This is a genomic window from Citrobacter sp. CK195 (genome assembly GCF_030333365.1).
Taxonomy (GTDB): domain Bacteria; phylum Pseudomonadota; class Gammaproteobacteria; order Enterobacterales; family Enterobacteriaceae; genus Citrobacter_B; species Citrobacter_B koseri.
The window spans coordinates 1-230,686 of sequence record NZ_JAOWGB010000025.1 but is presented as its reverse complement, the minus strand read 5'-3'; the positions used below and the strand labels follow the sequence as shown (position 1 = coordinate 230,686).

Sequence of the window (230,686 nt, the reverse complement as noted above, 5' to 3'; positions counted from 1 at the left end):
ACGATAGATTCCAGCAACTCTGCCGCATCGGCAGGATACGGCGGCAGTTGCGGCACGATCATCTCAACATGAGGGTGGCGCTCCGCCAGCCAGCTTTTAAGCTGACATGCCTTTGCCGAACGCGGAGAGCTATTAAACCCATGCAGATAAAGAAGCGTAGACATCAGTATCCTTCCGAAGCGGTATCGGGTCGGAATTGAGTCCCCGGCAGACGATGCACTTGCGTTTCCAGAGAACCCCCGGCGTACAGTTCCAGCGTCCGCCAGCCTGGCCCTATCGTGTCCAGCGTGAAGTTCGCGCAGTGTGGCTTGAACTGGACGCAGGTGGACGGCGTCGCCAGCAGGCGGCGGCCATTCCAGTCAAGATCCAGCTCCTGATGAATATGACCGCACAACAGGTATTTGACGCGAGGATAGTTCGCCAGCACGCTGTCCAGTTCGGCCGCGTTACGCAGGCTGTGCTGATCCAGCCAGCTGCATCCCGAAGGCAATGGATGGTGATGCAGAAGCAGCAAGGTGTGGCGCTCCGGCGCATCGGCAAGTTTACGCTCCAGCCATTCAAGCTGAAAGTCGCTCAATTCACCATGCGGTACGCCAAAAACCTGGCTATCCAGCAGCAAGATTTGCCATTGATCGCCGATAAACACGCGTTTGGCCGGGGAGATCCCCGCTTCCTGCAACGCGCTGTACATCGCGGGCTGAAAGTCATGGTTACCCGGCAACCAAACGCAAGGCGCACGAAAGCTTGCGATACCTTCAGCAAAGTGCTGATAGGCCGCAGCCGTTTGATCCTGCGCTAAATCACCTGTCGCCACGATCAGATCGTATTCGTGCTGCCCGGCATGAATCGCATCCAGCACCGCCTGGTAACTTTCCCAGGTATTCACGCCCAGCAGCGTTTCATGTTTTTCGGCAAACAGGTGAGTATCGGTAATTTGTAAGATCCTGACTCTGGCCTCACCAGCCAGAGGAAGGGTTAACAGGCTTTCCAAATGGTGTCCTTAGGTTTCACGACGCTAATAAACCGGAATCGCCATCGCTCCATGTGCTAAACAGTAACGCAGCCAGTCGGCCAGAAACTGATTAATTTGATGCTTTTCGTCGCGTTGATGCAACTTTTTATTTGGATAATCATACCGCGCTTTGAAGCGAAAGATCTGCTGACTTGAACACACTTCGGCCACCATCGCGTCATGGTACAGGCGCACCGTAAGTGACGGCAGGCTCCAGTACGTAATGGCTGGCGCCGTCTGCTCGATCGCAACAAGCGTAGTGTATCGGGTCGATTCAACGATCGTTAACCGATATTGCGCGTTGGCCACCTGATAGCTTACTGTTTCGCCGGGTGCGTCATTGCGCGGCAACAGGCGGCGCAATTGCGAAAAATTAGTTTCGCACAGGCGCATCATTTCAGGGAAGTCAGGTGTGTAACGCTTCATTTTTTCCACTCGTGTTTTAACTCTTGATAGTGCAGTTGCAGCCATTGCAAAGCGATGACAGAAGCCGCGTTGTCGATTTTCCCCTCTTCTACCCACTGGTAAGCCTGCTCCCGACTTACCACATGAACACGAATATCTTCGTTTTCATCGGCCAGACCATGAATCCCGTTTGCGGTCGTGGCATCCACTTCGCCCACTAAAATAGAAAGACGCTCGCTGGTGCCGCCGGGGCTTGCCAGGTAACTCATGACCGGTTTCGTCCGTTTGACCTCAAGTCCGGCCTCTTCCATTGCTTCGCGACGAGCGACCTCCTCAACGGTTTCGCCCTCTTCGATCATCCCGGCGACCATTTCCAGCAACCACGGCGTCTCGCTGGTGTCATACGCCGCGATACGAATCTGTTCGACCAGTACAATTTCGTCGCGCTCAGGGTCAAAGGGTAGCAACACTGCGGCGTGGCCGCGCTCAAAAATTTCGCGTTTCACTTCACCGCTCATTTCACCGTTGAACAGGCGGTGGCGGAAACGATAGAGATCCAGTGAAAAAAAACCGCGATATAGCGTTTCTCGTGCAATAATTTCTACATCGTTTTTGGAGAAAGTCATTGGCGAGTTGTCTGGTTTATACATTGTGCTGTCCTGGTACCAATAGTGATTAAAATGTGAATTTCAAGGGCGTTTGACTGCCGTTTCAGCGACCTTGTGATAAATTGGTGCAAATTAACGCCGGATGGCACGTAACGCCAACTTTTTGCAGTGGCGGATTCTGCTAGAATCAGCAATTATTTTTACAATTTGATCAGCGCTAAATACTGCTTCACAACAAGGAATGCAAATGAAGAAATTGCTCCCCATCCTTATCGGCCTGAGCCTGACGGGGTTCAGCACACTGAGCCAGGCAGAGAACCTGATGCAAGTTTATCAGCAAGCACGCCTGAGCAACCCGGAATTGCGTAAATCCGCCGCCGATCGCGATGCTGCATTCGAAAAAATTAACGAAGCGCGTAGTCCTTTACTGCCGCAACTGGGTTTAGGTGCCGATTACACCTACAGCAACGGCTATCGTGATGCGAATGGCATCAACTCCAACGCCACCAGCGCCTCTCTGCAATTAACCCAGACCCTTTTTGATATGTCAAAATGGCGCGCGCTGACGTTGCAGGAAAAATCCGCAGGTATCCAGGACGTCACGTTCCAGACCGATCAGCAAACGCTGATCCTCAATACGGCGAGCGCCTACTTTAAAGTCCTGAACGCCATTGACGTTCTCTCTTATACGCAGGCGCAGAAAGAAGCCGTTTATCGTCAGTTAGATCAAACCACCCAGCGTTTTAACGTCGGCCTGGTCGCTATCACTGACGTGCAAAACGCCCGTGCACAATACGATACCGTGCTGGCGAACGAAGTCACCGCCCGCAACAATCTGGATAACGCCGTAGAAGAACTGCGCCAGGTCACTGGTAACTACTACCCGGAACTGGCTTCGCTGAATGTCACAAACTTTAAAACCGACAAGCCGCAGGCCGTTAACGCGCTGCTGAAAGAGGCCGAAAACCGTAACCTGACGCTGTTGCAGGCGCGTCTGAGCCAGGATCTGGCGCGCGAGCAAATCCGCCAGGCGCAGGACGGTCATCTGCCAACGCTGGATTTAACCGCTTCTACCGGCGTGTCTGACACCTCTTATAGCGGCTCTAAAACCCATAACAGCACGCAGTATGACGACAGCAATATGGGCCAGAACAAAATCGGCCTGAGCTTCTCGCTGCCGCTGTATCAGGGTGGGATGGTCAACTCTCAGGTGAAACAGGCGCAGTACAACTTTGTTGGCGCGAGCGAACAGCTGGAAAGCGCGCACCGCAGCGTCGTGCAGACCGTGCGCTCTTCCTTCAACAACATTAATGCTTCTATCAGCAGCATTAACGCTTACAAACAGGCCGTTGTTTCCGCGCAAAGCTCTTTGGATGCAAACGAAGCCGGTTATTCCGTGGGTACGCGTACCATTGTTGACGTGCTGGATGCCACCACCGCGCTGTATGAAGCGAAGCAACAACTGGCGAATGCGCGTTATAACTATCTGATTAACCAGCTGAACATCAAGAATGCTCTCGGTACGTTGAACGAGCAGGATCTGGTGGCGCTGAACAATGCGCTGGGTAAACCGATCTCGACATCCCCGGACAACGTCGCGCCGGAAACCCCGCAGCAGGATGCAGCGGCGGATGGCTATAATGCCAGTACGGTTCAGCCTGCTTCAGCACGTTCCACCAGCAGCAACGGTAACAACCCGTTCCGTAACTGATGAATTGCCCGATGGCGCTTCGCTTATTGAGCCTACCTGATTGCAGGCAGGGTAAGCGTCGCGCCACCGGGCGCTAAACCTTGTCTGAACGTAAGGCAACGTAAAGATCCCGCCATTCTGCCGCATTCTCGCCTCTTCTCGCTTCAATTTCGACCAGCCATCCACTATCCTGAGCATTATTTATTGTGTTTACCACTGGGTCCTGGAAGACAAAAATGAAACGGACAAAATCTATACATCACGCCTCGTTCCGCAAAAGCTGGAGCGCACGTCATCTTACTCCGGTTGCTCTGGCGGTTACCGCTGTCTTTATGCTGGCCGGCTGTGAAAAAAGCGACGAAACGGTTTCGCTGTATCAAAACGCCGACGACTGCTCGGCGGCGAACCCGGGCAAAAACGCTGAATGTACGACCGCATTCAACAATGCCCTGAAAGAAGCGGAACGTACCGCGCCGAAATACGCGACGCGTGAAGACTGCGTGGCTGAATTCGGCGAAGGCCAGTGCCAGCAGGCGCCGGCTCAGGCAGGCATGGCGCCGGAAAATCAGGCGCAGGCGCAATCCAGCGGCAGCTTCTGGATGCCGCTGATGGCGGGCTATATGATGGGCCGAATGATGGGCGGTGGCGCGGGCTTTGCTCAGCAACCACTGTTCAGTTCAAAAAACCCGGCCAGCCCGGCCTACGGTAAATACACCGACGCCAGCGGCAAGAACTACGGCGCCGCACAGCCTGGCCGTACCATGACTGTACCGAAAACCGCGATGGCGCCGAAGCCCGCCACAACCACAACCGTTACCCGTGGTGGTTTTGGCGAATCAGTGGCAAAACAAAGCACAATGCAGCGTAGCGCCACCGGCACCTCGAATCGTTCGATGGGCGGCTAAGACGCATGGAAAGAATCAGTATTACTGAGCGCCCGGACTGGCGCGAGAAAGCCACCGAATACGGTTTTAATTTTCACACGATGTACGGGGAACCGTACTGGTGTGAAGACGCGTACTACAAGCTGACGCTCGACCAGGTTGAGAAGCTGGAAGACGTCACCGCTGAACTGCACCAGATGTGCCTTAAGGTCGTGGAGAAAGTGATCGCCAGCGACGAGCTGATGACGAAATTTCGCATTCCTAAGCATACCTGGGGCTTTGTACGTCAGTCCTGGCAAACGCAGCAGCCGTCACTCTATTCCCGCCTCGATCTGGCGTGGGATGGCACGGGTGAGCCTAAACTTTTAGAAAATAATGCCGATACGCCGACCTCACTGTATGAGGCCGCGTTTTTCCAGTGGATCTGGCTGGAAGACCAGCTCAATGCGGGCAACCTGCCGGAAGGCAGCGATCAGTTTAACAGTCTGCAAGAAAAGCTGATCGAACGCTTCGCCGAGCTGCGTGAGCAGTATGGCTTCCAACTGCTGCACCTCACCTGCTGTCGCGACACCGTGGAAGATCGCGGGACAATCCAGTATCTACAGGACTGCGCCGCCGAAGCTGAAATCGCCACCGAGTTCCTCTACATTGAAGATATCGGCCTGGGTGAAAAAGGTCAGTTTTCGGACTTGCAGGATCAGGTGATTGCCAACCTGTTTAAGCTCTATCCGTGGGAATTTATGCTGCGTGAAATGTTCTCCACCAAGCTGGAAGATGCTGGCGTTCGCTGGCTGGAACCGGCCTGGAAGAGCATTATCTCCAATAAAGCGCTGCTCCCAATGTTATGGGAAATGTTCCCGGATCACCCTAACCTGCTGCCGGCTTATTTTGCGGAAGATGATTATCCGCAAATGGAAAAATTCGTCGTCAAACCGATCTTCTCGCGTGAAGGCGCTAACGTCTCCATCATTGAGAACGGGAAAACGATCGAAGCGGTGGAAGGCCCTTACGGTGAAGAAGGCATGATTGTGCAGCAGTTCTGCCCGCTGCCGAAGTTTGGCGACAGCTATATGCTGATTGGCAGCTGGTTGATCAACGATCAACCAGCCGGGATCGGTATTCGCGAAGACAGGGCGTTGATCACCCAGGATCTGTCCCGCTTCTACCCGCATATCTTTGTCGAATAGTCTCTTGTGCCGGGTGGCGGCTCCGCTTTACCCGGCCTACAATTCGTGCCGTAGGCCCGACAAGCGTAGCGCCATCGGGCATTAATCATCCCACCTGTACCGACAGCATACTCAGGCTGCCCATCTCGATGCCGTCAACCGGGATCGTCACCGGCTCTTTGCCATCCCATGCGCCTGACACATACAGCAGCGGCAGATAGTGATCCGGCGTTGGGTTCGACAGCGATCCTCCTTCATGATCGAGGTAATTAACCAGCGGATGCTGTTCTACCGGCCCCTGCCATGTCAGATTCGCTTTCACATACTCATTGAATGACGTTGCCCACGGGTAGGGCGTATTCTCGCCATGCCAGCGCGCCGTGCGCAGGTTATGCACCACGTTGCCACTGGCGACCAGCATAATGCCTTCGTCCCGCAACGCCGCCAGTTTGCGCCCTGTTTCAAAATGCCAGGCCGCCGGTTTGGTGCTGTCGATGCTCAACTGCACCATCGGGATATCCGCATTCGGGTACATCTTGATCAACACGCCCCAGGAGCCGTGATCAAAGCCCCACGCCTCTTTATCCAGCGCGACCGGCGTCGGCGACAGCAACTCAACCAGATGTTGCGCCAGTTCCGGCGAACCGGGCGCAGGATAATACGTGTCATACAATGCCTGAGGAAAGCCGCCAAAATCATGGATCGTCTTTGGCGCTTCCATCGCCGTCACGCCCGTCCCTCGCGTGAACCAGTGCGCCGAAACAACGACAATCGCTTTTGGACGCGGCAATGTATCCCCCAGATGCCGCCAGGCGCGGGTATACACATTATCTTCCAGAACGTTCATCGGGCTACCGTGACCTAAAAACAATGCTGGCATACGTGTTGAAGACATGATGATATCCTTACTGAGGGAGTCATTTTGATATCATCACAATACGCTTTTTCGATGGATGAAGAACTCAGATAACCATGATGAAGATCATCAGTTATTTTGAAGGTCAGGTTCGGACAGTTGAATCATAAGGAGTTGTCGATGTCAGTACCTTTAATTCTGACCTTACTGGCGGGCGCCGCCACCTTTATTGGCGCGTTTCTTGGCGTGCTGGGGCAAAAACCGTCCAACCGCGTGCTGGCGTTTTCACTGGGATTCGCCGCAGGCATTATGCTGTTGATCTCGCTGATGGAGATGCTGCCAGCCGCGCTGGCGGCGGATGGCATGTCTCCGGTGCTGGGTTACGGTATGTTTATTATCGGCTTGCTGGGTTATTTCGGTCTCGACAGGTTGCTTCCCCACGCCCACCCACAAGATTTAGTGCAAAAAACCGCGCGTCCTCTCCCCGGCTCGATAAAACGCACCGCCATCCTGCTGACGCTGGGCATCAGCCTGCACAACTTCCCGGAAGGTATCGCCACCTTCGTCACCGCCAGCAGCAACCTCGAATTGGGTTTTGGCATTGCCCTGGCTGTCGCCTTGCACAATATTCCTGAAGGATTAGCGGTCGCCGGGCCAGTCTACGCCGCAACCGGTTCAAAACGGACAGCAATTTTCTGGGCCGGTATCTCCGGGATGGCGGAAATTCTTGGCGGTGTAATGGCGTGGCTTATTCTGGGCAGCCTGATCTCACCGGTCGTTATGGCGTCCATCATGGCCGCCGTCGCGGGAATTATGGTGGCATTATCCGTTGATGAGCTGATGCCGCTGGCAAAAGAGATCGACCCTAATAATAATCCCAGCTACGGCGTACTGTGTGGAATGTCGGTGATGGGGTTGAGTCTTGTCGTGCTTCAGGCGATGGGAATCGGATAACAGAGGCAGCAGGAAGCGCTTATTCCTGCTCTTTGGTCATAACGCGTTCTTCATCATCGCGACGAAGTAATTTATTGTGGATTTCCAGCAGCGCATCTCTGTCCTGCCGAAACGCCTTACAATAGCGTTTCATATGGCAAAAATACCCTACGATCACCAGAAAAATTAAGACGAGCCAATACCAGGCGATAAACATCCTCTTACCCTTAAAATCTAATATTACCAAACAATTAGCGTTAAAACCTTTTCTACCTATATTGAGGTAGCCCTATATACTGGCACAGTATGAAATCGAGAATATGATTTTGATCATAGAGAAAAAGGTTGGGCTTTTATTAACAGATGGGATGTTTAAAAAAGCAAAATATAAGGGATAAACGGCGGGATTAATGACCTCTGTAAACACAAAAAACCGAAGCCTGCGAACCGGCTTCGGTTTTTATTATCATCTCATCGCCTGATGGCGCTTCGCTTATCAGGCCTACAGAATTAGCTGGCTTTACGCTCGTGCGCCTGGCGGTAAGCCACCAGATCTTCGATCGTCACTACTGCCATGTTGTGTTTACCGGCAAACGCGATGCATTCCGGCGCGCGCGCCATTGTGCCATCGTCATTCGTCAGCTCGCACAGTACGCCAGCAGGTTTGAACCCGGCCAGCGTCACCAGATCGATGGTGGCTTCAGTATGGCCGCCGCGGGTCAGAACGCCACCCGGCTGCGCGCGCAGCGGGAAAACGTGGCCTGGACGGTGCAGATCGGCAGATTTCGCGCCATCGGCAATGGCTGCGCGAACGGTCGTTACGCGGTCTGCGGCAGAAACGCCGGTAGTCACGCCTTTTGCGGCTTCAATGGTCACGGTAAAACCGGTGCCGTAGGCGCTGGTATTGTTCTCCACCATCATCGGCAGATCGAGCTGCTTGCGACGATCTTCAGTGATGCACAGACAAACAATGCCGCTGCCGTGGCGAATGGTCAGCGCCATCTGCTCAACGGTCATGGTCTCGGCCGGGAAAATCATATCGCCTTCGTTTTCGCGATCTTCATCGTCAAGCACCATCACACCGCGTCCTTCACGCAGCGCGGATAGCGCATGTTCCACACGTTCAAAAGGCGTACCAAAAGAGGAAAGTAGCGTCTGATTCATGGTAAAAAAACCTCATTAAAATTATGGTTACCAGAATCAGGGCAGTCTTAGGAGTACCGACAAGCGGCAAAAAAATAACGTGAGCGGGCCCATGCCCGACTGGATCGTTACTCTCTCCCATCCGGACTTTAACCGTCGGCCCCGGAATTACACCGGATCTGCTGACCTTCAGATTTGCACCTGAAGCGCTCGCGGGCTTTCAACCTGTCCTTCATCTTTCACGCCGCTGCTGCATTGCTGCAACGCGAAATCTTTTGGCCATACGTTGATTTACCGCCGGTGGGGAATTTCGCCCCGCCCTGAGAATAAGCGAGTTAACTATAACGCTATTGATTACCTTCATCAACGCCTTTACTCCGCTAAGCGACACACAATTCTGGTTTATGACGCCTGCATATCGCACTACAATGTGTTCTGACACTTACCAGTTCAGGGAAACCACAATGATTGACCCGAAAAAAATTGAGCAACTCGCTCGTCAGGTTCACGAGTCGATGCCGAAAGGGGTTCGGGAGTTCGGGGAAGATATCGAGAAGAAAATCCGTCAGACGCTGCAATCGCAGCTGACGCGTCTCGATCTGGTGAGCCGTGAAGAGTTTGACGTGCAGACTCAGGTCTTACTGCGCACCCGCGAAAAGCTGGCGCTGCTGGAGCAACGCCTCAGCGAGCTGGAAGCGCGTGAGAAACCTGTAGATGTTAAACCTGCGCCCGCCATCCCACCTGTCGATCCGCAAGAGTAAAAACCACAACGGGCCGTAAGGCCCGTTGATATTTTCAGTGTTCGAGTTCTAGCTTCTTAGCCTGTGTCGCCTGTTGGCAGTAAAGCGCATAACGTTTGCAAAACCAGCTGCGGTGCGCCTCATCCATATTTCCGGTAACGGCCTGGATATCAACAGGATGGCCCTCAGCCTGCATCCTGGCGAAACTGCGCGCCAGAAAATCAAAATTGTTTAACGAATATACGTTCTTGTCGTTCATCAGCATACCCTCCAGTTATCAAATATCTGTTAAGGCCATATGCTTTTTCTAATTTCAGTATTCTCTTATATGTGTTGAACGGTTGTGCAAAAAGTGCGCATATCAGTTGCCTGACATCACACTTTGGGAACAAGCCAGATGCCCGATGGCGCTGTGCGTATCGGGCCGTCTGTTCAGCGGTTATTTATCGCTGTCTTTCTGGATTTTCTTGATGATATTGGTGGTCGAACAACCGTCTTCGAAGTTAAGCACCAGCACTTCGCCGCCGTTGGCCCAGACTTCTTCGCTACCGGCAATCTCTTCTGGCTTATAGTCACCGCCTTTCACCAGCAGATCCGGCAGCACGCCAGCAATCAGCCGCTGCGGGGTGTCCTCGTCGAAAGAAACCACCCAGTCAACGGACTCCAGCGCACCCAGCACGATCATTCGCTGTTCCAGCGGATTCACAGGGCGAGTTTCGCCTTTCAGACGTTTGGTGGAGGCGTCGCTGTTCACCGCGACGATCAGGCGATCGCCCAGCTTGCGGGCGTTCGCCAGGTAAGACACATGTCCGGCATGCAGAATGTCAAAAACACCGTTGGTCATGACCACTTTCTCGCCGCGTTTACGCGCGCTGGCCACGGCCTGTTTCAGTTCGGCTTCCGTCATCACGCCGAAGCCGGTATCCGCACGACCGCGCACCGCATTTTCCAGTTCGATTGGCGAAACGGTTGATGTTCCCAGTTTACCGACGACAACGCCTGCTGCCGCGTTCGCGAAATAGCAGGCCTCTTCCAGGGAGTTCCCCGCCGCTAATGTGGCCGCCAGTACGCCGATCACCGTATCCCCGGCACCGGTAACGTCATACACTTCCTGCGCCTGGGTCGGCATATGCAGCGGCGCTTTACCCGGTTGCAGCAGCGTCATTCCCTGCTCGGAACGGGTCACCAGCAGCGCAGAAAATTCGAAATCGGCAATCAGCTTCATGCCGCGTTCGACAATCTCTTCTTCACTTTTACATTTACCCGCCACCGCTTCGAACTCAGACAGGTTCGGCGTCAACAGCGTGGCGCCGCGATAACGTTCGAAATCGGTGCCTTTCGGGTCGATCAGCACCGGGACGCCCGCTTTACGCGCAAGCTGAATCATCTGCTGAACGCTGGCCAACGCGCCTTTGGCGTAATCAGACAACACCAGCGCGCCAATTGAGCCCAGCGCCTGGTTAATACGCTCGTGCAATGGCAGCGGATCGACGCCTTCAAAGCCTTCTTCAAAATCCAGGCGAATCAGCTGCTGGTTACGGGAAAGTACACGCAGTTTGGTAATCGTCGGATGCGTAGGCACAGAAACGAAGTCGCATTTTACGTTCACATCCGCCAGCGTTTTGCTCAGCGCGCGCGCCGCATCGTCAATACCGGTCAGACCCACCAGACGCGAATTTGCGCCCAGAGAAGCGATGTTCATCGCCACGTTCGCCGCGCCGCCCGGACGTTCTTCAATGGTGTCCACTTTGACAACGGGCACCGGCGCTTCGGGGGAAATACGGCTGGTCGGCCCGTACCAGTAGCGATCCAGCATCACATCACCAACAACCATGACTCCTGCACGTTCAAACTCTGGCAGCGTTACTTTCATTCCTGTCTCCTGAGAGATTCTCTGAGGGTCTTAAAATTTGCGCGCGATAATAGCACACTTCACCCGGCAACCAGCCACTTCTGCCAGCTTGCCCGTACCAGCGCGCGTTCCTTGCTGAAGCACTCTTGCGCCACATGCCCAGGAAGCTCCTGTAGCGCAAGGTGATGAAGCTCATCGCGCAGCGTGGTATAGGCCTGCGTCAGCGCCTGCGCTTCCTGTTCATCCATAATGTCGTTTTGCACCAGCAGTTCCAGAATGCGCACGTTATCGGACCAGCGCGTCAGCTTCGGCTTTTCATGTGCATAGCGCAGCACCAGATATTGGGTAATAAATTCAATATCGGTGATCCCGCCTTCGTCGGCTTTGATATCAAAACGATCGCGATGCTTGTTGCCCAGATGCGCGCGCATTTTCTCGCGCATTTCGCGCACCTCGGTCTGCAACGTTTTGCCTTCGCGAGCGAGGGTCATGATATCGCGACGCACGGCGTCAAACTGCGAGGTCAGTTGCGGGTCGCCATAAACCACACGGGCGCGTACCAGCGCCTGATGCTCCCATGTCCAGGCTTCGTTTTTCTGATAATCGGCAAAGGCTTCCGCCGACGTGACCAGCATTCCCGCCGCGCCGGACGGGCGCAGCCGCGCGTCCACTTCATACAAGATACCGGAAGAGGTGCGGGTGCTGAACAGGTGCATAATGCGCTGCGCCAGGCGTAAGTAGAACTGGCGGCCGTCGATTTCACGCTCGCCGTCGGTCATCACGTCCATTGGGCAATCGTGCAAAAAGATCAGATCAAGATCGGAGCTGTAGCCCAGCTCCCAGCCGCCCAGCTTGCCATAACCCACCACCGCAAACCCGCGTCCGGTGCGCTCAGCAAGGTGCGTCGGCTGCCCATAGCGCGCCACCATTTGCCCCCACGCCTGCTGGACAACAGCGTCGATAATGGCCTCCGCCAGCCAGGTCAGATGATCGCTGACCTTCATCACCGGCAGCGTACCGGCAATATCCGCCGCCGCAATGCGCAACAGCTGCGTTTGTTTAAACTGGCGCAGCGCTTCCAGTTGCTGCTCTTCGTCATCTTCCGGCACACGCAGCAAATACTGGCGTAACTCATCGCGATAAGCGTCGGTCGCCGTTGGCTGATACAGCGTATTCGGGTCCAGTAGTTCATCGAGCAACAGCGGATAACGCGCCAGCTGGCTCGCCACCATCGGCGAAGCGGCGCACAGCGAAATCAGGTGCTTCAGCGCGCCGGGAAATTCGCTCAGTAATTCAAGGTAGGTGGTACGCGTAACGATCCCTACCAGCAGCGGCGTAATACGCGACAGCGGCACAGAGGCATCTTCGCGCGAGCACACGTCGCTAAGCAGATGCGGCATCAGATGGTCGAGCACCTGCCGCCCGCGCGGGCCAATGGTGCGCTTATCCAGCTCTTTACGAAAGTCGGCGATTAACGCCAGCACGCGTCCGCGATCGTCGTCGGACAGATGCGCCAGCACCGGCGTGGTATCATCTTCCTGTAGCGCATCCTGCCACAGCTCGCGCCAGTGTTCCGACAGCGTATCTTCCTGGGTATCAGTTTCGTCATCGCCAATCAGTTCGTTAAATACCCGACGCACGTTAGCCATGTGCGCCGCCAGAATGTCGGTGAGCTGCGACCAGTCATCCGTGCGCATTCCCCAGGCCAGGCGCGCCCGGTTCAGTTCATCGCCCGGCAGCGTCTGGGTCTGCTCATCATTGATGCTTTGCAGCAGGTTTTCCAGACGGCGCAGGAAGAGATAGGCCGCGCGTAACTGTCCGGCGTCATTTTCTGGCAACAGGTGCAGCGCATCAATCGCGCTCAGCGTCGGCAGCAATGAGCGAGATTGCAGCGAGGGTTCCCGTCCGCCGCGAATCAACTGGAACACCTGCACGATAAACTCAATTTCACGAATACCGCCGGCGCCAAGCTTAATATTGTCTTTCAGACCGCGACGGCGCACTTCACGGGCAATCATCCCTTTCATATTACGCAGGGACTGGATCACGCTGAAATCGATATAGCGGCGGAACACGAAAGGTCGCAACATGGCGCGCAGTTCATCGACATACGCACTGTCGGCAGCGCCCATAATGCGCGCTTTGACCATCGCATAACGCTCCCAGTCGCGCCCTTGTTCCTGGTAATAATCTTCCAGCGCGGCAAAACTCAGCACCAGCGGGCCACTGTCGCCAAACGGGCGCAGACGCATATCCACCCGGTACACAAAGCCGTCCATCGTCGGCTGGTCCAGCACTTTGATCAAACGCTGCCCCATGCGGGTAAAGAACTGCGCGTTATCCAGCTCGCGCCGACCGCCCCGGGTGGAACCGTGCTCCGGCCAGGCGAAGATCAGATCGATATCCGAGGAGAAATTCAGCTCGCCGCCGCCCAGTTTTCCCATCCCCAGAATCAGCAACGGTTGAGGTACGCCATCATGGTTGCAGGGCGTACCCCACTCACGACAGCAGGCGTCATACAACCAGTCGCGCGCGGCGACGATCAACGTTTCCGCCAGATGGCTTAGCTGTTGCAGAATGTTTTCTTCTTCCACCAGCGACAGCGCCTGCGCCCAGGCGATACGTACCATGATGCGGCGACGGAATACGCGAAGCTCGCGCATCAGCGCCGTTTCATCAGTCACCTGCACCAACGCGTCCTGTAGCCACGCGGCATAATGCCGCCACTCATCGGCCTGCGGCGGCGCGCTTTCCAGCTCAGTCAGCCACTCGGGATGCGCAATCACGCTGTCCTGCACAAAGTCACTAAATGTAAGTACTGACTTCGCCTGAACGCTAAGCGTGGCTTCAGCCAGGATTTCTGGTAACCGCTCAACCACGGTCTGCCAGTGCTGCTGTAACGGTGAAGAAAGCGGCTTCATTTAAGGTGTGTCCTCAGATGGCTAACTAATCCCGATGAGTGTTGCCGGATGGCGGCGTAACGCCTTATCCGGCCTACAAAACCTGTGCGCCGTAGGCCTGATAAGATGCGCAGCATCGCCATCAGGCGTTACTGGTTATCGTTTTCCGCTATGCAGCCAGAACGGCTCCTGGAAGATCGCCTCATTGCGGAAGTGTTCAACTTCAATGCGCTGCCCTGTCACAATCGCGTGGCGCAGGCCCTGCCAGTTCTCCAGCCAGGCCTGTACCGCATTCGCGTCGTAATAACCTGCCAGCAGCAAAATGCTGTCAATATCGCGGGTCAGGCGCGGGAGCTGATCGCGATACCGATCGCCCAACGGCTGCCCGAAAGTCGCTTTCAGCTCCGCCGCGTGGCGCGACAGGTGAATATCGGCAAAGCGTTTGAAAGAATCGGCCATTTTCGCCTGCGCTTTGGCGTCGAGGAACGGTTGCCAGGCTTTGGTGACCAGCCATTCGGTCAGCGCCAGTTTAGCCATCGCCGTTTGCGTGCTATAGATAGCCGTAATGGCTGAAACCTCAGAGACAAGGGTCGCTTCCGACTGCGTCAGCAAATCGCGTAAGTGAGCGCTTGCTTTACGCGGTACAATACCGCCAAACAGCATCAGCGCATGGCGAACCAGCCCCATCGCCGCCAGTACATCCGCTTTGGCGGCGTCATTTCCACGCACCCACAGCTCTTCATGGTACTGCCATTGCGACAATGCCAGCTCCAGCGCCGCTTCCAGCCCCTGCTCAATGCTGGCTTTGGCTGGCGCTTTCAGCACCGCAGTAGGTCTGATCCCACGCGGAGCATTCCCCTGCGCCAGATGATATCCCCGTGCGGCCTTGCTCAGGCTGCCCTGACGCAGACCCGCTTGCGACACCAGTTGGTTTGCCAGTTTCAACACCGCACGGGTCTCGCCGCTTAACAGTTCCAGCTCCAGCTCGCAAATTGGCTCGGCACATTCTCCGGCCTTCACTTCGCCAAGATCGAGCGCGATTTCAATACGGCTGCCGTCAACGTCCACCAGCCATTTCTCACGGTAAAAATCGGTGCTGAACAGCGGCTGCACGCGTGAAGCGAGATCCGCGGGCAGCTCGCCGTTCGGCCAGACCTCCTGCGGGAGCAGTGCGAGATCCAACGTCGGCTCGCTCAGCACAACATTGTATTCCGGCCGTTGATGCAGACCCCCCGTAACCCGACCGGCGATTTTCATGGTCATTTCATAACGACCATTCTCGCCACGGATGCGCAGACCCATATCATGGCCACGCAACCACTTGTCCGGCGTTTCGTAGTAAATGTTCTGTAACTGGCTGGGCGCATGGTGCTCGCCGCCGAGTGTTTGCAGATGGTCACGCAACGCGTCTACAGCGTCGTGATTAACGATAAACTTTAATTCGATTTCCTGAGCCATTGCCTTGTACTTATGGGTTATGTCACATATGGGAAGAATGACGGCGAACTTAACGCGTTCTTTTTTGTCAGTAGATAGTATTTTGCGCCAAATTGCCATGCAACGAGCAATTTGACGGGCGTAAAAGTTTAAAACAGTGGCAAAGATGACACAGATGATTCCGATTGATGTCGAATGCTTTGCGTAGAGACACTGATGCCACTACTATCGTTCCACTTTTTATGACAAAAACGACAGCCTGATGCCAAAATTACGCCTGATTGGATTAACTTTACTTGCACTTAGCGCCACTGCCGTCTCCCACGCAGAAGAGAAGCGCTATGTCTCTGACGAACTGAATACCTGGGTCCGCAGCGGTCCGGGAGATAATTATCGCCTCGTGGGTACGGTGAATGCCGGCGAGGAAGTGACATTATTACAGACTGACGCCAACACGAATTACGCTCAGGTGAAAGACAGTACAGGTCGTACTGCCTGGATCCCGATGAAAGAGCTGAACAGCTCGCCCAGTCTGCGTATCCGCGTACCGGATCTGGAGAATCAAGTTAAGACGCTGACCGACAAGCTGAACAATATTGATACCACCTGGAATCAGCGCACGGCCGACATGCAGCAAAAAGTGTCGCAGAGCGACAGCGTGATTAACGGGTTGAAAGAAGAAAACCAGAAGCTGAAAAACGAGCTGATCGTGGCGCAGAAGAAAGTCAGCGCCGCCAATCTGCAACTTGATGACAAGCAGCGCACCATCATTATGCAGTGGTTCATGTATGGCGGCGGCGTGCTGGGGCTCGGCCTGCTGCTCGGCCTGGTTCTCCCGCACATGATCCCAAGCCGTAAACGCAAAGACCGCTGGATGAACTAAATCGCCTTCTCTGCCGCACTGACATATGATTAAGGGATGATTTTTTCAGGAAGGGAAAGTGGCGTGAAGATTTATCTGGTCGGTGGTGCTGTTCGGGATGCGTTGTTAGGGCTACCGGTCAAAGATAAAGATTGGGTGGTGGTTGGCGCCACGCCGCAGGAGATGCTTGACGCGGGCTACCAGCAGGTAGGCCGCGATTTTCCCGTGTTTCTTCATCCGCAAACGCGTGAAGAGTATGCGCTGGCGCGCACCGAGCGTAAATCCGGTTCAGGCTATACCGGCTTTACCTGCTATGCCGCGCCGGACGTGACGCTGGAAGAAGACCTGCAACGTCGCGACCTCACCATTAATGCCCTCGCGCAGGATGACGACGGCCATATCGTCGACCCCTATCAGGGGCGTCGCGATCTGGACAATCGCCTGCTGCGCCATGTTTCCCCCGCCTTTAGCGAAGATCCGCTGCGCGTGTTGCGCGTGGCGCGTTTTGCCGCCCGCTACGCGCACCTCAGTTTCCGCATCGCTGATGAAACCCTGGCGTTGATGCGCGACATGACCGCCGCAGGCGAACTGGAACACCTCACGCCGGAGCGCGTATGGAAGGAGACCGAGAACGCCTTAACCACGCGCAATCCGCAGGTTTTCTTTCAGGCGCTGCGCGACTGCGGCGCGCTACGCGTTCTGTTCCCGGAAGTGGACGCGCTGTTTGGCGTTCCGGCTCCGGCAAAGTGGCACCCGGAAATCGATACCGGCATCCACACATTGATGACGTTATCAATGGCCGCCATGCTCAGCCCGAACGTTGATGTGCGTTTCGCCACGCTCTGTCACGACCTTGGCAAAGGGTTGACGCCCAAAGCGCTCTGGCCGCGCCATCATGGTCACGGCCCGGCAGGCGTAAAGCTGGTCGAGCAGTTATGCCAGCGTCTGCGTGTGCCGAATGAGATTCGGGATTTAGCCAAACTGGTGGCGGAATTCCACGATCTCATCCATACCTTCCCGATTTTGCAGCCGAAAACGATCGTGAAGCTGTTCGATTCGATTGACGCCTGGCGTAAGCCGCAGCGCGTAGAGCAAATCGCCCTGACCAGCGAGGCCGACGTGCGCGGTCGTACCGGTTTTGAGGCGTCTGACTATCCGCAAGGTCGCTGGCTGCGCGAAGCGTGGCTGGTCGCGCAGGCGGTGCCGACAAAAGAGGTGGTGGAGGCAGGCTTTAAAGGCGCGGAGATCCGCGAAGAACTCACCAGACGGCGAATTGCAGCGGTGGCTAACTGGAAGGAACGGCGTTGCCCGAAACCCGAGGCGTAAGCTCACCGTTTTGTTGCCGGATGGCGCTCCGCTTATCCGGCCTACAAAATCGAACCGCAAGCCAGATAAGGCATTTGTGCCGCCATCCGGCATCAAAATCGAACCGTAGGCCGGATAAGGCATTTGCGCCGCCATCCGGCAACAAAATCGAACCGCAAGCCAGATAAGGCATTTACGTCGCCATCCGGCATCAAAATCGAACCGTAGGCCGGATAAGGCATTTGCGCCGCCATCCGGCATCAAAATCGAACCGTAGGCCGGATAAGGCATTTGCGCCACCATCCGGCATTAAAATCGAGCCGTAGGCCGGATAAGGCATTTGCGCCGCCATCCGGCAACAAAATCGAACCGTAGGTCGGATAAGGCATTTACACCCCCATCCAGCATCAAAATCGAACCGTAGGCCGGATAAGGCATTTACGCCGCCATCCGGCAACAAAATCGAACCGTAGGCCGGATAAGGCGTAAACGCCGCCATCCGGCATCAAGCGTTATCAGAAGAAAACAACGTAGACCGCAGCAGCCACGATAAAGCGGTAAATCGCAAACGGAATGAACGAGATACGCTTAATCAATTGCAGGAAGGTTTTGATGGCGATCAGCGCCACAATGAACGCAGTCACAAATCCCACGGCGAACATGGGGATATCTTCCACCGTCAGGAACGACCAGCTCTTGTAGAGATCCAACGCCGTCGCGCCCATCATCATCGGAACGGCCAGCAGGAATGAGAATTCCGATGCGGCATAGCGACTCACCCCCATCAACATCCCACCGGAAATGGTCGCGCCGGAACGGGAAAAGCCCGGCCACAGCGCCAGACACTGGAAGCAGCCAATCATAAACGCCTGACGATACGTCATATCGTCCAGGCCCGGCGCGCGCGGCTCTTTCGGCTTCAGGCATTCCGCGGCAATCAGCAGCAGACCGCCCACGACCAGCGCATACATCACGTTGACGGGATTAAACAAAGACTTAATGGTGTCATGGAACACCAGGCCCAGCACCACGGCCGGGATCATCCCCAGCACAATATGCCCTAACGTCAGGCGTCCTTTTCCGGTGCCTTCATGCGGTTGTTTGCCAAAGTGAATGCCGATCAGGCCGAACAAACGCCGCCAGAACATCACCACCACCGCCAGGATCGATCCCAGCTGAATTACCACCTCAAACGTCTCTGCCGTATCGCCTTCAAAACCCAACAGGTGACCGACAATGATCATATGGCCCGTGCTGGAGACGGGCAAAAACTCCGTCAATCCTTCGACCACACCCAAAATTGCCGCCACCAGCAGCGAGTGTATATCGCTCATCAATAAACCCCTAAATCAAAAAAAACGAACAGCAGTTATGACTCCAGCTTTAAGACCCATATATCGCCGTTTGGTTTAAAAACTATGAAGTTAATTATTTTCTTTCAGATTATTGCCACGCTCAATGATAACGCCAACATTCGCCGCACGCGCTACGGCGCCGGGCTTACTGAGCTTGATGCGTACCCACGGAGAGTTAAAGCGGCTGAGCAGCAGATCCGCCACCTCTTCCGCTACGCGTTCGACTAACGCAAAACGGCCGCCCTCCACATGGCTGACTACCGTATCGGCAATGTCGGCATAGCTCAGACAATCCGCAACGTCGTCGCTTCTGGCTGACTTACGGTTGTCCCACGCCATTTCGATATCGAACACCAGTTTCTGTTCGATAGTTTGCTCCCAGTCGTAAACACCGATAGTGGTGATTACCGAAAGTTGCTCTATAAATACAATATCCATCACGACCTGCCTGCTTTTTGGCTAACCCGGATACCACTTCCGGCGAAATATGCGTATTATCCACAGAAGTAGCGTTTAACACGACATTTTCAAAACGGAACAGCTTATGAGTGCAATCGCGCCTGGAATGATCCTCTTCGCGTACCTCTGCGGCTCAATTTCCAGTGCCATTCTGGTCTGCCGCATTGCAGGTTTACCCGACCCGCGTCAGAGTGGCTCCGGTAACCCTGGCGCGACCAATGTGTTACGCATAGGGGGCAAGGGAGCAGCCGTAGCGGTACTGATTTTCGACGTCCTCAAAGGCATGCTGCCGGTCTGGGGCGCTTATGCATTAGGCGTAACCCCTTTCTGGCTGGGCCTGATTGCCATCGCCGCCTGTCTGGGGCACATCTGGCCGGTCTTTTTTGGCTTCAAAGGCGGAAAAGGCGTCGCGACCGCATTCGGCGCGATCGCGCCCATCGGCTGGGACTTAACTGGCGTGATGGCGGGCACCTGGCTGCTGACCGTCTTACTGAGCGGTTACTCGTCATTGGGCGCGATCGTCAGCGCGCTGATTGCGCCATTCTACGTGTGGTGGTTTAAACCCCAGTTCACCTTCCCGGTCTCTATGCTGTCTTGCCTGATTTTGCTGCGCCACCATGACAACATCCAGCGCCTGTGGCGTCGTCAGGAGACGAAGATCTGGACGAAACTCAAGAAGAAGCGCGAGAAAGATCCGCAGTAGCTTTTTACACCACGCCGTAGGCCAGGTAAGGCGAAGCCGCCATCAGGCACATACGCATCGCCGGATGGCGACGCAAAGCGTCTTATCCGGCCTACAGATTGGTTCACCACGCCACCTGATATCCCTCGTCTGGCTTGCCGAGTCGCTTCTGGCACCATGCCGCCAGAAACTCCACACATACCCGTAACTTTACGCTGCGGTACAGCGGTTCCTGATAGACCGCCCAGATATTGGCGCTCTGCGCATACTCCGGCAATACCCTCACCAGTTTACCGCTCGCCAGAAACGGCTGCACATCCCACTCTGAACGCAGCATGATCCCTTTGCCCTCCAGCGCCCACTGCAAAACAATTTCACCGCTATTGGAAGAGAGGTGTCCGGTTACTTTCACTGATTTTTTCTCTTGCCCGTTCCCCAGTTCCCATATGCCGTGGGTCATATCACGTTCTTTTGTCACCAGACAATCATGACCGCTTAATTCTTGTAAGGTTTTTGGCTCAGGATATTTCTGGAGATATGCGGGAGACGCGCATAATATTCTTTTATTCTTTGTTAACAAATGCGCAATATAATAATCAGGAATTTCATCGTTAATCCGAATATCCAGATCAATATTATCCTGTACCAAATCAATTTGCCGATCGAAGAGTTCAAAGTGAACCTGTAATTCAGGATAATTGCGCATCAGGTCGGTAATGGCAGGTGCAATATAACTGCGGCCAAAACCAAAACTACAGCCAATGCGAATCATTCCCTCCGGGCGCGTTTTAATTTGCGTCACCTCATCCACCAGCCGCTGATAGTGCGTGAGGAGCTTCAGCGCATGTTCATAGCAGCGTTGCCCGCTTTCCGTCAGCGCAACACCTCTTGCCGAGCGGTTCAGCAGCGTGGTGGCAAGGGTTGTCTCAAGAATCTGAATCCGTTTCGTCACGAACGCGGGCGTTTGCCCCAGCGCCGCCGCTGCCGCGCTAAAGCTTCCCGTATGGACAATTTCAACCAAAACCTGTAGGTCTTTGGCTAAGGGATAGTTGTTCAGCATCTGTCGGTTATCCGTGATTTTAATACGCGCAGTGTAAATCTCTTAACGTCGTTAAACCCTGCCTTTGCTCAATTTTCATCACCTTTCTGTGGTGTGATTCACGAACTGTTAATTGCATATACACAGTGACAAAAAATATAAAACCACACATTTAGTGGTAGTTTACTCCAGAGAATTTATTTCCAGATTAATAAAAGAACTGGAGTTGATATGATGAGCAATCAAAATAACCAAAATGCGGTTACTACGTTGACGGATATTGTCGCTAATTTTACCGCCATGATCTCCACCCGAATGCCCGACGACGTCGTCGATAAATTAAAACAGCTGCGTGATGCCGAAACCTCATCGATGGGAAACATTATCTACCACACGATGTTCGATAACATGCAGAAAGCAATCGACCTGAACCGCCCGGCCTGCCAGGACACGGGCGAAATTATGTTCTTCGTGAAGGTCGGTTCCCGCTTCCCGCTGCTGGGCGAGCTGCAAAGTATTCTTAAGCAGGCCGTGGAAGACGCCACCGTAAAAGCGCCGCTACGCCATAACGCGGTCGAAATTTTCGACGAAGTGAATACCGGCAAAAACACCGGCAGCGGCGTGCCGTGGGTCACCTGGGAGATTATTCCCGATGGCGACGATGCGGAAATTGAAGTTTATATGGCGGGCGGCGGTTGCACGCTGCCGGGGCGTTCCAAAGTGCTGATGCCTTCCGAAGGCTACGAAGGCGTCGTGAAATTCGTCTTTGAAAACATCTCCACGCTGGCGGTCAATGCCTGTCCGCCGGTACTGGTCGGCGTGGGCATCGCAACCTCCGTCGAAACCGCCGCCGTGCTTTCCCGCAAAGCGATTCTGCGCCCGATAGGCACCCGTCATCCGAATCCAAAGGCAGCAGAGCTTGAGCTGCGGCTGGAAGAAGGACTAAACCGCCTGGGAATCGGCCCACAAGGGCTGACCGGCAACAGCTCGGTGATGGGCGTACACATCGAATCCGCCGCCCGTCATCCGTCAACCATTGGCGTGGCTGTCTCCACCGGCTGCTGGGCGCACCGTCGCGGTACGCTGCTGGTTCATTCTGACCTCTCCTTCGAAAACCTGTCCCACACCCGGAGCGCGTTATGAAAAAGATCCTCACTACCCCGATCAAAGCCGAAGACCTGGAAGATATCCGCATTGGCGATGTGATCTACCTGACCGGAACGCTGGTGACCTGTCGCGACGTTTGTCACCGCCGTCTGATCGAACTCAAGCGCCCCATTCCTTACGATCTCAATGGCAAAGCGATTTTCCACGCCGGGCCGATTGTGCGTAAAAACGGTGATAAATGGGAGATGGTCTCCGTCGGCCCGACCACCAGCATGCGTATGGAAGCCTTTGAAAAAGAGTTCATTGAGCAGACCGGCGTGAAGCTGGTGGTCGGAAAAGGCGGGATGGGGCCGCTGACCGAAGAAGGCTGCCAGAAATTCAAAGCGCTGCACGTCATCTTCCCGGCTGGCTGCGCGGTGCTGGCGGCGACCCAGGTCGAAGAGATAGAAGAGGTGCACTGGACGGAACTCGGCATGCCGGAATCGCTGTGGGTTTGCCGGGTGAAAGAGTTCGGGCCGCTGATTGTCTCTATCGATACCCACGGCAACAACCTGATCGCCGACAACAAAAAACAGTTCGCCGAGCGTCGCGGTCCCATCGTTGACGAGATCTGCGAGTACGTGCACTACATCAAATAACCCTTCAGGAGAGGCGCTACGCCTCTCCCTTTTCTCAGGGATACGACAATGGCACCTTTATCTGGTTGGTGGCGATACCTGGCTCCACTGGTGGTCATCGCCATTATTGCTGTTTTGCCCGTCCTCACCGGTCTTGAGAGCCACACCTGGCTCTATTTTGCGGTCTTTACCGGCGTCATTGTGGGACTCATTCTGGAACCTGTACCGGGCGCGGTCGTGGCGATGATCGGGATTTCGATCATTGCCGTTCTGTCGCCATGGCTGCTGTTCAGCCCCGATCAGCTCGCGCAGGAAGGTTTTAAATTTACCGCCAAAGCCCTCTCGTGGGCGGTGTCTGGTTTTTCTAACTCGGTTATCTGGCTGATTTTCGCCGCCTTTATGTTTGGCACCGGCTATGAAAAAACCGGTCTCGGTCGGCGAATTGCGCTGATGCTGGTGAAGAAGATGGGCCATCGCACGCTGTTTCTTGGCTATGCGGTGATGTTTTCCGAGCTGATCCTCGCCCCGGTCACGCCGTCTAACTCCGCGCGCGGCGCCGGGATCATCTACCCGATTATCCGCAACCTGCCGCCGCTCTATAACTCGCAGCCTAACGACGCCAGCTCCCGCTCCATTGGCTCGTATATTATGTGGATGGGCATCACCGCCGACTGCGTTACCAGCGCCATTTTCCTGACGGCGATGGCGCCTAACCTGTTGCTGATTGGCCTGATGAAAAGCGCATCCCATACGGCGCTAAGCTGGGGCGACTGGTTCTTAGGAATGCTGCCGCTAAGCATTCTGCTGGTCTTGCTGGTTCCGTGGCTGGCCTACGTGCTGTATCCGCCGGTGCTGAAATCGGGCGACCAGGTGCCGCGCTGGGCGGAAGCTGAGCTAAAGGAGATGGGCCCGCTCTGCTCGCGCGAGAAAAAGATGCTGGTGCTGATGGTCGGCGCGCTGGTGCTGTGGATCTTCGGCGGCGATTACATTGATGCCGCAATGGTCGGTTATAGCGTGGTGGCATTGATGCTGGTATTACGCATCATCTCCTGGGATGACATCGTCAGCAATAAAGCGGCATGGAACGTTTTCTTCTGGCTGGCTTCGCTGATTACGCTCGCCACCGGACTGAACAATACCGGCTTTATCACCTGGTTTGGCAAACTGCTGGCAAACGGGCTAAGCGGCTATTCGCCGATGATGGTGATGGTCGCGCTCATCGTGGTGTTTTATCTGTTACGCTACTTTTTTGCCAGCGCCACCGCTTATACCTCCGCGCTGGCGCCGATGATGATTGCCGCCGCGCTGGCGATGCCGGACATCCCCTTACCAGTGTTTTGCCTGATGGTCGGCGCCGCCATTGGTCTGGGCAGCATTCTCACCCCCTATGCGACCGGCCCAAGCCCCATCTATTACGGTAGCGGTTATCTGCCGACGGTGGATTACTGGCGGCTGGGTGCTATTTTTGGCCTGATCTTCCTGGTTCTGCTGGTAATAACCGGCCTTGTCTGGATGCCTCTCGTTTTGCTGTAAACCTCGTTGGGGCGGCATGACGTCGCCTCTTTTTTCCATAAGCTTCTCGTATGACCGTTTTCCCGATGCGCTGAGGCATACTTTTTTGTATGCACTCCCCTCACGCTGATAAGGGAAACGCTCTGGACACCGTTGCGCACAAGACTCTCACACGGGGCTGGCAGGCCGAACTGGATCTGCGGTTTACCCGCGCCGCGCATAAAACAGTGCTCACTTCGGCGCGACACGTCGGCCCGCTGACGGTACAGCGTCCGTTTTACCCGGAAGACGACGTTTGCCACCTCTATTTGCTTCATCCGCCGGGCGGCATTGTCGGGGGCGATGAACTCACGATTTCCGCCACGCTTGCAACAGACAGCCATGCGTTAATCACCCAGCCTGGCGCAGGGAAGTTTTACCGCAGTCGCGGCCCTCAGGCGCAGCTGCGGCAGGATTTTTATCTCGCCCCGCAGGCCACGCTGGAGTGGCTGCCGCAGGATACGATCCTTTTTCCCGGCGCGAACGCTAACATCCAGTCGGTCTTTCATCTGGCGCAAGAGAGCCGGCTGCTGGCCTGGGATCTGCTCTGTCTGGGGCGACCGGTGATGCAGGAGACCTTCAGCCACGGCACGCTGCGCAACCGCCTGGAAGTATGGCGGGACGGTACGCCGCTATTAATAGAAAGGCTGCACCTTGAGGGAGGAAACCTGCACACCGTCGCCAGACATCCCTGGAGCGGTACGCTGCTCTGTTATCCCGCCACGGAAAAGATGCTGGACGGCGTACGCGAGCAAATTGCCCCCCTCGGCGACTACGCTGGCGCGACGCTGATTGATTCACTGCTGGCCCTGCGCTTCCTCGGGCACGACAACCTGCTTATCCAGCGCGTTATGCGCGCCGTCTGGCAATCCTTACGACCACAACTGACCCAAAAACCGCCACTCCTGCCCCGTATCTGGCAGACATAAGAGAATCACTATGGAACTGACTCCCAGAGAAAAAGACAAGCTGTTGCTCTTTACCGCCGCGCTGGTGGCGGAGCGTCGTCTGGCGCGCGGACTGAAGCTGAACTACCCGGAATCGGTGGCGCTGATCAGCGCTTTCATTATGGAAGGCGCCCGCGACGGCAAAAGCGTGGCGTCACTGATGGAAGACGGTCGCCATGTGTTGACCCGCGATCAGGTGATGGAGGGCGTGCCGGAAATGATCCCGGATATTCAGGTTGAAGCCACCTTTCCAGACGGCTCGAAACTGGTCACCGTTCATAACCCGATCGTATAAAGGAGGAACCATGATTCCAGGCGAATACAGGATCTCCACGGGAAACATCGCGATCAATACAGGCAGAGAAACCTGCACGATCGTGGTTGAGAATCATGGCGATCGCCCGGTTCAGGTCGGATCGCACTATCACTTTTACGAGGTCAACCCCGCATTACGCTTTGACAGGCAAGCCGCACGCGGTTTTCGCCTGAACATCCCCGCAGGCACGGCAGTGCGTTTTGAGCCGGGGCAAAAACGCGAGGTCGAACTGGTGCGCGTCGCCGGGGCACAGCGTATTTTTGGTTTTCGCGGCGAGGTAATGGGCTCTCTGGAGGCAGACAATGACTGAGATTTCCCGGCAGGCTTACGCCGACATGTTTGGCCCGACGACCGGCGACCGGGTGCGTCTGGCGGATACCGGACTGTGGATCGAAGTCGAAAACGATCTCACGACCTACGGCGAAGAGGTGAAATTCGGCGGCGGCAAAGTGATCCGCGACGGTATGGGCCAGGGGCAGATGCGTGCTCGCGCGTGTGTGGATCTGGTGATCACCAACGCGCTGATCGTCGATCACTGGGGGATCGTCAAGGCGGACATCGGCATCAAAGACGGCAGGATCTTCGCCATCGGCAAAGCCGGTAACCCGGATATTCAGCCCAACGTGACGATCCCGATTGGCGTCGGCACGGAGGCGATCGCCGGTGAAGGAAAGATCGTTACCGCAGGCGGCGTGGACACGCATATTCACTGGATCTGCCCGCAGCAGGCGGAAGAGGCGCTGGTCTCTGGCGTGACGACCATGATTGGCGGCGGCACCGGCCCGGCAGCGGGCACCAATGCCACCACCTGCACGCCTGGCCCGTGGTACATCGCCCGCATGTTGCAGGCGGCGGACAGCCTGCCGGTGAATATCGGTTTTCTCGGCAAAGGGAATGGCTCGAACCCGGACGCGCTGCGTGAGCAGATTGCCGCCGGCGCGATCGGCCTGAAGATCCACGAGGACTGGGGCGCGACGCCCGCAGCGATCGACTGTGCGCTGACCGTGGCTGAAGAGATGGATATTCAGGTCGCGCTGCACAGCGACACGTTAAACGAGTCCGGTTTCGTCGAGGACACGCTGGCGGCAATTGGCGATCGCACGATCCATACCTTTCATACCGAAGGGGCGGGCGGCGGTCACGCCCCGGATATTATCACCGCCTGCGCGCATCCCCATATTCTCCCCTCCTCCACCAACCCGACGCTGCCTTATACCGTCAACACCATTGACGAGCATCTCGATATGCTGATGGTCTGCCACCATCTCGACCCGGATATCGCCGAAGATGTGGCGTTTGCCGAGTCGCGGATTCGTCGGGAAACCATCGCCGCCGAAGATGTGCTGCACGATCTCGGCGCCTTTTCCCTGACCTCATCGGATTCCCAGGCGATGGGACGAGTGGGCGAAGTCATTCTGCGAACCTGGCAGGTGGCGCACCGGATGAAAGTACAACGCGGCCCGTTAGCGGAGGAGACGGGCGATAACGACAACCAGCGCGTAAAACGCTACATCGCCAAGTACACGATAAACCCGGCGCTAACCCACGGCATCGCCCATGAGGTCGGTTCTGTTGAGGCCGGAAAGCTGGCGGATCTGGTGCTCTGGTCTCCGGCCTTTTTTGGCGTAAAACCCGCAACACTCATCAAAGGCGGGATGATTGTCTGCGCGCCGATGGGTGATATCAACGCCTCGATTCCCACACCGCAACCGGTGCATTACCGGCCGATGTTTGGCGCGCTTGGCGCGGCGCGTCATCACTGTCGCCTGACCTTTCTTTCTCAGGCTGCGGTTGAAAACGGCATTGCGCAGCAGCTCAACTTACGCAGCGCCACCGCCGTCGTGAAAGGCTGCCGGACGGTAAAAAAAGCCGACATGATCCACAACAGTCTGCAACCCAACATCACCGTTGACGCCCAGACTTACGAGGTGCGCATTGACGGTGAGCCGATCACCAGCGAACCGGCAGACGTGTTGCCGATGGCCCAGCGTTATTTTTTATTCTGAGGAGACGACATGCTGTATCTGACGCAACGTATTGAAACGCCCGCCGCCGTCACGGCAACGCTGACGCTCCCTATTGATGTCCGCGTCAAAAGCCGGGCGAAGGTAGTGCTGGGCGACGGACGCGAAGCCGGTTTACTGCTGCCGCGCGGTTTGCTGTTACGCGGCGGCGATCGCCTGAGTACGGAAGATGGCGCAGAGGTGGTGGAGATCATCGCCGCAAACGAAGCCGTTTCGGTCGTGCGCTGCGCCGATCCGTTCCTGCTCGCCAAAGCCTGCTACCACCTGGGCAACCGCCACGTTCCGCTGCAAATTCTGCCTGACGAGCTGCGCTATCACCACGATCACGTACTCGACGACATGCTGCGCCAGTTCAGCTTAGAGGTGACTTTCGCGCATCTGCCCTTTGAACCGGAGGCGGGGGCATATGCCAGCGAATCTCACGGCCATCACCACGGCCACGCCCACTGATGACTGACGCCAGACAACGGCTGCGCCTGATGCAGCTCGCCAGCAGCAGTTTACCGGTGGGATCGTTTACCTGGTCTCAGGGGCTGGAGTGGGCGGTGGAGATCGGCTGGGTGAAAAACGCGGAAGACTTTGCGCACTGGCAAACGCAACAGCTGGAGCAGAACTTTTTTACCGTCGACCTGCCGATTTTCGCCCGGTTGTACCACGCCTGTGAACGGAATGACGTTACCGCCGCTCGCCGCTGGAGCGCATATCTGCTGGCCTGTCGGGAAACCCGGGAACTGCGCGAAGAAGAGCGCAGCCGGGGGGCGGCGTTTACACGCCTGGTGGTGGACTGGGTGCCGGACTGCCCGCAGACGTGGCGTCCGCTTTTTGCCGACAGCCAGCTCTGCGGTATGGCGTGGCTGGGCGTGCGCTGGCGCATCCCGCTGACGGATCTGGCGTTAAGCCTCGGCTACAGCTGGTTAGAAAGCGCGGTGATGGCGGGGGTGAAGCTGGTGCCCTTCGGACAACAGGCGGCGCAGCAGCTCATTCTTTCGCTTTGCGACCATTACGCGCAGGGTATGGCGCAGGCGCTGGCTCGCCCGGATGCGGATCTGGGCTCATCCACGCCGCTGGCCGCCATCGCTTCTGCCCGTCACGAAACACAATATTGCCGATTATTTCGCTCCTGAGGAGACACGATGAACGACTATAAACATCCCCTGCGCGTCGGCGTGGGTGGTCCGGTGGGTTCCGGTAAAACCGCCCTGCTGGAAGCGTTATGCAAAGCGATGCGCGATACGTATCAACTGGCGGTGGTGACTAACGATATTTATACCAAAGAGGATCAGCGCATTCTTACCGAAGCGGGCGCGCTGGCGCCGGAAAGGATTGTCGGCGTGGAAACTGGCGGTTGTCCGCATACCGCCATTCGCGAAGACGCCTCAATGAACCTGGCGGCGGTGGAAGCATTAAGCGAGACATTCGGCAACCTGGATCTGATCTTTGTCGAGAGCGGCGGCGATAACCTGAGCGCCACCTTCAGCCCGGAACTGGCCGATCTGACAATCTATGTGATCGATGTGGCCGAAGGTGAGAAGATCCCGCGTAAAGGCGGGCCGGGGATCACCAAATCCGATTTTCTGGTGATCAACAAAACGGATCTGGCGCCGTATGTGGGCGCGTCGCTGGAGGTGATGGCGCGCGATACAATGCGTATGCGCGGAGATCGGCCGTGGGCGTTTACCAACCTGAAAACCAGTGACGGCCTGGCGACGATTATTGCGTTTCTGGAAGATAAAGGGATGTTGCGGGTGTAGCGTTTTTTATCGCCGGGCGGCGGCTTCGCCTGACCCGGTCTACGGTATTGTAAGCCCGGTAAGCGAAGCCGCCACCGGGCAAAAAATCACGCCGCAGGCAGCTCCGCCAGCGGCCAGCGAGGACGCACGCTCACGCCTAAATCCGCCGTTGCGCCGGCTTTGAAGCGCACCATACCGGCGTAGGCGATCATCGCGCCGTTATCGGTGCAAAACTCTGGCCGTGCGTAGAACACTTCGCCACGCCGTTTTTGCATCATTTCCGCCAGCTTCGCACGCAGCGTGCGGTTGGCGCTCACCCCGCCCGCCATCACCAGACGCTTAAAGCCGGTCTTATCCAGCGCTCGCTTACACTTGATCATCAGCGTATCCACCACCGCATCTTCAAACGCACGGGCAATATCGGCGCGGGTCTGTTCATCATCACCGTTGCTGCGGATCGTGTTTGCGGCGAACGTTTTCAGCCCGGAGAAGCTGAAATCCAGCCCAGGACGGTCGGTCATCGGACGCGGAAAGACAAAACGCCCTGCGGTGCCCTGCGCCGCCATTTTCGACAGCATCGGGCCGCCAGGGTAATCCAGCCCCAGCAGTTTGGCGGTTTTATCAAACGCTTCACCGGCCGCATCGTCAATGGATTCGCCTAACAGCGCATACTGACCAATCCCGGTCACGCTGATAAGTTGGGTATGACCGCCGGAGACCAGCAGCGCCACGAACGGAAATTCCGGCGGATTGTCTTCCAGCATCGGCGCCAGCAGGTGCCCTTCCATATGGTGTACCGGAATCGCTGGAACATTCCAGGCAAACGCCAGCGAACGGCCAACGGTCGCGCCGACCAGCAGCGCCCCCACCAGACCCGGCCCTGCGGTATAGGCCACGGCATCAATCTCTTTCGCCGTCAGACCCGACTCTTTCAACGCCGCCTGGATCAGCGGTACGGTCTTGCGTACGTGGTCGCGCGAGGCCAGTTCAGGCACTACGCCGCCGTAGTCAGCGTGTAATTTCACCTGACTATACAATTGGTTGGCTAACAGACCTTTTTCGTCGTCGTAAATAGCGATGCCGGTTTCATCGCAGGATGTCTCAATACCCAGTACACGCATGACTTGTTTTACCTCACTCTGATACCGCGCAGTGTAGGGCCAATGCGGGTTGATGTAAAACTTTGTTCGCCCCTGACGACAGCCTCGTGTATACTCCTCACCCTTATAAAAGTCCCTTTCAAAAAAGGCGTCGGTGCTTTACAAAGCAGCAGCAATTGCAGTAAAATTCCGCACCATTTTGAAATAAGCTGGCGCTGATGCCAGCGGCAAACCGATTTAATCAAAGGTGAGAGGCACATGCCGGTAATTAAAGTACGTGAAAACGAGCCGTTCGACGTAGCTCTGCGTCGCTTCAAGCGTTCCTGTGAGAAAGCAGGTGTTCTGGCGGAAGTTCGTCGTCGTGAGTTCTATGAAAAACCGACTACCGAACGTAAGCGCGCTAAAGCTTCAGCAGTGAAACGTCACGCGAAGAAACTGGCTCGCGAAAACGCACGCCGCACTCGTCTGTACTAATGCGTTGAGGGCGTAAGCTCTCGATTCAGACCGAGTTGTAGTTGTAAGGCCGTGCTTCCGAAAGGAATGCGCGGCTTATTTTCGTTTATGCATTGGCATATATACAAAATCATTCAGGATGCGGCAAAGCGGCGCCTGAAAGATGAAGTGTATAAAAGGGGCATATGGCTGGACGAATCCCACGCGTATTTATCAATGACCTGCTGGCACGCACCGACATCATCGATCTGATCGATGCGCGGGTGAAGCTGAAAAAGCAGGGCAAGAATTTTCACGCGTGCTGTCCGTTCCATAACGAAAAAACCCCCTCTTTCACCGTGAACGGTGAAAAACAGTTTTACCACTGCTTTGGCTGCGGCGCACACGGCAACGCGATCGATTTCCTCATGAACTACGACAAGCTCGATTTCGTGGAAACCGTCGAAGAACTGGCTGCAATGCACAACCTGGAAATTCCCTACGAAGCAGGGACAGGTCTTAGCCAGATAGAGCGCCATCAACGGCAAAACCTCTATCAGTTAATGGACGGGCTGAATGCGTTTTATCAACAGTCGCTCGCCCACCCCACAGCAGAGCCTGCGCGCCAATATTTGCAAAAACGCGGCCTTAGCGCTGAAATCGTTCAACGCTTCGCGATTGGTTTCGCTCCGCCAGGCTGGGATAACGCATTAAAACGTTTCGGTAATAATAGCGACAACAGAGCGCTGTTACTGGATGCCGGAATGCTGGTCAACAATGACCAGGGCAGAACCTACGATCGTTTCCGTAATCGGGTGATGTTCCCGATTCGCGATAAACGAGGACGGGTGATTGGTTTTGGTGGCCGCGTACTCGGTAACGATACGCCGAAATACCTGAACTCCCCGGAAACCGATATTTTCCATAAAGGTCGACAGCTGTATGGCCTTTATGAAGCTCAGCAACATAACGCTGAACCACAGCGACTGCTTGTTGTTGAAGGCTATATGGACGTTGTCGCGCTGGCGCAGTACGACATTAACTACGCCGTGGCATCGTTGGGGACATCGACAACAGCTGACCATATCCACATGTTATTCCGGGCGACTAACAATGTGATTTGCTGTTATGACGGCGATCGGGCCGGACGCGATGCGGCATGGCGAGCGCTTGAAACGGCAATGCCCTATATCACCGACGGACGGCAGTTGCGCTTTATGTTCCTGCCTGATGGCGAAGACCCGGATACGCTGGTGCGTAAAGAGGGCAAAGAAGCATTCGAAGCACGGATGGAGCAGGCTCTGCCGCTTTCTCTGTTTCTCTTCAATAGCCTCTTGCCGCAGGTTGATTTGAGTACGCCGGATGGAAGTACGCAGCTTGCCGCGCTGGCGCTGCCGCTGATTAACCAGGTTCCCGGAGATACGCACAGGATCCAGCTACGACAGATGCTGGGGCTGAAATTAGGCATCTTTGACGATAGCCAGCTTGACCGCTTAATGCCAAAACAGGCAGAAAGTGGCACGGTACGCCCAGCTCCGCAGCTAAAACGCACGACCATGCGTATACTTATAGGGTTACTGGTACAAAACCCGGATTTGGCGCCGTTAGTACCACCGCTAGGCGGTCTGGATCAAAAAAAGCTGCCCGGGCTTGGCTTATTTGAAGAACTGGTCAACACTTGTTTGTCTCAACCAGGTCTGACCACCGGCCAACTTTTAGAACATTATCGCGGCACAAATAGTGCTGCGACCCTTGAAAAATTGTCGATGTGGGACGATATAGCTGATAAGGACATTGCTGAAAAAACCTTCACCGACTCACTCAACCATATGTTTGATTCGATGCTTAAGCTGCGCCAGGAAGAGTTGATTGCTCGCGATCGCACACACGGTTTAAGCAACGAAGAACGCCGGGAACTCTGGACGCTGAACCAGGAACTGGCCAAAAAATGAATTGATAGACAAAATCGTTCAAGTTGTATTAAGGCAGCAAGAGAACGCAGCTAACGCAGAGACAACTTGAAGGATGACGTATTTAACGGCTTAAGTGCCGAATAGCGATCGGGAAGCCCCCGACAGCCGCACTGAGAGGCAGCGGCAAAAATATAAGTACGCCCTCGCTTTAAAGGTTGGCAGATACACCGCCGACACCAATCAAACGAAATAAGTGTGGATACCGTCTTATGGAGCAAAACCCGCAGTCACAGCTGAAGCTTCTTGTCACCCGTGGTAAGGAGCAAGGCTATCTGACCTATGCCGAGGTCAATGACCATCTGCCGGAAGATATCGTCGATTCAGATCAAATCGAAGACATCATCCAAATGATCAACGACATGGGTATTCAGGTGATGGAAGAAGCACCGGATGCCGATGACCTGCTGCTTGCTGAAAACACCAACAACACCGACGAAGACGCGGAAGAAGCTGCTGCTCAAGTTTTATCCAGTGTTGAATCTGAAATCGGTCGTACCACTGACCCGGTACGCATGTACATGCGTGAGATGGGTACGGTTGAACTGTTAACCCGTGAAGGCGAAATCGACATCGCTAAACGTATTGAAGACGGGATCAACCAGGTTCAATGCTCCGTTGCCGAATACCCGGAAGCGATTACTTATCTGCTTGAACAGTACGATCGCGTTGAAGCCGAAGAAGCTCGCCTGTCAGATCTGATCACCGGCTTTGTTGACCCGAACGCTGAAGAAGATATGGCGCCTACCGCCACGCACGTCGGTTCTGAACTCTCTCAGGAAGAGATGGACGACGACGATGATGAAGACGAAGAAGAAGACGACGACAGCAGCGATGACGACAACAGCATCGACCCGGAACTGGCGCGCGAAAAATTCGCAGAGCTGCGTACGCAGTACGAAGTCACCCGTGACACCATCAAAGCGAAAGGTCGCAGCCACGCCGATGCGCAGACCGAAATTCTGAAGCTGTCTGAAGTGTTTAAGCAGTTCCGCCTGGTGCCGAAGCAGTTCGACTACCTGGTGAACAGCATGCGCGTCATGATGGATCGCGTTCGCACGCAAGAACGCCTGATCATGAAGCTCTGTGTTGAGCAGTGCAAAATGCCGAAGAAAAACTTCATCACCCTGTTCACCGGCAACGAAACCAGCGAAACCTGGTTCAATGCCGCCATTGCGATGAACAAGCCGTGGTCCGAAAAGCTGCACGATGTCACTGAAGACGTTCAGCGCAGCCTGCAAAAACTGCAACAGATTGAAGAAGAAACCGGCCTGACCATCGAGCAGGTAAAAGACATCAACCGTCGCATGTCCATCGGCGAAGCGAAAGCCCGCCGTGCGAAGAAAGAGATGGTTGAAGCGAACTTGCGTCTGGTTATCTCTATCGCCAAAAAATACACCAACCGTGGTCTGCAATTCCTGGATCTGATTCAGGAAGGCAACATCGGTCTGATGAAAGCGGTAGACAAGTTCGAATACCGTCGTGGTTACAAATTCTCCACCTATGCCACCTGGTGGATTCGTCAGGCGATCACCCGCTCTATCGCGGATCAGGCGCGCACCATCCGTATTCCGGTGCATATGATTGAGACCATCAACAAACTCAACCGTATCTCCCGCCAGATGCTGCAAGAAATGGGGCGCGAGCCGACGCCAGAAGAGCTGGCCGAGCGCATGCTGATGCCGGAAGACAAGATCCGTAAAGTGCTGAAGATCGCCAAAGAGCCTATCTCCATGGAAACGCCGATCGGCGACGATGAAGATTCGCATCTGGGAGATTTCATCGAGGATACCACCCTCGAGCTGCCGCTGGACTCTGCCACCACCGAGAGCCTGCGTGCCGCAACGCACGACGTGCTGGCTGGCCTGACGGCGCGTGAAGCAAAAGTGCTGCGTATGCGTTTCGGTATCGATATGAACACCGACCATACGCTGGAAGAAGTGGGTAAACAGTTTGACGTTACCCGCGAACGTATCCGTCAGATCGAAGCGAAGGCGCTGCGTAAACTGCGTCACCCGAGCCGTTCTGAAGTGCTGCGTAGCTTCCTGGACGATTAATCTCGCCGCATAAGCATCAACGCCACCGCAAGGTGGCGTTTTTTTTACCGCTTACAGTCCATCAACCACCAGCGATTCATCAAGTTCCCGATACGCCTCCACCAGCTTTTCCGTCCTGATGCGATTTAAGCCGCTGGGATTCGGCAACACCCAGATCTGCGTATCGCCAATGGTCATCGTCTGTTTTCCCCACTGCGCGCCGCGCTGGCTAAATCCCTGCTCAAACGCCTGCTTGCCCAGAATCGCCAATGCCGCAGGTTGATAGTGCTCAATCTTCTCAATGAGCTTATGACCGCCGCTACGCATCTCCTGAAGCTTAACTTCGTTCGCCTGCACGGTAGGCCTGTCGACAAATTTGGTAACGCCACAGCGGAAATCCAGCAGATGCTGCGCCTCTTCCGGTTTCAGTTGACGCCCGGTAAATCCGGCAAGGTGGATTACCTTCCAGAAACGGTTGGCAGGATGCGCGAACGGGAACCCTGTCCCCGCAGAAGAGAGGCCGGGATTGATGCCGCAAAATACCACTCTCAGCTCCCGCGCCAGTATGTCCTTAACCATGTTAACTCCTGAACGATACATCAGGCTGAAAGTATAACGGATTGAAAATACGTTGTTTATAAAAACAGCATCCGTACGGTTATGGCTGGATTGCAACACGGAGTTACTTTATAATCCACCGCCACGGCCCCTTAGCTCAGTGGTTAGAGCAGGCGACTCATAATCGCTTGGTCGCTGGTTCAAGTCCAGCAGGGGCCACCAGATATCAAGGACTTGCGAGAAATCGCAGGTCCTTTTGTTTTTCTGGGAGGCCGGAATAAATGCTCCCGTATTGAAGGCGAGAGCATCGGGGCAGATAGATCTTTTTGCGCGCGCTCAGCTTATACCAGTGCCCGAAGCTGCTCTCGCATATATAAAGAAAAATATTCAGGGTTTTTAATAAGCACCCGTTCTCCTGACGCAATTTTTTCAGCCCACCCGACCAATTTTTCCGTAAACCCGGCATTCCACCCTTCCCGATCGCCTCGGGCTGCCACATCTTCTGCTCTCGCCGGAACCCCCAACTCGTTCAAATATTTAAAAATCCCCTTGGCTGTACTTTCATCCATTGGGTGTGGGACTGAAGCGGATGTATTCATACCGTTAATGAAATCTAAGGCTTTATCAATGACTGCTGGCATACTTTTATCCTTAAAATTAACCATCTGAAAAACACCTCTCTAATATGCCCCTGGATTGAACTTAATATCAAAGAAATCATTAAATTTATCCTTTTCTTTCAACCAGGTTTCGAGGTGAGTCACAACACCATCCGTCTTCCTCTCCACAGATCAACCAGATAGCCCGCAAGGCAGGAGACAACAAGCGCAGCAAGTGTGGGGGATTAGACGCCTGGTGAGGGGCGGTCAGTGCCGGGTTCACCGAGAGAAAAAACAAAATTAATTACGTTCCAGTTTGATACGCCTCTAAAAATATGAGTTTCAGTATGAAACACAAATAATGGTCTGTAGAGAAAAGTGTGATCATGTCGAATGACATTAATCAAAAAATACGTTTGGAAGATAATTGCGTTATCAATTGAGTAATTTTTATCCTGCTGACTTAATACCTGAGAGCGACAAAATAAAGAACACGAAATAAAACATTTACCGCCGCGCGATAATTCATCGCGGCCTCAGCCCTGTACGTCGTAGCAGGATATGTTATTGGCAGAAACTGCGTTGCGCTGTTTCTCTGAATGCTCATCCGAACCCTGGAAGGTCTTATTATGAGCTATCGTATGTTTGATTATCTGGTGCCAAATGTGAACTTTTTCGGCCCCAATGCCATTTCGGTTGTGGGCGAACGCTGCAAACTGTTGGGCGGGCTGTAACCCGGAAAAATTTGCGGATATCGTCGGGAGCTCCCGGCGAAAGCCGGTCTAGTCGTGATGCTTGCGCTTGAACTGGCTGGCGTCGATGTCGTACTGCTTCATCTTACGCCACAGCGTAGTGCGGCCAATGTTCAGCAAATGAGACATTTCCTGCACCCGTCCGCTGGTGACGCGGGCGGCATGGATAATCGCCTCTTTCTCGATAGCCGTAAACGTCAGGCTGGCGGGTAACAGCGATGATGTCGTATCCACGCCGGGGCGTTCAGAAAACAGATATTCCGGCAGATTACTCAGGCGGATGTGGCCGTTATCGCTGCTGATAGCGATGTTTTCGATGACGCTGTTCAGCTCGAAGTCATTGCCCGGCCAGGAATAGGCCACCAGCTGCGCCAGCGCATCATCATCCACCTTCAGGCTGGTTGAAAAGCGTTTTTTCAGGCCGTTCAGCCGGTTATAGACCAGCGAAGGGATGCTGTTACGCCGCGCGCGCAGCGGAGGAATAATAATTTCAAACGAATGCAGGGCATAGTAAAGCTGACGGCTAAAGCGGTTCTGCTCAACCAGATTCGCCAGATCAACCGTGGTCGTCGCGATCACTTTCACATCCACCGGGATCAGACGTCGCGCGTCAAGGCGGGTTAACACGCCCTGCTTGATCACTTGCAGCAGCGCGGACTGCAACTCCGGCGCCAGATATTCAATTTTTTCCAGAAACAGCGTGCCACCGCTCGCCAGTTCAAGGCGGCTCAGACGACCATTTTCATCATCGGTTGGCGCACTGCCCATAAAATCCTGCCCCAGCACACTATTGGCATAGAGCTGGCAGTTTACGGCGATATAAGGCCCGCTCGCGCGCTCGCTTTCGTTGTGGATAGCCTGGCTGAGAAGCTCTTTGCCCACCCCTTCTTCACCACACAGCAGAACCGGGAAGCTCCCCCTCGCCGCCTGGCGGCCAAAGTGGATCAACCGACGCGTTTCTGGATCGTCCGTCGACATCTGTTCAAAGGTATGGCTCACTTTCCCCAGTTGACTGGTCATCAACTGGCGCATTTGCTCCACCGGGTGCAGCAGCAGAATAAAGCTGTTGCCCTGCTCCTCAACTATCGGTTTCAGGGTAATGACGGCATCAACAAACTGATGCTGACTTTCAAAAGTCACTTCGACATGGCTCAACCCGCGGGCGTGTTTAATGGCGCGACGCAGCAAGGCAGGCAAATTGACCAGATCATGGATGTTTTTCCCCTGGCTGGCCTGCGTATCCAGATGCAGCATCGTGGCCGCCCGCGCGTTGAGAAACTGCAACACGCCCTGCTCGTTCCACGCCATAACGCCATCGTCCATGCTTTCCAGCAGCCCGTACATCTGATTCAGATGACGATTAGACTCGGCCAACAGGCTATCGGTTAACAGTGAATTTCCCACTTCACGGGCGATCGCCAGCGTCAGCGATAAATCAGAGACTGACTGGTGCTCCACCAGACAGCAGAGCGAAATGGAGCCAAACAGGCGGCCGTGATTATCAAATACCGGGGTTGAGCAGAACGACCACGGGTGCAGCGCCTGTTTAAAATGCTGCTCTCCGGCCGTTTTGGTTGGCTGCCCCGGCATGGTCGCCAGCGACAGCGCACAGCTGCCGATGATGCTTTCCGCACAGTAGCTGCCGTCGAGAAAGCCCAGTTCCGCCAGTTTCTCCAGCGTCCCGGGGTCGCCGCAGCGGTTTAAGATACAGGCGGATTCATCCAGGATAAACAGCGCGCAAGGACGTCCATCCATGAACTCCCAGGCATCTTCCAGCGCGGCCTGGCCTATCGTCAGCAACGCCGTTTTGCGTCGGCAAATCGATTCAAAGGTCAGCCCTTGCGCCTGGTGCGGCGTCTGCCAGGTTTCTCGCTGCATAAACTTGCTGCAACGATGCCATGACTGAGCGATGACGGAAGATACTTCCTTCCCGATGTCCTGCGTCTGAGCCGTCATATCCTTTTCCGCTGTTTTACCATAGACAACCCCTCCGGCCGGAACGGTCAGAGGGGAGGAGAAACTGCCTGTTCATCTCGGGAAGAGAACGTAACTCAAGGCGGATTAACGCGCCAGCCACTGCTGGCCTAACAGATCCGCCGTCAGAATCGCGGCATAAACGCTGTCCGGCGTCACCTCAAACGGCATATTGTGGATGGTTTCGCCTTCCGCGCAGGTCGCTTTCGCCACCGCCTGAATTTTCCCTTCAATGCCGTCTTTCACGCCCATCTGCGCGAGGGTAATCGGCAGCCCCACTTTCTCGCAGAACCCCAGAACGGTTTCGATCTCTTCCATCGGGCTGTTCTGTAATACCAGTTGCGCCAGCGTGCCAAACGCGACCTTTTCGCCGTGATACAAATGGTGGCACTCTTCCAGAATAGTGAAACCGTTGTGAATCGCATGCGCCCCGGCCAGACCGCTGCTCTCAAAGCCAATGCCGCTGAGATAGGTGTTGGCTTCAACGATACGTTCCAGCGCATCGGTCACAACGCCAGCCTGAGCCGCCAGACGCGCTTTTTCACCTTCTGCGAGCAATGTATCATAACACAGGCGCGCCAGGCTCAAGGCCGCCGCCGTAGACTGCCCGCCCGCCATGCTGGTCGCTCTGGCGTCATAGCAGGCTTTCGCTTCAAACCAGGTGGAAAGCGCATCCCCCATCCCGGACACCAGTAAACGCACCGGCGCTTTGGCGATGATTGCCGTGTCCATCACCACCATATCCGGGTTTTTCGGGTAGATCAGATACTCTTCAAACTCGCCCGCTTCGGTATAGATAACCGACAATGCGCTGGTCGGGGCATCGGTGGACGCAATAGTCGGAATAATAACGACCGGCAGTTTCTGGTAGTAACCAATGGCTTTTGCCGTATCAAGCGTTTTCCCGCCGCCGATCCCCACCACGCCACGGCAGCCTTTTTGTTTCAAAATGGCCATCAGACGGTTGATTTCAACATGGCTGCATTCGCCATTGAAACGTTCTGCGTGGCAACGGATTTCGTGGCTATTCAGGCCATTCAGCACCTTCTCGCCCGCCAGGTTCATGACGAAGTCATCTGCAATCACGAAAAAGCTGTCCGCCAGGTCTTTGGCATATTGACCGAATAAGACAGAAGCATCAGGTCCCTGGAGATATTTGGCTGGAGATTGAATAACTTTTAGCATTCCTGTCATCCTCAAATAAGTGCATGTATTTACATGGTGAGCCCTGGCGTTATCCTGTTTGGCCCTGTGTTAATGGCGAAAACGGAGCGATACCGGAGCGATGCAATCACTGTAGGACGAGGCATCGCCAAAAAAATCTTTCCTCTTTTTGTTCTGAAATGGAACACAGAAAAATTCATCACGTTTCATAGTGGAACAATAAACCCTAAAAAACGGCAGGATTGCGATCCCGATCCGTTCAGCCTTCTCATAATGCCTCTGAAAAAAGGGGAATCATGCGTGGTTTTCGCCGCCGATTGCCGACAAGACAGGAAAATATTTTTCTGTCCGGCCAACTTTTCTGCGTGAATGAGCGGGAAAAAGGCGCGCTCCGGCTCGCATTTTGGCTTTTTTTCATCAGAAAACGTTTCATTACGGAACATAAAAGAATAATTTCGTTTCGTAATGAAACTCATTTTCCTCAAATTTTTTTCTTCATGAACTCAGCCAGAATCTCCTCATCGCCGACCTGCCCCGCAGCGTCCCGATGATGAGCGCCTCCGCAACCATAATGTGCAGCCGGGGGTCTGTTTTTCCCACTCTCCAGGAACCGTTATGACTCAATTCTTTTTTAACCAGCGACCCCATCTCGTCAACGACGTCATTGAAGGAACGATTATCTCCAGCCCGTGGAACAATCTGGTGCGCCTGGAGAGCGATCCGGCGATTCGTGTCGTGGTTCGCCGCGATCTGAACCGTAACAACGTCGCGGTGATTTCCGGCGGCGGCTCCGGGCACGAACCTGCCCACGTTGGTTTCATCGGGAAAGGCATGTTAACCGCTGCCGTCTGCGGCGATCTGTTTGCCTCCCCCAGCGTCGATGCAGTGCTGACCGCTATCCAGGCAGTCACTGGCGACGCCGGCTGCCTGTTAATCGTAAAAAACTATACCGGCGATCGTCTGAACTTCGGCCTTGCGGCAGAGAAAGCGCGCCGTCTGGGCTACAACGTTGAAATGCTGATTGTCGGGGATGACATTTCGCTGCCAGACAATAAGCACCCGCGTGGTATCGCGGGCACCATTCTGGTTCATAAAGTCGCCGGCTATTTTGCCGAACGCGGCTACAACCTGGCGACCGTCTTGCGTGAAGCGCAGTACGCCGCCAACAATACCGTGAGTCTTGGCGTTGCGATTTCCAGTTGCCATCTGCCGCAGGAGACGGAGAACGCACCACGCCATCATCCTAATCAGTCTGAGCTGGGCATGGGGATCCACGGTGAACCCGGCGCATCAGTCATTGATACCCAAAACAGCGCGCAGATTGTGAGCCTGATGGCCGACAAACTCCTCTCCGCTCTGCCTGAGACCGGTCGGCTGGCGGTGATGGTCAATAACCTTGGCGGCGTCTCCGTCGCGGAAATGGCCATCATCACGCGTGAACTGGCGCGCAGCCCGCTACATAAACGCATCGACTGGCTTATCGGCCCGGCTTCGCTGGTGACTGCGCTGGACATGAAAGGTTTTTCACTGACGGCAATGGTGCTGGAAGAAAGTATCGAAAAAGCGTTGCTCTCCGGGGTGGAAACCAGCAGTTGGCAAACGCCGGTGCCGCCGCGTGAGATAACCATTATGCCATCCTCATTGCAAAGCGCGCGGGTAGAGTTTCAGCCTTCAGAGAACGCGTTAGTTGCCAGGATTGTTGAGCAGGTCACCCGCACGCTGTCCGATCTGGAAATGGATCTTAACGCGCTGGATGCCAAAGTCGGCGACGGCGATACCGGCTCAACTTTTGCGGCAGGCGCGCGTGAAATCGCGGGCCTGCTACACCGCCAGCAGTTGCCGCTCGACCATCTCGCCACGCTGTTCGCACTCATTGGCGAACGCCTGACCGTCGTCATGGGCGGCTCCAGCGGTGTGCTGATGTCCATTTTCTTTACCGCTGCGGGGCAGAAACTGGAGCAAGGCGCCAGTGTGGCGGAAGCGCTGAATACCGGTCTGGCGCAGATGAAGTATTACGGTGGCGCGGATGAAGGCGATCGTACCATGATCGATGCTTTACAGCCGGCCCTGACATCGCTGCTTGCGCAGCCACAGGATCTGCATGCGGCCTTTTCCGCCGCGCAAAATGGCGCAGAACGTACCTGTCAGTCCAGCAAAGCCAACGCCGGACGCGCATCCTACCTCAGCAGCGAAAGCCTGCTTGGCAATATGGACCCAGGCGCACATGCCGTGGCAATGGTGTTTAAAGCTCTGGCGGAAAGTCACAACGCCTGATAGTTAGCAGAAAACCGGGCCCGCAGTGGCCCGGTTAAACTTCCAGCTATAAGGAATGATTAAGCCGGCTTACGATGCCAGTATGCTGCGGCGCGCACCCGTTGCGGATCAAACTGTTCCGTCTCAAAGCGACGGCTGAGATGCTTAACCACTTTCCCTTCACCCGTGATCCAGATGAAATAATCCGCCTCCGGCACCGTTAATTGCGCCAGTCGCTCATCAATCGCCTGCTCATCGTGTCCGACCACCCATTCAATGGCAAAGCCATCAAGATGCGCCAGATAATCCTGATACGCGGCATCCTGTACGCTGACCAGCGCCGTAACATTCGGGCGAACGGACATGCGATCGAGCGCTTCCAGGCGGCGGCGCAGCGCTGGCATCCCTGACTCATCGCAGACATAAACCTGATATGCATAGTCTTCCGGCACCACCAGCGATCCACGCGGCCCACCGATGGTGAGCGTGTCGCCTTCGCGAGCGTTTACTGCCCATGTGCTCGCCACGCCGCCGTCGTGAATAAAGAAATCCAGCGCCAGCTCGTGCCGCTCTTCATCATATAAGGGCGTGTAATCGCGGGAAGCAGGACGTACGCCCTCTCCCCAGACAATCCCTTCGTCCGTCACCGTCGGAGGAACGAACAGGCTGCCCGGTTCAGGGAAAAACACTTTGGTGTGATCGTCAAAGCCGCGCGAGCTAAAGCCTTCCAGCGCTTCACCGCCAAGAACAATGCGCTGAAAACCGGCGCTAATACGCTCGACGCGCAGAACGGTAAGTTCACGAAAACGCAGTTCGTTACGAACGCGCTGTGGGTAGCGTGAGGATGTATTTATCATTTTTTCGCCTTCATGCAGATAATACGATATATCTAAATTAAATTTTAAATGATAATGATTGTTAGTTATGAAGATTGCAAGCACTTTTTTGATACAGTAACCTTCGATATATCTCACGATATAAAACAATTTTAATCACTTTAAAATCAATAAATTAAATAAAATAAAAATCGATCAACTTGCAAGATCACAAGTTTTAGATATAAATTAGATATATCTAAATAAAACAGGAGTACATCATGCGACATCATCATGAAGGTTGCGAGAGAGAGCATCACCACGGCCATGAACATGGCTGCGAGCACCGTCATGGCCGGGGCGGCGGCGGACGTCGCCAGCGCTTTTTTGGCCACGGCGAACTACGCCTGGTGATTCTGGAAATTTTAACCCGCGAGGCCAGCCACGGTTACGAATTGATTAAAGCCATCGAGAACCTGACGCTGGGCAACTACACCCCAAGCCCAGGCGTGATTTACCCAACGCTGGATTTTCTTCAGGATCAGGAATTTATCACTATCAAAGAAGAGGACGGCGGGCGTAAGCAGATCACCATTACAGAACAGGGGCAGCGGTGGCTGGAAGAGCACCGTGAACACCTGGAGCACATCCACGAACGCGTGAAAGCGCGCTGCGTCGGCTTTGAACTGCGTAAGAACCCGCAGATGAAACGGGCGCTGGACAACTTCAAAGCCGTGTTGGATCTGCGGGTGAATCAGGGCGGGATCAGCGACGCGCAGCTTAAGCAGATCATCGGCGTTATCGATCGCGCGGCGCTGGAAATCAGCCAACTGGATTAAGCAGGCGGTACGTCCTCCGCACGGATGCGGAATACTTTCACGATCTCTTTTAAGTGCCGGGCCTGCTCATTCAGCGACGCCGCTGCCGCAACGGACTCCTCAACCAGACACGAGTTCTGTTGCGTGGTGGCGTCAATCAGCCCAATCGCGCTGTTGATTTGCGAAATCCCATCGGTTTGTTCGCGACTGGCCTGGCCGATTTCACGCAGAATCACATCCATCTCTTCAACGTTATCCACCATACCATTAATCAACGCACTGGCTTTTTCCACCAGTTGCATCCCCTCCTGCGTCTGGCTGGTAGAGTCTTCGATCAGGTGGCGGATCTCACTGGCCGACGACGCGCTTTTTTGCGCCAGTTGACGAACTTCCCCCGCCACGACCGCGAAGCCACGCCCGTGTTCCCCGGCGCGAGCGGCTTCCACGGCGGCGTTAAGCGCCAGAATGTTGGTCTGGAAGGCAATAGAATCAATCAGGTTGATAATGTCGGACATGCGGTTAGAGGTCTCATTTATCACGCGCATTTTTTGCGTGACCTGACGCATCATCTCACCGTTATTTTTCACCACGCTGGCCGCATCGGCAGAAAGATGGGTCGCTTCGCTGGTGTGGTCCGCCGTATTTTTGACGGTGGCGGTAATCTGCTCCATAGAGGCCGCCGTTTGCTCAACAGAACTGGCCTGTTCTTCAGTACGCGCCGCCAGATCCTGGTTGCCCGCGACAATTTGCGCCGCCGCGCTGGAGATATTTTCAGAGCCGTTCTGAACTTCCTGCACGATCACCAGCAGACGGTTTTTCATCTCCATCAGCGCCTGCAACAGCACGCCGGTTTCATCTTTTTGCGCGATATGAATCGTGCGGGTCAAATCCCCCTCCGCAATCGCCCCGGCAAACTGCACGGCGTCATTAAGCGGTCGGGTAATGGAACGTACGATGTACCATCCCATTATCACTCCGGCGGCAATGCTGATAAGCGCCAGGAGAATCAGCTGTGCCCGGTTGGTGCGAAAATCCTGGTCAACCGACGCGCCCGCATTGCGCATCAACGTATCTTCAATAGCGATCAGCTCCTGTACTTTGGCTTTATACGCCTGCTGTATGTTGACGGTGGTCGTCATCATTTCCTGTATCGCCGCCGGACGATTATGGTTCTGAATTTCCTGCAAAATACGGAACCGGGAGGCCAGATACTGCTGACGCACATCGCGAATTCCGGCGATGATGGCCTTTGAGGCCTCGTCATGACGGCTGGCGGACAGTTCATCGAGCAATACCGTAATGCGCTGGCTAATCGCATCCAGCTGCTTTTGCGACTCCTGGCTCCAGCGCCCTTCTTCATCCAGCAGCATCAGCTGCTGCGTGCTAACGAAATCCTGAAAATTATCGATCAGCAGGTTGGCTTTCACCGTTGTGGGATAATCGTGAGTAATGATGTTCTGCATACTGGTATTCGTTCGATCCAGGCTGAACAACGAAAGGCCAGAACTCACGATCATCAGTACAATAAACAAACCAAACGCAATAAATAATTTCGAGCGGATCTTCATGTTATGCAAAAGCATATTTCCCCCTGGAGATTGTTTTTCCTCTATACAGGGTTCGTTATCGGTTACGGTTGCGCTAACTTTATGATATTGATCGTTTTTTATTTCAAGTTATTACAGTAAATAGTTTTCAACGATGAATATCGGCAGACCGATCGTTATACAATTCATTTTTCAGGTTCGGAAAAATGAAGAATCACACAAAATAACGCAGCGGGTTTAAATAAGGAAATAGCTCGAAATGGTAAATATTTAATATGTGCTTAACATTGTTAGCCCAATATTATGACAAAACGCTTATCGGCTTCGATAAGCGTTTGTCGGCAGAAATAAAGGGAATTTGATTTAATGCAGAACCGTTACCGCATCTTCCAGACGGCTGGCGCGATGTTTAACCATCGCTGAAACCTGAGCGCTCTCCTCCACCAGCTCGGCATTTTTCTGCGTGATATGGTTTAACTCATCCACGGCGCGGGTCAGGCTGGAGAGTCCGTCCGCCTGTTCCAGCGTCGAGTGGCTGATTTGCGCAATAAACTGAGTGACGTTTTGCACCTGAGCCACAATATCATCCATCGTGCGTCCTGCCGCATGCACCTGTTCGGAACCGGACTGTACCCGGCTTGCGCTGGCGTCAATGAGCTTACGAATATCATTCGCCGCGCTGGCGCTTCGGCTGGCAAGATGGCGAACTTCCCCGGCGACAACGGCAAATCCTTTACCCTGCTCGCCCGCTCGCGCCGCTTCAACCGCCGCGTTCAGCGCCAGGATATTCGTCTGGAAAGCAATATCGTTAATCAGCGTAGTGATTGTGCCAATCTGCTGCGTGCTGTCAGCGATGTCATCCATCGTTTTAATGACGGTTTCCATCGCCTCTCCGCCCTGCGTCGCCGCACTGCTGGCCGCGCTGGATAATTTATCGGCGGCGGACGCGGTGGTGGAATTTTTCTTCACGGACTCCGCCATCTGGTTCATGGTCGTCACCGTCTGCTGCACATTCTCCACCGTCTGGCGGGTGTGTTTATTCAGATCGTCATTGCCTTTCGCTAGCGTCTCGCTGCCGTTTCTGACGCTGGAGACCTGGCTTGAGACGTCATTAATCAGCCAGCGGCACATAAGCCCAAGCTGGCCTACCGCGCGCAACATCAGCCCCAGTTCGTCACTACGGTTAAGATGCGATACGCTATTACGCTCGCCCGTTGCGACTTTCAACGCCTGCCGGGCGACATTTTCGATCGGACGCACAATCTGCCATTCAAACACCGCCGTTCCCGCCAGCATCAGCAGGGCGTTCACGAATAGCGCTGGCCACGCAACGCCCATTTGCGCCATCGCCGCCATCAGCACCACGCCCGTTAGCGCCATAACGCTGCGTACACGCCAGCGAATGGGGATTGCCGGCAGTTTCCCCAGCCAGCCTTTACGCACCACCAGTCCTTTGTGGATACGTTTGTTGCTGCGGCCTTCATTCAGCGCCTTATACAAAGGCTCAACGGCAGCAATCTCTTCGTCTGTCGCGCGGGTACGAATCGACATATAGCCGGTCACGCGCCCTTCCCGCACCATCGGCACCGCATTCGCCCGCACCCAGTAGTGATCGCCATTCTTCCGTCGGTTTTTCACGATGCCGCTCCACGGCTCACCCTGCCTGAGGGTGTACCACATATCCGCAAACGCGGCTTTCGGCATGTCCGGGTGGCGTACCAGATTATGCGGTTGCATAAGCAGTTCATTCAGCGTAAAGCCGCTTACCTGAACGAAAGTATCATTTGCATGGGTGATATAGCTTTGCAGGTCAGTTGTGGACATCAGGGTTGTATCATCATCCAGCGGATAATTATGCTGGCTGACGTAGGGATGAGAAGACATGGTTGCGTCCTGTGCAGGTTACTTGAATGTTAACTTTTCTGTCAGATGTTATTTCGGCGATAATTGGTTTATCTTTAGTTGTTAAATTTGATTTAGATCGCAATTTGCGTTTAAACCGTAATATTTGTATGTTTTCTAATTCATTGATTTAAAATACTTTCGTTAAGTAACTATTCAGTTCCGCTATAACTTCCGCCCCATATACGCACACCGCCCGCACCGTTCTGGTGCGACTGCCCGCTCGTCAGCCCCGCTTCTCCCGCACACGCATTGCGCAAAACATCACCAATTGTTAATGAATGAGATTAAATATTGCACACTTGATATTTTCCCTGGTGTTTATCCCGATTTTCATGATCCACGCCGATATGGCGCAATCCCTGCAATACTTAACTCAGTATCATGTGATACGCGAGTTCCGGGAGCATATTTTGAACAGGTTACCTTCCAGCGCATCGGCCCTGGCCTGTAGCGCACACGCACTGAATCTCATTGAAAAGCGAACGCTTGATCATGAGGAAATGAAAGCACTGAACCGAGAGGTGATTGATTACTTCAAAGAGCATGTTAATCCGGGGTTTTTAGAGTATCGAAAATCTGTGACCGCTGGCGGGGATTACGGAGCCGTAGAGTGGCAAGCGGGAAGTCTGAATACGCTTGTCGACACCCAGGGACAGGAATTTATTGATTGTCTGGGTGGTTTTGGCATTTTCAACGTGGGGCACCGTAATCCAGTTGTCGTATCCGCCGTACAGAATCAACTCGCAAAACAACCTCTGCACAGCCAGGAGTTACTGGACCCGCTCCGGGCCATGCTGGCTAAAACGCTCGCAGCGCTCACGCCTGGAAAACTGAAGTACAGTTTTTTCAGCAACAGCGGCACCGAATCGGTGGAAGCGGCGCTGAAACTGGCGAAGGCGTATCAGTCGCCGCGCGGTAAGTTTACCTTTATCGCTACCAGCGGCGCGTTTCACGGTAAATCGCTGGGGTCGCTTTCCGCCACGGCGAAATCCACGTTCCGCAAGCCGTTTATGCCGCTGCTGCCAGGCTTCCGCCATGTACCGTTTGGCAACATTGAGGCCATGCGTACTGCACTTAGCGAGTGTAAAAAAACCGGCGACGATGTGGCAGCCGTCATTCTGGAACCAATTCAGGGCGAGGGCGGCGTGATCCTGCCGCCGCAGGGCTATCTGACCGCCGTGCGTAAACTCTGCGACGAGTTTGGCGCCCTGATGATTCTGGATGAAGTCCAGACCGGCATGGGGCGCACCGGTAAGATGTTTGCCTGTGAACATGAAAACGTGCAGCCTGACATTTTATGTCTGGCAAAAGCGTTAGGCGGCGGCGTGATGCCGGTTGGGGCAACCATCGCCACCGAAGAGGTGTTCTCCGTTCTGTTCGATAATCCGTTCCTGCACACCACAACCTTTGGCGGCAACCCGCTGGCCTGTGCGGCAGCATTAGCGACCATTAACGTGTTGCTGGAGCAGAATCTACCGGCACAGGCGGAGCAGAAAGGCGATATGTTGCTGGACGGCTTCCTCCAGCTTGCCAGGGAATACCCTGACCTGGTGCAGGACGCTCGCGGAAAAGGGATGTTGATGGCGATTGAGTTTGTTGACAACGAAATCGGCTACAACTTCGCCAGCGAGATGTTCCGCCAGCGGGTACTGGTTGCCGGGACGCTCAACAACTCGAAAACGATTCGCATCGAACCACCGCTGACATTAACAATTGAGCAGTGTGAACAGGTGTTAAAAGCGACCCGCAAGGCTCTGGCGGCGTTACGGGTGAGCGTGGAGGAAACATAACACACCGCCGGATGGCGCTACGCTTATCCGGCCTACAGGAATCCGATCCGTAGGCCGGATAAGACGCGCCAGCGTCGCCATCCGGCAATGTTCACACAGCCCGCACACCCGCCTGTAGGCCGGATAAGACGCGCCAGCATCGCCATCCGGCAAGTTCACACAACCCGCACGCCCGCAGGCATTACGCGTTCCGGCGTCAGCAATACGCTTTCACTGCCGTCATCGGTTTCAGCACACAGCAACATGCACTCTGACGTTTCACCACGCATTTTGGCTTTTTGCAGATTGCACAGTACCACCACCGTTTTCCCCATCAGCGCATCCTCTCGGTAATAAGGTACGAGGCTGGTTACCGTTTGCAGCGTACGCTCGCCCACATCCACCTGCACAATGTAAAGCTTATCGGCATTATCATGACGCTTTACCTGCACAATCTTTCCAACACGCAGCTCCAGTCGGGCAAAATCCGCAAAGGCCACCGTCTCCATCTTTTTCCCCCTCTAGTAAAAATTTACTAAATCATAGCAATAATTTTTCCAGGCACTGTTCTTAAAAAAGGGGAAATGCTGCGTTTATCACACTCTTTAAGCTGAAATTTACCCCTGGCACGTCAAATAAACGCGCTTTATTTACTGAAAACAGATGCATAGATAAGCACTTCCTTTACAATGAAAAGGCTACTCAGGGGAAAGTCGAAAAAGGTAATCATGGCAACACTTAAAGATATCGCAATTGAAGCTGGCGTATCCCTGGCGACAGTGTCGCGGGTCTTAAACGACGACCCCACGCTGAATGTCAAAGAAGAGACCAAACACCGCATTCTGGAAATCGCGGAAAAGCTGGAGTACAAAACCAGCAGCGCCCGTAAGAGCCAGAATAGTACGGTCAGCCTGCAACACATCCTTGCCATCTACAGTTATCAGCAAGAGCTGGAAATTAACGATCCCTACTATCTGGCAATCCGCCACGGGATTGAGACACAGTGTGAAAAACTGGGGATTGAACTGACCAACTGCTACGAACACAGCGGGTTGCCGGATCTTAAAAACATCACCGGCATTCTCATTGTCGGCAAGCCCTCAGCCGCCTTACGCGACGCCGCCGCCGCGCTGACTGACAATATCTGCTTTATCGACTTTCACGAATCAGGCAGTGAATACGATGCCGTCGATATCGATTTGTCCCGCATCAGCAAAGAGATCATCGACTTTTTCATTGCTCAGGGCGCAACCCGTATTGGTTTTATTGGCGGGGAGGATGAGCCCGGCAAAGCCGATATCCGCGAAGCCGCGTTTGTCGAATATGGCCGCCTGAAGCAGGTTGTGCGTGAAGACGATATCTGGCGTGGTGGTTTTTCCAGTTCATCAGGTTACGAACTGGCGAAACAAATGCTGGCTAAAGCGGATTATCCGCGCGCGCTGTTTGTCGCCTCCGACTCGATAGCCATTGGCGTGTTACGCGCAATCCACGAGCATGGCCTTGAGATCCCACGCGACATCTCCCTGATAAGCGTGAATGACATTCCAACGGCGCGATTCACCTTCCCACCGCTTTCCACAGTGCGCATTCATTCCGAAATGATGGGCAGCCAGGGCGTAAATCTGGTGTACGAAAAAGCCCGTGACGGGCGCGCACTGCCGCTGCTGGTCTTCGTTCCCAGTAAACTTAAACTGCGCGGCACCAGCCGCTAACCCCCCTTTTCCGCCGCCCGGTTTTCCTGATAGCCGGGCGCATTTCGCTTTTCGCCGTTTTTCTTCTCACTGCTTATTTTCGTGATCCAGTTAAAGTAAATCATTCTACCCACTACATTTTAGTAAATATTTTACTAAAATCATTTCCCATAACGCACACTTACCATCGCCTTGAAGGGTTCCGACTTCGCTCCACAGGGAGGCATTATGAATCGCTGGGAAAACATTCAGCTGACCCACGAAAACAGACTGGCGCCACGCGCCTACTTTTTTTCTTATGACTCAATAGCCCAGGCTCGTACATTCGCCCGCGAAACCAGCAGCTATTTTTTGCCGCTAAGCGGTCAGTGGAACTTTCAGTTCTTCGACCACCCGCTTCAGGTGCCGGAAGCCTTTACCTCAGAGTATATGCGAGACTGGGGAACAATTACCGTTCCAGGGATGTGGCAAATGGAAGGCCACGGCAAGCTGCAATATACCGACGAAGGTTTCCCGTTTCCGATCGATGTGCCGTACGTCCCCAGCGATAACCCCACCGGCGCTTATCAACGCATTTTCACGCTGAGCGAAGGCTGGCAAGGAAAGCAAACGCTGATTAAATTCGACGGCGTCGAAACGTATTTCGAAGTTTATGTGAACGGCCATTATGTGGGATTCAGCAAAGGCAGCCGCCTGACGGCAGAGTTCGACATCAGCGCGGTCGCGAAGACGGGCGACAACCTGTTATGCGTCCGCGTGATGCAGTGGGCAGATTCCACCTATGTTGAAGACCAGGATATGTGGTGGTCGGCGGGCATCTTCCGCGACGTTTATCTGGTTGGCAAACACACCGTCCACATTCAGGACTTCACCGTCCGCACCGATTTTGACGACGATTATCGCAATGCCACCCTCTCCTGCCAGCTGATTCTGGAAAATCTGACCGCCGACCCGGCAATCGCTTCTCTGGAGTATGCGCTGTTTGACGGTGAGGATGTTGTACATGCAGGCGCCATCAACGCACTGACCATTGACCAGCGCATCAGCACCGACTTTGCCGTTCGTGTTCACGCTCCGCACCAGTGGTCCTCTGAGTCGCCGTATCTCTACCACCTGGTGATGACCCTGAAAGACGCCAACGGCAATACTCTTGAAGTGGTGCCGCAACGCGTGGGCTTTCGCGATATTCAGGTTCGCGACGGGCTGTTTTACATCAACAACCGCTACGTGATGCTGCACGGCGTCAACCGCCACGATAACGATCATCTTAAAGGTCGGGCTGTCGGCATGGATCGCGTTGAAAAAGATCTGCGGTTAATGAAACAACACAACATCAACTCGGTACGAACCGCGCACTACCCTAACGATCCACGTTTCTACGAGCTCTGCGATATCTACGGCCTGTTTGTGATGGCGGAAACCGACGTCGAGTCACACGGATTCGCTAACATCGGCGATATCAGCCGCATCACCGACGACCCGGCGTGGGAAACGGTCTACGTCGAGCGCATCGTGCGCCATATCCATGCGCAGAAAAACCACCCTTCTATCATCATCTGGTCGCTGGGCAACGAATCCGGGTACGGCTGTAATATTCGCGCGATGTACCACGCCGCCAAAGCGCTGGATGACACGCGCCTGATTCACTACGAAGAAGACCGCGACGCAGAAGTGGTGGATATCATCTCCACCATGTATACCCGCGTGCCGCTAATGAACGAGTTTGGTGAGTACCCGCATCCGAAGCCGCGCATCATCTGCGAATACGCCCACGCGATGGGCAATGGCCCCGGTGGGCTAACCGAATATCAAAATGTCTTTTACCAGCACGACTGCATTCAGGGGCACTATGTCTGGGAATGGTGCGATCACGGTATTCAGGCGAAAGACGACGATGGCAACGTGTGGTACAAATTTGGCGGCGATTACGGCGACTACCCGAATAACTACAACTTCTGCCTTGATGGTCTGATTTACCCTGACCAGACGCCGGGCCCGGGTCTGAAGGAGTACAAGCAGGTCATTGCACCTGTAAAAATCCACGCACAGGATCTGGAACGTGGCGAACTGAAAGTAGAAAACAAGCTGTGGTTCACCTCCCTTGACGACTATACCCTGCATATTGACGTTCGTGCCGAAGGGGAGACGCTCTCCACGCAACAGATCAAACTGCGCGACGTCGCGCCGAATAGCGAGGTGTTACTGCACTGCACATTGCCAGCGCTGGATGGGCGAGAAACGTTTCTTAACGTCACCGTGACCAAAGACTCCCCCACACTCTACAGCGACGCAGGGCATCATATCGCCGCCTGTCAGTTCCCGCTGAAGGCCAGAACGGCGCCTCCTGTACCGTTTAGCCAGCCAAACGCGCGCGCGTTGACGCTGGAAGACGATCGTCTGAGCTGCACCGTGCGCGGCTACAACTTCCATCTGACGTTCTCAAAACTGAACGGGAAGCCAACCGCCTGGAACGTTAATGGTGAAGCGCTGCTGACCCGCGCGCCAAAAATCAATTTCTTTAAGCCGACAATTGATAACCACAAGCAGGAGTTCGAGGGACTCTGGCAACCAAACCATCTGCACATCATGCAGGAGCATCTGCGGGCGTTTACCGTCGAGCAAACGGAAGATGCGGTGCTGATTACCAGTCACACCCTTATTGCTCCGCCGGTATTTGATTTCGGCATGCGCTGTACGTATCGCTGGCGCATTGCGATGGATGGTCAGGTAAACGTCGCGCTTTCCGGCGAACCCTACGGCGAATATCCGCACATTATTCCGTGTATTGGCTTCACGATGGGAATCAATGGCGCCTTCGATCAGGTTGCCTGGTATGGTCGCGGCCCGGGAGAAAACTATGCCGACAGTCAGCAGGCCAACATCATCGACATCTGGCGCTCCACCGTGGATGACATGTTTGAGAATTATCCGTTCCCGCAGAACAACGGTAATCGCCAGCATGTACGCTGGGCGACGCTAACCAACCGCCACGGCAACGGCCTGCTGGTGGTGCCGCAACGCCCCATCAACTTCAGCGCCTGGCATTACACGCCAGAAAACCTCTTTGCCGCGCAGCACTGCAATGAGTTGCAGCGCTGCGACGACATCACCCTGAATCTGGATCATCAGTTGCTTGGGCTGGGTTCCAACTCCTGGGGAAGCGAAGTGCTCGATTCCTGGCGCGTCTGGTTCCGGTCATTCCGTTATGGCTTTACGTTGCTACCGGTGTCCGGCGGCGAAGCGACCGCCCAGGCTATCGCCAGTCATGCCTTCGGCACGGATTTCTTTTCCACAAATTTGCATAGCGAGAATGAAAAATGAGGCTCCTCGATAACTTAGAACAGTTCCGGCAGGTCTACGCCTCTGGTCGGAAATGGCAGCGCTGCGTTGAAGCGATTGAAAATATAGACAACATTCAGCCCGGCGTCGCTCACTCCATCGGGGATTCTCTGACGTATCGCGTGGAAACCAACTCTGCCGCTGATGCGCTGTTTACCGGGCATCGCCGGTACGTTGAAGTGCATTACTACCTGCAAGGGCGACAAAAAATTGAATATGCCGCCAAAGATACGTTGCAGGTCGTTGAATATTATCGCGATGAAACCGATCGCGAATATCTGAAAGGTTGCGGAAACACCGTGGAGGTTCACGAAGGACAGATGGTGATTTGCGACAACCATGAAGCCTACCGTTTTATCTGTAATCACGCTGTAAAAAAAGTCGTACTCAAAGTGACCATTGAAGATGGTTATTTTCATAACAAATAAAAATAACGGGCGGCACCTGTGATGTGCCGCTGACTACCCTACAAAAATCAGGAATCGGAGATGTGTTATGTCTGATACCAAACGTAATACAATCGGCAAATTCGGCTTACTCTCGCTTACCTTTGCCGCCGTTTACAGTTTTAATAACGTTATCAATAATAATATTGAGCTGGGACTGGCATCGGCACCGATGTTTTTCCTGGCAACAATTTTCTACTTTATCCCCTTCTGTTTAATTATTGCAGAATTCGTTTCATTAAATAAAAACTCTGAAGCTGGCGTTTATGCTTGGGTAAAAAGCTCCCTCGGCGGACGCTGGGCATTTATTACCGCCTACACCTATTGGTTCGTTAACTTGTTCTTTTTCACCTCGCTGCTCCCGCGCGTAATTGCCTATGCCTCTTATGCGTTCCTGGGCTACGAATATATTCTGACGCCGGTCGCAACAACCGTATTGAGTATGGTGCTGTTCGCCTTCTCAACCTGGGTTTCCACCAACGGGGCGAAAATGCTGGGGCCAATCACCTCCGTCACCTCCACGCTGATGCTCCTGTTGACGCTTTCCTATATTTTACTGGCCGGTACGGCGCTGGTGGGCGGCGTTCAGCCTGCCGATCCGATCACCGTGGAGGCGATGATCCCGAACGTTAACTGGGCGTTCCTCGGTATTACGACCTGGATCTTTATGGCCGCAGGCGGCGCGGAATCCGTTGCGGTGTATGTTAACGACGTAAAAGGCGGATCAAAATCATTTGTAAAAGTGATCATCCTGGCCGGGATTTTCATCGGCGTGCTTCATTCTATCTCGTCGGTACTGATCAACGTATTCGTGAGCAGTAAAGAGCTGAAATTTACCGGCGGTTCAGTACAGGTCTTCCACGGTCTGGCAGCCTGGTTTGGTCTGCCCGAACTGTTGATAAACCGCTTTGTCGGTCTGGTTTCTTTTACTGCGATGTTCGGCTCTCTGCTGATGTGGACTGCAACGCCGGTTAAAATTTTCTTCTCCGAAATTCCCGCAGGGATTTTTGGCAAAAAAACCGTCGAACTGAATGAAAACGGCGTCCCCGCTCGCGCCGCCTGGATTCAGTTCCTGATTGTCATTCCGTTGATGATTATCCCGATGCTCGGCTCGAATACCGTTCAGGAATTAATGAACACCATCATTAATATGACCGCAGCGGCCTCCATGCTGCCTCCACTGTTTATTATGCTGGCCTACCTGAATCTGCGGGCAAAACTGGAGCACTTACCGCGAGACTTCCGTATGGGATCGCAAAGAACCGGTATTATCGTCGTGTCGATGTTAATTGTTATATTTACCATCGGATTTATTGCCTCCACTTTCCCAACCGGCGGCAATATTATGACCATTGTTTTCTATAACGTGGGCGGTATTGTTATTTTCCTCGGATTCGCCTGGTGGAAATACAGCCGATACATTAAAGGACTCACAAAAGAAGAACAGGATATTGAAGCCGCACCCGCATCAAACATTAATTAACAGATTTATTTTATAACTATAAGAACCATTTTCACATTGGCTATAACAATAAAAAATATTTATTTTGGCTTAGGACAGAAGCATGAAAATGATGAAAAATATTCGCAGGGCAATGATTGCCCTGCCCTTCCTCTGTGTTTTTCCCCTGGCTGCGGAAGACGTTCATCCGGCAGAACATGACGACACAAAAACGCCAGCCGTCACCTCTCCCTCCTTTCGTTTTTACGGCGAGATGGGGCTGGGGGGATATATGGATTTAGAGGGACAGGATAAACATAAATACAGTGACGGCACTTATATTGAAGGCGGCCTGGAGATGAAATACGGCTCATGGTTTGGCCTGATTTACGGCGAAGGTTGGACGGTGCAGGCCGACCATCAGGGTAACGCCTGGGTTCCCGATCATAGCTGGGGCGGGTTCGAAGGCGGTATCAACCGTTTTTATGGCGGTTATCGTACTGATGACGGCACGGAACTGATGCTGAGCCTGCGTCAGGATTCCTCGCTGGATGACCTGCAATGGTGGGGCGATTTTACGCCGGATCTGGGCTACGTCATCCCCAATACCCGTGACATCATGACCGCGATTAAGGTGCAGAATCTGAGCGGCGCCTTCCGTTATAGCGTCACCGCCACGCCAGCCGGGCATCACGATGAGGGGAAAGCCTGGCTCCATTTCGGCAAATACGATCGCTATGACGATAAATACACCTATCCGGCGATGATCAACGGTTATATCCAGTACGATCTTGTCGAAGGCGTCACCTGGATGAACGGCCTGGAAGTTACCGACGGCACCGGGCAACTGTTTCTGACCGGCGTTCTCTCTCCCAACCTGGCCGCCCGCGCCTGGCACCACACTGGTCGCGCCGACGGTCTGGACGTGCCGGGCAGCGAAACCGGCTTTATGGTCAGCGCCATGTACGAAGCGCTAAAAGGCGTTTATCTCTCTACCGCCTACAGCTATGCCAGGCACCGGCCAGACCATGCCGCAGACGAAACCACCTCTTTTATGCAGTTTGGCGTCTGGTACGAATACGGCGGCGGACGTTTCGCCACCGCCTTCGACAGCCGGTTCTATATGCAAAACGCATCTGGCGATCCCAGCGACCAGATTTTCCTGATGCAATATTTCTACTGGTAATAAGGACATGAACACCATGAAAATCACGACGACCCTGACGCCGCTGACCTGCGCTTTACTGATAAGCCTCTCCGCACATGCCGCCACTGCGGACGATTATAAAAATGTCATTAACCGCACCGGCGCGCCGGGCTATATGCATGATTACGATTACGATGATCACCAGCGTTTTAATCCGTTTTTCGATCTCGGCGCGTGGCACGGATACCTGCTGCCAGACAGCAAGGCCACGATGGGCGGCTTTCCCGGCGTCGCACTGCTGACGGAAGAGTACATCAACTTTATGGCCACCCATTTTGACCGTCTGTCGGTGTATCAAAACGGCCAACAGGTTGACTTTGCGCTTGAGGCTTACAGCATTCCCGGCGCGCTGATCCAAAAATTATCCTCAAAGGACGTGCAGGTTGAGATGACGCTGCGCTTCGCCAGTTCGCGCACGGCCCTGCTGGAAACGAAAATCACCAGCAAGACGCCGCTGGATCTGGTGTGGGACGGCGAGTTACTGGAAAAACTGGAAGCGAAAGAGGGAAAAGCGATCTCCGATAAAACCATTGATGGAGAATACCCGGGCTATCAGCGAAAAATCATCGCCACCCGTGATGGTCTGAAAGTCACCTTCGGCAAAGTGCGTTCCACCTGGGATCTGCTCACTTCCGGCGAATCTGAATATCAGATACATAAATCCCTGCCAACAGACACGAAGGTCGACGGCCACCGCTTTACCAGCAAGGCGCACATCAACGGTTCCACCACGTTTTATACTACCTGGTCGCATCTGCTCACCGCGCAGGAAGTGGATAACGAGCAGGCGCAGATCCGCGACATTCTGGCTCGCCCGGCTGACTATCTCAACGCATCACAAAAACGCTGGGAGGGCTATCTGCAAAAAGGCTTAACCAACCCGGACGCCACGCCAGAACAGACGCGGGTTGCGGTTAAAGCCGTTGAAACGCTGAACGGCAACTGGCGCTCACCAGGCGGCGCGATCAAACACCATACCGTGACGCCATCGGTCACTGGCCGCTGGTTTTCCGGTAATCAGACCTGGCCGTGGGACACCTGGAAGCAGGCCTTTGCGATGGCGCATTTCAACCCGGAAATCGCCAAAGAGAATATTCGCGCCGTCTTCTCCTGGCAGATTCAACCCGACGATCCGCTTCGCCCACAGGATGCGGGTTTCGTTCCCGATCTGATCGCCTGGAACCTCAGCCCGGAACGCGGCGGCGATGGCGGCAACTGGAACGAGCGCAACACCAAGCCAAGCCTCGCGGCGTGGTCAGTGATGGAGGTCTACAACGTCACCAAAGACAAAGCCTGGCTTGAAGAGATGTACCCGAAACTGGTGGCATACCATGACTGGTGGCTGCGTAACCGCGATCACAACGGCAATGGCGTCCCGGAATATGGCGCAACCCGCGACAAAGCCCACAATACCGACACCGGCGAAATGCTGTTTACGGTAAAACAGGGCGACAAGGAAGAGACGTTATCCGGGCTGAGAAACTATGCCCGCATCATCAGCGAAGGCCAGTACGACAGCCTGGAAATTCCGGCGCAGGTCGCCGCCTCCTGGGAGTCCGGGCGTGATGACGCCGCAGTGTTCGGATTTATTGATAAAGCGCAACTGGATAAATATGTCGCAAACGGCGGCAAACGCAGCGACTGGACGGTGAAATTTGCGGAAAACCGTCGCCAGGACGGCACGCTGCTGGGCTATTCGCTGCGACAGGAGTCGGTCGATCAGGCGAGCTACATGTACAGCGACAACCACTATCTGGCAGAAATGGCGGTCCTCCTCAATAAGCCGAACGAGGCGCAGCACTATCGCCAGTTGGCGCAAAAGCTCGCGGATTACATCAACACCTGCATGTTCGATCCGACAACACACTTCTTCTATGATCTGCGGATTGAAGAAAAGCCGCTGGCAAACGGCTGTGCGGGGAAACCGATCGTTGAGCGTGGCAAGGGGCCGGAAGGCTGGTCGCCGTTGTTTAACGGCGCTGCGACGCAGGCTCACGCCGATGCGGTTGTGAAGGTGATGCTTGACCCGAAAGAGTTCAACACTTTCGTACCGCTCGGCACCGCCGCGCTGACCAATCCGGCGTTCGGCGCGGATATTTACTGGCGCGGACGCGTGTGGGTGGATCAGTTCTGGTTCGGATTAAAAGGCATGGCGCGTTACGGCTATCGTGATGATGCGCTGAAGCTGGCGGATACTTTCTTCAGGCATGCAAAAGGGCTGACCGCCGACGGGCCGATTCAGGAAAACTACAACCCGTTGACCGGCGCACAGCAGGGCGCGCCGAACTTCTCCTGGAGCGCCGCGCACCTGTATATGCTGTATAACGACTTCTTCAGGAAACTGTAATCCGAAATGCGATGCCGGATGGCGCTACGCTTATCCGGCCTACAGGAATCCGATCCGTAGGCCGGATAAGACGCGCCAGCGTCGCCATCCGGCAATGTTCACACAACCCGCACACCTGTAGGCCGGATAAGATGCGCCAGCGTCGCCATCCGGCAAATTCGTTCTCTGGCCCCGCTCCTTTTTTGAATCCCATCACAATCATCGCATTCCCCTTTTCCCTTTTACGCCGCGACGGCTAAATTATTAACTCATCCGACCACATAACAATAATTTTACATACTGGACACACTTATGAGCTATCCGTCGCTTTTCGCCCCGCTCGATCTGGGCTTTACCCGGCTTAAAAACCGTGTGCTAATGGGTTCGATGCATACCGGGCTGGAGGAATACCCCGATGGCGCCGAACGGCTGGCGGCTTTCTACGCCGAACGTGCGCGGCATGGCGTCGCGCTGATCGTCACCGGGGGGATTGCCCCCGCACTGTCCGGGGTGGGAATGGAAGGCGGCGCTACATTAAATGATGCCAGTCAGCTGCCGCACCACCGCGTGATCACGGACGCCGTTCATGAGGAAGGCGGGAAAATTGCGTTGCAGATCCTGCATACCGGACGCTATAGCTATCAGCCGCATCTGGTCGCCCCTTCGGCGATCCAGGCGCCCATCAACCGTTTTACGCCGCACGAACTCACGCACGATGAAATCCTGCAACTGATTGACGATTTCGCCCACTGCGCCCAGCTGGCGCGGGAAGCGGGTTACGACGGCGTCGAGGTGATGGGTTCGGAAGGCTATCTGATCAATGAATTTCTTACCGTGCGCACGAACCAGCGCGACGATGAATGGGGCGGCGATTACGCCAGGCGTATGCGCTTCGCGGTGGAAGTGGTACGGGCGGTACGCCAGCGCGTGGGCAGCGATTTTATCATTATCTACCGCCTGTCGATGCTCGACCTGGTGGAAAACGGCGGGACGTTCGACGAAACCGTACAGCTGGCGCAGGCCATTGAAGCGGCTGGCGCGACGCTCATCAACACCGGTATTGGCTGGCACGAAGCGCGTATCCCGACGATCGCCACGCCGGTTCCGCGCGGCGCCTTTAGCTGGGTAACGCGCAAACTGAAAGGCCACGTCACCGTTCCGCTGGTCACGACCAACCGGATCAACGATCCGCAAGTAGCAGACGATATTCTGGCGCGCGGCGATGCGGATATGGTGTCGATGGCGCGCCCGTTCCTGGCGGATGCCGAGCTGCTGTCGAAAGCGCAATCAGGGCGGGCGGATGAGATCAACACCTGTATCGGCTGCAACCAGGCCTGTCTGGATCAGATCTTCGTGGGTAAAGTCACCTCTTGCCTGGTGAATCCACGCGCCTGTCACGAAACCAAAATGCCGATAGTTCCGGCTGAACATAAGAAAAGCCTGGCCGTCGTCGGCGCAGGCCCGGCGGGTCTCGCATTTGCCATTAACGCGGCAGCGCGCGGGCACGACGTTACGCTGTTTGATGCCCTGGCCGAGATCGGCGGGCAGTTCAACATCGCTAAACAGATCCCCGGCAAAGAAGAATTTTATGAAACGCTGCGCTATTACCGTCGGATGATCGAAGTGACCGGCGTGACGCTGAAGCTCAACCGGTTTGTCACCGCAGACGATCTGCAACCGTTTGATGAAGCGATCCTCGCTTGCGGGATCGAGCCGCGTAAACCGTCGATCGAGGGCATCGATCACCCGAAAGTGCTGACCTATCTTGAGGTGCTGCGCGATAAAACTCCCGTCGGGAAACGTGTCGCGATTATCGGCTGCGGCGGGATTGGTTTTGATACCGCGATGTACCTCAGCCAGCCAGGCGATCCCAGCAGCCTGAGCATTGCCGAGTTCTGCGTGGAATGGGGGATCGACACCAGCCTGCAACAGCCCGGCGGGTTACGCCCGGAAGGGCCGCATCTGTCTCGCAGCCCACGTCAGATTGTGATGCTACAGCGTAAAGCCAGTAAACCCGGTCAGGGGCTGGGAAAAACCACCGGCTGGGTCCATCGCGCAACGCTGTTGTCCCGCGGCGTAAAAATGATCCCGGCGGTCAGTTATCAGAAGATCGACGATGACGGATTGCACGTATTGATCAACGGCGAACCGCAGCTTCTGAACGTCGATCATGTCGTGATCTGCGCGGGGCAGGAGCCACGGCGCGAACTGGCGGAGCCGCTGCGCGCGTCAGGGAAAACGGTACACCTGATTGGCGGATGCGACGTGGCGATGGAGCTGGATGCGCGGCGGGCAATTGCGCAGGGAACAAAATTAGCGCTGGCGATTTAAGGGCATTGCCTGATGGCGCTACGCTTATCAGGCCTACGGGGTAGCACGTTGTAGGCCGGATAAGGCGTTAGCCGTCATCCGGCACACGCTATTAGCGGCGGCGACCGGTTTTGACCGCTTTCAACACCACGAATTTGTTATTGGTGGCGATGGTGGTGCAGTTACCGAAAATCTTCTTCAGCTTGTGGAAATAATCCAGGTGACGGTTCGCCACAATGTACAGCTCGCCGTTGATCTTCAGGCAACGGCGCGCATGGTGGAACATCTCCCAGGCAACGTTATCCGTCAGCGCATGTTTCTGATGGAACGGCGGGTTGCACAGCACGGCGTTAAAGCGGAAAGGTTCCACGCCGGACAAGGCGTTGTTAATCATAAACTCGCAGCGATCCAACGCTTCCGGCATATTGGTTTCCACATTCAAACGGCTGGACGCGACCGCCATCGGCGATTCATCGACAAACACGACGCTCGCCTGAGGGTTCTTCGCCAGTAGCGTCAGGCCAATCACGCCATTACCGCAGCCGAGATCGACGATCTCCCCTTCCAGATTTTCCGGTAAATGCTGCATAAAGAAGCGCGCGCCGATATCCAGGCCGGTACGCGAGAAAACGTTCGCATGATTGTGGATAGTCCAGTCGGTGCCGTCCAGTTTCCAGCTCAGCGTCTGCGGCGCATCCGCCAGTTCAGGCTTACTAAAGGTACAGTTGATCAGGCGCGCCTTTTTCCAGGCCAGCGTCGTGGTCGTGGGGCCGAGCACTTTTTCGAACAGTTCCAGCGTGGAGGTATGAATGTCACGCGCCTTTGCTCCCGCAATAATACGGGTCTGCGGAGTCACGACCTGGCGCAACGCGCGCAACTGTTGCTCCAGCAGCGCCAGCGTTTTCGGCACCTTAATCAACACGACGCCCGGCGCCGGCGGGTACGCGGCAGTGCTGTCGAGAAACTTCACGCTGGATTCGGCGATATCGTTGTGGCGTAAATTTTCGCGCGTCGCCAGCTCGCTTAAATACGAGTCGCCGATGCTGTATGGTGTATGCTCAGCCAGCGCGCAGCTTAATGCGCCAAAGGCATCATTCAGGATCAGCAGCGGGCCGCTGATTTCCGTGTCGTCTAACTGTTGCAGCAGATATTCATCCGCCGCTTCCCACGCCTGAAGCGGGTTAACGTCATCCGTTTCCGGGAAACGTTTCAGTGTCAGTGAACGGAAACCGTTGTCTACGTGGCTCATCGGCCCTCCTGAATGGTAAAATTTCGCTGTTATCCCTGAAAGGGTGCGTGAGTATACTCTTTTTTTAGATTTAATTTGGGGCTTTGATGGGTCAACTTACTTATCTCCACGGCTACCCGGAGAATTTACTGTCTCAGGTACGCACGCTCATTGCTGAACAGCGTCTGGGCGCAGTGCTGGAAAAACGCTACCCGGGAACGCATGATTTTGCGACCGATAAAGCGCTCTGGCAGTATACCCAGGATCTGAAAAGCCAGTTTCTGCGTAACGCCCCGCCGATCAACAAAGTGATGTATGACAACAAGATCCATGTGCTGAAAAATGCGCTGGGGCTGCATACCGCCGTTTCACGCGTACAGGGTGGCAAGCTGAAGGCGAAAGCCGAGATCCGCGTCGCTACCGTGTTTCGCAATGCGCCGGAACCTTTTCTGCGAATGATCGTGGTTCACGAACTGGCGCATCTGAAAGAGAAAGAGCACAACAAAGCGTTTTATCAACTGTGCTGTCATATGGAGCCGCAGTACCACCAGCTTGAGTTTGATACCCGCCTGTGGTTAACGCATCTTTCGTTAAAGCAATCTGAGCAGTAGCGCACTGGCTTTGTCATAAAGGCATGCTAAATTGACGAAAGAATCCCTTTATGGAGCCTGAAGGCGTTTATGATACGTTTCGCTGTTATTGGCACAAACTGGATCACCCGCCAGTTTGTCGATGCCGCCCATGAAACCGGCAAATATAAGTTAACCGCAGTCTATTCCCGTCGCCTCGAACAGGCGCAAACCTTCGCCAATGATTATCCCGTCGAGCATTTATTCACTTCGCTTGAAGCAATGGCGCAAAGCGACGCCATTGATGCGGTGTATATCGCCAGCCCGAACTCGCTGCATTTCCCCCAGACTCAGCTCTTTTTAAGCCACAAAAAGCATGTGATCTGCGAGAAGCCGCTGGCCTCGAATCTGGCCGAAGTCGACGCCGCCATCGCGTGCGCGCGTGAAAATCAGGTCGTCCTGTTCGAAGCCTTTAAAACCGCCAGCCTGCCTAATTTCCAGTTGCTACAGCAGTCGCTGCCGAAAGCAGGAAGAATGCGCAAAGCCCTTATCAACTACTGCCAGTATTCTTCGCGCTACCAGCGCTATCTGGACGGCGAAAACCCCAATACCTTTAATCCGGCCTTCTCGAATGGCTCCATTATGGATATCGGTTTTTACTGTCTGGCGTCAGCGGTTGCGCTCTGGGGAGAACCGCAAAACGTTCAGGCGTCCGCCAGTCTGCTGGAAAGCGGTGTCGATGCGCATGGCGTGGCGGTACTGGATTACGGCGACTTCAGCGTCACCCTACAGCATTCCAAAGTGAGTGATTCCGTACTGCCCAGCGAAATCCAGGGCGAAGCCGGTTCTCTGGTCATCGAGAAAATTTCGGAATGTCAGAAAGTGTGCTTCATTCCGCGCGGCGGAAAAACGCAGGATTTATCCGTTCCTCAGCATATCAATACGATGCTGTATGAGGCGGAACGCTTTGCACACCTGGTCGAGACCAACGAGGTGAACCATCCCGAGCTGACCGTCAGCCGTATCACGGCCAAACTGCTCACGGAGATTCGTCGGCAGACGGGCGTCGTCTTCCCCGCTGATGACGCCACAGCGTAAAACAATGTAAAACAGATGTAACAGGCCATTGACTGATCGTATGGCCTGTCATATTTTGTTACGTGCAAAGGGGAGTAACTTCATTGTCGGTCGATCGTCATTACGATGTGTGAAAAACCACATCCGGTCGCCGGGCAATAAGAAAGTGATGTGCCTTCATGTCTTTGATTGATGACGAAGCCGATTCGCCATCACCCGTGGAGTGAGTACATATCACTTTCTTGTTGTAAGTGAGACCTTGCCGGAAGGCGAGGTCTATGCATATAAAAAGCAGCGGCTGACGTCTTTCGACGTTGGCCGTTTTTTTTATGTGTAAGGAAATTCTATGAATACTGTCGGCACACCGTTGTTATGGGGCGGATTCGCTGTCGTTGTGGTGATTATGCTGGCTATCGACCTTCTGTTGCAGGGGCGTCGTGGCGTACATACGATGTCCATGAAGCAGGCGGCGGCCTGGTCTCTGGTCTGGGTGACACTTTCATTGCTGTTCAACGCCGCCTTCTGGTGGTATCTGGCGGAGACCCAGGGTCGGGCGGTGGCCGATCCGCAGGCGCTGGCGTTTCTCACCGGTTATCTGATCGAAAAATCGCTGGCCGTTGATAACGTCTTTGTCTGGCTGATGCTGTTCAGCTACTTCTCTGTTCCGCCTGCCCTGCAACGCCGGGTTCTGGTGTATGGCGTACTTGGCGCCATTGTTCTGCGTACGATTATGATTTTCGCCGGTAGCTGGCTGATCGCCCAGTTCGACTGGATACTGTACCTGTTCGGCGCTTTCCTGCTGTTTACGGGCGTGAAGATGGCGCTGGTGAAAGAGGACGAATCCGGCATCGGCGACAAACCGCTGGTTCGCTGGCTGCGTAGCCACCTTCGCATGACCGACACCATCGAAAACGAGCATTTCTTTGTGCGTAAGAATGGCTTGCTGTTCGTGACACCGCTGATGCTGGTCCTGATTCTGGTGGAACTGAGCGATGTGATTTTCGCCGTCGATAGCATTCCGGCCATCTTTGCCGTGACGACCGACCCGTTCATCGTCCTGACCTCCAACCTGTTTGCGATCCTGGGTCTGCGCGCCATGTACTTCCTGCTGGCAGGGGTAGCGGAGCGTTTCTCGATGCTCAAATATGGTCTGGCCGTCATTCTGGTCTTTATCGGTATTAAGATGCTGATCGTCGATTTCTACCATATTCCGATCGCCATCTCGCTGGGCGTGGTGTTCAGTATTCTGGTGATCACGCTGATTGTTAACGCGTGGGTAAATCGCCAGAACGATAAAAAGCAGCAGCTACAGTAAGATCCTGCCCGGTAGCGCTATGTCTGCCGGGCTTACAAAAACCACGGTCGTGGGTTGAGTACACGCAGCACTACCCGATAACATGTAAATGTTTAGTTAAAAAATATGACGTAGTACGTAAATTCCAGCATTTTACGCTTTCCCAATCCCCATCTTTCCTTATACTCACTCAGGCAAACACTTTGTTACATCCTGTAAAGATACGCCAACAGAGCGTGCAAAGGATGAACAACATCACACTGAAAGGATCATGAAATGACTACGCAACGTTCATCGGGGCTACTCCAGCGTTTGGTTCAAGGGAGCCTGGTTAAACAAATTTTAATTGGGCTTATACTGGGAATTTTACTGGCTTTAGTTTCAAAACCTGCCGCAGAGGCAACGGGTCTGCTGGGCACCCTGTTCGTTGGTGCGCTGAAAGCTGTCGCGCCGGTTCTGGTACTGACGCTGGTGATGGCGTCTATCGCCAACCATCAACACGGTCAGAAAACCAATATTCGCCCGATTTTGTGGATGTATCTGCTCGGCACATTTTCAGCCGCGCTGACGGCGGTTGTGGTGAGCTTCCTCTTTCCGTCCACGCTGCAACTGACGACTGGCGCCACGGATATCACGCCGCCGAGCGGCATTGTCCAGGTTATACACGGGCTGCTGATGAGCATCGTTGCGAACCCGATCCATGCGCTGATCAACGCCAACTACATCGGTATTCTGGTGTGGGCTATCGGCCTGGGTTTTGCGCTGCGCCACAGTAATCAAACCACCAAAAATCTGGTGAACGATCTGTCCGACGCCGTCACCTTTATTGTGAAACTGGTGATTCGTTTCGCGCCGATCGGTATCTTTGGCCTGGTCGCCTCAACGCTCGCCACTACGGGCTTCTCAGCGCTGTGGGGCTATGCGCAACTGTTACTGGTGCTGATTGGCTGTATGGCGATTGTGGCGCTGGTCATCAACCCGCTGCTGGTCTTTTTACAGATCCGCCGCAACCCGTATCCGCTGGTTCTCACCTGCCTGCGTGAAAGCGGCGTGACCGCCTTCTTTACCCGTAGCTCCGCTGCAAATATTCCGGTGAATATGTCGCTGTGCGAAAAACTGAATCTGGACAGAGATACCTATTCTGTTTCCATCCCGCTGGGAGCAACCGTCAATATGGCCGGTGCGGCAATCACAATTACCGTGCTGACGCTGGCGGCAGTGTATACGCTGGGTATTCCGGTTGATCTGCCGACGGCGCTGCTGCTGAGCGTGGTGGCATCGCTGTGCGCATGCGGCGCTTCTGGCGTGGCGGGCGGTTCACTGCTGCTGATCCCGCTGGCGTGCAACATGTTCGGTATTCCGAACGAAATCGCCATGCAGGTGGTTGCGGTTGGCTTCATTATCGGCGTGTTGCAGGACTCCTGCGAGACCGCAATCAACTCCTCTACCGACGTTATGTTTACCGCCGCGGTATGTCAGGCGGAAGACGCGCGTTTAGCGAAAAGCGCGCTGCGTAGCTAAATAACCACAAGCCTGATGGCGCTGCGCTTATCAGGCCTACAACGACTCCCACTCGTAGGCCGGATAAGACGTTCACGTCGCCATCCGGCATTTTTCGTTGCCTGATGGCACTGCGCTTATCAGGCCTACAACGCCCCACTCGTAGGCCGGATAAGACGTTTACGTCGCCATCCGGCATTTTTTTACAGCGTTACACCGCTTTTGAAAATCGCCAGCTCGCGGAAATCATTGCGTTCATTGCAGGTTTGCTTGCCGTTGGCAAACGCCACAATCGTATCCACAAATTCATTCAACAACTGCGGCATCGCCTTACCGTGAATCAACTGCCCGGCGTCAAAATCGATCCAGTGCTGCTTCTTCGCCGCCAGTTCGCTGTTGGTGGCGATCTTCACCGTCGGGACAAACCCGCCATATGGCGTACCGCGGCCGGTACTGAACAGCACCATGTGGCAACCCGCGCCCGCCAGCGCGCTGGTGGCGACCGCATCGTTGCCTGGCGCGCTTAACAGGTTCAGACCGCGCGTTTTCAGGCGCTCACCGTAGCGCAGCACATCCACAACCTGGCTGGAACCCGCCTTCTGCGTGCACCCCAGAGACTTGTCTTCCAGCGTCGTAATCCCGCCCGCCTTGTTACCCGGCGACGGATTTTCATAAATCGGCTGGTCATGAGCGATAAAGTATTGCTTGAAGTCATTGACCATTGTCACCAGTTTTTCAAACGTCTCTTCATCGCGGCAATGGCTCATCAACAGCTGTTCTGCACCGAACATTTCCGGCACTTCCGTCAGCACCGTCGTCCCGCCGTTGGCGATAACATAGTCGGAGAAGCGCCCCAGCATCGGGTTCGCGGTAATACCGGACAGCCCATCTGAACCGCCGCATTCCAGACCAAACTTAAGTTCGCTCAGTTTGCCCGGTACGCGTTTGTCATGGCGCATCACGTTATACAACTGATGCAGATGCTCAACGCCCGCCTCCACTTCATCGTCCTGCTGTTGGCAGGTCATGAAATGAACGCGTTCAGGGTCGAACTCGCCCAGCGTCTCGCGAAAGGCATCCACCTGATTGTTTTCGCAACCCAGTCCAATCACCAGCACCGCCCCCGCATTCGGGTGACGCACCATGTTTTGCAGCATGGTGCGAGTATTGATGTGATCGTCGCCAAGCTGAGAACAGCCGTAGGTGTGGCTGAAGAGGAAAACGCCGTCAGTTCCTTCGGCATCAAAAGTCTCTTTCAGGAAACGGTTCTGGATCTGCCGCGCAATGCCGTTGACACAGCCGACGGTCGGCAGAATCCACAGCTCATTGCGCACACCGACGTCTCCGTTGGCACGGCGGTAAATCTGTACATCGCGATCCGCCGGTTGTACTTCAAGGGCCTGAAAATCGGGTTGATAGCTGTACTCATCCAAATCGCTGAGGTTAGTCCGGGTATTGTGGGCATGAATATGCTCACCCGCCGCGACGTCCACCAACGTATGGCCGATAGGCAGGCCATATTTGATGACGTTCTCCCCCTGCGCAATATCGCGTAAGGCAAACTTATGACCGCGTACGACATCCTGGCGTAGCGTCACGGTATGGTTATCGACGCTGACCTCAGCGCCCTGCGTTAAATCGGCCAACGCTACCGCAACGTTATCCAGCGTATGGATCCTGATGTATTGCATATCAACCCCAGACCTTAGTTCAGTTCAATGGCGAAATAGTCGCGCGCATTGTTGAAGCAGATGTTTCGTACCATTTCACCCAGCAACTGGATATCCGCCGGCGCTTCGCCCGCGTTAACCCAGCGGCCTATCATCTGGCACAGGATGCGACGGAAATATTCGTGACGGGTATAAGACAGGAAGCTGCGGCTGTCGGTCAGCATACCGACGAAGCGGCTCAGCAGGCCAAGCTGCGCCAGTTGCGTCATTTGACGCTCCATCCCGTCTTTCTGATCGTTGAACCACCAGCCGGAACCAAACTGCATCTTGCCCGGCATCCCTTCGCCCTGGAAGTTGCCGATCATGGTGCCCAGCACTTCGTTATCACGCGGGTTCAGACAGTACAGGATAGTTTTCGGCAGCAGATTTTCTTCATTCTGCTTGCTCAGCAATTTTGACAGCTCTTCCGCCAGCGGACGATCGTTGATGGAATCGAAGCCAACATCCGGCCCCAGCAGTTTGAACTGGCGCTGATTGTTATTACGCAGCGCGCCGATGTGGTACTGCTGCACCCAACCGCGACGCGCATATTCCGCGCCCAGCCACACCAGTACGGCCGTTTTGAACTGCGCGACCTCATGCTCGCTCAGGGTCTCGCCCGCCAGACGGCGCGCCAGAATGCTGTCCAGTTCAGCGTCGCTGGCTTCAGCAAACATAACGACGTCAAGCGCGTGGTCAGAAACCTTACAGCCGTGGGCGGCAAAATGATCCAGACGCTGAGTCAGCGCGGCTTGCAGATCGGTGAAGCGGCGAATATCGGTATCCGATGCTTCGCCCAGCTTCGTCATGTAATCGCCAAAGGTTGCCTGCTCAATGTTGAACGCTTTATCAGGGCGCCAGCTCGGCAGCACTTTAACGGTGAACGTGCTGTCTTTCGCGACCGTGGCGTGGTGCTCCAGCGAATCGACAGGATCGTCGGTGGTGCCGACCATTTTTACATTCATCTGCTGCATGATTCCCCGTGCGGAGAATGCATCCTGCGCCAGCAATTCATTGCAACGATCCCAGATCTCATCTGCCGTCGCAGGCGACAGCAGCTTACCTGTAATACCAAATGGGCGACGCAGTTCAAGGTGCGTCCAGTGATATAACGGGTTGCCGATCGTGTGCGGCACCGTGGCGGCCCAGGCGTCGAACTTCTCACGATCGGACGCATCGCCCGTACACAGACGCTCAGCAACGCCATTGGTGCGCATCGCCCGCCATTTATAGTGGTCGCCTTTCAGCCAGATATCATACAGGTTGTTAAAACGGTAGTTTTCCGCGATCTGCTGCGGCGGCAGGTGGCAATGATAGTCGAAGATGGGCTGATCTTTTGCGTAATCATGGTACAGACGGCGGGCAAACTCGGTATCCAGCAGAAAATCTTCAGTCATAAACGGGGTCATTATCGTCTTCCTCTCAACGAGTGCGTCAGATTGCTTATGTTTTGATGCTGTCAAAGTTATCACACCAATTTCCAGACCCTGAAGATATTTTCGTGAGTTGGATCAATAAAAACCAACAAATAAATTACCCCTAAAAGAGTAAACAGCGCTCCAGGCCGCGCCATTACTGGTATTTCTAAATCGAAATAATGACCACACTAAGAATCCTGCATTTGTGATGTCACTCACCTTTTGAAGTTGTATGACAAGTTATCTTTCTGGCCGTCGCGATACATAAGCCGACGGAATGCAAAGTTATCGATGGTTAAGACATCGAATTGACCGGTACGGAAACCGAATTAGCACGATGACTCATGGCAACGTTCGGGGCGTACCGGCTTTTTTTCGGTTATCCCGTCGTCAATAACTTCCCCGCTCAGCGCAGGAAGATAACCGCGATTGTTGCGGAAATAACAAAACGATGAGGTTTTACATGCGTAAAATTAAAGGGTTACGTTGGTATATGATTGCACTGGTGACATTAGGCACCGTGCTGGGCTATCTGACGCGTAACACTGTGGCGGCGGCTGCGCCAACGCTGATGGAAGAGTTACACATCTCCACACAACAGTATTCCTATATCATCGCAGCCTATTCTGCTGCTTACACCGTCATGCAACCCGTAGCCGGTTACGTACTGGATGTTCTCGGTACGAAGGTGGGTTACGCCATGTTCGCCGTTCTGTGGGCCGTATTCTGCGGCGCAACCGCACTGGCTGGAAGCTGGGGCGGCCTGGCGCTGGCGCGCGGCGCGGTCGGTGCTGCTGAAGCCGCGATGATCCCGGCGGGCCTGAAAGCCAGCTCTGAATGGTTCCCGGCAAAAGAACGCTCCATTGCGGTCGGCTACTTTAACGTCGGCTCTTCCATCGGCGCGATGATTGCGCCTCCGCTGGTCGTCTGGGCTATCGTGATGCATAGCTGGCAGATGGCGTTTATTATTTCCGGCGTGCTGAGCTTCATCTGGGCAATGGCCTGGCTGGTGTTCTATAAACACCCGCGCGACCAGAAAAAGCTGACGGATGCAGAACGCGACTACATCATTGGCGGTCAGGAAGCGCAGCACAAAGACAATACTGCGAAGAAAATGTCTCTCGCGCAGATCCTGCGTAACCGCCAGTTCTGGGGTATCGCCCTGCCACGTTTCCTGGCTGAACCGGCATGGGGAACCTTCAACGCCTGGATCCCGCTGTTCATGTTTAAAGTGTACGGCTTTAACCTGAAAGAGATCGCCATGTTCGCCTGGATGCCCATGCTGTTTGCCGACTTAGGCTGCATCATCGGCGGTTATCTGCCGCCGCTGTTCCAGCGCTGGTTCGGCGTAAACCTGATCGTCTCCCGTAAAATGGTCGTTACCCTGGGCGCGCTGCTGATGATTGGCCCAGGCATGATCGGCCTGTTCACCAGCCCGTATATCGCCATCATGCTGCTTTGCATCGGCGGTTTCGCTCACCAGGCGCTGTCCGGCGCGCTGATTACGCTCTCTTCTGACGTCTTCGGCCGTAATGAAGTGGCAACCGCGAATGGCCTGACCGGGATGTCCGCCTGGCTGGCGAGCACATTGTTTGCTCTGGTGGTCGGCGCGCTGGCTGACACCATCGGCTTCAGCCCGCTGTTCGCGGTACTGGCGGTGTTCGACCTGCTCGGCGCGCTGGTTATCTGGACGGTGCTGCAAAACAAACCGGCCAGCGAGGCGGGGCCAGGGTCGCAGGTCAATCACCCCGCAACGCAAAGTTGACCTGACCTGCGCCATCATCCAACAAGGTTTACTCATTCAAAGCCGCCTGTTAAACAGGCGGCTTTTTCAACGGTACAAGTGGAGCCAGCCTCGCAAAAGTGGTATAACAAATATAGTCTGCCGTCTTATGCCTGGAGCGCATATGGAAATCACCGAACCACGACGTTTGTATCAACAACTTGCTGCTGACCTGAAAGAGCGCATCGAACAGGGCGTCTACCTTGTGGGCGATAAACTCCCTGCCGAACGCTTTATTGCCGATGAGAAAAACGTCAGCCGTACGGTGGTTCGTGAAGCGATTATCATGCTGGAGGTCGAAGGCTACGTAGAAGTCCGCAAAGGTTCCGGCATCCACGTTATTTCAAATCAACCGAAATATTATGTCGCCCCGGATGAAAACCTTGAGTTCGCTAATTATGGCCCGTTCGAACTTCTCCAGGCGCGCCAGTTGATAGAAAGCAATATTGCCGAGTTTGCCGCCACGCAGGTGACGAAACAGGACATCATGAAGTTGATGGAAATCCAGGAGAAAGCGCGTAACGAAAAATGTTTCCGCGACTCCGAATGGGATCTCCAGTTCCATGTGCAGGTCGCGCTGGCGACGCAAAATACCGCGCTGGCCGCCATTGTCGAAAAAATGTGGACTCAGCGCGTACATAATCCGTACTGGAAAAAACTGCACGATCATATTGATTCACGCACCGTCGATAACTGGTGCGACGATCATGACCATATTCTCAAGGCGCTGATTCGCAAAGATCCTCATGCCGCGAAACTGGCAATGTGGCAGCATCTGGAGAACACCAAACAGATGCTGTTTAACGAAACCAGCGACGATTTCGAATTTAACGCCGACCGCTATCTTTTTGCTGAAAATCCCGTTGTTCATCTGGACACCGCCGCTAACGGGGCAAAATAGACAATCTTACGCTGGCAGGCGCATCAGGGCGCCTGTCTGCGACGCCGCTCAGTAAGCGTAAGATATAAAGTGTCAGCCTGTGTAAATCCTCTCGCCACCCACCTTTGTGATAAGCAAAATCATATTTTAACGACGTGCGATTTCTATAACGGACTACGTCGACCTTTGTTACAATTAGATGCATTTTGAATTTTTGTGTGTTAGTGCTTGCTTACTTCACAACTTAACAAGGAATGGTTCAGGCCGCGATTTTGCGCCCGTCCGCAACCCAAGTAAAAAATGAATAATGTTGCGGTATTGCAAACTCAAAAAACCGGCGTGACGTTAACCGATTCTCCAGGAATACTGAATGGAACTATTGACTCAATTACTGAATGCCCTGTGGGCTCAGGATTTTGAAACACTCGCCAACCCTTCCATGATTGGCATGCTTTATTTCGTACTATTTATGATTTTGTTCCTGGAAAATGGGTTGCTTCCTGCCGCCTTTTTACCTGGTGACAGTTTGCTGGTGCTGGTCGGCGTACTTATCGCCAAAGGCGCAATGGGGTTTCCGCAAACGCTCCTGCTGTTAACCGTGGCCGCCAGCCTGGGCTGCTGGGTCAGTTATATTCAGGGGCGATGGCTGGGCAACACGCGTATTGTACAAAACTGGCTGTCGCATCTGCCCGCGCATTATCATCAGCGCGCTCACCATTTGTTCCATAAACATGGTCTGTCCGCGCTGTTAATTGGCCGTTTTATCGCTTTCGTTCGTACCTTGTTACCCACTATCGCGGGTCTGTCCGGCCTTAATAACGCGCGCTTTCAATTCTTTAACTGGATGAGCGGGTTGTTGTGGGTCCTGATCCTGACCTCGCTGGGTTACTTGCTGGGCAAAACGCCTGTATTCCTGAAGTATGAAGACCAACTGATGTCATGTCTGATGCTGCTGCCGGTGGTGCTGCTGGTCTTTGGGCTGGCGGGTTCGCTGGTGGTGCTCTGGAAAAAGAAATACGGAAATCGGGGATAGAGTATGGTGAAACCACGCATAACGCTTCGACAACTGGCCTGGACAACCTCTTTTCTCGTGCTGATGAGCGTGCTTTTTCTCGTCTGGTCGACCATTCGCCAGCAGGAATCCACGCTGGCCATTCGCGCCATCCATCAGGGCGTCAGTATGCCGGACGGCTTTTCCATCTGGCATCATCTGGACGCTAACGGCATTCGCTTCAAAAGCATCACGCCACAAAATGACGCGCTGCTTATTACGTTTGACTCCAGCGCGCAAAGCGCGGCGGCTAAGGCCGTGCTGGACAGAACGTTGCCGCATGGCTATATCATCGCCCAACAGAACGGCGACAGCCAGGCCGTACAGTGGTTGACCCGCTTACGGGATAACCCACATCGCTTCGGTTAATTTCCAGGAATCCGAATCATATCACCCACTTTGGTGATTTCGCCGTTTACTGACTATGATTAATAAGGCGGACTTATTGTCCGCCGTGTTATGACCTGGATCATCGTCCCCCGGTAACGGGTTCGAATCACAATGGAAGGTTCAAGAATGAAATACCGCATCGCTTTCGCTATTACCCTTTTCACGCTCAGTGCAGGCAGCTATGCCAATACCCTCTGTCAGGAAAAAGAGCAGGATATACAGAAGGAAATTAGCTACGCCGAAAAGCACAACAACCAGAACCGCATTAATGGTTTGAATAAAGCGCTCAGCGAACTCAGAGCAAACTGCACCGACAGTAAACTGCGTGCTGACCATCAGAAAAAGATCGCAAAACAAAAAGATGAGATTGCTGAACGTCAGCGTGATCTGGTCGAAGCAAAACAAAAAGGCGATGCGGATAAAATTGCGAAACGTGAACGCAAGCTGGCTGAAGCTCAGGATGACCTGAAAAAGCTTGAGGCACGCGACTACTAAGTCAAATCAAACGTTAACGACTCACTCACCTGGAGAAAACTATGTCGAAAGATAACACTACGGAACATCTGCGCGCTGAGTTGAAATCCCTGGCTGATACGCTCGAAGAGGTGCTTAGCTCCTCTGGCGATAAGTCGAAAGAAGAGTTGAGTAAGATTCGTAGCAAAGCCGAGCGTGCGCTGAAAGAAAGCCGCAACCGTCTGGGCGAAACCGGCGATGCGATTGCCAAACAAACCCGCGAAGCCGCAGCACGCGCTGACGACTATGTACGCGAGAACCCGTGGACGGGCGTCGGCATTGGCGCAGCCGTTGGTGTGGTGCTGGGCGTACTGCTGACGCGTCGTTAATTATGGCGGATTCTCATCACGCGCAGGGGCCAGGCAAAAGCGTTCTGGGCATCGGGCAGCGGATTGTCACTATCCTTGTTGAGATGGTAGAAACCCGACTGCGACTGGCGGTTGTGGAACTGGAAGAGGAAAAAGCGAATCTCTTTCAGCTTCTGCTGATGCTGGGGCTGACCATGCTTTTCGCGGCGTTCGGTCTGATGAGCCTGATGGTGCTTATCATCTGGGCGGTTGACCCTCAGTATCGCCTCAATGCAATGATCGCCACCACCGTTGTGTTGCTGGTTCTGGCGCTGATCGGCGGACTCTGGACGTTACACAAAGCCCGCCAGTCAACGCTGTTACGCCATACGCGTCATGAACTGGCTAACGACCGGCAAATTCTGGAGGATGATAAGCCGTGAGCAGTAAAGTCGAACGTCAAAAGCGTAAGGCGTTGCTGCTCAGCCAAATCCAGCAGCAAAGGCTGGACCTTTCAGCCAGTCGTCGCGACTGGCTGGAAGCGACGGACAGCTGGGATCGCGGCTGGAACACGCTGATCAGCCTGCGTTCCTGGGCGCTGGTCGGCAGCAGCGTTATGGCTATCTGGACAATTCGCCACCCGAATCTGCTGGTGCGCTGGGCAAAACGCGGTTTTGGCATCTGGAGCGCCTGGCGGCTGGTCAAAAGCACGATCCGAAAACAGCAGCTGCGCGGCTGATTCCTGCCCCCTTCCTCCTCGCCATCCGGCATAACGCCCGATGGCGCTACGCTTATCGGGCCTACGTATTGTTGTTGATCCAATAAGGTGTTTACACCACCATCCGGCAATCTGTGCCCTGTCACTCAAAATTTTTGAAAATTATTGACAGTTTTCCTTGCTAACAATTGTTACATGTCACGTTTATGATTCTCTCCATCAACCGCAACGACGCGACATTCCGCGTGATTGCACAAAAAATGAAATCAGCAGCCTGAGTGGTTCCCTGGAGAGTAAAATGAAAAAATTAGAAGATGTTGGTGTACTGGTAGCGCGCATTCTGATGCCCATTCTGTTTATCACCGCAGGTTGGGGAAAAATCACCGGTTATGCGGGTACCCAACAATACATGGAAGCGATGGGGGTTCCGGGGTTCCTGTTACCGCTGACTATCCTGCTTGAGTTTGGCGGCGGTCTGGCGATTCTGTTCGGTTTCCTGACCCGTACAACGGCGCTGTTTACCGCAGGCTTTACCCTGCTGACCGCGTTCATCTTCCACAGCAACTTTGCGGAAGGCGTGAACTCACTGATGTTCATGAAAAACCTGACCATCGCAGGCGGTTTCCTGCTGCTGGCCATCACGGGGCCGGGCGCATTCAGCATTGACCGCATCCTGAATAAAAAGTGGTAAGCACGCTATACTGAATCAAAAAACGAGGGGATATTCTCCTCGTTTTTGCTATCAGGAGGAGAGAGAAAATGGGACAACTGATTGACGGCGTATGGCATGACACCTGGTATGACACCAAGTCTACGGGGGGGAAATTTCAACGTTCTGTATCGGCTTTCCGTAACTGGCTCACCGCTGATGGCGCGCCGGGTCCGACTGGCGAAGGGGGCTTTGCCGCCGAAAAAGATCGCTATCACCTGTATGTTTCACTTGCCTGCCCGTGGGCGCATCGCACGCTGATCCTGCGTAAGCTCAAGGGGCTGGAACCGTTTATCTCCGTTTCTGTTGTGAATCCGCTGATGCTGGAGAATGGCTGGACGTTTGATGATAATTTCCCGGCGGCAACCGGTGATACGCTGTATCAACACGAGTTTCTGTATCAACTCTATCTGCATGCCGATCCGCACTACAGCGGTCGCGTCACCGTACCGGTATTGTGGGATAAAAAGAATCACACCATCGTCAGTAATGAATCGGCGGAAATCATTCGTATGTTCAATACCGCATTCGATGCGCTGGGCGCCAAAGCCGGGGATTACTACCCGACGGCCCTGCGCGGAAAAATTGACGAGCTCAATAGCTGGATTTATGACAACGTCAACAACGGCGTGTACAAAGCCGGGTTCGCCACCAGCCAGCAGGCCTATGATGAAGCCGTAGAGAAAGTGTTCGAGTCACTGGCGCGTCTGGAGCAAATCCTGGGGCAGCACCGTTACCTGACCGGCGACCAGTTAACCGAGGCGGACATTCGCCTGTGGACCACGCTGGTGCGTTTTGACCAGGTTTACGTTACGCACTTCAAGTGCGATAAATACCGCATCAGCGATTACCTGAATCTTTATGGTTTCCTGCGCGATATCTGGCAGATACCCGGCATTGCGGAAACCGTCAACTTCGACCATATCCGTAACCACTACTTCCGTAGCCACAAAACCATCAACCCGACGGGGATTATCTCCATCGGCCCGTTGCAGGATCTCAATGAGTCTCACGGGCGCGACGTCCGCTTTGCAAAAGCGGGATAATCCCTTTACGCCGCCACCAGAAAACAGCCTGATGGCGGCGCTGACTCACCTTACCCGCCCGGTGCATTAAACACATTAATCATTCGAATATTTACCACCATTCCATTCACGGCTATTCTTATTTAAAAACAAGTGATTGACCGTATGTTGAGGCGAAAATGGACTGGTATTTAAAAGTATTGAAGAACTATATCGGCTTTGGCGGCCGCGCGCGTCGTAAAGAGTACTGGATGTTTATTCTGGTCAACGTCATTTTTACGTTCGTGCTGGGCGTGCTGGACAAGATGTTCGGCTGGCAACGCGCCGGGGGCGAAGGCGTGCTGACAACCATTTATGGCATTCTGATTTTCTTACCGTGGTGGGCAGTACAGTTCCGTCGGTTGCATGATACCGATCGTTCCGCATGGTGGCTGTTACTGCTCCTCATCCCTGTTATTGGCTGGCTGGTCATCATCCTCTTTAACTGCCAGAACGGTACGCCAGGCGAAAACCGCTTCGGGCAGGACCCTAAAATTCTGCCCTGAAGTGAAGCCGGTAGATGCCTGATGGCGCTGCGCTTATCAGGCCTACGCGAGCGCCTGCACCACCATCCGGCTAAACCGGGCTTGCGCTCTTATCTGCTGGCAAACAGTTTCGGGATTTCCCTCAGGCACCAGGCTTTCGCCTCGCCCATGCTGTCGCGTCGCCAGGCCATAATAATATCAATTTCGCTGGTCGATTCCGGGCTGACGACCCGCAGTCTTCCTTGCGCGATATCCTGTTCGACCAGCGGATACGGCATGGTCGCGACGCCCAGCCCGGCCAGCAAGGCCTGACGTTTGTCTTCAATGGTACTCACCGTCAGGCGCGGCTGTTTGTCCAGCAGCTGCACGGTCAATACCGGTCGCTCGCGGGCGGTATCCGCCACCGCCACACCACGATATTTCACGCGGGTCACTTCAGACAGCGGCTCCGGCTCCTGATGAATCGGATGGTCCGGCGCCGCCACGTAGACGTTCATCAGCGTATACAACTTGCGGGAGTTAATTTCTGACGACGAGCGGAAATGCATATCCGGTGCAATCACAATATCGGCCCGCCCCTGCTCCAGACGCTCCCAGGCGCCCGCCAGCACTTCCGTGATCACCGAAAGCTGGGTGTTGGCTTTCGCGGCCAGTCGGTCAATCAGCGGGAAGAAGGCTGAGGTCGGCACCAGCGCTTCTGTCACCAGCGTCAGGTGCGTTTCCCAACCGCGCGCCAGCGCTTCGGCATCGGTGGTCAGCTTGTCAGCCGCTTCCAGCAATACGCGCCCACGTTCCAGCAGCATACGCCCCACGTTGGTGAATTTTGTCCGATGGCCGGAACGGTCAAACAGCACCACATCCAGCTCTTCTTCCAGTTTTTGCATGGTGTAGCTGAGCGCGGATGGTACGCGACCTAACTCATCTGCCGCCGCCGCGAAGCTCCCGCGTCGATCTATTGCGTCCATGACGCGTAACGCTTCCAGTGTTAACGCCCTTTCTTTGGCCATATCGTTCTCATTCAGGAAATTTGAACATACCGGGCAGAATATCTGGCTAACAATGCAGCGTCCAGCCCCTTAACATAAAAGGAAGTAAAGAGAGGTCAAGAATTATGATTACTACCCGAACAGCCAAACAGTGCGGACAGGCAGACTACGGATGGTTGCAGGCCCGTTATACCTTCTCCTTTGGACACTACTTCGACCCAAAACTGCTGGGCTATGCCTCCCTGCGCGTACTCAACCAGGAAGTGCTGGCGCCGGGCGCCTCCTTCCAGCCGCGCACCTACCCGAAGGTGGATATTTTAAACCTGATTCTGGAAGGCGAAGCGGAATATCGCGACAGCGAAGGCAATCATGTCCAGGCGAAAGCGGGCGAAGCCCTGCTGCTCGCCACGCAGCCGGGCATTAGCTATAGCGAACATAATCTCAGTAAAGATAAGTCGCTTACCAGGATGCAGCTATGGCTGGACGCCTGTCCTGAGCGGGAAAACCCGTTGGTACAGAAAACCACGCTAACCGCGAGCAAACAGCAACTCCTCGCCTCCCCGGATGGAGAGCAGGACAGCCTGCAATTACGCCAGCAGGTCTGGGTGCACCATATTGAGCTGAAAAAAGGCGAGTCGCTGAGCTTTCAACTGCATGGCCCACACGCCTATTTGCAGTCGATTCACGGTACGTTTCATGCGGTAACGCATAACGAGGAGCGCGAAGCGCTTACCTGCGGCGACGGCGCATTTATTCGTGATGAAGCTAACATAACGTTAGTTGCCGACACGCCATTGCGCGCTTTACTGATAGATTTGCCTGTGTAGTCAGAAAAAATAAGGGAGTTATGACTGTGAGCAAAAAATCGGCTAAAAAGCATCAATCCGTAACCCAACCCGCAGCACAGGATGCGGCAAACGCGCCCGGGAAATTTGGCTACGAGGAGATGCTAACCGAACTGGAAGCTATCGTCGCGGATGCAGAGATCCGGTTAGCGGAAGAAGATGAAGCCGCCTGAAAAGGCGGCTTCTGATTTCCGATAAACGCAATGCCGGATGGTGGCGTAAACGCCTTATCCGGCCTACAAACACAAGTTACCGTAGGCCTGATAAGCGCAGCGCCATCAGGCAAACTGAAAAGGCGGCTTCTGATTATCGACAAACGCAATGCCGGATGGCGGCGTAAACGCCTTATCCGGCCTACGAACACAAGTTACCGTAGGCCTGATAAGCGCAGCGCCATCAGGCAAACTGAAAAGGCGGCTTCTGATTATCGATAAACGTAATGCTAGATGGCGGCGTAAACGCCTTATCCGGCCTACGAACACAAGTTACCGTAGGCCTGATAAGCGCAGCGCCATCAGGCAAACCCGCGCCACCGGGTTAATGCGCCTTACTGGCCATAATTTCGATAACCTGACGGTCGGTTTGCTGCATTGCATGACAGGCCAACGCGCACAAATTCGAAATAGATTGCTCGACGTTATGCGCCACAATCCCTTCGTTGCCAGTTACCGCCGTATCATCCAGCGCCATTAACACCGCTTTCCAGGCCGCAGACGCGCTGGTCGATACCTTCATCGCACAGCTATTCGATGCGCCGTCGCATATCATCCCGCTCACGTCGCCGATCATACTGCTGATCGCCATCGCAATCGTGTTATAGCGGCCATCCATCAGCCACGCCATTCCTGCCGCCGCCCCCATTGCCGCCGTGGTCGCCGCACAGAGCGCTGACAGGCGTGGAAGCTGATGGTGAATGTAGATCGCGCTCAGGTGCGAGAGCATCAGGGCGCGCGCCAGACGTTCGTCATCCGCCCCCACATGCTCCGCCACCACCATTACGGGAACCGTCGCGGTGATCCCCTGATTGCCGGAGCCGGAGTTACTCATGGCTGGTAGCGTCGCGCCGCCCATCCGCGCATCCGAAGCTGCGCTGGTGCGAATCAGGATCGCCGTTGACAGATCGTCCGCCAGCAGACCGCGTGCGCACTGCTTTTGCAACGTCGCCCCGATATGCAGCCCCCAGGTGCCGCGCAATCCCTCCTGCGACAGCGCGCCGTTCAGTCTGGCGGCCTCCAGAATAAAGCGGATTGACGCAAACGGCACCGCATTCACAAACGCCAGAATCTCTTCCAGCGAGGTCTTTGATAAGACCGACAGCGGCGATTCTTGCACCTCCCCCTGCACGCTTTCGGTCTGCGTAAAGATCACTCCAGTGTGAGTTTCAATGCGCACGATATTGGTGTGCCCGCCGACGATCGTTACGCAGGCCCACGCATCGCCGCTGTACACTTTAGCGCGTGAGAAGAGGATGTCGTCGCATGGCTCCTGCAACATCACCGACACCTTCCCGGCAGCCAGCATCGCTTTCGCATCCGCAATCGCCCTCGAAGAGGCGTTTTTCAACACTTCCAGCCCCGCGCTGGCATCGCCGCCAAGCGCCCCCAGCGCTGCCGCAATGGGAAGCCCAACCATCCCGGTGCCCGGCACGGTGACGCCCAGGCCATTCTTCATCAGGTTCGGCGAGACCCACGCGTCAACGCGTTCAACTTCGCCGTCAAGTTCAGCCGCGGCAACCGCCGCCGCCAGCGCCAGAGAGACAGGTTCCGTACATCCCAGTGCCGGTTTTACCTCTTCCTGTACTGCGAGGATAAAACGCTGCCATAACGGATTTTCTGTAGACTCAAACATAACAACAACCTTACTTTCAGGAAGATCAAGCAAATGCCAGGAACGGAGAAACGCACAGCAGCAAACCCGTGACGATAATCAGATACAGAGACGCGCCCTTGTATTTGTGCAGTGCAGGAACTTTGTAGACCAGCCAGGCCGGGATCAAACATCCCACCATGCCGAAGATCGGGCTACAGATAGAGGTGAAACTCAGCACCGGCGCATTCAGCACAATGGCGCTCCAGGCCAGTAAGATGGCGAAAACCATAATGCCGCGCTGCACGAAGCGTTCGTTAATCTTCTCGACAGGCATTCTGCGGCGCAGCAGGTTCATCACAATTCCCTGAGTCGCTTCGCGAAAGCCTAAGTAAACGCCGAAGAACGCGGTCATAACGGCAAAGATATTCAGGATCACGCTGACCACTTTCACCCAGCCCGCACCCGCGCCGCTAATAAACTGCGCGGCGATCGCCAGTGCAGAGATGTTCTGCTCGTAGGCTTTGACCGCTTCGTCATGCCCCATCGCCAGGGTGAAAGAGACTGCGTAGAAAAAGACGGTAACAAACAGAATGCCGAACGCGATGTTCATGGCGCGCAGCGCTTTATGCCGTGCGACCTCAATGGATTTTTCGCGTGAACGATAAGAGATCACCATCGGACTCAAGGTCTGGATAAACAGGATGGAGGTCAGCGTAAACGGCAAGGTGATGATGGCGTTTTTAATCAACAGCGCCATCGGCGGCAGCGCGCCAATGTTGTACAAATGCCACATCCCGATCATTGAGACGCCGAGCGCCGCGACCACCAGCAGTTTAGTCAGCACCATGCCGGTCGAAATCTTGAACAGAAGCTGCTCACCGCGTGACGAGATCGCCACCAGAATGCAAATCAGCACCAGTCCATAGAACGGGCTGTCGGAGAGCAAACCTTCCGTGACGCCAAAGGTGTGCAGGTAAGAGGCGCTGTCGTTAGTGATGGCGGTGGAGTAGACAAACATCCAGATCACCAGCATCACAAAGTAGAGTGCGCCTAACAGGATGCCCCAGTTTTTCCCCAGATAGCCGCTGATGACGCTCGGGTAGTCTTTACATTCCGGGGACTCCGCCAGCGTGTTGATGAACAGGCGCTGGAACAGATACATCGCGGGATAGCCGATAATAGAGGAGAGTAAAAAGACCCACAGCCCCATTAAACCGACCTGCACCGGGAGAAAAACAATCCCCGCGCCAATCGCCATACCAATACTCATGATGACCCAGCCCGTGTCGGTGCTGTCGAATTTAATGGCTTCGCGCCATTCGCTTTCGGTCATCCCTGCCCGGCGCGCCGGAGCTGATGCGTCGAGTATTACGCTGTTATTCGTTGCCGTTTCCATTACGTTCTCGCTTAATATGTAGGTAGAGTTTTTTATTATTTTTCCGTGCCGCATCAAGGCGATACGCGGTACATCGTGCGCAGGCGAGTTATTGGAGTAGTGAGGGAATCATACGCGCAGGATCAGAGAAAAACTTCACAAACAAACCCCTGTAATTTCTAAAAGTTAAGAAATATTTTCTCTTTTACAGCTAAATAAAGAATTTAATTTCTATTTTTGAAGCGGATCACAACAAAAAAGGTGCACTAAAGTGCACCTTTTTTATCATGCCATGTTGATTAATTCATTGCCGGATGGCGGCGCTTGCGCCTTCTCCGGCCTGCAAACGTACGTAAACCGTAGGCCTGATAAGCGCAGCGCCATCAGGCACGGCTATTCACCTCAGGTACAAACGACCTTAATCGCCAACCCACCGCGCGAAGTCTCGCGGTACTTATCGTTCATATCCTTGCCGGTTTCATACATCGTCTCGATCACTTTATCGAGCGACACCCGTGGCTCAGACGTCCGCCGCAGCGCCATTCGCGCCGCATTCACCGCTTTTACCGCATTAATCGCGTTACGTTCAATGCAAGGAATTTGCACCTGCCCGGCCACCGGATCGCAGGTCAATCCCAGGTTGTGCTCCATCGCGATTTCCGCCGCAATGCAAACCTGCGATGGACTACCGCCCAGCAGTTCCGTCAGCCCTGCCGCCGCCATCGAGCAGGCGACGCCAACTTCACCCTGACAGCCCACTTCCGCACCGGAGATAGACGCATTCATCTTATACAGCGCGCCAATCGCGCCCGCAGCCAGCAGATAGCGGGCAATCGAGTTGGCATTCACCGGACGGCGGAACTTATCGTAATAAGCCAGTACAGCTGGAATAATGCCGCATGCGCCGTTAGTTGGCGCCGTTACGACCCGTCCTCCTGCCGCATTCTCTTCGCTGACGGCCAGCGCAAACATGTTGATCCAGTCGATAACGTTCATCGGGTCACTGGAGAGGCTGTCGCTGGAGACCAGCAGACGCCTTAACGCAACAGCGCGACGCGGCACATTCAGCGGCCCCGGCAGCACGCCCTCGGTGTTCATGCCGCGTTCAATCCCGGCGTGCATCACATCCCAGATGCGCGCGAATCCGGCGTCAATCTCCTCTTTGCTGCGCAGCGCCAGCTCGTTTTGCATCATCAGGCCAGAGACCGAAAGCCCGTTTCGCTCACACAGTTTCAGCAGTTCGCTGGCCGAGTGAAAATCATAAGGCACAGGCGTTTCGACATCATGCGCCTGCCCGAAACGCTCCTCTTCGACGATAAACCCGCCGCCGATGGAGTAATAAGTTTTGCTCAACAGCGTCTCTTGCCCGTTCCATGCCGTAATACGCATCCCGTTTTCATGGCGCGGTAGCGTTTCGGCGTGAAAGAGAATGCTGTCTGCTACCGGGAAATCAACAACGTGCGCTCCCTCGGCCACCGGCAGGCGTCCGCTGCGCGTTACGTCTTCAATAAAGGTGGGAATCGCGTCGATATTCACGTTTTGCGGGCTGTTACCTGCCAGCCCCATCATGATGGCGGTATCCGTCGCATGACCTTTCCCGGTCAGCGATAACGATCCATACAGATCAACCGTAATACGCGTCGTGCGAAGTAAATCACCCTTGCTGGTCAGTTGATCGATAAAACATTTTCCTGCATTCATCGGCCCTACGGTATGGGAGCTGGAAGGTCCAATGCCAATCTTAAAAATATCGAATGCGCTAATCATATCCAGAACCTCGGATTGCCGTTCAGTGGAGACCAGACATCAAATAGTTTCACACTCGTTTTTGGGATCGGGGCGATCCTGACGATCGCCCCGCAGGGGGTTACAGCGTATCGCCACGCACCGCGATAGCTTCAATCTCCAGCTTCACATCCTTCGGCAAACGGGCGACCTGCACACAGCTGCGCGTAGGGTAAGTCGCCTGATGCTCATCAAAGAACTGCTGATACACCTCGTTGATGGTGGTGAAATCGTTCAGATCGGTAATGAACACAGTGGTCTTCACGATATCGCCCACTTTCAGGCCCGCAGCTTCCACAATCGCTTTGACGTTTTCCAGGCTCTGACGCGCCTGATCGACGACATTTTCCGCGACCTCGCCCGTTTGCGGGCATACCGGGATCTGACCTGAGGTCAGCACCATACTGCCCAAATCCACACCCTGTACGTAGGGGCCGATGGCTCCCGGTGCATGTTGGGTGGCAATAATCTTTCTCATAGCGCCTCCGGCGTTATATCGCCTGGGTAAAGGTACGTGAAATCACATCCTGCTGTTGCTCGCGGGTGAGCGCATTAAAGCGCACGGCGTAGCCGGACACGCGGATCGTCAGGTTCGGATAGCTTTCCGGGTGCTCGATGGCGTCCAGCAGCATTTCACGGTTCATCACGTTGACGTTCAGGTGCTGACCGCCTTCCACATGCGCTTCATGATGGAAGTATCCGTCCAGCAGGCCGACCAGATTGGTTTTCCGCACGCCGTCATCTTTGCCCAACGCCGCAGGCACAATGGAGAAGGTGTAGGAAATCCCGTCTTTGGCATAGGTGAACGGCAGTTTCGCGACGGAAGTCAGCGAAGCGACAGCGCCTTTACGGTCACGGCCGTGCATCGGGTTCGCACCCGGAGCGAACGGCGTACCGCCACGACGTCCATCCGGCGTGTTCCCGGTTTTCTGGCCGTACACCACGTTCGAGGTGATGGTCAGAATGGACTGCGTCGGCACCGCGTTGCGGTAGGTTGGCAACACTTTAATTTTCTTCATAAAGCGTTCAACCAGATCGCAGGCAATGCTGTCCACGCGCTCGTCGTTGTTGCCGTACTGCGGATATTCGCCTTCGATGACAAAATCGACTGCCAGCCCGTTGTGGTCGCGCACCGGTTTCACCTTCGCGTACTTGATGGCGGACAGCGAATCCGCCGCCACGGACAGCCCCGCGATGCCGCATGCCATCGTGCGATAAACGTCACGATCGTGCAGCGCCATCAGCGACGCTTCGTAGCTGTACTTGTCGTGCATGTAGTGGATGATATTCAGCGCGCTGATGTACTGCACCGCCAGCCAGTCCATGAAATGGTCAAGGCTCTCCATCACCGTGTCGTAATCCAGCACGTCATCCATTAATGGCGCCGTTTTCGGCCCGACCTGGATTTTCAGCTTCTCATCCACACCGCCGTTGATTGCATACAGCAGCGTTTTAGCGAGGTTGGCGCGGGCGCCGAAGAACTGCATCTGCTTACCGATGACCATTGGGCTGACGCAGCAGGCAATGGCGTAATCATCGCTGTCAAAGTCAGCGCGCATCAGATCGTCATTTTCATACTGCAAAGATGAAGTGACGATCGACACCTGCGCCGCATATTTTTTAAAGGCGACCGGCAGCGCTTCTGACCACAGCACGGTCAGGTTCGGCTCTGGCGCAGGCCCCATCGTGTGCAGGGTATGCAGATAGCGGAAGGAGTTTTTGGTCACCAGCGTGCGGCCATCCAGCCCCATACCGCCGATCACTTCGGTTGCCCAAATCGGATCGCCGGAGAACAGCGTGTCAAATTCCGGCGTGCGCAGGAAGCGCACCATGCGGATCTTCATGATGAAGTGGTCGATCAGTTCCTGCGCCTGTTCTTCCGTTAAGATCCCGGCTTTGAAGTCTCGCTCAATGTAGATGTCGAGGAACGACGCGGTACGGCCCAGCGACATTGCGCCGCCGTTCTGCGATTTCACCGCTGCCAGATAGGCGAAGTAAAGCCACTGGACGGCTTCCTGCGCGTTACGCGCCGGACGGGAGATATCGCAGCCGTATTTGGCGGCCATTTCCTGCATTTGCAGCAGCGCACGACGGTGTTCGGCCAGCTCTTCACGCAGGCGAATCGTCGCTTCAAGGTTCTGCCCCCACTCCAGATTTGACTGGAGGTCGGCAAACTGCAACTCACGCTCGCGCACCAGATAACGGATACCGTACAGCGCAACGCGGCGATAGTCGCCGATAATGCGCCCACGGCCGTAGCCATCCGGTAAGCCGGTCAGCACCCCGGATTTACGGCAGCGCAGCATATCCGGCGAATACGCGTCGAATACACCCTGGTTATGGGTTTTACGCAGCTCGGTAAACTGATATTCAAAATCAGCATCCATTTCACGACCATACGCCTGGAATGAGCTTTTGATCATGTTGATGCCGCCAAACGGATGCAGCGCGCGCTTGAGTGGCTTATCGGTTTGCAAACCGACGATTTTTTCCAGCTCCTGCTCAATATAACCCGCGTCATGGGCAGTAATGGTGGTCGCAATATTGGTATCGAAATCGACTGGCGCATGCGTCGAGTTTTCAATACGAATACCCGCCATAACTTTTTCCCACAATGCGGTAGTCGCAGGCGTGGCTTCCGCGAGGAAGGATTCATCTCCCTCATAGGGCGTATAGTTGTGCTGAATAAAATCACGGACATTAATTTCTTCTTTCCAGTCCGTACCTTTAAAGCCAAGCCAGGCTTCGGCATACAGCATATCGCTGGTATCGATATTTACCTTCATGAAAAATAGTCTCTCTACAGAACAACAATAAATTATGCAAATTCCACAGGTGCGTTAACTTTGCCTAAATGAATAGCGTCGAGGGCAATCATTTTTTCTTCATTCGTTGGAATGACGGCACAAATAACGTTGGTGTCTTTGCTGGAGATAATTCTTTCACCGTGAGAATTAGGCAGGCTATTCATCTCGTGATCTAATTTCACGCCCAGAACAGCCAAATGTTCAATGACCAGACGGCGAATTAACACGGAGTTTTCGCCAATCCCCCCGGTAAAAATAATACCGTCCAGGCGGTGTAACGATGCGGCATGCCCGGCAATGTGGCGGGCAATACGGTGCACAAAGGTTTTAATCGCCAGTTGCGCACGTTCATGCCCTTCATGCCAGGCTTTTTCCAGCACACGTAAGTCAGATGACAGACCGGAAATCCCCAGCAAACCAGACTCTTTATTCACCACGCGTTCCATATCGCCCAGCGTCTGGTTGGTTTCGCTGGCAATCCACGCCATCGCGCCGAAGTCCACATCGCCGCTGCGGGTGCCCATCATCAGCCCTTCCAGCGGGGTCATCCCCATAGAGGTATCGACGCTTTGACCGTTACGAACGGCACAGATAGAAGCGCCATTGCCCAGATGCGCGACAACCAGACCCGAGTCCTCTTCCTGTAGCGCAAGAAGGTCATGCGCACGTTGCGAGACATAGCGGTGCGAGGTGCCATGAAAGCCATAGCGCCGGACGCCCAACTCCTCAAAATATTTCCACGGCAAGCCGTACAAATACGCTTCAGGCGCCATCGTTTGATGGAAGCTGGTATCAAATACCGCCACCTGCTGTACGCCCGGGAAAAGATGCTGCGCCGATTCAATTCCGCTTAAATTGGCGTAATTATGTAACGGCGCTAAAGGAGAAACCCGGCGGATATTCTCGATAACTTCATCCGTAATAATGGCTGATGCCGTAAAGATATTTCCGCCGTGGGCAATACGGTGGCCAATTAAGGCCACGCTGTCGATTAAATTACGTTTTTCCAGTTCAAACGCAATCGCCTTTAATGCGCCTTCGTAGCTGTGGTGAGCCAGCTTAGCTGGCTCTCCTCCATTTACGGATAAAAACGCATCTTCAGAATTAATACCGTCCGCAATTCCTGCCATTAACACATCGCAATGGGTTGCATCCAGTACTGAAAACTTAATGGAAGACGATCCACAGTTAATCACCAGAACTACCGGAAATTCATTCATTTCACTACTCCGCTCATCCTGAGCTAAAGGATTAGAACAGTTTGTACACGATATTCAGGATGGTCAGCAGACCAATCACGGTCACAAACACGTTATCCAGACGACCACGGTATTTCGCCAGTGACGGCGCTTTACGGATGGCGTACATCGGCAACAGGCAGAGCAGCGAGGCAATGATCGGCGCACCCATTGCTTCAATCAGGTCCAGGATGTTCGGGTTGGCGTATGCCACAACCCAAGTGGAACCCATGATGAAGATCATGCTGATGGTGTTGAGTTTGCCCAGTGAAACTTTTGTTTTATCGCCTTTGTAACCAAACTTCAGCACCAGACCGTTCAGGCCTTCCAGCGTGCCCAGATAGTGACCGAAGAATGATTTGAAGATAGCGACCAGTGCGATGATGGAAGCCCCGTACTCCAGAACCGTAGCAAACGTTGATTTAGTGCCAGACAGCGACGCAAAGTGGTTCGCCAGATATGAGAGCACCGGAATGTTCTGCGCTTTCGCATCCGCCATGTTGGCCGGAGAGAGCGTGAACAGGCAGCTGAAGGCGAAGAACATCACCACGGCCACCATCAGCATGCTGGCGCGGGAGATGATCTGTGAACATTTACGCTCGGTAAATTCACGACCAAAGTCTTTCTCATACTCTTCACGTTTGGAAACCACGAAAGAAGAGACGATAGGCGAGAAGTTAAAGGAGAACACCATGATGGAGATACCCAGCCACACGGTAACCAGAATGCCGTCATGCCCGGTTAACGCGATATTACTGAGATCCACCTGATCGATAACCGCAGAGTTCCAGTAAGGGATCAGCGACAGAGAGATCAGCACCAGGCTGGCAATGAACGGCCATACCAGGTAGCTCATCACTTTAACCATCAGGTCTTTACCAAACCAGATAACGAAAGCCATCAGCAGCAGCAGGAACAGCGCCACAAAGCCACGGTTAAGCGCCGGCATCTGCAACTGGTTTTCCCAGAAGGTCATAAAGGTGTTGGTAATGGTTACGCCATAAATCCACAGCAGCGGACAGATAGCGAAGAAGTACAGGAACGTGATGACCACGCCGCCTGTTTTACCAAAGTGCTCTTCTACCGTTTCTGTGATGTTGCCGGAAGGGTTAGAACCGGAAAGACACAGGCGCGCCAGCGCACGGTGGCAGTAAAACGCGATGGGGTAGGCCAACACCAGCATCAAAAGAATCGGGATTAGCCCGCCAAACCCTGCGCGAATAGGGAAGAACAACACCCCGGCGCCGATGGCAGTACCAAATAGTCCCAGTGTCCATGTGGTGTCCGATTTACGCCAGGACGACTGTTTTGTCTGGCTGGATACAATGCTATCAGTAGTACTCATATCCTATCCTCAACGAAAAGATTAATAGCCGGGTTTAAGCGTCAACTAAGCCCGTAATTTGCGATACACGAGAAAGATCGATATTGCCGCCAGAAATAATGCTGACCGTTTTTCTGTTCTGGATATAGCTATCTAATTTCCCGCTTAATAATGCGGCACATGCCAGTGCGCCAGCGCCTTCAGTGACGACTTTATTGCGCTGAATTAATGCAATCATGCTGTTACGAATTTCATCTTCGCTGACCAGGACAATGTCATCCACTAATTCACGAACAATCTCATACGTTAAATTACCCGGGCGAGAAACATCACAACCATCCGCCAGGGTGCCGGTCGTTCGGTGAGTGGTTATTTCTCCTGCATGATAAGATGCCGCCATGCCGTGTACGTTTTCGGACTGTACGCCAATAACTTTAATTGTCGGGTTAATGGATTTAATAGCAATCGCAACACCGGCAATCAGACCGCCGCCGCCAATTGGTACAATGACGTTATCGACATCATACAGATCTTCCATAATTTCCAGGCCAATCGTTCCCTGCCCGGCAATCACTTTCGGATCGTCATAAGGTGGAATAAAAATGCGGCCTTCAGTCTCAACAATTTCGCTCACTTTGGCGATGGTATCGTTGAAGTTGTCACCGTGCAGCACCACTTCAGCGGAGTAGTCGCAGGTGGCCGCCACTTTGGACTTCGGCGCGCCTTTCGGCATCACGACTTTGCCGTCGATACCGAGCATCGCGCAGGAGAGAGACACCCCTTGCGCATGGTTACCGGCAGAGCAAGCCACCACGCCTTTACGTTTTTCTTCTTCCGTTAATGAACTGAGTTTGTTAAACGCACCGCGGATTTTAAAAGAGCCCGTGCGTTGCATATTTTCGAACTTAAGGAATATTTCGCCTTTGCAGCGCTCGCTGAAATAGTTAGAGCGCGGCATACCTGTTTTATAAATTTTCCCCGCAAGTCTTTTTTTCGCTTCGAGGATATCTTCAATCGCAACCGGGAGATCGTATGTAATATGCATTATAACCTCTTAACCTGGGTATTAAGGTAAAATAAATAGTCAGTACCAACGTCTGATATTCAGACAGATGGCATCAGTTTTTGATTAAATTAAATTTAATCCGTTACTTAATTTCTATTAATTGCTTTCGTCTGCAACCATTATAAGATGAATATTCTTTGGCTAATTCCACCAAAACCGATGCTGCTTTTTTAATCCGATAGTTTTTAGACCAGATCGCGGCATAACGCGCGACCGGTAAATCTTCCTCTACTGGAATCGTAATAAACTGGTTTGAACCGAATGGAGATGTCATATCGCAGGGAATGACGGTCAGAAAATCAGCATTGAGAACAAGATTATAAATAGTGACAACGGAATCTGTTTTAACGATGTTTTCACTGCTGATGCCATTTCTTTGTAACGTGGTGAGGAGTTCGCTGTAGTAGCCCATATTCGTTTGTGGCAACACCCACTGTTCGTTCTGCAACGATTCCAGTGTGGTGATGCCGGTGCATGTTCGGGACTTACTGGCCACCAGGACAAACTCTGACTCAAAAAGCGGTTCCACGTGTAGATCCTGTAGTTTCATCTCATCACTGAGCGTGCCGATAGCGAAATCCAGGCGTCCGTCGCGAATCGCGGGCAGGAACGAGGAGAGCTGCGCTTCATACATCGACACCTGCGCTTTTGGGAACACCTCTTTAAATTTATGAATCATGTCAGACATAAAGGTAAAGCCAATCAACGAAGGAAAACCAAACGAAACGTCGACCACCGTGTTGCAGGTCATGCTGTTCATCTCGTTCACCATGTTTTTCATTTCACGGGTGATGGATTCAGACCAGGTAAGCAGCACCTGACCTGCGCTGGTTAACGTGACACCGGTATTTTTGCGAACGATTAACTCAACGCCAAAATAGGCCTCAACATCATTGATAATTTTACTTACAGCAGGCTGAGTTAACCCTAACTCTTTTGCGGCAGAACCGATAGAACCACTTCTAATGACTTCCTGAAAGACCACCAAGTGCTGTGTTTTAGGGAGAAGAATAGTATTCATATCGACCTGCACTAATTACTTTGTTGACGGCATGAAGTGTACCAAATAAAGGTTACATGGTTATGTGCGACTACTCACAAATTAACTTACCTTACATTTTGTAAGCTTATTTTTTAAAAAATAAACCATTTATTATCAACAAGTTGAAAGAACACGACTGCACTTTATCATGATTTTTGTCAAAAAATCATGAGGGGATAACAATATTTTATGGCGATAACATATGCGTTTCATTCGCTATTTTACAAATTCGGGAAAGACGATAATTCAATCAATTATCGCATAATTAACACGCAGATTTACGTTTAAATTTAACGGACAATTAATCAAAAATAAGTACAATTACGCCCTTATTGGGATTAAAGATTGTGGCATATCACATTTTTTCTTCTTATTTGTTTGTAAAAAAACATTACACACACGAATATTTAATTCATTTAATACACGCCATTATCATTACCAACAATATATTAACACTGTGATTGTCAATTTTTGTAGCGCGTAATTTTGTGATAGCGATCAACAGCCAATCTTTTATCCGGTTAAAAAATCACCACACAGCGTTTTGTGTTAGTGGTCACAGAACAAGAAATATCTTTTGGCGGGGAGATTATGTTACGCGGCGCGATCGGGCACCTTCTGCGGAGAATCCGCCGGATGGCGACGCTCACGCGTCTTATCCGGCCTACCAAAGCGCTCTGCCACAGGCCTGATAAGCGCAGCGCCATCAGGCAGTACCGGGAACCCAAACGCTATGAAAGCAAAAACCCGCCGAAGCGGGTTTTTACATGAAGAGGTGAAACTGACCGATAAGCCGGGTTCTGTCGTGGACAGTCATTCATCTAGGCCAGCAATCGCTCACTGGCTCAAGCAGCCTACCCGGGTTCAGTACGGGCCGTACCTTATGAACCCCTATTTGGCCTTGCTCCGGGTGGAGTTTACCGTGCCGCGAACTGTTACCAGCCGCGCGGTGCGCTCTTACCGCACCCTTTCACCCTTACCTGATCCCGCTTGCGCGGGCCATCGGCGGTTTGCTCTCTGTTGCACTGGTCGTGGGCTTGCGCCCCCCAGGCGTTACCTGGCACCCTGCCCTATGGAGCCCGGACTTTCCTCCCCTCCGCCCGTCTCCCCCGAAAGGGACGACGACGAAGCGGCGACTGTCTGGTCAGCTTCGGCGCGCAGTATAGAGGGTTTGCACGCCATTGTCACCCTGCACTGCGCATTCCTATCGCCAGCGTTGCGGCGATGTTTCGCGAGGCGCGGTAGATATTATCAAACGCGCCGCGAAAGGCTTCATCCAGCGTGCCAATGCGGGTAAGCACGCTGAACACGGCATCAATACCATGCTGATGCACCACTCCCACATCATGCGTCAGACTCCCCGCGATCCCAATTACTGGCTTATGATACTTTTTCGCCACACTGGCGACGCCTATCGGTACTTTGCCGTGAATACTCTGGCTGTCGATGCGCCCTTCGCCGGTGACGACTAACGCGCAGTCGTGGATATGTTCTTCCAGATTGAGCGCCGTGGTGACTATCTCAATGCCGCTGCGCAACTCTGCGCCGAGGAAAGCCATTAAGGCCGCCCCCATCCCGCCAGCCGCGCCCGCGCCGGGGACATTTTCCACATCCACGCGCAGCGACTTTTTAATCATGTCGGCATAATGAGCAAGATTGCCATCCAGTTCATGAATGAGCTTTTCGGTCGCGCCTTTCTGCGGCCCAAAGATTTGCGACGCGCCATTTTCGCCCGTCAGTGGATTGGTCACATCACAGGCCACCCGGATAGCACACGTTTTTAAACGCGGATCGAGACCGGTGATATCAATCGAATTCAGGCTGTTCAGGCTGCCGCCGCCGTTCCCAATTTCAGTACCGTTCGCATCCGTTAATCGGGCGCCCAGCGCCTGCACCATGCCCGCGCCGCCGTCATTGGTCGCGCTGCCGCCAATGCCGATGATAATGCTTCTGGCGCCGTGCTCCAGCGCATGCAGGATCAGCTCTCCGGTACCGCGCGACGTGGTAATCAACGGATTACGCTTTTCTGGCGGAACCAGCGCCAGCCCGCTGGCCGCCGCCATTTCAATAAACGCGGTGCTGCCGTCCCCGGACATGCCCCAGTTGGCCATGACGGTCTCCCCCAGCGGCCCCGTCACAAAAGCGGTATACTGCGTTCCATGCGTGGCGGCAATCATGGCTTCGACCGTTCCCTCTCCGCCGTCAGCGACCGGGATAGAAACATACTGCGCATCGGGAAAAATTTCCCGGAATCCTTTTTCTATCGCCTGCGCAACTTCAGCGGCAGAAAGGCTTTCTTTATAAGAGTCTGGGGCGATTACGATTTTCATAGTTGTAGCCTGTTACTGCACAACGCCGGATGGCGTTTCACTTATCCGGCCAGGGTCATAGGCCCGGACCGCCGCGCGCGACCGGGCATGACGTCATTAGCGAGCGATTTCCACTTTCGCCAGTTTTTCGTAGTAGCAGGCCAGGGCGCTATGGTCGGCCGTGCCCAGACCATCGGCACGTAGCGCCTGCATCATTTCCATCACGGCGGCGGTCAGCGGCAGCTGCGCGCCTACGCCATGAGAGGTGTCCAGCGCATTCGCCAGATCTTTAATATGCAGATCGATGCGAAAGCCCGGTTTGAAATTCCGTTCCATCACCATCGGCGCTTTCGCATCCAGCACGGTGCTACCCGCCAGACCGCCGCGAATCGCCTGATACACCAGATCCGGGTTCACCCCCGCTTTGGTCGCCAGCGTTAGCGCTTCAGACATGGCTGCGATGTTCAGCGCGACAATCACCTGGTTAGCCAGTTTGGTCACGTTGCCCGCGCCAATATCACCGGTATGCACCACGGAACCGGCCATTGCTTTTAGCAGATCGTAATATTTATCGAAAATCGCTTTATCGCCGCCAACCATCACCGACAGCGTGCCGTCGATCGCTTTCGGCTCGCCGCCGCTTACCGGCGCATCCAGCATATCGATACCTTTTGCTTTCAGCGCGTCGCTGATTTCACGGCTTGCCAGCGGAGCGATAGAGCTCATATCGATCAAAACGGTGCCTGGCTTCGCGCCTTCAATAATGCCGCCTTCGCCCAGCGCCACTTCTTTCACATGCGGCGAGTTCGGCAGCATGGTGATAATCACATCGCACTGTTCGGCAACGGCTTTTGCCGTGGTTGCGGTTTCTGCGCCTGCGGCAATAACTTCGGCAATCGCGTCAGGGTTACGGTCAGAAACCACCAGCGAGTAACCGGCTTTGAGGAGGTTTTTGCTCATTGGTTTACCCATGATGCCCAGGCCAATGAAACCTACTTTCATCGTCATAATCTTCTCTCTCTTGTTTCAGTGGTGGTTATTTCTTAAAGGCGTCAGCCAGCTTTTGCGTGGCGGAGCGGAACACGCCCAAATCGCTCCCCACAGCAACGAACGTCGCGCCCCATTCCAGATAGCGGCGCGCGTCGGCTTCGACCGGCGCCAGAATGCCGCACGGTTTACCGTGGGCTTTGGCGCGGGCAAAGATATGCTGAATGGTTTTCTGTACTTCCGGGTGAGAGGCGTTGCCAAGATGACCTAACGCCGCAGCCAGATCGCTTGGGCCGACAAAAATACCGTCAACGCCTTCAGTGGCCGCGATAGCATCAACGTTATCCACCCCCTGCTGGCTTTCGATCTGCACCAGAATGGTGATGTTCTTATTTGACTGGGCAAAGTAATCCGGCACGGTGCCAAACATATTGGCGCGATGGGAAACGGAGACCCCGCGGATGCCTTCCGGCGGATAACGCGTCGAGGCCACGGCGCGAACGGCTTCTTCTTCCGTCTCGACAAACGGGATCAGGAAGTTATAGAAACCGATATCCAGCAGACGCTTAATAATGACCGGCTCGTTCGTCGGCACCCGTACCACCGGCGCGCTGGCGCTGCCTTTCAACGCCATCAGTTGTGGAATAAAAGTTGAGATATCGTTCGGCGCATGTTCGCCATCCAGCACCAGCCAGTCAAAACCTGCCAGCCCTAACACTTCCGTACTGATGGGGTTTGCCAGCGCGGACCAACAGCCGATTTGAATGCGTTGCGCTGCCAGCGCAGCTTTAAATTTGTTCGGGAAGATATCGTTACTCATCATTTATACCCTGGATGAATCATTATTTATTTCCGCAATTCCGGGAGATATTTCGATTTGCTCATCTAAGGAATTACGCTGATATTTTATCGATAGCGGATAATGAAAGTCGTGAATCAGTATAATCATACTTACGCCGCTAAACATTGTTGTATTGCTCAATTTTAATATTCACAATGAATAATATTTTGAGCATTTGCACAACGTCATGGGCGGTGATGCACAAATTTGTACATTACTCGCCCAGCGCCCGTACCATCGGGAATAATGGCCGATCGCGATCACATTTTTAAACAAAAACTCCTGGCATTCTTTATTTAGCAGCAACGTATTTTTAATTCTGACAATAAAAAGCAGTTGTTCTCTTTAACACATTTATTATCACCACCTGGCTGGAGAATACTGGACAATGGCCGATATCGAAATTAGACAAGAATCGCCAACCGCGTTTTATATTAAAGTGCATGACACCGATAACGTGGCAATTATTGTTAATGACAATGGTCTGCAAGCCGGAACGCGTTTCCCGGACGGTCTGGCGTTGGTTGAACATATTCCTCAGGGGCATAAAGTGGCGCTGGAGGCGATTCCTGCTCACGGCGAAATCGTGCGTTATGGCGAGGTGATCGGCTATGCCGTTCGCGACATCGCACGCGGCAGCTGGATAGATGAGTCGCTGGTTGAGCTACCGAAAGCGCCGCCGTTACACACCCTGCCGCTGGCGACGAAAGTGCCGGAACCGCTGCCGCCGCTGGAAGGCTACACGTTTGAAGGCTACCGCAACGCGGATGGCAGCGTCGGCACCAAAAATCTGCTCGGCATCACCACCAGCGTACACTGCGTGGCGGGCGTCGTGGATTATGTCGTGAAGATCATTGAGCGTGACCTGCTGCCCGGATACCCGAATGTAGACGGCGTTGTCGGTCTGAACCACTTGTACGGCTGCGGCGTGGCGATCAACGCGCCTGCGGCCGTGGTGCCTATCCGCACCATTCATAACATCTCGTTGAACCCGAACTTCGGCGGCGAAGTTATGGTCATCGGCCTTGGCTGTGAAAAACTTCAGCCGGAACGTCTGCTGGAAGGCACGGAAGATGTGAAAGGGATTCCGGTGGACAGCGCCAGTATTGTGCGTTTGCAGGATGAGCAGCACGTCGGCTTTAAGTCAATGGTCGAGGATATTTTGCAGGTGGCCGAACGCCACCTGGCGAAGCTCAACCAGCGCCAGCGTGAAACCTGCCCGGCTTCCGAACTGGTGGTCGGAATGCAGTGCGGCGGCAGCGATGCGTTTTCCGGCGTGACGGCCAACCCGGCGGTGGGTTACGCCTCGGATCTGTTAGTGCGTTGCGGCGCGACGGTGATGTTCTCGGAAGTCACCGAAGTCCGTGATGCGATCCACCTTCTCACGCCACGCGCAATTAACGAAGAGGTCGGCAAACGCCTGCTGGAAGAGATGGCCTGGTACGATAATTATCTTGATATGGGGAAAACCGACCGCAGCGCCAACCCGTCGCCGGGCAACAAAAAAGGCGGTCTCGCGAACGTGGTGGAAAAAGCGTTGGGCTCTATCGCAAAATCCGGGCAGAGCGCGATTGTGGAAGTGCTGTCCCCCGGTCAGCGGCCAACAAAACGCGGTTTAATTTACGCCGCCACGCCCGCCAGTGATTTTGTCTGCGGCACACAGCAGGTCGCTTCCGGGATCACCGTGCAGGTGTTCACAACCGGTCGCGGAACGCCATATGGCCTGATGGCGGTTCCGGTAATCAAAATGGCGACCCGCACAGAGCTGGCGAATCGCTGGTTTGATCTGATGGACATCAACGCGGGCACCATTGCCACAGGGGAAGAGAGCATTGAGGACGTGGGCTGGAAGCTGTTCCACTTTATTCTGGACGTCGCGAGCGGTCGTAAGAAAACCTTCTCAGACCAATGGGGGCTGCATAACCAGTTGGCCGTGTTTAACCCCGCGCCAGTGACCTGATGACGAAAAAAGGCCGGATGGGGATCGCATCGCCATCCGGCAACGCTTTTTAAAGACTCTCCATTTTGAAGACCTACATTTTATATCTTCTGCTGCCTCCCTCTTTCTACGTCTGAATTGATAAGCCCCCCAACCCTTGCTTCATTCTTACAGCGCTTTTCATCGCACGACTTTCGCAACCCTCCAGATACTTTCGAAACTTTCATTTATTAGATCGAAATCACAAAATAACATTACGAAACCCTATATCTTCTTTCGAAGAAAATAAACGAAAGAATTCGGAGGAAGGATGTTTATCATTTCAACCAAAACGATGCTAAAGAAAGCTCAGCGTGAAGGTTACGCGGTGCCCGCATTCAACATCCACAACCTCGAAACATTACAGGTCGTGGTGGAAACCGCCGCTGAAATGCGTGCGCCATTGATCGTTGCCGGAACACCAGGAACCTTCAGCTACGCTGGCGTCAGTAATATCGTGGCAATTGCCAGCGAGTTGGCAAAAACCTGGAACCATCCTCTGGCCATTCATCTCGATCATCATGAGAAAACAATGGATATCGAAGAGAAAGTCAGGGCAGGCGTTCGCTCAGTGATGATCGACGGCTCGCACCTGCCGTTTGCAGACAACATCGCCTTAGTGAAAAACGTAACGGATTACTGCCATCGCTATGACGTCAGTGTTGAGGCAGAACTGGGGCGTCTGGGCGGACAGGAAGATGATCTCATCGTGGATGGCAAAGATGCTTTGTATACCCATCCAGAACAGGCTCAAGAATTCGTGGCTAAAACAGGTATCGACTCTTTGGCCGTAGCGATTGGCACCGCACATGGTCTGTATACCGCAGAACCGAAACTGGATTTCGAACGCCTGGCAGAGATCCGACAGCATGTTGATATCCCTTTAGTTTTACATGGCGCATCAGGGCTACCTGGCAGTGATATTCGCAAGGCTATCTCACTGGGTATTTGTAAAGTCAACGTCGCAACCGAGCTAAAAATCGCTTTTTCCGACGCCCTGAAAAATTATTTGCGTACACATTCCGATGCCAGCGATCCACGGCATTACATGGTTCCGGCCAAAGCCGCAATGAAAGATGTCGTACGTAAAGTCATCACCGACTGCGGTTGCGAAGGAAGGCTATAAGGCTGCTATATCACAGCCTCTTAACTCATTCATTTACATGAATTGTAAGGATTTTGGTCAAGGGTATCTTTTTATAGCTGGATCACGAAAGTCGCTTTTACCCTTTGCCTTCAATCCAAAAATATTATGAAGATAAACAAAAGATATCGGAGATAGATGTGAAAGAGATAATCTCTCGTCATAAGGCAGGTGAAGCGTCAGGCATTTGTTCCGTCTGTTCAGCACATCCGTTAGTTATTGAAGCAGCGCTACGCTTTGATCTCGCGACAAACAATAAAGTTTTGATTGAAGCAACATCCAACCAGGTTAATCAGTTCGGCGGTTATACCGGCATGAAACCCGCCGACTTCCGCGATTTTGTTTATAACATTGCACAGGAAACAGGATTCCCGCGTGAAAGATTGATTCTGGGTGGCGATCACCTGGGGCCTAACTGCTGGCAGAATGAATCCGCAGCCGCCGCAATGGAGAAATCTGTTGAGTTAATTAAGGCTTATGTCGCCGCAGGTTTTAGCAAAATCCACCTGGATGCATCAATGTCATGTGCCGACGATCCAACCCCACTTGATCCTATGGTCGTGGCCCAACGCGCAGCTGTACTTTGCCAGGCCGCTGAAACAACGGCCACTGAAGAACAAAAGCGCCATTTAACCTATGTCATTGGCACTGAAGTTCCTGTTCCCGGCGGTGAAGCCAGTAGCATCGGCCGCGTTCACGTCACGCGTGAAGAAGATGCCGCCCGTACGCTGGAAACGCACCAGGTCGCCTTTCGCGCATTAGGGCTCGAGGAAGCATTAGCTCGCATTATCGCCATTGTGGTACAGCCTGGCGTGGAATTCGATCACTCCCAAATTATTCATTATCAACCGCAGGCCGCTGAAGCGCTTTCCGCATGGATTAAAGACACGCCGATGGTGTATGAGGCCCACTCTACCGACTATCAAACACGTCATGCCTACCGCGCACTGGTACGCGATCACTACGCCATTCTGAAAGTCGGCCCGGCACTGACCTTTGCTTTACGTGAAGCGATTTTTGCACTCGCGCAAATGGAGAACGAACTGATTTCTCCAGAACAACGCAGCCGGGTACTGGAAGTGATCGATGAAGTGATGCTTAACGAGCCAGGTTACTGGAAGAAGTATTATCGTCCGACCTGGAGCCAGGCGATGATCGATATTCACTTCAGCTTATCCGATCGTATTCGCTACTACTGGCCGCATCCACGCATTCGTCAAAGTGTGGAGAAATTAATTGCCAATCTGAACGGGGTTTCATTACCGCCAGGACTCATCAGTCAGTTTATGCCCGTACAGTTTGAACGTCTGTCCGAAGGGGTATTAACCGCCACACCTCATAACTTGATTATCGACAAAATCCAGGACGTTCTGCGTGCCTACCGCTTTGGTTGTGTGCCTGAAACCGCCTGATATTCGGAGAATATATGAGCCAACTTTTTGTCCGAACCGGAATTGACTTTAACTCGTGCCAGCAAGTGCTGGCACACATTGGAGAGGAGATGCTGGCAAAAGGTGTTGTACATGAAAGCTATCCGCAGGCACTGGTAGAACGCGAGGCGAATTTCCCGACAGGGATCGCGCTGGAACGCCATGCCGTCGCCATTCCGCACTGCGAAGCCATTCATGCTAAATCACCCGCAATCTATCTGATTCGGCCGGATAATCCGGTGAAGTTTCAACAGGCCGACGATGACGAAGAGATCGCCGTTTCTTTAATCATCGCACTTATCGTTGAAAACCCTGCGGCACAGCTGAAGCTTCTGCGCCGTCTTTTTAGTGAGCTACAAAATCCGAGCATTCTTGACGCCTTGCTGAGCGCACCTGATTCCGAGCTGGCTACGCTCTTCCGGGAAACCATCCTTGAGTCTGAGCCGTGCGCCCAGGCCTAATAACAAACTGATAATAAAAGGAATACCCTATGAAACGTAAAGTAATCGTGGCCTGTGGCGGTGCGGTAGCGACCTCAACCATGGCCGCAGAAGAAATTAAAGAATTATGTGAAGCTCACAATATCGATCTTGATCTCGTGCAATGCCGGGTCACGGAGATCGAAACCTATATGGATGGCGCGGATCTTATTTGTACCACCGCCCGCGTTGACCGTACCTTTGGCGATATCCCGGTCGTTCACGGCATGCCATTTGTTTCTGGCGTGGGTATTGAAGCATTGCAGCAAAAAATCCTGAGCATCCTTAAGGGGTAACGTCATGTTTAGCGAAATAATGCGTTATATCCTGGACTTAGGACCCACGGTAATGCTGCCTCTGGTGATTATCGTCTTCTCTAAATTACTGGGGATGAAGCTCGGGGATTGTTTTAAATCCGGTCTGCACATCGGCATTGGTTTTGTTGGTATTGGGCTGGTGATTGGTCTGATGCTCGACTCTATCGGACCTGCGGCGAAAGCCATGGCAGAACAGTTCCAGATAAACCTGCATGTTATTGATATCGGCTGGCCGGGTTCGTCTCCGATGACATGGGCGTCGCAAATTGCACTGATCGCCATCCCTGTCGCTATTGGCGTTAATGTCATCATGCTGATCACGCGAATAACACGCGTTGTGAATGTCGATATCTGGAATATTTGGCACATGACATTTACTGGCGCCATGCTGCATCTTGCGACAGGTTCTTACTGGTTGGGTATCCTGGGCGTCGTTGTTCATGCCGCCTTTGTCTACAAACTGGGTGACTGGTTTGCCAAAGATACCCGCGATTTCTTTGGTCTGGAGGGGATCGCCATCCCACATGGTTCGTCTGCTTATCTTGGCCCGATAGCGGTACTGGTTGATACGATCATTGAAAAAATTCCGGGTCTGAATCGCATTCACTTCAGCGCAGATGATGTACAAAAACGCTTTGGTCCTTTCGGAGAACCCGTTACTGTCGGTTTCGTCATGGGGCTCGTTATCGGTATGTTGGCAGGCTATGACGTGAAAAGCGTGCTGCAACTGGCTGTAAAAACAGCAGCAGTCATGCTCCTGATGCCACGGGTGATTAAACCGATCATGGATGGTTTAACGCCTATTGCCAGGCATGCCCGCAAACGTCTGCAAGCTAAATTTGGCGGGCAGGAATTCCTGATTGGCCTGGACCCTGCACTATTACTAGGCCACACCTCAGTGGTTTCCGCCAGCCTGATTTTTATTCCGCTGACTATTCTGATCGCGGTACTGGTGCCCGGTAATCAGGTACTCCCATTCGGTGATCTCGCCACTATCGGTTTCTTTGTCGCAATGGCGGTAGCAGTACATCAGGGTAACCTGTTCCGCACGTTGATATCCGGTGTCATTATCATGGGTATCACGCTATGGATCGCCACACAAACTATCGGCCTGCATACCCAACTCGCCGCTAATGCCGGGGCTCTGAAGACTGGCGGCATGGTAGCTTCCATGGACCAGGGGGGTTCTCCAGTCACCTGGTTACTCATTGAACTTTTCACCTGGCAAAATGTTATTGGTCTCGTGGTTATCGGTGCCATCTACTTTACCGGCGTTCTGTTGACCTGGCGCAGAGCCCGCAACTTTATGGCCGCTGAAAAAGCAGCAGCTACCCAGCAAAGTCAAACAGCCTCTTAATTCCAGGGGAGCATTCGCTCCCCTTAACATCTTTGGAGAAACTTATGAAATCAGTGGTGATTCACGCTGAGGGAGACGTGCGCGTTGAAGAACGTCCCATACCACAAATACAGGCCGATGATGATGTATTAATCAAGGTTATTAGCTCGGGTCTTTGTGGTTCAGATATCCCCCGTATTTTCGCCCACGGAGCGCATTATTATCCAATCACGTTAGGCCATGAATTTAGCGGTTACGTTGAATCTTATGGTTCAGGTGTTACCGATATGCAGCCTGGCGATGCTGTCGCCTGTGTTCCGCTTCTTCCTTGCTTTCACTGCCCGCAATGCGAACGGGGATATTTTTCATTATGCAAGCAATACCAGTTTGTCGGTTCACGTAGTGAAGGGGGCAATGCTGAATACGTTGTCGTTAAACGCGCCAACCTCTTCCGGCTTCCTTCCGATATGCCAATTGAAGATGGCGCATTTATCGAACCTATCACCGTAGGGTTACACGCCTTTCACCTGGCGCAAGGCTGTAAAGGTAAAAACGTTATTATCGTTGGGGCGGGTACCATCGGCCTGCTGGCGATGCAGTGCGCCCGTGAGCTGGGAGCCAAAAGCGTTACAGCAATCGATATTAATCCCCAGAAACTTGAACTGGCTAAAGAGCTGGGCGCAACGTACACCTTTAACAGTCGTGAAATGACCGCGTCAGAGATCCACGCCGCACTATCTGATATTCAGTTTGATCAATTGATTCTGGAGACAGCAGGTACGCCGCAAACGGTCTCCCTGACCATCGAAATAGCAGGGCCACGCGCCCAGTTAGCTCTGGTAGGAACATTGCACCATGACCTGACGCTGACATCAGGCGTGTTTGGGCAAATTCTGCGTAAAGAGTTAACAATACTTGGTAGTTGGATGAACTATTCCAGTCCCTGGCCTGGTGAAGAGTGGGAAACCGCAGCGCGTTTACTCACGGAAAAACGTCTACAACTTGAACCGTTAATTGCCCATCGCGGTGATGCTGACAGTTTTGCCGACGCAGTGAAAGCGCTTAACGGCGCGCCAATGCAGGGAAAAATCTTACTTAAGCTCTCCTGACATCATGAGCCAGCAACCTGCGCTGGCTCACAATTACTTTCGAAATTTAGCGTTCACCTTTCGCAATCCTTCGATTAAACTAGTCACAGTTAATTGTCAGGCAAATCAATATGAACTCATTTGAGAGAAGGAACAAAATTGTCGATCTGATTAATACGCAGGGTAGCGTACTGGTTATGGATCTTTCGAATACCTTTGGTATCTCTGAAGTCACTATCCGCGCCGACCTGCGTTTGCTGGAAGAAAAAGGGCTTGTCACACGTTTTCATGGCGGCGCGGCAAAACCTGGAAGTCATCTGGCTGAAGGCGACAATCAGGAAGTCATACTCGAAGATCGCTATCAACTCGCCAGCGACCCTAAAAAACGAATTGCCCAGGCCGCAGCCTCGATGGTTGAAGAAGGGATGACCATTATTCTGGATAGCGGAAGTACGACATTGCTGATTGCTGAAGCATTAACCCGAAAAAGCAATATCACCGTTATCACAAATAGCTTACCTGCCGCATTTACCTTATCCGACAATAAAGACCTGACCCTGGTCGTTTGTGGTGGTACCGTGCGACACAAAACGCATTCCATGCATGGCACAATTGCGGAACGCTCGCTACATGGGATCAGTGCGGATCTCATGTTTGTTGGAGCTGATGGGATTGATGCAACTAACGGCATTACAACTTTCAATGAAGGCTATTCGATTAGTAGCGTGATGGCTGCTGCGGCACATAAGGTCATTGCCGTACTGGATGCGACAAAATTTAACCGCCGTGGTTTTAATCAGGTACTTCCAATGGAGAAGATTAACTGTGTAATAACCGACGACAGCATCAGCAAACAGGATAAATCAGCGCTGACCAAAACAGGCGTTGAGCTGCTGGTCGTTTAAATTACCCGCCACATCCCCCCTTTTGTCGCGCCAACGCGTTGCAGTTTGCCTTTTAGCTGCAACGCTTTCAGATAGCGTTCTACGGTTCGGGCTGAGAGCTCACACTCATCAGCGATACTTTTGGCGGATCTGCCCGGATGATTCGACAAGATTTGTAGAATACGTTTTTCTATATCCAGTAAATCAGGCGACATTTCTTCCGACATTTCTTCCGACAGGGCTGGTGATTTTCCCAATCCCTCCTGCAAAGCAGAGATGATGTTTTCCAGGATAAATTCTATAAATGGCGTACAGCTACTTTGCCGATCACACTGCCCTAACACCTGGTAATATCGGTCCTGTTGGTAGTGGATCAGTGTCTCTACAGGTAGCCACGCCAATTCCGATCGCCACTCACGTAGGATTAATGTCTGCCACAACCGCCCCATGCGTCCATTTCCGTCGGCAAAAGGATGAATAAATCCAAACTCATAATGGAAAACAGCACCAGCAATCAGTGGGTGGAGCTCTGTCGTTTTTAACCAGCCAAGTAAATCATTCATCAAACGAAAAACTTGTGAGGCCGGAGGAGCCATGTGAATAAGCTGTTTTTCCCTGTAAACACCAACATTTCCGGTACGTAACTGGCCCGGATTATCGACCAGACCGAGCATAAGGACCCGATGTGCTTGTAAAAGGTCAGATAATTTTTCACTTTTCCATTCCGACATCTTTTCATAGGCCAGAATCGCATTTCTAACTTCCTGTATATCTTTAGCAGGAGCCAGAATACGTTTCCCCTCCATCAGAGCGGTGACTTGTTCCGTAGTCAACGAATTATGCTCAATCGCTAAAGAGGCCTGAATAGTGCGAATACGATTCTCTTTGCGCAAAAGAGGAGATGTCCTACCAGCCATCGCGGCCCAATGCCCCATCAACTCACCAACCTCAATGACTTGATTGAGGATCAATGGAGTGATGACGAAAGGTGGTTGGTAGGTGCTCACTGTTACTCCCCCTGCTGCTCCAGCGCATACTTATACAGCGCGTTCTTTTTCACGCCGTGGATTTCGGCGGCAAGGGCGGCGGCCTTTTTCAGCGGCAGTTCCGCCTGTAACAACGCCAGCGTTCGCAGCGCGTCGGCAGGAAGCGCATCGTCCTGGGCTTTGTGCCCTTCGACAATCAGTACCATTTCCCCCTTGCGGCGGTTTTCGTCCTCTTTCACCCATGCCAGCAGTTCGCCGACCGGCGCGCCGTAAATGGTCTCCCAGGTTTTGGTCAGCTCACGCGCCAGCACCACGTAGCGAGATTCTCCCCACACGGCGACCATATCTTCCAGGCTGTCCAGCAAACGGTGTGTGGATTCATAAAAAATCAGCGTCCGTGGTTCTGCTTCAATCGCTTTCAGCGCATCACGGCGGCCTTTCGATTTCGCGGGCAGAAAACCTTCATAGCAAAAACGATCGGACGGCAACCCGGCGGCGCTCAGCGCGGCAATCGCGGCGCACGGCCCCGGCAACGGAACCACACGGATGCCGGCTTCACGACAGGTGCGCACCAGATGGTAACCCGGGTCATTGATCAATGGCGTTCCGGCATCAGAAACCAGCGCAATGTTCTGCCCCTCTTTTAGCTTCGCCACCAGCGTCTCGGCTTTTTGCTGCTCATTGTGGTCATGTAAAGCGAACAAACGGGCGTTAATCGCGAAGTGTTGTAACAATAGTCCAGTATGACGAGTGTCTTCAGCGGCAATTAAATCAACGGCTTGCAAAACTTCTAGCGCTCGTTGGGTAATATCAGCCAAATTCCCGATAGGAGTAGGTACAATATAGAGTTGGCCCTGAGAATTATCCGCCGATTCGTTTTGTTTCATTGTGTCGTCCGTATTGCCGATTTAATATTGAGCATTGCGTAAAAAATATCACTGGATACAGTATGGTACCCTCAACATTTTCTCGTTTGAAAGCCGCGCGCGCGCTGCCTGTCATTCTGGCAGCATTGATTTTCGCGGGCTGTGGCACCCAGGCGCCGGATCAAAGTGCTGCCCATATGCAGGGCACGGCACAAGCTGATTCCGGCTTTTATCTGCAACAAATGCAGCAAAGTTCAGATGATAGCAAGACCAACTGGCAATTACTCGCCATTCGTGCACTGCTGAAAGAAGGCAAAAGCCAGCATGCCATCGAATTATTCAACCAGTTGCCGCAAAACCTGAACGATGCGCAGCGTCGCGAACAGTCGCTGCTGGCGGTTGAGATCAAACTGGCGCAGAAAGATATCGCCGGCGCGCAGGCGCTGCTGGAAAAACTCACTCCGGCTGATTTGGATCAGAACCAACAGGCGCGTTACTGGCAGGCGAAAATTGATGCCAGCCAGGGCCGCCCTTCTCTTTCACTGCTGCGCGCGTTAATCGCCCAGGAGCCGCTGCTGTCTGCAAAAGACAAGCAGAAGAACATGGACGCCACCTGGCAAGCGCTCTCCTCTATGACCCAGGAACAGGCTCAGGCGCTGGTCATTAACGCCAATGAAAACGTCCTGCAAGGCTGGCTGGATTTACAGCGTGTCTGGTTCGATAACCGTAACGACCCGGACATGATGAAAGCCGGGATTGCCGACTGGCAAAAACGCTACCCGCAAAACCCAGGGGCAAAACTGCTGCCTACACAACTGGTCAATGTGCAAAGCTTTAAACCGGCTTCTACCAGCAAAATCGCCCTGCTGCTGCCGCTGAACGGCCAGGCCGCCATTTTTGGCCGCACCATTCAGCAAGGTTTTGAAGCGGCGAAAAATCTGGGGACGCAACCGGTGGACGCGCAGCCTGCCGCTGCGCCTGTCGCGGAACCGACAGCGTCGGCAGAACCTGCCCAGCCGCAAGCCGCTGACGGCGTCGCCAGCCCTTCTCAGGCGGCGGTGAACGATTTGACTGGCGACGAACAAACGCAGCCCGTCGAGCAACCGGTAAGCGCCCCGGCGCAGACCGCTACGGCGAGCGCGCCGGCCAACCCTTCTGCTGAACTGAAAATCTACGACACCACCTCTCAACCGCTGGATCAGATCCTCACGCAGGTTCAGCAGGACGGCGCCAGCATTGTTGTCGGGCCGCTGCTGAAAAATAACGTTGAAGAGCTGATCAAAAGCAATACGCCGCTGAATGTCCTGGCGCTTAATCAGCCTGAGAAGGTGCAGAACCACGCCAATATTTGCTACTTTGCCCTCTCACCTGAAGATGAAGCCCGCGACGCGGCGCATCATATTCACGACCAGGGCAAACAAAATCCGCTGTTGCTGATTCCACGCAGCGGGCTGGGCGATCGCGTGGCGAACGCTTTCGCTCAGGAGTGGCAGAAGCTGGGCGGCGGCACGGTGTTGCAGCAGAAATTCGGTTCTACCGCTGAACTGAGAATGGGCGTCAACGGCGGCTCCGGCATTGCCCTGACGGGCAGCCCTGTCGCCGCCAGCCAGCCCTCACAGCCGGGCGTCACCATTGGCGGCCTGACGATTCCAGCACCGCCGACAGACGCGCAGATCACTGGCGGCGGCGGTCGCGTTGACGCGGTCTATATTCTGGCGACGCCGGAAGAGATCGGGTTTATTAAACCGATGATCGCCATGCGTAACGGCAGCCAAAGCGGCGCAACGCTGTACGCCAGCTCGCGCAGCGCGCAGGGCACTTCCGGCCCCGACTTCCGTCTGGAAATGGAAGGCTTGCAGTACAGCGAGATCCCAATGCTGGCCGGTAGCAACATGCCGTTAATGCAGCAGGCGCTCGGCGCCGTACGCAACGACTACTCCCTTGCCCGTATGTACGCGATGGGCGTAGACGCGTGGTCGCTGGCGAACCACTTCTCGCAGATGCGCCAGGTGCCGGGTTTTGAAATTAACGGTAATACCGGGGCGTTAACCGCCACACAGGATTGCGTGATTAACAGGAAGTTATCATGGCTCAAATACCAGCAAGGGCAAATCGTCCCCGCCAGTTAACGAGTAAACAGACCGGCGACGTGTGGGAAGCCGCCGCACGCCGCTGGCTGGAGAGCAAGGGACTGCGTTTTGTTGCCGCCAACGTGCGTGAGCGCGGCGGCGAAATCGATCTGATAATGCGTGACGGAAAAACCACGGTCTTTGTTGAGGTTCGTTATCGCCGCTCGGCACAGTTTGGCGGCGCGGCCGCCAGTGTGACCTGGAGCAAACAACACAAATTATTACAGACCGCCCGCTTGTGGCTTGCTCGCCACAATGGGAGTTTTGATACTGTGGATTGCCGGTTCGATGTGTTAGCCTTCACCGGAAATGATGTTGAGTGGTTTAAGGATGCCTTTAACGACCGCTCATAATTGAAGATTTAAGGATTAGCGTGCTCGATAGAATTAAAGTCTGCTTTACAGAAAGCATTCAAACGCAAATTGCTGCGGCAGAAGCTCTCCCGGATGCAATTTCCCGTGCCGCCATGACGCTGGTTCACTCCCTGCTCAACGGCAACAAAATTCTCTGTTGTGGTAATGGTACTTCCGCCGCCAACGCACAGCATTTTGCTGCCAGCATGATCAACCGTTTTGAAACAGAACGTCCCAGTTTACCCGCTATTGCACTTAATACCGATAATGTGGTCTTAACAGCGATTGCCAACGATCGCCTGCATGATGAAATCTATGCAAAACAGGTCCGTGCGCTGGGCCATGCCGGTGATGTTTTATTGGCGATTTCTACGCGTGGCAACAGTCGCGATATCGTTAAGGCCGTTGAGGCCGCCGTCACTCGGGATATGACCATTGTGGCGTTGACAGGCTATGACGGGGGCGAGCTGGCCGGGTTATTAGGGCCGCAGGATGTTGAAATCCGTATTCCCTCGCACCACAGCGCGCGCATTCAGGAAATGCATATGCTGACGGTAAACTGCTTGTGCGATTTGATCGACAACACGCTTTTCCCTCACCAGGATGATTAAGGAGTACATATGAAGGCATTTTCGCCACTCGCAGTCCTTATTTCTGCGTTGCTGTTGCAAGGTTGCGTCGCTGCCGCGGTGGTTGGAACCGCCGCTGTGGGTACGAAAGCCGCAACCGATCCACGTAGCGTTGGCACCCAGGTGGATGACGGAACCCTGGAGCTGCGCGTAAACAGCGCGCTGTCGAAAGACGAACAAATCAAGAAAGAAGCGCGCATCAACGTAACGGCGTATCAGGGCAAGGTATTACTGGTGGGTCAGTCGCCGAATAGCGAACTCTCCTCGCGGGCAAAACAGATTGCGATGGGTGTCGATGGGGCGACGGAAGTGTATAACGAAATCCGTCAGGGCCAGCCGATTGGTCTTGGGACGGCTTCGAACGATACCTGGATCACCACCAAAGTGCGTTCGCAGCTGTTGACCAGCGATCAGGTGAAATCGTCCAACGTAAAAGTGACGACCGAAAATGGCGAGGTTTTCCTGTTGGGTCTGGTCACCGAGCGTGAATCAAAAGCCGCTGCGGACATCGCCAGCCGGGTCAGCGGTGTGAAACGCGTCACCACCGCCTTTACGTTTATCAAATAACCCGCCGTTTTAGCCGGATGGCGGCTGCGCCTTATCCGGCCTACGGGAAGTACCATTTGTAGGCCGGGCAAGCGCAGCGCCCCCGGGCATTGCGCCGGATGGCGGCTTTGCCTTATCCGGCCTACGGAAAGTGCCGTTTGTAGGCCCGGTAAGCACCAGCGCCCCCGGCATTGCCACTTCACACCAGCGCAATACCTCCCACTATCACCCCAGAAATCGCCACCAGTACGCCTGTAAGCCACAACGCTTTTGCCGGGAAGGCTTTACGCAGCATAATCAGCGACGGCAGGCTCACCGCCGGCAAGGTCATCAGCAGCGCCAGAGCAGGCGCGGTTCCCATTCCTGCCAGCATCATCGTTTGTACAATCGGAATCTCTGCGGCGGTAGGGATCACAAACAGGCATCCCGCGACAGCCATCGCAATAACCCACATCAGCGTATCATCAACTGCGCCATCGGCATGCGGGAACAGCCAGACGCGCGCCGCGCCCAATACCAGTACCGCCAGGATATAAACCGGGATCGTACTCCAGAACAGCGACCACAATGCTTTTCCCCAACGAGCAAAAAATCCGCCCTGCGGTTCAGATACGGCGATCTCCTGAGGAATGTCTACCTGCGGCGACTCTTTCACCCATTTCTGCACCAGCGTCGCCACCACCAGCACCATCGCCAGCCCGGCAACCAGACGAATAGCCGCAAAATGCCAGCCGAGCACAAAGCCCATAAACACCAGCGTTGCCGGATTCAGTAACGGATTACCCATCCAGAACGCCAGCGCGCCGCCCATAGAAACCTGCTGGCGACGCATTCCCGCCGCCACCGGCGCGGCGCAGCAGGTACACATCATGCCTGGCAGCGAGAACAGGGCGCCAAACAGCGTGCCGCGAAAACGCGACTGCCCCAGCGTACGTAGCAGCCAGTCGCGCGGGATCAACACCTGAATCAGCGAACCGAGGATCACCCCCAGCACCGCCGCCTTCCAGACCGCGATAAAATAGATCATCGCGTAGTCCCAGGCCGCTCGCCACGGGTTCGCATCCGCCTGCGCCAGAATAGATTTACCGATACTGTGCGTTTCCGCAGCCGTGAAGGCTTTGCCGTAATAAGGCTGCCATTTCACATACCAGAGGCCAACGATAACGACGAGAAAGAAGAGTGCGGGTTTCCACCATTGAAATGGCGTCACCGCCTGAGATGAAGACTGACCAGCCATAGCATTCCCCAGGAAGTTATTGAGATAATTAAGCCCGTGAATACTACGCCTTTGGGAAATGTTTGGAAACGTCGTTTTTTATCGGATGGGGGCAAAATGCCCGGTGGCGCTCGCGCTTATCGGGCCTGGAGAACACCACGAAATCCCATGCCGGATAAGGCGTTAGCCACCATCCGGCAGTGAACAGATGCTATAACGCCCTTTCCCGCAACTGGGATGAGGTCAGGATGGTAACGCCTTCTTGCTCCGGCGCCAGAGCCTCCTCCAGCATCGCACGCGCTACATCTCTGGCGTCGATGGATTTCCAGTTTCCCGGCAGCAGCCGGAACAGCGGCGCAAACAGCGTTTCATTCATCCGGTGTTTAGCTCTGTCGCCAAGCAACATGGAGGGACGCGCAATCGTCAGGCGCGGCCATTGCTGGGCGATTAACGCCTCTTCCATTTCACCTTTGACCCGGTTATAGAAAAACGGCGATCGCGCATTTGCGCCCATTGCGCTCACGACCAGCATATGTCGGGCGCCCAGCCGCCGCCCCGTCAGCGCGGTATCCACCACCAGCGTATAATCCGCATGAATAAACGCCTCTTTGCTTCCGGCCTCACGGCGAGTCGTTCCCAGACAGCAAAAAACAATGTCCACCGGATCGGTCACCTGCGCCAGCGCATCGGTCAGTTGAGGATCGTGAGGATTATAAACGCCGACCATATCCGCCAGAGGGCGGCGTGTGGGCGCGGCTATCGAATGAATCCGGGGTTCATTAAGCAACATCCGCAGGAGGTGTCCTCCCACCAGCCCCGTCGCCCCTGTAATTAACACCTGAGTCATCGCGCGCTCCATAACCTCAACCATTCATCTAACTATAGGCTACGGATCGGGCTGCGTAGCCAGTGCATTTTTTTGCCAAATCCCAACGTGTTGTCAGTGAATTTAATTTCATCCAGGCGGATTTCCCATACTGGCGCAGGCAGCATTCTGGCGACAGGAAAGCGGCGGAGATAGGCCTGACGCGCCGCATCGCTTTCCTCGCCCTCAAGCTTGCGGATCTCCCCTTTAAACTGTATTCCGCGAATCCGCGCCACCGTTTTCGGCTGACCGTTGACCGTTCCGGCAACGGGCGCGCGCGGGCCGGACATCTGCGCATGGCGCGTTTTCTCTTCCGTGAGTACATAAAACGCGACCTTTTGCGCATCAAACAGATAAAACGCGTTTGCGCACCAGAGTTCGCCCTCATGCTGAACGCACCAGGTGACCACATGCTGCTTTGCCAGCCAGCGGCTTATCGCGGTGAGTGTTTCCATCGTTATTCTCTCTTATACTGGGCATCTGAAAATTAACACGCTAATGGTCATGATGACACCCTGGTATCTGTATCTGATCCGCACCGCAGACAATGCCCTCTACACCGGGATTACGACCGATGTGGCGCGCCGCTATAAGCAGCATCAAAGTGGTAAAGGCGCAAAAGCGTTGCGCGGAAAAGGGGAACTCACCCTGGCGTTTTCGGCGCGGGTCGGCGAGCGCTCGCTTGCCCTGCGCATGGAGTATCGCATCAAGAGACTCACAAAGCGCCAGAAGGAGCGCCTCGTGACAGAAGGTGAAGGGTTTGAGGCGCTACTGGCCAGCCTGCAAACCCCAACGCTTAAAAGCGATTGAAATGGTCGTGGTATTCCACCAGGCCCGTCACGCCGTCCAGCGCGTCTTCCGCCAGGCGGTGTACCTGGAAAGCGCTTTCGGTGCCCGGCCAACGGCAATGAAGATCGTAATGCGCCGCCAGTTCAAAACCGAAACGGCTGTACAATGCCGGCTCGCCCAGCGTGACGACCGCCGCATAGCCAAACTCGTTGAGTGAATCCAGTCCTTCGTAGACCAGTTGGCGCGCAAGCCCTTGTCCACGGTAGTTTTCATCTACCGCCAACGGCGCCATTCCTACCCATTGCAGGTCTTCACCCTGTACATCGACCGGACTAAACGCCACATAGCCAACCACCTGACCTTCGTCGTCAGTGGCGACCAGACCCAGCGTCAGGAAGCCATCTTCGCGCAGGTCATGCACCAGCTTCGCTTCCGCATCGCTTTCGAACGTGCGGCGCAGCAAAGCGTCGATACCGGGCGCGTCAATGGGAATTTCAACTCGAATCAGCATGGTTCACCTACCGAGGTCTGTTTGGTTTCTGGCGAGGTTTTCATACCCGCCTCAACAAAATCCGCCAGTTGCAGCAGCATAATGCGTAACGCTTTCGGCATCTGCTCCAGTTCGATGGCGTCCATCAGGTTTTTCACATACAGCCCTAACTCTGTATCGCCTTCAATGACCAGACGACGCTGGAAGAAGAGCGTATCAGGGTCCTGCTTACGCGCCGCAATCATCAACAAGTCGCTGGCATCGGCGCTAAAGCTCACGTCGGCCTCAGCGTTCTGACTGACAATCAGTTTGCCGTTCTCAACAGAGGTGTACCATCTGAGGTCAATATCACGCACTGTAATACTTAACCAACGGCCTTCGAGGAACTCAAGCTCCCCATCTGCCAGCGCCTGACGAAATTGCCAGCTCAGAACCTGTTCCAGAACCTGGCGCTTCAGCGCAAAGGGCGTCAGTTTAACCGGAACACTCATCAGAGACGGGCCAAAATGTACTAAGCGTGAACGCAGTTTATCCAACACGAGCTTTACTCCCTGTTTCAATAATCCCGTTATTTTGCCATATCAGATAAACGACATAGCGGCGTAAATCAACAATTCGATACGAAATTGTTACCCAGTTATAGGTGTAACCAATACGCCTTTAACTGCCTTAAATCAAAAATTGTCGCAGCAAGGTTAACTAAAATCTCTCTTCGTTAACAATTTTGCGGCCTGGACGGCGCAACATTCAGGAATAATTATGGAGCTGCTCTGCCCTGCCGGAAATCTCCCGGCGCTTAAGGCGGCCATTGAGAACGGTGCTGATGCCGTTTATATCGGGCTAAAAGATGATACTAACGCCCGTCACTTCGCCGGTCTTAATTTTACTGAGAAAAAATTGCAGGAAGCGGTGAATTACGTCCATCAACATCGCCGTAAACTGCACATCGCGATTAACACGTTTGCACACCCGGATGGATATGTTCGCTGGCAGCGTGCCGTGGATATGGCGGCGCAACTGGGCGCGGATGCGCTGATCCTGGCCGACCTTGCTATGCTTGAGTATGCAGCAGAACGCTATCCGCATATTGAGCGCCATGTCTCTGTTCAGGCATCGGCAACGAATGAAGAAGCAATTAACTTCTACCATCGCAACTTTGACGTTGCGCGCGTCGTCCTGCCGCGCGTGCTTTCCATTCATCAGGTGAAACAGCTCGCCCGCGTCACGCCCGTGCCGCTGGAGGTCTTCGCCTTCGGCAGCCTGTGCATTATGGCGGAAGGCCGTTGCTACCTCTCCTCTTATCTGACGGGTGAATCCCCCAATACCGTCGGCGCCTGCTCTCCGGCCCGCTTCGTGCGCTGGCAACAGACCCCTCAGGGGCTGGAATCGCGCCTGAACGAGGTGCTCATCGACCGCTATCAGGACGGTGAGAACGCCGGTTATCCAACGCTGTGTAAAGGTCGCTATCTGGTTGATGGCGAGCGCTACCACGCGCTGGAAGAACCTACCAGCCTCAACACGCTGGAACTGCTGCCTGACCTGCTGGCGGCGAATATCGCCTCGGTGAAAATTGAAGGGCGTCAGCGCAGCCCGGCGTATGTCAGCCAGGTGGCGAAAGTGTGGCGTCAGGCGATCGACCGCTGCATGGCCGACCCGCAAAACTTCGTCCCGCAAAGCGCCTGGATGGAGACGCTTGGCTCCATGTCCGAAGGCACTCAGACCACGCTTGGCGCGTATCACCGTAAATGGCAGTGAGAGAAGCAATGAAATATTCCTTAGGGCCGGTGCTTTACTATTGGCCGAAAGAGACGCTGGAAGCATTTTATCAGCAGGCCGCCACCAGCAGCGCCGACGTGATTTACCTTGGCGAAGCGGTGTGCAGCAAACGCCGCGCCACCAAAGTGGGCGACTGGCTTGATATGGCGAAATCCCTTGCCGGAAGCGGCAAGCAGGTCGTGCTCTCCACGCTGGCGCTGGTACAGGCATCCTCTGAATTAGGCGAACTGAAACGCTATGTGGAAAACGGCGACTTCCTGCTGGAGGCCAGCGACCTCGGCGTCGTGAATATGTGCGCCGAGCGCAAGCTGCCGTTTGTCGCCGGTCACGCGCTTAACTGCTATAACGCGGTAACGCTGCGTCTGCTGCTTAAACAGGGCATGGTGCGCTGGTGCATGCCGGTCGAGCTTTCCCGCGACTGGCTGGTGAATCTGCTGAACCAGTGCGATGAGCTCGGCATCCGCAATCAGTTTGAAGTGGAAGTGCTGAGCTACGGTCATCTGCCGCTGGCGTACTCCGCCCGCTGTTTTACCGCGCGTTCGGAAGATCGCCCGAAAGACGAGTGTGAAACCTGCTGCATCAAGTACCCGAACGGGCGTAACGTGTTGTCGCAGGAGAATCAGCAGGTGTTCGTGCTTAACGGTATTCAGACCATGAGCGGCTACGTTTATAACCTCGGCAACGAACTGACCTCCATGCAGGGGCTGGTCGACATTGTGCGCCTTTCCCCGCTGGGTACGGAGATATTCGCCATGCTCGACGCCTTCCGCGCCAATGAAAACGGCAACGCACCGTTGCCGCTGGCCGCGCACAGCGACTGCAACGGTTACTGGAAACGCCTGGCCGGTCTGGAACTACAGGTGTAACTGAACCTTGCCGGATGGCGGCATAAATGCCTTATCAGGCCTACAATGCGTGTGTAGGCCTGATAAGCGAAGCGCCATCAGGCAGTTGATGTTTGCTCCCCGCCTTATACCGCTCACTTTGTTAACAACGGTAATCAAATTTTAATGCAGTATTAAATGATTCACCGACGACAAAGTGAGCCGTTATGACTGACAAAACCATTCCATTCTCGCTGCTGGATCTGGCACCGATCCCCGAAGGCTCCTCTGCGAAAGAGGCCTTCTCACACTCACTGGATCTCGCCCGTCTGGCAGAGCGGCGCGGCTATCACCGCTACTGGCTGGCGGAACATCACAACATGACCGGTATCGCCAGCGCGGCGACATCGGTGCTGATTGGCTATCTGGCCGCCAATACCACCACATTGCATCTGGGTTCTGGCGGGGTGATGCTCCCCAACCACTCGCCGCTGGTTATCGCCGAGCAGTTCGGTACGCTGAATACGCTCTATCCTGGACGGATTGATCTGGGCCTGGGGCGCGCGCCGGGAAGCGATCAGCGCACCATGATGGCGCTACGTCGCCATATGAGCGGCGATATTGATAATTTCCCGCGCGACGTCGCTGAACTGGTGGACTGGTTCGACGCGCGCGATCCCAATCCACATGTACGCCCGGTTCCGGGCTATGGCGAGAAGATCCCGGTGTGGCTGCTGGGTTCCAGCCTGTACGGCGCACAGCTGGCGGCGCAGCGTGGTCTGCCGTTCGCCTTCGCCTCCCACTTCGCGCCCGATATGCTGTTCCAGGCGCTGCATCTTTATCGCACCCAGTTCAAGCCGTCCGCGCGGCTGGAAAAACCGTATGCGATGGTGTGCATCAATATCATCGCCGCTGACAGCAATCGCGATGCGGAATTTCTGTTTACCTCTATGCAGCAGGCGTTTGTGAAACTGCGTCGCGGCGAGACCGGACAGCTACCCGCGCCAATTCAAAATATGGATCAGTTCTGGTCGCCGTCCGAGCAATATGGCGTGCAGCAGGCGCTGAGTATGTCGCTGGTGGGCGATAAAGCCAAAGTACGTCACGGGCTGGAATCTATTCTGCGCGAAACGCAGGCGGATGAGATTATGGTCAACGGGCAGATTTTCGATCATCAGGCGCGGCTGCATTCGTTTGACCTGGCGATGCAGGTGAAAGAAGAGTTGGTGGGATAGTGCGTTGTTTTGCCCGGTGGCGCTTCGCTTACCGGGCCTACGAGATTGTTCAGGCCGGATAAGGCGTAGCCGCCATCCGGCACAACAAACTTACTGGTACACTGGTAGCAAGTTCACGCTCGACAGAATATGCACCAGCGCGTTGCCGATACCGAATACCAGAATCAGCGCAATCATCGGCTTGCCGCCCCAGACGCGGAATTTCGGGCTGCCGAAGCGTTGGCGTGAAGCTCGCGCCAGCAGAGCCGGAACAATGGCTGCCCAGATGGTTGCCGCCAGCCCCGCATAGCCGATAGCATACAGGAACCCGTTCGGCCACAGCAGACCGCCAATCACCGGCGGCAGGAAAGTCAGCAGCGCAGTTTTGAAGCGCCCCAGCGCCGAATCATCAAAACCAAACAGATCCGCCAGATAGTCAAACAGACCGAGCGTCACGCCGAGGAACGAACTCGCCACCGCAAAGTTAGAGAACACCACCAGCAGCAGATCCAGACTGCGGCTGTTCAGTACGCCGCTCAGCGCCTGTACCAGCACATCAATATTACCGCCCTGCTGCGCAATACCGATAAACGCCGGGCGCGGAATATTACCCATCGTACCCAACAGCCAGATGGTATACAGCACCAGCGCCATCAGCGTACCGTACACCAGGCATTTCACGATGGTACGCGGATCTTTACCGTAATACTTCATCAGGCTTGGCACGTTGCCGTGATAACCAAACGACGCCAGGCAAAACGGCAATGTCATCAGCAGGTACGGCGTGTAAGACGCGTTGCTTTCGGCCACGTTAAACAGCGTCGCCGGCGTGACGTGCCCCAGCAGACTGCCGAAGGTCAGAAAGAAGGTGATGACTTTCGCGCCCAGCACAATCGCCGTCATCCGGCTAACCGCTTTGGTACTCAACCAGACGACAAAGGCCACCAGCAACGCAAACGCAAAACCTGCCGCCCGCGCCGGAACGTTCAGCGACATTTCAGCAAAGGTATGATGCAGAATCGACCCGCTCGCCGAGATATAGGCGTAGGTCAGGATATAGAGCACAAAGGCAATAGAGATCCCATTCACCACGTTCCAGCCTTTACCCAGCAGGTCTTTGGTGATGGTGTCAAAGCTGGAGCCAATCCGGTAGTTGAGGTTGGCTTCGAGGATCATCAGCCCGGAATGCAGCATACAGAACCAGGTAAACACCAACGCCGCCATCGACCAGAAGAACCACGCACCGGACATGACCACCGGCAGGGAGAACATTCCCGCGCCAATAATGGTGCCGCCGATGATCACCACGCCGCCAAGCAGCGAAGGTGACGTTTGGGTGGTGGTTAGTGTTGCCATTCAGCCCTCTCTCCAGTGAATAATATTGCGACTGCATTTTATTGTGTCGCACTGTACCAGTACGCGAGTACAAAAGAAATAAAAAAAGCCCCGATCACAATCATCGGGGCTGTATATTTTACTTTACGGTGCGAGACCGCGATTTAGCGTGAATTACGCATCACCGCCGAAACGACGACGACCGGTGGAGTCGTCACGACGCGGCGCACGGCCTTCACGACGCTCACCGCTGAAACGACGACCATCACCATGGCCACCTTCACGACGTTCGCCGCCAAAACCACGACCGCCTTCACGACGCTCGCCACCGAAGCTACGACCACCGCCACGACGCTCGTTACCGGAATGCGGTTGCGCATCGCCCAGCAGCTGCATGTTCATCGGCTTGTTCAGGATGCGGGTGCGCGTAAAGTGCTGCAACACCTCACCCGGCATACCTTTCGGCAGCTCAATGGTGGAGTGGGAAGCAAACAGCTTGATGTTACCAATGTAACGGCTGCTGATGTCGCCTTCGTTAGCAATCGCGCCAACGATATGACGCACTTCAACACCATCGTCACGGCCCACTTCAATGCGATACAGCTGCATATCGCCAACGTCACGACGTTCACGACGCGGGCGATCTTCACGGTCACCACGATCAGTACGCGGGCCACGATCGTTACGATCGCGCGGACCACGGTCATCACGGTCACGGAATTCACGTTTAGGACGCATCGGCGCATCCGGCGGTACGATCAGCGTGCGTTCGCCCTGCGCCATTTTCAGCAGTGCGGCAGCCAGCGTTTCGAGATCCAGCTCTTCACCTTCTTCGGTCGGCTGGATTTTCGCCAGCAGTGCGCGGTACTGATCCAGATCGCTGCTTTCCAGCTGCTGCTGAACTTTCGCTGCAAATTTTTCCAGACGGCGTTTGCCCAGCAGTTCTGCGTTCGGCAGTTCCACTTCCGGGATGGTCAGCTTCATGGTGCGTTCAATGTTGCGCAGCAGACGACGCTCGCGGTTCTCAACGAACAGCAGCGCGCGGCCAGCACGACCCGCACGACCGGTACGGCCGATACGGTGAACGTAAGACTCGGAGTCCATCGGGATATCGTAGTTTACAACCAGGCTGATGCGCTCAACGTCCAGGCCACGGGCCGCAACGTCAGTTGCAATCAGGATATCCAGACGACCGTCTTTCAGACGCTCCAGAGTCTGCTCACGCAGCGCCTGGTTCATGTCGCCATTCAGCGCGGCGCTGTTGTAACCGCTACGCTCCAGCGCTTCAGCCACTTCCAGGGTCGCATTTTTAGTACGAACGAAGATAATCGCCGCATCAAAATCTTCAGCTTCCAGGAAACGCACCAGCGCTTCGTTTTTACGCATGCCCCAGACAGTCCAGTAGCTCTGGCTGATGTCAGGACGCGTGGTCACGCTGGACTGAATGCGCACTTCCTGCGGCTCTTTCATAAAGCGGCGGGTAATGCGACGAATCGCTTCCGGCATGGTGGCAGAGAACAGTGCGGTCTGATGACCTTCAGGAATCTGCGCCATGATGGTTTCAACGTCTTCGATGAAGCCCATACGCAGCATTTCGTCGGCTTCGTCCAGCACCAGACCGCTCAGTTTAGAGAGATCCAGCGTGCCGCGTTTTAAGTGATCAAGCAGACGTCCCGGCGTACCGACAACGATCTGCGGCCCTTGACGCAGGGCGCGTAACTGCACGTCATAACGCTGGCCGCCGTACAGGGCAACCACGTTCACGCCGCGCATATGTTTAGAGAAATCCGTCATGGCTTCAGCAACCTGAACCGCCAGTTCGCGGGTCGGTGCCAGCACCAGAATCTGAGGTGCCTTCAGCTCAGGATCAAGATTGTTAAGCAGCGGTAAGGAGAACGCTGCGGTTTTGCCGCTACCGGTCTGGGCCATACCCAGAACATCGCGACCGCCCAGCAGATGCGGGATGCACTCTGCCTGGATTGGAGATGGTTTTTCGTAACCCAGATCGTTAAGGGCGTCAAGGATAGGAGCCTTCAGGCCCAGATCTGCAAAAGTGGTTTCGAATTCAGCCATGTAGTACGTGTGCCTCAAAATTAATGGCGGCCAGTCTACATAACTCATCATGAAATTGATCTGCAATTTTCATTGAAAAGTGTGAACCGGCTCAAAGTAGGTGTATTAACGAACAACAACGCCCTCACCCGTGAAGGTGATGGCAATCAAAAAGATTACGGGCTGATGTGTACGTCAGCTATTGCTGGTCCGATTCTGCCAGGTCATCTTGGTCCTGGCCCAGGAGCGATAATTCCAACAATGCGTATCGGTGCTCAACAAAGTTATGAACGTTGTTAGCCACCGCCAGTTTGAACAATGCCGTAGCGTTGTCCAAATCCCCCAGACTTAGGTAATACTTACCTAAATAGAAGTTGGTTTCACTGAGATGCTCAGCGAGCGAGGTGTTATCCGTTGCGTCCGCCTTCAGGCGTTCCATCAGCGTTGCTTCGCTAATGTTGCCCAGGTAGAACTCGACAATGTTCCATCCCCATTGTTCTTTATCCGATTTCTCGAAGCGTTGCTTTAACGCTTCTTTCGCCTGCTTCTCATCGAGCTTCTGCTCAGCGAGATAAAGCCACAGGCTGCGGAAAGGATCATTGGGATCGTCTTGATAAAACGCCAGCAGATCATCTTGCGCTAACTTGTCGCGACCGCCGTAATACAATGCGATACCGCGATTTAAGTACGCGTAGTTGTAAGTTGGATCAAGCTCAAGTACAGAATCAAACGCTTCATAGGCAGCATCAAAATTGCCTGCCTGCGTTAAATAAATGCCTAAGTAATTGAATACTTCAGGCATATCCGGTCGGATTGCCAGCGCTTGTGAAAAATCATTTCGCGCTAATGCCCTCAGACCCAGACTATCATACAACACTCCGCGCTCATATAAAAGCTGTGCGCGTTCGTCATCGGTTAAAGCCCGACTGGCAAGAATTTGTTCCATGCGTGCCAGAATCACTTCCTGCTGCAAAGTCGGTTGCAATGGCACCGCGAGGACTTCACTCTTACGCCAGGCAGAGTTGCTGCATCCTGCCAGCGTGAGTGCTGTCGCAACGAAACACCAGCGCAAAAAAGGCTTCATTTCCCACTCCCGAAGACAACGATTGAATGAACGTCCTGTTCCCCGGTTGCTGACAAGGCGTCCTGCCGGGTCAAAGGCCCTCCGCCAAAGCGGAGGGCAAATGGCAACCTTACTCGCCCTGTTCTGCTGCCGGAGCTTCCGGCGCAGCAGCTGGTTGAGACTGCTCAGTTGCTTCTTTAATGCTCAGACGTACGCGGCCCTGGCGATCAACTTCCAGAACTTTAACCGGTACTTCCTGACCCATTTGCAGGTAATCGGTCACTTTCTCTACGCGCTTGTCAGCGATCTGAGAGATGTGTACCAGACCTTCTTTACCGCCGCCAATGGCAACAAACGCGCCAAAGTCAACGATGCGGGTCACTTTACCATTGTAGATACGGCCCACTTCGATTTCCGCAGTGATCTCTTCGATACGACGGATAGCATGTTTCGCTTTTTCGCCGTCGGTCGCCGCGATCTTCACCGTACCGTCATCTTCGATTTCGATGGTGGTGCCGGTTTCTTCGGTCAGAGCACGGATAACAGAACCGCCCTTACCGATAACGTCTTTGATCTTGTCCGGGTTGATCTTGATGGTGTGGATACGCGGAGCGAACTGAGAAATGTCGCCACGCGGCGCGTTGATCGCCTGTTCCATCACGCCCAGGATGTGCAGACGCGCACCTTTTGCCTGGTTCAGCGCAACCTGCATGATCTCTTTGGTGATACCTTCAATTTTGATATCCATCTGCAACGCAGAGATACCGTCGCGGGAACCCGCCACTTTGAAGTCCATATCGCCCAGGTGGTCTTCGTCGCCCAGGATGTCAGACAGAACAACAAAGTTGTCGCCTTCTTTCACCAGACCCATCGCGATACCCGCAACGGCCGCTTTAATCGGCACGCCTGCGTCCATCAGCGCCAGGGAAGCGCCACACACGGAAGCCATAGAGGAAGACCCGTTGGATTCAGTAATTTCAGACACCACGCGAACGGTGTACGGGAATTTGTCCATTTCCGGCATAACTGCCAGAACGCCGCGCTTCGCCAGACGACCGTGACCAATTTCACGACGCTTCGGAGAACCGACCATGCCGGTTTCGCCAACGGAGTACGGAGGGAAGTTATAGTGGAACAGGAAGCTGTCAGTGCGTTCGCCCATCAGTTCATCAAGAACCTGCGCGTCACGAGCGGTACCCAGCGTCGCCGTGACCAGCGCCTGCGTTTCGCCACGAGTGAACAGCGCGGAACCGTGAGTACGCGGCAGCACGCCAGTACGCACGTCCAGGCCACGGATCATGTCTTTTTCACGGCCATCAATACGCGGCTCGCCGGCCAGTACGCGGCTACGAACAACGTTTTTCTCGATAGCGTGCAGGATTTCGCCCAGTTCGTTTTCGTCCAGGGTTTCGTCTTCTGCAACCAGCGCAGCGATGGTTTCAGATTTGATCACGTCAACCTGAGCATAACGCTCCTGTTTGTCGGTGATACGGTAAGCGTCGCTCAGGCGAGCTTCGGCCAGTGCAGCAACGCGCGCGTTCAGCGCTTCGTTTACCGCTTCCGGCTGCCAGTCCCAACGCGGTTTGCCCGCTTCTTTCACCAGATCGTTGATGTTCTGAATCACAATCTGCTGCTGCTCGTGGCCGAATACCACGGCGCCCAGCATGGTGTCTTCGCTCAGCAGTTCTGCTTCGGATTCAACCATCAGAACAGCCGCTTCAGTACCGGCAACCACCAGGTCCAGCTTACTTTCTTTCAGTTCGTCCTGAGTCGGGTTCAGTACATACTGGTCATTGATATAACCAACACGCGCGGCGCCAATCGGGCCGTTGAACGGAATGCCGGACAGAGACAGCGCGGCGGAAGCACCGATCATCGCGACGATATCCGGGTTAACCTGCGGGTTAACGGAAACGACGGTTGCGATAACCTGAACCTCGTTAACGAAGCCTTCCGGGAACAGCGGACGAACCGGGCGGTCAATCAGACGCGCGATCAGGGTTTCGCCTTCGCTCGGACGGCCTTCACGACGGAAGAAGCTGCCCGGGATACGGCCAGCAGCGTAAGTACGCTCCTGATAGTTAACGGTCAGCGGGAAGAAATCCTGGCCCGGCTTCGCTTTTTTCTGACCAACAACGGTAACGAATACCGCAGTGTCATCCATGCTTACCATAACGGCGGCAGTTGCCTGACGCGCCATCATGCCAGTTTCCAGCGTAACGGTATGTTGACCGTACTGGAATTTACGAACGATCGGATTAAGCAAAATAATACCCTTTCTTAATTTTTGACGGCACACTCAGGCGCCATCGTTAATACCCGATCTTCTGCGCATCCTCGCGACTAATGACAACCCTAACCCATGCTCTTTGGGTGAAGCCTCTCATTAGCCGCGCGAACCTCTGCAACGGAAGATCATCCATAGCAACAATACATTAGTTTCCAGTGAATTGCTGCCGTCTGGTTGAAAAAAGGGGCCATGAAGGCCCCCTCTTTCTGAAACTCGCAAGAATTAGCGACGCAGACCCAGACGCTCGATCAGCGCGGTGTAACGTGCAACATCTTTACGTTTCAGGTAGTCGAGCAGTTTACGACGCTGAGAAACCATGCGCAGCAGACCACGACGGCTGTGGTGATCTTTTTTGTGCTCTGCAAAGTGGCCCTGCAGGTGGTTAATCTGTGCAGTCAGCAGAGCAACCTGAACTTCGGTAGAACCGCTGTCGTTAGTACCACGACCAAACTCAGAAACGATTTTAGCTTTAGCTTCAACGCTTAGAGACATGATGAACTCCAAAAATAATAAAGAATGAAAGGGTGCCAATCTCTAATTCAGCGACCCCATGTAAACGCCGCGCGAACTTGTTAAAAAATTTACGTGACGTTAAGCGGCGGTATTCTACTCGTAGCGTCCTGTTATCGCAAGACGGAGCAGCATTACGCCGGGTACTCAACCACTAACCGACGAGGCGCCACGCGGCCTTCATCGTCGATTTCGCCCATGCCAATAAATTTTTCGTCATCACCTTCCGTCACGCGAACCAGCCCTTCAAGCGGCACGCCTGTCGTCCGTACCGGGTTACCGTTTTTAAAGTAAACCGATGACGTTAAAGGAAGATTGACAACTGGATAGTCCGAAGCCGGACTGTCCATCGGCATCAGCAGCGGATCTAACAGTTGCGCAGCCGGAATATCCTGCCGTTCCGCCTGTTCAACAAGCTCACGTAGCTGTTCCAGCGTGACCATACGGTCAACCGGATATTTACTGACCGCCAGACGTCGCAGGAAGATCACATGCGCGCCACACCCAAGTTTCTCACCCAAATCATCGATAATGGTGCGAATGTAGGTGCCCTTCGAGCAGTGAACCTCCAGCTCCAGTTCATCCCCTTCGTGGCGAATAAACAGCAGTTCGTAAACGGTAATCGGGCGGGCTTCACGGGGAACTTCAATCCCCTGACGCGCATATTCGTAGAGCTTCTTGCCCTGATACTTCAGCGCCGAATACATCGATGGAATCTGCTCGATATCGCCACGGAACGTCTCCAGCGCGGCAGCTAACTGCTCTGCGCTGAAGGTTACCGGACGTTCCTGCACGATTTGACCATCGGCATCGGAGGTGTCGGTACGCTGCCCCAGGCGGGCAATCACGCGGTAACGTTTGTCAGAATCCAGCAGATACTGCGAAAACTTTGTCGCTTCCCCAAGGCAGATGGGCAACATGCCCGTCGCCAGCGGGTCCAGCGCGCCGGTATGTCCGGCACGGTTGGCGTTATAGATGCGTTTTACTTTCTGCAAGACGTCATTGCTGGACATGCCCTGCGGCTTATCCAGCAGCAGGACGCCGTGAATGTCGCGACCACGACGACGAGGACGACTCATTAGTCCTCCTTGCTGTCGTCCGGGTTCACACGACGTTCTTCGTCATGTTTCACCACGTTGGTCACCAGGTTAGACATACGCATCCCTTCAACCAGCGAGTTGTCGTAGAAGAAGGTCAGTTCCGGCACGATACGCAGACGCATCGCTTTCCCCAGCAGGGTACGGATAAAGCCAGACGCTTCCTGCAACGCTTTGATGCCCGCTTTTACCGCGTCTTCATCTTTGTCGTTCAGAAAGGTGACATACACTTTGGCATAGGCCAGATCGCGGGACATCTCCACACCGGAAACGGTGGTCATCATGCCAAGACGCGGATCTTTAATTTCGCGTTGCAGGATGATAGCGATCTCTTTTTGCATTTCCTGGGCTACGCGCTGCGGGCGACCAAATTCTTTCGCCATAATAAATTCTCCAGAATAAAGACAAAAAAGGGGCCAAAAGCCCCTTTTTAAATTTCATGCCGGGTGGCGTGGGCTATAAACTGTAGGCCTGATAAGCATGGCGCCATCAGGCATTACATTGCCGGATGGCGGCGTAAACGCCTTATCCGGCCTACAACCCGGCCGACCTTACGCTATCGTACGTTGGATCTCGATGATCTCGAACACTTCGATCATATCGCCAACGCGAACGTCGTTGTAGTTCTTAACGCCGATACCACATTCCATGCCGTTACGGACTTCGTTAACGTCATCTTTGAAGCGGCGCAGGGATTCCAGCTCGCCTTCGTAGATAACCACGTTGTCGCGCAGTACGCGGATCGGGTTGTGGCGTTTAATTGTACCTTCAGTAACCATACAGCCTGCGACAGCGCCAAATTTCGGTGATTTGAACACGTCACGGACTTCAGCCAGACCAATGATCTGCTGTTTCAGTTCTGGAGACAGCATGCCGCTCATTGCCGCTTTCACTTCGTCGATCAGGTTATAGATGACGGAGTAGTAGCGCAGATCCAGGCTTTCCGCTTCAATCACTTTACGCGCAGAGGCATCGGCACGCACGTTGAAGCCAACCAGGATCGCGTTGGATGCAGCAGCCAGGGTTGCGTCGGTTTCGGTGATACCACCTACGCCGGAACCGATGATCTTCACTTTCACTTCGTCGGTAGACAGTTTCAGTAAAGAGTCGGAGATCGCTTCCACAGAGCCCTGAACGTCCGCTTTCAGTACGATGTTCACTTCATGAACTTCGCCTTCGGTCATGTTAGCGAACATGTTCTCAAGTTTAGATTTCTGCTGACGCGCCAGTTTAACTTCGCGGAATTTACCCTGACGATACAGCGCAACTTCACGGGCTTTCTTCTCGTCACGAACCACGGTCACTTCATCACCGGCAGCCGGAACACCGGACAGACCCAGGATCTCAACCGGAATGGACGGACCCGCTTCCAGCACTTCCTGACCCAGTTCGTTACGCATTGCACGAACGCGGCCATATTCGAAGCCGCACAGGACGATGTCGCCTTTGTTCAGCGTACCTTCACGAACCAGGACGGTTGCAACCGGACCACGACCTTTATCCAGGAAGGATTCGATTACCGCGCCGCTCGCCATGCCTTTACGAACTGCTTTCAGTTCGAGGACTTCAGCCTGCAACAGGATTGCATCCAGCAGTTCGTCGATGCCAGTACCCGCTTTTGCAGATACGTGGACGAACTGGCTTTCGCCGCCCCACTCTTCCGGCAGGATGCCGTACTGGGACAGTTCGTTTTTAACACGATCCGGATCGGCTTCTGGCTTATCGATCTTGTTCACCGCAACCACAACCGGCACACCCGCCGCTTTCGCGTGCTGGATAGCTTCGATGGTCTGCGGCATCACGCCGTCGTCTGCCGCCACAACCAGAACAACGATATCCGTTGCCTGCGCACCACGAGCACGCATAGAGGTAAACGCGGCGTGACCCGGGGTATCCAGGAAGGTGATCATACCGTTGTCGGTTTCAACGTGGTAAGCACCGATGTGCTGGGTAATGCCGCCCGCTTCGCCAGAGGCAACTTTCGTAGAACGAATGTAGTCCAGCAGAGAGGTTTTACCGTGGTCAACGTGACCCATGATGGTCACAACCGGTGCGCGCGGTTCAGCCGCAGCACCCGTGTCACGGTCGCTCATTACCGCTTCTTCCAGCTCGTTTTCACGACGCAGGATAACTTTGTGGCCCATCTCTTCAGCAACCAGCTGTGCGGTTTCCTGGTCGATGACCTGGTTGATGGTTGCCATCGCGCCCAGTTTCATCATCGCTTTGATGACCTGAGAGCCTTTTACCGCCATCTTGTTCGCCAGCTCGCCAACGGTGATGGTTTCACCAATCACAACGTCACGGTTAACAGCCTGAACCGGTTTCTGGAAGCTCTGTTGCAGAGCAGAACCTTTACGGTTTTTACCGCCTTTACCGCCGCGAACGGCCGCACGGGCTTCTTCACGATCGGCTTTCGATTCAGAGTGTTTGTTGCCTTTTTTCGCCGGACGCGCCGCTTTCGCATTGCGACTACGACCACGGCCGCCTTCAACTTCACGGTCGTTTTCGTCTTCGGCCTGGCGGGCGTGTTGAGACGTGGTAACGTGATAATCGCTGGTGTCTTCAGTCGGCTCCGCGTTATCAGTCCATTTGTTCTCTTCCGCCATGCGGCGAGCTTCTTCTGCTACGCGACGCGCTTCTTCTTCAAGTTTGCGACGCGCTTCTTCTTCCGCTTTACGCTTCAGCTCTGCTGCTTCATTTTCACGGCGGGCTTTTTCGGCCTGGGCGGTTTTGGTCATATCGTCAGTCTGTTGATTGCTCACTTTGTCTTTTTCCGCAGCTTCACGTTTCGCTTTTTCAGCGGCGTCACGTTTAGCTTGTTCTGCGGCCTCACGGTCAGCTTTTTGTTGCGCCTCGCGTTTGGCTGTTTCTTCTGCCTCACGACGGGCTTGCTCTTCCGCTTCACGCTGCGCCTGCTCTTCCGCAGCGAGACGTTCTGTCTCTTGCGGATCGCGTTTCACAAAGGTGCGTTTCTTGCGGACTTCGATTTGTACCGATTTACTTTTTCCACCGGTACCTGGAATATTCAACGTGCTGCGCGTTTTACGTTGCAGCGTCAACTTATCCGGCCCTGAACCATTTTCACGATTCAGGTGCGCCAGTAAAGTCTGTTTTTCTTGTGCGGACACAGAGTCATCAGCAGACTTCGGGATACCGGCATCAGCGAATTGCTGTACCAGGCGATCCACGGAGGTCTGTATCTCTGCGGCCAGCGCTTTTACGGTTACATCTGTCATGCTGTTCCTTCCTGCTACAGTTTATTACGCTTCGTCGCCGAACCAGCAAATATTACGGGCAGCCATAATCAGCTCACCGGCTTTTTCGTCGGTCAACCCTTCGATATCAGCCAGATCATCAATGCCCTGCTCAGCGAGATCTTCCAGCGTACAAACACCACGGGCAGCCAGTTTGAATGCCAGGTCGCGACCCAATCCTTCCAGATTCAGCAGATCGTCAGACGGTTTGTTATCACCAAGGCTTTCTTCCTGGGCCAGTGCCAGAGTGGTCAGTGCGTTTTTGGCACGCTCGCGCAGCGCTTCAACGGTCGGTTCATCCAGCCCGTCGATTTCCAGCAGTTCTTTCATTGGCACGTAGGCCAGTTCTTCCAGCGTCGCGAAACCTTCTTCAACCAGTACGGTTGCGAACTCTTCATCAATATCGAGATATTTGGTGAAGGTATCGATAGCTGCATGTGCTTCAGCCTGATGCTTAGCCTGCAAGTCATCAACCGTCATCACGTTAAGTTCCCAGCCGCTCAGTTGCGCAGCCAGACGGACGTTCTGACCATTACGTCCGATCGCCTGAGCCAGATTACCGGCTTCAACAGCGATATCCATGGTGTGTTTATCTTCATCCACCACGATAGAAGCGACGTCTGCTGGCGCCATCGCGTTAATCACGAACTGCGCCGGGTTATCATCCCACAGGACGATATCGATACGCTCGCCGCCCAGTTCAGTAGAAACGGCCTGAACGCGCGCACCACGCATACCCACACAGGCGCCGACCGGATCGATACGCTTGTCGTTGGTTTTCACCGCGATTTTCGCACGGGAACCCGGATCGCGAGCCGCCGCTTTAATTTCGATGACTTCTTCGCCGATTTCCGGTACTTCGATACGGAACAGCTCGATCAGCATTTCCGGTTTGGAACGCGTCACAAACAGTTGCGCACCACGCGCTTCCGGGCGAACGGAGTACAGAACGCCACGAATACGGTCACCAGGACGGAAGTTTTCGCGCGGCAGCATATCTTCACGCAGGATCACGGCTTCAGCATTGCTGCCCAGATCCAAAGAGATGTTGTCGCGGTTTACTTTCTTCACCACGCCGGTGATGATTTCGCCTTCGTGCTCGCGGAACTGATCGACCACCATCGCACGCTCGGCTTCACGTACTTTCTGTACGATAACCTGTTTTGCCGTCTGGGTGGTGATACGGTCAAAGGTGACAGATTCAATCTGATCTTCAACGTAGTCGCCCAGGTTCAGGCTTTCGTCTTCAAAACGCGCCGCTTCCAGCGTAATTTCTTTTGTCGGCAGCGTGACTTCTTCTACGATTAACCAACGACGGAAGGTATCGAAATCACCGCTTTTACGATCGATTTGTACGCGAACATCGATCTCTTGTTCGTATTTTTTCTTCGTTGCTGTAGCCAGTGCACTTTCCAGCGCTTCAAAAATCTTCTCGCGTGGCAGCGCTTTCTCATTGGAAACGGCTTCAACAACGGCCAAAATTTCTTTGTTCATCGCGGGCTTTTCACCTCAATCCAGACTATTAAAAGTGGGGAACCAGGTTCGCCTTCTGGATATTACTCAGCGCGAACACTTCATCTTTACCTTCGACTGTGACAGTGATCATTTCACCGTCAACCGCTTTGATAACGCCCTGCCATTTACGACGGTTTTGTACCGCCATACGAAGTACCAGCGTCACTTCTTCACCCAAGAAACGCGCGTAGTGCTCAGCCGTGAACATAGGACGGTCGAGACCTGGCGAGGAGACTTCCAGGTTGTATGCCACAGTGATGGGATCTTCGACATCCAGCACCGCGCTCACCTGGTGACTCACATCAGCACAATCATCAACATTGATGCCATCTTCACTATCAATATAGATGCGCAGTGTGGATGTGCGACCGCGAATAAATTCGATGCCGACCAGTTCGTAACCTAAGGCTTCAACTGGCGCTGTAATCATCTCTGTTAATTTTTGCTCTAATGTGGACAAGCCCACCCCCAAGACATAAAAAAAGGGCCTAAAGCCCAGTTATTCTGTAGTCAGATAACAAAAAACCCCGATAAATCGGGGCTTTAGATAACTGAACCCTATAACCGCAACTGCGGTCTGGAGAACCTTCCGAAAGAATTTTTTTCAAATCCAGCTACGAAGGCCTAAGTCTTCACAGTATATTTGAAAAAGAACTCTAAGGGAAAGTGGTTGCGGGGGCCGGATTTGAACCGACGACCTTCGGGTTATGAGCCCGACGAGCTACCAGGCTGCTCCACCCCGCGCCTGAAACGTGGCAAATTTTACTCGCTTTGGGTAAAAGATGCAAATACTGCTGGGATTTGGTACCGAGGACGGGACGTAAAATCTGCGCGTATTATATTGATTCAATATGCGATATGTCAACCGCGTTAATAATATGCACATGAATGAATACTAACCCGGCCTCCGTTAAGAAGCCGCGCCAGTCAGGAAAGAAGCCACCCCATACCGTTTTTTAACGAAATTATCACTAAACTCTTCCTGTCATCCGTAAAAGATGATTAAATGAAAACTCACTTATTTTGCATAAAAATGCACTGAGAGCAGAAAGCCGATCTCTTCATCAGTCTATCAAGCAGGGTTTTATTTATGACGACGATTCTCAAGCATCTTCCGGTAGGTCAACGTATTGGTATCGCTTTTTCCGGCGGCCTGGACACCAGTGCTGCACTGCTGTGGATGCGACAAAAAGGCGCTGTCCCTTATGCATATACTGCGAATCTGGGTCAGCCGGATGAGGATGACTATGACGCCATTCCTCGTCGCGCAATGGAATACGGTGCAGAGAACGCTCGCCTGATTGATTGCCGTAAACAGCTGGTTGCCGAAGGGATCGCCGCGATTCAGTGCGGCGCTTTCCATAACACCACCGGCGGACTGACCTATTTCAACACCACGCCGCTGGGCCGCGCCGTTACCGGCACGATGCTGGTCGCCGCGATGAAGGAAGATGGTGTTAACATCTGGGGCGACGGCAGTACCTATAAAGGAAACGACATCGAGCGTTTCTACCGTTACGGCCTGTTGACCAACGCGGAGCTACAGATTTACAAACCGTGGCTGGATACCGACTTTATTGATGAGCTGGGCGGTCGTCATGAGATGTCCGAGTTTATGATTGCCTGCGGTTTCGACTACAAGATGTCCGTCGAAAAAGCCTATTCCACTGACTCCAACATGCTCGGCGCGACCCATGAAGCCAAAGATCTGGAATTCCTGAATTCCAGCGTCAAGATCGTCAATCCAATCATGGGCGTCAAGTTCTGGGATGAAAACGTGAAAATCCCGGCGGAAGAAGTTACCGTGCGCTTTGAACAGGGGCATCCTGTCGCGCTAAACGGTAAGACCTTCAGCGATGATGTTGAGCTGATGCTGGAAGCCAACCGTATCGGCGGCCGTCACGGTCTGGGTATGAGCGATCAGATTGAGAACCGTATCATCGAAGCGAAGAGCCGGGGTATCTATGAAGCGCCGGGGATGGCGTTGCTGCATATTGCCTACGAGCGTCTGCTGACCGGCATCCACAACGAAGACACGATCGAGCAATATCATGCGCATGGCCGTCAGTTAGGCCGCCTGCTGTATCAGGGCCGCTGGTTTGACTCCCAGGCGCTGATGCTGCGTGACGGTCTGCAACGTTGGGTGGCCAGCCAGATTACTGGTGAAGTCACGCTGGAGCTGCGTCGTGGTAACGATTATTCGATCCTGAATACCGTCTCTGACAATCTGACCTACAAACCAGAGCGTCTGACGATGGAAAAAGGTGACTCCGTGTTCTCGCCGGATGACCGTATCGGTCAGTTGACGATGCGCAACCTGGATATCACCGATACGCGTGAAAAACTGTTTGGTTATGCGCAGTCAGGCCTGCTTTCAGCCTCTTCCGCGACAGGTTTGCCGCAGGTTGAGAATCTGGAAAACAAAAGCAAGTAAGTTAACGGACAACGATTAAAGGCCGCGTAAGCGGCCTTTTTTGTGGGCGGCGTAGGCCTGATAAACGAAGTGCCATCAGGCACATTACGTAACATGTCGGATGGCGGCGTAAACGTCTTATCCAACCGACAAAAACAAAGTCTATAACCCCCGCGAGATACAGACGAAAAAAAAGACGCTTTTCAGCGTCTTTCTTTCGGAATATTGGTACCGAGGACGGGACTTGAACCCGTAAGCCCTATTGGGCACTACCACCTCAAGGTAGCGTGTCTACCAATTCCACCACCTCGGCACGGAAATCTTAGTGTGGGATATCGCTGCTCGGCTGTGCCGGTGCAACTGGCTGAGTCTGCTCGGTTTTTGCCGGAGCGCTCAGATTTTCCCACTCACTTCCTTTATTGGTCTTGTTGCTGTTGATATTGCCCAGCGCCAGACTGATGATGAAGAACAACGTTGCCAGCACAGCCGTCATGCGAGTCATGAAGTTACCAGAACCACTTGAACCAAACAGCGTAGCGGAAGCGCCTGCTCCAAAGGAGGCTCCCATATCAGCGCCTTTACCTTGCTGTAGCATGATCAAGCCTACCAGGCCAATTGCCACAATAAGGAAAACTACCAAAAGAGCTTCGTACATAATCAACCTGTTCCTTGCGGAGTTGCCGCGTACCAATGCTTCAACCAATAAAGCGGGATAATTTACTGTTTCCCACTGAAGCGGGTGTGAATACTAACCAAAGCGAATGACCTTCGCAAGGGCAATTTTAGTGCATTGTATCAACTGCGGAAAAAAACAGCAAAAAGGTCTTTTTCCTGCAACAAAAAGGCGGCAAACGCCGCCTTTTTAGTCACTTATCACCAGGATTAAACCGCTTTTACGGCGTCCGCAATACGATGAGCAAACTCAGTAACCTGCGCTTCATCCTCGCCTTCTACCATTACGCGAATTAACGGTTCAGTACCGGACTTACGCAGCAGCACGCGACCACGATTTCCCAGCGCCGCTTCGACTTCCGCCGTCACCGCCTTAACGTTGTCATTCTCTAGCGGATCGCCGCTACCGGCTGCATAACGTACGTTAACCAGAATCTGCGGGAACATTTTCATGCCGCTGCACAAATCGTGCAGACTCATGTGGTTACGCACCATCGCCGCCAGAACCTGTAGCCCCGCGACAATACCGTCACCGGTGGTGGTTTTATCCAGCAGAATAACGTGGCCGGAGTTTTCCGCCCCAATACGCCAGCCTTTTTCTTGCAGTTTTTCCAGCACGTAGCGGTCGCCAACTTTAGCACGCGCAAACGGAATGCCCAGCTGTTTCAACGCCAGCTCCAGGCCCATGTTGCTCATCAGCGTACCGACTGCGCCACCGCGCAGTTGACCCTGACGCAAACCTTCGCGGGCGATGATATACATGATCTGATCGCCATCGACTTTATTCCCTTCATGGTCAACCATGATCACGCGATCGCCGTCGCCGTCCAGCGCGATCCCTAAATCGGCTTTCTCCGCGATCACGCGCGCCTGTAGCGCACGCACGTCCGTAGCGCCGACTTCTTCATTAATATTGACGCCGTTCGGCTCACAGCCAATCGCAATGACATTCGCACCCAGTTCACGCAGGACGTTCGGTGCAATGTGATAGGTCGCGCCGTTGGCGCAATCCACAACAATCTTCAGCTCATTCAGGCTCAGTTCGTTCGGGAACGTACCTTTGCAGAACTCAATGTAGCGCCCCGCAGCATCCACAATACGGCTGGCTTTACCCAGCTCTGAGGAATCCACGCAGGTGATCTCTTTTTCCATCTCTGCTTCAATGGCCTCTTCAACTTCATCAGGCAGTTTGGTGCCGTCAATGGAGAAGAATTTAATCCCGTTGTCATAAAACGGGTTATGCGAAGCGGAGATAACGATCCCGGCCTCTGCACGGAAGGTTCGGGTCAGGTAAGCCACCGCAGGCGTCGGCATCGGGCCGGTAAAAGAGGCAGACAATCCCGCCGCCGCCAGACCGGCTTCCAGCGCAGACTCCAGCATATAGCCAGAAATACGCGTGTCTTTACCGATAATGATTTTACGTGAACCATGACGCGCCAGCACTTTCCCTGCGGCCCAGCCCAGCTTCAGCACAAAGTCAGGAGTAATGGGCGCATCGCCTACACGACCACGGATCCCATCGGTGCCAAAATATTTACGATTACTCATAGCGTTTATTTTCCTTTGCAGACAGGGTGGCTTCTACCACACGCATCGCTTCTACGGTTTCTTTAACGTCATGGACACGAATGATATGCGCCCCCTGCATTGCGGCGATAACCGCACACGCCAGGCTCCCACTCAAACGATCGGAGGGCCCGACGTTGAGCAACTGACCAATCATCGATTTACGTGACATTCCCACCAGCAGCGGCAGGTTAAAATGATGGAACTCCGCCAGACGTGCCAGTAACGTATAGTTATGGGAGAGATTTTTACCGAAACCGAATCCCGGGTCGAGCAACAATTTCTCTTTTGCGATGCCTGCCCTTTCACAGCGTGCTATTTGGTCAATAAAGTAGCGATTGACCTCCGCAAAAACGTCTTCGTACTTTGGCGCTTCCTGCATTGTTTTAGGCTGCCCTTGCATATGCATCAGGCAGACCGGTAAACCAGTCTCAGCCGCCGCCTCAAGCGCGCCCGGTTCAGAGAGAGAGCGAATGTCGTTGATGATGTGAGCGCCCACTCTTGCCGATTCCCGAATCACCTCCGGTTTTGAGGTATCCACTGAAATCCATACCTCAAAACGCTGGGCGATGGACTCAACCACCGGGATCACACGTTCCAGTTCTTCTTCAACGCTGACATCCGCCGCACCCGGTCGCGTTGATTCACCGCCGACATCAATAATCGTCGCTCCGGCGTTAATCATCAGATTAGCGTGCTTCACCGCCTCCACCAGCGTATTGTGCGTCCCGCCATCGGAGAAAGAATCCGGCGTGACGTTCAGGATGCCCATTACGTGTGGGTGAGAGAGATCCAGCGTGGAGCCCTGGGCGAAGAGTTTCATAGCTAATCCTTCTGATATTATTTCAAATATAAAAAACCCCGGAGCAAGCCCCAGGGTTTCGGTGAAGCAGAGTCATCAATAACAGATAACTTATTTGTCGCCTAACTGCTCTGACATGGTGTTGCCTGGGTTCGGCGTACGCGGTTCATCAACCGGGCGCGGCGCACGAGGCGTACCATTGTTGTCAGAGTTGTTGGTGCCGTTCGGATCTTCCCAGCCAGCTGGCGGGCGAACTTCGCGGCGCGCCATCAGGTCATCAATCTGCGGCGCATCGATGGTCTCATACTTCATGAGCGCATCTTTCATTGCATGCAGGATGTCCATATTGTCATTCAGGATCTGACGAGCGCGATTGTAGTTACGTTCAATCAGCGCTTTCACTTCCTGGTCGATGATACGCGCGGTTTCATCAGACATGTGTTTGGCTTTCGCAACGCTACGTCCCAGGAACACTTCACCCTCTTCCTCTGCATACAGCAGCGGACCGAGCTTATCGGAGAAGCCCCACTGGGTGACCATGTTACGCGCCAGGTTAGTCGCGACTTTAATGTCGTTCGACGCACCGGTAGAAACATGCTCTACGCCATAGATGATCTCTTCCGCCAGACGACCGCCGTACAACGTGGAGATCTGGCTTTCCAGTTTCTGACGGCTGGCGCTAATCGCGTCGCCTTCAGGCAGGAAGAAGGTCACACCCAGCGCACGACCGCGCGGAATAATCGTCACTTTATGCACCGGATCGTGCTCAGGAACAAGGCGACCAATAATCGCATGGCCTGCTTCGTGGTAAGCGGTAGATTCTTTCTGCGCTTCCGTCATCACCATGGAGCGGCGTTCCGCACCCATCATGATTTTGTCTTTCGCTTTCTCGAACTCAACCATGGAGACCACACGCTTGTTGCCACGGGCAGCAAACAGCGCCGCTTCGTTCACAAGGTTCGCCAGATCGGCGCCAGAGAAGCCCGGCGTGCCGCGTGCGATGATTGCCGCATCGATATCCGGCGCCAGCGGTACGCGACGCATATGCACTTTCAGGATCTGCTCACGACCACGCACGTCTGGCAGACCTACCACGACCTGACGGTCGAAACGGCCAGGACGCAGCAGCGCAGGGTCAAGTACGTCTGGACGGTTAGTCGCCGCGATAACGATGATACCTTCGTTACCTTCGAAGCCGTCCATTTCAACCAGCATCTGGTTCAATGTCTGTTCACGTTCATCATGACCGCCGCCCAGACCCGCGCCACGCTGGCGGCCTACGGCGTCGATTTCATCGATGAAGATAATGCACGGCGCCGCTTTCTTAGCCTGCTCGAACATGTCACGCACACGAGATGCGCCAACACCGACGAACATTTCGACAAAGTCAGAACCGGAAATCGTAAAGAACGGGACTTTCGCTTCGCCTGCGATAGCTTTCGCCAGCAGGGTTTTACCCGTACCCGGAGGGCCGACCATCAGGACGCCTTTCGGGATTTTACCGCCCAGCTTCTGGAAGCGGCTTGGTTCACGCAGATACTCGACCAGCTCAGCCACTTCTTCTTTCGCTTCGTCACAACCTGCGACATCGGCAAAAGTGGTTTTGATCTGATCTTCCGTCAGCATGCGCGCTTTACTCTTACCGAACGACATGGCGCCTTTGCCACCGCCGCCCTGCATCTGACGCATGAAGAAGATCCAGACGCCGATCAGCAACAGCATCGGGAACCAGGAAATAAAGATTGAAGCCAGCAGGCTCGGCTCTTCAGGTGGTTCGCCAACAACCTTGACGTTTTTGGTCAGCAGGTTATCAAGCAGCTTCGGATCGTTAACCGGAATGTAGGTCGTGTAACGGTTACTATCTTTCTTGGTAACGTTGATCTCACGTCCGTTGATACGCGCTTCACGAACCTGGTCCTGGTTGACCTCTTGCAGGAAGGTAGAGTAATCCACCTTACGGCCATTAGACTCGCTGGGCCCAAAGCTCTGGAATACTGACATCAGCACAACGGCAATGACCAGCCAGAGTATTAGGTTTTTCGCCATGTCACTCAAGGGATTAACCTCTTATTACAACTGTGTTAAAAACAGCGTCAGGATACTCTATATCCAGCTTCTTTCAAACTTTCGTCTGAAATCCCCCGGTTATGGTTTTCGCCCGGTCGCTACAATATACACTTCGCGTGAACGCGCACGCGAAGAGTCCGGCTTACGAACTTTAACCTTCGTAAACAGGGAGCGAATTTCCCTTAGGTACTCATCGAAACCTTCGCCCTGGAACACCTTCACTACAAAACTTCCACCTGGCGCCAGCACATCACGACACATTTCTAACGCCAGTTCCACCAGATACATGGCGCGGGGGATATCCACCGCCGGTGTTCCGCTCATGTTTGGTGCCATATCTGACATGACAACTTGTACTTTACTGTCACCCACGCGTTCCAGCAGCGCTTTCATAACAAGTTCATCACGAAAATCGCCCTGAAGAAAGTCCACACCAACGATAGGATCCATAGGTAAAAGATCGCAAGCGATGATACGGCCTTTGCCGCCAATCTGCGTGACCACATACTGTGACCAGCCTCCCGGCGCAGCACCGAGGTCGACAACCGTCATCCCCGGCTTAAAAAGTTTGTCACTTTGCTGTATTTCATCAAGTTTAAACCAGGCACGGGAACGTAACCCCTTTTTCTGCGCCTGTTGAACATATTTATCGCTAAAGTGTTCCTGAAGCCAGCGACTCGAGCTGGCAGAACGCTTTTTACCTGTCATTTAACTTTCCCATCGGGGCAATTCATCGTTACCCGTAGCGTAAATTTTTACGCGCTCATTTGGTGATATATGGGAGATGGCGGTAGAATGACCCGTTTTCAATCCCAACGTAAGCAAAAATATACGATGAATCTGAGTACTAAACAAAAACAGCACCTGAAAGGTCTGGCACATCCGCTCAAGCCGGTAGTTATGCTTGGCAACAATGGTTTGACCGAAGGGGTACTGGCCGAGATTGAACAAGCGTTAGAGCACCATGAACTTATCAAGGTGAAGATCGCCTCGGAAGATCGCGAAACCAAAACCTTGATCGTGGAAGCTATCGTACGCGAAACCGGCGCCTGTAACGTACAGGTCATCGGTAAAACGCTGGTACTTTATCGCCCAACTAAAGAACGTAAAATCTCGCTGCCACGCTAAGAATATCCTAAAGTCGAACACAAAATCTGTGTAAAACGAGGGGTTTTCCGCAAGCAGGAGAGCAAAATGCCACGCTCTCTTCGTTGATAAAAGGCCGCATAGCGGCCTTTTTCCTTTCTTTACAATACATCAACATCTTGAGTATTGGGTAATTCTTACAGGTATTCCACCTTAATCACTTCGTATTCCACTTCGCCGCCAGGCGTTTTGATGGTCACGACGTCATCCTGCTCTTTGCCAACCAGGCCGCGCGCGATAGGTGAATTCACGGAAATCAGGTTCTGTTTAAAATCCGCTTCGTCATCGCCGACAATACGCCAGGTCTGCTCTTCATCGTTATCGAGATTCAGAACAGTTACCGTTGCGCCGAAAACAACACGTCCGTTGTTCGGCATCTTCGTCACGTCGATCACCTGCGCATTCGACAGCTTCGCCTCGATATCCTTGATACGTCCTTCGCAGAAACCCTGCTGTTCACGCGCAGCGTGATACTCGGCGTTCTCTTTCAGGTCGCCATGCTCACGCGCTTCCGCGATAGCGGCGATGATTTCAGGACGGCGCACAGATTTCAGAAAATCCAGCTCTTCGCGCAGTTTTTCGGCACCACGTAAAGTCATCGGAATAGCTTGCATTTGTTATACCTCTTGAACATTCCTGTAGGGGGTGATTGACCCCACCTCGGCTGCTAAGCCTGCTCCGGTATGCGTTCTACCAAAGCCAGAAGCAAAAAAATACCGACCCGGGTACAAAGCCCCAGGTCAGCTACAATTCTCAATTTGATACGTATTTTACCCTGGAGTTCCCTATGGGTCATCGTTTACTTTCCAGGGCATTGCGCCGTAGTATGACGGCTTGTTTCCAGGTTGTTAGCGCGAGATTATGCGATTTTCCAGATTTATCATCGGATTGACCACCAGTATAGCGTTCAGCGTCCAGGCCGCGAATGTTGATGAATACATCAATCAGCTCCCTGATGGGGCCAACCTTGCTTTCATGGCTCAGAAGGTCGGCGCGTCCACGCCCGCGATTGATTACCATAGCCAGCAGATGGCGCTGCCCGCCAGTACGCAAAAAGTGATCACGGCCCTCGCGGCATTGATTCAGCTCGGCCCCGATTTTCGTTTTACCACCACGCTGGAGACAAAAGGCAACGTGGACAATGGCGTCTTAAAAGGGGACTTAGTGGCGCGATTTGGTGCCGATCCGACGCTAAAACGCCAGGATATTCGCAATATGGTCGCAACGCTGAAAAAATCCGGCGTGACGCAAATTGCGGGAAATGTGCTCATCGACACCTCCATTTTCGCCAGCCATGATAAAGCGCCAGGCTGGCCCTGGAATGACATGACGCAATGTTTTAGCGCACCACCCGCAGCCGCCATTGTCGATCGCAACTGCTTTTCCATCTCCCTCTACAGCGCGCAAAAACCGAATGACTTAGCGTATATTCGCGTGGCGTCCTATTACCCGGTGACTATGTTCAGTCAGGTTCGCACCCTCCCACGCGGCTCTGCGGAAGCGCAATACTGTGAGCTGGATGTCGTTCCTGGGGATTTAAACCGCTTCACGCTGACAGGCTGTCTGCCGCAGCGCGCCGAACCGTTACCGCTGGCCTTCGCCATTCAGGACGGCGCCAGCTATGCCGGAGCAATCCTGAAAGACGAGTTAAAACAAGCAGGTATTACCTACAGCGGTACGCTGTTACGCCAGACGCAGGCCAACGAACCCGGAACGGTGGTTGCCAGCAAGCAGTCTGCGCCGCTGCATGATTTGCTTAAGATTATGCTGAAAAAATCGGACAACATGATTGCCGATACCGTCTTTCGCATGATCGGCCACGCACGCTTCAACGTTCCCGGCACATGGCGGGCGGGATCTGATGCCGTACGCCAGATCCTGCGTCAACAGGCTGGCGTTGATATTGGCAATACCATCATTGCTGACGGTTCGGGCCTCTCTCGCCACAACCTGATTGCCCCGGCCACCATGATGCAGGTGCTGCAATACATCGCCCAACACGACAACGAGCTGAACTTTATCTCCATGCTGCCGCTGGCGGGATATGACGGCTCTCTGCAATACCGTGCGGGTCTGCATCAGGCTGGGGTCGATGGTAAAGTTTCGGCGAAAACAGGCTCGCTGCAAGGGGTCTATAATCTGGCGGGATTTATTACAACGGCAAGTGGGCAACGGATGGCGTTTGTTCAGTATCTTTCCGGGTATGCCGTTACGCCAGCTGACCAGCGCAATCGTCGTATTCCGTTAGTACGTTTTGAAAGCCGGTTGTACAAAGATCTTTATCAGAACAACTAGGTGAGGATAGTGCCGGATGGCGCTTACGCTTATCCGGCCTACACACTAGATGGGTCATTTAATTGCCGGATGGCGGCGCTTTGCGCCTTATCCGGCCTACTATCCGTAAGCCCGGTAAGCGTAAGCACCACCGGGCATTTGAACCATATTAACGCTTGTAGATGAACTCGACGCCTTCTTCGTCGTCTTCGTCCCAGTCGTCATCCCAGTCATCTTCCGCTTCATCTTCGACTTCAGCGAGCTGCTGACGGTGATAATCGTCCCACATGAACTCCACTTTCTCCGGCTGCTTCGCTTCATCAGCCTGAACGATGGGGTTCTCAATGATAAAGGTCATCACATCCCAGCAAAGATCTTTCACGCCAGTCTGGCTGGCAGCGGAAATCATGTAGTACTTATCTTCCCAGCCCAGCGCCTGCGCGATAGCTTTCGCTTTTTCTTCCGCTTCGGCCTGGTCCAGCAAATCAATTTTGTTGAACACTAACCAGCGCGGCTTAGCAGCCAGATCCTGACTGTATTTTTCCAGTTCGCCGATAATGATACGGGCGTTTTCCACCGGATCGGAACCGTCGATCGGATCGATATCAATAAGGTGCAGCAGTACGCGGCAACGTTCCAGGTGCTTCAGGAAGCGAATCCCCAGACCCGCGCCTTCCGCCGCACCTTCAATCAGCCCCGGAATATCGGCAACCACAAAGCTCTTTTCGTTGTCCATACGCACAACGCCAAGGCTCGGCACCAGAGTGGTAAACGGATAGTCCGCCACTTTCGGTTTTGCCGCAGATACCGCGCGGATAAAGGTTGATTTACCGGCGTTTGGCATACCCAGCATACCCACGTCCGCCAGCAGCATCAGCTCCAGCATCAAATCGCGCTTATCGCCCGGCGTACCCATCGTTTTCTGACGCGGAGTACGGTTAACAGAGGACTTAAAGCGGGTATTGCCCAGGCCGTGCCAGCCGCCTTTGGCAACCATCAGACGCTGACCGTGTTTGGTCATATCGCCCATGGTTTCGCCGGTGCCCTGATCGATAACACGCGTACCGACAGGCACTTTGATCGTGACATCTTTCCCACGTTTACCGGTGCAGTCACGGCTTGCGCCATTCTGACCACGTTCAGCGCGGAACGATTTTTCAAAGCGGTAATCGATCAGCGTGTTCAGGTTTTCGTCGGCTTCCAGCCAGACGTCGCCACCATCGCCGCCATCACCGCCATCCGGGCCGCCTTTCGGGATGTATTTTTCGCGGCGGAAGCTCACGCAACCATTGCCGCCATCGCCAGCAACGACCAGAATCGATGCTTCATCAACAAACTTCATTTTACTCTCCGTAAATCATTCGCCTGAGCGGGGTTGCGAAACCACCGTTTCATGCTTGCGTAAACCGCCCCAAATACGATGACCAATGGCGGAATACATCGCGCCCGCAACCACGACAAACGCACCGAGATAACCTAAAAGGTTTAACATCGGTCTGGCGAAGAAATCGGGCCAGGCCATAGATAATAGATCTGAAAATAACAGCGTAAACAGCGGAGTGAGCGTGATTAACGCACTTACCTGCGCTGCCTGCCAACGCGCCATCGCTTCCGCCAGGGCGCCATATCCTACCAGCGTATTCAGCCCACAGAAAATCAAACACGCGAGCTGCCAGTCGCTTAACTGCGAGATAACCCCCGGCTTCGCCAGCGGCAATAACGCAATCGTACATAAAGTGTACAGTAAAAACAGGATCTGCTGTGAGGCCAGACGACGCAATAACACCTTTTGTGCGACGCCATAACTCACCCAGACCGTCGCCGCACCGACCCCAAAGATCACACCCCAGGTGTAATCGGTCAGTTTGGTAAAAATCTCGACCAGACTGGTATTAAAGAACATCACCAGCCCACAAAGCAGCATGAGCGCGCCAATCACCTGCGTGCCGCGCATCTTTTCTTTCAAAATAAAGACGCTGGCGACCATCATGCCAACCGGTGACAGCTGACCGATAACCTGCGATGCCGTCGGACTCAAATATTGCAGGGAAGAGCTGAACAGGATGAAATTCCCGAAAAGTCCACCTGTTGCAATCGCCAGCAACACCAGCCAGCGCGGTTTGCGAAAAATACGCAATGGCGGGAGCTTTCTTTTAACTGCCAGGATCGCGCCGAGGCCGATACTCGCCATTAAAAAGCGATAGAAGACAATGGTTGGAGGTTCCATCACCTCCAGCACCTGCTTCATTGCAATTGGCAAAGCGCCCCAACACATTGCAGTGGTGAGTGCTAAAAGGATGCCAATGCCAGCCTGCTGCTTCATGCCCGTTTTCCCTACAAGAAAATTTTCCGGGTTTTCAATGTAAAAAGCCCCGCAACACGTTGCGGGGCTTTAATCCGTTACCGGACCACGAAGAACTTACTCAGCAACGATGCTGATGTATTTACGGTTGTTCGGGCCTTTAACTTCGAATTTCACTTTACCGTCTGCTTTAGCAAACAGAGTGTGGTCACGACCGCAACCTACGTTAGTGCCAGCGTGGAATTTGGTGCCACGTTGACGAACGATGATGCTACCCGCCAGAACGGTTTCGCCACCGAAACGCTTAACGCCCAGGCGTTTAGCTTCTGAATCGCGACCGTTACGAGTTGAGCCGCCAGCCTTTTTATGTGCCATTTAAATCTCTCCTCAGGTCTTAGGCGCTGATGCCAGTAATTTTCACATCAGTGAACCACTGACGGTGGCCTTGCTGCTTACGATAGTGTTTACGACGACGAAACTTAACGATTTTAACTTTCTCGCCACGACCGTGAGCAACAACTTCAGCTTTGATTACGCCGCCATCAACGAAAGGAACGCCGATTTTGACTTCTTCACCGTTTGCGATCATCAGAACTTCAGCGAACTCAATAGTTTCGCCAGTTGCGATGTCCAGCTTTTCCAGGCGAACGGTCTGACCTTCGCTTACTCGGTGTTGTTTACCACCACTTTGGAAAACCGCGTACATAAAAAACTCCGCTTCCGCGCACGCCTTTTCAATGATTCAGAGTGCGCTATAAATATTCACAATAGGGCGCGAATATTACGCAAAACGCGAGCCTTTGACAAGTGCTACCGTCAATACATGAAGAAAAAAAACACAACGTGTACGGTAACGTTTATCTGCGCCGTTTTTTCAGTACAATCAGCATATATTCCTAACCCTAAACCCTTAGTTATCTCATCCCATGATGAGTTAATCGGGGCGATAAGCCCGGCTTTTGCGATGAATTTAGAAAAAATCAATGAGTTAACCGCGCAAGATATGGCGGGTGTCAATGCGACAATCCTTGAACAGCTCAATTCCGACGTCCAACTGATCAATCAGTTAGGGTATTACATCGTTAGCGGCGGCGGAAAACGTATCCGCCCGATGATTGCCGTACTCGCTGCACGCGCCGTTGGTTATCAGGAAAATGCGCACGTCACGATCGCTGCCTTAATCGAGTTTATCCACACCGCCACCCTGCTGCACGACGATGTTGTGGATGAATCCGATATGCGTCGTGGGAAGGCAACGGCGAATGCAGCATTTGGCAACGCCGCCAGCGTCCTGGTCGGTGATTTTATCTACACCCGCGCGTTCCAGATGATGACCAGCCTTGGCTCGCTGAAAGTGCTGGAGGTAATGTCAGAAGCGGTGAACGTCATCGCCGAAGGCGAAGTGCTGCAACTGATGAACGTCAACGACCCGGACATCACCGAAGAAAATTACATGCGCGTGATTTACAGCAAAACGGCGCGCCTGTTTGAAGCTGCGGCGCAGTGTTCCGGTCTTCTTGCTGGCTGCACTCCTGAGCAGGAAAAAGGGTTGCAGGATTATGGTCGTTATCTCGGTACGGCCTTTCAGCTGATTGACGATTTACTCGATTACAGCGCTGATGGCGAGCAGTTAGGTAAAAATGTCGGCGATGACCTCAACGAAGGAAAACCAACGCTGCCGCTGCTGCACGCTATGCGTAACGGTACGCCAGAGCAGGCGCAAATGATCCGTACCGCCATTGAACAAGGCAATGGGCGCCACCTTCTGGAACCCGTTCTGGAAGCCATGACCGCCTGCGGTTCACTGGAATGGACGCGTCAGCGTGCAGAAGACGAGGCCGATAAAGCCATCGCCGCCCTACAGATTCTGCCTGATACGCCGTGGCGCGAAGCCCTGATCGGTCTGGCGCACATCGCCGTACAACGCGATCGTTAACCCTCCCTTCTCATCCCGTGCTCTGCGCGGGATGAATCTTTAAGTTCCAGTAAATTCCAGTTGTTCGTTTCTTTCCCAACCCTTTACCCATCGCACGTATGCCGTCACATTTTATGAATATGCATACTCTTTACAGGAACATATTAGAGCAATACTATCACCTGGCGTATAGTATTTCTCACAGGCTGATTATCCAGGCCGCAAGCGACTGACTGACCGAAGGAGTGAGGGAATAATGGAAAATAAACTCATTGACTGGCATCCCGCAGACATCATTGCCGGATTACGTAAAAAAGGGACATCTATGGCGGCGGAATCGCGCAAGAATGGATTAAGTTCCTCGACGCTGGCAAACGCCCTGACCCGACCGTGGCCGAAAGGAGAGCTCATCATTGCGAAGGCGCTGGGTACAGAACCCTGGGTGATCTGGCCGTCGCGCTATCATGACCCAGAAACCCATGAGTTCATTGACAGAACGCGTCTGATGCGGGCTCGAAAAGGGAAATAGAGAAGTAAGGAACGGATAACGCTCCGAACGGTAGCCCCCGAACAGGGGCTACCAGTGCATGCGGAAAAAATTACTCGCCTTTCACACGCTCAATATTCGCGCCCAGCGCGCGCAGTTTGTCTTCAATGCGCTCATAGCCACGATCGATGTGATAAATACGATCGACCAGCGTCGTGCCTTCTGCAATGCATCCCGCCAGCACCAGGCTCGCAGACGCACGCAAGTCGGTCGCCATCACCTGCGCCCCGGAGAGTTTTTCAACGCCGTGGCAAATCACGGTGTTGCTCTCGATTTCCGCGTGCGCGCCCATACGGATCAGTTCAGGCACATGCATAAAGCGGTTTTCGAAAATGGTTTCCGTGATGAAACCCGTCCCTTCCGCGACAAGGTTCAGCAGCGTGAACTGCGCCTGCATATCGGTCGGGAAAGCCGGGTGCGGCGCGGTGCGCACATTCACAGCTTTCGGACGTTGGCCATGCATGTCCAGGCTGATCCAGTCTTCACCGGTTTCAATATCCGCTCCGGCGTCACGCAGTTTAGCCAGTACGGCATCCAGCGTATCCGGCTGCGCGTTACGGCAGACGATTTTACCGCCGGAAATCGCCGCCGCGACCAGGAAGGTGCCGGTTTCAATGCGATCGGGCAGAACACGGTATACGCCGCCGCCCAGACGCTCAACGCCCTCAATGGTAATACGATCGGTGCCCTGACCGCTGATCTTCGCTCCCAACGTCACCAGGAAGTTCGCGGTATCGACGATCTCCGGCTCACGCGCGGCGTTTTCAATCACGGTGGTCCCTTCGGCCAGCGTTGCCGCAGACATGATGGTCACCGTCGCACCGACGCTGACTTTGTCCATCACGATATGCGCGCCTTTCAGACGACCATTAACAGACGCCTTCACATAGCCTTCTTCCAGCTTGATCTCAGCGCCCAGTTGTTCCAGGCCGGTGATGTGCAGATCGACCGGACGCGCGCCGATGGCGCAGCCGCCTGGCAGAGAAACCTGCCCCTGACCAAAACGCGCCACCAGCGGCCCCAGCGCCCAAATCGACGCGCGCATGGTTTTTACCAGTTCATAAGGCGCGCAGAAAATGTTGACCTGGCTGGCGTCGATCCAGACAGAACCGTTACGTTCCACTTTCGTTCCAAGCTGGCTGAGCAGTTTCATCGTCGTATCGATGTCTTTCAGCTTTGGAACGTTCTGGATCTCTACCGGCTCTTCTGCCAGCAGCGCCGCGAAAAGGATCGGCAATGCGGCATTTTTAGCGCCTGAAATTGTGACTTCGCCCTGGAGCGTTGTCGGCCCCTGTACACGAAATTTATCCATTATTCTGTTCTCTGTTAAGAATTCATATCTGCTACCGGCGTGTCGCCCGTCGCTCAAAAACCGTTAAGTTTGCGATCGCGTTCCCATTCCGCTGGGGTATACGCTTTGATCGATACGGCATGGATACGGTTATCCGCAATAAACTCCATCAACGGGCCGTAAACAGACTGCTGCTTCTTGACCCGGCTCATGCCGTCAAACATCTCACCCACGGCGATAACCTGAAAGTGACTGCCATCGCCAGAGACGTGGACTTCCTGGAGGGAGAGTGCGCTCATCAGCACGCTCTGAATTTCATGATTTTCCATGGGCTCTTCATTCGTCAAATAGGGAAAACAGCCCAACATCTTAGAGCAAAGTGGCGCTGTCATAAATAAGCAAAAAGCCCAGCTGATAAATCAGGCAAGGCTTTGGTGGCAAATCCCCCTTAGGGGTTTTGCCGGATGGCGGCACAAGGCCTTATCCGGCCTACAAAAATTAACGTGGAAGCACGTCAGCAGGCAAATTATAGAGCTTCGCCAGCGTGTAAACCTTCTCGTTTACCCCTTGCAGCGAAACGCTGTTGCCCTGTCGCTTCGCCTGATCGACAAGATGCACCAGTAACGCCAGACCACCGCTATCCACCCGGGAGACCTGGCTCAGATCGATGCAGGTTACGCCTTTCATCGCATCAACGCGCGCATCCCACAGCGGGTTCAGCACGTCCTGGTCCAGCTCCCCCGCTAATGCCAGCGTGTCACCTTCGCGCGTCCAGCTAAGTGACTGCGTCATTATTTTTTCTCTTCCAGCGAAATTTTCTGACGAGAAATTGACTGCAACTGCGCGGTCAGGCCGTCGATGCCTTTGGTACGCAGCAGATCGCTCCACTCATTCTGTTTTGTGGTGATCATACTGACGCCTTCCGCGATCATGTCATAAGCCTGCCAGTTACCGGTCTGGGTGTTTTTACGCCACTGGAAATCCAGTCGAACCGGAGGACGGCCATTCGGATCGATGATCGTCACGCGGATCGGCACGATGGTCGCATTGCCCAGCGGTTGTTCCGGCGCAATCTGGTAAGTCTGGCCGTGGTACATCGCCAGCGCCTGACCATAAGCTTGTTTCAGGTATTCACGGAACGCCGCGAAATAGGCGTCGCGCTGCGCCGGCGTCGCCTCCCGGTAGTAACGACCCAGTACCAGCGCGCCCGCGTATTTCACCTGCACATACGGCAGCAGTTCCTGGTCAACGACGTCGCGCAGGTAATCCGGGTTGGCACGGATTTTCGGCTGTTCGTTTTTCAGACGATCGAAGGTTTTCTGCGCCGCCTCATTCATCAATTTATACGGGTTAGTCTGGTCCGCCGCGGTTGCCGCGCTCAACGGTGCAATGACCAGCAGCGCTACCATCATTAATCGCTTAAACATACATCGATTCTCCTGTGATTAATTTGTTGCGCCCGCAGGCGGTGTCGCTTCATTATTGCCTTCAGTTGGCGCTGGCGCATCGCCAGAATTCTTATTGTCGTCCCCTTTACTGTTGTAAAGGAACTGACCAATCATGTCTTCAAGCACCATCGCGGACTTGGTGTCCTGAATAGTGTCGCCATCTTTGAGGATAGACGTTCCCAGTTCAGGATCTTCAAACCCAACGTTTAACGCCAGATATTGCTCCCCCAGCAGGCCAGAGGTGCGGATACTCAGCGAACTGGTATCAGGAATGTGGTTATAGCGCTCTTCAATATCCAGCGTGACGCGCGGCAGGTAGGTTTTCGGATCCAGCGAGATATCCGCAACCCGGCCGACAACCACCCCGCCAATGCGCACCGGAGAGCGCGCTTTCAGGCCGCCAATATTGTCGAAGGTCGCATAAATCGTGTAGGTCGGTTCCGTGCGCATTGAGGTGACATTGGCCGCTTTCAGGCAAACAAACAGCGCCGCCAGCAACGCAACCAGCAAGAAGATCCCTACCCAAATTTCACTTTTTTTCGTTTGCATGAACTCAATTCCCAAACATCAGTGCGGTCAACACAAAATCCAGACCCAGAACGGCCAAAGACGAGTGCACAACGGTGCGCGTGGTTGCGCGGCTAATCCCGGCAGAGGTCGGAATCGCGTCATACCCATTGAACAGCGCAATCCACGTTACCGTGATGGCGAACACCACGCTCTTAATCAAACAGTTCACGAGATCCAGACGCCAGTCGACGGCATCCTGCATCGCCGACCAGAAGAAACCGGCATCGATCCCCTTCCAGCTAACGCCAACCAGCGATCCTCCCCAGATGCCAACGGCCACGAAGATAATCGTCAGCAGCGGCAGCGAAATCACCCCCGCCCACAGGCGCGGAGAGATCACCCGGCGCAGCGGATCGACGGCCATCATTTCCATACTGGAGAGCTGCTCAGTCGCTCGCATAAGACCAATTTCCGCAGTCAGCGCAGACCCTGCGCGCCCGGCAAACAGCAACGCCGCGACAACCGGCCCCAGTTCACGCAGCAATGAAAGCGCCACCAGCATACCCAGGCTGGTTTCCGCGCTGTAGGTCGTCAGAACCAGATAGCCCTGCAACCCGAGCACCATGCCGATAAAAACGCCAGAGACAATAATAATGAGCATCGACAGGACGCCCACATTATAGAGCTGACGCACCAGCAACGGCGCATGCTTGCGAAATTCCGGCTTACCAATCACCGCATTGAATAACATTAACCCGGCACGCCCGAACGTTCTGAGGGTTTTGATCCCCCGGTGTCCAAGCGATGCCAGCGCATTTAACAGCATGAGTGGCTTAACTCCCTGTTTCGAGTAAATCGGAGTGATAATCGCCCGCCGGATAGCGGAACGGAACCGGCCCGTCGGCAATACCGTCCAGGAACTGGCGGACGCGCGGGTCGGCATTTTCTTGCAGTTCCTTCGCGCTACCGTGCGCCACGATTTTTTTGTCCGCCATAATCCAGGCGTGATCGGCGATGCTCAGCACCTCCGGCACATCGTGGGACACGACAACGCAGGTTACGCCCAGCGTGCTGTTCAGTTCTGAAATCAGCTTCACCAGTACGCCCATCGTAATCGGGTCCTGACCTACAAACGGCTCATCGAACATAATGAGGTCGGGTTCCAGCGCAATAGCACGGGCTAATGCCGCACGCCGCGCCATCCCCCCGGACAGTTCAGAAGGCATGAGCTTTGCCGCGCCGCGCAGGCCAACGGCTTCCAGTTTCATCATCACCGTGCTTTTCAACAGCGGCGCGGGTAAATTCGTGTGCTCCCGCAGCGGGTAGGCTACGTTATCAAACACGTTCATGTCGGTGAACAGCGCCCCCGACTGAAACAGCATGCTCATCCGTTTTCGTACCGTGTACAACCGCGAGCGAGACATAGCAGGTACGTTTTCGCCATCAAACAGTATTTCCCCGCTATCCGGCGGGATCTGTCCGCCAATCAGTCGTAACAGCGTGGTTTTACCGATCCCCGATGGCCCCATGATCGCCGTGATCTTCCCGCGTGGCACGGTCAGGGAAATATTATCGAAAATGCAGCGGTCGCCACGCGAAAAGCTGACGTCGCGCATATCGACTAAATTCGCCACAGACTGACCCATTGATTCATCCTTTGTATCGCCTTGTTGATCTAAGCATGGCGCTGAATTTAGCCATGAACCCAACATATTTACAGAATATTACCTGCCCTGGTTAGCTAAAGCTGGCATTTGTTTTACTTTTTAGCCGCATAAAGTCAAAATTAAGACTTCGTTACGGCTTCCAGAAGATCCCTCCAGTGGACCGGCGAGTATACCTGAAGAAAGGACTTTAGATGCTTTTAGCTACGGCGCTGTTAATTATTGGTTTACTTCTGGTGGTCTACAGCGCCGATCGTCTGGTGTTTGCCGCATCGATTTTGTGCCGGGCAGTGGGGATTCCTCCGCTCATTATCGGGATGACGGTCGTCAGTATCGGAACATCATTACCGGAGATAATTGTCTCAGTTGCCGCGTCGCTTCACGGGCAACTGGATTTAGCCGTAGGCACCGCGCTCGGCTCCAACATCATCAATATCTTGCTGATTCTGGGCCTGGCGGCGCTGTTTCACCCTTTTACCGTGCATTCTGATGTTTTGCGCCGCGAATTGCCGCTAATGTTATTTGTCAGTGTGCTGGCGGGCTCCGTCCTGCACGATGGCGAGCTGAGCCGTAGCGACGGAATCTTTCTTCTGCTGCTGGCCGTGCTATGGCTGCTGTTCATTGTTAAGATCGCGCGCCTGGCGGAGCGGCAGGGAAATGACAGCCTCACCCGGGAGCAGGTGGCGGAGCTGCCGCGCGAAGGCGGCTTACCCGTCGCGTTTTTGTGGCTGGGTATCGCGCTGATTATTATGCCGATGGCGACGCGGATGGTGGTTGATAACGCCACCGTACTGGCGAACTACTTCGCCATGAGCGAACTGACTATCGGCCTGACGGTGATTGCGATTGGCACCAGCCTGCCGGAGCTGGCGACGGCGATCGCGGGCATCCGCAAAGGTGAAAATGATATCGCCATTGGCAACATTATCGGCGCCAATATTTCCAATATCGCCATCGTACTGGGGCTGCCTGCATTGATTACGCCAGGCGACGTCAACCCACTGGCGTTTGGGCGTGACTATAGCGTGATGCTGTTAGTGAGCATTGTTTTGGCATTGCTGTGCTGGCGGCGTCCGCGCCAGATTGGTCGGGGCGCAGGCGTGCTGCTGACCGGCGGTTTTATCGTATGGCTGGCGATGCTGTACTGGCTATCGCCGCTTCTTATTGGATAACGGGAAAACGGACTATGTCGCACTTAGCGTTACAACCGGGTTTTGACTTTCAGAAAGCAGGCAAAGACGTCCTGGAGATTGAACGTGAAGGCCTGGCGGAGCTTGATCAATACATCGACCAGAACTTCACGCTCGCCTGTGAAAAAATCTTCTCATGCACAGGCAAAGTCGTTGTCATGGGGATGGGAAAATCAGGTCATATCGGGCGGAAAATGGCCGCCACCTTTGCCAGCACCGGCACTTCCGCCTTTTTTGTTCACCCGGGCGAGGCCGCGCATGGCGATCTCGGCATGGTCACCTCGCAGGATGTGGTGATCGCGATTTCCAACTCTGGCGAATCCAATGAGATTGCCGCATTAATCCCGGTTCTTAAACGCTTGCAGGTGCCGCTGATTTGTATCACCGGGCGGCCAGAAAGCAGCATGGCGCGTGCGGCGGATGTGCATCTGTGTGTTAAAGTGCCGAAAGAAGCCTGCCCGTTGGGTCTGGCGCCGACCAGCAGCACTACGGCTACGCTGGTCATGGGCGATGCGCTCGCGGTCGCGTTATTAAAAGCCCGCGGCTTTACCGCCGAAGATTTTGCGTTGTCGCATCCGGGCGGCGCACTTGGCCGTAAACTTCTGCTGCGCGTTAACGATATCATGCACACCGGCGATGAAATCCCGCATGTGAATAAAAACGCCAGCCTGCGTGATGCCCTGCTGGAAATTACGCGTAAAAATCTCGGCATGACCGTCATTTGTGATGACACAATGAAGATTGACGGCATCTTTACCGATGGCGACTTGCGTCGTGTTTTCGATATGGGTGTGGATGTTCGCCAGTTAGGGATTGCCGACGTCATGACGCCTGGGGGAATTCGCGTTCGCCCCGGTATTCTCGCCGTTAACGCCCTGAACTTAATGCAGTCCCGTCATATCACCTCCGTTTTGGTTGCTGATGGCGACCAGTTACTGGGTGTGTTACATATGCATGATTTACTGCGTGCAGGCGTAGTGTAGAAACTCAAGGATAAAAGAAATGAGTAAAGCAGGTGCGTCGCTTGCGACCTGTTATGGCCCCGTCAGTACACAGGTTATCGCCCAGGCGGAAAACATCCGTCTGCTCATCCTCGATGTGGATGGCGTACTGTCTGATGGTCTGATTTATATGGGCAACAACGGTGAAGAGCTGAAGGCCTTTAACGTCCGTGATGGCTACGGCATTCGCTGTGCGCTCACTTCCGGGATTGAGGTCGCTATTATTACCGGACGAAAGGCTAAACTTGTAGAAGATCGCTGTGCCACCCTGGGGATCACGCATCTCTATCAGGGGCAGTCGGACAAACTTATCGCGTTTGGCGACCTGCTCGATAAGCTGGGCGTTGCGCCTGAAAATGTGGCTTACGTCGGTGACGATCTTATCGACTGGCCGGTGATGGAAAAAGTGGGTCTGAGCGTTGCGGTCGCTGATGCGCATCCGCTCCTGATCCCTCGCGCCGACTATGTGACGCATATCGCCGGTGGACGCGGCGCGGTGCGGGAAGTGTGCGATCTACTCTTGCTGGCGCAGGGTAAGCTTGATGAGGCCAAAGGGCAATCGATATGAGTAAAACCAGACGTTGGGTTATCATTCTACTGTCGTTGGCCGTACTGGTGTTGATCGGAATTAATCTGGCGGATAAAGACGATCCTGCTCAGGTTGTGGTGAACACCAGCGATCCGACTTATAAGAGCGAGCATACCGATACGGTCGTCTATAGCCCGGAAGGCGCGTTGAACTATCGTCTTATTGCGCAGCACGTTGAATATTATTCAGAACAGGCGCTTTCGTGGTTTACCCAACCGGTATTAACCACCTTTGATAAAGATAAAGTCCCGACATGGTCGATTAAAGCGGATAAGGCGAAATTGACCGAAGACCGGATGCTCTATCTGTATGGTCACGTTGAAGTCAATGCGCTGGCGCCTGACGCTCAACTACGCAGAATCACGACGGATAACGCGACGATCAACCTGGTGACGCAGGATGTCACCTCTGAAGATCTGGTCACGTTATACGGAACAACATTTAACTCCAGCGGACTGAAAATGCGCGGCAACTTACGCAGCAAGAACGCCGAGCTGATTGAAAAGGTTAGAACCTCCTATGAAATTCAAAACAAACAAACTCAGCCTTAATCTTGTGCTTGCCAGCACACTTCTGGCCGCCAGTCTTCCGGCGTTCGCGGTCACCGGCGATACCGAACAACCGATTCATATTGAATCGGACCAGCAGTCACTGGATATGCAGGGTAACGTGGTGACGTTTACCGGAAATGTCGTCGTGACTCAGGGCACCATCAAAATCAATGCCGACAAAGTGGTCGTCACCCGTCCGGGCGGCGAGCAAGGCAAAGAGGTGATCGACGGCTTCGGCAACCCGGCGACGTTTTATCAGATGCAGGACAACGGCAAGCCGGTAAAAGGCCACGCCCAAAAAATGCATTATGAGCTGGCGAAAGATTTCGTCGTCCTGACCGGTAACGCCTACCTGGAGCAGCTCGACAGCAACATCACCGGCGATAAGATCACTTACCTGGTGAAAGAGCAGAAAATGCAGGCGTTCAGCGAAAAAGGCAAACGTGTAACGACGGTTCTGGTGCCGTCGCAGTTGCAGGACAAAAACAAAGACCAGACCCCGGCACAGAAGAAGGGTAACTAATTCGTTATGGCAACATTAACTGCAAAGAATCTTGCGAAAGCCTATAAAGGCCGTCGCGTGGTGGAAGATGTCAGCCTGACCGTGAATTCCGGGGAGATCGTCGGTCTGCTCGGGCCGAACGGCGCAGGCAAAACCACTACCTTCTACATGGTGGTGGGCATTGTGCCGCGCGACGCTGGCAACATTATTATTGACGATGAAGACATCAGCCTGCTGCCGCTGCATGCCCGCGCGCGTCGCGGTATTGGCTATTTACCGCAGGAAGCCTCCATTTTCCGCCGTCTGAGCGTGTTTGATAACCTGATGGCGGTGCTGCAAATTCGCGACGATCTCACGACCGAACAGCGTGAAGACCGCGCCAATGAACTGATGGAAGAGTTCCACATCGAGCATCTGCGCGACAGCCTCGGACAAGCGTTGTCCGGCGGTGAACGCCGCCGTGTGGAGATTGCCCGCGCGCTGGCCGCAAATCCGAAATTTATCCTGCTGGATGAACCGTTTGCAGGCGTTGACCCGATTTCCGTCATCGACATCAAACGCATTATCGAGCACCTGCGCGACAGCGGCCTCGGCGTCCTGATTACCGACCACAACGTTCGTGAGACGCTGGCGGTGTGTGAACGCGCGTATATTGTCAGCCAGGGGCATCTGATCGCACACGGCACACCGACAGAAATCCTGCAAGACGAGCACGTTAAGCGCGTATACCTTGGGGAAGACTTCAGACTCTGATAGGGTAGAAGACTGCGACGTCACAGCGGGAGAAAACGACTCTGAACATGAAGCAAGGTTTGCAACTCAGGCTCAGCCAACAACTGGCGATGACGCCCCAGCTACAACAGGCCATCCGTCTGTTGCAGTTGTCTACGCTGGAACTTCAGCAGGAACTTCAGCAAGCGCTGGAGAGTAATCCGCTGCTTGAGCAAACCGATCTTCACGATGAAATCGACACGCGCGAAACCCAGGACAACGAAGCCCTGGATACCGCAGACGCGCTCGAACAGAAAGAGATGCCCGAAGAGCTGCCGCTTGACGCCAGCTGGGATGAGATTTACACCGCAGGTACGCCGTCCGGCACCAGCGGCGACTACATCGACGACGAGCTGCCGGTGTACCAGGGCGAAACCACGCAGTCCCTCCAGGACTACCTGATGTGGCAAGTCGGGCTGACTCCGTTCTCGGATACCGATCGCGCGATTGCCACCTCAATTGTCGATGCCGTTGATGATACCGGCTATCTCACCATTTCGCTGGATGACATTCTCGAAAGCATCGGCGATGAAGAGATCGGCCTCGATGAAATAGAAGCGGTACTCAAACGCGTTCAGCGCTTCGATCCCATCGGCGTGGCGGCGAAAGATCTCCGTGACTGCCTGCTGATCCAGCTCTCACAGTTCGATAAATCCACGCCCTGGCTGGAAGACGCCCGGTTGATCATCAGCGATCACCTCGATCTGCTGGCCAATCATGACTTCCGCACCCTGATGCGCGTTACGCGGCTGAAAGAAGAGGTGCTGAAAGAGGCGGTCAATCTTATCCAGTCGCTCGATCCCAGACCGGGTCAGTCTATCCAGACCGGCGAACCTGAATATGTGATCCCGGATGTGCTGGTGCGTAAGCATAACGGTTACTGGATGGTGGAGCTGAACGGCGACAGCATTCCCCGTCTACAGATCAATCAACATTATGCCGCCCTGTGCAACGGCGCGCGTAATGATGCCGACAGCCAGTTCATTCGCAGCAACCTTCAGGATGCGAAGTGGCTGATCAAAAGTCTGGAAAGCCGCAACGACACCCTGTTACGCGTGAGCCGCTGTATTGTTGAGCAGCAGCAGGCCTTCTTCGAGCAAGGTGAAGAGTTTATGAAACCGATGGTGCTGGCGGACATCGCCCAGGCCGTCGAGATGCACGAATCGACGATTTCCCGTGTGACCACGCAGAAGTATCTGCACAGTCCACGCGGCATTTTTGAACTGAAGTATTTCTTTTCCAGCCATGTGAATACCGAAGGCGGAGGCGAAGCCTCTTCCACGGCGATACGTGCGCTGGTGAAGAAATTAATTGCTGCGGAGAACCCCGCGAAGCCGCTGAGCGACAGCAAGTTAACCTCTATGTTGTCGGATCAGGGTATCATGGTGGCGCGCCGCACCGTTGCGAAGTACCGAGAGTCTTTATCCATTCCGCCGTCCAATCAGCGCAAACAGCTGGTTTGAACCAACCGATAAGGAAGACACTATGCAGCTCAACATCACTGGAAATAACGTCGAAATTACTGAAGCCCTGCGCGACTTTGTCTCAACCAAATTCGCCAAACTTGAGCAGTATTTTGACAGGATTAATCAGGTCTACGTTGTTTTGAAAGTGGAGAAGGTAACACACATCTCGGATGCGACACTGCATGTAAACGGTGGCGAAATTCACGCCAGTGCGGAAGGTCAGGATATGTATGCCGCCATTGACGGTTTGATCGATAAACTGGCAAGGCAGCTAACGAAACACAAAGATAAACTGAAACAACACTAATTGTCCGGGCAGTTAGCGAGTGCAGGACGGCCTGTTGTGACGCACAACAGGCCATTTGTACAGTTAGCGCTCCGAATCTGCTTCATCAGGAATCATTCTGATGGAACAGGTTCTTAGGTGAAATTATGACAAATAACGATACGACTCTACAACTGAGCAGCGTACTTAACCAGGAATGTACGCGCAGCGGCGTTCACTGCCAGAGCAAAAAACGTGCGCTGGAGATTATCAGTGAACTGGCGGCAAAACAGCTCAGCCTGCCTCCGCAGGTGGTATTTGAAGCAATCCTGACGCGTGAGAAAATGGGCAGTACCGGCATTGGCAATGGTATCGCCATCCCACACGGCAAGCTGGAAGAAGATACGCTGCGCGCCGTCGGCGTGTTCGTCCAACTCGAAACGCCTATCGCTTTCGATGCCATTGATAATCAACCGGTCGATCTGCTTTTCGCCCTGCTGGTGCCCGCAGATCAGACCAAAACGCATCTGCATACACTGTCGCTGGTCGCTAAACGTCTGGCGGATAAAACCATCTGCCGCCGTCTGCGCGCCGCGCAGAGTGACGAAGAGCTGTATCAAATCATCACTGACACCGAAGGTGGAAAGGATGAGGCATAACCACCCAATGGCATCTGTTGTGAGGAGAAACGGTACATGGTACTGATGATCGTCAGCGGTCGTTCAGGGTCAGGGAAATCTGTCGCCCTGCGTGCGCTGGAAGATATGGGTTTTTACTGCGTGGACAACCTCCCCGTGGTGCTGTTGCCCGATCTGGCTCGTACGCTGGCCGATCGCCAGATTTCTGCGGCCGTCAGCATTGACGTGCGTAACATGCCTGAGTCCCCTGAAATTTTCGAGCAGGCGATGAACAACCTGCCCGATGCGTTTTCACCACAGCTTCTGTTCCTTGATGCCGATCGCAACACGCTGATTCGCCGTTACAGCGATACGCGCCGTCTGCATCCGCTTTCCAGCAAAAATCTCTCCCTGGAGAGCGCCATCGACCAGGAAAGCGATCTGCTGGAACCGCTGCGCTCCCGCGCCGATCTGATTGTCGATACCTCTGAAATGTCCGTGCATGAACTGGCGGAAATGCTGCGTACCCGTCTGCTGGGTAAGCGCGAACGCGAGCTGACAATGGTGTTCGAGTCCTTCGGCTTCAAGCACGGTATTCCAATCGATGCCGATTATGTTTTTGACGTGCGCTTCCTGCCTAACCCGCACTGGGACCCGAAACTGCGTCCAATGACCGGCCTCGATAAACCGGTTGCGGCATTCCTCGACAGGCACACAGAAGTACACAATTTTATCTACCAGACTCGCAGCTATCTTGAGTTATGGTTACCCATGCTGGAGACAAACAACCGTAGCTATCTCACCGTAGCCATCGGCTGTACCGGCGGGAAACACCGTTCGGTGTATATTGCAGAACAGCTGGCAGACTACTTCCGCTCACGCGGTAAGAACGTGCAGTCACGCCATAGAACGCTGGAAAAACGCAAAACATGACCGTGAAGCAGACTGTAGAAGTCACGAACAAGCTGGGTATGCATGCCCGGCCTGCCATGAAACTGTTTGAATTAATGCAGGGTTTTGAGGCCGAAGTGCTGTTACGCAATGATGAAGGCACCGAAGCCGAAGCCAATAGCGTCATTGCCCTGCTGATGCTGGACTCTGCTAAAGGTCGCCAGATAGAAATTGAAGCTACCGGCCCGCAGGAGGTCGAAGCGCTGGCGGCGGTGATCGCGCTGTTCAATTCAGGATTCGACGAAGATTAGGCCATTTCGCTTTCGTCTCCTCCTTTCCCCCAGAAAACGCCACCCGGCGTTTTTTTATTCCCTCGCCTTTCTGCCTGCGTCGATATTGTACATTCCGTGCGCTTTTCCGTCCTGATTAAACCTTAAGAAAACCTTAAGAAGTGTTGTTTACGTTCTATTTAAGTTGAGCGTTCATACTGGTTCTATTAGCAACATTACCAGGAGATCTCATGATACTTTTATCTGAACAAAATCCCCTGGGCACCGGACGCCATCGTAAATGTTATGCGCATCCGGGCGATGCCCAACGCTGCATTAAGATCATTTACAATGCCGACCGCAGCGGCAAGAAAGAGATCCGCCGCGAGCTGAAATACTACGCGCATCTGTCACGTTACCTGCAAGACTGGAGCGGCATTCCGCGCTATCACGGTACGGTAGAGACCGATTGTGGTACGGGCTACGTCTACGATGTGATAACCGATTTCGATGGCAAACCGTCCGTCACGCTGACTGAATTTGTGGCGCAGTGCCGCAATGACGAAGATGCCGCCGTCCTGCGCCAGTTGCTGAAAACGCTCAAGCGTTATATCTACGATAACCGCATCGTCACCATGACCCTGAAGCCGCAAAATATTCTGTGTCACCGCATTAGCGAATCCGAAGCGATCCCGGTGATCTGCGACAACATCGGCGAGAGTACGCTGATCCCGCTGGCAAGCTGGTCAGCCTGGTTTTGCCATCGCAAACAGGAAAGACAGTGGGAACGGTTGATCGCCCAACCGGGTCTGGTGGCGGCGCTGAAGATGAACCGCCAGGAAGAAGACAAAAGCGCGCTGCCGCTCCCCTCTCTTGAGGCCGCGCGTCAGCACAATCTTAATACAGATGGTTACGCGTCATAAACGATTCGCCGCCCAACTGGCGCATTTGACGCAAAATCCACGCCTGACGGCTACGCACGTAGCCTGAAGGCGCGTTCGCTTTAAAGCGTAAAGGGTTCGGCAGCACCGCCGCCAATAGCGCGGCTTCTGACATACTTAACCGGCTGGCAGGTTTATTAAAATAGCGCTGCGACGCCGCTTCCACGCCAAACACGCCATCGCCAAACTCCGCAATATTCAGGTAGACGGTCAGAATGCGTTTTTTACTCCAGACGGTTTCCAGCCCGACGGTGAGCCCGGCCTCCAGCCCTTTGCGCAGCCAACTGCGGCCATCCCATAAAAAGAGATTCTTCGCCGTTTGCTGAGAAAGCGTGGACGCCCCACGAATTCGGTTTTCATTGCGCTCATTGTGCGCCAGCGCCTTCTCAATGGCCGAAACATCAAATCCCCAGTGTTCCGGGAATTTCTGGTCTTCCGCCGCAATCACCGCCAGCCCCATCCACGGCGAGATCGCATCCATGCCAGCCCAGTCGGAATGCGCAACATAGCCGAAATCGCCTTGCAGCCACGCGCTAATCTGCCGTTCCACCATCACTGCGGAAAAAGGCACCGGAACGACGCTGAACAGCGCGATGCCGCCGCCCCAAAAAACCGCCAGCACCACAAGGATGCGCAGGAGCAAACGGCGCAGGGACGCCAGCGGAGTGAAACGCCCTTTACTCATTCAGCCAGAACCAGTACGCGAGACACCAGTTTTTCAATGCCGGTCGCCGCCTGTGCAATATCCTGCGCCAGCATGTAAGCAGGCGTGGTGACAATTTTGTTATCTTCATCCACCACAATATCGTCAACCGGACATGGCACATGCTCGGCCCCCATATCTTCCAGCACTTCCGCCGTATCGATATCGGTGCCAATCGTCAGACGAAGCGGGAAACCAAAAATCCTGGGCAGCATTGCCGGGGCAATGCACATAAACCCTAACGGCTTACCCGACTGGTGCATGGCGATTGCCAGCGCGGCCAGGTCGCTATCTACCCGGCACTCGCTGCCCTGGCTGGCAAAATTACTCAGGTTTTTCGCCGCGCCAAATCCACCCGGAACAATCAGTGCGTCCAAATCGCTGGAGACCGCCTGGGCGAGTGGACGAATTTCCCCTCGCGTAATGCGCGCGGCTTCGATCAGGACATTTCGCGTCTCCGCCATCGCTTCGCCCGTCAGGTGATTAATCACATCAGCCTGCTGTTTATCCGGCGCAAAGCAGATGGCCTGCGCGCCGCTGCGGGCAATCGCCAGAAGGGTCAGAACGGCTTCATGAATCTCGGCGCCGTCGTATACGCCACATCCACTGAGCACTACGCCAATTTTTTTCATCGTGATGATCCTTTTCGCAACTTACTGAAGCGTATTAATAATTCTGATTAAAATGCTGCGCTTCACACATTTAACTGATTCATGTAACAAAACATTTAAGATTTGCTATCTTAACTGCGTGCGGCCTGAAAAGCAGAGCTGCGCCTGTGTAAAAAACAATCATAACTTACGGCGCAGCCACGATTTCCCTGGTGTTGGCGCAGTATTCGCGCACCCCGGTCAATCCGGGGTCATTTTTTTTCCGCGTTTGCCACCCAGGCTTTCAGCACCGCGACGTCGTGCTGCCACTCCTGCTTCATCTCTTCAACCCATTCCCCCACATTATCTTCCCAGGCAGGAAGATCCGGCGACTGAATTTGCTGACCCAGTTGCTGTAGATGACGCAACCCGACGGAGCCCGCCGCGCCTTTAATTTTGTGCCCTTCTTCAACAACGCCTTTGGTATCTCGCGCCGTCAGGTTGGACTCCAGAATGCTTAAGTAACCCGGCATCATTTTTTCGAACACCGCCAGTCCATCCGTAATTAATTTCGGGCCGACCAGTTCGATATACTGCTCTAACATCGGGATATCTAACAACGCTTGCGATTTACTGCTCTCTTCAGATGTCACAGTGCTCTCCTCTTCGTTACGGGTATCCCAGTATTTTTTAATCATGGCGGTTAACGCCGGAACCGACAGCGGCTTGCTCAACACATCGTCCATTCCCGCGTCCAGATACTCTTTCTTGTCTTTCAGGACGTTAGCAGTGAGTGCGACCAGCGGCGGCAATTCTTCCCGCGCATAGCGGCGGGTAAGTTCTCTGGAGATATCCAGGCCCGTCATATCCGGCAGTTGAATATCCAGCAGCAGCAGATCGTATTCACCCGGGGTGAACATTTCCAGCGCGGCTTTCCCGGTCATCGCCACGTCAACGCTGTTGCCCAGTTTTTCCAGCACTGAACGCGCCACAATGACGTTCAGCTCAATGTCCTCGACCAGCAGCACATGCAGCGCAGGCAGCGGCATGTCATTCTCTTCCAGCGTGTCCTCGACCTCTTCCGCCACGGCGGGCGCATGTACGGTTAACGTAAAGACGGAACCTTTACCCGGCTGGCTGGAAACGGTGATGTCGCCGCCCATATTTTTTGCCAGACGGCGCGATACCGCCAGGCCAATCCCGGTCCCCGTCGCGGGTTTACCGCCATGACTGTCTTTCACCTGATAATACATGGCGAATATTTTATCCTGCTCATCCTGCGGAATACCGATGCCGGAATCTTCCACGTCAAAATGCAGCACATCGCCTTCGTCATAGCGTACGCGCACCGTCACCTGCCCTTGCTGGGTAAACTTCACGGCGTTGCTGATCAGGTTCCACAGAATTTGGCGCAAACGCGTGCCGTCGGTGATCACCTTATGCGGCAGCGGCAACGTCGGATCGAGCACAAAGCGTAGCCCTTTTTGCTGCGCCTGCAGACCGGAGAGATTCTCCAGATCCGCCATGAAACTGGTGAAATCTACCGGCTGGTTATCCAGTTGGACTTTACGCCGCTCCATCTTATCCATATCAATGATATCGTTGAAAATATTCCCCAACGTGACCGCAGAGACATGGATGGTTTTCAGGTATTTTTCCTGCTCGCTGGTAAGGTCGGTATCCAGCAGAATGCGGCTTAAGCCGACAATGCCGTTCAGCGGCGTACGCAGCTCGTGGCTGATCGTAGAGATAAACGTGGTCTTGTCGCGGCTGGCGCGTTCAAGCGCGTCCTGATAACGCTTACGTTCCGTAATATCGCGCCCAAAGCCCATCAGGCCATGACGTTTACCAACGCGGTCGTAATAGGGCACCTTGCGAATTTCAAAGCACGCTTTGCGCCCGTCCGGGTAATCGAGCCACTGTTCATAGGTCAGCGAGACGTTATGGCGGAAGACTTTTTCGTCGGTCTCAATCACTTTTTCCGCCGCTTCGGGAGAATAGACGTCAGCCGGTTTTAAATGGACGAGCTGTTTTTCACTCTTGCCGGTCAGCAGTTCCATCGCGCGGTTACAGCCGGAAAACTCTTTATCCTCATTGCGATAAAAAACCAAATCCGGCGACGCATCGAGGAAAGAGCGTAAGAAAGAGGATTGCTGTTCAAGCTGAATCTGCGTCTCTTCACGCTCCTTGATTTCCACTTTTAGCTGTTCGAAGGTCGACTGGCGCTCAGCCTCCGCTTTTTCGCGATCGGCAATTTCCTGATTAAGCTGAGCAATATTGTCTTTCAGTTGTACCGTGAGTTTGAGATCGCGCTCGCGCATCTCTTCCAGCTTTTGTACCAGCCGTGACAGGCGCTGCCTGGACTCCTCCAGTTGCTCCACCACCACCGACAAGAAATAGACAGCCCAGGGCGTGATTAACAGGCCAAAAAAGATGGAGCGGATGACATCAATACTTTCGACCTGACCATGCAACACCATGGTGACCGCCATCTGCACCACTATCGCCAGCACCACCAGCGCTAATGCCAACAGCATCGAAAAGCGCACCAGACCCAGCTTCATCATCAGGTCGACATAGTATTGCGCCAGCATACGAATTTGCTTCATAGGGGATTCCTTCACGACAACTTCGCACAATAATACTCAATTCTGAGCAGTACGTTGAAAATTGTGCAATAAATGCGGAGGTTATCGGTGAAATGACCGGGTAGGCGGTAGGCCGGATAAGGCATACACGCCTACGGATGGTTAGCTCCCCGGCTGAATCCACGGAGTGCCAAGCGCGGAGCCTTGCGCACCATGTTCGTTAAGATAGCGGTCCAGTTCCACCATGCCCGTCCAGCGATTCTCACACCATAGCGGGGCGAGCAACGTCGGACGACGGGCGCTGGCGGAAATGCGATGATAAATAACCTCCGGCGGCGTATGGCGGATCATCTCCCCCGCCGTCAGCGTATACGCCTCCAGCGCAATGCCGTTCAGGCGTCCCGCCTCCCAGGCTTTCGCCATAATGCTGCCTTTTACAATATGCAGCGGGTGCAGCTTAATGCCATCCACGCCCGTTTCCACCACGCGCTCCAGCGTTTGCAGGCATTCCGTCTGCCCTTCGCCGGGTAAACCCACAATCAGATGCGAGCACACTTTCAGCCCACGCTCACGCGCCAGTTGGGTGGTTCGCTGATAACAGGCAAAATCATGGCCTCGATTAATACGGCGCAGCGTTTTGTCATGCGCGGTTTGCAATCCCAGTTCCAGCCACACTTCATAGCCCTGGTCTTTATATTCGCAGAGCAGATCGAGCACCGCATCCGGCACACAGTCGGGGCGCGTCCCGACACACAGCCCGACAATGCTGGCCTGGCTTACCGCCTGCTGATACATAGAACGCAGCACCTGCACTTCGGCAAAGGTACTGGTGTACGCCTGGAAATAGGCCAGATAACGTTTGGCGCGATTGACCAGATGCGCCTGATGCGCCAGTTGTTCGGCAATAGAGCGATACTGCTGCGCCTCATCGGCGAAAGAGGCGACATTACAGAAAGTACACCCGCCACGTCCGATGGTGCCATCGCGGTTTGGACAGCTAAATCCGCCGTGCAACGTCAGTTTATGAACTTTTTGCCCATAACGACGAGAAAGATCCCCACCAAACATATTGACTAATTTCTGTAACTGCATAATCTGATAGACCGCGCCTTGAAAAGAGGCCAAAGCCTGCCATTTTTAGCCTTTGTCGGCGATGACCTGGATCAATCGCTCCGGCAGGCTTTTATTTATTGCATAATCAAGCAAAATTACCGCGATTTCATTCACTCCATAGCTAATTACTTTTCCTTATAACTGCACACTTTTTTTATCTTCTGATGACACTGGCTAAAAAACAGTATCATGAAATGCCTGCGCCGCTTAAACCAGCATAAAATGCTAAGCATTACGGATAATCAAGGTGAGATAAGGGTTAACAGGCCGTTATGATAGTGAGACAGATCACACTCTCCCCCGCGCTTATGCCGCATCAAATCAATGTAAAAAAGTCATTATTTTCAATACATTCATAAAGTTAATCGACCTATAGCACATTTTTGCATAAATAAGATTGCCATTTGACCTGTGTGTGGATTCCCGATAAGTTGGAAATCCGCTGGAAGCTTTCTGGATGAGCAGCCTGCTCATCATATTTATGCAGTAATTGAGATTCCCTCTTAAACGTATTTACCGATGCGAAAAGGATAAAAGAGGGCGAATGCGAGGTAAGCGTATGATACGCAACCCCCGTCGCCACGCTCTTTCTGTGCCCGTGCGCAATCGGTATCGGATGGGAGTCCCGCAGAGCCTGGGGAGGTTCACTGATATGTTGTACGATAAATCCCTTGAGAGGGATAACTGTGGTTTCGGCCTGATCGCCCACATAGAAGGCGAACCTAGCCACAAGGTAGTGCGTACCGCCATACACGCACTGGCCCGTATGCAGCACCGTGGCGCGATCCTCGCTGACGGTAAAACCGGCGACGGTTGCGGTTTGCTGCTGCAAAAACCCGATCGCTTTTTTCGCATCGTTGCAGAAGAGCGCGGCTGGCGTTTAGCCAAAAACTACGCTGTCGGTATGCTCTTCCTGAATAAGGACTCTGAGCTGGCGGCGGCATCACGTCGTATCGTCGAAGAAGAATTACAACGGGAAACCCTATCGATTGTGGGCTGGCGCGATGTGCCGACCAACGAAGGTGTCCTCGGTGAAATCGCCCTCTCCTCCCTGCCACGTATTGAGCAAATTTTTGTTAACGCGCCTGCGGGCTGGCGTCCCCGGGATATGGAACGCCGCCTGTTTATCGCCCGCCGCCGCATTGAGAAACGCCTTCAGGACGATAAAGACTTCTACGTTTGTAGCCTGTCGAACCTGGTGAACATCTATAAAGGTCTGTGTATGCCGGCGGATCTGCCGCGCTTCTACCTGGACCTGGCGGATTTGCGTCTGGAATCGGCCATTTGCCTGTTCCACCAGCGCTTCTCCACCAATACCGTGCCGCGCTGGCCGCTGGCGCAGCCGTTCCGCTACCTGGCGCACAACGGCGAAATCAACACCATTACCGGCAACCGTCAGTGGGCGCGCGCCCGTACTTATAAATTCCAGACGCCGCTGATCCCGGATTTACAATCCGCCGCGCCGTTCGTCAACGAGACCGGTTCCGACTCCAGCTCGCTGGATAATATGCTGGAACTGCTGCTGGCAGGCGGGATGGACATCGTGCGCGCCATGCGCCTGCTGGTGCCGCCCGCATGGCAGAACAACCCGGATATGGACCCGGACCTGCGCGCCTTCTTTGACTTTAACTCCATGCACATGGAGCCGTGGGATGGCCCGGCGGGCATCGTGATGTCCGACGGTCGCTTCGCTGCCTGTAATCTCGACCGTAACGGTCTGCGTCCGGCGCGCTACGTCATCACCAAAGATAAACTGATCACCTGCGCCTCTGAGGTGGGAATCTGGGACTACCAGCCTGACGAAGTCGTGGAAAAGGGCCGCGTCGGCCCCGGTGAACTGATGGTGATCGACACCCGTGGCGGGCGCATCCTGCACTCTGCGGAAACCGATGACGATCTGAAAAGCCGCCATCCGTATAAAGAGTGGATGGAGAAGAACGTCCGCCGCCTGGTGCCGTTTGAAGATCTGGCCGACGATCAGGTCGGAAACCGCGAGCTGGACGACGACATGCTCGCCAGCTATCAGAAACAGTTTAACTACAGCGCCGAAGAGCTGGATTCCGTCATCCGCGTACTGGGCGAAAACGGCCAGGAAGCGGTCGGTTCAATGGGTGATGACACCCCCTTCGCCGTGCTTTCCAGCCAGCCGCGCATTATTTACGACTACTTCCGCCAGCAGTTTGCGCAGGTGACCAACCCGCCAATCGACCCGCTGCGTGAAGCGCACGTCATGTCGCTGGCCACCAGCATTGGCCGCGAGATGAACGTCTTTTGCGAAGCGGAAGGACAGGCGCACCGTCTGAGCTTTAAATCGCCAATTCTGCTGTACTCCGATTTCAAACAGCTCACTACCATGAAAGAGGAGCACTATCGCGCCGATACGCTGGATATCACCTTCGATGTGACGGAAACCTCGCTCGAAGAAACGGTGAAAGCGCTGTGCGATAAGGCTGAACAGATGGTGCGTAACGGCACCGTCTTGCTGGTGCTCTCTGACCGTAACATCGCCAAAAACCGTTTGCCGGTTCCGGCGCCGATGGCTGTCGGGGCGGTACAGACTCGTCTGGTGGATAAGAGCCTGCGCTGCGATGCCAACATCATCGTAGAAACCGCAAGCGCGCGCGACCCGCACCACTTTGCCGTACTGCTGGGCTTTGGCGCCACGGCGATCTATCCGTATCTCGCCTATGAAACGCTGGGCCGTCTGATCGACACCCAGGCCATCGCCAAAGACTACCGTACCGTGATGCTGAACTACCGTAACGGCATCAATAAAGGTCTGTACAAGATCATGTCCAAAATGGGCATTTCGACCATCGCCTCATACCGCTGCTCCAAACTGTTTGAAGCGGTCGGTCTGCATGACGACGTGGTGAGCCACTGCTTCCAGGGTGTAGTCAGCCGCATTGGCGGCGCCGGTTTTGCCGACTTCCAGCAGGATCTGCTGAACCTCTCGAAACGTGCCTGGCTGGCGCGTAAACCGCTGGATCAGGGCGGCCTGCTGAAATACGTGCACGGCGGCGAATACCACGCCTATAACCCGGATGTGGTGCGCACCCTGCAACAGGCGGTGCAGAGCGGCGAGTACCGCGATTACCAGGCATATGCCGCGCTTGTTAACGAACGTCCGGCGGCAACGCTGCGCGATCTGCTGGCGCTCAATCCTGGCGATAACGCCATCAGCATCAACGATGTTGAACCGGCGAATGAGCTGTTTAAACGCTTCGATACCGCGGCGATGTCCATCGGCGCGCTGAGCCCGGAAGCGCACGAAGCGCTGGCGGAAGCGATGAACAGCATCGGCGGTAACTCCAACTCCGGCGAAGGCGGCGAAGACCCGGCGCGCTACGGCACCAACAAAGTGTCGCGCATCAAACAGGTCGCTTCCGGCCGCTTCGGCGTAACGCCAGCGTATCTGGTTAATGCTGACGTCATTCAGATTAAAGTCGCTCAGGGCGCGAAGCCGGGCGAAGGCGGCCAGTTGCCGGGTGACAAAGTGACCCCGTACATCGCCAAACTGCGCTATTCCGTACCGGGCGTGACGCTGATTTCTCCGCCGCCGCACCACGATATCTACTCTATCGAGGATCTGGCGCAGCTGATTTTCGACCTGAAACAGGTCAACCCGAAAGCGATGATCTCCGTGAAGCTGGTTTCTGAACCGGGCGTCGGCACCATCGCTACCGGCGTGGCGAAAGCCTATGCGGATCTGATCACTATCGCCGGATATGACGGCGGCACCGGCGCCAGCCCGCTCTCCTCCGTGAAATATGCGGGCTGTCCGTGGGAGCTGGGCCTGGTGGAAACCCAGCAGGCGCTGGTGGCTAACGGTCTGCGTCACAAGATCCGTTTGCAGGTGGACGGCGGCCTGAAAACCGGCCTCGACATCATCAAAGCGGCGATTCTCGGCGCGGAAAGCTTTGGCTTCGGCACCGGCCCGATGGTGGCGCTGGGCTGTAAATACCTGCGTATTTGCCACCTGAACAACTGCGCGACGGGCGTGGCGACTCAGGATGACAAATTGCGTAAGAACCACTACCACGGCCTGCCGTTCAAAGTGACCAACTACTTTGAGTTTATCGCCCGCGAAACCCGCGAGCTGATGGCGCAGCTTGGCGTGAAGCGTCTGGTGGATCTGATTGGCCGTACCGACCTGCTGAAAGAGCTGGAAGGGTTTACCGCTAAGCAGCAGAAGCTGGAACTGTCCCGACTGCTGGAAACCGCTGAGCCTCATCCGGGTAAAGCGCTGTACTGCACCGAACATAACCCGCCGTTCGATAACGGCGTGCTGAACGCGCAACTGCTGCAACAGGCGAAACCGTTCGTCGATGAGCGCCAGAGCAAAACCTTCTGGTTCGACATTCGCAACACCGACCGCTCCGTGGGCGCGTCGCTCTCTGGCTATATCGCTCAGACGCATGGCGATCAGGGGCTGGCCTCTGACCCGATCAAGGCGCACTTCAGCGGCACCGCAGGTCAGAGCTTCGGCGTCTGGAACGCGGGCGGCGTGGAGCTGTATTTGACGGGCGATGCCAACGACTACGTCGGTAAAGGCATGGCAGGCGGTCTGCTGGCGGTGCGTCCTCCGGTGGGTTCAGCGTTTCGCAGTCATGAGGCCAGCATCATCGGCAATACCTGTCTGTACGGCGCGACCGGCGGTCGTCTGTATGCGGCGGGCCGCGCGGGCGAACGTTTCGCAGTACGTAACTCCGGGGCCATCACCGTGGTAGAAGGCATTGGCGACAACGGCTGTGAATACATGACGGGCGGTATTGTCTGTGTACTGGGCAAAACGGGCGTTAACTTCGGTGCTGGCATGACGGGCGGCTTCGCCTACGTGCTGGATGAAGACGGCGAGTTCCGCAAACGCGTGAACCCGGAGCTGGTGGAAGTGCTGAACGTCGATGACCTGGCCATCCACGAAGAACATCTGCGCGGTCTGATTACCGAGCATGTGCAGCATACCGGTTCCCAGCGCGGTGAAGAGATCCTGGCTAACTGGTCAGTATTCTCAACCAAATTCGCGCTGGTTAAGCCGAAGTCCAGTGATGTGAAAGCACTGTTGGGTCACCGTAGTCGTAGCGCAGCTGAGCTGCGTGTGCAGGCGCAGTAAGGGGTAGAGCAATGAGTCAGAACGTATACCAATTTATCGACCTGCAACGTGTTGATCCACCGAAGAAGGCGCTGAAGATCCGCAAAATCGAGTTTGTTGAAATTTACGAACCGTTTTCCGAAGGCCAGGCCAAAGCGCAGGCGGATCGCTGCCTCTCCTGCGGCAACCCGTACTGCGAGTGGAAGTGTCCGGTACATAACTACATCCCGAACTGGCTGAAGCTGGCGAACGAAGGACGTATTTTCGAAGCGGCGGAGTTGTCTCACCAGACCAACACGCTGCCGGAAGTGTGCGGCCGCGTCTGCCCGCAGGATCGTTTGTGCGAGGGCTCCTGTACGCTCAACGACGAGTTCGGCGCAGTGACTATCGGCAACATCGAGCGTTATATCAACGATAAAGCGTTCGAAATGGGCTGGCGCCCGGACATGACTGGCGTGCGTCAGACCGACAAACGCGTGGCGATTATCGGCGCGGGCCCGGCAGGGCTGGCCTGTGCCGACGTACTCACCCGTAACGGCGTGAAGGCGGTGGTCTTTGACCGTCACCCGGAAATCGGCGGTTTGCTGACGTTCGGTATCCCGGCTTTCAAGCTGGAAAAAGAGGTGATGACCCGCCGTCGTGAGATCTTCACCGGCATGGGCATTGAGTTCAAACTGAATACCGAAGTGGGTCGCGACGTGCAGCTGGACGACTTGCTGGCAGAGTACGATGCGGTGTTCCTCGGCGTTGGCACCTATCAATCAATGCGCGGCGGGCTGGAAAACGAAGATGCCGACGGCGTGTTCGATGCCCTGCCGTTCCTGATTGCCAACACCAAACAGATCATGGGCTTTGGCGAAACCACTGACGAACCGTTCGTCAGTATGGAAGGCAAACGCGTCGTGGTACTGGGCGGCGGCGACACCGCGATGGACTGCGTGCGTACCTCGGTTCGCCAGGGCGCAACGCACGTCACCTGCGCCTATCGTCGTGACGAAGAGAACATGCCAGGCTCCAGACGCGAAGTGAAAAACGCGCGCGAAGAAGGGGTCGAATTCCAGTTCAACGTGCAGCCGCTGGGCGTAGAAGTGAATGCCAACGGTAAAGTAAGCGGCGTGAAGATGGTGCGTACCGAAATGGGCGCGCCGGACGCGAAAGGCCGTCGTCGTGCGGAAATCGTCGCCGGTTCCGAGCATGTGATCCCGGCAGATGCTGTGGTAATGGCGTTTGGTTTCCGCCCGCACAGCATGGCGTGGCTGGCGAAACACAGCGTGGAGCTGGACTCTCAGGGGCGGATTATCGCGCCGGAAGGCAATGAAAACGCCTTCCAGACCAGCAACCCGAAAATCTTCGCCGGTGGCGACATCGTGCGCGGCTCGGATCTGGTGGTCACGGCAATTGCCGAAGGTCGTAAAGCGGCAGACGGTATCCTGAACTACCTGGAAGTGTAATACTTCTGGCTCCCCTGCCACAGCCTGACGCTGATGGATGGGGAGCCAATATTTCTCTGCTAAATATATGCGAATTCGTTCTTCGAAAGCCGCTCGCAAATACGGCTGTAACTCAATGTAATACGCCTCTCCTGGATTGACCGGGATATGCCTGAAGCGTATTGGTAGCGATATATTTTTCATTTCGCAACTATCGCGCCAGGGATGACATGACTGTACCAACACCACTTCAACACGCTGACGATTATCAGCAAATCCATGACGGTATTATTCGATTAGTGGACAATGCCCATACCGAGGCCGTCCGCAGTATTAATGCTTTGATGACGGCAACCTACTGGGAAATCGGCAGGAGAATTGTCGAGTTTGAACAAGGCGGCGAAGCACGAGCGGCTTATGGTATTCAACTCATTGAGCGGTTATCCGCAGATTTAAGCCAGCGCTATAAGCGTGGATTTTCCACCAGGAATCTGTGGCAAATGAGAACATTTTATCTATGTTTTCAGTATATTGAAATTCCGCAGACAGTGTCTGCGGAATCTTCACATTTGATACAACTCGCTAAAGTTTTTCCGCTTCCCTGGTCAGCTTACGTGCGTTTACTATCGGTAAAAAATCCCGATGCCCGCACTTTTTACGAGAAAGAGACGCTACGTAACGGCTGGTCTGTGCGGCAACTCGATCGGCAAATCTCCACCCAGTTCTACGAACGGACGCTACTGTCCCATGACAAATCCGCCATGTTGCAGCAGCCTGCGCCCGCCGAGCCAACAGTCTTGCCGGAGCGAGCCATACGCGACCCGTTCATTCTGGAATTTCTTAACCTGAAGGACGAGTATTCCGAGTCGGATCTCGAAGAGGCGCTGCTCAGTCACCTGATGGACTTTATGCTGGAACTTGGTGACGATTTTGCTTTTGTCGGCCGCCAGCGCCGATTACGCATAGACGATAGCTGGTTCCGCGTCGATCTGTTGTTCTTCCATCGCCGCTTGCGTTGCCTGTTGCTCGTTGACCTGAAGGTCGGCAAATTCAGTTATGCGGATGCCGGGCAGATGAATATGTACCTGAACTATGCCAAAGAGCACTGGACAATCCCGGGAGAAAACCCGCCAGTCGGGTTGGTTTTGTGCGCAGGAAAAGGCGCGGGGGAAGCGCATTACGCGCTAAACAGCCTGCCGAATACCATCATGGCGAGCGAGTATAAAGTGCAGTTGCCTGACGAAAAACTACTGGCAGATGAGCTCATTCGTTCACAAATAGCACTGACTGCACAGCAAGTTGAATCAACTGAATAACCAATTTACTTTGCACATCAGGAAAAGCACTGCGTCACGAGCTGAATTTTCAACAACTCGACTGACGGGATTATGCACTATCGGAAGATATAAAACGTTACACCGGATGGCTATAAACCATCCGGTATTTTCATACCTCTAATAAGCTGGCGCGCACCTTCACCACAGCTTTCTTAATCTCCCCTGGCTCGCCAGCCATACACCCGGGCTTATGGGGTTCCCCCGGCATAAACACGGAGAACATCCCCGGTGTCAGCGTAATGGACTGCTGTTCATGGATGTGACGGCAAAGCTGGTAATCCTCTTCACCATGCAGCTCCTCGCATTCGCGCGCTGACCCGACTACGCCGAACAGAATGCGCTCCTCACCCGTCAATAACAGCTGAATGTCGATGTACTGCACATGCAGCTCCGCTTTTTTCTCCTGCGGCGACTGCGTGGCAAACTGCATCACATTCATAAACACATCGTCGCCCTGCAATTCGTAGCGCCCGGGCGTTTTCTCCTGCGGCCTTGCCGCCAGCGCCAGGGTTAACGCATCCAGCAATACCGGATGCAGCCCGGCAGACGGTAACGACTGAATTTCTCCCATCAACATCATTTATCTCCCTGAGCTAACAACGCGGCGCCCAGTAGCCCCGCGTCATGTCGGTAATGCGCTGCGCTCAACGCCACCTGATAAACCGCCGGCTCCTGCGCCAGAAAGTGGCGTACCTGCGCCAGATATCCCTCAGCTAACCCTACGCTGCCGCCAATAACCACCTGCTGGCAATCCGTTGTCGCTTTAACATCGGCAATTAACCGCGCGACAACCTGCGCGGAGTGCTGAACCAGACGCACGGCCTGTTCGTTCCCGGCCGCCGCATGTGCGAAGACAGTTCTGGCGTCGCACCCGGCCAGGGAACCCTGCGCCGCTGCCGCGATGCCGCGTCCTGAGGCGATAGCCTCCACACAGCCGCGTCGTCCGCAACCGCAAACCGGCCCCTGCGGATCGGCCAGCGTATGCCCCAGATGCCCGGCCAGACCGCTCATCCCGGTGAGCAATCTGCCGTCGCTCACCACGCCGCCGCCAACGCCGGTCGACACGGTAATAAACACCATATCGCGGACATCAGACGTAAGGGCATGGTATTCCGCCCATGCCGCCGCCTGCGCGTCATTCACCGCCAGCGTCGGCAGACCGGTAAGATCTTCTAACGTCGGCACCAACGGAAAATGCAGCAGACCACCCAGGTTATGCGGATTTATCGCCAGTAGCGCGCCTTCTCTGATAATGCCGGTAGAGGCTATCGCCACCCGCTGCGCGGTCGTTTGCAGCGGTTCAACCAGCACTTTTAGCGCCTCTCGCAGCGCATCCGGCGTTTTGCTGGCGGGGGTCGGCAATTCACGTCGTTCGCGGATGCGTAAATCATCATCCACCCGCGCGGCAGCCAGCTTGGTGCCGCCAATATCGATCGCCAGCGTGCTCATGACGTCGCCTTTTTCAATGCCGTGTTGTACCACTGACAAATATGTTCCAGCCGCGTAATGGCAGATCCCACCGTCACCGCCCACGCGCCGTGACGCATGGCTTCAGCGGCCTGTGCCGGCGTGTTGTAACGCCCCTCGGCAATCACCCGGCATCCGGCATCATGCAGGACTTTGACCAGCGCGAGGTCAGGTTCGTCCGGCGTGTCCGGCGTGGTGTATCCCGACAGCGTCGTGCCGATAATTTCCGCGCCACGTCGCTGACAGGCTAATCCATCCTCCAGTGACGAGCAGTCGGTCATCGCCAGCAACTGGTGCTGATGAATACGCGCCAGCAGCGCATCGACGGTCGCCGGACGTACACGGTCAGTACCGTCAACCGCAATAATATCCGCCCCGGCCTGTGCCAGCGCATCCACATCCTCAAGGAATGGCGTGATGCGTACCGGGGAGTCGTCAAGGTCACGCTTGAGAATACCGATAATCGGTACGGAGACCAGCGCACGGGTCGCCTGCAAATTGTCCACGCCTTCAATGCGTAGCGCGACGGCACCAGCCTGCTCCGCCGCCAGCGCCATCGCAGCCACGATGTCCGGTTTATCGAGCGGGCTGCCAGGAACCGGCTGGCAGGAGACAATCAACCCGCCATTGGCGGCAATGTTTTTATCCAGTTGTTCAAGTAACGACATATCCACTTCCTTACGCAGGTCGCCCGGCAAACTGGCCGGGCAAACCTCATCAGCTTTTGGTTTTTACAAAGGCGCTTTTGTCGCCGCCAAACGGCACGGCCCCGCTGAACGGTTTTCCGTCGATAGCATCATGCATACGCAATGCTTCAGGACGCAGCCATCGCTGTACGCGGGACGGCATATCCAGCCCAATCAACAGGATCACCACAAAGGTCAGGCTGAAGGAGAGCGATCCCAGCGCGGTGCCCAGATCCAGACGCTGTGCGATCAGCGCCCCGAGGATAGGGGCCAGCGCGCCGCCCAGTGCGCCGACGTTATAGGTAAAGCCCAGACCTGCCGCTCGTTGGTCGGTATCAAAATAACCGCCAATGAGTTTCGGTAAGATCCCGGAGATCCCCTGCCCCAGCATCTGCTGGAAAAACAGTAGCAGACCCAGTACCCAGACGTTTGCGCCGCCAATCGCAAATACCGGAATGATCAGCACCTGGGAAGCCAGCAAACTGCAAACGTAGGCTTTACGCGTACCCAGCCAGTCGCCGAGGAAACCGCCCACGCAGCAGCCGACTGCCGCCCCAAAGCCGCTAAAGAAAAGCACCTGCGCAACGGTGTGAGGATCGTAAGCCAGTTCAGTTTTCAGATACGTTGGCAGCAGCGCCTGAATCGGCCATGAATAGAGGAAAGCAAAGAGCACCACGATCATCAGCATCACGCCCGTTGGCCAGCGCTTGCCGCTGCTTTGCACCATAAAACTGATGAAGATAACGGCGCACAGTAACCCTAACACCGCCACAATCGCCGCGTTTTGCAGGTCGCCCGCAAAGCAGAACCACAGCGCGGTTGCGGCGGCGATCGTCATCAGCACATTGACGACGCGATGTTCGCCCCGGTAGAGAATATCCACCATCGTGCGCACCGGCGCTTTGCCTTCGTGTTTCTCTTTCCAGTCTTCCGCTTCAGGGATGTTTTTACGCAGCCAGAGCGCGAAAATGATCGGCAGAATGCCAATGAAGAACAGCGCGCGCCAGCCCCAGACCGGAACCACCAGGCTGTAAACCTGCGCCGCCACGACCGCCCCGACGGAGAAACCGGAAATCAGGAATCCACTGGCTTTATTACGTAAGTGCTTCGGCCAGCTTTCAATGACATAGGTGGCGCTGGAGCCATATTCGCCCGCCATTCCCATACCGATCACCAGACGGGCGATAAACATGGTGGTATAGCCGGGCGCAAAACCGCAGGCCAGCGTCCCCATAGAGAAAAGAATGATACTGGTGACCATCGCCAGACGTCGGCCATAGCGGTCACCCATTGCGCCTAACATCAGCCCGCCAAACCAGCGGGAAATAAACGCCGCCGAGATCAGGCTGGCCGCCTGAACCGTCGTTAACCCAAACTCGCCCTGCACTTCCGTCAGAACAAGAGCAATCAACACAAAATCAAAACCATCAAGCAAATATCCCAGCCAGGCGGCGGAAAATGCCCGCCACTGCGCCCGGTTGAGATGGCGATACCACGGGATATTCTGGGTAGAAGTACTCATTTTTCATTCTCCCGACGATTTTTATTGTCGCTTTGCCGGATGGCGGCTTCGCCTCGCCTTACCCGGCCTACGTTTCATATTTTGTAGGCCGGATAAGCGTTAGCGCTATCCGGCAACCGGTCAACCGCGTTCCTGCATTAACTGCTGCGCCAGCGCTTTCAGTTCAGGCAGATACTTCTCATCAACCGGCGAAAACGGCTTACGGCACAGCGGTACGGAGACCACGTCCATGTAGTGCAGCACCGTTTTCAGCCCACGGAACACGCCGGTTTTAATGAGCAGATCGATGACCTTATTGCACTCGGTTTGCAGATGCTGCGCTTTCGCTACATCGCCTTCCTGCAAGGCCTTAACAATCCCCTGATAACGCCAGCCCATAATGTTGTAAGTGCTGCCGATTCCCCCGTCTGCGCCTGCCAGCAGACCGGAAGCGAAGATTTCGTCATAACCGTTGTAGAGCACCAGATCAGGATGCGCACGGCGGATCTGCTCCATCTGATAGAGATCGCCGGAGGTTTGTTTCAGCGCGCCAACGCCGGGCAGCGTGACCAGCGTGTTGATTTGATCCAGCGTCAGCTTCACGCCGCTCAGCGCAGGAATGTTGTACACCACCATTGGTAATCCTTCAGCGGAATCGATAATGGCGCGGTAGTGATCGCAATGCTCTTCAAAGCTAAACGGATAATAAAACGGCGTCACGGCGGAAACGGCATCAAAACCGTAACGATGCGCCGCGCTGGCCAGTTGCTGGCTCTCTTCGGTACTGACCGTACCGACATGGGCAATCAGCGTCACCTTGCCCTTCGCCTCTTCCGCCACAATTTCCAGGACCTGCTCTCTTTCTGCGCGGCTCTGAACGAACGCTTCCCCGGTCGAGCCACCGACGTACAGCCCATCAATGCCCTGCGCAATGTTGAAACGCACCAGACGGCGCAGGCTCTCAATATCCAGTTTCTGCTGGTTATCAAAAGGAGTTAACAACGCTGGCATTACGCCTCGTAAATCTTTTGCCATAACGACCTCTGTCGATGATTAGTGTTATCTGACTACATACCTTTATACCTGTTATACCAGATCAAATAAGCAGCACCCCAGTACAGAACGCACAGAGTGCGATCTACTTCACTAAACGATCGTCAGGATCGCGATCGCTAACGCAATTTTTTCTTTTGATCGAAGGCGTGCCAGGTGGCGGATACGCTATTGAGGTGGGTTTGCAGCGCGCGGTCAGCTTCATCTGGATCGCGCCGACGAATAGCATCGACAATAGCGATATGCTCTTGATAGCTCACGCTATTATGCTCATGTAACTCCTGCCCGGAGACCGCAGGACGCGCAGCGATCAGCCAGTCCAGCAGCGCGACATGAATCGCCATGAAGATCGGATTGCCGGGGATTTCCGCCAGCACGCGGTGAAACTCGACGTCGGAACGAATGAAGAGCGCGTTATCGTCCAGCGACTGGCTATTGATCTCCAGGGCTTTCGCCAGCAGATCAATTTGCTCATCCGTCGCGTGTTCCGCCGCATAGCGCACAAGGCTTGATTCAAAGAACAGGCGCAGTTGCTCAAAGTGGGCGATACCGCCGGGATGCGAGAGGAAATCTTTCGCCATGCCGGAAAGTTCGCTGATGATGGTATCAGCAGAAGGCCGCGACACGCGGGCGCGTTCACCGTTATTGATTTGCACCAGACCTTTACGCTTGAGCGCGGCAAGCGCTTCACGCACCGACGGGCGGCCCACGTTGAAGAAGGTCATCAACTCCCGCTCAGACGGCAGCTGCTCCCCTTCGCCGAATTCACCGCGACGAATCATCTGCTCCAGCTCTTCTTCTACCATTTCCGACAGTTTTTTACGCGCCAGCGGACGGCTGCGCAAACTACGGCCGATGGTTGGCGGAGAATTTTCTGCTTGCGAATCAAATGCGTTCATAGCGTCCATTATGTAAATCGTCGAGGAAAACAGCAACTAAGGCCATCCTATCACAGGATCGAAAGTGGGGTGAAATCGTGGCAGGCGTGAAAAAAAACAGGCCCTCAGGGCCTGTCTGTCTTGGTTACTTCACTACGCGTAATGCGGGTCGACCACCACGCGGCGGCGGCGGATCGTCATCAGGATTGTTGTCATCATCATGATCGGGCTTATCACCATCAATCACGGACATGACCGTTTCGCTCTCCGCGCCCGGCGTTACATCGTCATCATTTAAGCTGGCGACGTCTTCATCGTAAGCGGCTTCAGGTTCAAACATTGTGCCTGCGCCGTTTTCACGCGCATAGATCGCCAGTACCGCAGCCAGCGGCACGGAGACCTGACGCGGGACGCCGCCAAAGCGCGCGTTGAAACGCACTTCGTCGTTGGCCAACTCCAGATTGCCAACCGCACGGGGAGCAATGTTCAGAACAATTTGCCCGTCGCGCGCATATTCCATAGGGACATGCACGCCAGGCAGCGTCACATCCACCACCAGGTGCGGCGTGAGCTGGTTATCCAGCAACCATTCATAGAATGCACGCAGCAAATATGGACGGCGTGGGGATAGCTGTGACAAATCCATACTGATTAACCCCGACCGAGGCGCATTTCACGTTCAGCTTCAGTTAAAGAAGCGAGGAACGAGTCACGTTCAAAGACGCGGGTCATATAGCCTTTCAGCTCTTTAGCGCCCGCACCGCTGAACTCAATACCCAGTTGCGGCAAACGCCACAGCAGCGGCGCCAGATAGCAATCAACCAGGCTGAACTCATCGCTCAGGAAATACGGTTTTTGACCAAACACAGGCGCGATCGCCTGCAACTCTTCACGCAGTTGTTTACGCGCAACGTCAGCTTCAGAAGCGGACCCGTTCACGATGACGTTCATCAGCGTGTACCAGTCTTTTTCGATACGGTGCATGTACAGGCGGCTTTCGCCACGCGCAACCGGGTAAACCGGCATCAGCGGCGGATGAGGGAAACGCTCATCCAGGTATTCCATAATGATGCGAGATTCCCACAGGGTCAGCTCACGATCCACCAGGGTCGGTACGCTCTGACTCGGGTTGAGGTCAATCAGATCCTGAGGTGGGTTATCCTTCTCCACATGCTCGATCTCGAAACTAACACCTTTCTCCGCCAGCACAATGCGGACCTGATGGCTATAGATGTCAGTAGGACCAGAAAACAGCGTCATTACCGAACGTTTGTTGGCAGCGACAGCCATGAAAACCTCCAGGTATATTCAGAATTTTTACTGCTACCAGCCACCGCGTGGCCAGCCAGAAGTTATGTCACCCGCCTGCGGAAAAGTCATCATTGTTCAAAAAGCAAACAAAAAATGAACAATACCCGTTATTTGGGCAGAAAATTGGATGATAGTTTACCAGATTTTGTGACCTTTGTGGTGAGTCGATTCTGGAAATGGGGAAAAAGAGGTGGCAATCAGAGGATTACTTTGGACACACGCGCATTTTTTCCATAAAAAAACCCGCCGAAGCGGGTTTTTTCGCCAATGGTAATCTGCCGGAGCAGAAACCCATTAACGTTTGGAGAACTGCGGACGACGACGTGCTTTACGCAGACCGACTTTCTTACGTTCAACCTGACGAGCGTCACGAGTAACGAAGCCAGCTTTACGCAGTTCAGAACGCAGAGACTCGTCGTACTCCATCAGAGCGCGGGTGATACCGTGACGGATCGCACCAGCCTGACCAGAGATACCACCACCTTTAACAGTGATGTACAGATCCAGTTTCTCAACCATGTCGACCAGTTCCAGCGGCTGACGAACTACCATGCGGGCAGTTTCACGACCGAAGTACTGTTCCAGAGAACGTTGGTTGATAACGATTTTGCCGTTGCCCGGTTTGATGAACACGCGAGCTGCGGAACTTTTGCGGCGACCAGTGCCGTAGTATTGATTTTCAGCCATTGCCTATAATCCCGATTAGATGTCAAGAACTTGCGGTTGCTGTGCCGCGTGGTTGTGCTCGTTGCCAGCGTAAACTTTCAGTTTACGGAACATAGCACGACCCAGCGGGCCTTTTGGCAGCATGCCTTTAACCGCGATTTCAATCACACGCTCAGGACGGCGAGCAATCATCTCTTCAAAGGTCGCTTGTTTGATACCACCGATGTGACCGGTGTGGTGATAGTACACTTTGTCAGTACGCTTGTTGCCGGTTACAGCAACTTTGTCAGCGTTCAGAACGATGATGTAATCACCGGTATCGACGTGCGGAGTGTATTCCGCTTTGTGCTTACCGCGCAGGCGAAGAGCCAGTTCAGTAGCCAGACGGCCCAGAGTTTTACCGGTCGCGTCAACAACGTACCAGTCGCGTTTTACGGTTTCTGGTTTAGCTGTAAAAGTTTTCATTAAAAGCTTACCCAATAGATAGTTACACGTTGGTGAACACCCAAACGTTTTCAATTGTTGAGGTTCACACGACAAAGTCCGGCAAACCTACCCCTTCGAATAGCCAATGCCAGCACACAAAAAGTTTTGGGAAAAAAACTTTCTTGTAACGTGGGGTCGCAGGATTATAGAGAAGTCAGGGGCAAAGATCGACCCCTTTTTGTGATTTGCAATGGGTTTTGTGCAGGGCATTTCTGCCGGTCTGATAAGCGAAGCGCCACCAGGCAACCTGCGCCGGATGGCGGCGAAACGCCTTATCCGGCCTACGGCATATGCGAGCGTTTCAGATACTCCTCGCTCTGCATCTCCTGCAAACGCGACAAACAGCGCTGGAACTCAAACTTCAGGCGTTCGCCCTGATAGATCTCATATAAAGGCGCGTCGGCGCTCACCACCAGCTTCACATGGCGCTCGTAGAATTCATCCACCAGCGCGATAAAACGGCGCGCTTCGCTTTCCATCAGCGGCGTCATGACCGGTACATCAAACAGCAGAACCGTGTGGAACAGGCGCGACAGCGCAATATAGTCATGCTGGCTGCGAGCGTCCACGCATAAGGTGATGAAGGAGACCGCCAGCGTCTGGTTTTCCACCCCCATCGTCGGTAGCGGACGATGATTCACCTCCAGCGTTGGCGCATTCTCACGTTTCGCACCGGCCAGCGCCAGCCAGAGTTTATCCATCTGTTGCTGCGTTTCGTTATTACGCGGCGAAAGCCACAGATGCGCCTGCGTCAGCGTGCGCAGACGATAATCCACCCCGGCATCCACATTCATGATGTCGCAATGCGCTTTGATAGCGTCGATAGCCGGAAGGAAGCGGGTACGTTGCAGGCCATTGCGGTACAGCTCATCCGGCGGGATGTTCGAGGTCGCCACCAGGGTAATGCCGCGGACAAACAGCGCTTTCATTAAGCCGCCAAGCAGCATCGCGTCGGTGATGTCGGAAACAAAAAACTCATCAAAGCAGAGCACATCCGTTTCGGCTTTGAAACGATCGGCAATAATCTCCAGCGGGTCGGTCTGCCCCTGTAGCGCCGTTAGCTCCTCATGCACACGCAGCATAAAGCGGTGGAAATGCAGACGCTGTTTCCGCTCGCCCGGCAGACTATGATAGAAGAGATCCATCAGCCAGGTTTTCCCTCGCCCGACCCCGCCCCACATATACAGGCCACGCACCGGCGCATTCGCTGACGGTTCACGTTTGCCAAGCAGTTTACCGAAACGGGCCATCAGTCCGCCGGTTTGCGGCGCCGGAGGCGTTTTAGCGATCAGCGCCTGGTAAATCGACTCCAGTCGGTTGACCGCATCTTTTTGCACGTCGTCGGGTTGATGGCTGCCATCGTTGAGGGCCTGAAGGTAACGCGATGTGGGGGAAATGCTTTGCATGATGTTATTGTTATTCCTTGAAAATCGATGTGCCGACGTTCACGGCTGACGAAAAAAAGGCCGTTCTACATTACGTGATATAAACACGGGATTCCACTTCTACGGGATTAGCGGTTATAGTGGCATAATCAGGCGCAGGCATGGAGCCTAAAGCCAACACCCTACGGAAACAAAAGACAACGGGAGATGTTCATGACCTGGGAATATGCGCTAATTGGGTTAGTCGTCGGTATCATCATTGGTGCCGTAGCCATGCGTTTTGGTAATCGTAAATTACGCCAACAGCAGGCATTGCAGTACGAACTGGAAAAGAATAAAGCTGAGCTGGAAGAGTATCGTGAAGAGCTGGTCAGCCACTTTGCCCGCAGCGCCGAGCTGCTGGATACCATGGCGCATGATTATCGTCAGCTGTATCAGCACATGGCGAAAAGCTCCAGCAGCCTGCTGCCGGAACTGTCTGCGGAATCGAACCCGTTCCGTAACCGTCTGGCGGAGTCTGAAGCCAGTAACGATCAGGCGCCGGTTCAGATGCCGCGTGACTATTCCGAAGGCGCTTCCGGCCTGCTGCGTAGTGGCGCAAAACGCGACTAATCGCACATCGTTAAGAAATTTTTCGGGCGCAGCGATTGCGCCCGTCTCTTCTCTCCTGTCCCAGCTATTATTTAGTCATTAACCTCATTGTTACCAGGCCGAAAATTCAATAACATCAAACTGTTTTGAATCGTCTTTCCGTTCACTCAAGGTACGAGAGCAGGCTCCATGAAAAAACAAACCCCGTTGTTAAGTGCATTAGCGTTAAGTGTCGGATTAACGCTCTCGGCACCGTTTCAGGCCGTCGCATCGATACCCGCGCAGATTCCCGGTCAGGCGGCGCTCCCTAGTCTCGCGCCAATGCTGGAAAAAGTGCTGCCGGCCGTGATTAGCGTGAAGGTTGAGGGAACCGCGACCCAAAGTCAGAAGGTTCCAGAAGAGTTTAAAAAGTTTTTTGGCGACGAGTTGCCTGATCAACCCTCTCAGCCGTTCGAAGGGCTGGGATCGGGCGTCATCATTGACGCCGCCAAAGGCTACGTTCTGACCAATAACCATGTCATTAATCAGGCACAGAAGATCAGCGTTCAGTTAAATGACGGACGCGAGTTTGACGCTAAACTGATCGGCAGCGACGACCAGAGCGACATCGCGCTGCTGCAAATCCAGAACGCCAGCAACCTGACGCAAATCGCCATCGCCGACTCCGACAAACTGCGCGTCGGCGACTTTGCCGTCGCGGTAGGCAACCCGTTTGGTCTGGGGCAAACCGCCACCTCCGGCATTGTCTCCGCGCTTGGCCGGAGCGGGCTGAATCTGGAAGGACTGGAAAACTTTATTCAAACCGACGCCTCGATTAACCGTGGCAACTCCGGCGGCGCGCTGCTGAATCTCAACGGCGAGCTGATCGGCATCAACACCGCTATTCTGGCACCTGGCGGCGGTAGCATCGGCATTGGGTTTGCGATTCCGAGTAATATGGCGCGCACGCTGGCGCAACAGCTGATTCAGTTTGGTGAAATTAAACGCGGCCTGCTGGGAATTAAAGGCATGGAATTGACCGCCGATATCGCCAAAGCCTTCAAGCTGGATGTACAGCGCGGGGCGTTCATCAGCGAAGTGCTCCCGGGTTCAGGTTCCGCGAAAGCGGGTGTGAAATCCGGCGACGTGATCACCAGTCTCAACGGCAAGCCGCTGAGCAGCTTTGCCGAACTGCGCTCACGCATCGCAACGACGGAACCCGGCACGAAAGTGAAGCTCGGTCTGTTACGCGACGGCAAACCGCTGGAAATCGAAGTCACCCTCGACACCAGCACGTCATCCTCCGCCAGCGCGGAGATGATCGCCCCGGCATTGCAGGGCGCAACGCTGAGCGATGGTCAGTTAAAAGACGGCAATAAAGGCATCAAAATTGATAACGTTGAAAAAAGCAGTCCCGCCGCCCAGGCCGGTTTGCACAAAGATGACGTGATCATTAGCGTTAACCGCGATCGCGTGCACTCGATTGCGGAAATGCGCAAAGTGCTGGAAGCGAAACCGTCGATTATTGCGCTACAGGTCGTACGCGGTAACGAGAACATTTACCTGCTCCTGCGTTAAGTCATCGTTAACCGGACATCAGCCCCACGTGCGATGTCCGGTTAACTCGTGGTATGCTGCTGCCGTTCCCTTTTTTAATGACGCCTCCATCATGTTTGTGAAGATCTTACGTTCGGTCGCAATTGGTCTTATTGTGGGTGCCATTCTGTTGGCGGCCATGCCCTCGCTGCGCAAAATAAATACCCTGACCACACCGCAATTCGACAGCGCGGATGAGACGCCAGCCAGCTATAATTCGGCGGTTCGCCGCGCCGCGCCTGCCGTCGTCAACGTTTATAACCGCAGTATGAACAGCACCACGCATAATCAGCTTGAGATCCGCACGCTGGGATCGGGCGTGATCATGGATCAGCGCGGTTACATCATCACCAATAAGCATGTGATCAACGATGCGGATCAGATCATCGTCGCCCTACAGGATGGACGCGTGTTTGAAGCGCTGCTGGTTGGTTCGGATACGCTGACGGACCTGGCGGTGTTAAAGATTAATGCCACGGGCGGTCTGCCGACAATCCCGATCAACACGAAACGCTCACCGCATATTGGTGATGTGGTTCTGGCCATTGGCAACCCGTATAACCTGGGGCAGACCATTACTCAGGGGATCATCAGCGCCACCGGGCGTATCGGTCTGAACCCGACCGGACGACAAAACTTCCTGCAAACGGACGCCTCCATCAACCACGGTAACTCCGGCGGAGCGCTGGTTAACTCGCTGGGCGAACTGATGGGCATTAACACCCTGTCATTTGATAAGAGTAACGACGGCGAGACGCCGGAAGGGATCGGTTTTGCAATCCCGTTCCAGTTAGCGACCAAGATTATGGATAAGCTGATCCGCGATGGTCGCGTGATTCGCGGTTATATCGGCATCGGTGGGCGGGAAATCGCGCCGCTGCATGCGCAGGGCGCCGGGATGGATCAAATCCAGGGGATTGTGGTCAATGAAGTGTCGCCGGATGGCCCGGCTGCGCAGGCGGGTATTCAGGTCAATGATGTGATCATTTCAGTCAACAACAAACCTGCCGTTTCCGCTCTGGAGACCATGGATCAGGTTGCTGAAATACGTCCAGGTTCGGTGATCCCGGTGATTGTGATGCGTGACGATAAAAAGCTGACGCTCCAGGTCACCATTCAGGAATACCCGGCGACAAATTAACGTAATAAAAAAACCGGAGTCATCTCCGGTTTTTTACTGTGTCTCGGTTAACTTGTAGGCCGGATAAGGTGTTTACACCGCCATCCGGCATTATCGCCAGGCCTGACGGCGACGCAAACGCGTCTTATCCGGCCTGCACAAAAGCGCTTACTTGTTAACGAACTCTTCGCCCAGGGCGATATCTTTTTTCAGCGTATCCAGCATACCTTCCAGCGCATTCTGTTCAAACGCGCTCAGTTTGCCGATAGACTTGCGCTCTTCCACGCCGTTTTTACCCAGCAGCAGCGGCTGAGAGAAGAAGCGCGCATACTGGCCGTCACCTTCAACGTAGGCACATTCCACCACGTCCTTCTCGCCTTGCAGCGCGCGCACCAGAGAAAGACCAAAGCGCGCAGCAGCCTGACCCATAGACAGGGTTGCCGATCCGCCGCCAGCCTTCGCTTCAACCACTTCCGTACCCGCATTCTGGATACGTTTGGTCAGGTCAGCCACTTCCTGCTCGGTGAAGCTGACGCCCGGGATCTGCGACAGCAGCGGCAGAATGGTCACGCCAGAGTGACCGCCGATAACCGGAACTTCAACGTCGGTCGGCAGTTTGCCTTTCAGTTCCGCGACAAAGGTGTTGGAGCGGATGATGTCCAGCGTGGTCACGCCAAACAGTTTGTTCTTGTCGTAAACGCCTGCTTTTTTCAGCACTTCAGCAGCGATAGCGACGGTAGTGTTCACCGGGTTGGTGATGATGCCCACACAGGCTTTCGGACAGGTCGTTGCGATCTGTTGTACCAGGTTCTTCACGATACCTGCGTTGACGTTAAACAGGTCGGAACGATCCATACCCGGTTTACGCGCCACGCCAGCCGAGATCAGTACGACGTCTGCGCCTTCAAGCGCCGGGGTCGCGTCTTCGCCGGAGAAACCTTTGATTTTTACTGCTGTAGGGATATGGCTCAAGTCAACGGCCACACCTGGGGTCACTGGAGCGATGTCGTACAGGGAGAGTTCTGAACCTGAAGGCAGTTGGGTTTTTAACAGTAGTGCAAGCGCCTGGCCGATACCGCCGGCAGCGCCGAGGACTGCGACTTTCATCCTAAACTCCTTATTATATTGATAAGCTAAGTGTTTGTTGCTCCGCGGCGGCGACCATAATTCACAAATCCAATGAATACAACCACCACGCGTCAAGAATGCGTAGTCACGCAAATTTGGCTTTTATGCATTTAACTTACGTAATAGAAAAGCTAATTTACGTAATTCAAAAGCGCCTGAACCACAGAACAACTTTCCAACAGGTGCTGACAATATACTCTACTGCCTCTCCAAAACAACATCAATTTGATAACATTTAATTTACTTTTAAGCTTATTTGCGCGCCGTGACGCAGGCATGTTTCTTGATAACGGAATTTGATAGAATTCCGCTCTTTCATAACATTATTTCAGCCTCCGGTGAGGCAGACTGTTTGCATAAAAATTCATCTGTATGCATAATAATGTTGTTTCCATCCTCATATTACGGGTGACTTATGCGAAGCTCGGCTAAACAAGAAGAATTAGTCAAGGCGTTCAAAGCGCTACTCAAAGAAGAAAAATTCAGTTCACAGGGCGAAATCGTCCTCGCGTTACAGGATCAGGGCTTTGATAACATCAACCAGTCCAAGGTCTCGCGCATGCTGACCAAGTTCGGCGCGGTGCGTACTCGCAACGCAAAAATGGAGATGGTCTACTGTCTCCCGGCTGAGCTAGGCGTGCCAACCACCTCCAGCCCTTTAAAGAATCTGGTGTTAGATATCGACTACAACGATGCTGTTGTGGTGATCCATACCAGTCCTGGCGCCGCACAGCTGATTGCGCGTCTGCTGGACTCGCTGGGGAAAGCGGAAGGCATCCTCGGGACCATTGCCGGTGACGACACCATTTTCACCACTCCCGCGAATGGCTTTACGGTGAAAGATCTGTACGAAGCCATTCTGGAACTGTTCGAACAAGAGCTGTAATCCCTTCTCCCCGTCGTTAAGCGCGACGGGGAAAAAAACTGCCGTCACCTCTTCCGCCGTCATTTTTCACTGTCTGTCACTTAACAAATAGTGCGTTTAACCGTCAAAAATCATTTACATGGTGAATGTGCAATGGAAAAAACGCACAAATTGCAAAATTTCATATCCTTATGATTTTATTACATTTAATCTTAATCACACGCTTTTTAACACGTTTTTAATTCCATACGGTTATAAAAAAACAAATCGTTAACACACAATAACCCATGAAACCATTAGCGTGGTATTAATTAATCGCGTGATTAGTGTATACTTGATTTTGTGATGAGGGTCACGAAACACAGACCCTAATAAAAGAATTCGACGAGGTAAAAATCATGAAAATCAAAACTACTGTTGCAGCATTAAGCGTTCTGTCTGTTCTCTCTTTTGGCGCATTCGCAGCCGAATCCATCAACGCAGAACAAGCGCAAGGCCGTCAGGCTATCGGCTCTGTTTCCGTAAGCGCTATCGGTTCTTCCCCGATGGATATGCATGAAATGCTGAACAAAAAAGCAGAAGCGAACGGCGCATCCGCCTATCAGATTACTGAAGCACGTAGCGGCGACAACTGGCACGCTACGGCAGAACTTTACAAATAAACCCTCGTCGTCTAGTCCGACGACTTGCCCCCGACTGCCGGGGGCTTTTTTATGTTTGTCGTCACGAATGGCGAACATTAAACCGCAGCTGTCCTTCCAGTTCCTCTTCTGCTTCATCAAACAGCAAAATCAGCGCGCCGTAGCGCCTGCGCAGTTTTTCCGGCAGATGAACAAACTCAATCTCCAGCGGCAATGGCAGCACCTCGCTCATGAGAGTATCCCATAGAGAATCAAGATCGCCGACTTTCTCTCTGGCAAGGCCAAACATCCGCGTAAACTCGCGGTAAAAATCGTTCTGGTCTTCTATTTCATCAAAATCAAAGGTATAGATGTTCATAGCCAGCCACCATCCCCGACGCAGTCACATTACAGGCCGCCGATGTGCAGGGTCTTCACTTCCAGAAACTCTTCAAGCCCCAGCACCGATCCTTCACGCCCCAGACCCGACTCTTTCACCCCGCCAAATGGCCCCAACTCGGTTGATACGGCGCATTCATTAATCCCAATCATGCCGCTTTCAATCGCCTGGGAAACACGGAATACGCGTTGTAAATTTTGCGTGTAGAAGTAAGCCGCCAGGCCAAACGGCGTATTGTTGGCGCGCTGAATGACCTCGTCTTCACTGGTAAAACGAAAGCAGGCCGCGACCGGCCCGAAGGTCTCTTCACTGGCCAGTTTCATCCCATCGCTACAGTCGCCCAGTACGGTGGGCTGCCAGAAATTCCCGCCTAACGAATGCACTTTAGCGCCTGCCAGCACCTTCGCCCCTTTTGCGATAGCGTCCTCAACATGCTCACGCACTTTATCGACGGCCGCCGGTTCAATCAGCGGGCCGACGATCACGCCCTCCTCCAGACCATTTCCGACCTTCAGTTTTTGTACGGCATCCGCCAGCTTGCGGGTAAATTCGTCATAGACCGACTCATGGATATAGAAACGGTTAACGCTGACGCACACCTGCCCCGCGTTGCGGAATTTATTGGCGATCGCCCCCTGTACCGCAGCGTCAATATCCGCATCGTCAAACACGATATACGGCGCATTGCCCCCCAGTTCCATCGAGACTTTCTTCATCGTGTCAGCCGCATTACGCACCAGCGTTTTCCCAACGGCGGTCGATCCGGTAAAGGAGATTTTGCGCACCTCGTGGCTGGCCATAATGGCGTCGCTGATCTCTGGGGTATTGCCCGCGACGGCGTTCAACACGCCGTCAGGTACGCCAGCTTTCTTCGCCAGCGTCAGTAGGGCGAATGCGCTAAGCGGCGTGTTATTCGCCGGTTTAATGACCCCCGTACAGCCTGCCGCCAGCGCCGGGCCTAATTTACGGGTCAACATTGCCATCGGGAAGTTCCACGGCGTAATCGCCGCCACGACGCCAATCGGTTCACGGGTGGCAAAGATCCGCGATCCGGGTTTGATCGGCGGGATTATTTCGCCATTTGCCCGCTTCGCCTGTTCAGCAAACCACTGGATGAAACTGGCGGCGTACTCCACTTCGCCTTCCGCCTCTTTCAACGGCTTCCCCTGCTCAGTGGTCATCAGACGGCCCAGCCAGGATTTATGCTCAATGATCAGTTCATACCAGCGATACAGAATGGCCGAGCGCTCTTTTGCCGTTTTGGCCCGCCAGGCAGGGAAGGCTTTTGCCGCCGCCGCAATCGCCTCTTCGGTCTCTTTTTTACCGGCTTTGGCAACCGCGGCTATCGTTTCACCGGTTGCCGGATTAAGAACATCAAAGGTGTTATCCAGCGTTTTCCAAAGTCCATCAACCAGATATCCCGTCTGAAAAAGTTCGTTGTCCTGGAGCGTTTGCATGGTTCTTTCTCCTCCTGATGTCATGTTTTCCGCACGTCAGATAAGTATAGCCACAAAAAAACCGACGCTTTTGGCGTCGGCTCCTGAGTGTTAGTTATCCGTCAAGGCGTGCTGATATTTGTGCAACATGCCGGATAGCCGTTTTACCGGCTCCGTCACCCGCGGCGGCGCTTCCCAGACTCGCAATTTTTCCTGATAGACATCAAGCTCATCCAGCAGTTGTCCAAAGTAGCGCCGACGCTTATCGTCATTTCCGGCTGAAATCACATGATCGGCCGTACGCCGGAGCTGGCGGTGAAAAGCAGATAAATCATGATTGACCGGGATGGGCGCATCACGCAGACGTTGGTGCGCAATGATCATCGTCAGCGCCAGACGAAACTTCGGCAGGTCGCCCGGGAATTTGTTCATTAACAAGAACAACTGCTGATACAGCGCCGGAAGGTGGTTCTCTTTACGGCGCACAACGTTGGTGGTCATCGCAGACACCGCTGCGGAAACGAACTGGTTAAGCAGCACACGTCCGGTTCTGTCGCGTGAATTATCACGAACTAACAGAATGACGATAAACGCCATCATGCACCCCACAATCTGCCCGAGCGCGCTGTCAAGGAACTGGCTGAAGTGGAAGGTCATCGGGTTGTCCAGCACGATGATGTTAATGGTACTGGCCAGCGCCCCCATCGAACCCAACCGCCGTTTCTGGACTTCGATCCCGAGGAAGAATCCCAGCACCGCCAGGCTCAGACACAGCAGCAACATGCTTTGCTGCGTATTCGGGATGATCACTAAAAAATAGAGCAGACCCAACGGCAGCGCCGCCAGCGTCCCGTAAATAAAGTCGATTGCGACCATGCGCGGGTTGGGTAAGCGCATCGCCAGCGACGTGACGACCGCAATCATCACCATCGCGCCGCTTCCCGACGTCCAGCCCGTCCACAGCCAGAATAAGGTGCCCAGCACACAGGACAGCGTGGTACGCCAGAAGTTAACCATCGCGTGATGGCGCTCGGCAGATTCCACCTTCACGACGGGCTCGCCCTGCAACACTTCCTCTTCCGTCACGCTGATTTTGGCGTTGCCAATCACGCCGCGCTTTAGCAGCAGATAGCGCGTCGCCGCACCGGCCCAGGTGTAAAGGGTTACGGGCGTTTCACGTTCGCCTGTCCAGGCGATGATGCGGCGCATCCGCTTAAGCTGTTTATGTACGTCCTGCGCGGTTTCGACGGGCGTTTCGAACAGCTCGCGGAAGGTATCGGTGATCAACTCCGGGTGAGTGTTCTGAATCAGGTATGTTTCACAGGACTGGGTGATCAGCGTCAACGAGAGCGTATTCAGCGCTTTCAGGCGGCGGTTGGCGCGCCCCCAGCGCGATGACTCCATATTGAGATTGCTGCGCATGCCTTCCAGCGCCGCCGTCCGCCGCACCAGATCGCCCCAGGCTTTGTCCACTTCCTCACTGTCGCCGTGCTTAATACACAGCTGCATCAGCTGGTATTGCGCCACCAGCAGGCCGTCGACTTCACGATCCACTTCCTGTTTCACTGAACGCGGCGAAAAGAGCAGATCCGCCATAATGGCGCAGACGATACCAATCACGATCTCGCTGCAACGTTCAACCGCGAACTGCGGCGTCAGTAGTGGCTCCGCCTGAATGGTAATGACGATGATCAGCGCCGTATACCCGGACAGCCCCCATGCATAGGAGTTTTCAACCCGTACCAGCGAGGAGATCCAGGTACAAAATCCCGCCCAGATACAGCACACCAGAATCATTAATAACGGCGCGCGAATCATGGTGATGATAATGGTCAGCGCGGCGATACAGCCAATAAATGTCCCGATGATACGCAGCATCCCGCGATAGCGAATCGCGCCGGAATAGGGTTCCCCACCGGCAGCGAATGCCGGACCTGCGGCGACAATCGCGGCGGTCAGCACCGCCCAGCGCGGCGTCTCAAGCTGAAAGTGAAAGCCAACGAACAGCGCCAGGACGATGGCGCATGCCAGTTTTACCGCAAAGCGGATATGCTGGTTGGCAATGGAGAAAATACCCATGGTGATTAACCAAACTCGCGCAGACGGTGCGCCATTTTACGGAAGAAGGAGTCCTGTGTTTCATCTCGATCCTGCTTGCCGGTAATCACAACGGTTGCGGTTGTCCCGGCAGGCCACAGGTTGTCCTGCTGATCGTCCAGACGGATACGTACCGGAACACGCTGCGCCAGACGTACCCACTCCAGATTAGAGTCGATGGTCGCCATCCCTTTGGCGTCACGCGTGCTGCTGGCGTTAGTGACCCCAGCCGCCACGCTGTCAACGGTGCCTTTCAACACTTTGTTACTGCCAAGCGGCGTTATCTCTGCGCGATAGCCTGGACGGACGCCTTCCAGTTTGGTCTCTTCCATATAGGCCAGCACGTAGAAAGAGTGCTGTTTCACCAACGCAACCGCCGTTGAGCCACGGGTAATAAACTCGCCGGTGTAGACGTTCAGGTTGGTGACCCAACCGTCAGCAGGGGCGCGAATCACGGTACGTTCGAGGTCTAATTTTGCCAGATCGCGCGTCGCCTGCGCTTTGGCAAGCTGATGTAATACGGTTTGCAGAACGTTATTGGCCTGATCGATCTCTTCACGCGACATCGCCTGGACGCCAAGGCGGTTACGGCGGCCAGCCTCCTGACGTTTTTCCTGTGCCAGCACCTGGTAGTAGGCAACATCAGCTTCCGCTTCTTCGAGGGCTTTTTTATAGCGCGGCTGATCGATGGTGAACAGTATCTGGTCTTTCTTCACCAGCTGGTTATCATGCACACTCACGTTGGTGATAAGGCCCGCGACGTCTGGCGCAATGGCAACCACGTCGGCGCTGAAGCGCGCGTCACGCGTCCACGGCGACTCGGTGTAATAGACCCAGGCACGGAAAATTGCGATGAAGGCCAGAATGACCAGTACGAGCGTGATGGCCGTACGAGAGAGTTTTCTTGTTAGTGTTTTCACTTCTACCTCAAACGAACAAGCGCGATATTAAATAGAACAGGCAGCAATACAGCGCGGTATTAAACAGAGCCGGATGCCAGACGAAGTCATAAATGCCGGTTGGAACCAGCATCCGGCGCACCAGCCAGAAAATCGCCAGTGACAAAAGCAATTCGAAAAATATCGGTGGGAAGGAGAGACCAAACACCACGATAACGGGAAACAGACTCATGTTGACCTTGATTTATAAAGAGAGTGCAGGCGATACAGTTTTCAGCCAATGCCACCGCAGGGAAGGGCGTGGAAAGCCAGGCGAGAGCGGCATAGCGGTTATTTGAATAATAATATATTAACGTAACTGTTATGCTGTTATCTATAATATGTGATCTAAATCACTTTTAAGCCAGAGTGAATAATGGAAAGATTAAAACGCATGTCGGTGTTCGCCAAAGTCGTTGAATTTGGCTCCTTTACCGCTGCTGCCAGACAGCTACAAATGAGCGTTTCCTCTATCAGCCAGACCGTGGCAAAACTGGAAGATGAGCTACAGGTTAAGCTGCTAAACCGCAGTACGCGCAGCATTGGGCTGACCGAAGCCGGTAAAATTTATTATCAGGGTTGCCGTCGGATGCTGCACGAAGTGCAGGATGTCCATGAGCAGCTTTATGCCTTCAACAACACGCCTATCGGCACCTTGCGAATTGGTTGTTCTTCAACCATGGCACAAAATGTCCTCGCCGGGTTAACGGCCAAAATGCTGAAAGAGTACCCTGGCCTGACGGTTAACCTGGTGACCGGCATCCCGGCGCCGGACCTGATCGCCGATGGTCTGGACGTGGTGATCCGCGTCGGTGCGTTGCAGGACTCCAGCCTGTTTTCACGCCGTCTGGGGGCAATGCCGATGGTGGTGTGCGCCGCCAAAAGCTATCTCGCGCAATTTGGCGTGCCGGAAAAACCCGCCGACCTCAGCAATCACTCATGGCTGGAATACAGCGTGCGCCCGGATAACGAGTTTGAGTTGATTGCGCCGGAAGGGATCTCCACCCGGCTGATCCCACAAGGGCGCTTCGTCACCAACGATCCGATGACGCTCAGCCGCTGGCTGACCGCAGGCGCCGGGATCGCCTACGTTCCGTTGATGTGGGTGATCAATGAGATCAACAGCGGAGAGCTGGAGATCCTGCTGCCCCGCTACCAGTCCGATCCACGCCCGGTTTACGCGCTGTATACCGAAAAAGATAAGTTGCCGCTGAAGGTGCAGGTGGTGATTAACTATCTGACAGACTATTTTGTCGATGTCGCGCAGTTATTTCAGGGAATGTACGGTCGAGGGAAAGAGAAGTGATCAACGGCCCGACTACAGAACAGGCAGGCCGGATAAGGCGTTCACGCCGCGCCCGGCAAAATGCCCGATAACGCAATGGCGTATCGGGCCGACAAAACGACTTTACGCGGTGCCGCCCACGGTCAGGTTATCCACTTTTAACGTCGGCTGGCCCACGCCTACCGGCAGACTCTGCCCTTCTTTACCGCAGACGCCAACGCCGTTATCCAGTTTCAGATCGTTCCCGACCATAGAGATCTGCTGCATCGCTTCGATACCAGAACCAATCAGCGTCGCCCCTTTCACGGGTTTCGTCACCTTACCGTTTTCGATCAGGTACGCTTCTGAAGTCGAGAACACAAACTTCCCGGAGGTGATATCCACCTGCCCGCCGCCAAAGTTAGGCGCATAGATACCGTATTCCACAGACTCGATAATCTCCTGCGGCGTGGATTTCCCGGCCAGCATATAGGTGTTAGTCATACGCGGCATCGGCAGATGCGCATATGATTCACGACGTCCGTTACCGGTCGGCGCAACGCCCATCAGACGCGCGTTGAGTTTATCCTGCATGTACCCTTTCAGGATGCCGTTTTCAATCAACACGTTGTACTGGCCCGGCGTACCTTCATCATCAATAGCGACCGAACCACGGCGATCGGCGATCGTGCCGTCATCAACCACGGTACACAGCTCAGATGCGACCAGTTCACCGATATGGCCGCTGAACACCGACGTACCGCGACGGTTGAAATCCCCTTCCAGTCCGTGGCCTACCGCTTCGTGCAGCAGCACGCCAGGCCAGCCCGCGCCCAGCACAACGGGTAATGTTCCCGCCGGAGCGGCAACCGCCGACAGATTCACCAGCGCCATGCGCACCGCCTCTTTCGCCCAGGCATCGGCGCGTACTTCACCGTCCAAATCGCTTAAGAAAAAGTCATAACCAAAACGACCGCCGCCGCCGCTGGAGCCACGCTCGCGTTTACCGTCTTCCTCTACCTGCACGCTGACAGACAGACGCACCAGCGGGCGCACATCCGCCGCCAGCGTACCGTCGGTCGCTGCCACCAGAATCAGCTCATACACGCCGGTCAGGCTGGCCGTCACTTCCTGTACGCGCTTGTCGGCTTCACGCGCCGCCTTGTCCACGCGACGCAGAATGTCGAGTTTCTCTTCGCGGCTCATGCTCTGTAGCGGGTCAATAGCGGTATAAAGCATCGGGTGCTCTACCGCGCCCAGTGTTTTTACTTTGCCGTCGCCGCTGTCGCGTACGATGGTACGCGCGGCCTGCGCGCTCTGCTCCAGCGCTTGCAGGCTGATCTGATCGGCATAGGCAAACCCTGTTTTTTCACCGTTGATAGCGCGCACGCCAACGCCCTGATCGATATTGTAAGAACCATCTTTGATGATGCGATCTTCTAAAACCCAGGATTCGTGATAGCTCGACTGAAAATAGAGATCGCCGTAATCGAGACGGCGTTCGGCCAGTTGGCCCAGAATGGCAAACAAATCCTGATGGTTCAGGCCGTTCGCCGCTAGCAATTGTTCACTTACCAGGTTCAGACTCATCGTTTTGCTACTCGTTAGTTACTGTTGTAGGCCTGATAAGACGCGCCTGCGTCGCCATCAGGCGCTTCAATGCCGGACTGCGGTAGAAGTTATGTAGGCCGGATAAGCGCAGCGCCATCCGGCTTTTGCAGTTCGTCATTCATTTCTATTTACTGAGATTGGGGCAATTACTCGCCCCCGTCAAATCATTGCTGGCTTTCTTTACGCGGCTGGCGCAGGACTTCGTTAATCTGCGGTTTGTCTACCGGGCCCGTGATGCGATAGCGCAGAATGGAGACTTTGCTCCACAACGGCCCCAACACTTTACTCGCGGCAAATACCGCCGCCCCGACAATCGGGTTCACCGCAAACGCGGCGGCAACCCCTACCGTGGCGGAGATTTCCGGTGCGACGACGGCTTCAATATCGAGTTCCCGACGCACCAGATTGACAGAACCTTTCATGGCGATGTCGGCCTCCAGCCCATCCACCAGCGTATCGTCAGTGTGCATCACACCGTCTTTGATCCACGCCGTACTGCGAATAGAGTCAAAGTAGAAACCGTCGCTGAACGTATCGCTAAAATCAAAACGCAGCTTACGCAGCAGTGCGTCAAAGCTCAGCAAACGCAGAAGCTGCCCCGCATGACCGGTGCTCAGCTCGGTAATTTCACCTTTCCCCAGGCGGGTACGTAAAATGCCATTAAGGGAAGCCTCATCCGGCTGCCAGGGCAGGTTACGCCAGTGTAAGTCATAGTCCACGTTAAACGAGGCGTTGCGGATGGGGGTCGAAACGCCAAAGAATCCCGCTGCGGCATCAATTTTATGGCCGCGCAGTTTCCCCTTCAGCGACGTGCGCTCGCTACCCGGCGTGTTCACCCAGACACCCTCAGCCGTCAGCCGGGAGAAGCCCGTATCCAGCAGCCCGTTACTCAGGGTCAGCGTATTTCCCTGAATCGCGACGTCGCCGTCAATACGCCCATATTTTTGCCCCCACAGCCAGCATTCGACGCAGCGTAACTGCACATCAGGCCAGCCGCGGAAACTGACTCGCTCAAGGGAGGAGAACGGCGAGGTCGCCTGCGCGCCGTCTGTACGCTTCGCCGCGCTCGGGTTGTAATACAGGTATTTGATGTTCGCCTGCCACGGGGCATTATTGCGTATCGCCAGCGTGGCGTTAACCTCGCGCCCCTGCGCTTCGATCTTCTGACCATTCAGCGACGGCTCAGAGACAATGCTCAGGTTATTCCACTGTTGCCCGCCCAGCGACAGCGAAGGCGTTCGTAGCGTCACGCGCTGCGGCAAACTGGTCTTTGCGCCAACGTTATCCGCCGCGCCTTTCTGGAACAGCGCCAGCCACTCTGCGCCATCCATTGCCGGAAGATTAAGCTCAACGCCTTGTCGGTCAGGCAATGTCGGCGTGGTGCGGCTATCCGTTGTCCAGATCGCCCGATCCAGCGTCAGTTTCTGATTCAGCAGCCAGCGGCTGTTAAAGTGATTATTTTTCCCGGCGCTGCCGGTCAGCGCGAAGCCACGCAAGTTACCGTCAGCCTTAATGCTCACCGGCAAGGATTCCCCGGCCTGCTTGTCGAGCGGTGACGGTAAGTGACTGCTCACATTCTTCAGGTCGCCTTTCAGTTCTACGTTGTATGTCGCACCAGAGTGATAAGGAAGCGCAATGCCCACTTTACCGTTCCACGCCATACCGCCGCTTATAGCATCGTTCACCTGCGCAGGTAGCACGCCCATACGGCCCGGCTGCCAGTTGCCGTTAAGGTTGACGTCGACCTGATAGGCCTTTTCCCCTTCATTGGTGGAGAAATCCACGTTCAACGGCTGATTAAACCAGTTTGCCGTTAACGGTTCGCTCTTAAGATTGCCGTTGTTGAAGCTGAACTTACCGCTCAGGTTCTTCAGCGTGCTGTCGAGCGGCTTAATGAACAAACTATTATTACGCAGCAAGACATCCCCTTTGGCGGTGACCAGCTCGCCATCCAGCGGAATATCAAGATGTAAGCGAGCATTCACATCGCCGTCAATCTGGAGCTGCTCCAGCGTGGCACCGAGAGAATCTTTCAGCGGCGTGTCGTCAAAATACGGGCCGACCGCTTTACCCGGCCCATTGATATCGGCATCAATCAGCAGCTTTTCTTTGGCATAGTCCGGGATGATCGCGGTCAGATTGCTGGCCTTAACACCGCCCAGATTGACGCTATCCGCCTTCATCCACAGGCCATCGTTCAGGAAGTCCAGCTCAATGTTGAGGTCGGTCAGCGCGGGCCAGTCAGGCTGGAAAGCAAACTTCGCGTTACGCAGCGGCACCAGCACTTCAAACTGACCTTCATTATGTTTGTAGGGGAAAAGATGTGGATTGCCGCCATACACCAGCGTAGCGTTATCCGCTTCGCCGCCCTGAATCGCGCCGCTAAGGTAATCAACCAGCTCTTTGCCCATCAGGTTTTCCGGGAAATAACGCCAGGCCTGTGAACCGTCATCGGTGCTGATCCCCGCCAGAATCCCCAGCCAGGGCTCCTCTCCGGCGGGTTGCAGATAACGAAAACCGCCGCGCGCATGTACGGCTTTCGCTTTCACGTCGATGTTGCGCCCGTCCAGCTGAAACCCTTTGTCATTCTTCAGCCAGGTGAGCGTCGCCACGCCGCTTTCAATTTCCAGCGGTGCGCGAAAGACGGTTTCATACGGCATTTCGGCCTGCTGCATCGAGGCGGTCAGCGCGCCGTTTTCCACGCTGCCGGACAAGGTGCCGGAGAAGTGTTCCGCGCCCGGTAAGAGCTTCCACTGCTTCCAGGCGAGGTTATCCCACGACGCCTGGAAACGCGTTTTCTCCGTCGCCTGTAGCGGGATATCCAGCGCGAGAGTGTCTATTTTTCCGCGTGGCTGTGTGGCCTGCCAGATGTCGCCCAGCGCAGGCGAGAGTTTCGCCGCCACCGGACGCAGCCCGTCCATATCGGCCAGTTCAAGGTTGCTGGCGCGAATACGCAATTCATCGCTGCGTATGTTGTTCTGACCGCCAACTTCTTGTTCCGGCACCCAGGCCAGCGTTAACGCGCCGCGCGGCCAGGGTTTGCTATCCAGCGTGATACGCGTGTCAGGAATATAAAACTGCCAGCCCGGCTGTTCGCGCGTAATGTGCGCGGTCAGGTTATCAACGGAAAGCGTGTGCGAATGATTATCGCCCTGCCAGCTCGCGCCGCCCTGCTTAAGCCAGATATCGCCGCTGGAGACTTCGCCTTTCGTGAGCGTCATCCAGCCTTCCAGACTAAAGCGCGCGGTTTGCAGCGCCACGTTATCCTGCATCCATTTGCCCAGCCACGGCTTCACGTCAATATCGTCGGCCTGTAGCCAGACCCGACCGTTGTTCAGCAGCCCGTCGTCGTCACGCAGATCCATACGAACCTGCATCACGCCATGCTGCCCGGTCAGGCTGGAGAGGCTGACCTGACCTTCCGCGCGGTGCCTGTCTTTGCCGTTCAACCAGGTAAGCTGCGGGATCGCCAGTTCGGCTCGCTGGCCTGATAAGGTCAGAAAGCTAATTTGGCTGTCCCGGAGATCGAAGTGATCAAACTGACGCAGGAAAAGATCGCTAATACGGTTGGTTTCAATGCCTTCGTCGCTGTCGCTGCGTTGGATCGGCGTATTGGTGCGGATGTGCAGTTGCCAGAAGGTGAGATCGCGAAACTGCCAGCGCATGTGCAACAGGCTTTGCCAGACATCCAGCGCCAGCGTGACGCGCTTTACTGAAAGCTCGCCGCCATCTTTCAAACTGGCATGGATGTCCCGGGCTTCAAGCGTGGGGCCAAAGGTTTGCCAGTTCGCATGCAACTGGCTGGCGGCAACAGGAATACCCGTGGCAGATTCAATTTTGCTGAGGATCGCCGGGCGCCAGCTATCCAGATGGGGGAGCGCAAGGCGCAATCCACTGATCAGCAGCGCAACGACGACGACGAGCGCGGCTCCAGTGAGCAGTAATATCCCCGGCAATCGCCTCACGCGTCTCTCCTTGTCTGCCAAAAATGTGACTCACAAACCCGTTATCCGGCCTGGAAACGGCGGTCTTTTACATCATTACGACGTCAAATTGCTCCTGGTTATAGAGCGGTTCAATCTGGACTTTAACTTGCTTGCCGACAAAAATTTCCACCTCTGCCAGCGCGTGCGACTCTTCGCCTTTTAACGTTTCCGCCACCGCCGGAGAGGCATAAACGAGGAAACGATCGGAGTCGTAGGCATGATGCACACGCACGATTTCACGCATAATTTCATAGCAGACGGTTTCCACCGTTTTCACCGTACCGCGTCCATGACACGTTGGACATTCATTGCATAGCACATGTTCCACGCTTTCGCGGGTACGCTTGCGGGTCATCTCTACCAGACCCAGTTGCGAAAAGCCGTTGATGCTGGTTTTCACGCGATCTTTGCTCAGCGCCTGCTCCAGAGAATGCAGTACCCGACGGCGATGATCTTCATTATTCATGTCGATAAAATCGATGATGATGATACCGCCCAGATTGCGCAGACGCAGCTGCCGCGCAATCGCCTGCGTCGCCTCAATATTGGTATTGAAGATCGTGTCATCGAGATTACGGTGCCCGACAAACGCCCCGGTATTGATATCAACGGTGGTCATGGCTTCGGTTTGATCGATAATCAGATAACCGCCGGATTTCAGTTCCACCTTGCGTTCCAGCGCGCGCTGAATCTCATTTTCAACATCAAAGAGATCGAAAATCGGCTGATGACCGCTGTAGTGTTCGAGCTTGCTGGTCATCTCAGGGATATATTCCGCAGTAAATTCCAGCAATGCCTCGTACGTCAGACGCGAATCCACGCGGATTCTGTCCAGCTCGGCATCGGCAAAATCACGCAGTACGCGCTGCGCCAGCGCCAGTTCGCCGTACATCTGATAGCGCGTTTGCGGCCGCTTTTTACGCTCCATGACTTTCGTCCAGACGCGTTTGAGGTAAGCGGCATCCGACGCCAGATCCTCTTCGCACACCCCTTCCGCCGCCGTACGGATGATAAATCCGCCCTGCTCGTCGCAATACTCCGCCACCACCTTCTTCAGGCGTTCACGTTCGGTTTCGCTTTCAATACGCTGAGAAACGCCAACGTGCGACGCGCCGGGCATAAAGACGAGGTAGCGGGAAGGCAGCGTGATGTCCGTCGTCAGGCGCGCGCCTTTGGTGCCAAGCGGATCCTTTACCACCTGCACCATCAGATCCTGCCCCTGACGCACCAGCTCAGAGATGTCGCGTACGGTGAAGTTCTTTTGCTCTTCACCCGCCACGCATTCGGTATGCGGCATAATGTCTGAAGCATGAAGAAACGCGGCTTTCTCCAGTCCAATATCTACAAAAGCCGCCTGCATACCCGGAAGTACACGGCTTACACGGCCTTTGTAGATATTGCCTACGATGCCTCGTCGCGCTTCACGCTCAATATGAATTTCCTGAAGAATACCGCCATCAATGTACGCCACGCGTGTTTCCGATGGCGTTACGTTTACCAACAATTCAGCCGTCATGTTTATCTCTTTTCTCACGCAGTGCGTTAAAATTGCTCAGCAACTCATACGTTTCAACCAGCGGTAAGCCGACCACGGCGTGATAGCTGCCGTTTATCTTCCTGACAAAACAGCCACCCTGCCCCTGAATACCGTATGCTCCAGCTTTATCCATAGGCTCACCGCTGGCAACATAGCCCGCGATGTCCTCATCACTCAGTGTTCTGAACGTCACCTCCGTCACCACCAGACAATCCAGCACGTACTGGCTGTCCGCCAGCGCGACGGCCGTCATCACCTGATGCGTCTGCCCCGACAGTTTGCGCAGCATATGCGCCGCGTGTTCTGCATCGCGCGGTTTTTCCAGCACTTCACCGTTAAGAATCACGATAGTATCGGCGCCCAGCACCGGCAAGTCGCGCGCCGTTTGCGCCACGCCTGCCTGCGCCTTTTCCCGCGCCAGACGGGAGACATACTGTTGCGCGCTTTCGCCTTCGCCACGCGTTTCTTCAATTCCCGTAACGATACGTACAAAAGAGACGCCCAGCTGCGCAAGCAGCTCCTGGCGGCGAGGTGAACCGGAAGCAAGATAAACGTCAGTCATAGAAACCTTTACTGCACAGCAAACTGCTGGCGCACTTTGCGCATCAGCAGGAAAAGCCAGGGCCAGAGCACACCGTTTACTACACTACTCCAGAATACTTCCGGTCTGAAAGAGACGTTGATCACTAAAAACTCGGCCCAGAAAACAATAATGTCCACGACCAGTGAGAGCAATATCACCACCAGCGCCTGTTGCCAGAGCGCCAGGTTACGGAATAGCTGGAATTTCAGTGCAACCAGATAAGCAATGATACTCATCGACAAGGCCCGCACGCCAAGCGTGGAGCCGCTGATCAGATCCAGTATGGCACCCATCACAAAACCTGTACCCACATTTACGCGGTGCGGCAGTGCGAGGATCCAGTACAGCAAGATAAGGAGCACCCAGTTTGGCCGGAAAACGATGATGTCATCCGGCCAGGGCATGATTTGCAGCAATAGCGCAATAAGAAACGAGAGCCAGATAACCCAGCGACCCTGGCTACGATAACTTGCCACTATTGCCCCCCCGTTGCGCGCGTAGCCGCCGGTTGTTGAGGCGCGGCAGGCGCCGGGCTAATCCCCGTGGCAGGGTCCGGCATTGGCGCTGGCGGCCCCATCGCATCTGGCGAAGGCAGAACCTGCGGCATCATCTGCATCAGTCGTTCGTTAGCGACGCGATGCACATCTTCCGGCGTCATCGGATTAGCGCCGTTGCGATCGGCTCCCCACAGCAGCAGCAGATAACGCAAACGCTGTAAACCCGCAGTCGGACGCGCCTGAATCACGGTGTAAGCACGTTGGGTGTCCAGCTTGACGGACGAAACCACGCCCACCGGATACCCTTCCGGGAAACGGCCGCCCAGACCCGACGTTACCAGCACATCGCCAACGCGAATGTCGGTGTTTGCCGGCAAATGCTCAAGCTGTAAATCGTCCGTGCAGCCGTTACCGGCGGCAATGACGCGGATATCGTTACGCAGCACCTGAATCGGCAACGCATGTGTCGCATCGCAAATAAGCAGAACGCGGCTGGTCAGTTTCGCCACCGCAACGACCTGGCCCACTACGCCTTTGTCGCTGATGACCGGTTGCCCCTCATAGACCCCGTTCACGCTTCCTTTGTCGATCACCACCTGATCGCTGTAAGGATCGTTAACCGTGGAGATGACCTGAGTCACCATTTTTTGTTCGTCCTGACGCAGCGGCGAACCCAGCAGCTCGCGCAAACGCGCGTTCTCCTGTTTGTATTGCCCCAGCATCAGCAATTCGCTGTTTTTCAGCAACAGTTCCTGGCGCAGCGCCCGGTTTTCAAGTTCGAGTTGGTCACGCGAAGCCAGCGTTTGCGACACGCCGTCGAGTAATTCACGGGGACCATTGGAAATAAAGTAGAAAGGGCTGACGGCGGTATCCATGTACGTGCGGATTTGGCTGAACGTCCCCAGGCGGCTGTCGGCTATAATCACGCCGAGCGCCACCAGCACCGCCAGAATAAGGCGAATCTGTAGCGACGGGCCACGGCTAAAAATTGGCTTCATAAGTTTGCGTATTCTCGTATCAGAGTCGGCAGGGTAATCAAACCATCACCCTGCCGGTATCCGATTACTCTTCGCTGAACAGGTCGCCGCCGTGCATATCGATCATTTCCAGCGCCTTGCCGCCGCCGCGCGCCACGCAGGTCAGCGGATCTTCAGCAACAACGACAGGAATGCCGGTTTCTTCCATTAACAGACGATCAAGGTTACGCAGCAGCGCGCCGCCGCCCGTGAGCACCATACCGCGCTCGGAGATATCAGACGCCAGTTCCGGCGGGCACTGTTCCAGCGCAACCATCACCGCGCTCACGATACCGGTCAGCGGCTCCTGCAACGCTTCCAGAATCTCGTTGGAGTTCAGGGTAAAGCCGCGTGGAACGCCTTCCGCCAGGTTACGCCCGCGAACTTCGATTTCACGCACTTCGTCGCCCGGATACGCAGAACCGATTTCGTGTTTGATACGTTCTGCGGTCGCTTCGCCGATCAGAGAACCGTAGTTACGGCGCACATAATTGATGATCGCTTCGTCGAAGCGGTCGCCGCCAATACGCACAGAAGAAGAGTAAACCACGCCGTTCAGAGAGATAACGGCCACTTCCGTCGTACCGCCACCGATATCGACAACCATTGAACCGGTTGCTTCAGACACCGGCAGACCGGCGCCGATTGCCGCAGCCATCGGTTCTTCGATCAGGAACACTTCACGAGCGCCAGCGCCCTGTGCGGATTCACGAATCGCACGACGCTCTACCTGGGTCGCTCCTACCGGTACACACACCAGCACACGAGGGCTTGGACGCATAAAGCTGTTGCTGTGCACTTGTTTGATGAAGTGCTGGAGCATTTTTTCAGTCACGAAGAAGTCAGCGATAACGCCGTCTTTCATCGGGCGAATAGCAGCGATATTGCCCGGCGTACGACCCAGCATCTGCTTCGCATCATGACCTACTGCGGCCACGCTTTTCGGTGAACCGGCACGATCCTGACGAATGGCCACAACGGAAGGCTCATTCAATACGATGCCTTGTCCTTTTACGTAAATGAGGGTATTCGCAGTACCCAGGTCAATGGACAGGTCATTGGAAAACATGCCACGAAATTTTTTCAACATACTAAGGGATAATCCTGAAAGCTGGGGCGGAAAACAAAATCCGCTTACTTTACCAACCACACGCAGCAGCGACAAGGCGCAAAAATCATCTGCTACGGTGAAAATTAGCGCAGTACGTTTCCTTTGTTACAAATCTCTGTCTGGGTCCATCAGAACTGAATACATCAGCAGCAATCCTGGCCTTCATTTGCAACCTGTAAAAGGTCGTTTACCTGCATATTTGCTGCAACAATCTGGCGAGCAGACAAGCACACCCCCATGAGGCACAGCGCGCGTTATTCTACGTGAAAACAAATTAAACGGCAGGTTAAACCGAGTATCTTTGCGAATATTTTTTCACGTTGGTGTCAAGTGGTTGGGAGGAGGCAAAAAAATCCCCCTGTCCGCCCGCCACTCCGCGCCCCGTCAGCGTATGCCACTCGCTACGCGAACGGACGCCTGTCGCGTAAACCTGCGTATGCGTTCCCGTGCAGGCTTCCACCAGGCTCTGTACCAGCAACTGGTTTTCCGTTCGTTTCTCAATGTTTCTTACCAGACTCGGATGAAGTTTCAGTAATTCCACATTAAGTTCTTTAATCCAGCTGGTACTCACCAGCGTCAAACCCGCCTGTGTCACCGCGATCCGAACGCCAAGCGCATTCATTAAACGAATAACAGGCTGTAACCGACTGATGTGTTGACAAACATCTGCCTCGGCAAGTTCAAAAATAATACGTTTTCGCTGCGATTTTTCGCACTGCATCAACGTATCACGCAGCCAGCGCTGAAACCGTGGGCGGATCAACGATTCTACCGTTACCTGCATCGCCAGATTTTCCTCCGGCCAGTATTTCAGCAGCGGGATCAAACGGCTAATTTGCAAGCGGTCATACTCTTCCGATAAACCGAACTGCAATACCATCGGCATGTATTCCGCCGAAATCACCTCTTCGGCGCCGTCAAAGATACGGCACATCAGCTCCCGGTGGTGTACGCGTCCTTCACGCATTACCGCCGGTTTCTGATAAATCCGCGGCCCGCCCCGGCTGAGCATCTGCTCAATAAGAGTGCGCCAGCGTACGTTGCCACGGCCTTTTTCCGGCAGCGAATCGTCATACACCGCCCAACTGTTCCCTCCCTGCAACACGGCATTTCGGGTCGCGGCTTCGGCATGTTCCATCACCTGCTCCGTTGACTGACCGCTACGCCATGCGCAAATGCCGATATGTACCATATCGTCACGATCGAGCTTTTTATTAACCGGTAATGCATCTACCGCTTTTAATAACTGCCCGGCGATGCTCTCCGCTTCTTTCAATGTGCGGTGCGGCAACAGGACGGCAAAGTCGCTGCGGTGGTAGCGCGCCAGCAGCGAACCCGGGTAGCGCATAATAAATGTCGACAGCAGATTAATCAGCGCAAACAGCTGTTCTTCCGCGAGATCGCGCCCCCAGCTGTCGTGAAGCAGGTTAAAGTCTGGCAGGCGGATCATCATCACCACGCCATGCGATCCCACTTTTTCCTGATCTTCCAGCAGCGTCGCCAGTTGGTTATCAAAAAACAGGCGATTGCCCAGCCCGGTTTTGACATCCTGCGCCGCATAAGAACGGATAAGCGTATCCAGACGGCTGCGCTGTTCGCTGGCAAACTGAATTTCAGACAGCAGCATATCCAACGCGCTACTGGTGCGCGCGGGCCATTCATAGACCGACCCTCGCGCATTCGGCCCGCGTTCGCCGTTCAGAATACGCGTTGCACGAATTTCCAGCAGCTCCTGCCCGGACAGCTGGCGCTGTAGCCAGCGTACCGATAAGAACAAGATGAGAACGATAAAGCCGATCGCCAGCGTGAGCGGCGCGGTGGTCACGAGCGAGTGAAAATAGTTGCCCATCGGGTCCTGAAACACCACATGCAGCGAGGTGCCGGGATGCTTTACCAGCGGAATCGTCAGCTCACGATACAGGTTGTTGCTTCCCGCCGGCCGATAGCTGCTGTTGCGCGAATGGCTATACACCTGGCGGCCATCCTGCAACAAATCGACGCGCACGATATCGACCGATACCATCAGTTCATTAATCTGCGGCGTTAGCGTGACAAAATCAGAGGAGACAAGATGCGTGTCAATAGCGGTGGCGACCGCCTGAATGCGGCTGGTGAATTTATTCTCGATGGCATTGTAAAAACTCAGCGAGCAGCCGATGAGCGTAACGAAGATCGTTAACCCGGTAAGCAGCGTGACAAAGGCTGAGAATTTCGTCGTTAATCGCATCCGTGTGTTAACTCCGACAGTTATAAACGACATGAAAGAGCAACTCTGAACGCGAAGTCCGTTAAATTGCACAGCTAAGCGGGCATACTACCAAATCAGGTCTATCTGGCAATTTATTGCGTTGAATCGGCATCACGTTTTGATTAGCGAGTATAGTCTTCATAAATATTTTTCCAATCCACTATGCAAATTGAGGACAGGTTATGCAGGCTTTGATCTTAGAACAGCAGGACGGTAAAACCCTTGCCTCCGTTCAGACCCTTGAAGAAAGTCGGCTACCGGAAGGGGATGTAACGGTAGATATCCACTGGTCCAGCCTGAACTATAAAGATGCTCTGGCCATCACCGGGAAAGGGAAAATCATCCGTAACTTTCCGATGATTCCTGGCATCGATTTCGCCGGAACCGTACGCGCCAGTGAAGATCCCCGCTTCCATGCCGGTCAGGAGGTTTTACTGACCGGCTGGGGCGTGGGCGAAAACCACTGGGGCGGTCTGGCTGAGCGCGCCCGCGTAAAAGGCGACTGGCTGGTTGCTCTCCCGAAAGGCCTTGATAGCCGAAATGCGATGATTATCGGCACCGCCGGTTTTACCGCCATGCTGTGCGTGATGGCGCTGGAAGACGCGGGCATTCGCCCTGAAGATGGCGAGATTGTCGTGACCGGCGCCAGCGGCGGCGTGGGCAGCACTGCCGTTGCGTTGCTGCATAAGCTGGGCTACCAGGTTGTGGCCGTGTCAGGACGCGAAAGCACCCACGACTACCTGCGTAGCCTGGGCGCCAACCGCATTCTGGGGCGCGATGAGTTTGCCGAATCCCGCCCGCTGGAAAAACAACTCTGGGCCGGGGCCATCGACACCGTTGGCGATAAAGTGCTGGCGAAAGTGCTGGCGCAGATGAACTACGGCGGCTGCGTTGCGGCCTGTGGTCTGGCGGGCGGCTTCGCACTCCCCACCACGGTCATGCCGTTTATTCTGCGTAATGTCCGCTTGCAGGGCGTGGATTCCGTGATGACCCCGCCTGCCCGCCGCGCAGAAGCCTGGAAACGCCTGGTCAACGACCTGCCAGCCTCTTTCTATGCGCAGGCTGCAACAGAAATCACGCTGGCAGACGCGCCGAAATTCGCCGATGCCATCATCAATAACCAGGCGCAGGGCCGTACGCTGGTGAAGATTGCCTAATCTTCAAATTTTCGTGACATATTCGCGTTAACGTTTCGCCTCCGTCATGCTTAAAAAAACGCATGACGGAGGATGCTATGAAAATGAAAAAACTGACGGAAGCCGACGTAACCGCGGAGTCCGTTTTTATGTTGCAGCGCCGCCAGGTACTGAAAGCTTTAGGTATCAGCGCGGCCGCCCTTTCTCTGCCCGCCACCGCCCAGGCCGACCTGCTGAGCTGGTTTAAAGGCAACGATCGTCCCCCTGCGCCTGCCGGTAAGCCGCTTGATTTCAGCAAACCCGCCGCCTGGCAAAACGACCTCCCGTTAACGCCGGAAAACAAAGTCACCGGTTATAATAATTTCTATGAATTCGGCCTCGATAAAGCAGACCCGGCCGCCAACGCGGGTAGCCTGAAAACCGATCCCTGGACGTTGAAAATTAGCGGCGAAGTGGCGAAACCCCTAACGCTCGATCACGATGCGCTCACGACGCGTTTCCCGCTGGAAGAGCGAATCTATCGTATGCGCTGCGTTGAAGCATGGTCGATGGTGGTTCCCTGGATTGGCTTCCCCTTACATAAACTGCTCGCACTGGTCGAACCCACCAGCAATGCCAACTATGTGGCGTTCGAAACGATCTACGCGCCCGATGATATGCCGGGACAAAAAGACCGCTTTATCGGCGGCGGGCTAAAATACCCTTACGTCGAAGGATTGCGTCTGGACGAGGCAATGCACCCGCTCACGCTGCTGACTGTCGGCGTCTATGGTAAAGCGCTGCCGCCGCAAAACGGCGCGCCCATCCGTCTGACAGTGCCGTGGAAATACGGGTTCAAGGGGATTAAGTCGATCGTCAGTATTAAACTGACCCGCGAACGCCCGCCGACCACCTGGAATCTGGCCGCGCCAAACGAATACGGATTTTACGCCAACGTGAATCCGCACGTTGATCATCCGCGCTGGTCACAGGCGACCGAGCGTTTTATTGGCGCGGGCGGCATTCTGGATGTACAAAGACAGCCGACGCTGCTGTTTAACGGCTATGCCAGTGAAGTGGCGTCTTTATATCGCGGTCTGGATCTGCGGGAGAATTTCTAAGTGCGTCTGACACAAAAACAGATCGTCTGGCTAAAAGTACTGCTGCATCTTGCCGGATTATTACCGTTTCTCTGGCTCGTCTGGGCGGTGAATCAGGGAGGGCTCAGCGCCGATCCGGTCAAAGATATTCAACACTTTACCGGTAGGACAGCGCTGAAATTTTTGCTCGCCACCTTGCTGGTTTCACCGCTGGCGCGCTACGCTAAACAACCATTATTGATCCGCACTCGCCGCTTGTTAGGGTTATGGTGCTTCTCCTGGGCCACGCTGCATTTAACCAGCTATGCGCTACTTGAACTGGGCATAAATAATCTGGCGCTGCTGGGCCAGGAGTTAATCACTCGTCCTTATTTAACGTTGGGCATTATCAGTTGGTTCATTTTATTCGCCCTTACGTTGACCTCCACGCAGGCGGCGCAACGAAAACTGGGGAAACGCTGGCAACGTTTGCATAACTTCGTTTATCTTGTCGCGATTCTGGCTCCCATTCATTATCTGTGGTCGGTAAAAATTTTATCGCCGCAGCCAGTCATTTATGTCCTGCTGGCGCTGGCGCTTTTAGCCTGGCGCTACAAGACATTTCGCCAGTGGTGGCGGTCGTTTGCGGGCAAAATGCTGTAACGCCTCCGTTATGTGCGGTTTGTTGCAAAACCAGGACTCGCCTTGGGTCTTTGCGTGTTAGCAGTTGATAATCTTCCCTGATAAGACCAGTATTTAGCTGCCAAATGCTACGAAATCGTTATAATGTGCGACCTTGGTTTCCCGGACAGGGTTTTTAAGCCGCTGAAAGGGTGACAATCGCGCATCAAAGGTATATTTTGTTTTTTACCGGAGAATCGCAGGAGATAGCTGCACGATGGCCGACAAATTACACATTTTGCTTTTAAACGGTCCGAACCTTAATATGCTCGGCACCCGTGAACCTGATAAGTACGGCACCCTGACATTAACGGAAATTGTTAACCGTTTGAATGCAGAAGCCGACGCGCTGAATGTGACGCTGGATCATTTGCAGTCTAACGCGGAGTACGCACTCATCGACCGTATTCATCAGGCTAAAGACACTGTGGACTATATCCTGATTAATCCGGCCGCGTTTACGCACACCAGTGTTGCGATTCGCGATGCGCTGCTCGCGGTGAGCATCCCGTTTATCGAGATTCACCTGAGCAACGTACATGCGCGGGAACCGTTTCGCCAGCATTCGTATCTTTCCGATATTGCGGCTGGCGTTATTTGCGGATTCGGCGCTGACGGTTACTCATACGCTTTACAGACGGCGGTAAAACGCCTGTCACAATCACACTAAACAAAGAGTACGGAACCCACTCATGGATATTCGTAAGATTAAAAAACTGATCGAGCTGGTTGAAGAATCAGGCATCTCCGAACTGGAAATTTCTGAAGGCGAAGAGTCTGTGCGCATCAGCCGCACCGCGCCAAACGCAGGTTTTCCAGTGATGCAACAAGCTTATGCTGCGCCAATGCAGCAGCCAGCTCTGTCTAACGCTGTCGCTCCGGCGGCTGTTCCAGCAATGGAAGCGCCTGCTGCATCAGCGGAAATCAGTGGTCACATCGTACGTTCCCCAATGGTTGGTACTTTCTACCGCACCCCGAGCCCGGATGCGAAAGCATTCGTCGAAGTCGGTCAGAAAGTTAACGCGGGCGATACCCTGTGCATCGTTGAAGCCATGAAAATGATGAACCAGATCGAAGCCGATAAATCCGGCGTGGTGAAAGCAATTCTGGTCGAAAGTGGTCAGCCGGTAGAATTTGACGAGCCGCTGGTCGTCATCGAATAACGAGGCGAACATGCTGGATAAAATTGTCATCGCCAACCGTGGCGAGATTGCACTGCGTATTCTTCGTGCCTGTAAAGAACTGGGTATCAAGACCGTGGCTGTGCACTCAAGCGCGGATCGCGATTTAAAACACGTATTGCTGGCGGATGAGACGGTCTGTATTGGCCCGGCTCCGTCCGTAAAAAGCTATCTGAACATCCCGGCTATCATCAGCGCCGCTGAAATCACCGGCGCGGTGGCAATCCATCCGGGTTACGGCTTCTTGTCTGAGAACGCCAACTTCGCTGAGCAGGTTGAACGCTCCGGCTTTATCTTCATTGGCCCGAAGGCCGACACCATCCGCCTGATGGGCGATAAAGTGTCCGCAATCAGCGCAATGAAACAGGCTGGCGTTCCATGCGTACCGGGTTCTGACGGCCCGTTGGGCGACGATATGGATAAAAACCGCGCCATTGCAAAACGCATCGGCTACCCGGTTATTATCAAAGCGTCCGGCGGCGGCGGCGGTCGCGGCATGCGCGTTGTGCGCGGCGATGCCGAACTGGCGCAATCCATTTCCATGACCAAAGCGGAAGCGAAAGCAGCTTTCAGCAATGACATGGTGTACATGGAAAAATACCTGGAAAACCCACGCCACATCGAAATTCAGGTGTTGGCTGACGGCCAGGGTAACGCTATCTATCTGGCAGAACGTGACTGCTCCATGCAGCGTCGTCACCAGAAAGTGGTCGAAGAAGCGCCAGCGCCGGGCATTACCCCGGAACTGCGTCGTTACATCGGCGAGCGTTGCTCCAAAGCGTGTGTCGATATCGGCTATCGCGGAGCAGGTACGTTTGAGTTCCTGTTCGAAAACGGCGAGTTCTATTTCATCGAAATGAACACCCGTATTCAGGTAGAACACCCGGTTACTGAAATGATCACCGGCGTTGACCTGATCAAAGAACAGCTGCGTATCGCTGCGGGCCAGCCGCTGTCCATCAAGCAGGAAGAAGTTGTGGTGAAAGGCCATGCGGTAGAATGCCGTATCAACGCCGAAGACCCGAACACCTTCCTGCCAAGCCCGGGTAAAATCACGCGTTTCCACGCGCCGGGCGGCTTTGGCGTACGCTGGGAGTCCCATATCTACGCGGGTTACACCGTACCGCCGTACTATGACTCCATGATCGGCAAGCTGATCTGCTACGGTGAAAACCGTGACGTGGCGATTGCCCGTATGAAAAACGCATTGCAGGAACTGATCATTGATGGCATCAAAACCAACATTGACCTGCAAACCCGCATCATGAACGACGAGCACTTCCAGCACGGTGGCACCAACATCCACTATCTGGAGAAGAAACTCGGTCTTCAGGAAAAATAAGCGTGCGTTAATTGAAAAAGGCCGGTTTTCCGGCCTTTTGTTTTTTTCCCTCCGGTACATCCCATAAGGTACAATCCCCGCTTTCTTCATCCACAAGGGACAAAAAATGGACACGCGTTTTGTTCAGGCCAACAAAGAGGCGCGTTGGGCGCTGTGGCTGACCCTTCTGTATCTGGCTGCGTGGTTGGTGACTGCTTACTTACCAGGCGCGGCACCCGGCATAACGGGCCTTCCGCACTGGTTTGAAATGGCCTGCCTGCTGACGCCGCTTGTTTTCATTTTACTGTGCTGGGCTATGGTGAAATTTATCTATCGCGACATTCCTCTGGAGGACGATGATGCAGCTTGAAGTCATTCTGCCGCTTATCGCCTATCTGCTGGTGGTGTTTGGTCTGTCGGTCTATGCCATGCGAAAAAGGACGACGGGCACCTTCCTGAATGAGTATTTCCTCGGTAGCCGTTCGATGGGCGGAATTGTATTGGCGATGACGCTGACCGCCACCTACATTAGCGCCAGCTCATTTATCGGCGGCCCGGGCGCGGCCTATAAATACGGCCTGGGCTGGGTATTGCTGGCGATGATCCAGCTACCCGCCGTCTGGCTCTCGCTGGGTATTCTGGGTAAGAAATTCGCTATCCTGGCACGGCGCTACAACGCCGTCACCCTTAACGATATGCTGTTTGCCCGCTATCAAAGCCGTCTGCTGGTCTGGCTGGCAAGCCTCAGCCTGCTGGTGGCTTTCGTCGGGGCGATGACCGTACAGTTTATTGGCGGCGCGCGCCTGCTTGAGACCGCAGCGGGCATCCCCTACGAAACAGGGCTGTTAATCTTTGGCGTCAGCATCGCGTTGTATACCGCATTTGGCGGTTTTCGCGCCAGCGTGCTCAACGATACGATGCAGGGCATGGTCATGCTGATTGGCACCATCGTCCTGTTGGTCGGCGTGGTTCATGCGGCAGGCGGCCTCGGACACGCGGTCGAAACCCTGCAAACGATCGACCCGAAACTGGTGACGCCGCAGGGCGCGGATGACATTCTGTCACCGACCTTTATGACCTCATTCTGGGTGCTGGTGTGCTTTGGCGTGATCGGCCTGCCGCATACTGCCGTGCGTTGCATCTCCTATAAAGACAGTAAAGCGGTGCATCGCGGCATTATCATCGGCACGATTGTGGTGGCGATCCTGATGTTCGGTATGCACCTGGCGGGCGCGCTGGGGCGGGCGGTGATTCCTGACCTGACCGTACCGGATCTGGTCATTCCAACGCTGATGGTTAAGGTTCTGCCGCCGATTGCCGCCGGCATCTTTCTCGCCGCGCCGATGGCGGCCATTATGTCGACAATCAATGCCCAGTTGCTGCAAAGTTCCGCTACGATCATTAAAGATCTCTATCTGAATATTCGCCCGGAGCAAATGCATAACGAAACTCGCCTGAAGCGGATGTCAGCCATCATCACGCTGCTGTTAGGCGCGTTGCTGCTGCTCGCGGCCTGGAAACCGCCGGAAATGATTATCTGGCTTAACCTGCTGGCTTTCGGCGGCCTGGAAGCGGTGTTCTTATGGCCGCTGGTGCTGGGCCTGTACTGGGAGCGTGCAAACGCGACAGGCGCGCTAAGCGCCATGATCATTGGCGGCGTGTTGTATGCCGTGCTCGCCACCTTTAACGTTCAGTACCTGGGCTTTCACCCCATCGTGCCCTCGCTACTGCTCAGTTTATTGGCTTTTCTGGCCGGAAACCGTTTTGGTTCATCTGCCCAGCAAGCCACCTTATTGACTACTGATAAATAAAGAGTTTTGCCATGCCGTGGATCCAACTGAAACTGAATACGACCGGTACGAACGCCGAAGAACTTAGCGATGCGCTGGTGGAAACCGGCGCGGTCTCTGTGACCTTCCAGGACACGCACGACACGCCGGTATTTGAGCCGCTGCCAGGTGAAACGCGTCTGTGGGGCGATACCGACGTTATCGGCCTGTTCGATGCCGAAACCGACATGAAAGAGGTGGTGGCAATCCTTGAGCATCATCCGCTGCTGGGCGCGGGTTTCGCGCATAAGATTGAGCAACTGGAAGATAAAGACTGGGAACGCGAATGGATGGACAACTTTCACCCGATGCGCTTTGGCGAGCGTCTGTGGATTTGCCCGAGCTGGCGCGATGTACCGGATGAGAACGCCGTCAACGTCATGCTGGACCCGGGTCTGGCCTTCGGTACCGGCACGCATCCCACCACATCCCTCTGCCTGCAATGGCTCGACGGGCTTGATCTGAACGGTAAGACGGTGATCGACTTTGGCTGCGGTTCCGGCATCCTGGCGATTGCCGCATTAAAACTGGGCGCAGCGAAAGCTATCGGGATCGATATCGATCCGCAGGCGATCCAGGCCAGCCGTGATAACGCAGAGCGCAACGGCGTATCTGAGCGTCTGGAGCTCTATCTCCCCAAAGACCAGCCAGAAGCCATGAAAGCCGATGTGGTGGTCGCTAACATCCTGGCTGGCCCATTACGTGAACTGGCCCCGTTAATCAGCGTACTGCCCGTTGAGGGCGGTTTACTGGGGCTTTCCGGCATCCTGGCCAGCCAGGCGGAAAGCGTATGCGAAGCCTATACCGAACTCTTTACGCTCGACCCGGTGGTAGAGAAAGAAGAGTGGTGCCGCATTACCGGTCGTAAAAAATAATCAGTCCTTTCCGGCGTGGTCATCTGGCCACGCCTTTTTCACACGATTCACTTTCCTCTCCTGCTCGTCACCGATACAATATTCTTTATAATTGATTGATTTACATAATGTTATGTTGTTTTCAATTCATCGGGTAAATGCATGAAGTTAATTTCTTTGACCACTGCCTTTCTGGCAATCTGTATGATGCCCGTTTCCGTTTCGGCAACTGACTGGAGCTATGAAGGCGACACCTCTCCCGCGCACTGGGGTGAAATCAATAAAGCATACAAACTGTGCCAGACCGGGATGAGCCAGTCCCCTGTTGATATTCTCACCACGAATGAAATCCAGCTCCCGCCGCTTAACGTACAGTACATCGATCGCGCCGACATGCTCCTGAACGTTAACCACACTCTTCAGGCAACAATGAACCCCTATTCTTCTGCTTTCGCTCAGATTGACGATCAGCCTTATGCTTTAGCAGAATTTCATTTTCATGCCCCAAGTGAAAATACCATCAATGGTAAACACTATGCGATGGAGTTGCACCTGACGCACAAAAACCAGGAAGGTGAGATTGCCGTTGTTGCCGTCATGTTTGATATCGGTGAGCCAAATGAGGCAATTGAACGTTTATGGCAATCCATCCCGGCAACTCCGGGCGACAGCATACCGCTGCTTTCCCCTGTCGATATCAATCTGCTGTTGCCGGAAGACAGAACCTACTGGCGTTTTAGCGGCTCATTAACGACGCCTCCCTGTAGCGAAGGCGTAACCTGGATTGTCCTGAAACAGCCTATGACGCTTTCTGCCGGTCAACTGGAAAAATTTCGCCATACGATACACCCTGCCAACAATCGCCCTGTCCAGCCTTTGAATGGCCGCGTCATTAACGAATGGTCGATACCGACGCTTCGCGATCCTGTCCTGAAATGAGGCGGCGATCACACTATGAAACGATAATCTGCTGGTTAAATCAGCAGATTATGTTGTCCAGCCGTCAGCCATAGAAGAAAAAATGAGAAGTTACGCAAAATTGTAAGCGTATAAAAATTCGGCCTCATTTTATAACGCAATGATTTATAAAGTTAATTAATTCTCATCGTTCATCTTAACTGCGATTCTTTGATCCACCTCAGAGGATTGGTCAAAGTTTGGCCTTTCATCTCGTGCAAAAAATGCGTAATATACGCCGCCTTGCAGTCACAGTATGGTCATTTCTTAACTCATGCGCATCGGACAATACCAGCTTAGAAATCGCCTGATCGCAGCGCCCATGGCTGGCATTACTGACAGACCTTTTCGGACGCTGTGCTATGAGATGGGAGCAGGATTGACGGTATCCGAGATGATGTCTTCTAACCCGCAGGTTTGGGAAAGCGACAAATCTCGTTTACGGATGGTGCACGTTGATGAGCCAGGCGTTCGCACGGTGCAAATCGCCGGTAGCGACCCTGTTGAGATGGCCGATGCCGCACGTATTAACGTGGAAAGCGGCGCCCAGATTATTGATATCAATATGGGGTGTCCGGCTAAAAAAGTGAATCGCAAGCTCGCAGGTTCAGCCCTCTTGCAGTACCCGGATTTAGTGAAGTCGATACTAACCGAGGTCGTGAGTGCAGTGGACGTTCCTGTCACCCTGAAGATTCGCACCGGCTGGGCCCCGGAACACCGTAACTGCGTAGAGATTGCCCAACTGGCTGAAGACTGTGGCATTCAGGCTCTGACCATTCATGGACGCACCCGCGCCTGTTTGTTCAATGGAGATGCTGAATACGACAGTATTCGGGCAGTTAAGCAGAAAGTTTCCATTCCGATTATCGCGAATGGCGACATTACTGACCCGCATAAAGCCAGAGCTGTGCTCAACTATACGGGGGCGGATGCCCTGATGATAGGCCGCGCAGCTCAGGGAAGACCCTGGATCTTTCGGGAAATCCAGCATTATCTGGACACTGGGGAGTTGCTACCCCCCCTGCCTTTGGCAGAGGTTAAGCGCTTGCTTTGCGCGCATGTTCGGGAACTGCATGACTTTTATGGCCAGGCAAAAGGGTACCGAATTGCACGTAAACACGTCTCCTGGTATCTCCAGGAGCACGCTCCAAATGACCAGTTTCGGCGCACATTCAACGCCATTGAGGATGCCAGCGAACAGCTGGAGGCGTTGGAGGCATACTTCGAAAATTTTGCGTAATGAAATAAAGAGCTGACAGAACTATGTTCGAACAACGCGTAAATTCTGACGTACTGACCGTTTCTACCGTTAACTCTCAGGATCAGGTGACTCAAAAGCCCCTGCGTGACTCGGTTAAACAGGCACTGAAGAACTATTTTGCTCAACTGAACGGTCAGGATGTTAATGACCTCTATGAGCTGGTACTGGCTGAAGTAGAACAGCCCCTGTTGGACATGGTGATGCAATACACCCGTGGTAACCAGACCCGTGCTGCCCTGATGATGGGCATCAACCGTGGTACGCTGCGTAAAAAATTGAAAAAATACGGCATGAACTAATTTCGATTAGCTAATTGCTTGTTTAAAAAGGCGCTACTCGGCATGGGGAAGCGCCTTTTTTATTCGCGTCAGACAGGAGTTTGTTCATGAATGTCGGATTTGAGCCGCAATATTTTGGCGATGAATCGAAGAAGATCATTCACGGTGATGCGCTTTCAGAATTGAAAAAACTGCCCCCGGAAAGTGCCGATTTAATTTTTGCCGACCCGCCCTACAACATCGGAAAAAATTTTGACGGTCTGGTAGAGTCCTGGGACGAAGAGACCTTTTTGACCTGGCTGTTTGAATGCATTGATGAGTGCCATCGGGTGCTGAAAAAACACGGCACGATGTACATCATGAACAGCACAGAGAACATGCCCTATCTCGACCTCAAATGCAGGAAACTGTTCGATATCAAAAGCCGCATCATATGGTCGTACGACAGCTCAGGCGTGCAGGCCAAAAAGTATTTTGGCTCAATGTATGAACCCATCCTGATGATGGTAAAAGATGCGAAGAACTATACGTTTAATCGTGATGACATCCTGGTTGAAACCAAAACCGGCGCAAAAAGAGCGTTGATCGATTACCGCAAAAATCCACCCCAGCCCTACAACACGCAAAAAGTCCCCGGAAACGTCTGGGATTTTCCCCGCGTCCGCTACTTAATGGATGAGTATGAGAACCATCCCACGCAAAAACCCAGAGCGCTGTTGAGCCGGATCATCCTGGCCTCCTCAAACCCGGGCGACACGGTGTTAGATCCCTTCGCCGGAAGCTTCACGACGGGCGCCGTAGCCGTGGAAACCGGGCGAAAATTTGTCGGCATCGAAATCAACAATGAATACGTAAAAATGGGCATCAGAAGGCTGAACGTCACCTCTCACTATGCGGAAAACGAACTGGCAAAGGTGAAAAAGCGCAAGACAACAAACCTGTCCAAAAAGAGCCGTATGGCCGAAATGACGGATGCGTCTCAGGTGAAGTAAAAGCATTGTAAGTCTGCTTTTCTGCCGCGTTGTTTCGTGTATATTCCTTGCACGCTTGGGCATGAATACACAGGATTTGGCAATGATTCGTAAGTATTGGTGGCTGGTTGTTTTCGCAGTCTCCGTTTTCCTTTTTGACGCATTACTCATGCAGTGGATCGAACTGATGACAACGGAATACGATAAATGCCGCAACATGAATTCGGTTAACCCGCTCAAACTCGTCAACTGCGCCGACCTTGAGTAGTACGCCAGCCAGTTCTATGCAAATTATGCTGACGCACAGTTGGGGATAACCGTTACGCTTCCCCGACCGGGTTATTATTCTGCGTTAGTACCATCACATTGCCATTCGGAACTAACATTTTTAATACATTATCCACTAATTGCGGCGCCTGCTTATAGAGATCATAACTGGAAGGATTCATTAACCAGTTCTTTACGATCCCGCTAAAACTGCCATGAAGCACAATTAAATTAACTTCGACATCAAGACCGGTCGCAATCAGTCCTTTATTCATACATTGCTGTAATGCTTCACGCATTACCTGATAACTGAAGCCTATTTTTTCCCGAATATCCTGCTCTGATATCATATCATTATGAAATTCACATTTATGATATAAAATCTGCATTAATGCCTGTTGTCGGGGCACCTCAGCAATATATTGCAAAGCAGCAATCAGTTTTTCACGCAAATTCTGTAGCGGATTATCGCCCCCACACGTTGTTAACCTGTCCTGAATGAGATCGCGTAGCGGCGGTTGCTGACCCCATACCTCATTAAACAACTGCGTCTTGTTCTCAAAATGCCAATAGATAGCGCCCCGCGTAACATTCGCGGCGTCTGCAATGTCGTTTAGCGTGGTGCTGCCGACCCCGTGCAAGGCGAACTGTACGATCGCTGTTTCAATCAAGTGTTGTCGGGTTCTGAGGGCGTCCGCTTTTGTTTTCCTGGCCATAATGAAGTGTGTCTGAAACCGAAGGATGACAGTAAATACTGTTCAGGGATAACGCGCAAATGTATCACTTCATTTTTATTTAAACGAGATCCCTCGTGTATTATTACGCACAATACATCCAAATAAATAATAAATACAAATGAATCAAATAAAACTATTCACCAAAAGAATGTATATTTCTATTTGTGTTAATGAAAGACAGGGTTTTACTTTTCCACCGCATTATGAAACGACAGGATATTAATCTTTTTTTGCTTTTACGTGCCGTGCATGACGACCGGAAATAAGTATTGCTTACATCACGAGCTGATAATTTGTAGGATAGCCAACTGCTATTTTATTTGTGCGCGTTAACGCCTTACCGTTATCCGGTAAATAACGAGCTTCGGTTTTCTAAGGAACAGTAATGACGAAACATGCCAGGTTTGCACTCCTGCCCTCATTCATCATAATCTCCGCTGCGTTACTCGCCGGTTGTAACGATCAGGGAGATACGCAAGCTCACCCTGCTGAGCCGCAAGTCACCGTCCACGTAGTCGAATCGGCCCCCTTAGCGGTGACGACCGAGCTGCCGGGGCGCACGACGCCATTTCGTATTGCGGAAGTCCGGCCTCAGGTCAGCGGCATTGTACTGAAAAGGAATTTCACCGAAGGTAGCGATATCGAAGCAGGCCAGTCGCTTTATCAGATTGACCCGGCGACTTATCAGGCTGATTACGACAGCGCCAAAGGCGAGCTGGCAAAAAGCGAAGCTGCCGCCGCCATTGCACACTTAACGGTTAAACGCTACGTTCCGCTGGTTGGCACAAAATACATTAGCCAACAAGAGTACGACCAGGCCATCGCCGATGCTCGTCAGGCCGATGCCGCCGTTATCGCCGCAAAAGCCGCAGTAGAAAGCGCGCGCATCAACCTCGCCTACACCAAAGTGACTTCGCCGATCAGCGGCCGCATTGGTAAATCCAGTGTCACCGAAGGCGCGCTGGTAACCAATGGTCAGGCAACCGAACTGGCGACCGTGCAACAGCTTGATCCTATTTACGTTGATGTGACGCAGTCCAGCAGCGATTTTATGCGTCTCAGGCAGTCCGTCGAGCAGGGTAGCCTGCACAAAGACAACACCCGCAGCAACGTCGAGTTGGTAATGGAAAATGGTCAGGCGTACCCGCTGAAAGGCACGCTGCAATTTTCCGACGTTACGGTAGATGAAAGTACCGGTTCTATCACCCTTCGGGCTGTTTTCCCCAATCCTCAGCACACCCTGCTTCCCGGTATGTTTGTCCGCGCGCGAATTGATGAAGGCATTCAGCCCAATGCCATTCTCGTTCCACAGCAGGGCGTAACGCGTACGCCGCGTGGCGATGCGATGGTGATGATCGTCAATGATAAAGATCAGGTTGAAGCGCGCGACGTTATCGCTACTCAGGCGATCGGCGATAAATGGTTAATCAGCAAAGGGTTGCAACCGGGCGACAAAGTTATCGTCAGCGGCTTGCAGAAAGCCCGCCCGGGCGAACAGGTTAAAGCCACCACCGATGCCCCTGCGGCGAATGCAGCGCAATAAGGTAACCGGACATGGCAAACTTTTTTATTAATCGCCCGATTTTTGCCTGGGTTCTGGCCATCATTCTCATGATGGCTGGCGCCCTGGCGATCATGCAGCTGCCCGTTGCGCAGTACCCGACCATCGCGCCGCCCGCCGTTGCGATTTCCGCAACCTACCCGGGAGCGGACGCGCAAACGGTGCAGGATACCGTAACGCAGGTTATCGAACAGAATATGAACGGTATCGATAACCTGATGTATATGTCGTCCACCAGCGACTCGTCCGGTAGCGTAACTATTACGTTGACGTTCCAGTCCGGCACCGACCCGGATATCGCGCAGGTTCAGGTACAAAATAAACTGCAACTGGCCATGCCTTTGTTGCCGCAGGAAGTACAGCAGCAAGGTATCAGCGTCGAGAAATCAAGCAGTAGCTTCCTTCTGGTGGCCGGTTTTGTTTCCGACAATAAGAACCTGACGCAGGATGATATTTCCGATTATGTGGCGTCTAACGTTAAAGATACCATCAGCCGGACATCCGGCGTCGGCGACGTCCAACTGTTTGGCGCACAGTACGCGATGCGTATCTGGCTCGACAGCAATGCGTTAAACAAATACCAACTGACGCCGTTAGATGTTATTAACCAGCTGAAAACGCAGAACAACCAGATTGCCGCAGGCCAACTGGGCGGGACGCCTTCCATCCCGGGACAGCAGCTTAACGCCTCTATCATCGCGCAAACACGACTGAAAACGCCTGAAGAGTTTGGCCGCATCACGCTGAAAGTGAATCAGGATGGTTCGATGGTCCATCTTAAAGATGTGGCCCGCATCGAACTTGGCGGCGAAAACTACAACATGGTGACGAAGATTAATGGCCAGGCGGCGACAGGCCTGGGTATTAAGCTGGCAACCGGCGCGAACGCGCTGGACACGGCGGCGGCCATTAAAGCGAAGCTTGCGGAACTACAGCCCTTCTTCCCGCAAGGGTTGAAAGTGGTCTACCCGTATGACACCACGCCGTTTGTGAAAATATCGATTCATGAAGTAGTGAAAACGCTGTTTGAAGCGATCATCCTCGTTTTCCTGGTCATGTATCTTTTCCTGCAAAACATACGCGCGACGTTGATACCGACCATTGCTGTGCCGGTTGTACTGCTGGGTACATTCGCCATCCTGGCGGCGTTCGGTTTCTCTATTAATACGTTAACAATGTTCGGGATGGTGCTCGCCATCGGCTTGCTGGTCGATGACGCTATCGTCGTCGTGGAAAACGTCGAACGCGTGATGGTGGAAGAAAAGCTACCGCCCAAAGAAGCGACCCAGAAATCAATGTCGCAGATTCAGGGCGCGCTGGTGGGGATCGCGATGGTGCTTTCCGCCGTATTTGTGCCGATGGCCTTCTTTGGCGGCTCAACCGGCGCGATTTACCGCCAGTTCTCGCTGACTATCGTTTCTGCAATGGCGCTTTCTGTACTGGTTGCGCTCATCCTGACGCCTGCGCTTTGCGCCACGCTGCTTAAGCCAGTGTCTGCCGATCACCATGAAAAGAAAGGTGGCTTCTTCGGGTGGTTTAACACGCTGTTTGATAAAAGCGTCGGGCACTACAGTAACAGCGTCAGCGGTATTTTGCGCAAGACCGGGCGTTATTTGCTGCTGTATGTCCTTATCGTCGGCGGCATGGCCATTTTGTTCCTGCGCTTACCCACCTCCTTCCTGCCAGAAGAAGATCAGGGCGTATTCATGACGATGGTGCAGTTACCGGCTGGCGCGACGCAGACGCGTACGCAGCAGGTGCTGGATCAGATTCAGAACTACTATCTGAACCAGGAAAAAGCCAACGTTGAATCCGTCTTTACCGTGAATGGTTTTAGCTTTAGCGGACAGGGGCAGAACTCCGGTATCGTCTTTATTAGCCTGAAGCCCTGGGAAGAACGCCCCGGCGAAGAAAATGGCGTAGAAGCGATCGTTGCCCGCGCAACCAGGGCATTCAGCCAGATAAAAGATGGTCTTGTCTTCCCGTTCAACCTGCCCGCGATTATTGAGCTGGGTACGGCAACGGGGTTTGACTTTGAACTGATCGATCAGGCGAACCTGGGTCACACGGAGCTCACCAAAGCCCGGAACCAGTTGCTGAGTATGATAAAAGAGCATCCTGACCTGCTGGTTCGCGTACGCCCTAACGGACTGGAAGATACGCCACAGTTCAAGCTGGATGTCGATCAGGAAAAAGCACAGGCTCTGGGAGTCAGCCTGTCAGACATCAACCAGACGATTTCCACCGCGCTTGGCGGCACGTACGTGAATGATTTCATCGATCATGGACGAGTGAAGAAAGTCTATGTCCAGGCGGATGCGCCGTTCCGCATGTTGCCCGGTGACATCAACAATCTGTATGTCCGTAGTGCAAACGGTGAAATGGTTCCGTTCTCCACCTTCAGTTCGGCACGGTGGATTTACGGCTCACCACGTCTGGAACGCTACAACGGTATGCCTTCAATGGAGCTGTTGGGTGAAGCGGCGCCCGGCAGAAGTACCGGGGAAGCGATGGCATTAATGGAAAGCCTGGCGGCAAAATTACCGAACGGTATTGGTCATGACTGGACAGGCATGTCGTATCAGGAGCGCCTCTCCGGCAACCAGGCTCCGGCGTTGTATGCAATCTCACTGATTGTGGTCTTCCTTTGCCTGGCTGCATTGTATGAAAGCTGGTCCATTCCGTTCTCCGTTATGCTCGTCGTACCGCTCGGTGTGGTCGGCGCATTGCTGGCCGCCTCGCTTCGCGGACTGAATAACGACGTTTACTTCCAGGTTGGCCTGCTCACAACCATTGGTCTTTCTGCTAAAAACGCCATCCTGATTGTGGAGTTTGCCAAAGATCTGATGGAGAAAGAGGGACGAGGGTTGATTGAGGCAACGCTTGAAGCGTCGCGTATGCGTTTACGCCCAATCCTGATGACATCTCTGGCGTTCATCCTCGGCGTTATGCCGCTGGTTATCAGTCATGGCGCAGGCAGTGGCGCACAAAATGCGGTGGGAACAGGGGTTATGGGAGGAATGCTGACGGCGACATTGCTGGCAATCTTCTTCGTTCCGGTCTTCTTTGTGGTCGTGAGACGTCGTTTTAACCGGCATCATGATTAACCACTAAAATTACGGCGCCCTCGGGCGCCTTTTTCCAAAATAATTATCCATTTATGTATTAAAAAGATAGTCATTTATTTTCCCTGCTATTTGCCAGACATGCACCGCTTAGCCATCCTTTTCTCCATTATTTTTACAATCCACATGAATTGAAATTATTCCATATGCGGGTGTCTTTTTAAGACGTGATAAAATAGCGCCGGGTTCGCAGCTAGCGGAGCATTCGACTTTGCTGGATGTAGCGAAACGTTTATTTTTGAGGTAACACCATGAAAAGATTAATTCCTGTTGCATTGCTCACAACCTTGCTGGCGGGGTGTGCGCATGACTCTCCTTGCGTTCCGGTTTATGACGACCAGGGTCGTCTGGTTCATACCAATACCTGTATGAAGGGCACCACGCAGGATAACTGGGAAACAGCGGGGGCGATTGCCGGTGGTGCAACCGCTGTCGCAGGCCTGACGCTGGGGATTGTTGCCCTGACGAAATAGGTTTTATTAAAAGCGCGGCAACCCGCGCTTTTAATATAAGGCAAAGCTCTGGATAATCGACTTATTATTAATCATTAATTATAGATTTCTCTCACATATCTACTCTATAAGATTGGCGCTTTTCATTATTCTGTCTTAGTGAAACTGCATTTATCATACTTATCCTGCCGATATTAACGGGCGAAATCGTTATTCCGCACAGCGCCCGTAAATTTAAATATTTTGCTCCAAAATGTGGCTTACGTTTCATTTTCGCACCATTTCAGGGCGCTGCATTTATTTTTTCCTGTCTACACTCTGCATATTGCGTCGAGCATTCGTTCGCAAAACCTGGCACTACCTTTGCTTAAAAGAGTATGGCCAAAGCCACAGACAGGTAAAGACGTTCCAGAACGTCTCTCTATAACGATAATTTCTCCACACAGGATGCATTATGAAAAAGATGATGATAGCCAGCCTGGCTGCGGTCGGCGTGCTGCTTGCTGTTGCAAATCAGGCGTATGCTGGCGCAACACTGGATGCCGTAAAGAAAAAAGGATTCGTACAATGTGGGATCAGTGACGGCCTGCCTGGTTTTTCTTATGCAGATGCAAGCGGTAAATTCACGGGTATTGACGTCGATGTTTGTCGTGGCGTTGCCGCAGCCGTATTTGGCGATGATACAAAAGTAAAATATACCCCACTCACTGCAAAGGAACGCTTCACCGCCTTGCAATCCGGCGAAGTCGATCTGTTATCCCGTAATACAACCTGGACCTCTTCACGCGACGCAGGTATGGGCATGTCATTCACTGGCGTGACGTATTACGACGGGATTGGTTTCCTGACGCATAACAAAGCGGGGTTAAAAAGCGCTAAAGAGCTGGACGGCGCCACCGTCTGTATACAGGCTGGCACGGATACCGAACTGAACGTGGCCGATTACTTTAAAGCCAACAAAATGAAATACACCCCGGTCACTTTTGATCGCTCTGATGAGTCAGCCAAAGCGCTGGAATCGGGCCGCTGTGACACGCTGGCTTCTGACCAGTCTCAGTTATATGCCCTGCGAATCAAGCTGAGCGACCCTGCCGAATGGATCGTCTTGCCTGAAGTCATCTCAAAAGAGCCTCTGGGCCCCGTTGTGCGCCGTGGTGATGATGAGTGGTTCTCCGTCGTCCGCTGGACGCTGTTCGCTATGCTGAATGCTGAAGAAATGGGGATTAACTCGCAGAACGTAGATGAGAAAGCGGCGAATCCGGCAACACCGGACATGGCGCATTTGTTGGGCAAAGAAGGGGATTATGGTAAGGATCTGAAACTGGATAACAAATGGGCCTACAACATCATTAAACAGGTTGGTAACTACGCGGAGATCTTTGAACGTAACGTGGGATCGGAAAGCCCGCTGAAGATCAAACGAGGCCAGAACAATCTCTGGAATAACGGCGGCATTCAGTACGCACCACCCGTACGCTAAGCCGTTGTGATGTAACGGGCGCCGCACCTGCGGCGCTCAGCCCAGAGTTATGGTTACCGAGGTTTTCTTATGTCCCATCGCCGCTCAACCGTGAAAGGAATGCTCTCCTTTTCTAACCCTGCGGTCCGCGCCTGGTTATTTCAAATACTCGCCGTTATTGCGGTTGTCAGTGTTGCGGTCTATTTAATTCATAATACGATTAACAATCTGAGCAGCCGGGGGATTACCTCAGGATTCGCGTTTCTCGATCGCAGCGCCGGGTTCGGTATTGTTCAGCACCTGATCGACTACGAGCAAGGGGATACATATGGCCGCGTCTTTCTGGTCGGCTTGCTCAATACCCTGCTGGTCTCCGCACTGTGTATTGTTTTTGCGTCATTTTTAGGTTTTTTCCTCGGCCTTGCACGCCTGTCGGATAACTGGTTGTTGCGTAAGTTATCGACCATTTACATCGAAACCTTTCGCAATATTCCGCCATTGCTGCAAATCTTCTTCTGGTACTTTGCCGTCCTGCGTAATTTACCCGGGCCACGGCAGGCGGTCAACGCGCTGGATTTGGTTTTTCTGAGTAATCGGGGACTTTATATTCCGGCACCACAGCTGGGTGAAGGCGTTATCGCTTTTTGTGTGGCAATCCTTCTGGCGATCGTCATCTCCACTGGGCTCTTTCGCTTCAATAAAACGCACCAGATTAAGACGGGGCAATTGCGCCGAACATGGCCTACGGCGTTGGTGCTCATCGTGCTATTGCCGGCTGTCGCTCAGTGGCTATTTGGCGCGGCGCTACACTGGGATGTGCCTGAGTTACGCGGGTTTAACTTCCGGGGAGGAATGGCATTAATTCCAGAACTGGCTGCGTTGACGCTGGCGCTTTCGGTATACACCTCGGCATTTATTGCTGAGATCATCCGTTCCGGTATCCAGGCGGTTCCCCACGGCCAGCATGAAGCCGCGCGTTCACTGGGCCTCCCTAATCCGGTAACGCTGCGTCAGGTCATCATTCCCCAGGCACTGCGCGTGATCATTCCTCCATTGACCAGCCAGTATCTGAATATCGTGAAGAACTCATCGCTTGCCGCCGCTATCGGCTACCCGGATATGGTTTCCCTGTTTGCCGGAACGGTACTGAACCAGACGGGTCAGGCCATTGAAACCATCGCCATCACCATGTCGGTTTATCTGATCATCAGCCTCAGTATTTCCCTGCTGATGAATATTTATAACCGCCGTATCGCCCTGATTGAGCGCTAAGGAACCATGATGACAAAAGCTCTTCTGTCTCATCCCATGCGCCCGGCCAATAACGGCGCAGGTCGCATAATTTTGTGGGTACGTAAAAATCTCTTTTCCAGTTGGTCCAATAGCCTGCTAACCCTTTTTTGTCTGTGGCTCATGTGGATACTCATTCCCCCCTTGCTGAACTGGGCGTTTCTACAGGCTAACTGGGTGGGTTCGACGCGTGCTGATTGCACGAAGGCGGGTGCATGCTGGGTATTTATCCACGAACGTTTTGGTCAGTTTATGTATGGGCTTTATCCACATGACCAACGCTGGCGCATCAACCTGGCATTACTCGTTGGTCTGGCCTCCATTGTGCCGATGTTCTGGAAAGCAATGCCCCGTCGCGGGCGCTATATCGCCGCATGGGCGGTTATCTATCCCATTGTTGTCTGGTGGCTGATGTATGGCGGTTTCTTCGGGCTGGAGCGGGTAGAAACGCGGCAATGGGGAGGATTAACACTCACGTTGATCATCGCTTCCGTCGGTATTGCGGGTGCCCTTCCTCTGGGAATTTTGCTGGCGCTGGGCCGTCGCTCTCATATGCCGATCGTTCGGATGCTCTCCGTTATCTTTATCGAGTTCTGGCGAGGCGTACCGTTAATCACCGTGCTGTTTATGTCTTCGGTCATGTTGCCGCTGTTTATGTCGGAAGGAACCAGTATCGACAAACTTATCCGGGCGCTGGTCGGGGTGATCCTTTTTCAGTCTGCCTACGTCGCAGAGGTCGTACGCGGAGGGTTACAGGCATTACCGAAAGGGCAGTATGAGGCCGCGGAATCTCTGGCGCTCGGGTACTGGAAAACCCAGGGACTGGTCATTCTACCCCAGGCGTTGAAGCTGGTAATACCGGGTCTGGTGAACACCATTATCGCCCTGTTTAAAGATACCAGCCTGGTGATCATTATCGGTTTATTTGACCTTTTCAGTAGCGTTCAGCAGGCAACTGTTGACCCTGCATGGCTGGGGATGTCGACCGAAGGGTATGTTTTTGCCGCACTGATTTACTGGATTTTCTGCTTCAGCATGTCGCGTTACAGCCAGCATCTGGAGAAACGTTTTAACACCGGGCGTACGCCGCACTGAGGATTTTATGAGCCAATTATTAATTCAACCTGCCGACGCGATGATCACGCTGGAAAACGTCAATAAATGGTACGGTCAGTTTCATGTTCTGAAAGACATTAATCTGAACGTGAAACAGGGGGAGCGTATCGTGTTGTGTGGCCCTTCCGGCTCGGGTAAATCCACGACCATTCGCTGTATTAATCATCTGGAGGAACATCAACAAGGACGGATTGTGGTAGACGGTATTGAACTCAATGAAGACATTCGCAATATCGAGCGGGTAAGACAGGAAGTCGGTATGGTGTTCCAGCACTTCAACCTCTTCCCACATCTGACGGTACTGCAAAACTGTACTCTGGCGCCGATTTGGGTGCGGAAGATGCCAAAGAAAGAAGCTGAAGCACTGGCGATGCATTACCTGGAACGTGTGCGCATCGCTGAGCACGCCCATAAGTTTCCAGGGCAGATTTCCGGCGGGCAACAGCAGCGCGTGGCTATTGCACGTTCGCTATGCATGAAGCCCAAAATTATGCTGTTTGATGAGCCGACCTCCGCGCTGGATCCTGAGATGGTGAAAGAGGTGCTGGATACCATGATTGGTCTGGCACAGTCCGGGATGACAATGCTTTGCGTCACCCACGAAATGGGCTTTGCCCGAACGGTAGCAGACAGGGTGATCTTTATGGATCGTGGTGAAATTGTTGAGCAGGCGCCACCGGAAGAGTTTTTTGCCCATCCTAAATCAGAGCGTACCCGGGCGTTCTTGTCGCAAGTCATTCACTAACTGCCTGGTGGCGCTGCGCTTATCTGGTGGAACGTGAGCCGGATAAGGCACCGCCGCCATCCGGCAGTTCTCAGGGCGCGTAAACGCAAAAAGGCCCGGTCTTTCGACCGGGCCCTTCGCTTGATTTGATGTCTGGCAGTTCCCTACTCTCGCATGGGGAGACCCCACACTACCATCGGCGCTACGGCGTTTCACTTCTGAGTTCGGCATGG

214 protein-coding genes, 3 tRNA genes, 1 rRNA gene, 1 other RNA gene, 4 pseudogenes and 1 riboswitch (1 of these 224 cut by a window edge) are annotated in these 230,686 nt (G+C 54.0%); of the genes and pseudogenes, 114 read left to right on the top strand and 109 right to left on the bottom strand.

Translation table 11 applies throughout. The features are described 5' to 3' along the window. The 4 genes in view from yqiA to nudF are tightly spaced (at most 24 nt apart) and all read right to left on the bottom strand, a layout consistent with a single transcriptional unit that may run on beyond the window. Positions 1–164 carry the start of an esterase YqiA gene (gene yqiA, locus OGX93_RS15315; RefSeq protein ID WP_012135162.1) on the bottom strand. The gene continues 418 nt to the left of window position 1, outside the view, so 164 of the gene's 582 nt are visible here — the first part of the coding sequence; it begins with the start codon at positions 162–164; its stop codon lies beyond the left edge, outside the window. Continuing rightward, a complete protein-coding gene (cpdA, locus tag OGX93_RS15310; RefSeq protein ID WP_112001543.1) occupies positions 164–991 on the bottom strand; it encodes a 3',5'-cyclic-AMP phosphodiesterase in 828 nt (275 codons plus the stop codon). The genes yqiA and cpdA overlap by 1 nt, the downstream gene beginning before the upstream one ends. Before the next feature lie 24 nt (positions 992–1,015). Continuing rightward, complete coding sequence (locus OGX93_RS15305; RefSeq protein WP_012135164.1) at positions 1,016–1,438, bottom strand: DUF1249 family protein; 423 nt, start codon at positions 1,436–1,438, stop codon at positions 1,016–1,018. After that, the gene (gene nudF / locus OGX93_RS15300; protein WP_286449061.1) at positions 1,435–2,067 is read right to left on the bottom strand and encodes an ADP-ribose diphosphatase; all 633 of its coding nucleotides are present in this window, start codon (positions 2,065–2,067) and stop codon (positions 1,435–1,437) included. Before nudF ends, OGX93_RS15305 begins: the two co-directional genes overlap by 4 nt. A 199-nt stretch (positions 2,068–2,266) precedes the next feature. On the opposite strand from nudF, the gene tolC reads away from it, so the two are divergent. From tolC to OGX93_RS15285, 3 genes are all read left to right on the top strand, one after another. Further along, positions 2,267–3,736 (top strand): outer membrane channel protein TolC, encoded by a 1,470-nt coding sequence (tolC, locus tag OGX93_RS15295; RefSeq protein ID WP_012135166.1) that lies wholly within the window; start codon positions 2,267–2,269, stop codon positions 3,734–3,736. Between the two features lie 215 nt (positions 3,737–3,951). After that, positions 3,952–4,620 carry a DUF1190 family protein gene (locus OGX93_RS15290; RefSeq protein WP_012135168.1) on the top strand — a complete coding sequence of 223 codons (669 nt, stop codon included), beginning with the start codon at positions 3,952–3,954 and terminating at the stop codon, positions 4,618–4,620. Positions 4,621–4,625: 5 nt separating this feature from the next. Beyond that, complete coding sequence (locus tag OGX93_RS15285) at positions 4,626–5,786, top strand: glutathionylspermidine synthase family protein (protein WP_012135169.1); 1,161 nt, start codon at positions 4,626–4,628, stop codon at positions 5,784–5,786. Positions 5,787–5,871: 85 nt separating this feature from the next. On the opposite strand, the gene ygiD is transcribed toward OGX93_RS15285, so the two are convergent. Next, positions 5,872–6,660 (bottom strand): 4,5-DOPA-extradiol-dioxygenase, encoded by a 789-nt coding sequence (gene ygiD, locus OGX93_RS15280; protein ID WP_286449062.1) that lies wholly within the window; start codon positions 6,658–6,660, stop codon positions 5,872–5,874. Positions 6,661–6,801: 141 nt separating this feature from the next. Here ygiD and zupT point away from each other — a divergent pair, with 141 nt between their 5' ends. Next, the gene (gene zupT / locus OGX93_RS15275; protein ID WP_024130960.1) at positions 6,802–7,575 is read left to right on the top strand and encodes a zinc transporter ZupT; all 774 of its coding nucleotides are present in this window, start codon (positions 6,802–6,804) and stop codon (positions 7,573–7,575) included. A gap of 489 nt (positions 7,576–8,064) precedes the next feature. Here the strand turns inward: zupT and ribB are convergent, their stop codons facing one another. Then, complete coding sequence (gene ribB / locus OGX93_RS15265) at positions 8,065–8,718, bottom strand: 3,4-dihydroxy-2-butanone-4-phosphate synthase (protein ID WP_286449064.1); 654 nt, start codon at positions 8,716–8,718, stop codon at positions 8,065–8,067. Positions 8,719–8,823: 105 nt separating this feature from the next. Then, a riboswitch (FMN riboswitch) is annotated at positions 8,824–9,029 on the bottom strand. A 132-nt stretch (positions 9,030–9,161) separates the two neighbouring features. On the opposite strand from ribB, the gene ubiK reads away from it, so the two are divergent. Further along, on the top strand, positions 9,162–9,458 hold the full coding sequence (ubiK, locus tag OGX93_RS15260; protein ID WP_024130961.1) for a ubiquinone biosynthesis accessory factor UbiK: 297 nt from the start codon (positions 9,162–9,164) through the stop codon (positions 9,456–9,458). Positions 9,459–9,492: 34 nt separating this feature from the next. Here the strand turns inward: ubiK and glgS are convergent, their stop codons facing one another. The 4 genes from glgS to OGX93_RS15240 form a co-directional block, all read right to left on the bottom strand. Then, positions 9,493–9,702 (bottom strand): cell surface composition regulator GlgS, encoded by a 210-nt coding sequence (gene glgS, locus OGX93_RS15255; protein WP_012135175.1) that lies wholly within the window; start codon positions 9,700–9,702, stop codon positions 9,493–9,495. 174 nt (positions 9,703–9,876) lie between these two features. After that, positions 9,877–11,310, bottom strand: coding sequence for a bifunctional D-glycero-beta-D-manno-heptose-7-phosphate kinase/D-glycero-beta-D-manno-heptose 1-phosphate adenylyltransferase HldE (gene hldE / locus OGX93_RS15250; RefSeq protein WP_012135177.1), 1,434 nt, complete (start codon positions 11,308–11,310; stop codon positions 9,877–9,879). 59 nt (positions 11,311–11,369) lie between these two features. Next, on the bottom strand, positions 11,370–14,210 hold the full coding sequence (gene glnE / locus OGX93_RS15245) for a bifunctional [glutamate--ammonia ligase]-adenylyl-L-tyrosine phosphorylase/[glutamate--ammonia-ligase] adenylyltransferase (protein WP_286449066.1): 2,841 nt from the start codon (positions 14,208–14,210) through the stop codon (positions 11,370–11,372). A 135-nt stretch (positions 14,211–14,345) separates the two neighbouring features. Continuing rightward, positions 14,346–15,647 carry a CYTH domain-containing protein gene (locus tag OGX93_RS15240; RefSeq protein ID WP_286449067.1) on the bottom strand — a complete coding sequence of 434 codons (1,302 nt, stop codon included), beginning with the start codon at positions 15,645–15,647 and terminating at the stop codon, positions 14,346–14,348. A gap of 241 nt (positions 15,648–15,888) precedes the next feature. Between OGX93_RS15240 and OGX93_RS15235 the strand changes: the two genes are divergently transcribed. The 3 genes and pseudogenes from OGX93_RS15235 to OGX93_RS22370 all read left to right on the top strand — a co-directional run. Next, positions 15,889–16,509, top strand: a complete 621-nt coding sequence (locus OGX93_RS15235; protein ID WP_012135182.1) for a TIGR04211 family SH3 domain-containing protein — start codon at positions 15,889–15,891, stop codon at positions 16,507–16,509. 63 nt (positions 16,510–16,572) lie between these two features. Next, positions 16,573–17,814 (top strand): multifunctional CCA addition/repair protein, encoded by a 1,242-nt coding sequence (locus OGX93_RS15230; RefSeq protein ID WP_286449068.1) that lies wholly within the window; start codon positions 16,573–16,575, stop codon positions 17,812–17,814. Next, a pseudogene (locus tag OGX93_RS22370) lies at positions 17,810–17,923 on the top strand (hypothetical protein); the annotation flags it as partial. The gene OGX93_RS15230 and the pseudogene OGX93_RS22370, both read left to right, overlap by 5 nt. Before the next feature lie 385 nt (positions 17,924–18,308). On the opposite strand, the gene bacA reads toward OGX93_RS22370, so the two are convergent. Then, entirely contained in the window at positions 18,309–19,127 is an 819-nt protein-coding gene (gene bacA / locus OGX93_RS15225; protein WP_012135186.1) for an undecaprenyl-diphosphate phosphatase, read from the bottom strand. Between the two features lie 90 nt (positions 19,128–19,217). After that, a complete protein-coding gene (gene folB / locus OGX93_RS15220; protein ID WP_012135187.1) occupies positions 19,218–19,586 on the bottom strand; it encodes a bifunctional dihydroneopterin aldolase/7,8-dihydroneopterin epimerase in 369 nt (122 codons plus the stop codon). A 106-nt stretch (positions 19,587–19,692) separates the two neighbouring features. Here folB and plsY point away from each other — a divergent pair, with 106 nt between their 5' ends. Beyond that, positions 19,693–20,310, top strand: coding sequence for a glycerol-3-phosphate 1-O-acyltransferase PlsY (gene plsY / locus OGX93_RS15215; protein WP_012135188.1), 618 nt, complete (start codon positions 19,693–19,695; stop codon positions 20,308–20,310). A gap of 103 nt (positions 20,311–20,413) precedes the next feature. Here plsY and ttdR read toward each other — a convergent pair whose 3' ends face one another. Further along, the gene (gene ttdR, locus OGX93_RS15210; RefSeq protein ID WP_012135189.1) at positions 20,414–21,349 is read right to left on the bottom strand and encodes an L-tartrate utilization transcriptional activator TtdR; all 936 of its coding nucleotides are present in this window, start codon (positions 21,347–21,349) and stop codon (positions 20,414–20,416) included. Positions 21,350–21,559: 210 nt separating this feature from the next. Between ttdR and ttdA the strand changes: the two genes are divergently transcribed. From ttdA to ureG, 10 genes are all read left to right on the top strand, one after another. Next, on the top strand, positions 21,560–22,471 hold the full coding sequence (gene ttdA, locus OGX93_RS15205; protein ID WP_012135190.1) for a L(+)-tartrate dehydratase subunit alpha: 912 nt from the start codon (positions 21,560–21,562) through the stop codon (positions 22,469–22,471). Then, positions 22,468–23,073: a L(+)-tartrate dehydratase subunit beta gene (gene ttdB / locus OGX93_RS15200; protein ID WP_104868172.1), complete on the top strand. Its 606-nt coding sequence runs from the start codon at positions 22,468–22,470 to the stop codon at positions 23,071–23,073. The genes ttdA and ttdB overlap by 4 nt, the downstream gene beginning before the upstream one ends. 48 nt (positions 23,074–23,121) lie before the next feature. Beyond that, positions 23,122–24,585 (top strand): anion permease, encoded by a 1,464-nt coding sequence (locus OGX93_RS15195; RefSeq protein ID WP_286487813.1) that lies wholly within the window; start codon positions 23,122–23,124, stop codon positions 24,583–24,585. A gap of 89 nt (positions 24,586–24,674) precedes the next feature. Beyond that, positions 24,675–25,532, top strand: a complete 858-nt coding sequence (locus tag OGX93_RS15190; RefSeq protein WP_200024197.1) for an urease accessory protein UreD — start codon at positions 24,675–24,677, stop codon at positions 25,530–25,532. Between the two features lie 10 nt (positions 25,533–25,542). Continuing rightward, the gene (locus OGX93_RS15185; protein ID WP_042289336.1) at positions 25,543–25,845 is read left to right on the top strand and encodes an urease subunit gamma; all 303 of its coding nucleotides are present in this window, start codon (positions 25,543–25,545) and stop codon (positions 25,843–25,845) included. Positions 25,846–25,855: 10 nt separating this feature from the next. Continuing rightward, complete coding sequence (locus OGX93_RS15180) at positions 25,856–26,176, top strand: urease subunit beta (protein WP_012135195.1); 321 nt, start codon at positions 25,856–25,858, stop codon at positions 26,174–26,176. Continuing rightward, on the top strand, positions 26,169–27,872 hold the full coding sequence (gene ureC / locus OGX93_RS15175; RefSeq protein ID WP_286449070.1) for an urease subunit alpha: 1,704 nt from the start codon (positions 26,169–26,171) through the stop codon (positions 27,870–27,872). The genes OGX93_RS15180 and ureC overlap by 8 nt, the downstream gene beginning before the upstream one ends. Before the next feature lie 9 nt (positions 27,873–27,881). Continuing rightward, positions 27,882–28,340 (top strand): urease accessory protein UreE, encoded by a 459-nt coding sequence (gene ureE, locus OGX93_RS15170; protein WP_012135197.1) that lies wholly within the window; start codon positions 27,882–27,884, stop codon positions 28,338–28,340. Then, positions 28,340–29,014 carry an urease accessory protein UreF gene (locus OGX93_RS15165; RefSeq protein WP_047461132.1) on the top strand — a complete coding sequence of 225 codons (675 nt, stop codon included), beginning with the start codon at positions 28,340–28,342 and terminating at the stop codon, positions 29,012–29,014. Before ureE ends, OGX93_RS15165 begins: the two co-directional genes overlap by 1 nt. Before the next feature lie 9 nt (positions 29,015–29,023). Next, positions 29,024–29,641, top strand: coding sequence for an urease accessory protein UreG (gene ureG, locus OGX93_RS15160; RefSeq protein ID WP_275155159.1), 618 nt, complete (start codon positions 29,024–29,026; stop codon positions 29,639–29,641). An 86-nt stretch (positions 29,642–29,727) separates the two neighbouring features. On the opposite strand, the gene tsaD is transcribed toward ureG, so the two are convergent. Then, on the bottom strand, positions 29,728–30,741 hold the full coding sequence (tsaD, locus tag OGX93_RS15155) for a tRNA (adenosine(37)-N6)-threonylcarbamoyltransferase complex transferase subunit TsaD (protein WP_104868167.1): 1,014 nt from the start codon (positions 30,739–30,741) through the stop codon (positions 29,728–29,730). A 237-nt stretch (positions 30,742–30,978) separates the two neighbouring features. Between tsaD and rpsU the strand changes: the two genes are divergently transcribed. The 3 genes from rpsU (at position 30,979) to rpoD (ending at position 35,179) form a co-directional block, all read left to right on the top strand. After that, positions 30,979–31,194: a 30S ribosomal protein S21 gene (gene rpsU, locus OGX93_RS15150; protein WP_001144069.1), complete on the top strand. Its 216-nt coding sequence runs from the start codon at positions 30,979–30,981 to the stop codon at positions 31,192–31,194. Between the two features lie 164 nt (positions 31,195–31,358). Continuing rightward, positions 31,359–33,104 carry a DNA primase gene (gene dnaG, locus OGX93_RS15145; protein ID WP_012135203.1) on the top strand — a complete coding sequence of 582 codons (1,746 nt, stop codon included), beginning with the start codon at positions 31,359–31,361 and terminating at the stop codon, positions 33,102–33,104. A 200-nt stretch (positions 33,105–33,304) separates the two neighbouring features. Then, positions 33,305–35,179, top strand: coding sequence for an RNA polymerase sigma factor RpoD (gene rpoD, locus OGX93_RS15140; protein WP_256372597.1), 1,875 nt, complete (start codon positions 33,305–33,307; stop codon positions 35,177–35,179). A gap of 51 nt (positions 35,180–35,230) precedes the next feature. On the opposite strand, the gene mug is transcribed toward rpoD, so the two are convergent. Continuing rightward, the gene (gene mug / locus OGX93_RS15135) at positions 35,231–35,737 is read right to left on the bottom strand and encodes a G/U mismatch-specific DNA glycosylase (protein ID WP_012135205.1); all 507 of its coding nucleotides are present in this window, start codon (positions 35,735–35,737) and stop codon (positions 35,231–35,233) included. A gap of 125 nt (positions 35,738–35,862) precedes the next feature. Here mug and OGX93_RS15130 point away from each other — a divergent pair. Beyond that, positions 35,863–35,938 (top strand) — tRNA-Ile (locus OGX93_RS15130). Between the two features lie 119 nt (positions 35,939–36,057). Here OGX93_RS15130 and OGX93_RS15125 read toward each other — a convergent pair. Continuing rightward, positions 36,058–36,381 carry a DUF1889 family protein gene (locus tag OGX93_RS15125; RefSeq protein ID WP_012135206.1) on the bottom strand — a complete coding sequence of 108 codons (324 nt, stop codon included), beginning with the start codon at positions 36,379–36,381 and terminating at the stop codon, positions 36,058–36,060. Positions 36,382–36,944: 563 nt separating this feature from the next. On the opposite strand from OGX93_RS15125, the pseudogene OGX93_RS15120 reads away from it, so the two are divergent. Continuing rightward, positions 36,945–37,043, top strand: a pseudogene (locus OGX93_RS15120) (hypothetical protein); the annotation flags it as partial. 54 nt (positions 37,044–37,097) lie between these two features. Here the strand turns inward: OGX93_RS15120 and dhaR are convergent. From dhaR to OGX93_RS15105, 3 genes are all read right to left on the bottom strand, one after another. Then, positions 37,098–39,023 carry a dihydroxyacetone kinase operon transcriptional regulator DhaR gene (dhaR, locus tag OGX93_RS15115; RefSeq protein ID WP_012135209.1) on the bottom strand — a complete coding sequence of 642 codons (1,926 nt, stop codon included), beginning with the start codon at positions 39,021–39,023 and terminating at the stop codon, positions 37,098–37,100. Positions 39,024–39,128: 105 nt separating this feature from the next. Continuing rightward, on the bottom strand, positions 39,129–40,226 hold the full coding sequence (locus tag OGX93_RS15110) for a glycerol dehydrogenase (RefSeq protein ID WP_286449073.1): 1,098 nt from the start codon (positions 40,224–40,226) through the stop codon (positions 39,129–39,131). 185 nt (positions 40,227–40,411) lie between these two features. Continuing rightward, complete coding sequence (locus OGX93_RS15105) at positions 40,412–40,681, bottom strand: hypothetical protein (RefSeq protein ID WP_286449074.1); 270 nt, start codon at positions 40,679–40,681, stop codon at positions 40,412–40,414. A 139-nt stretch (positions 40,682–40,820) separates the two neighbouring features. Here OGX93_RS15105 and OGX93_RS15100 point away from each other — a divergent pair, with 139 nt between their 5' ends. Then, entirely contained in the window at positions 40,821–42,479 is a 1,659-nt protein-coding gene (locus tag OGX93_RS15100; RefSeq protein WP_286449076.1) for a glycerone kinase, read from the top strand. Positions 42,480–42,538: 59 nt separating this feature from the next. Here OGX93_RS15100 and OGX93_RS15095 read toward each other — a convergent pair whose 3' ends face one another. Further along, on the bottom strand, positions 42,539–43,315 hold the full coding sequence (locus OGX93_RS15095) for a siderophore-interacting protein (RefSeq protein ID WP_286449077.1): 777 nt from the start codon (positions 43,313–43,315) through the stop codon (positions 42,539–42,541). A 239-nt stretch (positions 43,316–43,554) separates the two neighbouring features. On the opposite strand from OGX93_RS15095, the gene OGX93_RS15090 reads away from it, so the two are divergent. Continuing rightward, positions 43,555–44,112, top strand: coding sequence for a PadR family transcriptional regulator (locus OGX93_RS15090; protein ID WP_286487812.1), 558 nt, complete (start codon positions 43,555–43,557; stop codon positions 44,110–44,112). Here OGX93_RS15090 and OGX93_RS15085 read toward each other — a convergent pair. Both OGX93_RS15085 and OGX93_RS15080 read right to left on the bottom strand, forming a co-directional pair. Then, positions 44,109–45,674 (bottom strand): methyl-accepting chemotaxis protein, encoded by a 1,566-nt coding sequence (locus tag OGX93_RS15085; RefSeq protein WP_275165166.1) that lies wholly within the window; start codon positions 45,672–45,674, stop codon positions 44,109–44,111. The two genes, OGX93_RS15090 and OGX93_RS15085, sit on opposite strands and share 4 nt — an antisense overlap. 327 nt (positions 45,675–46,001) lie before the next feature. Then, entirely contained in the window at positions 46,002–47,522 is a 1,521-nt protein-coding gene (locus tag OGX93_RS15080; protein WP_286487811.1) for a methyl-accepting chemotaxis protein, read from the bottom strand. A gap of 431 nt (positions 47,523–47,953) precedes the next feature. Here OGX93_RS15080 and ygjG point away from each other — a divergent pair, with 431 nt between their 5' ends. Further along, positions 47,954–49,333 carry a putrescine aminotransferase gene (gene ygjG / locus OGX93_RS15075; protein WP_111925746.1) on the top strand — a complete coding sequence of 460 codons (1,380 nt, stop codon included), beginning with the start codon at positions 47,954–47,956 and terminating at the stop codon, positions 49,331–49,333. 155 nt (positions 49,334–49,488) lie between these two features. On the opposite strand, the gene OGX93_RS15070 is transcribed toward ygjG, so the two are convergent. Next, a complete protein-coding gene (locus OGX93_RS15070; RefSeq protein WP_049009430.1) occupies positions 49,489–49,821 on the bottom strand; it encodes a tRNA-binding protein in 333 nt (110 codons plus the stop codon). Positions 49,822–50,040: 219 nt separating this feature from the next. On the opposite strand from OGX93_RS15070, the gene ebgR reads away from it, so the two are divergent. The 7 genes from ebgR (at position 50,041) to OGX93_RS15035 (ending at position 62,093) form a co-directional block, all read left to right on the top strand. After that, complete coding sequence (gene ebgR / locus OGX93_RS15065) at positions 50,041–51,024, top strand: transcriptional regulator EbgR (protein WP_049009429.1); 984 nt, start codon at positions 50,041–50,043, stop codon at positions 51,022–51,024. Between the two features lie 207 nt (positions 51,025–51,231). Beyond that, the gene (gene ebgA / locus OGX93_RS15060) at positions 51,232–54,324 is read left to right on the top strand and encodes a beta-galactosidase subunit alpha (protein WP_286449078.1); all 3,093 of its coding nucleotides are present in this window, start codon (positions 51,232–51,234) and stop codon (positions 54,322–54,324) included. Then, positions 54,321–54,770, top strand: a complete 450-nt coding sequence (locus OGX93_RS15055; protein ID WP_058668135.1) for a beta-galactosidase subunit beta — start codon at positions 54,321–54,323, stop codon at positions 54,768–54,770. The genes ebgA and OGX93_RS15055 overlap by 4 nt, the downstream gene beginning before the upstream one ends. Positions 54,771–54,837: 67 nt before the next feature. Further along, positions 54,838–56,271 carry an amino acid permease gene (locus OGX93_RS15050; RefSeq protein ID WP_286449079.1) on the top strand — a complete coding sequence of 478 codons (1,434 nt, stop codon included), beginning with the start codon at positions 54,838–54,840 and terminating at the stop codon, positions 56,269–56,271. Between the two features lie 88 nt (positions 56,272–56,359). Continuing rightward, complete coding sequence (ygjJ, locus tag OGX93_RS15045) at positions 56,360–57,415, top strand: protein YgjJ (protein ID WP_407056836.1); 1,056 nt, start codon at positions 56,360–56,362, stop codon at positions 57,413–57,415. Positions 57,416–57,431: 16 nt separating this feature from the next. Then, a complete protein-coding gene (gene ygjK, locus OGX93_RS15040) occupies positions 57,432–59,783 on the top strand; it encodes an alpha-glucosidase (RefSeq protein ID WP_286449080.1) in 2,352 nt (783 codons plus the stop codon). A gap of 291 nt (positions 59,784–60,074) precedes the next feature. Further along, positions 60,075–62,093, top strand: coding sequence for an NADPH-dependent 2,4-dienoyl-CoA reductase (locus OGX93_RS15035; protein WP_286449081.1), 2,019 nt, complete (start codon positions 60,075–60,077; stop codon positions 62,091–62,093). Positions 62,094–62,184: 91 nt separating this feature from the next. Here OGX93_RS15035 and rlmG read toward each other — a convergent pair whose 3' ends face one another. Further along, the gene (gene rlmG / locus OGX93_RS15030) at positions 62,185–63,321 is read right to left on the bottom strand and encodes a 23S rRNA (guanine(1835)-N(2))-methyltransferase RlmG (RefSeq protein WP_012135225.1); all 1,137 of its coding nucleotides are present in this window, start codon (positions 63,319–63,321) and stop codon (positions 62,185–62,187) included. A gap of 86 nt (positions 63,322–63,407) precedes the next feature. Between rlmG and OGX93_RS15025 the strand changes: the two genes are divergently transcribed. The 4 genes from OGX93_RS15025 (at position 63,408) to sstT (ending at position 67,761) form a co-directional block, all read left to right on the top strand. Then, positions 63,408–63,911 carry a M48 metallopeptidase family protein gene (locus tag OGX93_RS15025; RefSeq protein WP_012135226.1) on the top strand — a complete coding sequence of 168 codons (504 nt, stop codon included), beginning with the start codon at positions 63,408–63,410 and terminating at the stop codon, positions 63,909–63,911. 69 nt (positions 63,912–63,980) lie between these two features. Further along, on the top strand, positions 63,981–64,967 hold the full coding sequence (locus tag OGX93_RS15020; RefSeq protein WP_012135227.1) for a Gfo/Idh/MocA family protein: 987 nt from the start codon (positions 63,981–63,983) through the stop codon (positions 64,965–64,967). 325 nt (positions 64,968–65,292) lie between these two features. Continuing rightward, positions 65,293–66,261: a TerC family protein gene (locus tag OGX93_RS15015; protein WP_012135228.1), complete on the top strand. Its 969-nt coding sequence runs from the start codon at positions 65,293–65,295 to the stop codon at positions 66,259–66,261. Positions 66,262–66,516: 255 nt separating this feature from the next. Next, entirely contained in the window at positions 66,517–67,761 is a 1,245-nt protein-coding gene (gene sstT, locus OGX93_RS15010; RefSeq protein ID WP_012135229.1) for a serine/threonine transporter SstT, read from the top strand. 182 nt (positions 67,762–67,943) lie between these two features. Here the strand turns inward: sstT and OGX93_RS15005 are convergent, their stop codons facing one another. Further along, positions 67,944–69,431: a UxaA family hydrolase gene (locus tag OGX93_RS15005; protein WP_286449083.1), complete on the bottom strand. Its 1,488-nt coding sequence runs from the start codon at positions 69,429–69,431 to the stop codon at positions 67,944–67,946. A 14-nt stretch (positions 69,432–69,445) separates the two neighbouring features. Next, on the bottom strand, positions 69,446–70,858 hold the full coding sequence (gene uxaC, locus OGX93_RS15000) for a glucuronate isomerase (protein ID WP_024130971.1): 1,413 nt from the start codon (positions 70,856–70,858) through the stop codon (positions 69,446–69,448). A 472-nt stretch (positions 70,859–71,330) separates the two neighbouring features. On the opposite strand from uxaC, the gene OGX93_RS14995 reads away from it, so the two are divergent. The 11 genes and pseudogenes from OGX93_RS14995 (at position 71,331) to OGX93_RS14945 (ending at position 78,768) form a co-directional block, all read left to right on the top strand. Then, positions 71,331–72,632, top strand: a complete 1,302-nt coding sequence (locus OGX93_RS14995; protein WP_047463898.1) for an MFS transporter — start codon at positions 71,331–71,333, stop codon at positions 72,630–72,632. 142 nt (positions 72,633–72,774) lie between these two features. Continuing rightward, the gene (exuR, locus tag OGX93_RS14990) at positions 72,775–73,551 is read left to right on the top strand and encodes a transcriptional regulator ExuR (RefSeq protein WP_012135233.1); all 777 of its coding nucleotides are present in this window, start codon (positions 72,775–72,777) and stop codon (positions 73,549–73,551) included. 349 nt (positions 73,552–73,900) lie between these two features. Further along, positions 73,901–74,563 carry a DedA family general envelope maintenance protein YqjA gene (gene yqjA, locus OGX93_RS14985; RefSeq protein WP_012135234.1) on the top strand — a complete coding sequence of 221 codons (663 nt, stop codon included), beginning with the start codon at positions 73,901–73,903 and terminating at the stop codon, positions 74,561–74,563. Positions 74,564–74,566: 3 nt separating this feature from the next. Continuing rightward, positions 74,567–74,950 (top strand): EnvZ/OmpR regulon moderator MzrA, encoded by a 384-nt coding sequence (gene mzrA / locus OGX93_RS14980; protein WP_047461090.1) that lies wholly within the window; start codon positions 74,567–74,569, stop codon positions 74,948–74,950. 147 nt (positions 74,951–75,097) lie between these two features. Further along, entirely contained in the window at positions 75,098–75,466 is a 369-nt protein-coding gene (locus OGX93_RS14975) for a DUF1090 domain-containing protein (RefSeq protein ID WP_049010354.1), read from the top strand. A 41-nt stretch (positions 75,467–75,507) separates the two neighbouring features. Further along, positions 75,508–75,813, top strand: coding sequence for an ElaB/YgaM/YqjD family protein (locus OGX93_RS14970; RefSeq protein WP_012135237.1), 306 nt, complete (start codon positions 75,508–75,510; stop codon positions 75,811–75,813). Between the two features lie 2 nt (positions 75,814–75,815). Then, a pseudogene (locus tag OGX93_RS14965) lies at positions 75,816–76,221 on the top strand (phage holin family protein). Further along, entirely contained in the window at positions 76,211–76,510 is a 300-nt protein-coding gene (locus OGX93_RS14960) for a YqjK-like family protein (RefSeq protein WP_286449084.1), read from the top strand. Before OGX93_RS14965 ends, OGX93_RS14960 begins: the two are co-directional and overlap by 11 nt. 277 nt (positions 76,511–76,787) lie before the next feature. Further along, entirely contained in the window at positions 76,788–77,180 is a 393-nt protein-coding gene (locus OGX93_RS14955; RefSeq protein ID WP_200026880.1) for a DoxX family protein, read from the top strand. Between the two features lie 68 nt (positions 77,181–77,248). Next, complete coding sequence (locus OGX93_RS14950; RefSeq protein WP_012135241.1) at positions 77,249–78,244, top strand: glutathione S-transferase family protein; 996 nt, start codon at positions 77,249–77,251, stop codon at positions 78,242–78,244. A gap of 158 nt (positions 78,245–78,402) precedes the next feature. After that, entirely contained in the window at positions 78,403–78,768 is a 366-nt protein-coding gene (locus OGX93_RS14945; protein WP_012135242.1) for a DUF805 domain-containing protein, read from the top strand. Positions 78,769–78,857: 89 nt separating this feature from the next. Here OGX93_RS14945 and yhaJ read toward each other — a convergent pair whose 3' ends face one another. Beyond that, on the bottom strand, positions 78,858–79,754 hold the full coding sequence (yhaJ, locus tag OGX93_RS14940; RefSeq protein ID WP_012135243.1) for a DNA-binding transcriptional regulator YhaJ: 897 nt from the start codon (positions 79,752–79,754) through the stop codon (positions 78,858–78,860). 104 nt (positions 79,755–79,858) lie between these two features. On the opposite strand from yhaJ, the gene OGX93_RS14935 reads away from it, so the two are divergent. Next, on the top strand, positions 79,859–80,560 hold the full coding sequence (locus tag OGX93_RS14935; RefSeq protein ID WP_286449085.1) for a pirin family protein: 702 nt from the start codon (positions 79,859–79,861) through the stop codon (positions 80,558–80,560). 26 nt (positions 80,561–80,586) lie between these two features. Then, positions 80,587–80,751, top strand: a complete 165-nt coding sequence (locus tag OGX93_RS14930) for a protein YhaL (protein WP_047463896.1) — start codon at positions 80,587–80,589, stop codon at positions 80,749–80,751. A gap of 32 nt (positions 80,752–80,783) precedes the next feature. Here the strand turns inward: OGX93_RS14930 and OGX93_RS22365 are convergent. The 14 genes and pseudogenes from OGX93_RS22365 to garL all read right to left on the bottom strand — a co-directional run. Next, positions 80,784–80,921, bottom strand: a pseudogene (locus OGX93_RS22365) (hypothetical protein); the annotation flags it as partial. Between the two features lie 194 nt (positions 80,922–81,115). Next, positions 81,116–82,426: an L-cysteine desulfidase family protein gene (locus OGX93_RS14925; protein ID WP_286449086.1), complete on the bottom strand. Its 1,311-nt coding sequence runs from the start codon at positions 82,424–82,426 to the stop codon at positions 81,116–81,118. A gap of 25 nt (positions 82,427–82,451) precedes the next feature. Then, positions 82,452–83,783 carry an SLC5/6 family protein gene (locus tag OGX93_RS14920; protein ID WP_024130973.1) on the bottom strand — a complete coding sequence of 444 codons (1,332 nt, stop codon included), beginning with the start codon at positions 83,781–83,783 and terminating at the stop codon, positions 82,452–82,454. Between the two features lie 381 nt (positions 83,784–84,164). Next, positions 84,165–85,529, bottom strand: a complete 1,365-nt coding sequence (gene tdcG, locus OGX93_RS14915) for an L-serine ammonia-lyase (protein WP_012135249.1) — start codon at positions 85,527–85,529, stop codon at positions 84,165–84,167. A 100-nt stretch (positions 85,530–85,629) separates the two neighbouring features. Continuing rightward, positions 85,630–86,025 carry an enamine/imine deaminase gene (locus OGX93_RS14910; protein WP_012135250.1) on the bottom strand — a complete coding sequence of 132 codons (396 nt, stop codon included), beginning with the start codon at positions 86,023–86,025 and terminating at the stop codon, positions 85,630–85,632. 13 nt (positions 86,026–86,038) lie between these two features. Then, positions 86,039–88,333, bottom strand: a complete 2,295-nt coding sequence (gene pflB, locus OGX93_RS14905) for a formate C-acetyltransferase (RefSeq protein WP_047461071.1) — start codon at positions 88,331–88,333, stop codon at positions 86,039–86,041. 32 nt (positions 88,334–88,365) lie between these two features. Next, positions 88,366–89,574, bottom strand: coding sequence for a propionate kinase (gene tdcD / locus OGX93_RS14900; protein WP_024130974.1), 1,209 nt, complete (start codon positions 89,572–89,574; stop codon positions 88,366–88,368). A gap of 31 nt (positions 89,575–89,605) precedes the next feature. Next, positions 89,606–90,937: a threonine/serine transporter TdcC gene (gene tdcC, locus OGX93_RS14895; protein WP_012135253.1), complete on the bottom strand. Its 1,332-nt coding sequence runs from the start codon at positions 90,935–90,937 to the stop codon at positions 89,606–89,608. Between the two features lie 34 nt (positions 90,938–90,971). After that, the gene (gene tdcB / locus OGX93_RS14890; protein WP_012135254.1) at positions 90,972–91,961 is read right to left on the bottom strand and encodes a bifunctional threonine ammonia-lyase/L-serine ammonia-lyase TdcB; all 990 of its coding nucleotides are present in this window, start codon (positions 91,959–91,961) and stop codon (positions 90,972–90,974) included. 103 nt (positions 91,962–92,064) lie between these two features. Next, positions 92,065–93,003 (bottom strand): transcriptional regulator TdcA, encoded by a 939-nt coding sequence (gene tdcA, locus OGX93_RS14885; protein WP_047461068.1) that lies wholly within the window; start codon positions 93,001–93,003, stop codon positions 92,065–92,067. A gap of 794 nt (positions 93,004–93,797) precedes the next feature. Beyond that, an RNA gene (gene rnpB / locus OGX93_RS14880) (RNase P RNA component class A) lies at positions 93,798–94,176 on the bottom strand. Positions 94,177–94,208: 32 nt separating this feature from the next. Beyond that, the gene (gene garK / locus OGX93_RS14875; protein ID WP_286449087.1) at positions 94,209–95,354 is read right to left on the bottom strand and encodes a glycerate 2-kinase; all 1,146 of its coding nucleotides are present in this window, start codon (positions 95,352–95,354) and stop codon (positions 94,209–94,211) included. A 96-nt stretch (positions 95,355–95,450) separates the two neighbouring features. Beyond that, positions 95,451–96,341, bottom strand: a complete 891-nt coding sequence (gene garR, locus OGX93_RS14870) for a 2-hydroxy-3-oxopropionate reductase (protein WP_012135258.1) — start codon at positions 96,339–96,341, stop codon at positions 95,451–95,453. Between the two features lie 28 nt (positions 96,342–96,369). Then, on the bottom strand, positions 96,370–97,140 hold the full coding sequence (garL, locus tag OGX93_RS14865) for a 2-dehydro-3-deoxyglucarate aldolase (RefSeq protein ID WP_024130976.1): 771 nt from the start codon (positions 97,138–97,140) through the stop codon (positions 96,370–96,372). A 409-nt stretch (positions 97,141–97,549) separates the two neighbouring features. Here garL and garD point away from each other — a divergent pair, with 409 nt between their 5' ends. From garD to OGX93_RS14825, 8 genes are all read left to right on the top strand, one after another. Further along, positions 97,550–99,121, top strand: coding sequence for a galactarate dehydratase (gene garD, locus OGX93_RS14860; protein ID WP_012135264.1), 1,572 nt, complete (start codon positions 97,550–97,552; stop codon positions 99,119–99,121). Between the two features lie 289 nt (positions 99,122–99,410). Beyond that, the gene (locus tag OGX93_RS14855) at positions 99,411–100,265 is read left to right on the top strand and encodes a tagatose bisphosphate family class II aldolase (RefSeq protein WP_047461058.1); all 855 of its coding nucleotides are present in this window, start codon (positions 99,411–99,413) and stop codon (positions 100,263–100,265) included. Positions 100,266–100,423: 158 nt separating this feature from the next. Next, on the top strand, positions 100,424–101,695 hold the full coding sequence (gene gatZ, locus OGX93_RS14850; protein WP_134769013.1) for a tagatose-bisphosphate aldolase subunit GatZ: 1,272 nt from the start codon (positions 100,424–100,426) through the stop codon (positions 101,693–101,695). 14 nt (positions 101,696–101,709) lie between these two features. Beyond that, positions 101,710–102,174, top strand: coding sequence for a PTS galactitol transporter subunit IIA (gatA, locus tag OGX93_RS14845; RefSeq protein ID WP_112001524.1), 465 nt, complete (start codon positions 101,710–101,712; stop codon positions 102,172–102,174). Between the two features lie 29 nt (positions 102,175–102,203). Continuing rightward, positions 102,204–102,488 (top strand): PTS galactitol transporter subunit IIB, encoded by a 285-nt coding sequence (gene gatB, locus OGX93_RS14840; protein WP_058668144.1) that lies wholly within the window; start codon positions 102,204–102,206, stop codon positions 102,486–102,488. A gap of 4 nt (positions 102,489–102,492) precedes the next feature. Beyond that, on the top strand, positions 102,493–103,866 hold the full coding sequence (locus OGX93_RS14835; protein ID WP_134769012.1) for a galactitol-specific PTS transporter subunit IIC: 1,374 nt from the start codon (positions 102,493–102,495) through the stop codon (positions 103,864–103,866). Between the two features lie 44 nt (positions 103,867–103,910). Beyond that, positions 103,911–104,954: a galactitol-1-phosphate 5-dehydrogenase gene (gene gatD, locus OGX93_RS14830; RefSeq protein WP_058668145.1), complete on the top strand. Its 1,044-nt coding sequence runs from the start codon at positions 103,911–103,913 to the stop codon at positions 104,952–104,954. Between the two features lie 110 nt (positions 104,955–105,064). After that, positions 105,065–105,838: a DeoR/GlpR family DNA-binding transcription regulator gene (locus tag OGX93_RS14825; protein WP_153257888.1), complete on the top strand. Its 774-nt coding sequence runs from the start codon at positions 105,065–105,067 to the stop codon at positions 105,836–105,838. On the opposite strand, the gene OGX93_RS14820 is transcribed toward OGX93_RS14825, so the two are convergent. Further along, positions 105,835–106,824, bottom strand: a complete 990-nt coding sequence (locus tag OGX93_RS14820) for a Fic family protein (protein ID WP_286449089.1) — start codon at positions 106,822–106,824, stop codon at positions 105,835–105,837. The genes OGX93_RS14825 and OGX93_RS14820 overlap by 4 nt on opposite strands. Before the next feature lie 2 nt (positions 106,825–106,826). Further along, on the bottom strand, positions 106,827–107,690 hold the full coding sequence (gene rsmI / locus OGX93_RS14815) for a 16S rRNA (cytidine(1402)-2'-O)-methyltransferase (RefSeq protein WP_047461036.1): 864 nt from the start codon (positions 107,688–107,690) through the stop codon (positions 106,827–106,829). 62 nt (positions 107,691–107,752) lie between these two features. Here rsmI and OGX93_RS14810 point away from each other — a divergent pair, with 62 nt between their 5' ends. Genes OGX93_RS14810 through dolP form a run of 4 tightly spaced genes read left to right on the top strand, consistent with a single transcriptional unit; the run spans position 107,753 to position 111,347 of the window. Continuing rightward, positions 107,753–109,798 (top strand): penicillin-binding protein activator, encoded by a 2,046-nt coding sequence (locus OGX93_RS14810; RefSeq protein WP_286449090.1) that lies wholly within the window; start codon positions 107,753–107,755, stop codon positions 109,796–109,798. Further along, positions 109,756–110,151 (top strand): YraN family protein, encoded by a 396-nt coding sequence (locus OGX93_RS14805; protein WP_047461029.1) that lies wholly within the window; start codon positions 109,756–109,758, stop codon positions 110,149–110,151. The genes OGX93_RS14810 and OGX93_RS14805 overlap by 43 nt, the downstream gene beginning before the upstream one ends. Before the next feature lie 20 nt (positions 110,152–110,171). Then, the gene (gene diaA, locus OGX93_RS14800; protein WP_012135279.1) at positions 110,172–110,762 is read left to right on the top strand and encodes a DnaA initiator-associating protein DiaA; all 591 of its coding nucleotides are present in this window, start codon (positions 110,172–110,174) and stop codon (positions 110,760–110,762) included. A 9-nt stretch (positions 110,763–110,771) separates the two neighbouring features. Then, a complete protein-coding gene (gene dolP, locus OGX93_RS14795) occupies positions 110,772–111,347 on the top strand; it encodes a division/outer membrane stress-associated lipid-binding lipoprotein (RefSeq protein ID WP_012135280.1) in 576 nt (191 codons plus the stop codon). Positions 111,348–111,525: 178 nt separating this feature from the next. Here dolP and OGX93_RS14790 read toward each other — a convergent pair whose 3' ends face one another. From OGX93_RS14790 to OGX93_RS14780, 3 genes are all read right to left on the bottom strand, one after another. After that, a complete protein-coding gene (locus OGX93_RS14790; RefSeq protein ID WP_286449091.1) occupies positions 111,526–112,563 on the bottom strand; it encodes a permease in 1,038 nt (345 codons plus the stop codon). Positions 112,564–112,753: 190 nt separating this feature from the next. Then, positions 112,754–113,389: an NAD(P)H-binding protein gene (locus OGX93_RS14785; protein ID WP_024130979.1), complete on the bottom strand. Its 636-nt coding sequence runs from the start codon at positions 113,387–113,389 to the stop codon at positions 112,754–112,756. Between the two features lie 32 nt (positions 113,390–113,421). After that, entirely contained in the window at positions 113,422–113,862 is a 441-nt protein-coding gene (locus tag OGX93_RS14780) for a YhbP family protein (protein WP_012135284.1), read from the bottom strand. Positions 113,863–113,914: 52 nt separating this feature from the next. On the opposite strand from OGX93_RS14780, the gene OGX93_RS14775 reads away from it, so the two are divergent. After that, a complete protein-coding gene (locus tag OGX93_RS14775; RefSeq protein ID WP_058669124.1) occupies positions 113,915–114,217 on the top strand; it encodes a GIY-YIG nuclease family protein in 303 nt (100 codons plus the stop codon). Here the strand turns inward: OGX93_RS14775 and OGX93_RS14770 are convergent. Further along, positions 114,204–114,707 carry a GNAT family N-acetyltransferase gene (locus OGX93_RS14770; RefSeq protein WP_012135286.1) on the bottom strand — a complete coding sequence of 168 codons (504 nt, stop codon included), beginning with the start codon at positions 114,705–114,707 and terminating at the stop codon, positions 114,204–114,206. The genes OGX93_RS14775 and OGX93_RS14770 overlap by 14 nt on opposite strands. Then, positions 114,701–115,225, bottom strand: a complete 525-nt coding sequence (gene ubiT / locus OGX93_RS14765; protein ID WP_071257756.1) for a ubiquinone anaerobic biosynthesis accessory factor UbiT — start codon at positions 115,223–115,225, stop codon at positions 114,701–114,703. Before ubiT ends, OGX93_RS14770 begins: the two co-directional genes overlap by 7 nt. A gap of 220 nt (positions 115,226–115,445) precedes the next feature. Between ubiT and ubiU the strand changes: the two genes are divergently transcribed. The 3 genes from ubiU (at position 115,446) to OGX93_RS14750 (ending at position 118,521) form a co-directional block, all read left to right on the top strand. Further along, entirely contained in the window at positions 115,446–116,441 is a 996-nt protein-coding gene (ubiU, locus tag OGX93_RS14760; RefSeq protein WP_012135289.1) for a ubiquinone anaerobic biosynthesis protein UbiU, read from the top strand. Positions 116,442–116,449: 8 nt separating this feature from the next. After that, positions 116,450–117,328, top strand: coding sequence for a U32 family peptidase (locus OGX93_RS14755; RefSeq protein WP_275147651.1), 879 nt, complete (start codon positions 116,450–116,452; stop codon positions 117,326–117,328). 185 nt (positions 117,329–117,513) lie between these two features. Further along, complete coding sequence (locus OGX93_RS14750; protein WP_047461014.1) at positions 117,514–118,521, top strand: luciferase-like monooxygenase; 1,008 nt, start codon at positions 117,514–117,516, stop codon at positions 118,519–118,521. A gap of 90 nt (positions 118,522–118,611) precedes the next feature. Here OGX93_RS14750 and mtr read toward each other — a convergent pair whose 3' ends face one another. From mtr to OGX93_RS14690, 12 genes are all read right to left on the bottom strand, one after another. Next, a complete protein-coding gene (gene mtr, locus OGX93_RS14745) occupies positions 118,612–119,856 on the bottom strand; it encodes a tryptophan permease (RefSeq protein WP_047461011.1) in 1,245 nt (414 codons plus the stop codon). Positions 119,857–120,009: 153 nt separating this feature from the next. Then, a complete protein-coding gene (deaD, locus tag OGX93_RS14740) occupies positions 120,010–121,908 on the bottom strand; it encodes an ATP-dependent RNA helicase DeaD (protein WP_286449092.1) in 1,899 nt (632 codons plus the stop codon). Beyond that, positions 121,901–121,981 (bottom strand): protein YrbN, encoded by an 81-nt coding sequence (yrbN, locus tag OGX93_RS14735; protein WP_010723222.1) that lies wholly within the window; start codon positions 121,979–121,981, stop codon positions 121,901–121,903. The genes deaD and yrbN overlap by 8 nt, the downstream gene beginning before the upstream one ends. A 105-nt stretch (positions 121,982–122,086) precedes the next feature. Further along, on the bottom strand, positions 122,087–122,971 hold the full coding sequence (gene nlpI / locus OGX93_RS14730) for a lipoprotein NlpI (protein WP_012135296.1): 885 nt from the start codon (positions 122,969–122,971) through the stop codon (positions 122,087–122,089). Between the two features lie 109 nt (positions 122,972–123,080). Then, the gene (gene pnp / locus OGX93_RS14725) at positions 123,081–125,216 is read right to left on the bottom strand and encodes a polyribonucleotide nucleotidyltransferase (RefSeq protein ID WP_047461008.1); all 2,136 of its coding nucleotides are present in this window, start codon (positions 125,214–125,216) and stop codon (positions 123,081–123,083) included. Positions 125,217–125,462: 246 nt separating this feature from the next. Next, on the bottom strand, positions 125,463–125,732 hold the full coding sequence (rpsO, locus tag OGX93_RS14720) for a 30S ribosomal protein S15 (RefSeq protein ID WP_003861789.1): 270 nt from the start codon (positions 125,730–125,732) through the stop codon (positions 125,463–125,465). A 152-nt stretch (positions 125,733–125,884) separates the two neighbouring features. Continuing rightward, positions 125,885–126,829, bottom strand: coding sequence for a tRNA pseudouridine(55) synthase TruB (gene truB, locus OGX93_RS14715; RefSeq protein ID WP_012135299.1), 945 nt, complete (start codon positions 126,827–126,829; stop codon positions 125,885–125,887). Beyond that, positions 126,829–127,230: a 30S ribosome-binding factor RbfA gene (gene rbfA, locus OGX93_RS14710; RefSeq protein ID WP_001040203.1), complete on the bottom strand. Its 402-nt coding sequence runs from the start codon at positions 127,228–127,230 to the stop codon at positions 126,829–126,831. The genes truB and rbfA overlap by 1 nt, the downstream gene beginning before the upstream one ends. A gap of 168 nt (positions 127,231–127,398) precedes the next feature. Continuing rightward, complete coding sequence (infB, locus tag OGX93_RS14705; RefSeq protein WP_012135301.1) at positions 127,399–130,083, bottom strand: translation initiation factor IF-2; 2,685 nt, start codon at positions 130,081–130,083, stop codon at positions 127,399–127,401. Between the two features lie 24 nt (positions 130,084–130,107). Next, a complete protein-coding gene (nusA, locus tag OGX93_RS14700; protein WP_012135303.1) occupies positions 130,108–131,595 on the bottom strand; it encodes a transcription termination factor NusA in 1,488 nt (495 codons plus the stop codon). 28 nt (positions 131,596–131,623) lie between these two features. After that, positions 131,624–132,076: a ribosome maturation factor RimP gene (gene rimP, locus OGX93_RS14695; RefSeq protein WP_012135304.1), complete on the bottom strand. Its 453-nt coding sequence runs from the start codon at positions 132,074–132,076 to the stop codon at positions 131,624–131,626. Positions 132,077–132,283: 207 nt separating this feature from the next. Beyond that, positions 132,284–132,360 (bottom strand) — tRNA-Met (locus OGX93_RS14690). A gap of 346 nt (positions 132,361–132,706) precedes the next feature. Here OGX93_RS14690 and argG point away from each other — a divergent pair. Next, entirely contained in the window at positions 132,707–134,050 is a 1,344-nt protein-coding gene (gene argG / locus OGX93_RS14685; protein ID WP_049010995.1) for an argininosuccinate synthase, read from the top strand. A gap of 205 nt (positions 134,051–134,255) precedes the next feature. On the opposite strand, the gene OGX93_RS14680 is transcribed toward argG, so the two are convergent. The 6 genes from OGX93_RS14680 to rlmE form a co-directional block, all read right to left on the bottom strand. Further along, a tRNA-Leu gene (locus OGX93_RS14680) sits at positions 134,256–134,342 on the bottom strand. A gap of 9 nt (positions 134,343–134,351) precedes the next feature. Then, on the bottom strand, positions 134,352–134,684 hold the full coding sequence (secG, locus tag OGX93_RS14675) for a preprotein translocase subunit SecG (RefSeq protein ID WP_012135307.1): 333 nt from the start codon (positions 134,682–134,684) through the stop codon (positions 134,352–134,354). Positions 134,685–134,911: 227 nt separating this feature from the next. After that, positions 134,912–136,249 carry a phosphoglucosamine mutase gene (gene glmM, locus OGX93_RS14670; protein ID WP_012135308.1) on the bottom strand — a complete coding sequence of 446 codons (1,338 nt, stop codon included), beginning with the start codon at positions 136,247–136,249 and terminating at the stop codon, positions 134,912–134,914. After that, positions 136,242–137,090, bottom strand: coding sequence for a dihydropteroate synthase (folP, locus tag OGX93_RS14665; protein WP_058668151.1), 849 nt, complete (start codon positions 137,088–137,090; stop codon positions 136,242–136,244). Before folP ends, glmM begins: the two co-directional genes overlap by 8 nt. Positions 137,091–137,180: 90 nt before the next feature. Next, complete coding sequence (ftsH, locus tag OGX93_RS14660; protein ID WP_012135310.1) at positions 137,181–139,115, bottom strand: ATP-dependent zinc metalloprotease FtsH; 1,935 nt, start codon at positions 139,113–139,115, stop codon at positions 137,181–137,183. A gap of 99 nt (positions 139,116–139,214) precedes the next feature. Further along, entirely contained in the window at positions 139,215–139,844 is a 630-nt protein-coding gene (gene rlmE / locus OGX93_RS14655) for a 23S rRNA (uridine(2552)-2'-O)-methyltransferase RlmE (protein WP_000145975.1), read from the bottom strand. Positions 139,845–139,970: 126 nt separating this feature from the next. On the opposite strand from rlmE, the gene yhbY reads away from it, so the two are divergent. Then, complete coding sequence (yhbY, locus tag OGX93_RS14650) at positions 139,971–140,264, top strand: ribosome assembly RNA-binding protein YhbY (protein WP_004139797.1); 294 nt, start codon at positions 139,971–139,973, stop codon at positions 140,262–140,264. 155 nt (positions 140,265–140,419) lie between these two features. On the opposite strand, the gene greA is transcribed toward yhbY, so the two are convergent. Then, positions 140,420–140,896 carry a transcription elongation factor GreA gene (gene greA / locus OGX93_RS14645; protein WP_012135312.1) on the bottom strand — a complete coding sequence of 159 codons (477 nt, stop codon included), beginning with the start codon at positions 140,894–140,896 and terminating at the stop codon, positions 140,420–140,422. 247 nt (positions 140,897–141,143) lie between these two features. Between greA and dacB the strand changes: the two genes are divergently transcribed. Beyond that, entirely contained in the window at positions 141,144–142,577 is a 1,434-nt protein-coding gene (gene dacB / locus OGX93_RS14640; RefSeq protein ID WP_012135313.1) for a serine-type D-Ala-D-Ala carboxypeptidase, read from the top strand. 148 nt (positions 142,578–142,725) lie between these two features. Here dacB and cgtA read toward each other — a convergent pair whose 3' ends face one another. From cgtA to rplU, 4 genes are all read right to left on the bottom strand, one after another. Beyond that, positions 142,726–143,898 carry an Obg family GTPase CgtA gene (cgtA, locus tag OGX93_RS14635; RefSeq protein WP_012135316.1) on the bottom strand — a complete coding sequence of 391 codons (1,173 nt, stop codon included), beginning with the start codon at positions 143,896–143,898 and terminating at the stop codon, positions 142,726–142,728. A gap of 15 nt (positions 143,899–143,913) precedes the next feature. After that, positions 143,914–144,879 carry a DMT family transporter gene (locus tag OGX93_RS14630; RefSeq protein ID WP_012135318.1) on the bottom strand — a complete coding sequence of 322 codons (966 nt, stop codon included), beginning with the start codon at positions 144,877–144,879 and terminating at the stop codon, positions 143,914–143,916. Positions 144,880–144,975: 96 nt separating this feature from the next. Continuing rightward, positions 144,976–145,233 carry a 50S ribosomal protein L27 gene (gene rpmA, locus OGX93_RS14625; RefSeq protein WP_012135319.1) on the bottom strand — a complete coding sequence of 86 codons (258 nt, stop codon included), beginning with the start codon at positions 145,231–145,233 and terminating at the stop codon, positions 144,976–144,978. 19 nt (positions 145,234–145,252) lie between these two features. Next, positions 145,253–145,564, bottom strand: a complete 312-nt coding sequence (gene rplU / locus OGX93_RS14620; protein WP_000271396.1) for a 50S ribosomal protein L21 — start codon at positions 145,562–145,564, stop codon at positions 145,253–145,255. A 258-nt stretch (positions 145,565–145,822) separates the two neighbouring features. On the opposite strand from rplU, the gene ispB reads away from it, so the two are divergent. Then, a complete protein-coding gene (gene ispB / locus OGX93_RS14615; protein WP_024130985.1) occupies positions 145,823–146,794 on the top strand; it encodes an octaprenyl diphosphate synthase in 972 nt (323 codons plus the stop codon). A gap of 235 nt (positions 146,795–147,029) precedes the next feature. After that, a complete protein-coding gene (gene sfsB / locus OGX93_RS14610) occupies positions 147,030–147,302 on the top strand; it encodes a DNA-binding transcriptional regulator SfsB (protein WP_012135321.1) in 273 nt (90 codons plus the stop codon). A gap of 70 nt (positions 147,303–147,372) precedes the next feature. On the opposite strand, the gene murA is transcribed toward sfsB, so the two are convergent. The 7 genes from murA to mlaF all read right to left on the bottom strand — a co-directional run bounded on the left by murA (position 147,373) and on the right by mlaF (position 152,215). Continuing rightward, positions 147,373–148,632: a UDP-N-acetylglucosamine 1-carboxyvinyltransferase gene (murA, locus tag OGX93_RS14605; protein ID WP_012135322.1), complete on the bottom strand. Its 1,260-nt coding sequence runs from the start codon at positions 148,630–148,632 to the stop codon at positions 147,373–147,375. A gap of 53 nt (positions 148,633–148,685) precedes the next feature. Further along, on the bottom strand, positions 148,686–148,940 hold the full coding sequence (gene ibaG, locus OGX93_RS14600) for a BolA family iron metabolism protein IbaG (RefSeq protein WP_024130986.1): 255 nt from the start codon (positions 148,938–148,940) through the stop codon (positions 148,686–148,688). 169 nt (positions 148,941–149,109) lie between these two features. Continuing rightward, positions 149,110–149,403, bottom strand: a complete 294-nt coding sequence (gene mlaB / locus OGX93_RS14595; protein WP_112001517.1) for a lipid asymmetry maintenance protein MlaB — start codon at positions 149,401–149,403, stop codon at positions 149,110–149,112. Continuing rightward, positions 149,403–150,038, bottom strand: coding sequence for a phospholipid-binding protein MlaC (mlaC, locus tag OGX93_RS14590; protein WP_012135325.1), 636 nt, complete (start codon positions 150,036–150,038; stop codon positions 149,403–149,405). The genes mlaB and mlaC overlap by 1 nt, the downstream gene beginning before the upstream one ends. Positions 150,039–150,056: 18 nt before the next feature. After that, the gene (mlaD, locus tag OGX93_RS14585; protein ID WP_012135326.1) at positions 150,057–150,608 is read right to left on the bottom strand and encodes an outer membrane lipid asymmetry maintenance protein MlaD; all 552 of its coding nucleotides are present in this window, start codon (positions 150,606–150,608) and stop codon (positions 150,057–150,059) included. A gap of 4 nt (positions 150,609–150,612) precedes the next feature. Beyond that, positions 150,613–151,395, bottom strand: coding sequence for a lipid asymmetry maintenance ABC transporter permease subunit MlaE (mlaE, locus tag OGX93_RS14580; protein ID WP_047460983.1), 783 nt, complete (start codon positions 151,393–151,395; stop codon positions 150,613–150,615). 7 nt (positions 151,396–151,402) lie between these two features. Continuing rightward, positions 151,403–152,215, bottom strand: a complete 813-nt coding sequence (gene mlaF / locus OGX93_RS14575; RefSeq protein WP_012135328.1) for a phospholipid ABC transporter ATP-binding protein MlaF — start codon at positions 152,213–152,215, stop codon at positions 151,403–151,405. Positions 152,216–152,427: 212 nt separating this feature from the next. Between mlaF and OGX93_RS14570 the strand changes: the two genes are divergently transcribed. The 12 genes from OGX93_RS14570 (at position 152,428) to yrbL (ending at position 161,268) form a co-directional block, all read left to right on the top strand. After that, a complete protein-coding gene (locus OGX93_RS14570; RefSeq protein WP_012135329.1) occupies positions 152,428–153,405 on the top strand; it encodes a calcium/sodium antiporter in 978 nt (325 codons plus the stop codon). A gap of 14 nt (positions 153,406–153,419) precedes the next feature. Beyond that, positions 153,420–154,406 carry an arabinose-5-phosphate isomerase KdsD gene (kdsD, locus tag OGX93_RS14565; protein WP_012135330.1) on the top strand — a complete coding sequence of 329 codons (987 nt, stop codon included), beginning with the start codon at positions 153,420–153,422 and terminating at the stop codon, positions 154,404–154,406. A 19-nt stretch (positions 154,407–154,425) separates the two neighbouring features. After that, on the top strand, positions 154,426–154,992 hold the full coding sequence (gene kdsC / locus OGX93_RS14560) for a 3-deoxy-manno-octulosonate-8-phosphatase KdsC (protein WP_012135331.1): 567 nt from the start codon (positions 154,426–154,428) through the stop codon (positions 154,990–154,992). Continuing rightward, the gene (gene lptC / locus OGX93_RS14555; protein WP_012135332.1) at positions 154,989–155,564 is read left to right on the top strand and encodes an LPS export ABC transporter periplasmic protein LptC; all 576 of its coding nucleotides are present in this window, start codon (positions 154,989–154,991) and stop codon (positions 155,562–155,564) included. The genes kdsC and lptC overlap by 4 nt, the downstream gene beginning before the upstream one ends. After that, positions 155,533–156,087 carry a lipopolysaccharide ABC transporter substrate-binding protein LptA gene (gene lptA / locus OGX93_RS14550; RefSeq protein ID WP_047460976.1) on the top strand — a complete coding sequence of 185 codons (555 nt, stop codon included), beginning with the start codon at positions 155,533–155,535 and terminating at the stop codon, positions 156,085–156,087. Before lptC ends, lptA begins: the two co-directional genes overlap by 32 nt. Positions 156,088–156,093: 6 nt before the next feature. After that, positions 156,094–156,819: an LPS export ABC transporter ATP-binding protein gene (gene lptB / locus OGX93_RS14545; protein WP_012135334.1), complete on the top strand. Its 726-nt coding sequence runs from the start codon at positions 156,094–156,096 to the stop codon at positions 156,817–156,819. 47 nt (positions 156,820–156,866) lie between these two features. Continuing rightward, on the top strand, positions 156,867–158,300 hold the full coding sequence (rpoN, locus tag OGX93_RS14540) for an RNA polymerase factor sigma-54 (protein ID WP_012135335.1): 1,434 nt from the start codon (positions 156,867–156,869) through the stop codon (positions 158,298–158,300). Between the two features lie 22 nt (positions 158,301–158,322). Beyond that, entirely contained in the window at positions 158,323–158,610 is a 288-nt protein-coding gene (gene hpf, locus OGX93_RS14535) for a ribosome hibernation promoting factor (protein WP_012135336.1), read from the top strand. Positions 158,611–158,735: 125 nt separating this feature from the next. Then, the gene (ptsN, locus tag OGX93_RS14530) at positions 158,736–159,227 is read left to right on the top strand and encodes a PTS IIA-like nitrogen regulatory protein PtsN (protein ID WP_012135337.1); all 492 of its coding nucleotides are present in this window, start codon (positions 158,736–158,738) and stop codon (positions 159,225–159,227) included. Between the two features lie 36 nt (positions 159,228–159,263). Further along, positions 159,264–160,118, top strand: coding sequence for an RNase adapter RapZ (gene rapZ, locus OGX93_RS14525; protein ID WP_012135338.1), 855 nt, complete (start codon positions 159,264–159,266; stop codon positions 160,116–160,118). After that, positions 160,115–160,387, top strand: a complete 273-nt coding sequence (gene npr / locus OGX93_RS14520) for a PTS phosphocarrier protein NPr (protein ID WP_012135339.1) — start codon at positions 160,115–160,117, stop codon at positions 160,385–160,387. Before rapZ ends, npr begins: the two co-directional genes overlap by 4 nt. A gap of 209 nt (positions 160,388–160,596) precedes the next feature. Continuing rightward, complete coding sequence (gene yrbL / locus OGX93_RS14515; RefSeq protein ID WP_199976857.1) at positions 160,597–161,268, top strand: PhoP regulatory network protein YrbL; 672 nt, start codon at positions 160,597–160,599, stop codon at positions 161,266–161,268. Here yrbL and mtgA read toward each other — a convergent pair. From mtgA to mnmL, 4 genes are all read right to left on the bottom strand, one after another. After that, positions 161,243–161,971, bottom strand: coding sequence for a monofunctional biosynthetic peptidoglycan transglycosylase (gene mtgA, locus OGX93_RS14510; protein WP_012135341.1), 729 nt, complete (start codon positions 161,969–161,971; stop codon positions 161,243–161,245). The two genes, yrbL and mtgA, sit on opposite strands and share 26 nt — an antisense overlap. Further along, on the bottom strand, positions 161,968–162,621 hold the full coding sequence (gene elbB / locus OGX93_RS14505; RefSeq protein WP_012135342.1) for an isoprenoid biosynthesis glyoxalase ElbB: 654 nt from the start codon (positions 162,619–162,621) through the stop codon (positions 161,968–161,970). Before elbB ends, mtgA begins: the two co-directional genes overlap by 4 nt. 230 nt (positions 162,622–162,851) lie before the next feature. Next, entirely contained in the window at positions 162,852–165,188 is a 2,337-nt protein-coding gene (gene arcB / locus OGX93_RS14500; RefSeq protein WP_012135343.1) for an aerobic respiration two-component sensor histidine kinase ArcB, read from the bottom strand. Positions 165,189–165,329: 141 nt separating this feature from the next. Further along, a complete protein-coding gene (gene mnmL, locus OGX93_RS14495; RefSeq protein WP_058669125.1) occupies positions 165,330–166,259 on the bottom strand; it encodes a tRNA modification radical SAM protein MnmL/YtqA in 930 nt (309 codons plus the stop codon). Between the two features lie 673 nt (positions 166,260–166,932). On the opposite strand from mnmL, the gene gltB reads away from it, so the two are divergent. The 3 genes from gltB (at position 166,933) to OGX93_RS14480 (ending at position 174,118) form a co-directional block, all read left to right on the top strand. Then, a complete protein-coding gene (gene gltB / locus OGX93_RS14490; protein WP_147293774.1) occupies positions 166,933–171,393 on the top strand; it encodes a glutamate synthase large subunit in 4,461 nt (1,486 codons plus the stop codon). 11 nt (positions 171,394–171,404) lie between these two features. Next, positions 171,405–172,823, top strand: a complete 1,419-nt coding sequence (gene gltD, locus OGX93_RS14485; protein WP_012135351.1) for a glutamate synthase subunit GltD — start codon at positions 171,405–171,407, stop codon at positions 172,821–172,823. Between the two features lie 209 nt (positions 172,824–173,032). Beyond that, complete coding sequence (locus OGX93_RS14480; RefSeq protein ID WP_286449093.1) at positions 173,033–174,118, top strand: PDDEXK nuclease domain-containing protein; 1,086 nt, start codon at positions 173,033–173,035, stop codon at positions 174,116–174,118. A gap of 130 nt (positions 174,119–174,248) precedes the next feature. Here the strand turns inward: OGX93_RS14480 and nanQ are convergent, their stop codons facing one another. The 11 genes from nanQ to zapE form a co-directional block, all read right to left on the bottom strand. Then, positions 174,249–174,716: an N-acetylneuraminate anomerase gene (gene nanQ, locus OGX93_RS14475; RefSeq protein ID WP_286449100.1), complete on the bottom strand. Its 468-nt coding sequence runs from the start codon at positions 174,714–174,716 to the stop codon at positions 174,249–174,251. Continuing rightward, positions 174,716–175,588, bottom strand: coding sequence for an N-acetylmannosamine kinase (gene nanK, locus OGX93_RS14470; RefSeq protein ID WP_110493748.1), 873 nt, complete (start codon positions 175,586–175,588; stop codon positions 174,716–174,718). Before nanK ends, nanQ begins: the two co-directional genes overlap by 1 nt. Continuing rightward, positions 175,585–176,274 carry an N-acetylmannosamine-6-phosphate 2-epimerase gene (locus OGX93_RS14465; protein ID WP_286449094.1) on the bottom strand — a complete coding sequence of 230 codons (690 nt, stop codon included), beginning with the start codon at positions 176,272–176,274 and terminating at the stop codon, positions 175,585–175,587. The genes nanK and OGX93_RS14465 overlap by 4 nt, the downstream gene beginning before the upstream one ends. A gap of 49 nt (positions 176,275–176,323) precedes the next feature. Next, entirely contained in the window at positions 176,324–177,814 is a 1,491-nt protein-coding gene (nanT, locus tag OGX93_RS14460) for a sialic acid transporter NanT (protein ID WP_012135356.1), read from the bottom strand. Positions 177,815–177,934: 120 nt separating this feature from the next. After that, positions 177,935–178,828, bottom strand: a complete 894-nt coding sequence (gene nanA, locus OGX93_RS14455; protein ID WP_012135358.1) for an N-acetylneuraminate lyase — start codon at positions 178,826–178,828, stop codon at positions 177,935–177,937. 137 nt (positions 178,829–178,965) lie between these two features. After that, positions 178,966–179,754, bottom strand: coding sequence for a transcriptional regulator NanR (gene nanR / locus OGX93_RS14450; protein WP_012135359.1), 789 nt, complete (start codon positions 179,752–179,754; stop codon positions 178,966–178,968). 115 nt (positions 179,755–179,869) lie between these two features. After that, positions 179,870–180,370, bottom strand: coding sequence for a ClpXP protease specificity-enhancing factor (sspB, locus tag OGX93_RS14445; RefSeq protein WP_012135360.1), 501 nt, complete (start codon positions 180,368–180,370; stop codon positions 179,870–179,872). 5 nt (positions 180,371–180,375) lie between these two features. After that, complete coding sequence (gene sspA / locus OGX93_RS14440; RefSeq protein ID WP_012135361.1) at positions 180,376–181,014, bottom strand: stringent starvation protein SspA; 639 nt, start codon at positions 181,012–181,014, stop codon at positions 180,376–180,378. 315 nt (positions 181,015–181,329) lie between these two features. After that, positions 181,330–181,722: a 30S ribosomal protein S9 gene (rpsI, locus tag OGX93_RS14435; RefSeq protein WP_000829818.1), complete on the bottom strand. Its 393-nt coding sequence runs from the start codon at positions 181,720–181,722 to the stop codon at positions 181,330–181,332. A 15-nt stretch (positions 181,723–181,737) separates the two neighbouring features. Further along, entirely contained in the window at positions 181,738–182,166 is a 429-nt protein-coding gene (rplM, locus tag OGX93_RS14430) for a 50S ribosomal protein L13 (RefSeq protein WP_000847556.1), read from the bottom strand. A gap of 302 nt (positions 182,167–182,468) precedes the next feature. Further along, positions 182,469–183,593: a cell division protein ZapE gene (gene zapE, locus OGX93_RS14425; RefSeq protein ID WP_286449095.1), complete on the bottom strand. Its 1,125-nt coding sequence runs from the start codon at positions 183,591–183,593 to the stop codon at positions 182,469–182,471. Positions 183,594–183,785: 192 nt separating this feature from the next. Between zapE and zapG the strand changes: the two genes are divergently transcribed. From zapG to degS, 3 genes are all read left to right on the top strand, one after another. After that, entirely contained in the window at positions 183,786–184,184 is a 399-nt protein-coding gene (zapG, locus tag OGX93_RS14420; RefSeq protein ID WP_042292056.1) for a Z-ring associated protein ZapG, read from the top strand. 168 nt (positions 184,185–184,352) lie between these two features. Continuing rightward, positions 184,353–185,720 carry a serine endoprotease DegQ gene (gene degQ, locus OGX93_RS14415; protein ID WP_286449096.1) on the top strand — a complete coding sequence of 456 codons (1,368 nt, stop codon included), beginning with the start codon at positions 184,353–184,355 and terminating at the stop codon, positions 185,718–185,720. Between the two features lie 91 nt (positions 185,721–185,811). Further along, positions 185,812–186,879: an outer membrane-stress sensor serine endopeptidase DegS gene (degS, locus tag OGX93_RS14410; RefSeq protein WP_012135367.1), complete on the top strand. Its 1,068-nt coding sequence runs from the start codon at positions 185,812–185,814 to the stop codon at positions 186,877–186,879. 147 nt (positions 186,880–187,026) lie between these two features. Here degS and mdh read toward each other — a convergent pair whose 3' ends face one another. Next, on the bottom strand, positions 187,027–187,965 hold the full coding sequence (gene mdh, locus OGX93_RS14405) for a malate dehydrogenase (protein WP_012135368.1): 939 nt from the start codon (positions 187,963–187,965) through the stop codon (positions 187,027–187,029). A gap of 436 nt (positions 187,966–188,401) precedes the next feature. On the opposite strand from mdh, the gene argR reads away from it, so the two are divergent. Continuing rightward, positions 188,402–188,872, top strand: coding sequence for a transcriptional regulator ArgR (gene argR / locus OGX93_RS14400; protein WP_012135369.1), 471 nt, complete (start codon positions 188,402–188,404; stop codon positions 188,870–188,872). A gap of 377 nt (positions 188,873–189,249) precedes the next feature. Continuing rightward, on the top strand, positions 189,250–189,513 hold the full coding sequence (yhcN, locus tag OGX93_RS14395; protein ID WP_012135371.1) for a peroxide/acid stress response protein YhcN: 264 nt from the start codon (positions 189,250–189,252) through the stop codon (positions 189,511–189,513). Positions 189,514–189,574: 61 nt separating this feature from the next. Here yhcN and OGX93_RS14390 read toward each other — a convergent pair whose 3' ends face one another. From OGX93_RS14390 to aaeX, 5 genes are all read right to left on the bottom strand, one after another. Continuing rightward, the gene (locus tag OGX93_RS14390) at positions 189,575–189,850 is read right to left on the bottom strand and encodes a barstar family protein (protein ID WP_047460936.1); all 276 of its coding nucleotides are present in this window, start codon (positions 189,848–189,850) and stop codon (positions 189,575–189,577) included. A 29-nt stretch (positions 189,851–189,879) separates the two neighbouring features. Next, the gene (locus OGX93_RS14385; RefSeq protein ID WP_115608784.1) at positions 189,880–191,328 is read right to left on the bottom strand and encodes an NAD-dependent succinate-semialdehyde dehydrogenase; all 1,449 of its coding nucleotides are present in this window, start codon (positions 191,326–191,328) and stop codon (positions 189,880–189,882) included. 90 nt (positions 191,329–191,418) lie between these two features. Further along, complete coding sequence (aaeB, locus tag OGX93_RS14380) at positions 191,419–193,386, bottom strand: p-hydroxybenzoic acid efflux pump subunit AaeB (RefSeq protein WP_012135374.1); 1,968 nt, start codon at positions 193,384–193,386, stop codon at positions 191,419–191,421. Between the two features lie 5 nt (positions 193,387–193,391). Next, complete coding sequence (gene aaeA / locus OGX93_RS14375) at positions 193,392–194,324, bottom strand: p-hydroxybenzoic acid efflux pump subunit AaeA (RefSeq protein ID WP_012135375.1); 933 nt, start codon at positions 194,322–194,324, stop codon at positions 193,392–193,394. Between the two features lie 7 nt (positions 194,325–194,331). Then, entirely contained in the window at positions 194,332–194,535 is a 204-nt protein-coding gene (aaeX, locus tag OGX93_RS14370; protein ID WP_000051840.1) for a p-hydroxybenzoic acid efflux pump operon protein AaeX, read from the bottom strand. Positions 194,536–194,718: 183 nt separating this feature from the next. Between aaeX and aaeR the strand changes: the two genes are divergently transcribed. Further along, on the top strand, positions 194,719–195,648 hold the full coding sequence (aaeR, locus tag OGX93_RS14365) for an HTH-type transcriptional activator AaeR (RefSeq protein ID WP_049010571.1): 930 nt from the start codon (positions 194,719–194,721) through the stop codon (positions 195,646–195,648). Between the two features lie 102 nt (positions 195,649–195,750). Here aaeR and tldD read toward each other — a convergent pair whose 3' ends face one another. The 8 genes from tldD to csrD all read right to left on the bottom strand — a co-directional run bounded on the left by tldD (position 195,751) and on the right by csrD (position 208,174). Next, positions 195,751–197,196, bottom strand: a complete 1,446-nt coding sequence (gene tldD / locus OGX93_RS14360; protein WP_104868125.1) for a metalloprotease TldD — start codon at positions 197,194–197,196, stop codon at positions 195,751–195,753. 185 nt (positions 197,197–197,381) lie between these two features. Further along, positions 197,382–201,182 (bottom strand): AsmA2 domain-containing protein YhdP, encoded by a 3,801-nt coding sequence (gene yhdP / locus OGX93_RS14355; protein ID WP_104868124.1) that lies wholly within the window; start codon positions 201,180–201,182, stop codon positions 197,382–197,384. A gap of 67 nt (positions 201,183–201,249) precedes the next feature. Continuing rightward, positions 201,250–202,719 carry a ribonuclease G gene (gene rng, locus OGX93_RS14350; RefSeq protein WP_012135381.1) on the bottom strand — a complete coding sequence of 490 codons (1,470 nt, stop codon included), beginning with the start codon at positions 202,717–202,719 and terminating at the stop codon, positions 201,250–201,252. Beyond that, positions 202,709–203,302 carry a Maf family protein gene (locus tag OGX93_RS14345; protein WP_012135382.1) on the bottom strand — a complete coding sequence of 198 codons (594 nt, stop codon included), beginning with the start codon at positions 203,300–203,302 and terminating at the stop codon, positions 202,709–202,711. Before OGX93_RS14345 ends, rng begins: the two co-directional genes overlap by 11 nt. An 8-nt stretch (positions 203,303–203,310) precedes the next feature. Next, positions 203,311–203,799 (bottom strand): rod shape-determining protein MreD, encoded by a 489-nt coding sequence (mreD, locus tag OGX93_RS14340; RefSeq protein WP_012135383.1) that lies wholly within the window; start codon positions 203,797–203,799, stop codon positions 203,311–203,313. Further along, positions 203,799–204,818, bottom strand: coding sequence for a rod shape-determining protein MreC (gene mreC / locus OGX93_RS14335; protein WP_049009237.1), 1,020 nt, complete (start codon positions 204,816–204,818; stop codon positions 203,799–203,801). Before mreC ends, mreD begins: the two co-directional genes overlap by 1 nt. Before the next feature lie 64 nt (positions 204,819–204,882). Then, positions 204,883–205,926: a rod shape-determining protein MreB gene (mreB, locus tag OGX93_RS14330; protein WP_000913396.1), complete on the bottom strand. Its 1,044-nt coding sequence runs from the start codon at positions 205,924–205,926 to the stop codon at positions 204,883–204,885. A gap of 307 nt (positions 205,927–206,233) precedes the next feature. After that, a complete protein-coding gene (gene csrD, locus OGX93_RS14325) occupies positions 206,234–208,174 on the bottom strand; it encodes an RNase E specificity factor CsrD (protein ID WP_047460917.1) in 1,941 nt (646 codons plus the stop codon). A 203-nt stretch (positions 208,175–208,377) separates the two neighbouring features. On the opposite strand from csrD, the gene acuI reads away from it, so the two are divergent. The 14 genes from acuI to OGX93_RS14255 all read left to right on the top strand — a co-directional run bounded on the left by acuI (position 208,378) and on the right by OGX93_RS14255 (position 219,990). Beyond that, positions 208,378–209,352: an acrylyl-CoA reductase (NADPH) gene (acuI, locus tag OGX93_RS14320; protein ID WP_058668164.1), complete on the top strand. Its 975-nt coding sequence runs from the start codon at positions 208,378–208,380 to the stop codon at positions 209,350–209,352. Between the two features lie 77 nt (positions 209,353–209,429). Beyond that, the gene (gene msrP / locus OGX93_RS14315) at positions 209,430–210,431 is read left to right on the top strand and encodes a protein-methionine-sulfoxide reductase catalytic subunit MsrP (protein WP_024130995.1); all 1,002 of its coding nucleotides are present in this window, start codon (positions 209,430–209,432) and stop codon (positions 210,429–210,431) included. Then, on the top strand, positions 210,432–211,052 hold the full coding sequence (gene msrQ, locus OGX93_RS14310) for a protein-methionine-sulfoxide reductase heme-binding subunit MsrQ (RefSeq protein ID WP_214143732.1): 621 nt from the start codon (positions 210,432–210,434) through the stop codon (positions 211,050–211,052). Between the two features lie 235 nt (positions 211,053–211,287). Further along, the gene (gene aroQ / locus OGX93_RS14305; RefSeq protein WP_012135390.1) at positions 211,288–211,740 is read left to right on the top strand and encodes a type II 3-dehydroquinate dehydratase; all 453 of its coding nucleotides are present in this window, start codon (positions 211,288–211,290) and stop codon (positions 211,738–211,740) included. Between the two features lie 22 nt (positions 211,741–211,762). Next, the gene (gene accB, locus OGX93_RS14300) at positions 211,763–212,233 is read left to right on the top strand and encodes an acetyl-CoA carboxylase biotin carboxyl carrier protein (protein WP_012135391.1); all 471 of its coding nucleotides are present in this window, start codon (positions 211,763–211,765) and stop codon (positions 212,231–212,233) included. 10 nt (positions 212,234–212,243) lie between these two features. Next, positions 212,244–213,593, top strand: a complete 1,350-nt coding sequence (gene accC, locus OGX93_RS14295; protein ID WP_012135392.1) for an acetyl-CoA carboxylase biotin carboxylase subunit — start codon at positions 212,244–212,246, stop codon at positions 213,591–213,593. Positions 213,594–213,699: 106 nt separating this feature from the next. Then, positions 213,700–213,942, top strand: a complete 243-nt coding sequence (locus OGX93_RS14290; RefSeq protein WP_012135393.1) for a YhdT family protein — start codon at positions 213,700–213,702, stop codon at positions 213,940–213,942. Beyond that, positions 213,932–215,383, top strand: a complete 1,452-nt coding sequence (panF, locus tag OGX93_RS14285) for a sodium/pantothenate symporter (protein WP_047460907.1) — start codon at positions 213,932–213,934, stop codon at positions 215,381–215,383. The genes OGX93_RS14290 and panF overlap by 11 nt, the downstream gene beginning before the upstream one ends. Positions 215,384–215,394: 11 nt before the next feature. Further along, complete coding sequence (gene prmA / locus OGX93_RS14280; RefSeq protein ID WP_047460904.1) at positions 215,395–216,276, top strand: 50S ribosomal protein L11 methyltransferase; 882 nt, start codon at positions 215,395–215,397, stop codon at positions 216,274–216,276. 141 nt (positions 216,277–216,417) lie between these two features. After that, positions 216,418–217,194 carry a carbonic anhydrase gene (locus OGX93_RS14275; RefSeq protein WP_153257904.1) on the top strand — a complete coding sequence of 259 codons (777 nt, stop codon included), beginning with the start codon at positions 216,418–216,420 and terminating at the stop codon, positions 217,192–217,194. A 292-nt stretch (positions 217,195–217,486) separates the two neighbouring features. Continuing rightward, a complete protein-coding gene (gene dusB, locus OGX93_RS14270; RefSeq protein WP_047460900.1) occupies positions 217,487–218,452 on the top strand; it encodes a tRNA dihydrouridine synthase DusB in 966 nt (321 codons plus the stop codon). 23 nt (positions 218,453–218,475) lie between these two features. After that, positions 218,476–218,772: a DNA-binding transcriptional regulator Fis gene (gene fis, locus OGX93_RS14265; RefSeq protein WP_000462905.1), complete on the top strand. Its 297-nt coding sequence runs from the start codon at positions 218,476–218,478 to the stop codon at positions 218,770–218,772. An 86-nt stretch (positions 218,773–218,858) separates the two neighbouring features. Then, positions 218,859–219,743 (top strand): adenine-specific DNA-methyltransferase, encoded by an 885-nt coding sequence (gene yhdJ / locus OGX93_RS14260; RefSeq protein ID WP_286449097.1) that lies wholly within the window; start codon positions 218,859–218,861, stop codon positions 219,741–219,743. Between the two features lie 82 nt (positions 219,744–219,825). Further along, entirely contained in the window at positions 219,826–219,990 is a 165-nt protein-coding gene (locus tag OGX93_RS14255) for a DUF2556 family protein (protein WP_047460895.1), read from the top strand. A gap of 52 nt (positions 219,991–220,042) precedes the next feature. Here OGX93_RS14255 and envR read toward each other — a convergent pair whose 3' ends face one another. Further along, positions 220,043–220,705 carry an acrEF/envCD operon transcriptional regulator gene (gene envR / locus OGX93_RS14250; protein ID WP_153259026.1) on the bottom strand — a complete coding sequence of 221 codons (663 nt, stop codon included), beginning with the start codon at positions 220,703–220,705 and terminating at the stop codon, positions 220,043–220,045. Between the two features lie 406 nt (positions 220,706–221,111). Between envR and OGX93_RS14245 the strand changes: the two genes are divergently transcribed. The 7 genes from OGX93_RS14245 (at position 221,112) to OGX93_RS14215 (ending at position 230,474) form a co-directional block, all read left to right on the top strand. Beyond that, complete coding sequence (locus OGX93_RS14245; RefSeq protein ID WP_047460889.1) at positions 221,112–222,269, top strand: efflux RND transporter periplasmic adaptor subunit; 1,158 nt, start codon at positions 221,112–221,114, stop codon at positions 222,267–222,269. 11 nt (positions 222,270–222,280) lie between these two features. Further along, on the top strand, positions 222,281–225,394 hold the full coding sequence (locus OGX93_RS14240) for an efflux RND transporter permease subunit (RefSeq protein WP_286449098.1): 3,114 nt from the start codon (positions 222,281–222,283) through the stop codon (positions 225,392–225,394). Positions 225,395–225,663: 269 nt separating this feature from the next. Next, entirely contained in the window at positions 225,664–225,885 is a 222-nt protein-coding gene (locus OGX93_RS14235) for a putative periplasmic lipoprotein (protein ID WP_286449099.1), read from the top strand. A 433-nt stretch (positions 225,886–226,318) separates the two neighbouring features. After that, complete coding sequence (locus tag OGX93_RS14230) at positions 226,319–227,344, top strand: amino acid ABC transporter substrate-binding protein (protein ID WP_058668171.1); 1,026 nt, start codon at positions 226,319–226,321, stop codon at positions 227,342–227,344. A gap of 69 nt (positions 227,345–227,413) precedes the next feature. After that, a complete protein-coding gene (locus tag OGX93_RS14225; protein ID WP_275147684.1) occupies positions 227,414–228,595 on the top strand; it encodes an amino acid ABC transporter permease in 1,182 nt (393 codons plus the stop codon). A gap of 9 nt (positions 228,596–228,604) precedes the next feature. Then, positions 228,605–229,708 carry an amino acid ABC transporter permease gene (locus tag OGX93_RS14220; protein ID WP_024130997.1) on the top strand — a complete coding sequence of 368 codons (1,104 nt, stop codon included), beginning with the start codon at positions 228,605–228,607 and terminating at the stop codon, positions 229,706–229,708. 7 nt (positions 229,709–229,715) lie between these two features. Continuing rightward, complete coding sequence (locus tag OGX93_RS14215) at positions 229,716–230,474, top strand: amino acid ABC transporter ATP-binding protein (RefSeq protein ID WP_012135408.1); 759 nt, start codon at positions 229,716–229,718, stop codon at positions 230,472–230,474. A gap of 130 nt (positions 230,475–230,604) precedes the next feature. On the opposite strand, the gene rrf is transcribed toward OGX93_RS14215, so the two are convergent. Further along, positions 230,605–230,686: ribosomal RNA gene (rrf, locus tag OGX93_RS22360) — 5S ribosomal RNA — on the bottom strand; the annotation flags it as partial.

Coding starts and splice junctions, on each gene's coding strand:
- OGX93_RS15305 (WP_012135164.1), bottom strand. CDS start 1,438: ATGAAGCGTTACACACCTGACTTCCCTGAAATGATGCGCCTGTGCGAA.
- nudF (WP_286449061.1), bottom strand. CDS start 2,067: ATGTATAAACCAGACAACTCGCCAATGACTTTCTCCAAAAACGATGTA.
- tolC (WP_012135166.1), top strand. CDS start 2,267: ATGCAAATGAAGAAATTGCTCCCCATCCTTATCGGCCTGAGCCTGACG.
- OGX93_RS15290 (WP_012135168.1), top strand. CDS start 3,952: ATGAAACGGACAAAATCTATACATCACGCCTCGTTCCGCAAAAGCTGG.
- OGX93_RS15285 (WP_012135169.1), top strand. CDS start 4,626: ATGGAAAGAATCAGTATTACTGAGCGCCCGGACTGGCGCGAGAAAGCC.
- ygiD (WP_286449062.1), bottom strand. CDS start 6,660: ATGTCTTCAACACGTATGCCAGCATTGTTTTTAGGTCACGGTAGCCCG.
- zupT (WP_024130960.1), top strand. CDS start 6,802: ATGTCAGTACCTTTAATTCTGACCTTACTGGCGGGCGCCGCCACCTTT.
- ribB (WP_286449064.1), bottom strand. CDS start 8,718: ATGAATCAGACGCTACTTTCCTCTTTTGGTACGCCTTTTGAACGTGTG.
- ubiK (WP_024130961.1), top strand. CDS start 9,162: ATGATTGACCCGAAAAAAATTGAGCAACTCGCTCGTCAGGTTCACGAG.
- glgS (WP_012135175.1), bottom strand. CDS start 9,702: ATGCTGATGAACGACAAGAACGTATATTCGTTAAACAATTTTGATTTT.
- hldE (WP_012135177.1), bottom strand. CDS start 11,310: ATGAAAGTAACGCTGCCAGAGTTTGAACGTGCAGGAGTCATGGTTGTT.
- glnE (WP_286449066.1), bottom strand. CDS start 14,210: ATGAAGCCGCTTTCTTCACCGTTACAGCAGCACTGGCAGACCGTGGTT.
- OGX93_RS15240 (WP_286449067.1), bottom strand. CDS start 15,647: ATGGCTCAGGAAATCGAATTAAAGTTTATCGTTAATCACGACGCTGTA.
- OGX93_RS15235 (WP_012135182.1), top strand. CDS start 15,889: ATGCCAAAATTACGCCTGATTGGATTAACTTTACTTGCACTTAGCGCC.
- bacA (WP_012135186.1), bottom strand. CDS start 19,127: ATGAGCGATATACACTCGCTGCTGGTGGCGGCAATTTTGGGTGTGGTC.
- folB (WP_012135187.1), bottom strand. CDS start 19,586: ATGGATATTGTATTTATAGAGCAACTTTCGGTAATCACCACTATCGGT.
- plsY (WP_012135188.1), top strand. CDS start 19,693: ATGAGTGCAATCGCGCCTGGAATGATCCTCTTCGCGTACCTCTGCGGC.
- ttdR (WP_012135189.1), bottom strand. CDS start 21,349: ATGCTGAACAACTATCCCTTAGCCAAAGACCTACAGGTTTTGGTTGAA.
- ttdA (WP_012135190.1), top strand. CDS start 21,560: ATGATGAGCAATCAAAATAACCAAAATGCGGTTACTACGTTGACGGAT.
- ttdB (WP_104868172.1), top strand. CDS start 22,468: ATGAAAAAGATCCTCACTACCCCGATCAAAGCCGAAGACCTGGAAGAT.
- OGX93_RS15195 (WP_286487813.1), top strand. CDS start 23,122: ATGGCACCTTTATCTGGTTGGTGGCGATACCTGGCTCCACTGGTGGTC.
- OGX93_RS15190 (WP_200024197.1), top strand. CDS start 24,675: ATGCACTCCCCTCACGCTGATAAGGGAAACGCTCTGGACACCGTTGCG.
- OGX93_RS15185 (WP_042289336.1), top strand. CDS start 25,543: ATGGAACTGACTCCCAGAGAAAAAGACAAGCTGTTGCTCTTTACCGCC.
- OGX93_RS15180 (WP_012135195.1), top strand. CDS start 25,856: ATGATTCCAGGCGAATACAGGATCTCCACGGGAAACATCGCGATCAAT.
- ureC (WP_286449070.1), top strand. CDS start 26,169: ATGACTGAGATTTCCCGGCAGGCTTACGCCGACATGTTTGGCCCGACG.
- ureE (WP_012135197.1), top strand. CDS start 27,882: ATGCTGTATCTGACGCAACGTATTGAAACGCCCGCCGCCGTCACGGCA.
- OGX93_RS15165 (WP_047461132.1), top strand. CDS start 28,340: ATGACTGACGCCAGACAACGGCTGCGCCTGATGCAGCTCGCCAGCAGC.
- ureG (WP_275155159.1), top strand. CDS start 29,024: ATGAACGACTATAAACATCCCCTGCGCGTCGGCGTGGGTGGTCCGGTG.
- tsaD (WP_104868167.1), bottom strand. CDS start 30,741: ATGCGTGTACTGGGTATTGAGACATCCTGCGATGAAACCGGCATCGCT.
- rpsU (WP_001144069.1), top strand. CDS start 30,979: ATGCCGGTAATTAAAGTACGTGAAAACGAGCCGTTCGACGTAGCTCTG.
- dnaG (WP_012135203.1), top strand. CDS start 31,359: ATGGCTGGACGAATCCCACGCGTATTTATCAATGACCTGCTGGCACGC.
- mug (WP_012135205.1), bottom strand. CDS start 35,737: ATGGTTAAGGACATACTGGCGCGGGAGCTGAGAGTGGTATTTTGCGGC.
- OGX93_RS15125 (WP_012135206.1), bottom strand. CDS start 36,381: ATGGTTAATTTTAAGGATAAAAGTATGCCAGCAGTCATTGATAAAGCC.
- dhaR (WP_012135209.1), bottom strand. CDS start 39,023: ATGACGGCTCAGACGCAGGACATCGGGAAGGAAGTATCTTCCGTCATC.
- OGX93_RS15110 (WP_286449073.1), bottom strand. CDS start 40,226: ATGCTAAAAGTTATTCAATCTCCAGCCAAATATCTCCAGGGACCTGAT.
- OGX93_RS15105 (WP_286449074.1), bottom strand. CDS start 40,681: ATGAGTTTCATTACGAAACGAAATTATTCTTTTATGTTCCGTAATGAA.
- OGX93_RS15100 (WP_286449076.1), top strand. CDS start 40,821: ATGACTCAATTCTTTTTTAACCAGCGACCCCATCTCGTCAACGACGTC.
- OGX93_RS15095 (WP_286449077.1), bottom strand. CDS start 43,315: ATGATAAATACATCCTCACGCTACCCACAGCGCGTTCGTAACGAACTG.
- OGX93_RS15090 (WP_286487812.1), top strand. CDS start 43,555: ATGCGACATCATCATGAAGGTTGCGAGAGAGAGCATCACCACGGCCAT.
- OGX93_RS15085 (WP_275165166.1), bottom strand. CDS start 45,674: ATGCTTTTGCATAACATGAAGATCCGCTCGAAATTATTTATTGCGTTT.
- OGX93_RS15080 (WP_286487811.1), bottom strand. CDS start 47,522: ATGTCTTCTCATCCCTACGTCAGCCAGCATAATTATCCGCTGGATGAT.
- OGX93_RS15070 (WP_049009430.1), bottom strand. CDS start 49,821: ATGGAGACGGTGGCCTTTGCGGATTTTGCCCGACTGGAGCTGCGTGTT.
- ebgR (WP_049009429.1), top strand. CDS start 50,041: ATGGCAACACTTAAAGATATCGCAATTGAAGCTGGCGTATCCCTGGCG.
- ebgA (WP_286449078.1), top strand. CDS start 51,232: ATGAATCGCTGGGAAAACATTCAGCTGACCCACGAAAACAGACTGGCG.
- OGX93_RS15055 (WP_058668135.1), top strand. CDS start 54,321: ATGAGGCTCCTCGATAACTTAGAACAGTTCCGGCAGGTCTACGCCTCT.
- OGX93_RS15050 (WP_286449079.1), top strand. CDS start 54,838: ATGTCTGATACCAAACGTAATACAATCGGCAAATTCGGCTTACTCTCG.
- ygjJ (WP_407056836.1), top strand. CDS start 56,360: ATGATGAAAAATATTCGCAGGGCAATGATTGCCCTGCCCTTCCTCTGT.
- ygjK (WP_286449080.1), top strand. CDS start 57,432: ATGAAAATCACGACGACCCTGACGCCGCTGACCTGCGCTTTACTGATA.
- OGX93_RS15035 (WP_286449081.1), top strand. CDS start 60,075: ATGAGCTATCCGTCGCTTTTCGCCCCGCTCGATCTGGGCTTTACCCGG.
- rlmG (WP_012135225.1), bottom strand. CDS start 63,321: ATGAGCCACGTAGACAACGGTTTCCGTTCACTGACACTGAAACGTTTC.
- OGX93_RS15025 (WP_012135226.1), top strand. CDS start 63,408: ATGGGTCAACTTACTTATCTCCACGGCTACCCGGAGAATTTACTGTCT.
- OGX93_RS15020 (WP_012135227.1), top strand. CDS start 63,981: ATGATACGTTTCGCTGTTATTGGCACAAACTGGATCACCCGCCAGTTT.
- OGX93_RS15015 (WP_012135228.1), top strand. CDS start 65,293: ATGAATACTGTCGGCACACCGTTGTTATGGGGCGGATTCGCTGTCGTT.
- sstT (WP_012135229.1), top strand. CDS start 66,517: ATGACTACGCAACGTTCATCGGGGCTACTCCAGCGTTTGGTTCAAGGG.
- OGX93_RS15005 (WP_286449083.1), bottom strand. CDS start 69,431: ATGCAATACATCAGGATCCATACGCTGGATAACGTTGCGGTAGCGTTG.
- uxaC (WP_024130971.1), bottom strand. CDS start 70,858: ATGACCCCGTTTATGACTGAAGATTTTCTGCTGGATACCGAGTTTGCC.
- OGX93_RS14995 (WP_047463898.1), top strand. CDS start 71,331: ATGCGTAAAATTAAAGGGTTACGTTGGTATATGATTGCACTGGTGACA.
- exuR (WP_012135233.1), top strand. CDS start 72,775: ATGGAAATCACCGAACCACGACGTTTGTATCAACAACTTGCTGCTGAC.
- yqjA (WP_012135234.1), top strand. CDS start 73,901: ATGGAACTATTGACTCAATTACTGAATGCCCTGTGGGCTCAGGATTTT.
- mzrA (WP_047461090.1), top strand. CDS start 74,567: ATGGTGAAACCACGCATAACGCTTCGACAACTGGCCTGGACAACCTCT.
- OGX93_RS14975 (WP_049010354.1), top strand. CDS start 75,098: ATGAAATACCGCATCGCTTTCGCTATTACCCTTTTCACGCTCAGTGCA.
- OGX93_RS14970 (WP_012135237.1), top strand. CDS start 75,508: ATGTCGAAAGATAACACTACGGAACATCTGCGCGCTGAGTTGAAATCC.
- OGX93_RS14955 (WP_200026880.1), top strand. CDS start 76,788: ATGAAAAAATTAGAAGATGTTGGTGTACTGGTAGCGCGCATTCTGATG.
- OGX93_RS14950 (WP_012135241.1), top strand. CDS start 77,249: ATGGGACAACTGATTGACGGCGTATGGCATGACACCTGGTATGACACC.
- OGX93_RS14945 (WP_012135242.1), top strand. CDS start 78,403: ATGGACTGGTATTTAAAAGTATTGAAGAACTATATCGGCTTTGGCGGC.
- yhaJ (WP_012135243.1), bottom strand. CDS start 79,754: ATGGCCAAAGAAAGGGCGTTAACACTGGAAGCGTTACGCGTCATGGAC.
- OGX93_RS14935 (WP_286449085.1), top strand. CDS start 79,859: ATGATTACTACCCGAACAGCCAAACAGTGCGGACAGGCAGACTACGGA.
- OGX93_RS14925 (WP_286449086.1), bottom strand. CDS start 82,426: ATGTTTGAGTCTACAGAAAATCCGTTATGGCAGCGTTTTATCCTCGCA.
- OGX93_RS14920 (WP_024130973.1), bottom strand. CDS start 83,783: ATGGAAACGGCAACGAATAACAGCGTAATACTCGACGCATCAGCTCCG.
- tdcG (WP_012135249.1), bottom strand. CDS start 85,529: ATGATTAGCGCATTCGATATTTTTAAGATTGGCATTGGACCTTCCAGC.
- OGX93_RS14910 (WP_012135250.1), bottom strand. CDS start 86,025: ATGAGAAAGATTATTGCCACCCAACATGCACCGGGAGCCATCGGCCCC.
- pflB (WP_047461071.1), bottom strand. CDS start 88,333: ATGAAGGTAAATATCGATACCAGCGATATGCTGTATGCCGAAGCCTGG.
- tdcD (WP_024130974.1), bottom strand. CDS start 89,574: ATGAATGAATTTCCGGTAGTTCTGGTGATTAACTGTGGATCGTCTTCC.
- tdcC (WP_012135253.1), bottom strand. CDS start 90,937: ATGAGTACTACTGATAGCATTGTATCCAGCCAGACAAAACAGTCGTCC.
- tdcB (WP_012135254.1), bottom strand. CDS start 91,961: ATGCATATTACATACGATCTCCCGGTTGCGATTGAAGATATCCTCGAA.
- tdcA (WP_047461068.1), bottom strand. CDS start 93,003: ATGAATACTATTCTTCTCCCTAAAACACAGCACTTGGTGGTCTTTCAG.
- garK (WP_286449087.1), bottom strand. CDS start 95,354: ATGAAAATCGTAATCGCCCCAGACTCTTATAAAGAAAGCCTTTCTGCC.
- garR (WP_012135258.1), bottom strand. CDS start 96,341: ATGACGATGAAAGTAGGTTTCATTGGCCTGGGCATCATGGGTAAACCA.
- garL (WP_024130976.1), bottom strand. CDS start 97,140: ATGAGTAACGATATCTTCCCGAACAAATTTAAAGCTGCGCTGGCAGCG.
- garD (WP_012135264.1), top strand. CDS start 97,550: ATGGCCGATATCGAAATTAGACAAGAATCGCCAACCGCGTTTTATATT.
- OGX93_RS14855 (WP_047461058.1), top strand. CDS start 99,411: ATGTTTATCATTTCAACCAAAACGATGCTAAAGAAAGCTCAGCGTGAA.
- gatA (WP_112001524.1), top strand. CDS start 101,710: ATGAGCCAACTTTTTGTCCGAACCGGAATTGACTTTAACTCGTGCCAG.
- gatB (WP_058668144.1), top strand. CDS start 102,204: ATGAAACGTAAAGTAATCGTGGCCTGTGGCGGTGCGGTAGCGACCTCA.
- OGX93_RS14835 (WP_134769012.1), top strand. CDS start 102,493: ATGTTTAGCGAAATAATGCGTTATATCCTGGACTTAGGACCCACGGTA.
- gatD (WP_058668145.1), top strand. CDS start 103,911: ATGAAATCAGTGGTGATTCACGCTGAGGGAGACGTGCGCGTTGAAGAA.
- OGX93_RS14825 (WP_153257888.1), top strand. CDS start 105,065: ATGAACTCATTTGAGAGAAGGAACAAAATTGTCGATCTGATTAATACG.
- rsmI (WP_047461036.1), bottom strand. CDS start 107,690: ATGAAACAAAACGAATCGGCGGATAATTCTCAGGGCCAACTCTATATT.
- OGX93_RS14810 (WP_286449090.1), top strand. CDS start 107,753: ATGGTACCCTCAACATTTTCTCGTTTGAAAGCCGCGCGCGCGCTGCCT.
- OGX93_RS14805 (WP_047461029.1), top strand. CDS start 109,756: ATGGCTCAAATACCAGCAAGGGCAAATCGTCCCCGCCAGTTAACGAGT.
- dolP (WP_012135280.1), top strand. CDS start 110,772: ATGAAGGCATTTTCGCCACTCGCAGTCCTTATTTCTGCGTTGCTGTTG.
- OGX93_RS14790 (WP_286449091.1), bottom strand. CDS start 112,563: ATGGCTGGTCAGTCTTCATCTCAGGCGGTGACGCCATTTCAATGGTGG.
- OGX93_RS14785 (WP_024130979.1), bottom strand. CDS start 113,389: ATGACTCAGGTGTTAATTACAGGGGCGACGGGGCTGGTGGGAGGACAC.
- OGX93_RS14780 (WP_012135284.1), bottom strand. CDS start 113,862: ATGGAAACACTCACCGCGATAAGCCGCTGGCTGGCAAAGCAGCATGTG.
- OGX93_RS14775 (WP_058669124.1), top strand. CDS start 113,915: ATGACACCCTGGTATCTGTATCTGATCCGCACCGCAGACAATGCCCTC.
- OGX93_RS14770 (WP_012135286.1), bottom strand. CDS start 114,707: ATGCTGATTCGAGTTGAAATTCCCATTGACGCGCCCGGTATCGACGCT.
- ubiU (WP_012135289.1), top strand. CDS start 115,446: ATGGAGCTGCTCTGCCCTGCCGGAAATCTCCCGGCGCTTAAGGCGGCC.
- OGX93_RS14755 (WP_275147651.1), top strand. CDS start 116,450: ATGAAATATTCCTTAGGGCCGGTGCTTTACTATTGGCCGAAAGAGACG.
- OGX93_RS14750 (WP_047461014.1), top strand. CDS start 117,514: ATGACTGACAAAACCATTCCATTCTCGCTGCTGGATCTGGCACCGATC.
- mtr (WP_047461011.1), bottom strand. CDS start 119,856: ATGGCAACACTAACCACCACCCAAACGTCACCTTCGCTGCTTGGCGGC.
- deaD (WP_286449092.1), bottom strand. CDS start 121,908: ATGGCTGAATTCGAAACCACTTTTGCAGATCTGGGCCTGAAGGCTCCT.
- yrbN (WP_010723222.1), bottom strand. CDS start 121,981: ATGAAAATTGCAGATCAATTTCATGATGAGTTATGTAGACTGGCCGCC.
- nlpI (WP_012135296.1), bottom strand. CDS start 122,971: ATGAAGCCTTTTTTGCGCTGGTGTTTCGTTGCGACAGCACTCACGCTG.
- rpsO (WP_003861789.1), bottom strand. CDS start 125,732: ATGTCTCTAAGCGTTGAAGCTAAAGCTAAAATCGTTTCTGAGTTTGGT.
- truB (WP_012135299.1), bottom strand. CDS start 126,829: ATGAGTCGTCCTCGTCGTCGTGGTCGCGACATTCACGGCGTCCTGCTG.
- rbfA (WP_001040203.1), bottom strand. CDS start 127,230: ATGGCGAAAGAATTTGGTCGCCCGCAGCGCGTAGCCCAGGAAATGCAA.
- infB (WP_012135301.1), bottom strand. CDS start 130,083: ATGACAGATGTAACCGTAAAAGCGCTGGCCGCAGAGATACAGACCTCC.
- nusA (WP_012135303.1), bottom strand. CDS start 131,595: ATGAACAAAGAAATTTTGGCCGTTGTTGAAGCCGTTTCCAATGAGAAA.
- argG (WP_049010995.1), top strand. CDS start 132,707: ATGACGACGATTCTCAAGCATCTTCCGGTAGGTCAACGTATTGGTATC.
- secG (WP_012135307.1), bottom strand. CDS start 134,684: ATGTACGAAGCTCTTTTGGTAGTTTTCCTTATTGTGGCAATTGGCCTG.
- glmM (WP_012135308.1), bottom strand. CDS start 136,249: ATGAGTAATCGTAAATATTTTGGCACCGATGGGATCCGTGGTCGTGTA.
- folP (WP_058668151.1), bottom strand. CDS start 137,090: ATGAAACTCTTCGCCCAGGGCTCCACGCTGGATCTCTCTCACCCACAC.
- ftsH (WP_012135310.1), bottom strand. CDS start 139,115: ATGGCGAAAAACCTAATACTCTGGCTGGTCATTGCCGTTGTGCTGATG.
- rlmE (WP_000145975.1), bottom strand. CDS start 139,844: ATGACAGGTAAAAAGCGTTCTGCCAGCTCGAGTCGCTGGCTTCAGGAA.
- yhbY (WP_004139797.1), top strand. CDS start 139,971: ATGAATCTGAGTACTAAACAAAAACAGCACCTGAAAGGTCTGGCACAT.
- greA (WP_012135312.1), bottom strand. CDS start 140,896: ATGCAAGCTATTCCGATGACTTTACGTGGTGCCGAAAAACTGCGCGAA.
- dacB (WP_012135313.1), top strand. CDS start 141,144: ATGCGATTTTCCAGATTTATCATCGGATTGACCACCAGTATAGCGTTC.
- cgtA (WP_012135316.1), bottom strand. CDS start 143,898: ATGAAGTTTGTTGATGAAGCATCGATTCTGGTCGTTGCTGGCGATGGC.
- OGX93_RS14630 (WP_012135318.1), bottom strand. CDS start 144,879: ATGAAGCAGCAGGCTGGCATTGGCATCCTTTTAGCACTCACCACTGCA.
- rpmA (WP_012135319.1), bottom strand. CDS start 145,233: ATGGCACATAAAAAGGCTGGCGGCTCAACTCGTAACGGTCGCGATTCA.
- rplU (WP_000271396.1), bottom strand. CDS start 145,564: ATGTACGCGGTTTTCCAAAGTGGTGGTAAACAACACCGAGTAAGCGAA.
- ispB (WP_024130985.1), top strand. CDS start 145,823: ATGAATTTAGAAAAAATCAATGAGTTAACCGCGCAAGATATGGCGGGT.
- sfsB (WP_012135321.1), top strand. CDS start 147,030: ATGGAAAATAAACTCATTGACTGGCATCCCGCAGACATCATTGCCGGA.
- murA (WP_012135322.1), bottom strand. CDS start 148,632: ATGGATAAATTTCGTGTACAGGGGCCGACAACGCTCCAGGGCGAAGTC.
- ibaG (WP_024130986.1), bottom strand. CDS start 148,940: ATGGAAAATCATGAAATTCAGAGCGTGCTGATGAGCGCACTCTCCCTC.
- mlaB (WP_112001517.1), bottom strand. CDS start 149,403: ATGACGCAGTCACTTAGCTGGACGCGCGAAGGTGACACGCTGGCATTA.
- mlaC (WP_012135325.1), bottom strand. CDS start 150,038: ATGTTTAAGCGATTAATGATGGTAGCGCTGCTGGTCATTGCACCGTTG.
- mlaD (WP_012135326.1), bottom strand. CDS start 150,608: ATGCAAACGAAAAAAAGTGAAATTTGGGTAGGGATCTTCTTGCTGGTT.
- mlaE (WP_047460983.1), bottom strand. CDS start 151,395: ATGCTGTTAAATGCGCTGGCATCGCTTGGACACCGGGGGATCAAAACC.
- mlaF (WP_012135328.1), bottom strand. CDS start 152,215: ATGGGTCAGTCTGTGGCGAATTTAGTCGATATGCGCGACGTCAGCTTT.
- OGX93_RS14570 (WP_012135329.1), top strand. CDS start 152,428: ATGCTTTTAGCTACGGCGCTGTTAATTATTGGTTTACTTCTGGTGGTC.
- kdsD (WP_012135330.1), top strand. CDS start 153,420: ATGTCGCACTTAGCGTTACAACCGGGTTTTGACTTTCAGAAAGCAGGC.
- kdsC (WP_012135331.1), top strand. CDS start 154,426: ATGAGTAAAGCAGGTGCGTCGCTTGCGACCTGTTATGGCCCCGTCAGT.
- lptC (WP_012135332.1), top strand. CDS start 154,989: ATGAGTAAAACCAGACGTTGGGTTATCATTCTACTGTCGTTGGCCGTA.
- lptA (WP_047460976.1), top strand. CDS start 155,533: ATGAAATTCAAAACAAACAAACTCAGCCTTAATCTTGTGCTTGCCAGC.
- lptB (WP_012135334.1), top strand. CDS start 156,094: ATGGCAACATTAACTGCAAAGAATCTTGCGAAAGCCTATAAAGGCCGT.
- rpoN (WP_012135335.1), top strand. CDS start 156,867: ATGAAGCAAGGTTTGCAACTCAGGCTCAGCCAACAACTGGCGATGACG.
- hpf (WP_012135336.1), top strand. CDS start 158,323: ATGCAGCTCAACATCACTGGAAATAACGTCGAAATTACTGAAGCCCTG.
- ptsN (WP_012135337.1), top strand. CDS start 158,736: ATGACAAATAACGATACGACTCTACAACTGAGCAGCGTACTTAACCAG.
- rapZ (WP_012135338.1), top strand. CDS start 159,264: ATGGTACTGATGATCGTCAGCGGTCGTTCAGGGTCAGGGAAATCTGTC.
- npr (WP_012135339.1), top strand. CDS start 160,115: ATGACCGTGAAGCAGACTGTAGAAGTCACGAACAAGCTGGGTATGCAT.
- yrbL (WP_199976857.1), top strand. CDS start 160,597: ATGATACTTTTATCTGAACAAAATCCCCTGGGCACCGGACGCCATCGT.
- mtgA (WP_012135341.1), bottom strand. CDS start 161,971: ATGAGTAAAGGGCGTTTCACTCCGCTGGCGTCCCTGCGCCGTTTGCTC.
- elbB (WP_012135342.1), bottom strand. CDS start 162,621: ATGAAAAAAATTGGCGTAGTGCTCAGTGGATGTGGCGTATACGACGGC.
- arcB (WP_012135343.1), bottom strand. CDS start 165,188: ATGAAGCAAATTCGTATGCTGGCGCAATACTATGTCGACCTGATGATG.
- mnmL (WP_058669125.1), bottom strand. CDS start 166,259: ATGCAGTTACAGAAATTAGTCAATATGTTTGGTGGGGATCTTTCTCGT.
- gltB (WP_147293774.1), top strand. CDS start 166,933: ATGTTGTACGATAAATCCCTTGAGAGGGATAACTGTGGTTTCGGCCTG.
- gltD (WP_012135351.1), top strand. CDS start 171,405: ATGAGTCAGAACGTATACCAATTTATCGACCTGCAACGTGTTGATCCA.
- OGX93_RS14480 (WP_286449093.1), top strand. CDS start 173,033: ATGACTGTACCAACACCACTTCAACACGCTGACGATTATCAGCAAATC.
- nanQ (WP_286449100.1), bottom strand. CDS start 174,716: ATGTTGATGGGAGAAATTCAGTCGTTACCGTCTGCCGGGCTGCATCCG.
- nanK (WP_110493748.1), bottom strand. CDS start 175,588: ATGAGCACGCTGGCGATCGATATTGGCGGCACCAAGCTGGCTGCCGCG.
- OGX93_RS14465 (WP_286449094.1), bottom strand. CDS start 176,274: ATGTCGTTACTTGAACAACTGGATAAAAACATTGCCGCCAATGGCGGG.
- nanT (WP_012135356.1), bottom strand. CDS start 177,814: ATGAGTACTTCTACCCAGAATATCCCGTGGTATCGCCATCTCAACCGG.
- nanA (WP_012135358.1), bottom strand. CDS start 178,828: ATGGCAAAAGATTTACGAGGCGTAATGCCAGCGTTGTTAACTCCTTTT.
- nanR (WP_012135359.1), bottom strand. CDS start 179,754: ATGGACGCTATGAACGCATTTGATTCGCAAGCAGAAAATTCTCCGCCA.
- sspB (WP_012135360.1), bottom strand. CDS start 180,370: ATGGATTTGTCACAGCTATCCCCACGCCGTCCATATTTGCTGCGTGCA.
- sspA (WP_012135361.1), bottom strand. CDS start 181,014: ATGGCTGTCGCTGCCAACAAACGTTCGGTAATGACGCTGTTTTCTGGT.
- rpsI (WP_000829818.1), bottom strand. CDS start 181,722: ATGGCTGAAAATCAATACTACGGCACTGGTCGCCGCAAAAGTTCCGCA.
- rplM (WP_000847556.1), bottom strand. CDS start 182,166: ATGAAAACTTTTACAGCTAAACCAGAAACCGTAAAACGCGACTGGTAC.
- zapE (WP_286449095.1), bottom strand. CDS start 183,593: ATGCAAAGCATTTCCCCCACATCGCGTTACCTTCAGGCCCTCAACGAT.
- zapG (WP_042292056.1), top strand. CDS start 183,786: ATGACCTGGGAATATGCGCTAATTGGGTTAGTCGTCGGTATCATCATT.
- degQ (WP_286449096.1), top strand. CDS start 184,353: ATGAAAAAACAAACCCCGTTGTTAAGTGCATTAGCGTTAAGTGTCGGA.
- degS (WP_012135367.1), top strand. CDS start 185,812: ATGTTTGTGAAGATCTTACGTTCGGTCGCAATTGGTCTTATTGTGGGT.
- mdh (WP_012135368.1), bottom strand. CDS start 187,965: ATGAAAGTCGCAGTCCTCGGCGCTGCCGGCGGTATCGGCCAGGCGCTT.
- argR (WP_012135369.1), top strand. CDS start 188,402: ATGCGAAGCTCGGCTAAACAAGAAGAATTAGTCAAGGCGTTCAAAGCG.
- yhcN (WP_012135371.1), top strand. CDS start 189,250: ATGAAAATCAAAACTACTGTTGCAGCATTAAGCGTTCTGTCTGTTCTC.
- OGX93_RS14390 (WP_047460936.1), bottom strand. CDS start 189,850: ATGAACATCTATACCTTTGATTTTGATGAAATAGAAGACCAGAACGAT.
- OGX93_RS14385 (WP_115608784.1), bottom strand. CDS start 191,328: ATGCAAACGCTCCAGGACAACGAACTTTTTCAGACGGGATATCTGGTT.
- aaeB (WP_012135374.1), bottom strand. CDS start 193,386: ATGGGTATTTTCTCCATTGCCAACCAGCATATCCGCTTTGCGGTAAAA.
- aaeX (WP_000051840.1), bottom strand. CDS start 194,535: ATGAGTCTGTTTCCCGTTATCGTGGTGTTTGGTCTCTCCTTCCCACCG.
- aaeR (WP_049010571.1), top strand. CDS start 194,719: ATGGAAAGATTAAAACGCATGTCGGTGTTCGCCAAAGTCGTTGAATTT.
- tldD (WP_104868125.1), bottom strand. CDS start 197,196: ATGAGTCTGAACCTGGTAAGTGAACAATTGCTAGCGGCGAACGGCCTG.
- rng (WP_012135381.1), bottom strand. CDS start 202,719: ATGACGGCTGAATTGTTGGTAAACGTAACGCCATCGGAAACACGCGTG.
- OGX93_RS14345 (WP_012135382.1), bottom strand. CDS start 203,302: ATGACTGACGTTTATCTTGCTTCCGGTTCACCTCGCCGCCAGGAGCTG.
- mreC (WP_049009237.1), bottom strand. CDS start 204,818: ATGAAGCCAATTTTTAGCCGTGGCCCGTCGCTACAGATTCGCCTTATT.
- mreB (WP_000913396.1), bottom strand. CDS start 205,926: ATGTTGAAAAAATTTCGTGGCATGTTTTCCAATGACCTGTCCATTGAC.
- csrD (WP_047460917.1), bottom strand. CDS start 208,174: ATGCGATTAACGACGAAATTCTCAGCCTTTGTCACGCTGCTTACCGGG.
- acuI (WP_058668164.1), top strand. CDS start 208,378: ATGCAGGCTTTGATCTTAGAACAGCAGGACGGTAAAACCCTTGCCTCC.
- msrP (WP_024130995.1), top strand. CDS start 209,430: ATGAAAATGAAAAAACTGACGGAAGCCGACGTAACCGCGGAGTCCGTT.
- aroQ (WP_012135390.1), top strand. CDS start 211,288: ATGGCCGACAAATTACACATTTTGCTTTTAAACGGTCCGAACCTTAAT.
- accB (WP_012135391.1), top strand. CDS start 211,763: ATGGATATTCGTAAGATTAAAAAACTGATCGAGCTGGTTGAAGAATCA.
- accC (WP_012135392.1), top strand. CDS start 212,244: ATGCTGGATAAAATTGTCATCGCCAACCGTGGCGAGATTGCACTGCGT.
- OGX93_RS14290 (WP_012135393.1), top strand. CDS start 213,700: ATGGACACGCGTTTTGTTCAGGCCAACAAAGAGGCGCGTTGGGCGCTG.
- panF (WP_047460907.1), top strand. CDS start 213,932: ATGCAGCTTGAAGTCATTCTGCCGCTTATCGCCTATCTGCTGGTGGTG.
- prmA (WP_047460904.1), top strand. CDS start 215,395: ATGCCGTGGATCCAACTGAAACTGAATACGACCGGTACGAACGCCGAA.
- OGX93_RS14275 (WP_153257904.1), top strand. CDS start 216,418: ATGAAGTTAATTTCTTTGACCACTGCCTTTCTGGCAATCTGTATGATG.
- dusB (WP_047460900.1), top strand. CDS start 217,487: ATGCGCATCGGACAATACCAGCTTAGAAATCGCCTGATCGCAGCGCCC.
- fis (WP_000462905.1), top strand. CDS start 218,476: ATGTTCGAACAACGCGTAAATTCTGACGTACTGACCGTTTCTACCGTT.
- yhdJ (WP_286449097.1), top strand. CDS start 218,859: ATGAATGTCGGATTTGAGCCGCAATATTTTGGCGATGAATCGAAGAAG.
- OGX93_RS14255 (WP_047460895.1), top strand. CDS start 219,826: ATGATTCGTAAGTATTGGTGGCTGGTTGTTTTCGCAGTCTCCGTTTTC.
- envR (WP_153259026.1), bottom strand. CDS start 220,705: ATGGCCAGGAAAACAAAAGCGGACGCCCTCAGAACCCGACAACACTTG.
- OGX93_RS14245 (WP_047460889.1), top strand. CDS start 221,112: ATGACGAAACATGCCAGGTTTGCACTCCTGCCCTCATTCATCATAATC.
- OGX93_RS14240 (WP_286449098.1), top strand. CDS start 222,281: ATGGCAAACTTTTTTATTAATCGCCCGATTTTTGCCTGGGTTCTGGCC.
- OGX93_RS14235 (WP_286449099.1), top strand. CDS start 225,664: ATGAAAAGATTAATTCCTGTTGCATTGCTCACAACCTTGCTGGCGGGG.
- OGX93_RS14230 (WP_058668171.1), top strand. CDS start 226,319: ATGAAAAAGATGATGATAGCCAGCCTGGCTGCGGTCGGCGTGCTGCTT.
- OGX93_RS14225 (WP_275147684.1), top strand. CDS start 227,414: ATGTCCCATCGCCGCTCAACCGTGAAAGGAATGCTCTCCTTTTCTAAC.
- OGX93_RS14220 (WP_024130997.1), top strand. CDS start 228,605: ATGACAAAAGCTCTTCTGTCTCATCCCATGCGCCCGGCCAATAACGGC.
- OGX93_RS14215 (WP_012135408.1), top strand. CDS start 229,716: ATGAGCCAATTATTAATTCAACCTGCCGACGCGATGATCACGCTGGAA.